At 59.9% G+C, this 230,686-nt stretch carries 172 protein-coding genes, 1 tRNA gene, 3 rRNA genes, 1 other RNA gene, 6 pseudogenes and 2 riboswitches (2 of these 185 running past the window's edge); of the genes and pseudogenes, 127 read left to right on the forward strand and 56 right to left on the reverse strand.

The features are described from left to right. Positions 1-470: the final stretch of an ATP-dependent Clp protease ATP-binding subunit gene (locus BLIJ_RS03565; protein WP_012577093.1), read on the forward strand. It extends 2,116 nt beyond the left edge of the window; 470 of the gene's 2,586 nt are visible here — the last part of the coding sequence; its start codon lies off the left edge, out of view; the stop codon is at positions 468-470. 352 nt (positions 471-822) lie between these two features. Beyond that, the gene (locus tag BLIJ_RS03570) at positions 823-2,616 is read left to right on the forward strand and encodes a bifunctional metallophosphatase/5'-nucleotidase (RefSeq protein WP_012577094.1); all 1,794 of its coding nucleotides are present in this window, start codon (positions 823-825) and stop codon (positions 2,614-2,616) included. 205 nt (positions 2,617-2,821) lie between these two features. Here the strand turns inward: BLIJ_RS03570 and BLIJ_RS03575 are convergent, their stop codons facing one another. Beyond that, positions 2,822-4,294, reverse strand: a complete 1,473-nt coding sequence (locus BLIJ_RS03575) for a DUF349 domain-containing protein (RefSeq protein WP_012577095.1) — start codon at positions 4,292-4,294, stop codon at positions 2,822-2,824. Between the two features lie 99 nt (positions 4,295-4,393). Here BLIJ_RS03575 and hisS point away from each other — a divergent pair, with 99 nt between their 5' ends. Together hisS and aspS are read left to right on the forward strand one after the other, a co-directional pair. Beyond that, on the forward strand, positions 4,394-5,794 hold the full coding sequence (hisS, locus tag BLIJ_RS03580; RefSeq protein ID WP_012577096.1) for a histidine--tRNA ligase: 1,401 nt from the start codon (positions 4,394-4,396) through the stop codon (positions 5,792-5,794). A gap of 35 nt (positions 5,795-5,829) precedes the next feature. Next, the gene (gene aspS / locus BLIJ_RS03585) at positions 5,830-7,629 is read left to right on the forward strand and encodes an aspartate--tRNA ligase (protein WP_007053205.1); all 1,800 of its coding nucleotides are present in this window, start codon (positions 5,830-5,832) and stop codon (positions 7,627-7,629) included. Positions 7,630-8,108: 479 nt separating this feature from the next. Here aspS and BLIJ_RS03590 read toward each other — a convergent pair whose 3' ends face one another. Together BLIJ_RS03590 and BLIJ_RS14670 are read right to left on the reverse strand one after the other, a co-directional pair. Next, positions 8,109-9,062 (reverse strand): endonuclease domain-containing protein, encoded by a 954-nt coding sequence (locus BLIJ_RS03590; RefSeq protein ID WP_014484682.1) that lies wholly within the window; start codon positions 9,060-9,062, stop codon positions 8,109-8,111. Positions 9,063-9,231: 169 nt separating this feature from the next. Next, a complete protein-coding gene (locus BLIJ_RS14670) occupies positions 9,232-9,537 on the reverse strand; it encodes a hypothetical protein (RefSeq protein WP_012577098.1) in 306 nt (101 codons plus the stop codon). A gap of 203 nt (positions 9,538-9,740) precedes the next feature. Between BLIJ_RS14670 and BLIJ_RS03595 the strand changes: the two genes are divergently transcribed. The 8 genes from BLIJ_RS03595 (at position 9,741) to BLIJ_RS03630 (ending at position 20,262) form a co-directional block, all read left to right on the forward strand. Continuing rightward, the gene (locus tag BLIJ_RS03595) at positions 9,741-10,583 is read left to right on the forward strand and encodes an amino acid ABC transporter ATP-binding protein (RefSeq protein ID WP_161786186.1); all 843 of its coding nucleotides are present in this window, start codon (positions 9,741-9,743) and stop codon (positions 10,581-10,583) included. A 19-nt stretch (positions 10,584-10,602) separates the two neighbouring features. Beyond that, positions 10,603-11,442, forward strand: a complete 840-nt coding sequence (locus BLIJ_RS03600; protein WP_012577100.1) for a glutamate ABC transporter substrate-binding protein — start codon at positions 10,603-10,605, stop codon at positions 11,440-11,442. After that, on the forward strand, positions 11,439-12,116 hold the full coding sequence (locus tag BLIJ_RS03605) for an amino acid ABC transporter permease (protein ID WP_012577101.1): 678 nt from the start codon (positions 11,439-11,441) through the stop codon (positions 12,114-12,116). Before BLIJ_RS03600 ends, BLIJ_RS03605 begins: the two co-directional genes overlap by 4 nt. A gap of 5 nt (positions 12,117-12,121) precedes the next feature. Continuing rightward, entirely contained in the window at positions 12,122-13,222 is a 1,101-nt protein-coding gene (locus BLIJ_RS03610; RefSeq protein WP_012577102.1) for an amino acid ABC transporter permease, read from the forward strand. Positions 13,223-13,319: 97 nt separating this feature from the next. After that, positions 13,320-14,852, forward strand: coding sequence for an acid phosphatase (locus BLIJ_RS03615; protein WP_012577103.1), 1,533 nt, complete (start codon positions 13,320-13,322; stop codon positions 14,850-14,852). A 223-nt stretch (positions 14,853-15,075) separates the two neighbouring features. Beyond that, positions 15,076-16,161: a polyphosphate kinase 2 family protein gene (locus BLIJ_RS03620; RefSeq protein WP_012577104.1), complete on the forward strand. Its 1,086-nt coding sequence runs from the start codon at positions 15,076-15,078 to the stop codon at positions 16,159-16,161. A gap of 53 nt (positions 16,162-16,214) precedes the next feature. Then, on the forward strand, positions 16,215-18,782 hold the full coding sequence (locus tag BLIJ_RS03625; RefSeq protein ID WP_012577105.1) for a DEAD/DEAH box helicase: 2,568 nt from the start codon (positions 16,215-16,217) through the stop codon (positions 18,780-18,782). 82 nt (positions 18,783-18,864) lie between these two features. Continuing rightward, positions 18,865-20,262 carry a replication-associated recombination protein A gene (locus BLIJ_RS03630; protein ID WP_012577106.1) on the forward strand — a complete coding sequence of 466 codons (1,398 nt, stop codon included), beginning with the start codon at positions 18,865-18,867 and terminating at the stop codon, positions 20,260-20,262. Positions 20,263-20,267: 5 nt separating this feature from the next. Here the strand turns inward: BLIJ_RS03630 and BLIJ_RS03635 are convergent, their stop codons facing one another. Further along, on the reverse strand, positions 20,268-21,725 hold the full coding sequence (locus BLIJ_RS03635; protein ID WP_012577107.1) for an MFS transporter: 1,458 nt from the start codon (positions 21,723-21,725) through the stop codon (positions 20,268-20,270). A gap of 302 nt (positions 21,726-22,027) precedes the next feature. Between BLIJ_RS03635 and BLIJ_RS03640 the strand changes: the two genes are divergently transcribed. After that, positions 22,028-23,014: a D-2-hydroxyacid dehydrogenase gene (locus tag BLIJ_RS03640; RefSeq protein WP_012577108.1), complete on the forward strand. Its 987-nt coding sequence runs from the start codon at positions 22,028-22,030 to the stop codon at positions 23,012-23,014. A gap of 134 nt (positions 23,015-23,148) precedes the next feature. On the opposite strand, the gene BLIJ_RS03645 is transcribed toward BLIJ_RS03640, so the two are convergent. Next, on the reverse strand, positions 23,149-23,823 hold the full coding sequence (locus tag BLIJ_RS03645) for a TM2 domain-containing protein (protein WP_012577109.1): 675 nt from the start codon (positions 23,821-23,823) through the stop codon (positions 23,149-23,151). 49 nt (positions 23,824-23,872) lie between these two features. Between BLIJ_RS03645 and BLIJ_RS03650 the strand changes: the two genes are divergently transcribed. Beyond that, positions 23,873-24,238, forward strand: coding sequence for a phage holin family protein (locus tag BLIJ_RS03650; RefSeq protein ID WP_012577110.1), 366 nt, complete (start codon positions 23,873-23,875; stop codon positions 24,236-24,238). Positions 24,239-24,336: 98 nt separating this feature from the next. Here the strand turns inward: BLIJ_RS03650 and BLIJ_RS03655 are convergent, their stop codons facing one another. The 3 genes from BLIJ_RS03655 to BLIJ_RS03665 form a co-directional block, all read right to left on the reverse strand. Continuing rightward, positions 24,337-24,642: a YhbY family RNA-binding protein gene (locus tag BLIJ_RS03655; RefSeq protein ID WP_012577111.1), complete on the reverse strand. Its 306-nt coding sequence runs from the start codon at positions 24,640-24,642 to the stop codon at positions 24,337-24,339. 71 nt (positions 24,643-24,713) lie between these two features. After that, entirely contained in the window at positions 24,714-27,146 is a 2,433-nt protein-coding gene (locus BLIJ_RS03660; RefSeq protein ID WP_012577112.1) for an energy-coupling factor transporter ATPase, read from the reverse strand. A gap of 130 nt (positions 27,147-27,276) precedes the next feature. After that, positions 27,277-27,930 carry an ECF transporter S component gene (locus tag BLIJ_RS03665; protein WP_012577113.1) on the reverse strand — a complete coding sequence of 218 codons (654 nt, stop codon included), beginning with the start codon at positions 27,928-27,930 and terminating at the stop codon, positions 27,277-27,279. 6 nt (positions 27,931-27,936) lie between these two features. Next, a riboswitch (FMN riboswitch) is annotated at positions 27,937-28,088 on the reverse strand. A 93-nt stretch (positions 28,089-28,181) separates the two neighbouring features. On the opposite strand from BLIJ_RS03665, the gene BLIJ_RS03670 reads away from it, so the two are divergent. The 4 genes from BLIJ_RS03670 (at position 28,182) to BLIJ_RS03685 (ending at position 32,544) form a co-directional block, all read left to right on the forward strand. After that, the gene (locus tag BLIJ_RS03670) at positions 28,182-29,195 is read left to right on the forward strand and encodes a glycosyltransferase family 2 protein (protein ID WP_014484685.1); all 1,014 of its coding nucleotides are present in this window, start codon (positions 28,182-28,184) and stop codon (positions 29,193-29,195) included. Positions 29,196-29,292: 97 nt separating this feature from the next. Then, the gene (gene ppgK, locus BLIJ_RS03675; RefSeq protein WP_012577115.1) at positions 29,293-30,060 is read left to right on the forward strand and encodes a polyphosphate--glucose phosphotransferase; all 768 of its coding nucleotides are present in this window, start codon (positions 29,293-29,295) and stop codon (positions 30,058-30,060) included. Between the two features lie 385 nt (positions 30,061-30,445). Beyond that, positions 30,446-31,711, forward strand: coding sequence for a pyridoxal phosphate-dependent aminotransferase (locus BLIJ_RS03680; protein ID WP_012577116.1), 1,266 nt, complete (start codon positions 30,446-30,448; stop codon positions 31,709-31,711). A gap of 47 nt (positions 31,712-31,758) precedes the next feature. Further along, positions 31,759-32,544, forward strand: a complete 786-nt coding sequence (locus tag BLIJ_RS03685; RefSeq protein WP_012577117.1) for an ATP-binding cassette domain-containing protein — start codon at positions 31,759-31,761, stop codon at positions 32,542-32,544. On the opposite strand, the gene BLIJ_RS03690 is transcribed toward BLIJ_RS03685, so the two are convergent. Next, the gene (locus BLIJ_RS03690; RefSeq protein ID WP_012577118.1) at positions 32,531-34,783 is read right to left on the reverse strand and encodes a hypothetical protein; all 2,253 of its coding nucleotides are present in this window, start codon (positions 34,781-34,783) and stop codon (positions 32,531-32,533) included. The two genes, BLIJ_RS03685 and BLIJ_RS03690, sit on opposite strands and share 14 nt — an antisense overlap. A 97-nt stretch (positions 34,784-34,880) precedes the next feature. Here BLIJ_RS03690 and BLIJ_RS03695 point away from each other — a divergent pair, with 97 nt between their 5' ends. The 4 genes from BLIJ_RS03695 to BLIJ_RS03710 all read left to right on the forward strand — a co-directional run bounded on the left by BLIJ_RS03695 (position 34,881) and on the right by BLIJ_RS03710 (position 44,709). Then, complete coding sequence (locus tag BLIJ_RS03695) at positions 34,881-38,495, forward strand: tetratricopeptide repeat protein (RefSeq protein ID WP_012577119.1); 3,615 nt, start codon at positions 34,881-34,883, stop codon at positions 38,493-38,495. A 64-nt stretch (positions 38,496-38,559) separates the two neighbouring features. Then, positions 38,560-41,325: an NAD-dependent DNA ligase LigA gene (gene ligA, locus BLIJ_RS03700; protein ID WP_012577120.1), complete on the forward strand. Its 2,766-nt coding sequence runs from the start codon at positions 38,560-38,562 to the stop codon at positions 41,323-41,325. A gap of 188 nt (positions 41,326-41,513) precedes the next feature. After that, the gene (locus BLIJ_RS03705; RefSeq protein ID WP_012577121.1) at positions 41,514-42,632 is read left to right on the forward strand and encodes an Mrp/NBP35 family ATP-binding protein; all 1,119 of its coding nucleotides are present in this window, start codon (positions 41,514-41,516) and stop codon (positions 42,630-42,632) included. A gap of 121 nt (positions 42,633-42,753) precedes the next feature. Beyond that, positions 42,754-44,709 (forward strand): beta-N-acetylhexosaminidase, encoded by a 1,956-nt coding sequence (locus BLIJ_RS03710; RefSeq protein ID WP_012577122.1) that lies wholly within the window; start codon positions 42,754-42,756, stop codon positions 44,707-44,709. A gap of 38 nt (positions 44,710-44,747) precedes the next feature. Here BLIJ_RS03710 and BLIJ_RS03715 read toward each other — a convergent pair whose 3' ends face one another. Both BLIJ_RS03715 and BLIJ_RS03720 read right to left on the reverse strand, forming a co-directional pair. After that, positions 44,748-45,536, reverse strand: coding sequence for an ABC transporter permease (locus BLIJ_RS03715; RefSeq protein ID WP_012577123.1), 789 nt, complete (start codon positions 45,534-45,536; stop codon positions 44,748-44,750). Beyond that, entirely contained in the window at positions 45,533-46,300 is a 768-nt protein-coding gene (locus tag BLIJ_RS03720) for an ABC transporter ATP-binding protein (protein ID WP_012577124.1), read from the reverse strand. Before BLIJ_RS03720 ends, BLIJ_RS03715 begins: the two co-directional genes overlap by 4 nt. Positions 46,301-46,425: 125 nt before the next feature. Between BLIJ_RS03720 and efp the strand changes: the two genes are divergently transcribed. The 6 genes from efp (at position 46,426) to gmk (ending at position 54,098) form a co-directional block, all read left to right on the forward strand. Beyond that, positions 46,426-46,992: an elongation factor P gene (gene efp / locus BLIJ_RS03725; protein WP_007056944.1), complete on the forward strand. Its 567-nt coding sequence runs from the start codon at positions 46,426-46,428 to the stop codon at positions 46,990-46,992. Between the two features lie 54 nt (positions 46,993-47,046). Then, positions 47,047-47,610, forward strand: a complete 564-nt coding sequence (gene nusB, locus BLIJ_RS03730; protein WP_012577125.1) for a transcription antitermination factor NusB — start codon at positions 47,047-47,049, stop codon at positions 47,608-47,610. 225 nt (positions 47,611-47,835) lie between these two features. Then, the gene (gene carA / locus BLIJ_RS03735) at positions 47,836-49,023 is read left to right on the forward strand and encodes a glutamine-hydrolyzing carbamoyl-phosphate synthase small subunit (RefSeq protein WP_041981786.1); all 1,188 of its coding nucleotides are present in this window, start codon (positions 47,836-47,838) and stop codon (positions 49,021-49,023) included. 1 nt (position 49,024) lies between these two features. Further along, positions 49,025-52,408, forward strand: coding sequence for a carbamoyl-phosphate synthase large subunit (carB, locus tag BLIJ_RS03740; protein WP_012577127.1), 3,384 nt, complete (start codon positions 49,025-49,027; stop codon positions 52,406-52,408). Then, a complete protein-coding gene (pyrF, locus tag BLIJ_RS03745) occupies positions 52,408-53,328 on the forward strand; it encodes an orotidine-5'-phosphate decarboxylase (protein WP_012577128.1) in 921 nt (306 codons plus the stop codon). The genes carB and pyrF overlap by 1 nt, the downstream gene beginning before the upstream one ends. Before the next feature lie 179 nt (positions 53,329-53,507). Continuing rightward, positions 53,508-54,098: a guanylate kinase gene (gmk, locus tag BLIJ_RS03750; RefSeq protein ID WP_012577129.1), complete on the forward strand. Its 591-nt coding sequence runs from the start codon at positions 53,508-53,510 to the stop codon at positions 54,096-54,098. A gap of 616 nt (positions 54,099-54,714) precedes the next feature. On the opposite strand, the gene BLIJ_RS03755 is transcribed toward gmk, so the two are convergent. Beyond that, complete coding sequence (locus BLIJ_RS03755) at positions 54,715-55,422, reverse strand: 3'-5' exonuclease (protein ID WP_014484688.1); 708 nt, start codon at positions 55,420-55,422, stop codon at positions 54,715-54,717. Positions 55,423-55,568: 146 nt separating this feature from the next. Between BLIJ_RS03755 and BLIJ_RS03760 the strand changes: the two genes are divergently transcribed. Then, positions 55,569-57,824: an elongation factor G gene (locus BLIJ_RS03760; RefSeq protein ID WP_012577131.1), complete on the forward strand. Its 2,256-nt coding sequence runs from the start codon at positions 55,569-55,571 to the stop codon at positions 57,822-57,824. 17 nt (positions 57,825-57,841) lie between these two features. Here the strand turns inward: BLIJ_RS03760 and BLIJ_RS03765 are convergent, their stop codons facing one another. Then, positions 57,842-58,483 (reverse strand): alpha/beta hydrolase, encoded by a 642-nt coding sequence (locus tag BLIJ_RS03765; RefSeq protein WP_012577132.1) that lies wholly within the window; start codon positions 58,481-58,483, stop codon positions 57,842-57,844. Positions 58,484-58,716: 233 nt separating this feature from the next. On the opposite strand from BLIJ_RS03765, the gene BLIJ_RS03770 reads away from it, so the two are divergent. The 6 genes from BLIJ_RS03770 to BLIJ_RS03795 all read left to right on the forward strand — a co-directional run bounded on the left by BLIJ_RS03770 (position 58,717) and on the right by BLIJ_RS03795 (position 63,524). Further along, positions 58,717-59,376 carry an amino acid ABC transporter permease gene (locus BLIJ_RS03770; protein ID WP_012577133.1) on the forward strand — a complete coding sequence of 220 codons (660 nt, stop codon included), beginning with the start codon at positions 58,717-58,719 and terminating at the stop codon, positions 59,374-59,376. Then, on the forward strand, positions 59,363-60,037 hold the full coding sequence (locus BLIJ_RS03775; RefSeq protein WP_012577134.1) for an amino acid ABC transporter permease: 675 nt from the start codon (positions 59,363-59,365) through the stop codon (positions 60,035-60,037). Before BLIJ_RS03770 ends, BLIJ_RS03775 begins: the two co-directional genes overlap by 14 nt. After that, positions 60,030-60,821: an amino acid ABC transporter ATP-binding protein gene (locus BLIJ_RS03780; protein ID WP_012577135.1), complete on the forward strand. Its 792-nt coding sequence runs from the start codon at positions 60,030-60,032 to the stop codon at positions 60,819-60,821. Before BLIJ_RS03775 ends, BLIJ_RS03780 begins: the two co-directional genes overlap by 8 nt. A 65-nt stretch (positions 60,822-60,886) precedes the next feature. Next, positions 60,887-61,789, forward strand: a complete 903-nt coding sequence (locus BLIJ_RS03785) for a cysteine ABC transporter substrate-binding protein (protein ID WP_012577136.1) — start codon at positions 60,887-60,889, stop codon at positions 61,787-61,789. A gap of 170 nt (positions 61,790-61,959) precedes the next feature. Then, positions 61,960-63,192, forward strand: a complete 1,233-nt coding sequence (locus tag BLIJ_RS03790; RefSeq protein WP_012577137.1) for a trans-sulfuration enzyme family protein — start codon at positions 61,960-61,962, stop codon at positions 63,190-63,192. An 80-nt stretch (positions 63,193-63,272) separates the two neighbouring features. Next, positions 63,273-63,524 carry a mycoredoxin gene (locus BLIJ_RS03795; protein ID WP_012577138.1) on the forward strand — a complete coding sequence of 84 codons (252 nt, stop codon included), beginning with the start codon at positions 63,273-63,275 and terminating at the stop codon, positions 63,522-63,524. Positions 63,525-63,616: 92 nt separating this feature from the next. On the opposite strand, the gene BLIJ_RS03800 is transcribed toward BLIJ_RS03795, so the two are convergent. Both BLIJ_RS03800 and BLIJ_RS03805 read right to left on the reverse strand, forming a co-directional pair. Beyond that, positions 63,617-64,405: a VOC family protein gene (locus BLIJ_RS03800; protein ID WP_012577139.1), complete on the reverse strand. Its 789-nt coding sequence runs from the start codon at positions 64,403-64,405 to the stop codon at positions 63,617-63,619. Positions 64,406-64,420: 15 nt separating this feature from the next. Beyond that, positions 64,421-65,224, reverse strand: coding sequence for a pyrroline-5-carboxylate reductase family protein (locus BLIJ_RS03805; protein WP_012577140.1), 804 nt, complete (start codon positions 65,222-65,224; stop codon positions 64,421-64,423). Between the two features lie 258 nt (positions 65,225-65,482). On the opposite strand from BLIJ_RS03805, the gene BLIJ_RS03810 reads away from it, so the two are divergent. The 11 genes from BLIJ_RS03810 (at position 65,483) to BLIJ_RS03860 (ending at position 78,299) form a co-directional block, all read left to right on the forward strand. Then, positions 65,483-66,526 (forward strand): uroporphyrinogen decarboxylase family protein, encoded by a 1,044-nt coding sequence (locus tag BLIJ_RS03810; RefSeq protein ID WP_012577141.1) that lies wholly within the window; start codon positions 65,483-65,485, stop codon positions 66,524-66,526. A 50-nt stretch (positions 66,527-66,576) separates the two neighbouring features. Further along, positions 66,577-67,740 (forward strand): ABC transporter substrate-binding protein, encoded by a 1,164-nt coding sequence (locus tag BLIJ_RS03815; RefSeq protein ID WP_012577142.1) that lies wholly within the window; start codon positions 66,577-66,579, stop codon positions 67,738-67,740. Positions 67,741-67,784: 44 nt separating this feature from the next. After that, the gene (locus BLIJ_RS03820) at positions 67,785-69,599 is read left to right on the forward strand and encodes an ABC transporter permease (protein WP_012577143.1); all 1,815 of its coding nucleotides are present in this window, start codon (positions 67,785-67,787) and stop codon (positions 69,597-69,599) included. Positions 69,600-69,605: 6 nt separating this feature from the next. Then, complete coding sequence (locus BLIJ_RS03825) at positions 69,606-71,420, forward strand: ATP-binding cassette domain-containing protein (RefSeq protein WP_014484692.1); 1,815 nt, start codon at positions 69,606-69,608, stop codon at positions 71,418-71,420. Between the two features lie 67 nt (positions 71,421-71,487). Beyond that, a complete protein-coding gene (locus BLIJ_RS03830) occupies positions 71,488-72,690 on the forward strand; it encodes an amidohydrolase (RefSeq protein ID WP_012577145.1) in 1,203 nt (400 codons plus the stop codon). Between the two features lie 162 nt (positions 72,691-72,852). Beyond that, positions 72,853-74,148 (forward strand): O-acetylhomoserine aminocarboxypropyltransferase/cysteine synthase family protein, encoded by a 1,296-nt coding sequence (locus BLIJ_RS03835; RefSeq protein ID WP_012577146.1) that lies wholly within the window; start codon positions 72,853-72,855, stop codon positions 74,146-74,148. Between the two features lie 74 nt (positions 74,149-74,222). Beyond that, positions 74,223-74,504: a mycoredoxin gene (locus BLIJ_RS03840; protein WP_077323659.1), complete on the forward strand. Its 282-nt coding sequence runs from the start codon at positions 74,223-74,225 to the stop codon at positions 74,502-74,504. Positions 74,505-74,716: 212 nt separating this feature from the next. Further along, positions 74,717-75,475 carry an amino acid ABC transporter ATP-binding protein gene (locus tag BLIJ_RS03845; RefSeq protein WP_008782668.1) on the forward strand — a complete coding sequence of 253 codons (759 nt, stop codon included), beginning with the start codon at positions 74,717-74,719 and terminating at the stop codon, positions 75,473-75,475. Positions 75,476-75,530: 55 nt separating this feature from the next. Continuing rightward, positions 75,531-76,343 carry a transporter substrate-binding domain-containing protein gene (locus BLIJ_RS03850; RefSeq protein WP_012577147.1) on the forward strand — a complete coding sequence of 271 codons (813 nt, stop codon included), beginning with the start codon at positions 75,531-75,533 and terminating at the stop codon, positions 76,341-76,343. Positions 76,344-76,447: 104 nt separating this feature from the next. After that, positions 76,448-77,110, forward strand: a complete 663-nt coding sequence (locus BLIJ_RS03855; RefSeq protein ID WP_008782666.1) for an amino acid ABC transporter permease — start codon at positions 76,448-76,450, stop codon at positions 77,108-77,110. Between the two features lie 301 nt (positions 77,111-77,411). Further along, on the forward strand, positions 77,412-78,299 hold the full coding sequence (locus BLIJ_RS03860) for an SPFH domain-containing protein (RefSeq protein WP_370539010.1): 888 nt from the start codon (positions 77,412-77,414) through the stop codon (positions 78,297-78,299). A gap of 170 nt (positions 78,300-78,469) precedes the next feature. Here BLIJ_RS03860 and BLIJ_RS03865 read toward each other — a convergent pair. After that, positions 78,470-79,093 (reverse strand): annotated as a pseudogene (locus BLIJ_RS03865) (IS30 family transposase); the annotation flags it as partial. Between the two features lie 199 nt (positions 79,094-79,292). Between BLIJ_RS03865 and BLIJ_RS03870 the strand changes: the two are divergent. From BLIJ_RS03870 to BLIJ_RS14210, 3 genes are all read left to right on the forward strand, one after another. Continuing rightward, positions 79,293-81,041: an ATP-binding cassette domain-containing protein gene (locus BLIJ_RS03870; protein ID WP_014484695.1), complete on the forward strand. Its 1,749-nt coding sequence runs from the start codon at positions 79,293-79,295 to the stop codon at positions 81,039-81,041. A gap of 291 nt (positions 81,042-81,332) precedes the next feature. Then, positions 81,333-81,554: a hypothetical protein gene (locus tag BLIJ_RS03875; RefSeq protein ID WP_012577151.1), complete on the forward strand. Its 222-nt coding sequence runs from the start codon at positions 81,333-81,335 to the stop codon at positions 81,552-81,554. A gap of 131 nt (positions 81,555-81,685) precedes the next feature. Beyond that, positions 81,686-81,868 (forward strand): hypothetical protein, encoded by a 183-nt coding sequence (locus BLIJ_RS14210; protein ID WP_143247326.1) that lies wholly within the window; start codon positions 81,686-81,688, stop codon positions 81,866-81,868. Positions 81,869-81,889: 21 nt separating this feature from the next. On the opposite strand, the gene BLIJ_RS03880 is transcribed toward BLIJ_RS14210, so the two are convergent. Both BLIJ_RS03880 and murI read right to left on the reverse strand, forming a co-directional pair. Continuing rightward, the gene (locus BLIJ_RS03880) at positions 81,890-82,735 is read right to left on the reverse strand and encodes a patatin family protein (RefSeq protein ID WP_012577152.1); all 846 of its coding nucleotides are present in this window, start codon (positions 82,733-82,735) and stop codon (positions 81,890-81,892) included. A 99-nt stretch (positions 82,736-82,834) separates the two neighbouring features. Next, positions 82,835-83,629: a glutamate racemase gene (gene murI / locus BLIJ_RS03885; protein ID WP_012577153.1), complete on the reverse strand. Its 795-nt coding sequence runs from the start codon at positions 83,627-83,629 to the stop codon at positions 82,835-82,837. 107 nt (positions 83,630-83,736) lie between these two features. Here murI and dapF point away from each other — a divergent pair, with 107 nt between their 5' ends. Continuing rightward, positions 83,737-84,630 carry a diaminopimelate epimerase gene (gene dapF, locus BLIJ_RS03890; protein ID WP_012577154.1) on the forward strand — a complete coding sequence of 298 codons (894 nt, stop codon included), beginning with the start codon at positions 83,737-83,739 and terminating at the stop codon, positions 84,628-84,630. 5 nt (positions 84,631-84,635) lie between these two features. On the opposite strand, the gene BLIJ_RS03895 is transcribed toward dapF, so the two are convergent. Continuing rightward, positions 84,636-85,373, reverse strand: coding sequence for a vitamin K epoxide reductase family protein (locus BLIJ_RS03895; RefSeq protein ID WP_012577155.1), 738 nt, complete (start codon positions 85,371-85,373; stop codon positions 84,636-84,638). A 137-nt stretch (positions 85,374-85,510) separates the two neighbouring features. On the opposite strand from BLIJ_RS03895, the gene BLIJ_RS03900 reads away from it, so the two are divergent. Continuing rightward, positions 85,511-86,404 (forward strand): PHP domain-containing protein, encoded by an 894-nt coding sequence (locus BLIJ_RS03900; RefSeq protein WP_012577156.1) that lies wholly within the window; start codon positions 85,511-85,513, stop codon positions 86,402-86,404. A gap of 60 nt (positions 86,405-86,464) precedes the next feature. On the opposite strand, the gene BLIJ_RS03905 is transcribed toward BLIJ_RS03900, so the two are convergent. Continuing rightward, positions 86,465-86,689: a DUF3107 domain-containing protein gene (locus BLIJ_RS03905; protein ID WP_007054042.1), complete on the reverse strand. Its 225-nt coding sequence runs from the start codon at positions 86,687-86,689 to the stop codon at positions 86,465-86,467. A gap of 148 nt (positions 86,690-86,837) precedes the next feature. Next, positions 86,838-88,493: a phosphotransferase gene (locus BLIJ_RS03910; protein ID WP_012577157.1), complete on the reverse strand. Its 1,656-nt coding sequence runs from the start codon at positions 88,491-88,493 to the stop codon at positions 86,838-86,840. A gap of 145 nt (positions 88,494-88,638) precedes the next feature. Between BLIJ_RS03910 and BLIJ_RS03915 the strand changes: the two genes are divergently transcribed. Continuing rightward, a complete protein-coding gene (locus tag BLIJ_RS03915) occupies positions 88,639-90,213 on the forward strand; it encodes an ATP-dependent helicase (protein WP_012577158.1) in 1,575 nt (524 codons plus the stop codon). Positions 90,214-90,282: 69 nt separating this feature from the next. On the opposite strand, the gene BLIJ_RS03920 is transcribed toward BLIJ_RS03915, so the two are convergent. Continuing rightward, on the reverse strand, positions 90,283-92,019 hold the full coding sequence (locus tag BLIJ_RS03920) for a zinc-dependent metalloprotease (RefSeq protein ID WP_012577159.1): 1,737 nt from the start codon (positions 92,017-92,019) through the stop codon (positions 90,283-90,285). 220 nt (positions 92,020-92,239) lie between these two features. Here BLIJ_RS03920 and BLIJ_RS03925 point away from each other — a divergent pair, with 220 nt between their 5' ends. From BLIJ_RS03925 to BLIJ_RS03965, 9 genes are all read left to right on the forward strand, one after another. Then, positions 92,240-93,121, forward strand: a complete 882-nt coding sequence (locus tag BLIJ_RS03925; RefSeq protein WP_012577160.1) for a S16 family serine protease — start codon at positions 92,240-92,242, stop codon at positions 93,119-93,121. A 115-nt stretch (positions 93,122-93,236) separates the two neighbouring features. Continuing rightward, on the forward strand, positions 93,237-93,653 hold the full coding sequence (locus BLIJ_RS03930) for a DUF3052 domain-containing protein (protein ID WP_007053292.1): 417 nt from the start codon (positions 93,237-93,239) through the stop codon (positions 93,651-93,653). Positions 93,654-93,816: 163 nt separating this feature from the next. Continuing rightward, positions 93,817-93,890, forward strand: a tRNA-Val gene (locus BLIJ_RS03935). A 231-nt stretch (positions 93,891-94,121) separates the two neighbouring features. Next, a complete protein-coding gene (locus tag BLIJ_RS03940) occupies positions 94,122-95,825 on the forward strand; it encodes a DivIVA domain-containing protein (RefSeq protein ID WP_012577162.1) in 1,704 nt (567 codons plus the stop codon). Continuing rightward, positions 95,822-97,012, forward strand: coding sequence for a 1-deoxy-D-xylulose-5-phosphate reductoisomerase (gene dxr, locus BLIJ_RS03945; protein WP_012577163.1), 1,191 nt, complete (start codon positions 95,822-95,824; stop codon positions 97,010-97,012). The genes BLIJ_RS03940 and dxr overlap by 4 nt, the downstream gene beginning before the upstream one ends. Beyond that, positions 97,009-98,232, forward strand: a complete 1,224-nt coding sequence (gene ispG / locus BLIJ_RS03950) for a flavodoxin-dependent (E)-4-hydroxy-3-methylbut-2-enyl-diphosphate synthase (RefSeq protein WP_012577164.1) — start codon at positions 97,009-97,011, stop codon at positions 98,230-98,232. Before dxr ends, ispG begins: the two co-directional genes overlap by 4 nt. A 120-nt stretch (positions 98,233-98,352) precedes the next feature. Beyond that, positions 98,353-100,065 carry an alpha/beta hydrolase family protein gene (locus BLIJ_RS03955; protein WP_012577165.1) on the forward strand — a complete coding sequence of 571 codons (1,713 nt, stop codon included), beginning with the start codon at positions 98,353-98,355 and terminating at the stop codon, positions 100,063-100,065. Between the two features lie 53 nt (positions 100,066-100,118). Continuing rightward, positions 100,119-100,838 carry a DNA repair protein RecO gene (gene recO, locus BLIJ_RS03960; RefSeq protein WP_012577166.1) on the forward strand — a complete coding sequence of 240 codons (720 nt, stop codon included), beginning with the start codon at positions 100,119-100,121 and terminating at the stop codon, positions 100,836-100,838. 2 nt (positions 100,839-100,840) lie between these two features. Further along, positions 100,841-101,629, forward strand: coding sequence for an isoprenyl transferase (locus tag BLIJ_RS03965; protein ID WP_012577167.1), 789 nt, complete (start codon positions 100,841-100,843; stop codon positions 101,627-101,629). A gap of 266 nt (positions 101,630-101,895) precedes the next feature. Here the strand turns inward: BLIJ_RS03965 and BLIJ_RS03970 are convergent, their stop codons facing one another. From BLIJ_RS03970 to BLIJ_RS04005, 8 genes are all read right to left on the reverse strand, one after another. Then, the gene (locus tag BLIJ_RS03970; RefSeq protein WP_012577168.1) at positions 101,896-103,095 is read right to left on the reverse strand and encodes a nucleoside hydrolase; all 1,200 of its coding nucleotides are present in this window, start codon (positions 103,093-103,095) and stop codon (positions 101,896-101,898) included. A 123-nt stretch (positions 103,096-103,218) separates the two neighbouring features. Beyond that, a complete protein-coding gene (locus BLIJ_RS03975; RefSeq protein WP_012577169.1) occupies positions 103,219-104,289 on the reverse strand; it encodes an ABC transporter substrate-binding protein in 1,071 nt (356 codons plus the stop codon). Positions 104,290-104,547: 258 nt separating this feature from the next. Then, entirely contained in the window at positions 104,548-105,330 is a 783-nt protein-coding gene (locus tag BLIJ_RS03980; protein ID WP_012577170.1) for an ABC transporter permease, read from the reverse strand. Positions 105,331-105,525: 195 nt separating this feature from the next. After that, a complete protein-coding gene (locus BLIJ_RS03985) occupies positions 105,526-107,082 on the reverse strand; it encodes a glycoside hydrolase family 32 protein (protein ID WP_012577171.1) in 1,557 nt (518 codons plus the stop codon). 164 nt (positions 107,083-107,246) lie between these two features. Further along, the gene (locus BLIJ_RS03990; RefSeq protein ID WP_012577172.1) at positions 107,247-108,572 is read right to left on the reverse strand and encodes an MFS transporter; all 1,326 of its coding nucleotides are present in this window, start codon (positions 108,570-108,572) and stop codon (positions 107,247-107,249) included. A 213-nt stretch (positions 108,573-108,785) separates the two neighbouring features. Continuing rightward, complete coding sequence (locus BLIJ_RS03995; protein ID WP_012577173.1) at positions 108,786-109,826, reverse strand: LacI family DNA-binding transcriptional regulator; 1,041 nt, start codon at positions 109,824-109,826, stop codon at positions 108,786-108,788. Between the two features lie 43 nt (positions 109,827-109,869). Then, positions 109,870-111,303, reverse strand: a complete 1,434-nt coding sequence (gene serU, locus BLIJ_RS04000) for a serpin-like protein SerU (RefSeq protein WP_014484702.1) — start codon at positions 111,301-111,303, stop codon at positions 109,870-109,872. Further along, the gene (locus BLIJ_RS04005) at positions 111,300-111,701 is read right to left on the reverse strand and encodes a hypothetical protein (RefSeq protein ID WP_012577175.1); all 402 of its coding nucleotides are present in this window, start codon (positions 111,699-111,701) and stop codon (positions 111,300-111,302) included. The genes serU and BLIJ_RS04005 overlap by 4 nt, the downstream gene beginning before the upstream one ends. On the opposite strand from BLIJ_RS04005, the pseudogene BLIJ_RS15280 reads away from it, so the two are divergent. Further along, positions 111,673-112,253: pseudogene (locus tag BLIJ_RS15280) on the forward strand (sensor histidine kinase); the annotation flags it as partial. The gene BLIJ_RS04005 and the pseudogene BLIJ_RS15280 sit on opposite strands and share 29 nt — an antisense overlap. Before the next feature lie 263 nt (positions 112,254-112,516). Here the strand turns inward: BLIJ_RS15280 and BLIJ_RS04015 are convergent. Further along, the gene (locus tag BLIJ_RS04015; protein WP_012577177.1) at positions 112,517-112,894 is read right to left on the reverse strand and encodes a thiamine-binding protein; all 378 of its coding nucleotides are present in this window, start codon (positions 112,892-112,894) and stop codon (positions 112,517-112,519) included. Between the two features lie 63 nt (positions 112,895-112,957). Further along, positions 112,958-113,767, reverse strand: coding sequence for a bifunctional hydroxymethylpyrimidine kinase/phosphomethylpyrimidine kinase (gene thiD / locus BLIJ_RS04020; protein ID WP_014484704.1), 810 nt, complete (start codon positions 113,765-113,767; stop codon positions 112,958-112,960). A 126-nt stretch (positions 113,768-113,893) separates the two neighbouring features. Here thiD and BLIJ_RS04025 point away from each other — a divergent pair, with 126 nt between their 5' ends. Continuing rightward, a complete protein-coding gene (locus BLIJ_RS04025; RefSeq protein WP_012577179.1) occupies positions 113,894-115,102 on the forward strand; it encodes an ATP-binding protein in 1,209 nt (402 codons plus the stop codon). Positions 115,103-115,138: 36 nt separating this feature from the next. Here the strand turns inward: BLIJ_RS04025 and thiC are convergent, their stop codons facing one another. Beyond that, the gene (gene thiC, locus BLIJ_RS04030; RefSeq protein WP_012577180.1) at positions 115,139-117,892 is read right to left on the reverse strand and encodes a phosphomethylpyrimidine synthase ThiC; all 2,754 of its coding nucleotides are present in this window, start codon (positions 117,890-117,892) and stop codon (positions 115,139-115,141) included. Between the two features lie 82 nt (positions 117,893-117,974). Further along, positions 117,975-118,919 carry a hydroxyethylthiazole kinase gene (gene thiM / locus BLIJ_RS04035; protein WP_012577181.1) on the reverse strand — a complete coding sequence of 315 codons (945 nt, stop codon included), beginning with the start codon at positions 118,917-118,919 and terminating at the stop codon, positions 117,975-117,977. After that, positions 118,910-119,018: riboswitch (TPP riboswitch) on the reverse strand. It overlaps the preceding gene by 10 nt. A gap of 336 nt (positions 119,019-119,354) precedes the next feature. Here thiM and BLIJ_RS04040 point away from each other — a divergent pair. The 9 genes from BLIJ_RS04040 to BLIJ_RS04080 all read left to right on the forward strand — a co-directional run bounded on the left by BLIJ_RS04040 (position 119,355) and on the right by BLIJ_RS04080 (position 128,828). Next, positions 119,355-120,827, forward strand: a complete 1,473-nt coding sequence (locus tag BLIJ_RS04040; RefSeq protein ID WP_012577182.1) for a glycine--tRNA ligase — start codon at positions 119,355-119,357, stop codon at positions 120,825-120,827. A 144-nt stretch (positions 120,828-120,971) separates the two neighbouring features. Then, on the forward strand, positions 120,972-122,216 hold the full coding sequence (dusB, locus tag BLIJ_RS04045) for a tRNA dihydrouridine synthase DusB (protein WP_007056907.1): 1,245 nt from the start codon (positions 120,972-120,974) through the stop codon (positions 122,214-122,216). Positions 122,217-122,327: 111 nt separating this feature from the next. Continuing rightward, the gene (ftsZ, locus tag BLIJ_RS04050; protein ID WP_007054067.1) at positions 122,328-123,539 is read left to right on the forward strand and encodes a cell division protein FtsZ; all 1,212 of its coding nucleotides are present in this window, start codon (positions 122,328-122,330) and stop codon (positions 123,537-123,539) included. Between the two features lie 12 nt (positions 123,540-123,551). Then, complete coding sequence (locus BLIJ_RS04055; RefSeq protein WP_007053320.1) at positions 123,552-124,031, forward strand: cell division protein SepF; 480 nt, start codon at positions 123,552-123,554, stop codon at positions 124,029-124,031. A 121-nt stretch (positions 124,032-124,152) separates the two neighbouring features. Next, entirely contained in the window at positions 124,153-124,455 is a 303-nt protein-coding gene (locus BLIJ_RS04060; RefSeq protein WP_007054068.1) for a YggT family protein, read from the forward strand. A 139-nt stretch (positions 124,456-124,594) separates the two neighbouring features. Then, on the forward strand, positions 124,595-125,974 hold the full coding sequence (locus BLIJ_RS04065; protein ID WP_012577183.1) for a DivIVA domain-containing protein: 1,380 nt from the start codon (positions 124,595-124,597) through the stop codon (positions 125,972-125,974). Positions 125,975-125,995: 21 nt separating this feature from the next. Continuing rightward, positions 125,996-126,544, forward strand: a complete 549-nt coding sequence (gene lspA / locus BLIJ_RS04070) for a signal peptidase II (RefSeq protein WP_012577184.1) — start codon at positions 125,996-125,998, stop codon at positions 126,542-126,544. Next, a complete protein-coding gene (locus BLIJ_RS04075) occupies positions 126,544-127,506 on the forward strand; it encodes an RluA family pseudouridine synthase (protein WP_012577185.1) in 963 nt (320 codons plus the stop codon). Before lspA ends, BLIJ_RS04075 begins: the two co-directional genes overlap by 1 nt. Positions 127,507-127,961: 455 nt before the next feature. Continuing rightward, positions 127,962-128,828: a YihY/virulence factor BrkB family protein gene (locus BLIJ_RS04080; RefSeq protein WP_012577186.1), complete on the forward strand. Its 867-nt coding sequence runs from the start codon at positions 127,962-127,964 to the stop codon at positions 128,826-128,828. A 27-nt stretch (positions 128,829-128,855) separates the two neighbouring features. Here the strand turns inward: BLIJ_RS04080 and BLIJ_RS04085 are convergent, their stop codons facing one another. Continuing rightward, a complete protein-coding gene (locus tag BLIJ_RS04085) occupies positions 128,856-129,902 on the reverse strand; it encodes a helix-turn-helix transcriptional regulator (protein ID WP_007057559.1) in 1,047 nt (348 codons plus the stop codon). Between the two features lie 83 nt (positions 129,903-129,985). On the opposite strand from BLIJ_RS04085, the gene BLIJ_RS04090 reads away from it, so the two are divergent. From BLIJ_RS04090 to BLIJ_RS04110, 5 genes are all read left to right on the forward strand, one after another. Next, positions 129,986-132,622: a PHP domain-containing protein gene (locus BLIJ_RS04090; RefSeq protein WP_012577187.1), complete on the forward strand. Its 2,637-nt coding sequence runs from the start codon at positions 129,986-129,988 to the stop codon at positions 132,620-132,622. A gap of 128 nt (positions 132,623-132,750) precedes the next feature. Next, positions 132,751-136,056: a PD-(D/E)XK nuclease family protein gene (locus tag BLIJ_RS04095; protein ID WP_012577188.1), complete on the forward strand. Its 3,306-nt coding sequence runs from the start codon at positions 132,751-132,753 to the stop codon at positions 136,054-136,056. Beyond that, entirely contained in the window at positions 136,050-140,165 is a 4,116-nt protein-coding gene (locus tag BLIJ_RS04100; protein ID WP_012577189.1) for a UvrD-helicase domain-containing protein, read from the forward strand. The genes BLIJ_RS04095 and BLIJ_RS04100 overlap by 7 nt, the downstream gene beginning before the upstream one ends. A gap of 144 nt (positions 140,166-140,309) precedes the next feature. Then, positions 140,310-140,738 (forward strand): FtsZ/tubulin family protein, encoded by a 429-nt coding sequence (locus BLIJ_RS04105; protein WP_007054079.1) that lies wholly within the window; start codon positions 140,310-140,312, stop codon positions 140,736-140,738. Between the two features lie 41 nt (positions 140,739-140,779). Beyond that, positions 140,780-142,078 carry a hypothetical protein gene (locus BLIJ_RS04110; RefSeq protein WP_007057560.1) on the forward strand — a complete coding sequence of 433 codons (1,299 nt, stop codon included), beginning with the start codon at positions 140,780-140,782 and terminating at the stop codon, positions 142,076-142,078. Between the two features lie 119 nt (positions 142,079-142,197). Here BLIJ_RS04110 and BLIJ_RS15360 read toward each other — a convergent pair. The 5 genes and pseudogenes from BLIJ_RS15360 to BLIJ_RS14965 form a co-directional block, all read right to left on the reverse strand. Continuing rightward, a pseudogene (locus BLIJ_RS15360) lies at positions 142,198-142,399 on the reverse strand (IS30 family transposase); the annotation flags it as partial. A 475-nt stretch (positions 142,400-142,874) separates the two neighbouring features. Further along, the gene (locus tag BLIJ_RS04125; RefSeq protein WP_012577191.1) at positions 142,875-144,812 is read right to left on the reverse strand and encodes a DUF262 domain-containing protein; all 1,938 of its coding nucleotides are present in this window, start codon (positions 144,810-144,812) and stop codon (positions 142,875-142,877) included. Further along, positions 144,809-146,116 carry a DUF262 domain-containing protein gene (locus BLIJ_RS04130; RefSeq protein ID WP_007054857.1) on the reverse strand — a complete coding sequence of 436 codons (1,308 nt, stop codon included), beginning with the start codon at positions 146,114-146,116 and terminating at the stop codon, positions 144,809-144,811. The genes BLIJ_RS04125 and BLIJ_RS04130 overlap by 4 nt, the downstream gene beginning before the upstream one ends. 4 nt (positions 146,117-146,120) lie before the next feature. Continuing rightward, positions 146,121-146,555 carry a DUF6508 domain-containing protein gene (locus BLIJ_RS04135; RefSeq protein ID WP_007057562.1) on the reverse strand — a complete coding sequence of 145 codons (435 nt, stop codon included), beginning with the start codon at positions 146,553-146,555 and terminating at the stop codon, positions 146,121-146,123. A gap of 30 nt (positions 146,556-146,585) precedes the next feature. Then, positions 146,586-147,035, reverse strand: coding sequence for a transposase (locus BLIJ_RS14965; RefSeq protein ID WP_007054859.1), 450 nt, complete (start codon positions 147,033-147,035; stop codon positions 146,586-146,588). Between the two features lie 357 nt (positions 147,036-147,392). On the opposite strand from BLIJ_RS14965, the gene dnaE reads away from it, so the two are divergent. The 7 genes from dnaE to rrf all read left to right on the forward strand — a co-directional run bounded on the left by dnaE (position 147,393) and on the right by rrf (position 159,402). Beyond that, complete coding sequence (dnaE, locus tag BLIJ_RS04145; RefSeq protein WP_012577193.1) at positions 147,393-150,950, forward strand: DNA polymerase III subunit alpha; 3,558 nt, start codon at positions 147,393-147,395, stop codon at positions 150,948-150,950. Positions 150,951-151,066: 116 nt separating this feature from the next. After that, positions 151,067-151,477 (forward strand): DUF4186 domain-containing protein, encoded by a 411-nt coding sequence (locus BLIJ_RS04150; RefSeq protein ID WP_041981785.1) that lies wholly within the window; start codon positions 151,067-151,069, stop codon positions 151,475-151,477. Positions 151,478-151,682: 205 nt separating this feature from the next. Further along, positions 151,683-153,560 (forward strand): oleate hydratase, encoded by a 1,878-nt coding sequence (locus BLIJ_RS04155; protein ID WP_012577195.1) that lies wholly within the window; start codon positions 151,683-151,685, stop codon positions 153,558-153,560. Between the two features lie 532 nt (positions 153,561-154,092). Further along, a 16S ribosomal RNA gene (locus tag BLIJ_RS04160) occupies positions 154,093-155,618 on the forward strand. Positions 155,619-155,697: 79 nt separating this feature from the next. Continuing rightward, positions 155,698-156,018 carry a hypothetical protein gene (locus BLIJ_RS14230; protein WP_126386297.1) on the forward strand — a complete coding sequence of 107 codons (321 nt, stop codon included), beginning with the start codon at positions 155,698-155,700 and terminating at the stop codon, positions 156,016-156,018. A 31-nt stretch (positions 156,019-156,049) separates the two neighbouring features. Continuing rightward, positions 156,050-159,115: ribosomal RNA gene (locus BLIJ_RS04170) — 23S ribosomal RNA — on the forward strand. Positions 159,116-159,285: 170 nt separating this feature from the next. After that, positions 159,286-159,402, forward strand: a 5S ribosomal RNA gene (rrf, locus tag BLIJ_RS04175). Together the 16S, 23S and 5S rRNA genes form the textbook arrangement of a ribosomal RNA operon. A gap of 187 nt (positions 159,403-159,589) precedes the next feature. Here rrf and BLIJ_RS04180 read toward each other — a convergent pair. Then, the gene (locus BLIJ_RS04180; protein WP_012577196.1) at positions 159,590-160,417 is read right to left on the reverse strand and encodes an aldo/keto reductase; all 828 of its coding nucleotides are present in this window, start codon (positions 160,415-160,417) and stop codon (positions 159,590-159,592) included. A gap of 308 nt (positions 160,418-160,725) precedes the next feature. Here BLIJ_RS04180 and BLIJ_RS04185 point away from each other — a divergent pair, with 308 nt between their 5' ends. The 8 genes from BLIJ_RS04185 (at position 160,726) to priA (ending at position 168,108) form a co-directional block, all read left to right on the forward strand. After that, the gene (locus BLIJ_RS04185; protein WP_012577197.1) at positions 160,726-162,192 is read left to right on the forward strand and encodes a xylulokinase; all 1,467 of its coding nucleotides are present in this window, start codon (positions 160,726-160,728) and stop codon (positions 162,190-162,192) included. A gap of 12 nt (positions 162,193-162,204) precedes the next feature. After that, the gene (locus tag BLIJ_RS04190) at positions 162,205-162,498 is read left to right on the forward strand and encodes an acylphosphatase (RefSeq protein WP_012577198.1); all 294 of its coding nucleotides are present in this window, start codon (positions 162,205-162,207) and stop codon (positions 162,496-162,498) included. Positions 162,499-162,599: 101 nt separating this feature from the next. Then, a complete protein-coding gene (gene hisD / locus BLIJ_RS04195) occupies positions 162,600-163,997 on the forward strand; it encodes a histidinol dehydrogenase (protein WP_012577199.1) in 1,398 nt (465 codons plus the stop codon). After that, positions 163,994-165,154 carry a histidinol-phosphate transaminase gene (locus tag BLIJ_RS04200; RefSeq protein ID WP_012577200.1) on the forward strand — a complete coding sequence of 387 codons (1,161 nt, stop codon included), beginning with the start codon at positions 163,994-163,996 and terminating at the stop codon, positions 165,152-165,154. The genes hisD and BLIJ_RS04200 overlap by 4 nt, the downstream gene beginning before the upstream one ends. Before the next feature lie 85 nt (positions 165,155-165,239). Further along, positions 165,240-165,839 carry an imidazoleglycerol-phosphate dehydratase HisB gene (hisB, locus tag BLIJ_RS04205; RefSeq protein ID WP_012577201.1) on the forward strand — a complete coding sequence of 200 codons (600 nt, stop codon included), beginning with the start codon at positions 165,240-165,242 and terminating at the stop codon, positions 165,837-165,839. Further along, positions 165,839-166,633, forward strand: a complete 795-nt coding sequence (locus BLIJ_RS04210; protein ID WP_012577202.1) for a hypothetical protein — start codon at positions 165,839-165,841, stop codon at positions 166,631-166,633. Before hisB ends, BLIJ_RS04210 begins: the two co-directional genes overlap by 1 nt. Before the next feature lie 33 nt (positions 166,634-166,666). Further along, positions 166,667-167,314 carry an imidazole glycerol phosphate synthase subunit HisH gene (gene hisH, locus BLIJ_RS04215; RefSeq protein WP_012577203.1) on the forward strand — a complete coding sequence of 216 codons (648 nt, stop codon included), beginning with the start codon at positions 166,667-166,669 and terminating at the stop codon, positions 167,312-167,314. A gap of 68 nt (positions 167,315-167,382) precedes the next feature. Further along, entirely contained in the window at positions 167,383-168,108 is a 726-nt protein-coding gene (gene priA / locus BLIJ_RS04220) for a bifunctional 1-(5-phosphoribosyl)-5-((5-phosphoribosylamino)methylideneamino)imidazole-4-carboxamide isomerase/phosphoribosylanthranilate isomerase PriA (protein ID WP_012577204.1), read from the forward strand. Between the two features lie 103 nt (positions 168,109-168,211). On the opposite strand, the pseudogene BLIJ_RS04225 reads toward priA, so the two are convergent. Then, positions 168,212-168,373 (reverse strand): annotated as a pseudogene (locus BLIJ_RS04225) (DUF2252 family protein); the annotation flags it as partial. Between the two features lie 147 nt (positions 168,374-168,520). Here BLIJ_RS04225 and glnA point away from each other — a divergent pair. The 6 genes from glnA to BLIJ_RS04255 all read left to right on the forward strand — a co-directional run bounded on the left by glnA (position 168,521) and on the right by BLIJ_RS04255 (position 176,766). After that, entirely contained in the window at positions 168,521-169,858 is a 1,338-nt protein-coding gene (gene glnA / locus BLIJ_RS04230) for a type I glutamate--ammonia ligase (RefSeq protein WP_012577205.1), read from the forward strand. Between the two features lie 19 nt (positions 169,859-169,877). Then, the gene (locus BLIJ_RS04235) at positions 169,878-171,089 is read left to right on the forward strand and encodes an MFS transporter (protein ID WP_012577206.1); all 1,212 of its coding nucleotides are present in this window, start codon (positions 169,878-169,880) and stop codon (positions 171,087-171,089) included. 240 nt (positions 171,090-171,329) lie between these two features. Then, a complete protein-coding gene (locus tag BLIJ_RS04240; protein ID WP_012577207.1) occupies positions 171,330-172,253 on the forward strand; it encodes an ABC transporter permease in 924 nt (307 codons plus the stop codon). Further along, positions 172,250-173,251 (forward strand): ABC transporter permease, encoded by a 1,002-nt coding sequence (locus BLIJ_RS04245; RefSeq protein WP_012577208.1) that lies wholly within the window; start codon positions 172,250-172,252, stop codon positions 173,249-173,251. Before BLIJ_RS04240 ends, BLIJ_RS04245 begins: the two co-directional genes overlap by 4 nt. Before the next feature lie 74 nt (positions 173,252-173,325). Further along, positions 173,326-174,993: an ABC transporter substrate-binding protein gene (locus BLIJ_RS04250; RefSeq protein ID WP_012577209.1), complete on the forward strand. Its 1,668-nt coding sequence runs from the start codon at positions 173,326-173,328 to the stop codon at positions 174,991-174,993. 90 nt (positions 174,994-175,083) lie between these two features. Further along, positions 175,084-176,766: a dipeptide ABC transporter ATP-binding protein gene (locus BLIJ_RS04255; RefSeq protein ID WP_012577210.1), complete on the forward strand. Its 1,683-nt coding sequence runs from the start codon at positions 175,084-175,086 to the stop codon at positions 176,764-176,766. Between the two features lie 107 nt (positions 176,767-176,873). On the opposite strand, the gene BLIJ_RS04260 is transcribed toward BLIJ_RS04255, so the two are convergent. From BLIJ_RS04260 to BLIJ_RS04270, 3 genes are read right to left on the reverse strand one after another with little or no spacing between them, the layout of a single operon-like run. Further along, entirely contained in the window at positions 176,874-177,866 is a 993-nt protein-coding gene (locus tag BLIJ_RS04260; RefSeq protein ID WP_012577211.1) for a LasA N-terminal domain-containing protein, read from the reverse strand. A 2-nt stretch (positions 177,867-177,868) separates the two neighbouring features. Continuing rightward, complete coding sequence (locus BLIJ_RS04265) at positions 177,869-182,005, reverse strand: DUF3418 domain-containing protein (RefSeq protein ID WP_012577212.1); 4,137 nt, start codon at positions 182,003-182,005, stop codon at positions 177,869-177,871. Further along, the gene (locus tag BLIJ_RS04270; protein ID WP_012577213.1) at positions 181,995-182,651 is read right to left on the reverse strand and encodes a class I SAM-dependent methyltransferase; all 657 of its coding nucleotides are present in this window, start codon (positions 182,649-182,651) and stop codon (positions 181,995-181,997) included. Before BLIJ_RS04270 ends, BLIJ_RS04265 begins: the two co-directional genes overlap by 11 nt. 158 nt (positions 182,652-182,809) lie before the next feature. On the opposite strand from BLIJ_RS04270, the gene hflX reads away from it, so the two are divergent. After that, a complete protein-coding gene (gene hflX, locus BLIJ_RS04275) occupies positions 182,810-184,315 on the forward strand; it encodes a GTPase HflX (protein WP_012577214.1) in 1,506 nt (501 codons plus the stop codon). 180 nt (positions 184,316-184,495) lie between these two features. Further along, entirely contained in the window at positions 184,496-185,458 is a 963-nt protein-coding gene (locus tag BLIJ_RS04280) for an L-lactate dehydrogenase (RefSeq protein ID WP_012577215.1), read from the forward strand. A 140-nt stretch (positions 185,459-185,598) separates the two neighbouring features. Here BLIJ_RS04280 and BLIJ_RS04285 read toward each other — a convergent pair whose 3' ends face one another. Further along, positions 185,599-186,537 carry a cation diffusion facilitator family transporter gene (locus tag BLIJ_RS04285; protein ID WP_012577216.1) on the reverse strand — a complete coding sequence of 313 codons (939 nt, stop codon included), beginning with the start codon at positions 186,535-186,537 and terminating at the stop codon, positions 185,599-185,601. Positions 186,538-186,702: 165 nt separating this feature from the next. Next, a complete protein-coding gene (gene lexA, locus BLIJ_RS04290) occupies positions 186,703-187,428 on the reverse strand; it encodes a transcriptional repressor LexA (RefSeq protein WP_012577217.1) in 726 nt (241 codons plus the stop codon). Positions 187,429-187,578: 150 nt separating this feature from the next. Here lexA and BLIJ_RS04295 point away from each other — a divergent pair, with 150 nt between their 5' ends. Together BLIJ_RS04295 and nrdR are read left to right on the forward strand one after the other, a co-directional pair. Then, a complete protein-coding gene (locus BLIJ_RS04295; RefSeq protein ID WP_041981798.1) occupies positions 187,579-187,929 on the forward strand; it encodes a LysM peptidoglycan-binding domain-containing protein in 351 nt (116 codons plus the stop codon). 52 nt (positions 187,930-187,981) lie between these two features. Then, positions 187,982-188,422, forward strand: coding sequence for a transcriptional regulator NrdR (nrdR, locus tag BLIJ_RS13030; RefSeq protein ID WP_014484715.1), 441 nt, complete (start codon positions 187,982-187,984; stop codon positions 188,420-188,422). 132 nt (positions 188,423-188,554) lie between these two features. Here nrdR and serA read toward each other — a convergent pair whose 3' ends face one another. Both serA and BLIJ_RS04310 read right to left on the reverse strand, forming a co-directional pair. Continuing rightward, the gene (gene serA, locus BLIJ_RS04305) at positions 188,555-189,754 is read right to left on the reverse strand and encodes a phosphoglycerate dehydrogenase (RefSeq protein ID WP_012577220.1); all 1,200 of its coding nucleotides are present in this window, start codon (positions 189,752-189,754) and stop codon (positions 188,555-188,557) included. Positions 189,755-189,764: 10 nt separating this feature from the next. Further along, positions 189,765-192,044 carry a HelD family protein gene (locus BLIJ_RS04310; RefSeq protein WP_014484716.1) on the reverse strand — a complete coding sequence of 760 codons (2,280 nt, stop codon included), beginning with the start codon at positions 192,042-192,044 and terminating at the stop codon, positions 189,765-189,767. A 332-nt stretch (positions 192,045-192,376) separates the two neighbouring features. Between BLIJ_RS04310 and mraZ the strand changes: the two genes are divergently transcribed. From mraZ to BLIJ_RS04385, 16 genes and pseudogenes are all read left to right on the forward strand, one after another. Further along, complete coding sequence (gene mraZ, locus BLIJ_RS04315) at positions 192,377-192,898, forward strand: division/cell wall cluster transcriptional repressor MraZ (protein WP_012577222.1); 522 nt, start codon at positions 192,377-192,379, stop codon at positions 192,896-192,898. Beyond that, positions 192,898-193,977 carry a 16S rRNA (cytosine(1402)-N(4))-methyltransferase RsmH gene (rsmH, locus tag BLIJ_RS04320; RefSeq protein WP_012577223.1) on the forward strand — a complete coding sequence of 360 codons (1,080 nt, stop codon included), beginning with the start codon at positions 192,898-192,900 and terminating at the stop codon, positions 193,975-193,977. Before mraZ ends, rsmH begins: the two co-directional genes overlap by 1 nt. Positions 193,978-193,983: 6 nt before the next feature. Next, a complete protein-coding gene (gene ftsL / locus BLIJ_RS04325; RefSeq protein ID WP_012577224.1) occupies positions 193,984-194,433 on the forward strand; it encodes a cell division protein FtsL in 450 nt (149 codons plus the stop codon). Further along, positions 194,430-196,232: a peptidoglycan D,D-transpeptidase FtsI family protein gene (locus tag BLIJ_RS04330; RefSeq protein ID WP_012577225.1), complete on the forward strand. Its 1,803-nt coding sequence runs from the start codon at positions 194,430-194,432 to the stop codon at positions 196,230-196,232. Before ftsL ends, BLIJ_RS04330 begins: the two co-directional genes overlap by 4 nt. A gap of 26 nt (positions 196,233-196,258) precedes the next feature. Beyond that, positions 196,259-197,131: a hypothetical protein gene (locus BLIJ_RS04335; RefSeq protein ID WP_014484717.1), complete on the forward strand. Its 873-nt coding sequence runs from the start codon at positions 196,259-196,261 to the stop codon at positions 197,129-197,131. A 48-nt stretch (positions 197,132-197,179) separates the two neighbouring features. After that, complete coding sequence (locus BLIJ_RS04340; RefSeq protein WP_012577227.1) at positions 197,180-198,631, forward strand: UDP-N-acetylmuramoyl-tripeptide--D-alanyl-D-alanine ligase; 1,452 nt, start codon at positions 197,180-197,182, stop codon at positions 198,629-198,631. Positions 198,632-198,675: 44 nt separating this feature from the next. Beyond that, positions 198,676-199,782 carry a phospho-N-acetylmuramoyl-pentapeptide-transferase gene (gene mraY / locus BLIJ_RS04345; RefSeq protein ID WP_014484718.1) on the forward strand — a complete coding sequence of 369 codons (1,107 nt, stop codon included), beginning with the start codon at positions 198,676-198,678 and terminating at the stop codon, positions 199,780-199,782. A 54-nt stretch (positions 199,783-199,836) separates the two neighbouring features. Beyond that, positions 199,837-201,282 (forward strand): UDP-N-acetylmuramoyl-L-alanine--D-glutamate ligase, encoded by a 1,446-nt coding sequence (gene murD, locus BLIJ_RS04350; RefSeq protein WP_012577229.1) that lies wholly within the window; start codon positions 199,837-199,839, stop codon positions 201,280-201,282. Next, positions 201,269-202,486 (forward strand): putative lipid II flippase FtsW, encoded by a 1,218-nt coding sequence (gene ftsW / locus BLIJ_RS04355; protein WP_012577230.1) that lies wholly within the window; start codon positions 201,269-201,271, stop codon positions 202,484-202,486. The genes murD and ftsW overlap by 14 nt, the downstream gene beginning before the upstream one ends. 15 nt (positions 202,487-202,501) lie before the next feature. Continuing rightward, positions 202,502-203,683 (forward strand): UDP-N-acetylglucosamine--N-acetylmuramyl-(pentapeptide) pyrophosphoryl-undecaprenol N-acetylglucosamine transferase, encoded by a 1,182-nt coding sequence (locus BLIJ_RS04360; protein WP_012577231.1) that lies wholly within the window; start codon positions 202,502-202,504, stop codon positions 203,681-203,683. A 100-nt stretch (positions 203,684-203,783) separates the two neighbouring features. Beyond that, entirely contained in the window at positions 203,784-205,322 is a 1,539-nt protein-coding gene (murC, locus tag BLIJ_RS04365; RefSeq protein WP_012577232.1) for a UDP-N-acetylmuramate--L-alanine ligase, read from the forward strand. A 134-nt stretch (positions 205,323-205,456) separates the two neighbouring features. Further along, a complete protein-coding gene (locus BLIJ_RS04370; protein WP_014484721.1) occupies positions 205,457-206,386 on the forward strand; it encodes a cell division protein FtsQ/DivIB in 930 nt (309 codons plus the stop codon). A 178-nt stretch (positions 206,387-206,564) separates the two neighbouring features. Next, positions 206,565-206,960: a transfer-messenger RNA gene (ssrA, locus tag BLIJ_RS13125) on the forward strand. A gap of 335 nt (positions 206,961-207,295) precedes the next feature. Beyond that, a pseudogene (locus BLIJ_RS13485) lies at positions 207,296-208,410 on the forward strand (transposase). Further along, positions 208,403-209,311, forward strand: a complete 909-nt coding sequence (locus BLIJ_RS04380; RefSeq protein WP_012577235.1) for an ABC transporter ATP-binding protein — start codon at positions 208,403-208,405, stop codon at positions 209,309-209,311. Before BLIJ_RS13485 ends, BLIJ_RS04380 begins: the two are co-directional and overlap by 8 nt. Further along, complete coding sequence (locus BLIJ_RS04385; protein WP_012577236.1) at positions 209,308-210,039, forward strand: ABC transporter permease; 732 nt, start codon at positions 209,308-209,310, stop codon at positions 210,037-210,039. The genes BLIJ_RS04380 and BLIJ_RS04385 overlap by 4 nt, the downstream gene beginning before the upstream one ends. 17 nt (positions 210,040-210,056) lie before the next feature. Here BLIJ_RS04385 and BLIJ_RS04390 read toward each other — a convergent pair. Continuing rightward, positions 210,057-210,608, reverse strand: a pseudogene (locus BLIJ_RS04390) (IS30 family transposase); the annotation flags it as partial. Between the two features lie 108 nt (positions 210,609-210,716). Continuing rightward, complete coding sequence (locus BLIJ_RS04395; protein ID WP_007057517.1) at positions 210,717-211,001, reverse strand: addiction module antidote protein; 285 nt, start codon at positions 210,999-211,001, stop codon at positions 210,717-210,719. A gap of 38 nt (positions 211,002-211,039) precedes the next feature. Here BLIJ_RS04395 and BLIJ_RS14560 point away from each other — a divergent pair, with 38 nt between their 5' ends. Then, a complete protein-coding gene (locus tag BLIJ_RS14560) occupies positions 211,040-211,243 on the forward strand; it encodes a hypothetical protein (protein ID WP_155392795.1) in 204 nt (67 codons plus the stop codon). On the opposite strand, the gene BLIJ_RS04400 is transcribed toward BLIJ_RS14560, so the two are convergent. Then, complete coding sequence (locus BLIJ_RS04400; RefSeq protein WP_012577238.1) at positions 211,215-211,511, reverse strand: hypothetical protein; 297 nt, start codon at positions 211,509-211,511, stop codon at positions 211,215-211,217. The two genes, BLIJ_RS14560 and BLIJ_RS04400, sit on opposite strands and share 29 nt — an antisense overlap. A 158-nt stretch (positions 211,512-211,669) precedes the next feature. Here BLIJ_RS04400 and dtd point away from each other — a divergent pair, with 158 nt between their 5' ends. From dtd to BLIJ_RS04440, 8 genes are all read left to right on the forward strand, one after another. After that, positions 211,670-212,158 (forward strand): D-aminoacyl-tRNA deacylase, encoded by a 489-nt coding sequence (dtd, locus tag BLIJ_RS04405; RefSeq protein WP_008783436.1) that lies wholly within the window; start codon positions 211,670-211,672, stop codon positions 212,156-212,158. A 160-nt stretch (positions 212,159-212,318) separates the two neighbouring features. Continuing rightward, complete coding sequence (locus BLIJ_RS04410; protein WP_012577239.1) at positions 212,319-215,438, forward strand: alpha-mannosidase; 3,120 nt, start codon at positions 212,319-212,321, stop codon at positions 215,436-215,438. Positions 215,439-215,562: 124 nt separating this feature from the next. Beyond that, entirely contained in the window at positions 215,563-218,727 is a 3,165-nt protein-coding gene (locus BLIJ_RS04415; RefSeq protein WP_012577240.1) for an alpha-mannosidase, read from the forward strand. 250 nt (positions 218,728-218,977) lie between these two features. Then, the gene (locus BLIJ_RS04420; RefSeq protein ID WP_012577241.1) at positions 218,978-220,603 is read left to right on the forward strand and encodes an ABC transporter substrate-binding protein; all 1,626 of its coding nucleotides are present in this window, start codon (positions 218,978-218,980) and stop codon (positions 220,601-220,603) included. Positions 220,604-220,813: 210 nt separating this feature from the next. Further along, the gene (locus BLIJ_RS04425; protein ID WP_014484723.1) at positions 220,814-221,908 is read left to right on the forward strand and encodes an ABC transporter permease; all 1,095 of its coding nucleotides are present in this window, start codon (positions 220,814-220,816) and stop codon (positions 221,906-221,908) included. Position 221,909: 1 nt separating this feature from the next. Beyond that, positions 221,910-223,091, forward strand: a complete 1,182-nt coding sequence (locus BLIJ_RS04430) for an ABC transporter permease (protein WP_012577243.1) — start codon at positions 221,910-221,912, stop codon at positions 223,089-223,091. A gap of 5 nt (positions 223,092-223,096) precedes the next feature. After that, a complete protein-coding gene (locus BLIJ_RS04435) occupies positions 223,097-224,809 on the forward strand; it encodes a dipeptide ABC transporter ATP-binding protein (RefSeq protein ID WP_014484724.1) in 1,713 nt (570 codons plus the stop codon). Between the two features lie 193 nt (positions 224,810-225,002). Further along, positions 225,003-226,124 (forward strand): LacI family DNA-binding transcriptional regulator, encoded by a 1,122-nt coding sequence (locus BLIJ_RS04440; RefSeq protein ID WP_012577245.1) that lies wholly within the window; start codon positions 225,003-225,005, stop codon positions 226,122-226,124. Positions 226,125-226,211: 87 nt separating this feature from the next. On the opposite strand, the gene BLIJ_RS04445 is transcribed toward BLIJ_RS04440, so the two are convergent. The 4 genes from BLIJ_RS04445 to BLIJ_RS04460 form a co-directional block, all read right to left on the reverse strand. Next, the gene (locus tag BLIJ_RS04445) at positions 226,212-227,447 is read right to left on the reverse strand and encodes an AGE family epimerase/isomerase (RefSeq protein ID WP_012577246.1); all 1,236 of its coding nucleotides are present in this window, start codon (positions 227,445-227,447) and stop codon (positions 226,212-226,214) included. A gap of 66 nt (positions 227,448-227,513) precedes the next feature. After that, positions 227,514-228,809: a glycoside hydrolase family 125 protein gene (locus tag BLIJ_RS04450; protein WP_041981806.1), complete on the reverse strand. Its 1,296-nt coding sequence runs from the start codon at positions 228,807-228,809 to the stop codon at positions 227,514-227,516. 213 nt (positions 228,810-229,022) lie between these two features. Beyond that, on the reverse strand, positions 229,023-229,919 hold the full coding sequence (locus BLIJ_RS04455; RefSeq protein WP_012577248.1) for a carbohydrate kinase family protein: 897 nt from the start codon (positions 229,917-229,919) through the stop codon (positions 229,023-229,025). Positions 229,920-229,990: 71 nt separating this feature from the next. After that, positions 229,991-230,686, reverse strand: partial view of an ROK family transcriptional regulator gene (locus tag BLIJ_RS04460; RefSeq protein ID WP_012577249.1) — the 3' portion only. The gene runs 519 nt beyond the window's last position; 696 of the gene's 1,215 nt are visible here — the last part of the coding sequence; its start codon lies off the right edge, out of view; its stop codon occupies positions 229,991-229,993.

The raw sequence follows: 230,686 nt of genomic DNA on the forward strand, positions 1-230,686 counted from the left end.
AGCAGTTCCGCCCGGAGTTCCTGAACCGTCTGGACGACATCATCGTCTTCAAGCAGCTCACCGAGCCGCAGGTGCGCCAGATCGTGGATCTGGATGTCAAGCAGCTCAACGACCGCCTGTTCGACCGTCATATGTCGCTCGAACTCACCGACGCCGCCAAGGACCTGCTCGCGCAGAAGGGCTTCGACCCGCTGCTCGGTGCCCGTCCGCTGCGCCGCGTGATTCAGCGTGACATTGAGGACGCCATCTCCGAGAAGATCCTGATGGGAGATCTCGAGGACGGTCAGCGCGTGATGGTGGATGCGGAAGGCGAGGGTATCCTTGGCGAATTCACCTTCAAGGGTGAGAAGTTCGAGGAGCCGGCCGTCGCCGATAAGCCCGCCGAAGCCGGTGCCGCCAACGATGCCGAAACTTCGTCCGAAGCCGCACCCGTGCACGCTGACGATTCTGGCGACGCTGCGCAGGAGTAGCGCATATAAGTAGTTGCGGAGCTCCCCTGTCAAGGGGAGCTGCTGTTTGTGTCGGATTATTGCAGCAGGGCGAGTCCGGTGTCGATGGTCTCCTCGCGGGTAAACAGCGTGCGGCCGTCTGATTGCCGAGGCGTGCGTGGATGCGGTAGCTGAGATCTGCGCCGAGGAATTTGGCGAGTAATCTCCCCTTGCCGACGCATTCGTAGTGACTCGGGTTGCAAAGGCCTGACCCTGATAGTACGGGGTCAGGCCTTTCCCATCCCAAGACGCCGCTAAGAATTCACCTGAGAGTCGCCTTCCTAGGCATGGCCGTTCAATCGACGATCCTAGCGTGACTGGTGTGAGCAGGAATATGAAGAACCGGCGGTGGGCCGGCAAGCGATCGGGGATCGCTTTTGGTGCAGTAGCGCTTATCCTTACGGCTCTGGTGGTTCCTTATGCTTGTGCGGGAACCACGGGAGCCGTTCCTTTTTCCGGCGATAATCCATCTTCCGGCACCCGTACGGTGACCATCGCCGACATCACTGATTTTCACGGGCATATCGAACGTGGTGCGGACAACGCCACCGCCTTCACCGTGGCCGACAGCCATAATCCCGGCAATATGATCCCGGTATCGACCGGCGATTTGGTGGGAGGTTCCCCGTATGAGTCGGCGGTGGAGAAGGACCAACCCACGCTGGACATGGCCAAAGCGTGGGGATTGACGATTTCGGCGGTAGGCAACCATGAGTTCGACCGCGGTGTCGCCGATTTCAACAATCGCATCGCTGATCCCAGCAATGGCATCGACTGGCTGTGCGCCAACACGTCTGCCGCCAGTAAGTCGCCTGACGGACTGCTGAGCCATGTACGTGACTCTACGATTCGAACGGTGAACGGCAAGCGGATCGGTTTCGTGGGTGCCCTTACTGATGCGCTCGGCTCGGTAGCCACTCCGCAGATTACGCGTGATGCCGATCTTGACGAGCGGGCGGTGGACGCGATCAATCGCGTGGCCCGTGAACTCAAGCGCTCCGGAAAGGTGGATGCGGTGGTGGCCTTGCTGCACGCCGATGCCTCAGCCGCCGCCGATATTGGGCGAGATGTTGATGTGGTATACACCGGCCACAGTCATGCGATCAAGCGTGGTACGACCGCTGGTGGCGCGCCTATTTACGAGGCGGGCAGCTTTGGGCGGAACATGGCCGTGCAGGATTTGATCATCACCGGTGCCGGGCGTCGCGCCACGGTGCGAGTGGCCGACGTTGACCTCGGCAATGGCACCAGCCATACGGCGGTTGACGGCGTGCTGGGCGTGGAAGGGCTTAATGCGCATCCGGCGCAAGCCGCTTGGATGTCTGCCGGTGCTGAGGAGAACGATGAGGTATCGCGCGCGCAGCATATTTACCAGGCGGCGGCAACATATTCGAATCATGCCGGCAGCGCGGTGATTGGCACTTTGGCCTCCGGCGTGAATTTCGACAAACAAGGTTCGGATAAGCACGGGAATACGGTCGGTGTGCTGGTGGCGGACGCGAACCGCGAGTCAATCATGAAGCATGTGTATGCCGGAAATCGTTTGCCGGTAATCGGATTTTCGAATAATGGCAGTCTGCGGACTCCACGGCTTGATATGAATGGCGACGGCAAAGTCACCGTGCGCGAGGTGGATAGTCTCATGGCCTTGCAGTTCAAGGCCGCGCATGAGACGCTCACCGGGCGCGATGTGAAGAGAGTGCTCGCCGAGCAATTCCACCGTGACGATGGGCGACTGGAGCGGCGCTGGCTCGGCATCTCCTCGAACGTGACGTATCGGTATGCCGAATGCGGTACGACCGGTGGGAGCGGCAATGCCGATGCCGCCGCTGATACTGATGCCGCCGCTGATACCAACGCTGACGCTGACGAGTGTGCTGCCGACGAACATGCGGCGGTTCGTATCGTGAACCTCGCCGTTGACGGTCGACCGATTGCGGACGATGACCTGGTGATTATCGCATCCAATTCATATCTGCTTCAGGGCGGCGACAGTTACCCCGCCTTCCGTGCCGGAACCAATTACGGCGAGCTGAATATGCCATACAGCCAGCCGTTGCATGAATATCTGGCCGCACATCAAGGGCTCACGGCAATTGTTGCAGCACCGGTAGGGACTCAGGCGTAAGACACCAATTGCTGGGTGACTGAGGAACTATGGGGTGGAGTTATGAGTATAGGGCAGAAGAAAACGGCATAAATATGACGAAGCTCCCCTCGCTGAGGGGAGCTGTCGCCGTAGGCGACTGAGGGGAGCTTGCGGTATAACCGTAAACTCCCCTCAGTCAGCCTTGCTGCCGGCTTCCCTCAGAGGGGAACCTGGCACGAGACCCTTACTTGATGGCGTTCAGCCACTGCTCCTTGGTGGCCTTCTCGGCTTCGAGCTTGGCCTTCTTCTTCGGGTCGGATTCGGCCGCGATCTTGGCGTCGAGCTCGGCGAGCTGGGCGTTGAGCTGCTCCTCGAAGCTGGACTTGCGGGCGTCGGCCTCCGGGTCGGTCTGCTTCCAAGCGGCATCCTCGATGGCCTTGATCTGCTTGTCAACGGCGTCGAGACGGTTCTCGATGCGGCGCATATCGTCACGCGGCACGTAACCGATCTGATCCCACTCTTCCTGAATCTTGGCCAGCTCCTGGCGGGCCTTCTTGGCCTCGGCGTCGGTCTTCACCGGCACCAGAGCCTCGGCCTTGACCAGCAGAGCCTCCTTGGCAGCCAGATTCTCCTTCTCGGAGGAGTTGATCTGATCGCGATCGGCCTGACGAGCGTTGAAGAAGGTGTCGGCGGCTTCGCGGAACTTGGCCCACAGCTCGTCGTCCTCGTTACGGCCAGCGCGGCCGGCCTTCTTCCAACGGTCCATCAGATCGTTGAACTTGCGGGAAGTCTCACCCCAAGCGGTGGAATCCTTGAGCTCATTGGCCTCGGCGATAATCGCTTCCTTGGCTTCCTTGGCGGCTGTACGCTCGTTGTCGCGAGCCTGAGCCCACTTGCGGCGAGCCTGGTTGAAGGTGGTGCGGGCGGCGGAGAAGCGCTTCCACAGCGCCTCGGCCTCCGGCTTGTCGATGCGCACGGTGGTGCGCTGGTGGTTCTGCCACTCGTCGAACAGGTTACGGAACTTGTCGGCGGTGGAGCGCCAGTTGGTGTTGTCGCCCAGGGAGGCCGCCAGAGCTTCGGCCTTCTCGACGATGGTGGTGCGCTCGGCGACGGCCTTGGCCTGAGCGGCCTTGCGCGCTTCGGCGATCTCGGCCTTCTTGGCCTCGCCGGCGGCCTTCAGTTCCGCGTAACGGGCCTTGAGGGCCGCGAGGTCGCCCACCACCGCCGGTTCGGCGGTTTCTTCGCCCAGCAGCTTCACGGACTCGTCGATTTCACGGGTCTTGATGTTGGGGGAGGTCAGGCGCGCGGCCAGCAGATCGAGCTTGGCCTTGAGATCCAGGAAGCGACGGGCGTACAGTGCCAGCGCCTCTTCCTTGGAGGCGTCCGGGAACTGTCCGACCTCACGTTCGCCGTCGCCGTCCTTGACGAAGACGGCGCCGTTGTCATCGACCCGGCCGAAAGCTTCGGCGGCTTTGACGTCGGCCTCGGAATAGGCGGCGGGGGCGGCCGCGGGGGCGGCCGCGGGGGCGGCGGCATGCTGCTTGACCGTGGGAGTCTTCTTGGCGAAGGCGGCGGGGGAGGGCGCGTGCGGTTTCGGCATGGAAGCGGGGGACGGAGTCGGCGCCGGCGTGGCCGCGCTGGCTTCGGGTGCGGGTGTCGTTGCCTGCTCTTCGGGCGCAGCGGTGTTTACGGGTTCGGTGACAGTTTCGTCGGCCATGGCCAGCTCCTTAAAGCGTAGAATGCATAAGCGGGAGCGTCTCCCATCCCGGGCGAACCAGGAAGTTTTGACGCAACCCTCACCTATTATATTGATTTCGTGGCTAAAGGTGCATCAATATCAGGATTCCCGGAGTGGCTCCCCTCCGAACGTGTTGTGGAGCAGCGTGTTATCGATACGCTTCGTAAGGTTTTTGAGCTCAACGGCTTCATCGGCATTGAGACGCGAGCGGTGGAAACCGGCGCTTCTTTGTTGAAAAAAGGCGAGACCAGCAAGGAGATCTACCTGCTGAGCCGTTTGCAGGAGGTCGGTCATGAATCCGACACTCCGATTGAAGAGCGGTTGGGCCTGCATTTCGATCTGACCGTGCCGCTGAGCCGGTATGTGGTCGAGCACTCGGGTGCGTTGGCGTTCCCGTTCAAGCGCTGGCAGATTCAGAAGGTGTGGCGTGGCGAGCGTCCGCAGGAAGGCCGCTTCCGCGAGTTCGTGCAGGCCGATATCGACGTGATCGGTGCCGGCGACCTGCCCGACCACTATGAAGTGGAACTGCCGCTGGTCATGGTCTCCGCGCTGGAAGAGCTGCGCGCGTATGGCCTCCCCAAGGCCACCGTGCACGCCAATAACCGCAAGTTGTCTGAAGGCTTCTACCGCGGCCTTGGCCTGACGGACGTCGAAGGCGTGCTGCGCGAGATCGACAAGCTCGACAAAATCGGTGCCGATGAGGTGGCCCGACTGCTCACCGAGACCTGCGGCGCCACCGAAGCACAGGCACGCGCCTGCCTCGAATTGGCCGAGCTCACCGCCTCCGACGGTGCTGAGCTTGCCGCCAAGTTCGATGCGCTGTGCGAGTCTCACGGCATCGCCAAGGATTCCGAGGCATACACGCTGGCTCGTCAGGGACTTGATACCCTGGCCATGATCGTCGACGAGGCCGCCGCCATCCGCCCCGGTTCCGTCATCGCCGACCTGAAGATCGCCCGCGGTCTCGACTACTACACCGGTTCCGTCTACGAGACCTTCCTCGACGGTGCCGCATCACTCGGTTCCATCTGTTCCGGTGGCCGTTACGACAATCTCGCCTCCCAGGGCAACCGCAAGTACCCGGGCGTGGGCCTGTCCATCGGCCTGAGCCGACTGGTCAGCTACATGCTGCACGCTGCCGGCGCGCACGCCAACCGCGTCAGCCCGGCCGCCGTGCTGGTCGCTGTGTGGAATGAAGAGGACCGCCCGGCCGCCAACCGTATTGCGAACCAACTGCGTGCGCGCGGCATCGCCACCGACGTGGCACCCACCGCGGCCAAGCTCGGCAAGCAGATCAAGTACGCGGACAAACTCGGCATTCCGTACGTGTGGTTCCCGGCCACCGCTGCCGAAGGTGCGGAAGGCGCAGAGCCCGCTGGCGACGAGGTCAAGAACATCGTCACGGGCGAGCAGGTTGCCGCCGATTGCACGTCGTGGGAGCCGGATACTGTGGTTGCCCAGCAAACCGTCGAAATCTGACGTATTCGCGCGAAAAATCGAGGAGAAACAAGACAATGAGCCAGACGGCTTACAGAACACATCATGCCACTGAAGTGACCGAGGCCCTGGTCGGCCAGAAGGTCACCCTTGCCGGTTGGGTTGACCGACGCCGTGATCACGGTGGCGTGGCCTTCATCGACCTTCGTGATTCGACCGGCCTCGTGCAGGTCGTCATTTACGACGAGGATATGGCCCGCCCGCTGCGCAGCGAATTCGTGATTCAGATTACCGGCGAAGTGCGCCTGCGCCCGGATGGCAACGAGAACACCCATCTGGCCACCGGCAAGATCGAGGTTGTGGCCGAGACCATTGAGATCCTCGCCAAGTCCGACGCTCTGCCGTTCCAGGTTTCCACCGCTCTCGAGAATGAGTCCGAGAACAAGCTGCCGGGCGAGGACGTGCGTCTGAAGTACCGTTACCTCGACCTGCGCCGTCCGTCCATGCAGCACAATCTGAAGCTGCGTTCCGACATGGCTAAGGCCGCCCGCCACGCGCTGGAAGACATGGACTTCACCGAGGTCGAGACCCCGACCTTCATTAAGTCCACCCCGGAAGGCGCCCGCGACTTCGTGGTGCCGGCCCGTCTGGTGCCCGGTTCCTGGTACGCCCTGCCGCAGTCCCCGCAGCTCCTCAAGCAGCTGCTCATGGTCTCCGGTGTCGAGCGTTACTACCAGCTCGCCCGCTGCTACCGTGACGAGGACTTCCGCGCCGACCGTCAGCCCGAGTTCACTCAGCTCGATATGGAGATGGCCTACGTGGACCAGGAAGATGTGATGGCCATGACTGAGAAGGTCATCGCCGCCATCTGGAAGTCCGCCGGCTATGAGGTCCAGCTGCCGCTACCGCGCATCACCTGGAAGGATGCGATGGACAAGTACGGCTCCGACAAGCCGGACCTGCGCTTCGGCAACCCGCTGGTGGAACTGACCGAGTACTTCAAGAACACGCCGTTCCGCGTGTTCCAGGCCCCGTACGTGGGTGCCGTGGTCTTCAAGGGCGGTGCCGCCACGCCGCGTCGTCAGTTCGACGCTTGGCAGGATTGGGCTCGTCAGCGTGGCGCCAAGGGCCTTGCCTACGTGGTCTTCGGCGAAAACGGCGAACTCAAGGGCCCCGTCGCCAAGAACCTGTCCGATGAGGAGCGCAACGGCCTGCGCGAGGCCGTCGGTGCCGAGGAAGGCGACGCCGTCTTCTTCGCCGCCGGTTCTCGCGAGTCCGCCCAGCTGCTGCTCGGCGCGGTGCGTGTGGAGCTTGCCTCCCGCGAAGGCCTGCTGGATCCGAAGAAGTTCGCTTTCACTTGGGTCGTGGACTTCCCGCTGTTCAAGCCCACGGATGACCCGGATGATGACGATGTGGCTGTCGGCCACTCCAAGTGGACCTCCATGCACCACCCGTTCACCATGCCCTCCAAGGATTGGATCGACAAGTTCGACAAGGACCCCGAGCACGCCATGTCCGATTCCTACGACATCGTCTGCAACGGTGAGGAGATGGGCGGCGGTTCCGTTCGTATCCATCGTGACGACATCCAAGCCCGTGTGCTCGATGTGCTGGGCATCACCAAGGAAGAGGCCGACGAGAAGTTCGGCTTCCTGCTTGAGGCATTCAAGTATGGCGCTCCGCCTCACGCGGGTTTGGCCCTCGGTTGGGACCGCACCGTGTCCATCCTGGCCGGTGCCGACTCCATCCGCGACGTCATCGCCTTCCCGAAGGCCGGCGGCGGCCGCGACCCGCTGACCGGTGCTCCGGCCCCGATTTCCGACGAGCAGCGCGCCGAGACTGGCGTCGACTACGACCCGGACGCCGACGAAAACTAATCTACGGAGCGTATACCGCCTTTCCTCAGCACTCGACGCACCTTAGTGCGCCTTCGGCTTCGAACGGCGGTCTCCGCATGCGTAGATTAATTTTCGAGGAGTAATGCTCCGGTGCTATTAGCCGCAAATGGCCCTTGGAATAATTCCAAGGGCCACTTGCTTTTTGCGGGTGGGGCCCAATGTGCCAAATACCTGCCAAGGGGTGCCAAATACTCCGCCCGATGGCACCTCCGCCATGCGGCAAACCTCGCACCATGCGGTGTCCCCTTTGGCGTTTGCCGATTATCCCCCCCCCATGGGGCGGTAACTTCCTCATGGGGCGGTAAACAACCCATGGGGCGGTGAAAACCCCATGGGGCGGTAGGTCAAAATGGCTTAATTCCGCGGTTTCACAATTTCTTCAAACCGCCCCATGGGCAAATTACCGCCTCATGGGGGAATTGCCGCCCCATGAGAAGTAATCGCAACTCCGTATTTGATCAATGTTGTGAGGCTTTGTTGTGTTTTGCTTGTTTCCGCCTCCTGTATTCCCCTTTGCGCGCATTGATGGTAAGGCTGCCGTCTATTAATACCCGGCATGAAGGTTGAGGACGGCCAGGAAGCGGTATTTGCATCGCGGTGGCAACCTCTTGTGCGAAGGCACGTTGTTTGGCGGTATTCCACAGGTCATCGGCGAACACCTCGATGACGGTCCAGCCCAATTGCCGCAGACGTCGACGTTTTTGCTGGTCCCGCACATATTGTTTGCGGAAGCGACGGTGATGATCGCCATCATATTCAATAGCGACTTTGTATTGTGGATAAGCCATGTCAACGGTGTAGGTGTATCCGTTCTCTGAATCGGTAATGCCGTATTGTGTTTGCGGTATGGGCAGGCCGAAAAGCATAAGCGCCAAGCGTGTACGAGTTTCCTGAACGGAATCCGATGGTTTTACGAGCTTCAGCGCCGCCTCACAACGCGCACGACCAATAACGCGGTGAAAGGCCGTTAGTCGTTGAGTGAATTGTTCAATGGCATATCCATAACGTCTGATGAGCGCTTCAGCCAGCACCACTAATTCAGTGAGGTTGAGATATTGGGCAAACTGTATCCACGCATCCATGGGATGCATGCAGGTTACGCCGTTTGAAAAAGCGATACTGTTGAACTTTGCATTCCATATGCGATAGTCGACATTGTCCAATGAAGAGCGGGTCCCCTTGCTCCTCACCGTCACATAAAAGTCCTTCTGTGGCAACGTGCTGTGCCTCGGCAACTCCACGCCGCATAATTCCAATGCGGTATACAGCGAGAAACACAACGTGCGTTTCGTGCGCACTTTGCCCAGCAGATTCCAACAGGCCGTGTTCTTGGCCGTGGCTTTGGCGTCAAGATCTTTGCGCAGATAGTTGTTGATTTCGCCATTGTGCGGCGCTTCGCTGTATCCGTTCATGCGCCGAGCGTAGCGCATTCCACGGTGGCACAGGGGCAAAACCGAAAAATGGGGATAACTTAAGCGGCGCGAACCGGTTATCCACCGGCATATCGTGTGCCGCGCCCGGTTATCCACCGCGCTTCGGGAGTGTCATCCACCGTATAACACCTTCATCGCGTGCTAACAGCTAGCCACGCTCAAAATGCCTAGCGCATTTATACGAATACGACATGGGAAACGGCGAGACCAGCCCCACACAATACAAAGTGACCGCCAGCCATGCGCCCGACTGCGGCATGAATGGCAACAACACCAACGACACCAAGGCCAAACATGGAATCAGCAGATAGGACAACACGTGCCCGCTCTGCCATCGCAGCAACGTCTCGGCCACCACGCAGCAGGCAATCAGCGCACAGCAGACGCCGAGCGATGCGCGATTCAGCGCGAATGTATGCCGATGCCCAATGCCGTTTTCCCCAGTGAGACGCATGCCACCATCGTCCCACTGCTGGCCCCAACTCAGCCTGGGGCAAAAGTCGGTCGGCCTCCCGCGATGTTTCCGGAAACGGGAGACATGCCGAAGTCGCTTATGCCGCCATCACGATGTCTGATGCGAAAATGAGACATCGACTGAGCAACTGTGTGGACATACTGTGTACACATTGGAAACGTCGGTGTGCTATCCTCCCACTCATGTCTGAAACGAACAATGAAACAGCAGTGCGTTCGCGCACGACAAGCACAACATCACCAAGCAAGGCCAAATTGACCCCGCTGGTTCCCGACAAAGAGGACCTGAACCGTCCGCTAGTCGAACTGACCCACGTCGAAAAGCACTTCGGTGCTTTGCACGTCCTCAAGGACATCAACCTGACTGTCACCAAGGGCGAGGTGCTGGTGGTCGTGGGCCCGTCCGGCTCAGGCAAGTCCACGATGTGCCGCACCATTAATCGCCTCGAGACCATCGATTCCGGCGACATCCGCATCGACGGCAAGCCCCTGCCACAGGAAGGCAAGGAGCTCGCGAACCTCAGGGCCGAAGTTGGCATGGTGTTCCAGTCGTTCAACCTGTTTGCCAACAAAACCATTCTTGAAAACGTGACGCTGGCCCTCATCAAGGTGCGTCACATGGACAAGAAGGAAGCCGAGCAACTGGCCATGGATCTGCTCGCCCGCGTGGGCGTCGACTCCCAGGCCAGCAAGATGCCCTCCCAGCTCTCCGGCGGCCAGCAGCAGCGTGTGGCCATCGCCCGCGCGCTCGCCATGCGCCCCAAGGTCATGCTGTTCGACGAGCCCACCTCCGCACTCGACCCGGAAATGGTCAACGAAGTGCTCGACGTGATGGTCGAACTCGCGCATGAAGGCATGACGATGATCTGCGTGACCCACGAGATGGGCTTCGCGCGCAAGGCCGCCGACCGCATCGTCTTCATGGCGGACGGCCAGATTCTCGAAGAGAACACGCCCGACGAGTTCTTCGAGCATCCGCAGACCGACCGTGCCAAGGACTTCCTCTCGAAGATCCTCACCCACTGAAAGACGGGTACGCAATCCAATGACATTCACCAATACGTTCAAGCGGAAGGCTTGCCGCGTGATCGCCGCGCTCGCCGCCGTGGCCTGCACAATGTCGCTGGCCGCCTGCGGCGCGGACGAAACCGGCAAGATCCGCATCGGCATCAAATTCGACCAGCCCGGCCTGGGCTTCAAGAAGTCCGGCACCTACGTGGGCTTCGACGTGGACGTGGCCAAGTACATCGCCAAGAAACTCGGCTATTCCGAAGACCAGATCATCTGGAAGGAAGCCCCCTCCAAGCAGCGTGAGGCCATGATTCAGAACGGCGACGTGGACATGATCCTCGCCACCTACTCCATCACCGACGAGCGCAAGAAGGCAGTCTCCTTCGCCGGCCCGTACTTCGTGGCCGGACAGGATCTGCTCGTGCGCAAGGACGACAACTCCATCAACGGCCCCGAAGACCTGAACGGTAAGCGCCTATGCTCCGTCACCGGTTCGACCTCCGCCGCCACCGTCAAGGAGAAGTTCGCCTCCGAAGTCCAGCTTATGGAACAGCCCGGTTACGCCGAATGCGCCACCGCCCTGTTCTCCGGCATCGTGGACGCGGTAACCACCGACGACATCATCCTGGCCGGCCTGGCCTCTGCCTCGCGCGGCAAGCTCAAGGTGGTCGGCAAACCGTTCACGCAGGAACACTACGGCGTGGGCATCAAGAAGGGCGACACGCAGCTGGCCACCAAAATCAACAACGCCATCGTGGACATGATTCAGGACGGCTCGTGGGAGAACGCCATCAGCGATAACACCAAGGGCGTCGACTACACGCCCGACGTACGCTACAACCCGCCCACCCCGAACGAAGGAGAGGACCGATGAACGGATTCATGGAACTTCTCGGCCACTATGACGTGTTCGGCGCCTTTCTGGTCAACCTCGAGCTGACCTTGTGGTCGGCCTTGTTCTCCACGGTCATCGGCGTGGTTCTCGTGGTCATGCGCATCTCGCCGATCTCCTCGTTGCGCGCCGTCGCCGGCGCATATGTGGAACTGTTCAAGAACCTGCCGCTGACCATCATCATGGTGTTCATGGTGCTGGGTGCCTACGCGCAGCTGAAGCTCAGCTTCTCCGACACCTTCACCACGAACTTCTTCTGGCTCGCGGTCACCGGCCTGAGCCTGTACACGGCGGCGTTCGTGTGCGAATCGCTGCGTTCGGGCATCAACACCGTGCCGATTGGCCAGGCCGAGGCCGCACGAGCGCTGGGCTTGGGCTTCATGCAGTCCGCCACCGAGATCATCCTGCCGCAGGCCTTCCGAGGCTCCGTGGCGCCGCTCGGCAACACGCTGATCGCACTGCTCAAGAACTCCACCGTGGCCGCCGCCGCATCCGTGGCCACCGAAACATCCTCGCTGATGAGCGAGATGATCGAATTCCGCCCCGACGTGATCATCCAGATCTTCCTGATCTTCGCGCTCGGCTACGTGATCCTGATCATCCCTATCGGCATGCTCACCACGTACCTGTCCAACAAGCTCGCCGTAAGGAGGTGACGGATATGGCCGATACTTCGAATTCCGTGCTGTTCGACGCGCCCGGTCCCAAGGGCCGGCGCACCATTCGCATCGTCAACTGGATCGCAGGCATTCTGTTCGCGGTGGTGCTCGTGCTTATCCTCATGCGCCTGCACAACCCGCCGGATGGCGAGAATCAGCTCAGCTGGGAGCTGTGGAAGCCAGCCATCGAACGTGAAGCGTGGACCGACTTCTACCTGCCAGGACTGTGGATGACCATCAAGGCCACCGTCGTGGCCGTGGTGGGTGCTGTGGTGTTCGGCCTGGTGTTCGGCGTGGGCCGACTGCTGCCGAACCCGCTGGTACGTGGCGTTTCCGCCGTGATCGTCGAGTTCTGCCGTGCGGTGCCGGTGCTGCTGCTCATGATCTTCTTCTGGCGATGGTTCGCGTTCGCGGGCCTGCCCAGCCCGTCCTATTGGGCCGTGGTGCTGGCCTTGGTGCTGTACAACGGTTCGGTGGTCGCCGAACTCGTGCGCTCCGGCGTCGGCAATCTGCCGGGCGGCCAGCGCGAGGCCTCGCTCGCTTTGGGCCTGACCGAAACACAGTCGCTCATGGAGATCGAGGTGCCGCAGGCCGTCTACGCCATGCTGCCGGCCGCCGTCACCCAGCTGGTCGTGGTGTTGAAGGATACCGCTCTGGGCTCGATCATCATGTATACCGACCTGCTGCAGGAATCGCGCCGACTCGGCTCGATGTACTTCAACATCCTGCAGACGCTGGTGATGGCTGCGGTGATCTACTTCGTCGCCTGCTGGCTGCTGTCGAGGCTCGCCGAATGGCTGCCCTCGCGCATGCAGCAGCGTACGGCCGCACCCGCCGAGCCCGAGCCGCTGGCGCCGATCGCCGCCGGAGACCCGTCCAATGTCAACCAGATCGCTGTGGCCAAGGAAGTCGAAGAGCTGCCGTTTGGTGGTGCGCCGCGCAAATACCATGTGCATCACCGCGGCACCAACGCCTCGATTCGCAACTGGCAGCGCACCCGCTACGAACAGGGATATGACGCCACCCAGCCCGAGTCACAGGTTGACCCGGAAACCGGCGAATTCCAGGAGTCTCAAAAGCCTGAGGACAAGCCAGAGGCCTGACGGTCAGCCCAATCGCCGCTAAGCCGGCACGAAGAATTTACTGAGTGTTTGACTGGGGTCCGGCTACGTAGATTTCACGGAGGATAGGTTGGAACATATGAAGATGTTCCGGCGCCTATCCTCCGTTTTTGCTATTGCGACCATTGCGCCGCTGGCGTTGGCGGCCACGCTAGCCGCGACGCCCGCAATCGCACAGGCCGACCAGTTGCCCAACCCGGATTGGGTGGCATTGCTCTCCGACTACGAAAAGAACTATTGGCAGGCCCCCACCGATGCCGAACACGGTGGCAAGGTGCTCCACGCCGATACCATGAAGCTCGACGAAGATTTGGCCGTGGCCATTAACCACAAAGCCGCCGAAAATCTCGATAAGGATGGCCTGAACGTCCAACGCAAGCGTGCACTCGTCGACTCCGATCTGCAAGCCGAGGAAACCATGCCGGACGCGCTCGGTCCAGTGCTTGGCAAATATATGAGCGAAGGGCTCAAATCCGGGAAACTCAACGCCGTCGCCGATATCTTCTCCTTTAACGTGGCCTCCACCTACGCCTCAAAACGTGCGGCCATGCATCCGCGCCCCTATCTGAACCGTGCGGAAAGCAGCTACGGCGGCACTAACGATCTCGCCGGACTGCCCGCCACGCTCGATATCAAACAATCGCCCTCATGGCTCGAACACATGCCCGGCTACTCGAACTTGCAGAAAAACAGTTCCTACCCCTCCGGCCACACTACCGGCGCCTATTCGTGGGGTATCGCGCTGGCCGGAATGATTCCCGAACTTGCGCCGCAAATCATGGCCCGCACTTCGGAGGCCGGCAACAACCGCATCGTGCTCGGCGTGCATTATCCGCTTGACATCATGGGCGGGCGCATTGGCGCATCCGCCCAGAACGGGCAGTACTGGCATAACGAATTCGCTTCGTCCATCGTGCCCGCGTCCCGGCAGCTGCGCGACTATCTGGTGTCCCGCTGTGCCGCGGACGGCCACGGCACTACCCTCGCCGCCTGCATCGCCAACACCAAGGCCTCCGGTTCGGGCGGCTACACCAACGATTTTCTGGACCCAGTGGCCACCGAGCCGGTCGTGGACCAAGCCTCGGCCGTGCGCGTCTACACCGCACGCCTGACCTACACCTTCCCGCAAGACGCCGCCCATTCCGGCGCTGATCTCGTGGCCCCGCGCGGGGCGGCGGACGTGCTGCGACTGGCCTATCCCGAACTGCACGCCGATCAGCGCAACGCGATTTTGAAAGCCACTGCCTTGGATTCCGGATACCCCCTATGGCAATCGAGCGACGGCTGGCAGCGTATCAACTGGGCCAAAGCCCTGTGCGCCCGCGTCACCTTGGATAAGCACGGCGATGTGGCCAAGGTCGAGACCGCCGACCAGGTGGCGCTTACCGGCCCGAGTGTGGTCAATGCCCAGTACGCCGACGCGGGCAATCACCCGGCGTCTGATAGCTCGGCGGGTGAGAACAGCGCCATTGCGGCCGGGCCGGATCTCGCCACCCTCCATGCCGCGCAACGACCGGCGTTGATCAGCGTAGCCATCGGTACCGCTGTAATCGCGATTGTCGGCGGAATACGGACGGTTCGACGCAAATCCAAGAACCAGCTTCAGCAGTAATTCAGCCAAAGTTCAGTTTGGAGATTTACCGAGTTTGCCTTCATACGGTGTCGGCTTCATCTCCCTCCCATACCCTCGGGATTGCCGACGGTGCCAGGTATTGGCGCAAAGCCAACAATTACGGTCCGAACGACTGCATGCCTATAGATTTGCAGTAACAAGTGAAATGTGAATGTCGCTACGTTGCTAGGTCTCCTGAGTTACAAGACGTACAATCGGGAGCATGGCCAAGGACGACGACAGAACCAACAAGCCTGAAGAGGCCGGCAAGTGGGGTACAGCCGGAAAATCCTCAGGAAAAAACAACAAGAACGGCAAGGGAAAGGAATCCAAAACCGATCGACGGATCGACAAGGTATTACAGCTCGCGGCGGATAGCATAGACACCATCGACTCCAGTGCCAGCGTGCCTGAACGACTGGCACGTGCGGCGAAATCCAGTGAACTGCTCAGCGCCGTATGGTCGTTGCCGCCTGCTCAACGTCTTATGTTCCACCACGGCATGCAGGTCACTGATGTCGAAGGCGATTCCACTCCCGGATTCGACGGCAATAAAGAGGACGCCGAGAAGTTCATTTCGATCAGCGCCTCCGAAATCGCCCGATACCAGCGGCTCATGTACGCGAATGGCGTCAAAGGCTCGACACGGCGGCTGCTCATCGTGCTGCAAGGCATGGATGCCTCCGGCAAGGGCGGCATTGTGCGTCACGTGTTCAGCCAAGGCGACCCGATGGGCATCCATTACCATGGCTTCGGCAAGCCTACGGCCGAGGAGCTCGACCACGACTTCCTCTGGCGTGTGAAGCGTGAATTGCCCAAGCCGGGGTGGATTGCCGTATTCGACCGCTCCCATTATGAAGATGTGGTCATGCCGCACGTCTATGGCACCTATCCCGAAGACGTATGGCGTGCCCGCTACGACCAGATCAACGATTTCGAACGTGAACTGGCCGCCAGCGGATGCGCCATCCTCAAGATCTTCCTCGTGGTAAGCCAGGAAGAACAGAAAAAACACTTTCTTGGGAGGCTGGATGATCCCACCAAGTTCTGGAAATTCGATATCTCCGACCTCGAGGCCCGCGACCGATGGGATGAGTACATGTTCGCTTGGCAGGAAGTGTTCGAGAAAACCAGCACGGCCGCCGCACCGTGGTACCTCGTTCCGGCCGATAACCGCTGGTATTCGCGAGCCGTGGTCTCCGAACTGCTGCGCACCACCTTGAAGAACATGAACATGACCTGGCCTCCCCTCGAACCCGAGGTGGACCCCGACGAGGTGCGCCGCCGGTTGGCGGGAGGCGCCGCATAGCGACGGAGGGTGGCTCGTGCCGCCGGAATAGGCCACTAGGTAGACTGAGCATTATGACTGACGAGAAGGAATACGGATCCCTGGGGCGGCTGGCCCCCGAATGGGACGGTAACGAGCGCGAACGGAATCTTACGGCCGATGACATCTACGAACGATTCTTCGGCTGGGTGGAAGACGTCAAAGGCATCGAACCATGGCCGCATCAGGAAGAGGCCATTATGGACCTCTTGGCCGGCGACCATGTGATTTTGAACACCCCGACCGGTTCGGGCAAATCGCTGGTGGCGCTTGGCATGCACTTCGCCGCCCTGTGCACTGGCCGCCGCTCCTATTACACCGCTCCGATCAAGGCGCTGGTGTCGGAGAAATTCTTCGACTTGGTCGAAGTGTTCGGCCGCGACAACGTCGGCATGATCACCGGCGACAGCCACATCAACGCGGACGCGCCGATCATCTGCTGCACCGCCGAAATCCTCGCCAATCAGGCTTTGCGCGAAGGCGCCCATGCCGACGTGGGCCTCGTGGCGATGGACGAATTCCATTATTACGGTGATCCGGAGCGCGGTTGGGCGTGGCAGGTGCCACTGCTCACGCTGCCGCAAACCCAGTTCCTGCTGATGAGCGCCACGCTCGGCAATGTGGACGCCATTGCCGACAAGCTCTCGGATCTGAACGACACCCCGGACGTGGATGTAATCGCCGACGCGCCGCGACCGGTGCCGTTAAGCTACGAATACACGCTCGATCCGATGGAAAAAACCGTGGAACTCGCCTTCCGCAACGGCGAAACCCCGATTTATGTGGTCCATTTCTCACAGGACGCCGCGCTGGAGACCGCGCAGGCGCTCGCCTCCACTGGCGTGTCCAGCAAGGAACAGCGCCAAGCCATCGCAGAAGCCATCAAAGGCGTCAAATTCACCACAGCCTTCGGCAAGATTCTGCAGCGGCTGCTGCGCACCGGTGTCGGCATCCATCATGCCGGAATGCTGCCTCGCTACCGCCGCCTGGTCGAACAGCTCGCCCAGCAGGGTCTGCTGCCCGTGATCTGCGGCACCGATACATTGGGCGTCGGCATCAATGTGCCGATTCACTCCGTGGTGCTCACGGCCCTGACCAAGTTCGACGGCACCAAGATGCGCCGCCTGCGCGCCCGTGAATTCCACCAGATCGCCGGACGCGCCGGTCGTATGGGATTCGATACCGAGGGACTGGTGATCGCCGAGGCTCCCGAATACGAAATCGAAAACCAGAAGGCCATCGCCAAGGCCGGGGGAGACCCGAAGAAGCTCAAGAAGGTCAAGCGCAAGAAGGCTCCGGAAGGTTTTGTGACCTGGAATCAGAGCACGTTTGACAAGCTCATCGACGCCGAACCGGAAACCCTGGTCCCGCACCTGAAAATCACGCATTCGATGGTGCTCAACGAAGTGGCGCAGGGCGGCGACGCCCGTGCCCGTATCGACGATCTCATCGACGATTCCGCGCAGACCCCCGACCAAAAGGAGCATCTGCACCAGCGGGCCGACGAGATCTTCCAAACCCTGTTCGATACCGAAGTCATCGAAACCGAGGACCGCAAGGACGGCGGCAAGGACTACTACATAACCCTTGATATGCCGGACGACTTCGCCCTCGACCAGCCGCTCTCCCCGTTCCTGCTGGCCGCGCTCGAACTGCTGGACCCCGAGTCCGACACCTATGCGCTGGACGTGATCTCCATGGCCGAGGCCACGCTCGAAGACCCCAAGCAGGTGCTACGTGCCCAGGAGCGTCAGGCCCGAGACAAGGCGATGGCCGATATGAAGGCCGACGGACTCGACTATGACGAGCGTATGGATAAGCTGCAGGAGATTACGTATCCGAAGCCACTGGAAGACATGCTCGAAGCCGCGTTCGACCAGTACCGCCACGATGTGCCGTGGGCCAACGACTACTGGCTATCGCCGAAATCCGTGGTGCGCGACATGGTGGAAACCGCCTCCGACTTCACCGGATACATCACCCGATACAACATCGCCCGCTCCGAAGGTACCCTGTTGCGCTACCTCTCGGACGCCTACCGCACGCTGGCGCGTACCGTGCCGCCCGAAAAACGTGACGAGCAACTCGAAGACATCATCTCCTGGCTGCGCGTGCTCGTGCGCTCCATCGACTCCTCGCTGGTGGATGAATGGGAGAACGCCGGCGATTCCGCCGACCAGTCCGAGGCGGCGGCCTCCTTGGCGGCGCCGGGCAAGAAGAACGCGGTGGTCGAGGACCGACGAGGCCTTATCGTGCTGATCAGAAACGCCATGTTCCGCCGTGTGCAGCTTATGGACCTCGACCAGCCGGACAAGCTCGGCGCGCTCGACAAAGACTGGGGCTACGGCGTGCACGAATGGGAAGATGTGCTCGACGACTACTACGACGAGCACGAGTACGTGGGCATCGGCGCCGAAGCGCGCTCGCCCGAACTGTTCATGTTGGATGACAAGCATGAGAACGACGAGCATACGTGGAAGGTGCGTCAGATTATCGATGATTCCGATGGCGATCACAACTGGGCCATCGAAGGCATCGTGGACCTCGACGCCACCCAAGACACCGGCGAAGTAGTCTTCCACGACTACAAGGTGAGTAACTGATTCCTTTCCTGGCTCCCCTCTCTGAGGGAAGCCAAGGTGTAGCTCGAACGTCTGTTCGAACACTGAGGTACTATAGGACTTTATGAGTGAGAACGATTTGTTTGGGGTGGCTGATGCGCCGGAGTCGATGACACGGCCGTTGGCGGTGCGCATGCGTCCACGCACTTTGGACGAGGTGATTGGCCAAACGCAGGTGTTGGGCCAGGGCTCGCCGCTGCGCCGCCTCGCCAATCCGGCCAGCAAAGGCAGTCTCACCGCGCCGAGCTCCGTAATCCTGTTCGGCCCTCCAGGCGTCGGCAAAACCACGCTCGCCACCATCGTGGCCGGCCAATCCGGCCGCGTGTTTGAGGAACTCTCCGCCGTGACATCCGGCGTCAAAGACGTGCGCGACGTACTCACCCGCGCTCACGAACGGCTCGTGTCACGCGGCCAGGAAACCGTACTGTTCATCGACGAGGTGCATCGCTTCTCCAAATCCCAGCAGGATGCGCTGCTTCCCGCCGTCGAAAACCGCGACGTGACCTTTATCGGCGCCACCACCGAGAACCCGAGCTTTTCCATCATCAAACCGTTGCTCTCCCGTTCGGTGGTCGTCAAGCTTGAGTCATTGGAGCCTGATCAGCTCACCGAACTGGTGCAGCGCGCGCTGACTGATGACCGCGGTCTCAAGGGCGAGGTCAAAGCCACGGACGAAGCCATCGCCGATATCGTGCGCATGGCCGGTGGCGACGCACGCAAGAGTCTCACGATTCTGGAGGCCGCGGCTGGCGCGGTCACCGGCGACGAAGCCCGCAAAAAGGGCGCACGCCGACCCATCATCACCCCCGAAATCGTGGCTACGGTAATGGACACCGCCACCGTGCGCTACGACAAAGACGGCGATGACCATTACGACGTGATTTCCGCATTCATCAAATCCATGCGGGGCTCCGATCCGGATGCCGCCATCCATTATCTGGCGCGCATGCTGAAAGCGGGTGAAGATCCGCGCTTCATCGCCCGTCGCATCATGATTGCCGCCAGCGAGGAAGTCGGCATGGCCGCCCCGCAGATTTTGCAGGTCACCGTGGCCGCGGCGCAGGCCGTGGCGCTGGTCGGCATGCCTGAGGCACGTATTATTTTGGCCGAAGCCACGATTGCCGTGGCCACCGCGCCCAAATCAAACGCCAGCTATAACGCCATCAACCAGGCGCTCGCGGACGTGGATGCCGGCAAGATCGGCGCTGTTCCGCTGTATTTGAGGAACGCCCCCACCAAGCTTATGAAAGAGTGGGGCAACCACGAGGGCTACAAGTATGCGCACGATTGGCCCGGTGCCGTGGCACCGCAGGAATATATGCCCGAAGAGCTGCGTGGCACCGAGTACTACCATCCCAACGATCGCGGCTACGAACACGAAGTCAGCCAGCGTCTCGTCCGAATCCGCACGATACTGCACGGTGACGAATCCGGGCGGGAGGCGTCGCGGGCCGCGGACTGACGGTCTTAGGCGCGCCGGCGTGAGGCGCGAATGCGGAACGCGGTGGCCAGACAGCACCAGCCAATCAGGCAGATAACCGTCATCGTGGCAAACGTCCATGTGCCGCCGACGGCAGTGGCATGAGCAAACTCAGCGGTGCCTTCTTCTCCTGCGCCGGCCTGAGCCACGGAAAGAATCGTGGAGAACAGTGCGGTACCGGCAGCGCCGCCAAACTGAAGACACGTGTTGAAAATGGCGTTGCCGTCCGGCTTGAACTCGGGAGAGACCTCCGACAGGCCACTGGTCATCACATTCGCATTGCCGATGGAATAGAACAGACCGAAAATGAAATAGAATCCGGCGAGCAGCACGGGCGTAAGCTGCATCGAGAACACCAGCATAAGCACTGGGCCCAAAATAGCGATGCCGATCGGAATCAGAATCGGCTTGACCGCGCCGAACTTATCGTAGAACCAGCCGCCAAGCGGGGCACAGACAGCGCCGACCAGTGCTCCGGGCAGCACCAGAGAGCCGGCCACAAATGCCGTGGTGCCGAGCGAGAGCTGTGCCACATTGGTGATGACATAGCCGTAGCCGATGGCGACCAATGGCAGCAGCAGATATGCGCAGGCGTGTAACAGTACGGCGGGATCCTTGAGAATGCCAAGGCGCAGCAGCGGGGAGAAGGCACGCTTGGAACTCATGGCGAACACGATCAGCAAGGCGAGGCCCACAATCAGACTGACAATGGCGATAATGCCGGAGCGTGTGGCTGACTTGCCGGACACCGCCGCACTGATGGACACGCCACCTTGGTTCAGCGCCAGCACCAGACCGACCAGCGCGACAACAATGGACCAAAGCTGAATCGGGTCAAGATAGGCAGCTTCGGTCGGTGTCTTCTGCTCAATGCACTTCATGCCGATGAATGCTGCGATTAGCACCAGCGGAATGGCGATGACGAAGATCGCGCGCCACGGCAGCACTGTGGTCACCGCGCCGCCGACGGTCGGGCCGATGGCCGGAGCCACGGTAATGACCAGCGATCCTACGCCCATCAATCGGCCGATCTTCGAACGAGGAGACTGCTCCAGAATGATGTTGATCATCAACGGCGTGGCCACGCCTGAGCCAATGCCCTGAATAATGCGGGCGACAATCAGCAGCGGGAAGGCTTGGGCGACGATCATGATCAGCGAGCCAACGATGGCCAGAATCACAGCCGCAAGAAAAATGGTTTTCAGTGCGAGCCGGCGCTTCAAAAACGAGCTGATGGGCATGGTGGCGGCCACCGCCAACAGATAAATCGTGGTAATCCATTGCACAGTGGCCGTGTCGACATGGAATTCGCGCATCAGTGCGGGGAAAAGCACGGTCATCACGGTTTCGGTCAGAATGCCAATGAAGGCAAGTGAGCCGACAGCCACAATCGCGCCGATAAGACGTGTGGGAATCTTCTCGTTATCAATATGCTGCTCAGGCATACATGCTCCTAAACGTTCGGTTGCAATGTATGGAATGTAAGGTTTACCAACCGGCGTAGGTACCTGTGCGTGCGGATAAACCGGCAATCGTACTGCCTTGGCTGCACGCTATGGAATCACAAAACCACCTGTGAGTGTACGGTTCGGGGCGGACGCTACGGTCGATGCGCAATGGGCTGTCCCTTGGTTGGGTGGGGTTTGATGGGGCGGGTTCGGCATTGGTCCGGCGGGGCGGGTTCGGCATTGGTTCAGCATGAGGAAACACGCGATAATATCCGCCCTGCCGCCTAGTTTGGTGAGCCATGGGTATTGAGAACACGCATAAGCTGATTGTCAACTGCCTGCCTCTCAACGAAGGAGAACGGCGGGCTTTCGCCAAGGCGGCCCGCGATGTGCCGCAGGAATTCGTGGGCGACGAAGCGCACATCGGCGACATGGTCTGGTCGGCCGCTGTTCCCGAGGAGCTTCGCTCCCGAGCTACCGCAGTCATCGGCAACTTCCCGGTCTCGCAGGCTTCCCAATACACCCGTCTTGAATGGTTGCAGACCTTCAGCGCCGGTGTGGATGCGTACATCCGCCCGGGTGTGCTGCCTCGCGGCACCATGGTCACCAATGCGAGCGGCGCGTATGGCCAAAGCGTGTCGGAACACATGTTCGCCACCATGTGGGCATTGATGAAGAACCTCAACCGGTATGCCTCCAATCAGCGTGATCATCAGTGGCGGGATGAAGGCCCGGTATTGAGCCCGGAAGGTGGCATCGCGCTGATTATCGGCGTCGGCGACATCGGGTCGCATTTCGCTCAGCTTGCCCAATCCGTAGGTATGCGTACCTTCGGCGTGCGCCGTCATGCGGATGTGCCGGCCAAGGGCATTGAAAAGATGTATGGCTTCGAGCGGCTGGAAGCACTGCTGCCATTGGCGGACGTGGTGGCGATGGCGGTGCCGCGCTCGCCGCAGACCCATCATCTGCTGAATGCGGATCGTCTGGGTCGTCTGAAATCCACGGCCATCGTGATCAATGCCGGGCGTGGCGACGCCATCGATCACGAGGCCTTGGCCGACGCCTTGCACAATGGACGGCTCCACGGTGCCGGGTTGGACGTCACCGAGCCTGAGCCGTTGCCGGCGGAAAGTCCGTTGTGGGATGAGCCGCATTGCCTGATCACCCCGCATGTGGCCGGCGGCAATCATTTGGAAAAGACTTCCGAACACATCATCCGCATCGCCCTCACCAACGTTTCCCGCTATGCCAAACAGCAGGAACTGTTGAATCTCGTGCGATACTGATTCGCCTGTATCAGGTGTACATGAACTCATGTACACGGCCGGCGTGTCGCATCCCACGGCGGCTGCGGCATCGAGATAATACCTGCGGAGGCGTGGTTGATCAGAGGCCCAATGAACGTGGCCCGAGGTCAGTCTCAGTCTGATAGTTCGTAGCCGTTGGCGTCTTTATGCCACGGCGAGCCGGGCTTGCTGCACAGGATGATGATGCCTTCAACAAAGCCCCAGATGGCGGCTGCGATTGGGCCAAGTCCGAGCAGAATCCAGCCGACAAGCGTCAGCAGCAGCTGGGCCACGGCCTTGCCGGTGTTGCCGAGATAGAAGTTGTGCACACCAAGTCCGCCGAGGAAGATGCCCAACAGGCCGGCAGCCAACTTGGACTTGGATGATTGCCACACCGGGGCGGCGGCATACGGAGCGGCGGTGTATTGCGGCTGTGCGTAGGCATTCGGCTGCTGGTAGGCCTGTCCATAGCCGGGCTGCTGGCCGTAGCCCGCTACGGGCTGTGCGGGCTGGCCGTACTGAGGCTGGCCGTACTGAGGCTGAGCGTACTGAGGCTGAGCGTATGCGCCGGCGGGCTGGCCGTATTGCGGCTGCTGCTGGCCGTAGCTTTCGGCGGCGGGTTGAGCGTATGCGGCGGGCTGTGGGGCGCCATAGCCCTGCGGCTGCTGTGCGGCATCTTGGCAGTACGACGGCTGTGCGGGCTGTGGAACACTGTCCGAACCGTACGGTTGTTGTTGATCATCAGTCATGTGGATCGGTCCCTTCTCAATCGGGAACGGCAGTACCTTCTTACCGTTTCTGCACAACATCATCTCACGTTTTGCACAATAGTAGAACCTGCCGCGCTACGATTGGGCCATGAAAAGTTTCCTGACCAGCTGGTTGATTATGACTATCGCCGCCGCCGTCATGGTCGCGGTGACTCCCGGCATGACCCCGGTGGGGGAGCCTCCGATTCTCGGCATCGCCGTGTTCGCTTTGTTCATGGCGCTGATTAATGCGTCAATCAAGCCGATTGTGCATCTGATCGCACTGCCGTTTGCGATTCTGTCTCTCGGGCTGGTCACCTTGATTATCAATTGGCTGTTCATGCGACTCGCCAGCTGGCTGGCGGTCAGTTTGTTCGGCGTGGGCGTCTTCGTACACGGTTTCTGGTGGTCGGTACTGGGGTCCTTGGTTCTGACCATTGTTGCGGGAATCGTCGGGTCCATCTTGGATCAGTGACGGTGCTCGCTGGGCGAATATGAGTAATGGCGGTTGGAATCGGACTGATTCCAACCGCCATTACTCATATCAAGCTACGGGATCGAGCAGAGCGAACATTACTCGCGCACCAAGCGGATATGCTCCACATCGTCGCGCCGGGAGCGACGGAACAGCACGAAACGATTGCCGATGGACTGCACCACTTCGGCGTTCAGCTGCTCGGCAAGCCCGGCGGCGGCTTCCTTGGCGGTCATGCCCGAACCGTCCTGTACCGCGCACTTGATGAGCTCGTGCTTCTCAATGGTCTCATCGGCCTGATTGACGGCCGACTCGGTCAAATCGTTCTTGCCCACATAGAACAGGGGCTTCAGCGAGTTCGCCATCGCGCGCAGCTGCTTGATTTGCTTCTTGGTCAATGCCATGGGAATTTCCTTACATCTTTCGTATAACCACACCAGCATAGCAACCGGTGCTGTCTGTGCTGTTTGCCGCCCTACAGCGCGATGATGGCCGCGATGTAGACGATGACGGCAGCGGCGAATACGAGATCTCGCGCGGCGATGGTCAGGGCACGCCAGTGGGTGCGGCGGATGCCCTCCTCATAGCAGCGGGCGTCAAGTGCGAGGCTCAGGTTGTCCGCGTGACGCAACGTGCCGGCGAAAATCGGCACGATAATCGCGCTCATCGCCTTGATACGCTGGGCCAGCGAACCGGTTTCGATGGAACCGCCACGCGCGGATTGGGCATCGACGATGGCGCGGGTTTCATCGGTCAGCGTTGGAATGAATCGCAATGCCAGACTCATGACCAGCGCGATTTCTTGGGCATGGATACCGAGCCGGTTGAGCGGACTGATCAAGGTGTCGAAGGCGTCGGTCATGGCGGTAGGCGTGGTGGTAGTGAGGAACACCGCGCCCAGAATGATTACCAATGCGAAACGGCAGGCGTACAGCACGGCTATGGTCACGCCCTGATCGGTGATGCTTAGCGGTCCAAGCACCACCACCGGCGTGCCGGTGCGTACCACAAACAGATTGACCACGCCCATCAGCCCCAGCAGGATCAGAATCGGATGAATGGATTCAAGCACCCGTAACGGGTTCAGGCGTGCCGCCGCGATAACGGCCAGGGTGATGGCAATGCCCAGTGCAAGCTGGAGGGGTGTGTTCACCGCGAACATCGTGAACATGGCGGCCAGGAAACCCACCATCTTCACGCGCGGGTCAAGTCGGTGTATCACTGAGTGCACAGGGCCGTTGGAGGATACGGCCGTGGCGGTGACGGTGGCCGTGACGGGGCCGCCGGATGCGGGGGCGGCAATCGGCATACGGACCACGCGGTCGGCGATTTGCTTGGCCTCCTCCCAGTCATGGGTGATGATGAGCACGGTCACGCCACGTGATTTGAGCATGCGCAACAGCTCATGGATGCGCTCCTTGGCCTGGACGTCCAGGCTCGCGGTCGGCTCGTCCATGATGAGCACGTCAGGATTGCAGGCCAGCACGCCGGCGATGGCCACCAATCGCTGCTGTCCGCCGGACAGGTCGAAAGGGGAGCGGTCGGCAAGATGCCCGATATGCAACAGGTCCAGTGATTCGCGCACACGGTCGGCCACCTCGGCCTCGGCGAGCCCCTGGTTGCGCGGGCCGTACGCCACGTCCTCGGCCACCGTGTCCGCGAACAACTGGTGCTCCGGATGCTGCATCACGTAACCCACATGCCGGCGCAATTGCGCCAATTGCCTGCGATTCGCCGGCTTCGGCCGTGCGTTGCTACCGCGTTTGCCGGTCGAGGCCACCGGAACGCCGGCCACCTCGATGCTGCCGGCGGTCGGCGCGGCCAGCGCGCACAACATGCGCACCAGCGTCGACTTGCCCGAACCATTCACGCCCATCAGTGCCACGGTTTCACCGCGCGCGATGGTGAACGACAGGTCATCGATAACCGCCCGTTTGGCCGAAGGATAGCGATAGGTCAGATGCGAGACGCGAATAATGGGGTCCGTCATATCACCGATGCCATCGGAGAGCAGCGGCAGTTCGGAGCCGTCTTCGCGCTCCCGCTGGCGGGGGCTGTCGTTCGTAGGACGACTGGGGGCGGCTTCTGTGCCGATGCCACCCTCGGTCTCGCTTTGCGAGACAGCCTCCGCCAGCGGGGGTCGATTATCGACGGCTGCAGTGACACCAACGATTCGCCCGGCCTCCATGCGCACGATGCGATCGGCATGAACGGTCTCATCCGGATGATGCGTGACATGCACGATTGTGGTGCCGCGCGCCTGCAAATCATCCAAAATGCGCATAACTTCGGCGCGTGCGGATTCGTCCAGCATGGCGGTCGGCTCATCCAATACCAGCATCGCCGGGTTCATGGCCAGCATGCCGGCGATGGCGGCGCGTTGCTGCTGCCCCCCGCTCATACGGGTCGGGTCGGACTGGCGTAAGTTCGCCAACCCCACGGCCTGCAATGAATCAACGATACGCTCGCTGATGAGCCCGCGCTCCAGCCCGAGATTCTCCGGGCCAAAGGCCACGTCATCCTCCAACACGGTGGTGACCAGCTGATCCTCGGGATTCTGGAACACCATACCGATGCCGCGGCGGGCAGCACGATAGGCATCGGCATTCGGGCCAGCTTCGTGCACGCGTTGCCCCAGTAACGTCACTTCACCACCGTCCGGCGCGGTCAATCCCGCAATCAGACGGGCCAACGTGGACTTGCCCGACCCGTTCGGACCGACCAAGCATAGGCGCTCGCCGGCATGGACCGTGAGCGAAACACCATCCAAAGCCCATGAGGTGCCGCGGTCATAGCTGAAACGAATGTCCTTGAGTACGGCGGCGGGGGAGACAGACTCGGCGGAAGCGTGAGGTTCGGCAGAATCGTGGAACTCGTCGGCGTCGAAGGAATGGGGTGCAACGGTCATGAAACAGTAATCCGTAACTGATAGGCGAAAACGCAGAATCCCGGCAAAGGCCGGAGTTCTGCGTTCTTGTTCTTTGAGTGGTCGTTGAGTGATCGTTAGTCGTGGCGGGCATAGGCCCGTCTCAGGCCAGTCACTGCTGCTTGGACAGCAGGTTGGAGACCGGCTTGTAGATCAGGAAGGTGATCACGGCGTGAATCGCCATCTTAGCCACGTTGAACGGTAGCAGAATCGGCAGAATCATCGCGGCCACAGCCTGGTAGGTCATGTGCGCGTAAATCGGCGTGACGATGAGGTTGCCCACCAGCGCCACCACGATGGCCAGCACCGCACCCACCAGAATGCCGATGGCGGCACCCTTGCGCGTACGGATCTTACGGTAGATGAACGCGGCCGGCACAGACAGGAACAGCGCCACCAGCACAGCCATCAGCGAACCCCACGGGTCGGCGAACATGTGCGGCACAAAGCCGAGCACAGACACGATTGCGGCGGCGGCCGGACCGTACGCAAAGCCGGCGATCAGGCAGACGATGCCGGACGGGTCGTACTTCAGCCAAGTGACCGGCGTAATCGGGAATTCAATGAAGCTGGTGACCATCGCCAGCGCCACGAACAGTGCATACATGGCGATACGGCGCGTGGACCAGCGGCCGGAATCGGCCACGCCAGTGGTGTGTGAGCCAAGTTTGGCGTTGGTGCTGGCGGTGGACGCGCTGGCCGAACCCTCGGCCTCGGGCGCCACAGAACGAACAACTTGCATGCGGATACGCGAAGATACGCTCATAATGAGCCCTCGTTTCTTTCATCCGGACTATACCGTTGGCTCCGGAATCTCACCGGATCAGCCGCTTGCGCGGGTCGCGGGCTTCCCGCCATCCCCGTTATGAAACCCGGGGTACAGGTTACCGCCAGTAAGGAATTGCACCTTCCCTGAAACTGACAGGCTTATTCATACGCCATGCGCCGGACGTACGCAACCCGCGTTTCACTGTGCAGAAATTCGTCTTGTGCCGGTCAAGTGCAACAATGGGAGCCATGGCTGAAGTGAAGAAACCCAACAACACCATCGACAAGCTTGCCCTGATCGTCACCACCTACAAACGTCAGCAGCTGCTCGAGGTACTGTTCGATTCGATTCTGGCGCTTGAGCAGGCACCGTGGCGCATCGTCATCGTGGACAACGAGCAGTCCGATCAGACGGCGGACATGGTCGCTGCGTTTGCCGGCAAGGTGACCGGCCAATGGGGCACCACCGTGGCCGACCAGTCCGGCAACGAAGAACGTGTGGTCTATGCGCCGCAGACCGAGAACCTGGGTGGTGCGGGCGGTTTCTCCGCCGGCGTGGCCAAAGCCTACGAGCTGGGTGCCGCATGGTTCTGGGTGATGGACGACGATGTGGCCGTGCTGCCGGACGCCATTGCCAAGCTGTCCAAGTGGACCGACAGGCACGAGGTGATTCAGGGATCCCGATTCGATTACGATGGCGGCCCGTTCTACTGGCAGTACGACTTCATTGTGCCGCTGGGCATTCCGAACCCGATTGCGCCCGCCGCATTCGGCCCGGCCGGGTATCGAGTGATGGACACGCTGTGCTTCGAAGGCGGCCTGTTCAACCGCCGTGTGGTCACGGAAATCGGTCTGCCGGACCCGCGCTTCTTCATCTACTGGGATGACACGATGTATGGCTACCGCGCCAGCAAGGTCACCAACCCGATTGTGGTGCCCGACGTGATCCTGCGCCGTACGCGCGAAATCGGCAATTGGGATATCGCCGGTGTGCGCCAGCTCAACTCCACATCCGACATGAACCGGTATCACATCATGCGCAACCGCGGATACATGGCCCGGTACTTCATGACCTATGGTGACTTCCGTCCGCTGGTGTTTGGACTGGGTACCGTGCTCACCGCGGCCAAGGAAGTCATTCGCCTGGTGATGGTGGATCGCGAGCACCTCAAGACCGGTTTGGTGCAGATTGCCAAGGGCTGGTGGGCCTCGCGCAAGCTGATGCACGACCCCACCTGGAAGCCCATGCCGTCGCTTGAGTGACGGCCATGCCCCGGCCCGTCCGGCGCGTCCGCGTGATGGTCGCGTTAGACTTGGGCGAAATCGTGGATCGATGACATATAAGGAAAGGAAGTCAACGATGATTGAGACCGCACAGGCTTTTGGCGTCGACATCGGAGGATCCGGCATCAAGGCCGCGCCCGTCGACCTCACCAAGGGCGACTTCGCCGAACCGCGACTGAAGATTCTCACTCCCGAGGTCTCCACTCCTCAGGCCGTGGCCAAAATCGTCAAGCAGCAGCTCGACCACTTCGAAGTGCCTGAATCCGCACCCGTTGGCATCGCCTTCCCCGCGCCGATCAAGCCCGGCCAGAAGCTCGACTTCATGGCCAACCTCGACCAGTCTTGGATTGGCGTGGACGTTACTGAGGTGTTCTCCGAAGCCTGCGGACGCCCGGTCGTCGTGGTGAACGACGCCGACGCCGCCGGCCTGGCCGAAGTCCAGTTCGGTGCCGCCAAGGGCCAGGATGGTCTGGTCATCGCCACCACACTGGGCACCGGCATCGGCACCGCCTTGATCTACAACGGCGCGCTCATCCCGAACACCGAACTCGGACACATCATCCTGAGCGCCAAGCATCTGGACGCCGAGAAGTACGCCTCCTCCGCGATTCGCGAGAACGAGGAACTGGGCTACAAGAAGTGGGCCAAGCGTCTGACCAAGTACTACGGCCTTATGGAGAAGTACTTCAACCCGGACCTGTTCACCGTCGGCGGCGGCGTGAGCCGTCAGAGCGAAAAGTTCCTGCCGTACGTGGATATCAAGACCCCGATTGTGCCCGCCAAGCTGCGTAACCAGGCTGGCATCGTCGGTGCCGCCTACTACGCCAGCACCAAGCAGCAGTGAGCTGAGTTATTTCTGCTGGCGCAGGAGCCGTATTGACCATATGTAAGGCCGTCCAAGTATTTCGGGCGGCCTTTTTTAATGAGTAATTCGTTCATTAGGTCGATTTTGTGTTCATTAGGTCACTCCCATTCCAGACCTGAATTGCAATGGGCTCGGAATGGCGGCGTTTCAAGCATCAACAATTGTGAGGCTCGACTAGCAGTGACCTAATGAGCGCGAAAATGACCTAATGAATGTAGCTAGGCCGTTATTCGATGTGGATTGAAGTCATAGTATGTCTGACGACTCCGCTGCCGTGCCGCACGATTGTCGTAGTGCTGGATGCTGGTGGATATGAGGCCTCGATATACCTGGCTCGGCAGGGGTGGTTTTATCGTGGGAAGGTATGAGCGTGCATTTCTCTTCTCGTGTGGATATTTCTGCGCCGAATCCCATTGCGGCGGCCGAGGCGGCAGCCAAGGCAAACGGCATCGCACTCAGCAAACTCAACGATTCCAATCCGACCCGCCACGGGTTGGCACCCGAATTGGTGCCGAGCGTGTATACGGCCGACCCGCGTGGACCGCGTGCGGCACGAGAATCATTGGCCGCATTCCTCAATACGGCAAACGTGGTAGACGCAAGCAGCCCTCAGTTGGCTTCGCCCGCCGCCGGCGAGGGCAGGAACGAGCGCCATGCCGTTTTCGTCAATGCGAATACCGCCATCGAGGGCGTTGACCCGGACGCCCTGTACCTGCTGAGCTCCACGTCCGAGGCGTATTCATGGCTGATTAAGTTACTTTGCAACGCCGGCGACGCGGTGCTGGCACCCAAACCCGGCTATCCGCTGATCGAGTCGATTGCACGGCTTGAATGCGTCGACACGGTCGAATACCAGTTGCAATTCGACGGCTCCTGGTTCATCGACATCGCCGAACTCGAGCGGCTACTCAGCGAGCCCGGTGGCGAACTCATCAGAGCATTGGTGCTCATCAACCCGAACAATCCGACCGGTTCGTACGTAAAACCAACCGAGCGTGCACATATCGTGACATTGTGCCGTGAACATGGCATCGCCCTTATCGCCGATGAAGTGTTCTTCGATTACTCTCTCGAACCTTTCCCCGGCGACGCACGGCTCGCGGGGGAGCGTGGCGTGCTCACCTTCGCCTTAGACGGATTCTCCAAGATGCTGGCCGCGCCGCACGCCAAAGTCGGATGGATTCAGGTGTCCGGACCCGACGAGGACGTTGCCGAGGCCCAGCGTCGACTGGACGTCATCGCCGATGATTATCTGCCGATGAGTGACATCATCGCCGAACGGATTCCCGCATTATTGAACGCCGCGCCTGCACAGACCAGACGGGTGGGGGAGCGCGTGCGCGATAATCTTGCCAAGCTGCATACGCTGCTCAATGCCGATCCCAACGGGCTGGTCAGCGTGCTACGGGCCGAAGGCGGTTGGAACGTGCTGCTACGAGTGCCCTCAGTCATCGATGAGAACGAAATGGTGTTGCGGCTGATTGACGAGCACCAACTCACCGGACAGCCCGGCTACTTCTTCGACATGACCTCCAATGGATACCTGGCCGTTTCCCTGCTGCCCGAACCGGACGAATTCGAGCGTGGCATCCGCGCCGTGCTCAATACCGTCGCCGCTTTGCTGCGATAGGCCGGTGTTTGCCGTCACCGCACCTGTACTCCACGTACAATAGCGGCATGGGATTCTTGTTTAGACCGAAAGAACTGCCACGCCCGGCATCGCTGACGTTCACTTTGAATCAGGCCGGGCATACGTATGATGATGGGCACGTGGGACTTGCTCCCACGGACATCACCATCAGCGAGCGGCGGGTGGCCGTGATCGGACTGAACGGCGCAGGCAAATCCACATTGCTGGGTCTGCTGGACGGTTCGTTGAAGGCCAACGCCGGTACGGTGACCATTGCGGGCGGTGAGGAACGTCTTGACCCGGCTGTGAAGAAGGACGCGAAGCGCATCGATAATCTGGTCGGCAAAGTTCGCCGCGAGGAGATTCCGAACAGTTTCTACCAAGCGGCGAATATTTCCGAGGCTGTTTCCGAAGCGCTGAAAAAGCACAAGGTGCCCGAGTCAGAACGTCATGCGCGCATCGGCAATCTGTTTGCGCATTTTGATCTGGCGCAGGTATCCAAGGCCAAGGCCAGCGAACTGGATTCCGAGAAACGGCACCTGCTGGCCATTGCGGCCGCGCTGAGCTTTGAGCCGAGTGCGATTGTGGCGGATGAGCCGAGCAAGGGATTGGATGAGATTGGCACCGCGCATGTGGCCAAGGCGTTGTTCAGCTACAACAAGCAGGTGATTTTCGCCACGCATGACACGGATATGATCCGCCGGCCCGAATACGCCATCGACCGCGTACTGGTACTGGACGAGCACGCGGTCGTGTTTGACGGAGCGCCGGCTGAGGCTGTGGCGTTTTATGAGGATCTGATTCGCCTCCGATACGAGACTAGAGCATCGTGAACCATGCTTGAACCTGATGCCATAGCGTCGGATCGTTGACGATCATGGCGTCGTCGCGCGCCTGCACGAAGCAACCCAGCACGGCTATGCCCAGCGCCCACAATACGGCCAGCACCACGACCCAGCGCATCAGCCAACGCCACGGAGTGACGCGGGCGATGCCATCGTCTGAAGCGGCGTCGTTGGCCCCCGCCAATGAACGTCCCGGCTCGCGCCCGTTGACCAGCCACAGTAGCCCCGGTATGGACGCCAGTGAGATCAGCCAGCCGAAATCGGCGGAATACCGCCATCCCAGACCGCCGACACGGCTGTCGAACACGATCAGCACCGCCGCCACGGCCAAGCAAGACATCAGCCATGGCCGCATGCCGTGCGTCTCCAATCTGCGCAGCAGGGGCAGCGCCAAAGCCATCACGGTCAGTGGCGTGGCCGTGAAAATCGCGCCGACCATCACCTCGTAATAGCCCCATTGCGGCATCGGGGCGGGAGAGCCCGCCAGCCACGGGAAACGATCCATGAAGCGCAGCGGCAGGAACAGGTAATACCAGATGTTGGCGGGCATATCCGCGGACGGGGTGGTATACCGGGTCATATCGGATACGGAGAACTGATACGCATTACCGAAATTGAACGGGGAATCGAACCGAACCATGTTCCACGCCATCAGAGGCGTCACGACGAGAATGGCGGGGATGATTACCGCAAGCGGCGCGCGCAACGCCTGCAACGGCTTGATACGGCGTGTGCGCAGACCGTTGCCCAGCGCGCGAATCTGCGGCCAGAACAGGGGGAACGCAAGCAATGCGGCCAAGGTGAACGTCGGTCGGCATCCGAAATTCGCCGCAATGCACAAGGCGCCCAAGGCCAGTCGTGGCAGGGAGAGAGGTTTGGCATCGCCCGCCTGCCATCGGTCCGATGGTCTCAGCGGGCGGCGGGACGTGTCCGCGCCGAGCCATAGCCATAGTCCCAGCGACGTCAACGTCAGCGATGCGGCGAACGGTATCTGATAGAAGTTCGTGCGATACAGCAAATACCCCACTTGCGCGCTCACCAACGATGAGACCACTACTAACGACGCGGCCGCCACCGAAGTCTTCGGCATCAAGCGATGGATGACGCGCAGCAACAGCAAGGAGAAGAAGATGATGAACAGCAGCACGAGAATATACTCGGCGACGGATGTCGGCAGATTATGACCGGTCAGCAGACGATAGGGGATGAACAGCAGCACTGCGGGCAACACGCCAAAATAGGAATACCAGTGACCGTCATAATACGCGTAATCCCAGTAGAGCGGACTGGCTCCATTGGCGAGTAGCTGGGCACGTGTGGCTACGTCATAGGGGTGCTCGGTGGCGGCCAGTTGTTCGGGAACCGGCAAGTCGAGCCAGGGCCGGCCGGCGACCAGCGCATCGGCCACATGCCCATACTGGTCGAAATCATAGGTGTAATCGCCGGAAACGTGGAAGACGAGCGGAGACGCGTACCACAGTTCGCGGATGATGGATGCGCCGATAAGTAGGGTAGGAATCGCCATAAGCCCCACGAAAGCAAGTCGTTGCCGAGTGCTGGACGGGTCAAGCGTGATACGCCACAGGCGCGATCCCGGCCTCCAGACGGCAATCATCAGCAACACCAAGGCCATGGCGAGCACGCGCATCCAATTGATGGCGAACGGTACGCGCACGTTGGCGCGGGCGTCGGTGACCGGTACGATCGCGCCGCGCTCTTCCTGAATCCAAATACGCACGATGCCGGCACCTGGCGCCTTGACATAATGGCTGCGAATAGCGTCGGGATTCATCGACTGGGCCCGGCCGGTGATGCCATCGACATCCGCGCGCACATGAATGGTCGCCAGCGGTTTGAAGACTTCCTTATCGTCGTTCGCTTCGGATTCGGCCTCGGCCTGCTCGCGGGCCTTATCGATGACCTTGCCGCTCGCGGTATCGATGCGTAGGTAATCCGACGTGCCGTCCGCGGTCAGTTCAAGATAGGCCTTGGTCGGATCGGTGACGGTCAACATGCCATCATTGCGGCGCGTGAGACCCGAACCCAGCGTGTTATGCACGGCGTTCGTATCCGTGCTCGCTCCGAGCGTACGCCAGAACGGCAGGTTGAACACGATGCACTCCATGGCGGCGACGGCGGCCAGCAAGGCGATCAGCAGGCGCGCCAAACGCAGCCGGTGTCGGGTATCCGGACGGCTGGTCATATGCCGTTCATGTTTCGACGGCATTGGACGGTCTGCGCGAGTGTGGTCTATGGAATGCACGCATTTATTCTATAGGCTTTATTCGGGCTTGATGTCGGGCAAACAAGAGACAATGTGAATCATGCCAAAACGTACATCGGACCATGGGAAGCACAACCGCGCGCCACTGCTGGGCGGGCTGAAGGATTCGATGAACGCGCTCGCGGCCGATCTGGGACTGTCCAAGCCGAAGAAGCACGATACGAATCCGTTCGGCGATGCCTTGCAGGAGACCAGTGAGCGTAAAGGCGGCATTATCGACGAACTGACTCGCCATGCAGTGGCGCTGAGTCCTGTAATCAAGCGACGCACCTTCCCTGAATTGGAGAACGTGCCGGAAGGGCTGGTGCTTGGATGGGCGCAGCTGCCCTCCACCAGAGGCCGTGGCTTTTCGCTTGGCATTTTCCCCGACCGCGATCATTTTGCGCAGGTGGCGTTCGCCGATACGCATGGCCGCGTATTCGTGGGCGCCGACCCCAACATGGACGTGCAGGATATGCAGGCGCGATTCATGTTCGGCAAGGAAAAAGAAGTGACTTTGCCGGACGGTGAGCGGCTGGGCGAAAGCGACGAGCCGCGTTCGCGTTCCGGTTTCTCCCGTGCAGGCCGTGGCCTGGGAAATGCGCTGCATCATGGGCGTGGTTTGGGGCGCGGCCTTGGTCATGGTGCTGACGGTGTGAAGGCCATTACCGGTGGCGTGGTGGGACGTGACGACACCGGACGCATGACATGGCTCGCCTCATGGCTCAAGGCCGGCAACCGGTACACGCTTGAGCAGATGCGTGCCAATCTGCCGCCTGCGATGCGTCATGATTTGGAATACCGCGATGCCATTACCATCGCGTTCTTCGCCACGTATATGTTGCCGCAGATCAATGGTCTGCTCATCGGATTCGGTTCCGGCAATATCTTCCGCCGTCTCAACCGCGAGGCGCCGATCGGTGCGATTCGCCGTTCGGTGCGTGACACTTTGGCGGCACGTGCCCACGGCATGCGGGCCTCCGGTCTGGAGGATCATTTCGCCGATCTGATGCGCGAAGCCGGCGCCCTCGACACCACGCCGGGGCTGGAAGCGGTGCATGGCGCCGAACCGTTGCACCTGTACACCTCGACGTATTCGAGCGGCTATTTCTTTACGTGGGATAAGTCCTTGGCATTCGGGCAGGCGCTGAAATCCTTGAAGATCGAAGGCAACCTCAACCGATTCGCTGCGGTGAGCGCTTGGCTGGAGCGCAACGCTTCCTTGGGGCGCAACCCTACGGAAGATACGGTGACCCGTGCCGAGGCCGCGCAAATTGACATGAAACTCATCGAAAACCCTGCGATTATGGCGCTTGACCCGTATGATGGCGAGCAGGAGCGTCGGGCCGTGCTGAGCCTGGTCGATATCGCCGCCCGCACGGCTGGACAGATTCGCAGTGAATTCCCCGATCCTCGAGATGTGCTGACCCAGCAGAACGTGCCGGATTCGGGTGTGACGAATGCTGCGGGCGCTGGAAGTACTGAGGGCGCTGTAGAGCGGGCTGATAGGAGCGACACCAACACTCAAGCCGCTCGGCCTTCGTATTCGCCGGCGAGGAGCGACGAATGGGTGTATCGTCAGACCCTCTCTTCACTGTTGCGCCGGTTACGGTTGCCGTATCGGTTTGATGTGGAGTTCCGGTCGTGCTTGGATTCGGGTGAAGTGGCCATTGGCTTCACCACCGCCGGCACCTCGATGATGCCCGATAGCCGGTATGACACCACTCGACGTACGTGGCGTGCGCTGAGCAGCGCCGAACGCGCGTCGATGAGCGCCGCCTACAACCTGCGTGTCGGCCTGATGATGGCCGCGCTAAGTTTCGGCACCAGCGAATCCGTACGCCAGGTGTCGTTGCACATCGATTCCATTGGTCTTGAAGAGGCGATTGCCGAACAGGATTCCGCCATCGAGGCGATGATGAGCGAGGCTTTAAGCGCTTTTGAACATCTGCGCAGTGGCGATTTGGGGCGTGTGGGTTCCAAAGCCGACCCCAAAGATGGTGATTTCCATGGCGACCCGACCCGCCCCATCACCCATGAGGAGACGTTCGGGCAGATGGCGTCCGGTGACGAACGCGGCACGACCGGGGGAACCGGCAACGGTACCGGACCGTCTGCGGATGCTACGGATCAGGCCTCGGTCGAATCCGCTGACGCCGATGGCGCCGCGTCCATCGATTCGCAGTTCGAAGATCTGATGAAGGGCGTCGATATCGACGAAATGGCGTTCGGCATGCCGGACGATACCGGCGCAGGTGACGACCTGGGCGGTATCGGCGGCGAGGGCGTCGGCACTGACGGTGCTGATGGGGCCGCCGGCGTGGACGATGATCCGATGAGCGTGCTGCGCCGCAATCCCACCGTGCGTAATATGGTCACCGTCACCTTCACCCGTGATGCCTTCCTCAAGCGACTGGACACCGCTGGGCTCGACAATCCCGAGGAAACCTACCGCATGTTCGGTGCCGTGATGGACGTGGACGGCGAAGGTGGTCTGAAACCCATCAGCGCCGACTTCGACTTGGCGGACAGCCGGTTCTCTCCCACCGGATCCCAGGAGGAGCCCGAACTGGCCGACCGTCAATTCAGCCCGGCGACCGCTCACGTGCTGGGCGCACAGAATAGTGCCGGACTGGCTATCCAGCGAGTGGGCCTACTGCAGCATGGCGTCAACGAATTCCACGATATCGCCAGGAACACGTCGCTCGGCTCCGTGGAAAAGGCCCAGCGAGCCATGCAGGTCATCGAATCGATATGCGATCCCGAACTGACCGGCTTGGCCTCACAGGTCACCAGTGCGTTGATCGATGGCAAGGACACACCGGACTTCACGTTCACGCTTGCTGACGATCTTGACAAGGAGCGTCTGCGCGCCCGAGACATGCTGTTCTCGGGCCAAGCCGATCAGGCCATCGAAGCGGCCGAAGCGGCCGTGTCCCATCTGGATCAGGTGTATGCGGCAGGCCATGGCGTACCTCGATACTTCAACTCCTATGCCGAGCGCGTGGTCTACAATCGACTGTTCGCCACATTGGACGAGCGTACGGTGCTCATCCCGGACAATCTGTTCTACGCACACATGGAGCTGGCTGACGTGTTGAGCCAGATCAAGGGTGCCGAGGCGGCCATCCCGCACCTCAACCGTATGGTGGCGTACGCGCCCGCCTACCCGCTCTCACATCTGAAGCTCGCCATCCAACTGGCCCGCAATGAGGATTGGGATTCGGCACGCGCCGCCTGCCTGAATGCTCTGCGCGTGGCCTTGGACCGCGACGATGCCGCGTTCGCCTACTACCGGTTCGCGTACGCCGAATGGATGCTTGACCGGTTCGACACAGCCGCCGCGGCCTACATTATGAGCGATCACATCGCTCCCGGGGCCATTGGTTCGCTGGAAAGCGAACTGCAGGAACTGGTTTCCCGTGCGGACTCGCAGTGCATGCCGGTGCCTGAATCGGTGGAGACGGCCGCCCATGTGCTTGCCATACATGGTCTGCCGGTCTGGCCGCATATCGAAGTGGCTGACATCGTGCGTGACGCCGCCCGCGTGTGCGTGGATGAAGGCATGTTCGTGCCGGCCCGCACGCTCTCGGTGGCCGTGGCCCGCATGAATGACGGTGAAGGCGACAACATCGACATCATCCAAGCCCAGTTCCTGCGCTCGCTATCCGCGTAGCCGCCTGAGGGGAGTTGACGGTATAGCCGGCCGAGGGGAGCCGAGCCCGCTAGGATAGACAACCATGAGCACGAACGAACAACTGGCATGGGATTTCGACGATGGGGATGTGGCCGAGGTCCGGCCTGATACCGGTATTGCACGTTTTGCCCCTGGCTCCGAACAATGGATAGCCGCACTGCAGCCCACTGACGACGACGCGATACGCCTCGACCGTTTCGACGTGAACACGATGACCGCTGAGGCCGCCGCCCGCCTGTGGGCTCGCGTGGCCGCATGGGTGGAATCCGATCAGATCGCCTACTACATCGACGACTCACCCGTCAGCTCCGACGCCGCCTACGACGCGCGCATGCGTTGCCTCGAACGACTCGAAGCGGCGTTCCCCTCATTGGACAATCCGCAGTCGCCCACCCATCGCGTCGGCGGCTCCTTCTCCAACGACTTCGTCTCCGTGCGCCACCCCAGCCGCATGATGAGCCTTGATGACGTCTTCTCCATCGAAGAGCTCAAGGATTGGTACGATTCGGTGATTCGCGACCTCGATTGGCCCGAATCCAAGCCCCTGCCCATGAGCTGCGAGGTCAAAATCGACGGCCTCGCCCTGAACCTCATCTATCGCAACGGCGTGCTTGAACAGGGCTTGACGCGCGGCGACGGCGTTACCGGCGAAGACATCACCCTGAATGTGCGAACCATCGGCTCCATTCCCGCCAACCTCGGCGGCCCCAAGGAAGACGTTCCGGACTTCGTGGAAATCCGAGGCGAAGTGTTCATGCGCTGGGATGACTTCCACACCCTGAACAACGAGCAGGAGGACGCCGGACGAGCGCCCTTTGCCAACCCGCGCAACGCCGCCGCCGGCTCGCTGCGTCAAAAAGACCCTCGCATCACCGCCACCCGTCGCCTGAGCTTCTATGCGCATGGTCTGGGGCAGCTCACCTGGGGGGCGGACCATCCGCGCGGCACCCATGATGTGGTCGCCGACCAGTCGCAGGCCTACGATCTATACACCAGGTGGGGCGTGCCGGTCTCCCCGCATAATCGTGCGGTGACCTCATTCCAGGAGATCTTGGACATGATCGAGTACTACGGCGAGCATCGCGGCGACATCGAGCACGCGCTCGACGGCATTGTCGTCAAGGTCGATGACCTGGGCCTGCAGCGCACCCTCGGTGCCACCTCGCGCGCGCCGCGCTGGGCCATCGCCTACAAATACCCGCCCGAAGAGGTCAACACCGAACTGCTCAACATCACCGTGCAGGTGGGGCGTACCGGCCGTGTGACGCCGGTCGCCGTGCTCAAACCTGTCTACGTGGCCGGCTCCACCGTGGCTCGTACCACGCTGCACAACGGATTTGAAGTCAAACGCAAGGGCGTTCTGATCGGCGACACCGTGGTGGTGCGCAAGGCCGGCGATGTGATTCCCGAACTGGTCGGCCCGGTGCTTGAACGGCGCAAAGGGCGTGAGGACCAGCTGCGCGAATTCGTTATGCCCGAGTTCTGCCCTTCATGCGGCGCGAAACTGGCACCCGCCAAGGAGGGTGACAAGGACATTCGCTGCCCGAATGTGGAAAGCTGCCCGGCCCAGTTGACCGAGCGTGTGATTTCGCTGGCCTCACGCAAGGCGTTCGACATCGAGCACTTGGGCGAACAATCGGCCATCGCTCTGACCAACCCGGAGGAGAACCGGCCTGATTCGGTGGCGACCTACGCGCCGAACATCACCGAGGTGCTGGTCGCCCCCGGCGAAGAGCCTGACCCGTATGAGCCGGTGGAGGGGCTGGAATTGCCGGCCGCGCAGAAGCCGGTGTTGTCCAACGAATCCGGGTTGTTCGACCTGACCGCCGCCGATCTGCGCGACGTGCGCGTGTGGCGTGAAGCCGCAATCGTCGAGGTGCATGAGACGGTCGGTGCGAACGGTAAGAAGAAAAAGGTGCGTAAGCGTGTCGGCGGCTCTGGCCTGTGGCATCAGGTGCCCGCCTTCTGGACCGCGCCCACGCCGGCCAAAAAGCTCACGGCCAAGCAGCTGGCCGAACGCGCGCAAAGGGAGGCCGCAATCGAATCTGCCGAAACACAGGGAGGTGCCGCCAGCGAGACGACCGGCGCACCTACCGGGGCTGAGGCTCCACTTGGTACCATGCCGGGCTTTGCCGCAGCCTCCTATCCCGAGTATGACGTGCCGGCCGACGCGGTCATCGTGCGCGTGGATCACAAGACCACGCGCACTGGCGTCACGGATGTACCGGTGATCATTCGGCCCGGCGAAAACACGCGCAAGATGTTCGACGAAATGGACAAGGCCCGTCACGCCGACCTGTGGCGTGTGCTGGTCGCATTGTCGATTCGCCGGCTCGGTCCGCCTACCGCACGCCTGATCGCCTCGGCGATGGGCTCGCTGGCAGCCATCGAAAAGGCCACGATTGAAGATCTGACGGCCATCGACGGGGTGGGCCCGGAAATCGCCGAATCGGTGGTGAACTGGTTCGCCGCCACCCGCGAACCCGGCGACTGGCGCGGCGCGACTTTGCGTGCTTGGCAGGCTGCCGGCGTGGGTGTCGACGAGGCCGAGACCAGTTCGTTGCCGCAGACGCTGGCCGGCAAAACCGTGGTGGTCACCGGTTCGTTGGAAGGCTATTCGCGCGACTCCGCCAAAGAGGCGATTATCGAGCGCGGCGGCAAGGCGGCCGGTTCGGTGAGCAAGAAGACCGATTACGTGGTGATTGGCGCAAACGCCGGCTCCAAGGCCATCAAGGCCGAGGAACTCGGCATCCCCATGCTGGGCGAAATCCAATTCGCCCAGCTCCTAGAAACCGGTAGCATCGACTGACTTGGCTCCCCTCTCTGAGGGGAGCTGTCGCCTTGTGCGACTGAGGGAAGTAGTCGTCCGCAAAACGGATGCGGGAATGGGAGAGGTACATCCGCAGCGCGTGCGCAGTGTGACTTACTCCACTCCCTCTGGCATGCCGCCGCATCACACGCTAGGGTAGAACAGGCCCTAAAGGAGGATACGGATTTATGAGCGACGCACGTCAGATCGAAGCCGACATCTACGAACGCCTGAGCAAGGTCATCGACCCCGAGCTCGGTCGTTCGGTCACCGACCTCGGCATGATCGCCGCCATCGAAGCCGCGCCCGCATCGTCGGACGCCGGCACTTACGACATCACCGTGCACGTTGAGCTGACGGTTCCCGGATGCCCACTGAGCGAGACCATCACCAACCAGATCAATGGCGCGGTCAGCTCCTATCCGGGCGCACAGCTGCTGCCTCATATCGAAGTCGGTTCGATGAGCCGTGACAAGCTGGCCGATCTGGTCGCCAACCTCAAGGCCGAACGCAAGCGGAACCCCTTCAGCAAACCGGGTGTCAAGACCCGCATCTTCGCCATCGCCTCCGGTAAGGGCGGCGTCGGCAAGTCCTCGGTTACCGCGAACCTGGCCGCCACGTTTGCGGCCCTCGGCTTCGACACGGCCGTCATCGACGCGGACATTTACGGCTTCTCACTGCCGCGCCTGTTCGGCGTGCATACACAGCCCACCAATCTGAATGGCATGCTCATGCCGGTCACCGCGTGGGGCGTGAAACTGATCTCCATCGGCATGTTCGCCGGTGCTGACCGGGCGATTCTGTGGCGCGGGCCGCGACTGCAGCGCTCCTTGGAACAGTTCCTGTCTGACGTATGGTGGGGCGAGCCGGACGTCCTCTTGCTCGACTTGGCTCCCGGCACCGGCGACATGGCGATTTCCGTGGCCCAGGCGCTGCCCAACGCCGAACTCGTGGTGGTCACCACCCCGCAGCCCTCCGCCTCTGACATCGCCGTGCGCTCCGGACTCGTGGCCCTGCAGGTGCCGATGAAGGTGCGTGGCGTGGTGGAGAACATGAGCTACTACGAGCACAAGGGCGAGAAGCTGGAGATTTTCGGTGCCGGCGGCGGTCAGCGCGTGTCTGAACAGTTAAGCGCGGCGCTTGGCTATGACGTGCCGCTGATGGCCCAACTGCCGCTGGATCCCGAAGTGCGCGAGACCGGCGAGGCGGGTCGTCCCGCGGTGCTGGATGTCGATGGCGCCTTGCGCACGGATGGCGTCGGTCAGGTCTTTCGGGGACTGGCCGAGCGTCTGCTGGAGCGGTGCTAAGGGGTGATGGTCCAGGAGCGGTGCCAATCGGCCAATAGAGAACGGTTCTCTTCGCGCCTATTCGCCGGTGTCGTACAATATCCCCTGGCGTGCTAACGAAAACCACATGAAAGGAGTAGCTGTGCCCACTTCCGAACATAAGGCCGACGACGCAACGCGGCATCTTACCCTGATTCCCGCTCCGGTGACATTGGAGTACACCCATGGTACGGCTTTGATCGGTCCTCTGGTGACGATCGAGGATGCCGATCAGTCTTGGGAGACGTTGCCGATCGAGCAGCTGTCCGACGAACTTCGGCACCGCTACGGCGTCACCGTCCTGAGGCGCCGCACACACGGCACCGTCATATCCCTGGGCCTGGATTCACGGCTGGCCCATGACGAATACACGTTGGATGTGTCCGAATCGGAGGGCATCCGTGTGCGTGGCGGCGGCGAAAGCGGGCTGCGGTACGGTCTGCAGACGCTGCGGCAGATCATCGGGCAGACCTCGCGTGCCATTCCCTGCCTGCATATCCAAGACAAGCCCGCGTTCGCGGTGCGCGCCTACAGTCTCGACGTGACACGCGGACGAGTGCCGACGATGGAGTTCCTCACCTGGTTCGTCGACCAGCTGGCCTTATATAAATACAATCAGTTCCAGCTGTATGTCGAGCATGCCTTCGCGTTCGTCGAGCTCAGCGAGGCGTGGCGCGGCACCGATCCGCTCACGGCCGCCGACATCACGTATCTGGACGAGTACTGCGCGCGTCGCGGCATCGAGTTGGTGCCGTCGTTGGCCACGTTCGGGCACATGTACATGAATCTGCGCACCCGTGAGCATCGCGGGCTGGGTGAGTTTCCCGAAGACGCCGACCGCCCGTTCAGCTTCATCGAACGCATGGAGCATCACACGCTGAACGCCGCCGATCCCAAGGCCCATGATTTCGCCTCGCGCCTGATTGAGGAATACGCGCCGCTGTTCCGTTCGAAGTCCTTCAATATCGGCGGCGATGAGACGTTCGACTTGGGACGTGGCAGGTCCGCGCAGGACGCGCCGGAAGCCGGCCGCGATGAACTGTATGCCGGTTTCGTCAGGGATTTGTGCGAAACGCTTGCCCGTCATGGTCGGCAACCGATGTTGTGGGCGGACATCGCGCTCGAAAGCCCGCGCACGATGGATCTGCTGCCCGGCGACATCACGATGCTCAACTGGATGTACGAGCCGCAGATCGACGAGAGCAAGATCCAGACCATCGCCACGCAGGGCCGTCGACAGTTCGTGTGCCCCGCGGTGCGGGCTTGGAGCCGGTTCTTCCCCGATTATGCGGGTGCCTGGCTGAACACGTATCACATGGCGTTGGCGGGGACCAAGTACGATGCGGAAGGCATGGTGGTCACCGATTGGGGTGATTATGGCCATGTCAACGATCCGCGTCTGAGCGTGCCGGGCCTGTGCTATGGCGCTCAGAACGCTTGGAATCCGATCGAGATCGATGCGCATGAGATGAACCGTCGAATCTCCGCTCTGGTGTATGGCGACGAATCCGGTCGCATCATGGATTGCCTCGCCCGCATCGACTCCGATGGGGTGTCATTCCCCTGGGACCTTGCCGTGCAGGTGCTGGAGCTGGAATACGGTTCCGGCACCGGCGCGCTGAACATGGATGTGGCGGCGTGCATGGAACGTTCGAGCGGCGGAAAGCTCACGCTGGACCGCACATTGGGATGCGATGACGCGCGCCGGCGGATGCTCCAGTGGAACCGCGAGCGTATCGAACGGCGTCGGGATTGCGATCAGGTGCTGCGTGACTGCGGCGACGCGTTCGCCGGTCTAGACAAGGGAGGCCTGACCGCGGAGTTCCTGTCGGTGATGCTGGACGGGCAGCGACTGTTCAACGAACTTGGCGAGGAACTGCTGGCGTTGGCCGACGGCAAGGACGTCGGCAGCGGGGCGAATCGTCTCGCCGCCGATCTGGAGTTGTGGTTCGAGCGGTATCGCGCACAGTGGCTGTCGGTCGGACGGCATGCCGAGCTCGCACGTATCGCCCACGTGGTGTGGTCTCTCGCGGACATTCTGCGTAGGGGCGCTCTGTAAGGAGCATGACCGAAGGCGGGGTCCATGCCCCGCCTTCGCTATCGCGCGTACTGGTCCTCGGTGGTGAAGCAGGTGCGATAGACCATGGCCATGATCAGACCGTCGGCCAGCAAGGTCAGCGCGGCGATGGCGCCGAAGACCACGAACTGGTATTTGGCGGCGTTCAGCGGATCTCCGCCGGCTATCACCTGGCCCGCCATCATGCCCGGGATGGTCACGATGCCGCTGGAGGCCAGCGAAGCGGTGGTGGGCAGCAGTCCCAGCCGAATCGACGAGATGACGGATGGGCGGGCGGACTCCCATGCCGTCGCCCCCAAGGCCAGCATCATATCCACCTCGTCGCGGCGTTCCTCCATGCTTTCATAGAATCGGCTCAGCCCGACAGCGAGCGCGGAAACGGTGTTGCCCAGCAGCATGCCGGTCAGGGGCACCACCAGCTGGGGCGCATACCATGGATGCGGGCGCACGATGAGTTCGGTGACCAACGCCAGCATGAGCAGCATCGTGATGACCAGGCTCAGGAAGATCGGTCCGGCAAGACCTTTGGGGATGCCGTGCGCGCGGGATATCACGATCTGCACCGCCGCGACCAGCATGACCGTCATCAGAGCGAACACCATCCACACGCTGTTCGAACGAATCACATAGCCGATGATGAATCCCATGGCGCACAGCTGCACGAGGGCGCGGCATGCCGACCACATCAGGGTCCTGCCGATGCCCATGTGCATGAGTTCGCTGATGATGGCCGCCACGGCCACCATGCCCAACGCGATGAGCAGACCCCAGATATCGATGTTGTAGGAATTGCCCAGATCGCCGCTCATGACTGCGTCTCCTCATTCTCATCGGCGCCGGCAGGCACCGCGTTCGCGTCCTGCGCCGCCGAATCCGTCATCTCGCGTCCGGTCAGCCGCCCCTTGTCCAGCATCAGCGTGCGGGTGGCCCGTCCGTCCGGCGGACGGTGACGGATGCGGATGATCGCCATGCCGCGTGTGGCGGCATCCGCCATGATCGTAGCCACCTTGGCCGCGTTGTCGTCGTCGAGTCCGGCGTCCACCTCATCGGCCAGCAGCACCTTCGGATCGGTGAGCAGCGTGCGGGCCAGGGCCACGCGGGCCGCCTGACCGCCCGACAGGTCGTGCGGGGCGCGCTCCAGATCGATGTCCTCGCAGCCCATCGCGTCCAACGTCGTGCGGATGCGCTCGTCGGGCAGCAGCTGCTCGGCCTTGCCGCCCTTGCCGCGAATCGCGAGCGTCCAGGGCAGGCGGATCGCCTCGGCCACGTTCTTGCCCGTCAGAATCGGCTTCTGCGGCAGGTAGGCGACATCCCGCCGCCACTGCTGCGGCGTGAACTCGCCGCTGCGCTTGCCTTCAAGGGCGAACGTGCCGTGCGCATGCGGGTTGAGTCGGGCGCATGCGGTCAGCAGACTCGATTTGCCGGAGCCGGACGGTCCCACCAGATCGACGATCTCGCCACGTTCCATGCTGAAGGACAGGTTGTCGAACACCGTGCGTTCGTTGTCCGCCGGCGATTGCGCGGGAACGACGCAGGACACGGATATGGCTTCGAAGAAGGATCGCATATTCATCCAGTCTAGTCGGGGCCACGTGGGAAACCCCAGCGTTCACTTCCTGTATACCCGGTGTGGCATAATAGCCAAGGCAATTTTTGGGCTTTGCCTAAGCTAGTTTGAATTTGAAATAGGTGAATAACGTGGCACAGACTACTAACGACATCAAGAACGGATCCGTCCTGAACCTGGACGGCCAGCTGTGGACCGTCATGAAGTTCCAGCACGTCAAGCCGGGCAAGGGCCCCGCCTTCGTACGCACCACCATCAAGAACGTGCTCTCAGGCAAGATCGTCGACAAGACCTTCAACGCAGGCATGAAGATGGAATTCGAGACCGTCGACAACCGCACCCTCCAGTACTCCTACGAGGACGGCGACAACTTCGTGTTCATGGACATGACCACCTACGATCAGATCATGGTTCCGAAGACCCTTCTGGGCGACAAGGCCAAGTTCCTGCTCGAAGGCACCGACTGCCTGGTCTCCTTCCACGACGGCACCCCGCTGAGCGTTGACCTGCCGGGCTCCGTGGTCCTGACCATCACCCACACCGAGCCGGGCCTGCAGGGCAACCGCTCCAACGCCGGCACCAAGCCGGCCACCGTTGAGACCGGAGCCGAGATTCAGGTCCCGCTGTTCATCAATGAGGGCGACCGCGTCAAGATCAACACCGAGGATGGTTCCTACACCGGCCGCGAGAACAACTGATCTCCGCATCCTCAACAGACGACCGACCGTATAAAGGACTAGGACAGCAGCAGTATGGCACGTTCCACCGCGCGCAAAAGGGCTCTGAACACCCTGTACGAAGCCGACGAAAAAAACCAGGATATTCTCTCCCTGCTTGACGAACGCATCGCACATCCCGGTGCCCAGACCCCGCTTCCCGACTATGCCATTGAAATCGTCAAGGGCGTGGCCGAGCACCGTCGTCAGATAGACATGACCCTGGACGAACACTCCACGGGTTGGAAGGTCCGCCGTATGGGCGTGGTCGATCGCAACATTCTGCGTATCGCCGCTTGGGAGATTCTGTTCAACGATGATGTGCCGGACAAGGTCGCTATCGACGAGGCTCTGGCATTGGCCAAGACCCTGTGCGATGACGATTCGCCCGCTTTCATCCATGGCCTGCTGTCTGCGGTGTGCACCGCCAAGAACGCAGCACCGGCACCGGAGTCCGTGGCGGAAGAGGCCGATGAGGAATCGTCCGATTCCGATGCCGCCGCATCCGATCCGACCGATGAGGGCGATGTTTCCGATTCGTCCGGTGCATCCGACGAGCCCGCTGCCCCGTCCGCTGAGATTCAGCCGACGGTCGATTAGTCATTTGTTGTTCAGCCTCCCCATTCGGGAGGCTTTTTCATGGGCGGACACTTGTGTCGCCGTACATTCTCAAGTCGGCACCTTGCCGACAGCCCCGCCAGCGGGGTGAGACTTTGCGCCCAACGGCGTGTGAGTCTGCGCTGGCCGTTAACCTTGGTACGAATACCCGAAAAACATAAGGGGGTTTTGGTGAGCCAGAACGAGTCCGGGACCATCGCAATTCCGATGTATGACAAGGACGATGCAGTCCTCGTTTTGGAAGATGGACAGGTATATGTGGGGGAGCCGTATGGCGCCCTCGGTGAGACGACCGGTGAGATCGTCTTCGCCACCGGTATGACCGGATACCAGGAGACGCTCACCGATCCGAGCTACGATCGCCAGATCGTTGTGCAGACGTTCCCGCACATCGGCGATACCGGCGTCAACAGCGAAGACCCTGAGTCCTCCCGCATCTGGGTTGCCGGATACATCGTGCGTGATCCCTCTCCGAACGTGAGCAACTGGCGTGCCGAAGGCAGCCTTGATGACGACCTCACCAAGAACGGCATCGTCGGCCTGAGCCACATCGACACCCGCAAGCTGGTGCGTCACCTGCGTTCCGCAGGCGTGATGCGCGCCGGTATCTTCTCCGGCGACGCCCTGACCGACCAGGCCACCGGCGCGCTCAAGACCATCGAGCAGCTGCTCGAAGACGTCAGGAACACCCCGCAGATGCAGGGCCTGAGCCTGTACGACGAGGTGTCCACCAAGGAGACCTACACCATCGAGCCATGCGGCGAGTACGAAGGCAAGGAGCCGCTGTACACCGTGGCCGCCGTGGACCTCGGCATCAAGGGCATGACCCCGCACCGCATGGCCGAACGCGGCTGCCGCGTGCACGTGGTGCCCTCCACCATCACCTTCGCCGAAATCGAGAGCCTGAACCCGGACGGCGTCTTCTTCTCCAACGGCCCGGGCGACCCGGAACAGGCCGGCCCCGAAATCGAGCTGCTGCGCCAGGTGCTCGACGCCGGCTACCCGTTCTTCGGCATCTGCTTCGGCAACCAGCTGCTTGGCCGCGCGCTCGGCTTCGGCACCTTCAAGCTCAAGTTCGGTCACCGTGGCATCAACCAGCCGGTCAAGGATCTGACCACCGGCAAGGTCGAGGTCACCGCCCACAACCACGGCTTCGCGGTCGACGCTCCGATCGGCAAGCAGGTCGACGCGCCGTTTGAAAACGGCAAGTACGGCAAGGTGTTCGTCTCCCACATCGATCTGAACGACGACGTGGTCGAAGGCCTGCAGTGCGTGGACATCCCCGCATTCTCCGTGCAGTACCACCCGGAGGCCGCAGCAGGCCCGCACGATGCGGCCTACCTGTTCGACCGTTTCTGCGAACTTATGAAGAACAACTCCAAGGAAGGTAAGTGATATGCCGAAGCGCACCGACATCAAATCCGTGATGGTCATCGGCTCCGGCCCGATCGTGATCGGTCAGGCTGCGGAGTTCGATTACTCGGGCACCCAGGCATGCCGCGTCCTTCGTGAGGAAGGCATCCGCGTCATCCTCGTCAACTCCAACCCTGCCACCATCATGACCGACCCGGAGATGGCCGACGCCACCTACATCGAGCCGATCGCCACTCCGATCCTCGAGCAGATCATCGCCAAGGAACGCCCCGACGCGCTTCTGCCCACCTTGGGCGGCCAGACCGCACTCAACGCCGCCATGGCGCTGGGCGAGGCCGGCGTCCTGAAGAAGTACAACGTCGAACTGATCGGTGCCTCCCTGGAAGCCATCGACCGTGGCGAGGACCGTGAACTGTTCAAGAAGGTCGTTGACGAGGCCGGCGCCGAATCCGCCCGCTCCGACATCGCCCACAGCATCGAGGAAGTCGACAAGATCGCCGAGAAGTTCGGCTACCCGCTGGTTGTGCGCCCGAGCTTCACCATGGGCGGCCTGGGATCCGGCATCGCCCACAACGAGGAGGAGCTGCACCGCATCGCCGGCGCCGGCATCCATTACTCGCCCACCGACGAAGTCCTGATCGAAGAGGGCATCGAGGGCTGGAAGGAATTCGAGCTCGAGCTTATGCGCGACCGCAACGACAACGTCGTGGTCGTCTGCCCGATCGAGAACGTCGACCCGGTCGGCGTGCACACCGGTGACTCCATCACCGTGGCCCCCTGCTTCACTCTGACCGACCGCGAATACCAGAAGCTGCGTGACATCGGCATCGCCATCATCCGCGGCGTGGGCGTGGACACCGGCGGCTGCAACATCCAGTTCGCCGTCCATCCGAAGACCGGCCGCATCATCGTCATCGAGATGAACCCGCGCGTCTCCCGTTCCTCCGCACTGGCCTCCAAGGCCACCGGCTTCCCGATCGCCAAGATCGCCACCAAGCTGGCCCTCGGCTACACGCTCGACGAGATTCGCAACGACATCACCCAGTCCACGCCGGCCTCATTCGAGCCGACCATCGACTATGTGGTCACCAAGGTGCCGCGCTTCGCCTTCGAGAAGTTCCCGGGCGCCGACCCCACCCTGACCACCTCCATGAAGTCCGTCGGCGAAGCCATGGCCCTGGCCGGCAACTTCCAGGAGTCCCTCGGCAAGGCCATGCGTTCCATCGACAAGCGCCACATGGGCTTCAACTGGGATGGCGAAAAGCCGTCCGCCGAGGAAGTGGCCGAACTGCTTGAGGCCATCCATACGCCGACCGAACACCGTTACCTGCAGCTCATGCGCGCCATCTGGGGCGGCGCCACGCTGGAGCAGGTGTTCGCGGCCACCAAGATCGACCCGTGGTTCCTGAAGCAGATCTTCCTCATCAACGAGACCGCCATGACGGTGCGCGAGGCCGAGACCCTGACCCCGAAGCTGCTCAAGAAGGCCAAGCTCGCCGGTCTGTCCGACGTGCAGGTGGCCCACCTGCGTGGCTTGGGCGACGAAGGCGAGAACACCATCCGCGAGCTGCGCTGGACCTACGGCCTGCGCCCGGTCTACAAGACCGTCGACACCTGCGCCGCCGAGTTCGACGCCGCCACGCCGTACTACTACAGCTGCTACGCCGACGAAACCGAGCTGCGCCCGCGCGAGCGCGAGGCCGTGATCATCCTCGGCTCCGGCCCGAACCGCATCGGCCAGGGCATCGAGTTCGACTACACGTGCGTGCACGCCGTGCAGGAGCTTGGCAAGGACTATGACACCATCATGGTCAACTGCAACCCGGAGACCGTGTCCACTGATTACGACATGTCCGACCGCCTCTACTTCGAGCCGCTCACCTTCGAAGACGTGCTCGAGATCTACGAGGCCGAGAAGAAGATGGGCCCGGTCAAGGGCATCATCGTCCAGCTCGGCGGCCAGACCCCGCTGTCCTTGGCCGCGCGTCTGAAGGCCGCCGGCGTGCCGATTCTCGGCACCACCCCGGAATCCATCGATTTGGCCGAGAATCGTGAGCTGTTCGGCGAGGTGCTCAAGAAGGCGGAGATGAACGCCCCGCGTTACGGCACCGCCCTGAGCCTCGAAGAGGCCATGGACGCTGCCCACCGCATCGGATACCCGGTGCTCGTGCGCCCGAGCTACGTGCTTGGCGGCCGCGGCATGGAAATCGTCTACGACGACAAGCAGCTCACCAAGTACGTGGACCGCGCGCTTGCCGAGGCCAAGGCCGATACCGTGGTCTCCGGCCGCCTGCCCTCCCCGCTGCTCATCGACAAGTTCCTGCAGGACGCCATCGAAATCGACGTCGACGCCCTGTTCGACGGCGAGGAACTGTACATCGGCGGCATTATGGAGCACGTCGAGGAGGCTGGCGTCCACTCCGGTGACGCCGCCTGCACCCTGCCCCCGTCCACCCTGTCCGACGACCAGATCCGCCGCCTGCGCGAAGGCACCTACGCCATCGCCAAGGGCTGCCACGTGCAGGGCCTGATCAACGTGCAGTACGCCTTCATGGCCAACACGCTGTATGTGATCGAAGCCAACCCGCGTGCCTCCCGTACCGTGCCGTTCGCCTCCAAGGCCACCGGCGTGGCGTTGGCCAAGGCCGCCGCCCGCATCATGGCCGGCGAGACCATCGCCGACCAGCGCGCCAACGGTCTGCTGCTGCCCAAGGGCGACGGCGGCGACATCCACCCCGGCCAGCAGGTCGCGGTCAAGGAATCCGTGCTGCCGTTCAAGCGCTTCCGCACCCCGGTGGGCAAGACCGTCGACATCCTGCTCGGACCTGAGATGCGTTCCACCGGCGAGGTCATGGGCTTCGACCGTGACTTCCCGCACGCCTTCGCCAAGAGCCAGCTCGCCGCCTATGACGGTGGCCTGCCGACCCACGGCAACGTGTTCATCTCCGTGAACGACACCGACAAGCGTCAGCTGCCGTTGATTGCCGTGCGTCTTGAGGAACTCGGCTTCAAGATCTGGGCCACCGAGGGCACCGCCTCCGTGCTCAGCCGGTACGGCATCGAGTCGAACATCGTGGATAAGATCAGCACCCGCGTGGACACCGATCCGGAGGCGCCGGTCGAAGTGCATCACGCCGCCGGATCCGTGGGCAAGAACGTGGTCGATCTCATCGAGGAGGGCAAGATCGACATGATCCTCAACACGCCGAACTCGCGCGGCTCCCGTTCCGACGGGTATTCCATCCGCGCCGCCGCCATTGCCGCCGATCTGCCGCAGTTCACCACCATCACCGAGTTCCAGGCCGCACTGCTCGCTATCGAGGCCGTGAAGCATAATGATTATCAGATCATGAGCATTCAGGAGCATTCGAAGCAGTTGTTCGAATTGGAGCGACGGGAGTTCTGATGACTACACCCAGCAGTGAGGAATTGCAGGCACAACGTTCGGATTTCGGTCTGCGATTAAGCAATTCAATGGCCAAATACGGGCCGCTGTGTGTGGGCATTGACCCGCATCGCAAGCTCCTCACCGACTGGGGATACAACGTCGACGCCGAAGGCGCCGAACTCTTCTCCATGCGTATGCTGCAGGCCGCCAACGGGCGCGCCGCAGCAGTCAAATTCCAGACGCCGATGTTCGAGCGTTACGGGGCCAAGGGCTTCGAAGCGCTCGAACGCGTGCTGTACGCGGCACGCCAGATGGGCGTCATCACCATCGTGGATTGCCTGCATGGAGGCCTGTCCACCACGATTTCCGCCATCGCGGACGCCTACTTCAAGCCCGGCGCCCCGATGCTGGCCGACGCCATCACCCTGCTGCCGTACTATGGCGCGCGCTCGTTGAACGGCCTGATTACCGAAGCGTTGGAAAACGGACGCGGTGTGTTCATCGCCTCCCTGACTTCCAATCCGGAAGGCATGAGTCTGCAGACCGCGCTGCGCCAGAGCGGCGACTACAAGGGGCGCACTGTGGCCTACGGCATCGCCTCCACCGCACAGAAGCACAACGTGGATATCGGAGGCATGGGCTCGGTGGGCCTTATCATCGGCGCCACCATCGGCCAATGGACGCAGGATTCCGGCGTGGACCCCTCCAAGTTCACCGGCCCGATTCTTTCCCCTGGCTACGGCTGGCAGGGCGCCGAGGCCAAGGACCTGAAAACCGTGTTCCGCGGTACGCGCGGCAACGTGTTGGTCACCGTGTCCCGCTTCATCGCCTCGCACGGGCCGGATATCGCCGCATTGAGCCAGGCCACCGAGTCGATTGCGCTCGACGTGCGCCAGGCCCTGATGGAGGCCACCGCCGAAGGCGCGGAGAATCAGTGATCAGAACGGAATCAGATGTCGCGGCATGCGTACGTGTGTATCTCATCGCGTACGTCGCATCACGATTCATATTCTTCCCTGTTCGTCGGGGCTGTAACAGTTACCGGTCATCTCGCCGGTGAGCCGTTACCACATTGGATTCATAATCGCTGCACACCACATCATCTCCGGAGGAACCCATGACTGAAAACACCCATGCCGGCCGTCTAATCGTCCTGACTGGCCCCACCGCAGTAGGTAAAGGCACTGTGGAGGCCAAGCTGCGCGCCGACCACCCCGAAGTGTGGGTGTCCGTTTCCGCCACCACGCGCGCTCCGCGCCCCGGCGAGGTTGATGGCGTCAACTACTGGTTCCTCGCTGAAGACGAGTTCCTGGCCCGCGAAGCGGCGGGGGAGTTCCTGGAAACCGCCGTGGTGCACGGCATGGCCCACTACGGTACATTGCTGGCTCCGGTGGAGGAGCATCTGGCTGCCGGCGTGCCAACAATTCTGGAAATCGATTTGCAGGGCGCCCGCCGCGTCAAGCAGCGCGCCGCCGAACTCGACTTGGAAGTGGTGTACGTGTTCATCGCGCCGCCGAGCTTTGAAGAGCTCGAGCGCCGTCTGATCGGCCGCGGCACCGAAACCGCCGAACAGCAGGCCCGTCGCCTGGAAACCGCCAAAGTGGAGCTCGCCGCCGAAAACGAATTCGACGTCACCATCGTCAACGAAACCGTCGATCAGGCCGCCGCCGACCTCTGGTCCGTCATCGCCAAGGAATACGGGCTGTAACGTGTGCGAATAGGTTCTGTTCGTACTGAGATGTCCATGCTTGGCATGGTGTGCTCATGTGATTATGCGTGTTCAGTCCCTGCCAGTCGGCCCTCACAATAGGGGGAGAGCCTGACGGCAGGGACTGATTCATACCGATACAAAGGGGCATGCGCCACCATTTGTGCGTCAACCGTTTGATATGCAAATGGGGGCACATGCATGTGTGCGCCATCTTCCAAAAACGTCGAATTATGCAAATGGGGGCACGAATAGGTGTCGGCGTGATGTGGTGTGGTGCGATGCTGCAGGTGCGGTGTGACATGGTGTGGGATGCCAGCGGATTTCGGGTGTTTTTCCTCTGGCGTCCCACAGAACCTGATGTACGGTGCCGTCGCCGGTTTGTGGGATTGGCAGAATTCCAATGGTTCTGTGGAATGGGGTGCGGGATGCCAGCCGTGTGCATCGTTTGACGTGCGTGGCGTCCCGCACGGTTGCGGGACGCCGGCCCCAAATTGGCCGCTAACCGTGTGGTATCCCGCATTTCTCCGATATGCGAGAGGAATCCGTCCACTATAAGGTCTCTAGCCCAGCGACTAATAGTTTTTCCTCTATGTGCGAATAATACGGGCTGTAACTACCGCTTTACCACCAACTGCTGGTGGAGAATTTCGGTGCTGTTTCTGGCCGGCGCCTGCTTCCAACGGATCGCTTCGGATTCGTGATGCTCGGTGACATAATGCCGCATCCATTCGAAGCACTGCTGGGTTTGGATGGCATCGCTTAATGCGCGGTGCTCCTCATTGTCCGCGATGCCGAAGCGTACGATCAGGTCGGCCAGACGGTGATGCCGCTGCGCGGGGAACAGGGCGCGGCTGATCTGCATCGTGTCATAATCCGCGCAGGCAAAGCCGCAGCCGGCGATATGCCGGGTGTTGTAATCCAGGAATCGCAGATCGAAGCTGACGTTATGACCGACAATCGGCTCAACGGCGGGACTGGCAGCCGGGGTAGCGAGCCATGCGATGAATCGGGGAAGCACCTTGTCAATCGGATCGAGGTCGGCCACCATCGCATCGGTGATGCCGGTCAGCGTGGTGATCTGACGCGGAATCGGCCGCAAGGGATTCACCAGCTGCTGGAATTGATCGACGATATGCCCCTTCCGTACGCGCACGGCACCGATTTCCGTGATGGCGCAACTGTTCGGGTAAAAGCCGGTGGTCTCCAGATCCAGCGCCACATAATCGGTGGGGAAGACGGCATCGTCCATGGCGATTCGCCCGCCGGCACCATGATTGGGCTGGGATGGTTGGCCGAAAACGGTAATGCCGGAAGTGGTCACGGAGGCTCCTCATATCAGTCGGTGTTCGGTGACTTATTGTACCGGCAGCCCGGTCTGACGGTACAATTTTCCCCTCCCGGATTTTCTCGGATATATTGGTTAGGCGGCCGGCAATTGCGCGGCGCATCGGGAAGGGAGCACAGCTGATGAAACAGATAGTGGCAGGCATCGTGGCGCATGTGGACGCGGGCAAGACCACGCTGTCCGAGGCGCTGCTCTACCGCACCGGTGAGATCCGCAAATTGGGGCGAGTGGATCACGGCGATGCGTTTCTGGACACCAATTCCTTGGAGAAGGCGCGAGGCATCACGATCTTCGCGCACCAAGCGTTGGTTGAACACGGCGACCTGCGACTGACCTTGCTGGATACGCCGGGGCACGTGGACTTCGCAGCCGAAACCGAACGGGTGCTGCGCGTGCTTGATTACGCGATTCTTGTGGTCTCCGGCACGGATGGCGTGCAAGGCCATACCGAGACACTGTGGCGTCTGCTGGCCAGATACGGTGTGCCGACGTTCATCTTCGTCAACAAGTGCGACGCCGCCGGATTCGCCCGCGAGGCCATTCTGGCACAGTTGCGCAAACGCCTGAGCGATGCGATATATCCGTTGCCGGCAATGGAACAGTTCACTGAGGGCAGCGCGGTACCGTTGGACGCGTTCGCCGAAGACATCGCCACCCTGGACGAGGAGGCGATGAACGACTATCTGGAACATGGCGTGCTGTCCGTGGGCAGATTGCGATCGATGATCGCCGTACGTGAGCTGTTCCCCGTATATTTCGGCTCGGCATTGAAACTCGAAGGGGTCGAGGAATTCCTGGACGGGCTGGAGACGTTCACCCGCGAACGTGAATGGCCGGCCGCCTTCGCCGCACGCGTGTTCAAGATCGCCCACGACGGCCAGCACAACCGTATGACGTGGCTGCGCGTCACCGGCGGTGCGCTCAAAGCCAAGGAGATCGTCTCCTCATCCTCGTGCGCCGCGGCGTCGACACCGTCGCCAGCGCAGGAGGATGATGGCATGGCGTGGTCCGAGAAAGTCGATCAGGTGCGCATCTACAATGGCGCCAAATTCGAGACGGTCACCGAAGTGCCGGCCGGCTCGGTATGCGCGGTGACCGGACTGACGCGGACCTTCCCCGGCGAAGGGCTGGGAGCGGAACCGGACGCCGAATCGCCGTCGCTGCAGCCCGTGTTGACCTACACGGTGTTGCCCGCCGGAGCTGAATCCGATACGGCCGGCACCTCGGGAGCGGCCAAACGCGGTGGCACCGGCCATGACAGCGTGAATCGGGACGATGCCGAGCATGATGCCGCCAAGTCGGAAACCGGCCGCAATGAGGAGAACGACACTGCCGGCCAAGACGCAGAGACGGACAATAGCTCGCCGGCCCTTCCCCAGTTCGATGATCTGACCTTGCATAAGGTCATCACCGCATTGCGTGAGCTGGAAGACGAAGACCCGTTGTTGCATGTGGTGTGGGTGGAACGGCTGGCCGAGATTCATGTGCAATTGATGGGCACAGTCCAGCTGGAAATCATCCAGCAGACCCTGCACGACCGGTTCGGTCTGGATGTGTCCTTTGGCCCCGGCTCCATCCTGTACCGTGAGACCATCACTGCGCCGGTCGAAGGCGCAGGTCATTTCGAGCCGCTCCGTCATTATGCCGAAGCGCATATCCTGCTGGAACCAGGGGAGCCGGGCAGCGGAGTCACTGTGGGCTCGGCCCTGTCCGAAAATGATTTGGACCGCAATTGGCAACGGCTGATTCTGACCCACCTGACCGAGCGTGAGCATCTCGGTGTGCTCGTTGGCGCGCCGCTCACCGATATCAAGATGACTTTGGTGGCTGGCCGCGCGCATCTGAAGCATACCGAAGGCGGCGACTTCCGCCAAGCCACCTATCGTGCAATTCGTCAGGGGCTCATGGAAGCCAGAGCTGGAGTCAGTGGCCGGCCCGAGACGCCGGTCGAGAGCCGGCCGGACACCACAGGGGAGGGCAACTGCCGACTGCTGGAACCGTGGTACCGGTTCCGGCTCGAAGTGCCCGCAGACATGATCGGCCGTGCCATGAGCGACATCCAGCGCATGGCCGGCACCTTCGAATCCCCGGTCACCGATGGCGAATACGCCGTGATCGAAGGCGAGGCGCCGGTGTCCGAAATGCGCGACTATGCGATGGATGTGAACCAGTACACGCACGGCCATGGCCATTTCTCCGCCACCTTCGGCGGCTACAAGCCATGCCATGACGCCAAACAGGTCATCGCAGCCGCCGCCTACGATCCCGAAGCTGATCTGGACAACACCCCCGACTCGGTCTTCTGCGCCCACGGTGCTGGCTACCCCGTCAAATGGTACAAAGTCCCCGAATTCGCCCACGTAGACTACGTCATGTGAGGTGGTGACTACCAAATCTACGGACGAATGAATCCGCTGGCCTCCAAGAATCGCTGAATATCGCGCATCTCCGGCATATTGATCGAATGGGCCATGCCCGGATACACCTGTTCGGTCAACGTGCCGTGCTCGCGCCAGAACTCACCCATCGCCGCCACCTGCGCGGCAGGGAAAATATCATCGATGGCACCATGCCCGTAGAACACGGGCGGCTTCAACGAAGCCAATTCGGCATCGCCCGCAACGGACCCCGGTGCCAGCCATCCAGAACAGGAGACGGCTGCGGCATATCGTTTCGGATTGAAACGCAGCAGATGCGCGGCCAAGAGGCCGCCCTGCGAGAATCCCATGGCAACCACCGGCCGAGTGGCGGGAATATGCTCCGCAACCCATGCATCAATGGCTTGGGCGGCCTCAGCCGCCTGCTTGTCCAATGATCCGCCCTCCGGCACACCCTCATGCGCCCACGAGCCGAACCACGTATATCCCATGCCATAGGCGATGGGTGCCTGCAAACTGGCGTAATCAGCCGAACCGGCACCGCAATAGTTCAGCAAATCGGGCAGATCGTATTCATTGGATCCCCAGCCGTGCAGCAGCACGAACACCGGGGCGGTTTCAGGACCGGTCAAACGGGTCAGAGCTTTGGTAATCTTCATAGCCTCAGTGTATCCACCGTTTAGGCGACAATATTGCCCTGATGTTCGCCCATCGAGTAACGTCCCATAAGTAATGCATATAGCGCAGCGGCCATGCCACGTGTTCTGATACTCTACGATGACACGGCAAGGGGGTCGTGGCAGGTATGTTCGGCCCCCGAAATCGTACATGGGCGGCTAAGACCGTTTATGCGCAGGAGAAGAAACGAGAAGCAAAGGAAGGAGCGCGCCCGATGACATTCGATTGGTCGTTCGTGCAGCGTTACGCGCCTTTCTTCGTCAATGGCACATTGATGACCTTATTCATATCCGTGTTTGGCATACTGCTTGCCGTCGCGGTGGGTCTGGTCTGCGCCGGCGTGGAAATCGCGCGTATCCCGGTCGCCCGGCAAATCGTAAGAATCTATATCGAACTCAGCCGCAATACGCCATTGCTGGTACAGCTGTACTTTCTGTACTTCGGCCTGCCCAAACTCGGCGTAGTATGGTCCGCCGAAACCTGCGCGATAGTCGGCCTCGGATTCCTGGGCGGTTCCTACATGGCCGAGGCGATGCGCGGCGGATTGGAAGCGGTGCCCAACGTGCAGCGCGAAACCGCATACGTACTGGGACTGACCTCCACGCAAACCATCACCCGGGTCATTCTGCCGCAGGCGGTGTCCACCGCCATTCCAGGCGTAGTGGCCAATGTGATCTTCCTGTTCAAGGAATCGAGCGTCGTCTCCGCCATTGCGCTCGCCGACGTGATGTATATGGCCAAAGATCTGATCGGCATGTACTACAGCACCTATGAGTCGCTGTTCATGCTGATTGTGGCGTATCTGGTGATTCTGCTGCCGATTTCCATCTTTGGCACATGGCTGGAGAGGAGGTTCGATTATGGACGGCGCTGAAATACTGCTCCAGCCGGGCGTATTCCCACGTCTGTTGCAAGGCCTATGGGTCACCGTGTGGATAGCCGGCGTATCCGTAGGCGCGTCCATCCCGGTCGGCCTGTTGGTGGGCTGGCTGATGACGCTGAAGAACCCCGTGATCCGGGCCGCGATGCGCATCTACCTCGACTTCATCCGCATTATGCCTCAGCTGGCGTTGCTGTTCCTTGCCTACTACGGTTTTGCTCGATGGTTCGATTGGAATCTCGATGCCACCGGTGCCTGCGTGCTGGTGTTCATCCTGTGGGGAGGCGCCGAGCTGGGCGATCTGGTGCGTGGCGCATTGCAGTCGATTCCCAAAGTGCAGTACGAATCGAGCTACGTACTGGGGTTGAGCCCGTGGCAGGCTTTCTCCCGGGTGATTCTGCCGCAGGCAGTTCGCCGTATGCTGCCGGCATCCGTGAACTTGGCGACACGTATCGTCAAAACAACATCGTTGGCCGTGCTGCTCGGTGTGGTTGAGGTCATCAAGGTCGGCCAGCAGATTATCGACGCGAACCGATTCCAATTCCCGACCGGAACCTTGTGGATTTATGGCGTGATTTTCTTTATGTACTTCATCGTGTGCTGGCCGCTGTCCATTGTGGCCCGCCGACTGGAAAAGAGGTGGTCGAATGACTGAACCCGAAACGACCTGCAAGGGTTTCGAGGTGGATCATCTGATCAAACAGTATGCGAATGCCGACAAGCCGGTGCTGGACGACATCTCCTTCAAGGTGGAGCATGGTTCGGTGCTCGTGGTGCTGGGTCCTTCCGGCTCGGGCAAGTCGACGCTGCTGCGCACCATCGCCGGTCTGGAACCGATTCAGGGCGGCACGATTTCCATCAACGATCAGGTGATCGATACCGGAAAACCCGGCACGGAACGAGCCGGACGATCCGACCGGTCCAGTGAACTGCGCACCCGTATCGGCATGGTGTTCCAAAGCTACGATTTGTTCCCGAACAAAACGGTGCTCGGCAACATCACCATGGCGCCGGTGCTCGTGCAGAAGCGAGACAAGGCCGAGGTGGAGGCTGAAGCAATCCGGTTGCTTGGCCGTGTGGGACTTGCCGATCGCAAGGACTCCTGGCCGCACGAATTGTCCGGCGGTCAGCGCCAGCGTGTGGCCATTTGCCGTGCGCTGGTTCTGCATCCGGAAGTACTGCTGCTCGATGAGATCACGGCGGCTCTCGACCCCGAAATGGTGCGTGAAGTGCTCGACGTGGTGCTCGAACTGGCCAAGTCCGGGCAGACGATGCTTATCGTCACCCACGAGATGCAGTTCGCGCGAGCCATCGCCGACCACATCATCTTGCTGGATGGCGGGCACATCGTCGAGGAATCGTATGATGCGCAGGCGTTCTTCGAACACCCGCAAACCGAACGTGCGCAGCAGTTCCTGCACACCTTCGAATTCGAGTGATTCGATTGTGCCATATCGACGTATTTGAGAAGAAATATCAATAACAACAAGAGAAGGAGAACTCAATGAGTATCAAGGTTGGGAGATCATTCAAAGCACTGATTGCCGCAGGTGCGGCATTGGTAATGGCGGCATCCATGGCCGCATGCGGTCCGTCCGCAGGCACCCCGAGCGAAGCGAAGTCCTCTGACACAGGCACCAGCTCCGGCGCCAACGCCAAGGCCCGCAGCCTCGACGAGATCAAGAAGAGCGGCAAGATCAAGATTGCCGTCTTCTCCGACAAGGCACCATTCGGCTACGTGGACAAGGACGGCAAGTACCAGGGCTATGACGTCTACTTCGCCGAACGACTGGCCAAGGATCTGGGCGTGAAGCCGGAATACACGTCGGTCGATCCGGCCGCCCGCGTGGATGTGCTCACCTCCAACAAGGTCGATCTGGTGCTCGCCAACTTCACCGTCACCGAGGAGCGCAAGGAGAAGGTCGACTTCGCCAAGCCGTACATGAAGGTGGCGCTCGGCGTGGTCTCCCCGCAGAACGCGCCGATCACCGATGTCGGCCAGCTCGACGGCAAGACCCTGATCATCGCCAAGGGCACCACCGCCGAAACCTGGTTCGAGAAGAACGCGCCGAACGTCAAGCTGCAGAAGTACGACCAGTACGCCGATGCCTACAACGCACTGCTGGACGGCCGTGGTGACGCCTTCTCCACCGACAACACCGAGGTGCTCGCCTGGGCCAAGTCCAACAAGGGATTCAAGGTCGGCATCACCCACCTTGGTGACGACGACACCATCGCCCCAGCGGTGCAGAAGGGCAACAAGGAACTGCTGGACTTCGTGAACGATGAGATCGTCAAACTCGGCAAGGACGACTTCTTCCACAAGGATTACCAGGAGACCCTGGCACCGGTGTACGGCGACGAGGTCAATCCCGACGAGATCGTGGTCGAAGGCGGTGAGGTCTGACGGACGGGTTCCGTCCAGCCGTTTGAACCGGATGGGGAACTGGATTATATCGCTTCATAACCAACGCATATAGCAACGCCGGCCTTCGGGCCGGCGTTCTGCATTACAGTCATATATGTGGCGCGGGGGAGTCCCGTGCACGGATGACGCGACACGTAAGGGGGTGCGCAATGACCAGATTCAATACTCAGCTCGTTCACGGACTGCCGGTTGACGACAATGACACCGGAGCAGTGAATCCGCCGATCTACAATTCGACGACATATGCCTTTGAGAGGGTCGATGCGATGCCCCGCTACGATTACGCGCGCAGCGGCAACCCCACGCGTGATTTCCTGGAGCGGCAGATCGCCCAGCTTGAACAGGGAAAGCGTGGTTTTGCGTTCGCCTCCGGTCTGGCTGCGATCCATGCGGTGCTCAGTACCTTCAAGCCCGGCGACCGTATCGTCGTGGGAGACAATATCTACGGTGGAACGTACTCGCAGCTCAATGAGTTCTTCACCCGTTGGGGGCTTGTGGTCGAATCGGTCAATACCAGGGATGACGCCGCTTTGGAGTCCGCAGTGCGGGGCGATCGCGCGAACGGCGTCGCGCCCGCCCGGGCCGTCTATTTCGAGACCCTGACCAATCCGCTGCTCAAGGTCAATGACGTGCGCGCCATCTCCGCGACGGCGCATCGTCACGGCGCATTGTCCATCGTGGACAACACGTTCGCGACCCCGTACCTGCAGCAGCCGCTTTCCCTCGGCGCGGATGTGGTGATTCATTCCGCCACCAAGTACTTGGCCGGCCACTCCGACGTCAATGCCGGTCTTGTGGTCGTATCCAGTGAGGATCTGGCCAATCGCGTGTACTTCGCGCAGAATCGTCTCGGTGGGGTCCTGGCGCCCGCCGAATGTGATTCGGTGCGTCGCGGCATACAGACGTTGGCCTTGCGTATGGATCGTCAGCAGGAAAACGCGAACGCCCTCGCCCGGTATCTGCTCGCTCACCCATTGGTCAAATCCGTTCACTATCCAGGATTGCCCGGTGCCGGCGATCAGCGGCTCGCAGCCAAGGGGTTGAAGGGCGCCGGCGGCGTGCTGAGCTTCGAAGTGGTGCCTGGCGTGGACCCTGCGGATGTGCTCAACAACCTGCACATCTTCCGATTGGCTGTGTCCCTTGGTGCCGTGGAATCGCTTGCGGAACTGCCTTGCCGCATGACGCATTTCGAACTGCCCCGGGAGGAGCGTCTGAAGGTCGGCATCACCGATGAGCTGGTGCGTCTCGCCGTCGGCATCGAGGATGCGAACGATCTGATCGAAGACCTCGGACAGGCTTTCGATATCGCCTATGCCCGATACAGGGAACGCCACATCGACTCCGATGTACTTGGCGCATTGACTCCGAAGGTGTTCGCTTGACGTGATATGGCCGTATGTGCCGTTACGATGGATGCGATGGGAAGCCGCGGACGAAGCGCGGCGCGCAGAAAGGACATGGCATGGCCATTGATGTGTACGGCGCCACATGGTGTGGTGATTGCCGTCAGGCGAAGAACACGTTGGATGAGCTGGGTGCGGCGTATATCTGGCATAACATCGAAGAGGAGGACGGTGCCGCCGATCGTGCCGTGGCCATCAGCGGCCAGCAGCATATTCCGGTGGTGCTGTACGATGATGGCTCCTTCCAGGTGGAGCCCTCCGCCAAGGACATCAGGAACAAGCTGCGGGAGTTGAATCTGCTGACTGACTGATTGGCAGGGCCCTCTTACGGCATGAGGCGTGTGCCACCATTGGATTGGTGGCACACGCCTCATGCGTTGTTGCGGTTGTGTGTGGACCGTACTTACAGGCTTCTGAATCGCGCCTGGCCGATGGTCACATCGAAGGATTTGCCGGCGGGGGCGTCGTACTGCAGTTCGGTGATGGCGTTGCATTGACCCTGGACGAAGCGCCAGACACGATGCCCTCCCACATCGAGATCGAAATAGTGCTCATCGGGCCGGTCGGCGTCCCCGCCTTCCGTGAGACCCAAACCAAACACGTCGGACCAGTGCGCGGCCACCGCCGCGGGGTCGGGCACCGCGAAAATCGCGCGACGGGTGTCCACTTCGCCTATGGCATGCCGGTGCAGCAGTCCGCCGCTCTCGTAGCGGGCCAGTTGCTCGGATTCGCTCGCACCCCAATCGATGACGAACGGATAGCGCAGGCCCCGATCATCGCCCTTGATCCAGAGCAACCGCCAGCGTATCTCCTCACCGGCGGCCGTCGTGCGATTGCCCGGAACGATATGGCCAAGATCAAGGCCTTTGGCCGTGAGCCGTTCGGCCGCCTGTTCGATGCCATGCACGTGCAATGCCGGACGATAGAATCCCACATACTCGGGCAGCAGCTCCCCGGCTTCATGGAATATCAGCCCATGGTCCGGCGTCTCCGACAAGGCTTCCTCGCGGTCGTACAATGCCAGGAACTCCAGATAGTTATCGGCGAAGTAGGCCAAGGAGTTCTCCGTGCCATGCCCCACGTGCTTGCCGCCGTATTGGGAAGTCAGCCCTGCGTCGGCGAACGTCCGTTCGGCGGACTTGAGGTCATTCACGAATTCGACCGTATGGTCCCAGGTGAATTGTTGCGTCATGATCGGCTCCCGTCTTTACTTTGCATCGCCGCCGAGCGCCGTGGTGCGCTCGACCGCCGCCAGCACCGCGGATTGTATGGATGCCGCGAATCCGGTTTTGTTCAGGGTATATGCCTCGGTGATTCCCACTCCGCCGGGGGAGTTGTTGATATTGAGCAGCACTTGAGGCAGCACGTCTTTCTGTTTGAGGAATTCGGTGCCGCCGATGATGGTGTCGAGCGCGATGGCTCTGGCCGCGTCCCGGGGCAGACCGGCCAGCACACCGGCATCCACGTAGGCGTCGATGAAATGGTAGACGATGTTCGGCGGGTAAAAACCGGTGATTACGTCGATAAGTCGTTCCTCGACATACAGTACTTTGCCGAAAGTGTTGAGGAACGCATCCACGTCCTCGCGTGCCGCGGCCCCATTCAGCGCCACGCCGCTGTAACCGTAATCCACGGTGGTGAGTGTGTTCGGGATGATGCGGGCCACACGCCACCCATGGCCGAGCCCTTGCTCAAGCTTGGCGATGGTATAGCCGGCTACGATGGAGATCACCGTGGTCTTCGCCGGGTCGAAACGTCGCGCCACTGAAGCGGCCACGCCGGCGACATCGTCTTGCGGGCGCACCGCGATTACCACGATGTCGGCATCCGGGGCGTCCGTCGGTGACGCCGTCTCGGTGTTGTACGTGGATGCCAGATATTCGGCGCGTTCCCGTGAGATTTCCTCAACCCAGATGTGGTCGACCGGATATGCGGCGGCCTTACGTCGCACCGCTTCTATGATGGCGCTCGGCATATTGCCTCCGCCGATGAAATACAGGTTCGCTCCCATCGGTTCACCTCTTCTGATGATGGATACGGATGTATGTCAGTTCCCGTAATACCGCATGGATTCCCGAACCGTCGTCGTTCCTTCCGAAATGGCATATAGGTGTTCTTGATAGGCGCTTCAAGGATGCAATGATTTCGCGGATGGATAAGACGCTATAAGAAATGCCTGTAATACGTGGGCGGCATTCCGCTTGACATCGGCATCGCCGATGCGCTTCGATGACGGATAACGTTGCGAATCAGGAGAAGGGACCCCAATATGGTCAATCGTCGCGCCGACTTCCACGCCATCGTCAATCATCAGTCCCGGACGCCGTATCTGGTTAGCGCCTGGCAGCATCTTGTCGGTCATGAATACGGTGCCGAGGAATTCGCCAAGGCCACCATCGATTTCGTCAATCGCTGGGATTGGGAATGGGTGAAGATCAATCCGCGCGCCATATACTATGCCGAGGCTTGGGGCTCTCGGTACGATCGCAACGATTATGCCGGATTCGTGCTGCCGAAGAAGATCGGCGCCGCAATCACCGAACCGGATGATGTGCGTGGAGTCAAGGAACTCGACGTTCGTGACAATGAGTATTTCGCCGAGGCTCTGGCCGCCGCCGCCCTTATCCGGCATGGCCTTGAGGATCGTGCCGTGCTGCAGACCGTCTTTTCGCCATTGTCCGTCCTGCTGCAGATCGCCGATCTGCCGCTGTACCCGGGTGACGATTACGCCACCGCGACGCTCCGCGTCGAAGATCTGATCTTCAATCAGCCTGGTGTCGCCAAGCTGGCGCTCGCCAACATCGCCCGCACACTCGCCTCCTATGCGCGTGCGTTGGTTCGTCCCGAGTCCGAAGGCGGAGCGGGACTCGACGGCGTGTTCTACGCGCTCACCGGCACGGTGAGCGAGGGTTATTTCGACGCGCAACGCTATCTTGAATTCTCCGAACCATACGATCGCATCGTGATTGACGCGGTGCATCGCGCCAACCCGGACGCCGTGGTGCTGCTGCACACCTGTCGTGCTGAATCCCACCCGAATTGGTTCGACGTGAAGGGTGTGGACCTGCTGCAGTGGGATCAGTATCAACCGGGAAACCCGCAGGTGGATGCCGACCTGACGGCTGTGCCGGTCGCCGGTGCCCCGTACGACCTGTTCGCGCCGGACGGTGACGTCGAACAGGTGCGCCGCGAATTGGCCAAGACCAGCGCGCTTCGTACGGGCAAACCGTTTTTGCTGGCACCAAGCTGCACGGTTCCGACCCCGGCGGGCGACGAGGCGCTGCAGGCATTGAGCGACATCCGCGTGGGCTGAGCCGGTCCCCATTTACGCTTCATGATTATTCGAATAGAGAAGGGAACATCATGACCATCAAGACAATCATCCGTACGGCGATCGCATCCGTGGTCACTGCGGGAACACTGATTGGCGTCTCCGCATGCGGCCTTGGCGGGGATGCCGCCAGCGGTTCCAGCGACGACACCGTGAACATCGGAGTCATCTATCCGAAGACCGGGCAATATGCGCAATACGGCAAACTGTTCCAGCAAGGCTTCGATCTGGCGGTTGCCAAGGTGAACAAGGATGGCGGCGTCAAGGGTAAGAAGCTTGGTCTTCGATACTATGACACGCAGTCCGATGCCAAGCAAGACGCCGCGGTGGCTCCCAAGATCGTGTCGGACAAGTCGATCATCGCCGTGGTGGGTGACTATGCCTCGCCCGCATCCTCGGCCGCGTCGCCCATCTTCCAGCAGGCCGGCCTCGTGCATTACGGTTTCAATAATTCGGCACCCACCTTTACCGATACCGGGGACCACGTATGGACTCCCCAGATCGGTCAGGACAAGTATCAGAAGACCAACGCGGATATAGTGGCCAAAAAAGCCAAGAAGATCGCGGTGGTCTACATCGAGAACGACTGGGGCAAACAGGCCTATCGGTACTTCAAGCAGGAGGCCGAGAAAAACGGTACCCAGATTGTGTACGAGTCCAGCTATCTGCCCGACTCCACCGACTTGTCGCCGATTCTGATTCCGGCGCGCGATGCCAAGCCTGACGCGGTGGTCGACATCGGCTACGGGCCGGACGGCGCTCTGGTGATCAATACCCTGCGCGACAAGCTGGGGTACGACGGCCTGTACTTCGGTGGTCAGGAAACCAAGGAGTTCCTCGATCTCGCCGGCAAAAACGCCGAGGGTTCGATCATCACCGGATCCTTCTCCGCCACCGGCACCAAGGACGCCAAGGCCCAGCAGTTCGTCAAGGACTTCAAGGCCAAGTACGGCAACAACCCGGGCAATTTCGAAGTGACCGCCTACGAGGCGATCATCGATCTGGCCTATGCCGCCAACAAGACCGAACCGACCCGTGAAGGCATACAGAAGGCGCTGCAGACCGTGACGGATTTCCCGCTCTACCAGGGCAATGGCGGCACGTTCAAATTCGATCGGCAGAGTCGTCGCGCCGATAACATCGATCCGATTCTGCTCATCGTCAAAGATGGCAAGTTCGAACAATACGAAGGTTGATTCTCCGGGCTTTCCCATACACCACGAACGAGGTAACGCACACAATGTTTGATGTTCTTTTCGCCGGACTGATACACGGCAGCGCCTATGCGCTGGTCGCAGTCGGCATGTCGCTGATCTTCGGCGTCACCAACGTGGCCAACTTCGCCCAAGGTTCCATCGTGGCCGTGGGCATGATGATCGCCTGGTGGCTCGGTTCGTCATGGGGATGGGGAATCGTGCCCACATTCGTGGCGGTGCTCGTGGTTACCGCACTGCTGGGGCTGATCATGAACGTGGCGATCATCGCTCCGCTTGAAGGCCGTAAACCGATTGCGGCGCTGCTCGCCACCATTGGCGTCGGCCAGGTGCTCGACAATGGTCTGCAGGTCGTCTTCGGGCCACAGACCCGACCGTTCCCGAAACTGCTGCAGACCTATAACCTGCAAGTCGCCGGCGTGCGTTTCGGCACTTCGGACATCGTGATGGTGACGCTTGCCGTCCTCTCGATGCTTGGCTTATGGGCATTCCTCAAGTTCGGCAAAGCGGGACAGGCCATTCGCGCCACTTCCCAGGATCCCGAAGCCGCCATGCAGATGGGCATCCCGGTGAAGGCCATCCGTAACCTCTCCTTTGTGATCGGTGCCGTACTCGCCGGCGTTTCCGGCATCTTCGTGGGCTTGTTCAACGGCAACATCAATCCGATGAATGGCGGCACCATTGGTATGACGGCGTTCGTGGCGGCCACGATCGGCGGTCTAGGCTCCATCCCGGGAGCCGTGGTCGGCGGTCTTGTGCTCGGTGTGGTGGAAGCGTTCGGCATCTCTCTGTTCGGAGACGGTGCACATGACCTCATCACCTTCGGCGCGTTGATCATCATCCTCATCGTGAAGCCGCAGGGTCTGCTTGGGCCGAAGACCGATGTCAAATCCGAGCCGCTGACCGGCACGTTCCTGGGAGGCGGCAGGGCGATCACGCTGCCCTGGTGGGGTAATCTCATCGGTGCCGTGGCACTCGTATCCACCCCGTTCTTCTTCAATGACTACCTGTCCGGCGTGGGCACTCAGGTCGCCATCTATGCCATCGCCGCCGTGGGACTGACGTTGATTTCCGGCTCCGCGGGCCAAACGATTCTGGGCATGGCAGGACCGTTCGCCGTGGGTGCCTATGCCTCCGCGATTCTGGCCACGCAGGCGCATTGGCCCTTCCTGGTGGCGTTGCCCGCCGCAGGTGTGATCGCGGCGCTTGTCGCCTCGGTGCTCACCTTCCCCGTATGGAGGTTTTCCGGCCATTATGTCGCCATCGCCACCATCGGCGTAGGTGCGGTGATGGTGGCGATCATTCGCCTCGCCGAGCCGTTGACCAAGGGTTCTCTTGGCATTCAGGGCATTCCGTTCCCGAAGGTGTTCGGCGTCACGCTGTACACGCAGCAGATGATGTATCTGCTTGACGTGATCGTGCTGCTTGTCACGCTGGTCATCGTCATGCGTATCCGAACCGCTCATCTGGGGCGCGTGTTCGAGGCCGTGGGATCGGATCGCGAGGCTTCGGAGGCGCTGTCCATCCGCACTGGCGCCTATAAGGCGCTCGCGTATGCGCTTGCCGCGTTTTTCGCAGGTCTCGCCGGTTCGTTGCTCGCGCACCAGTACACGTACATTGATCCGACGATCTTCAACTCGAACATGTCGATTCTCATCCTGACCATCATCGTGCTTGGTGGTATGAACTCTCCGCTCGGCGCGGTGCTTGGCTCCATAGTGCTGATCGGAGCGCCCGAGTTGCTGCGTTTCGCTTCCGACGCGCGCATCCTGCTGTATGGCGTGCTGCTGGTGCTTGTCATCTTGTTCCGTCCCCAGGGCCTGTTCGCCCGGAAAGGCTGAGTCGCCATGACCGATTCCGAGACCGTATTTTCCACCGTAGACGCCGTGACCGGCATCGATATCGACAACGAACGCCTCGATAACGCGGATGATCTGGCTGAATATTCCGAAAGACACCGCCAGGCCGTCCTTGACGCGCCGGTGATGCTGCGCGTGCGCGAGCTCGACAAGTCCTTCGAGGGGCTGCACGCCGTCAACAAGGTCTCTTTCGACCTGCATCAAGGTGAGGTCATTTCCATCATCGGCCCGAACGGTTCGGGAAAATCGACCACAATCAACCTGATCTCCGGTTTTCTGCAGCCTGATTCCGGGCTCATCGATCTTGCCGACGAGCCGGTTGCCGGTCTGAGCCCTGCGGACATGTCTGAACGGGGACTGCTGCGCACCTTCCAGAACGGTCGTGTGTTCGGCGGTCTTACCGTCGAAGAAAACATCAATCTCGGATATCACCGGCGACTCGTCGCGGCACGCCCGTTCAAAAGCCTGCAAAGGTATCCGATCGCGCGTTGGCTGTCGTTGCTCGCCGAGACCGGCGTGGCGCTGGTTCCCGGACCGCGGACTCGGCGCGAAGCCGATGAGGTGAACATCCGCGTGGATCGGGAAATCGACCGTTTCCGTGAACGACTGAGCGCGCGTCGACGGGATTGCACCTACACGTTGTCGTACGCGAATCGTCGTCGTACCGAAATCGCCCGTGCCCACATCAGCGAACCGAAGATCCTGCTGCTCGATGAGCCGACCGCCGGCATGAACCAGTCGGAGACCGCCGAAGTGCTTCGTCAACTGCAGTATCTGAAAGCGCAGGGACATACCATCCTATTGGTCGAGCACAAGATCGATCTGGTCACTGCATTGTCCGACCGTGTGCTTGCGATGGATGGCGGCCGCGTCATCGCGCAAGGCGCCCCGGATGATGTGCGCAATGCCCCGCAGGTGGTCGAGGCGTATCTCGGCAAGCGGCGTGAAATGAACCATACCCGGGTCGCCGGGCAGTCGCATGTGCTTGCGATGCAGAACTCCATTGGCGCCGTCGTCGAAGTCGAGGACACCGGTGCCGGTACCGGACGAGATGAAACCGGGACGTTGGATGATGGCGGGGATGCCCTGCTTGCGCTCGATGGAGTGAATGTGTATTACGGGCAGGTCCACGCGTTGCAGAACGTGTCGATCTGCGTACCCAAAGGGGCCATCGTCTCTCTGCTGGGAGGCAACGCTTCCGGCAAGTCGACCACGATGAAGACGATTTTGGGCATCAATCATCCGAAGACCGGTTCGCTGTGGTTCCAAGGCGAGGATGTGACCGGACTGTCCACGCGCAGACGGGTCCAAGCCGGTATCGCCGCCGTGCCCGAGGCGAGGCGCGTGTTTCCGCAGATGACGGTGGAGGAGAATCTGTTGTCTGGCGCCTATACGCGACACGACAGGGAGGGTGTGGCCGGCGATCTGGAAGCCATGTACGATCGCTTCCCTCGTTTGAAGGAACGTCGTATGCAGCAGGCCGGCACGATGTCCGGCGGCGAGCAGCAGATGCTGGCGTTCGCGCGAGCCCTGATGAGTCGCCCGAAAATCATCTGCATGGACGAGCCGACGATGGGCTTGTCTCCCAAACTCGTCGAAGACGTACTCGAACAGATAGCGCGACTGCGTGACGAATTGGGCGTTTCCGTGCTCATGGTCGAACAGCAGGCCGAGCTGGCTCTCTCGATCGCCGACTATGGTTATGTGCTGCAGAACGGACGTATCCGGCTGCATGGCAAAGCCGGCGACCTGCTCGGCAACGAGCGGGTGCAGGAGGCGTATTTGGGAGGAGTGAAACAATGAGCGAAGCCGAAGGGATTGAGACGTCCTCGCATCCGTCCGTCATCGCCGTCACGCAAAGGAGGTTCCGGTGACCGCAGCAACAACCCAATCGGGCGCATCCCCGACGGCGTTCGTAGCACTTCCCGATGCTCTGAACGCTGATGTGCAGGAATGGTACCGCTGGTTCCATCGTCATCCTGAACTCTCCTATGAAGAGTTCGGCACCACGGCGCGCATCCTTGAGATTCTGGAATCGCATGGCGTTGAAATCCTCGAATCGGGACTCAGGACCGGCGTGGTGGCCATCGTGCGCGGCGCAAGCGCCAAGCCCGTCATCGCCCTGCGCGGTGACATCGATGGGCTGCCCATCACTGAGAATACCGGACTTGACTACGCTTCGGATAATGCCGGAGTGATGCACGGCTGCGGTCATGACTTCAACCTCACCGTGGCGTTGGGCGCGGCGATTCTGCTCAATGAACGGCGTGCCTCATTGCCTGGTACCGTCAAGATCATCTTCCAGCCGGCAGAGGAAGGTCGTGCTACCGCGGAGCGCCCCACGGGTTCCGTGCAGGTGCTGAACACGGGTGTGCTGGACGATGTCGAGGCGTTTTTCGGCACGCACGATGCAGCCGGACCGGTTGGGTCCATACTCATACGTGAGGGTGGCATCACCGGCGCGGTCGACAAATTCCAGGTTGCCATTCACGGCAAGGGCGCGCATGCAGCCGAACCGGAGGATGGCATCGACCCGATCACCGTGCTGACGAACGTGGTGCAGGGGTTGCAGGCGGTCATTGGGCGCAATCTCGACCCTAGCCATCCGCGGGTGTTGTCCGTCACCCATATAGAAGCCGGCAATTCGTGGAATGTGATTCCGCAGGATGCCTTCTTCGAGGGCACGGTGCGCACTACCGAGCCGCAGGATCGGGTTCTCGCCAAGAAGCGCGCCATCGCCATCATCAACAACACGGCCGCCGCCTACGGTGCCACTGCCGATGTCTCGTGGTTCTTCGGATCGCCTTCCGTGTTCAACGACGCCGGATGGACCCGCATCGGACGAGAAGTCATCGCCGAGCAGGGGCTTCACGCGGATGATGATCATCCTCAACTGGGAGGAGAGGATTTCTCATATTACCTTGATCGCAAGCCCGGCCTGTTCGTGCACATCGGTGCCGGTGAGACCGGTGCCGCGCATGGGCCGACGTTCCGGCCGAATCCGGCCGCCATCGGCTACGGCATACGCTTTCTCACGGCCATCGCGCAGAAAGCGCTCAACGAGTTACGATGAACGCACCCCTCCTATCATTCCGGTTGATACCGAACGATAAGAAATGCCTGTACCCGCAAGCACGTGTTACGGTGCTTCGCTTCCTACACTGGTGCCGTATCAGTATGGGCGTCCGTCGGTGTTCCCCTAAGGGACGGCGGCATGACATTGAGGGGATAATTCATGGCGAGGGATTTCGTTACCGCGGCTATTCACGGCGGCTATGACCGGGCGGCTCACGGTGAGGCGGCGAACCCGCCGATTTACGCCAGTGCGGCGTTTGACATGGTCAGCGCCGCGCATGGTGACGCGCTGGGTGCCGGCGAAGCTGAGGGCTTCTCGTACTCGCGTGTGGCGAATCCCACTGTGGATGTGTTCGAGCGTCGTTTGGCGGAACTCGAAGGTGGTGTGAGCGCGGTGGCCGTCGCCTCCGGCATGGCCGCGGTGTCGTATGCGCTGTTGTGTGCCGCCGAAGGTGGTGGTCGCATCATCTCTCCGACCAACCTGTACGGCGCTTCCGTCGATGCCATGGAGACCTTCTTCCCGCAGTTCGGAGTCCATGCCGATTTCGTGCGCGACATCAACGACCTCGATGAGGTCGCTTCGAAGATCGGGCCGGACACCCGTGCCATCTACACCGAATCCGTTGCAAATCCATCCACTGAAATCACCGATATTGAACCATTGGCGGAACTCGCGCATCGCAACGGTATTCCGCTTATCGTCGACAATACCGTGCCTACCCCGTACCTCTTCCGGCCCATCGAGTTCGGAGCCGATATCGTGGTGCATTCCACCACGAAAGGCATCACCGGGCACGGCAACGCCATCGGCGGAGTGGTTATCGACGGCGGAAACTTCGATTGGGCCAACGGCAGATTCCCGCAGTTCACCACTCCCGAACTGGTCGTCAGCGATGAACGCAAAGGAATAGCGCGCAGCTTCGCCAGCAGATTCGGCCGCGAGGCGTTCATTCGCCGTGTACGCATCAAATATCTGCGCACTTTCGGCGCGGTGCCCAGCCCGTTCAATACATACCTGTCGATGGTGGGATTGGAGACACTGGCTGTGCGTGAACGGCAGGAAGTCGAATCGGCCATGCATATTGCCGAGCATCTCACGCATGCGCCGCATGTGCTCAAGGTCAATTATTCCGGTTTGGGCAACACGGGTCAGTATGATCTGGTCGCCAAATACTTCCCCAAAGGGATCGGTACGATACTGTCGTTCCTCGTCGACGGCGATGAGAACAACGTGAGACGCATTCTCGACGGAACCGAGGTATTCTCCTATGTGCCGAACATCGGTGACGCGCGTTCGCTGATTGTCGATCCGGCGCGCATCACCCATCGTGAAGTGCCGTTGGAATATCGGCATGCCGCGGGCGTAAGCGACAACCTTATCCGCCTGTCCATCGGATTGGAAAACGTCGATGATTTGATTGCGGACCTTGACCAAGCCATTGCCAACGCATACTGACGTGTATCGCTTACGTATGCGGATAATTGTTCGTTCTGAGAAAAACCTGCGCTGTTATTCTTGAGGCGTTGTGAATTTGGGTTGTTGTATTACGAAAGAAGGAGCAGGACATGGCTATTGACGTCTATGGCGCAACATGGTGCGGTGATTGCAAGCAGGCGAAGAACACGCTTGAGGAGCTTGGCGCCGAATATACGTGGCATAACATCGAAACCGAGGATGGGGCAGCCGATCGTGCGGTGGCCATCAGCGGCCAGCAGCACATTCCCGTGGTGCTCTATCCTGATGGCACATTCCAGGTCGAACCGTCGGCTGTGGATATCAAGAACAAGCTCAACGAGCTGAATATCAAGTAAAGACAAGAGTTGTACGAGTTTGACGATCTGCTGCATCTGTGAGCGAACAATACGTCGGCGTCCGATGTGTTATTCATTGGTGTGAATAGCACTCCATAGGCACTGGATATAACCACGCCGAAACACAGGTGAGCAAGCGCGTCTACGGTAAGGGATTGTGCTTCGCGAACGAACGTTGACGTGCATAACAGCAGCGAAAAGAGAGTATCGGGATGATTCGGATTAGGGGAGTGAGCAAGAGCTTTGCCGACACCACCGTGCTGGATGGGCTTGATCTTGACATTCCTCGACAAAATGTGGTTACTGTCATCGGCCCCTCAGGCTCCGGTAAATCCACACTGTTGCGCATTCTGGATTTCCTTGAGCACGCGGATTCCGGTACCGTCGATTTCGGTGATGGTCTTGTGGATTTGACCACTACCAAATCTGCCGACATTCACAAGGTGCGTTCGAAAATCGGGTTCGTGTTTCAGAACTACAACCTGTTTTTGAACAAGACGGCATTGCAGAATGTGACCGAACCGTTGGTGTATTCCAAGGGAATCAAGCCTGATGAAGCCCGCAAGATCGCTATTGAGCAACTCGATCGTGTGGGACTTGCCGATTTTCATGATCGGTATCCGAGCACACTGTCCGGCGGGCAACAGCAGCGTGTGAGCATCGCCCGCGCCGTGGCTATGAATCCTGAGCTGTTGGTGCTTGACGAGCCCACTTCGGCATTGGATCCGGAAATGGTCAACGGGGTGCTGGGGGTCATCAAGCAACTCGGTAGCGAAGGCATGACCATGCTGATGGTCACCCATGAGATGCGGTTCGCCTATGAGGCATCGAATCATGTGGTGTTCATCGAAGGAGGCCATGTGGTCGAGCAGGGTGATCCGAAGCGGATCTTCGAACATCCGCAGGAGGAGCGTACCGTCGAGTTCCTGTCTTCAACCAACAATGTGCTGATGATTCCGGTGACTCGGTAGAGGCGTTTCACGGCTGTTGTAATTAATTGTGACAATATCAAGAGAGGGGTTTGTCATGTTCAATAATCAAGTGATTCGCAAGGCTGCGGCTTTGCTGTCCGGTGTCGCCGTGCTGGTTTCGGTTGCCGCATGCGGTTCGGCTTCCGCTTCCAGCTCCAGTGCATTGGAGCAGGTCAAGCAGTCCGGCAAAATCGTGTTCGCCACTGAGGGCACTTATGCTCCGTTCAGTTACCATGACTCCAAAACCAATGAGCTGACCGGTTACGATGTCGAGGTGGCCAAGGCCATTGCCAAGGAGGTCGGTATCAAGGCCGAGTTTGCCGAGGGCAGCTTCGACTCCCTGCTTGCCGGTGTGGATGCCAAGAAGTACGATACGGTTGCCGATCAGATTTCCGCCACCGACGAGCGCAAGGCCAAGTATGATTTCTCCGAACCATACACCTACTCCTACGGTGTCGTCATTACCTCCAAGGAGAACCCGAAGAACGTCACTTCGTTCGATGACGTCAAGGGGCTTCGCGCCGCTGAAACCGGTACCTCCAACTGGAACAAGACCGCTCAGGAGAAGGGCGCTACTATCGTTCAGGTTAACGATTTTGGTCAGCAGGTCGATGCCATCACGTCCGGTCGTGCAGATGTGTCATTGAACGATGGCCTTGCTGCGCTCGACTACCTGAAGCAGAAGCCGGATGCGGACATCAAGATTGCCGCCAAGTCCGAGAAGACTCCGGCCGCCTACCTGCCGTTCCGCAAGGGCAGCGATGACTTGGTCAAGGAAGTCAACAAAGCCATTGTCAAGCTGCAGAAGGATGGCACATTGACCAAGATCTCCGAAAAGTACTTTGGCGAGGACTTCTCTCAGGAGTGACATGTTTCCCGGCTCTCCTGTAATTAGGGGAGCCGGGAAATATGAGCTGGCCTCGTGAAGATTACGAGCAGGTGCAACATATACCACACAACAAAGGATGACCAATGGACGCACGAGTATGGGGAATAGTCGTAGATTCCTTTGCTAAGCTACTGATTCCCGGTATCACTGTGACCATTCCGCTGACGCTGATTTCCTTCGCTCTCGGTTTGATACTGGCGATTGTGGTGGCGCTGGTGCGTGTGGCTAAAGTACCTGTGGCCTCCCAAATCGCGTGGTTCTACATTTGGGTGTTTCGTGGTACGCCGTTGCTGGTGCAGTTGTTCGTTATCTTCTTTGGATTGCCGTCTGTTGGCATTACGATTCCGGCATTGCCTTCCGCGGTAATCGCGTTCTCGCTGAATGTGGGCGCCTATGCCGCCGAAACATTGCGTGGTGCGATTCTTGCCGTGCCTAAGGGGCAGCTTGAAGCTGGCTTGGCGGCGAACATGCCGTATGTGACGATTATGCGCCGCATTATTCTGCCGCAAGCATTCCGCTCCGCCTTCCCTGCATTGTTCAACTCCTTCATCGCATTGGTCAAGGACACGTCTCTCGCGGCGAACATCACCGTGGTGGAAATGTTCATGACGGCCCAGCGCATTGTGGCGATTTACTACGAGCCGCTGGTCCTATACATTGAAGTGGGCTTGATCTACTTGCTCTTCTGCACGTTGCTTGGATGGCTTCAGGATTACTGCGAGAAGAAGCTCAACGAACACTTCTGATGTGTTTATATGGCGGCAGTGCTTGATTCAAGTCGGGTGTTTCCTTGGTTGAAATGCCCGACTTTGTTGTTTCTGACGTGCGACTTGGCTGCTTCAAATAATAGTGCACAAGATGTGGATGCCGGAGTGAACGGAACATGAAATCTGACGTTCGCTTTCTTGGACTTGCCTGTGAGAGCTATCAGTTACCGGGCGTGCGCTGGTAGCATGGATGGTGTTGGGGCGCGGCACAACGATATGCCGTGCTTGACCCTTGTGAGAGGAGTTTTATATGACCATCGCAAGTATGTTGGGCGGAACCATGCTGTTGGTGCTGATTCTATTAGTCGTTCTTATCGTGCTGCTGGCCGCCGCATTGTTCATCGTGCCGCAGCAGCAGGCGTATATCATCGAACGTTTCGGCAAGTTCTTGAGGGTCCAGTTTGCCGGTATCCATGTCCGTATCCCGTTCGTCGACCGCATCGCCATGAAAACCAACATGCGTGTCAACCAGCTTAACGTGCAGCTGGAAACCAAGACTCTTGACAACGTGTTCGTGACCGTCGTGGCTTCCACCCAGTTCCGCGTGAACCCGAACGACGTGGCAACCGCCTACTACGAGCTGCGCGACCCGGCCGGCCAGCTGAGGAGCTACATGGAGGACGCGCTGCGTTCCGCCATCCCGGCCCTAACCTTGGATGACGCCTTTGCCCGCAAGGACGATGTGGCGTTCGACGTGCAGAAGACAGTGGGCGCCGAAATGAGCCGCTTCGGCTTCACCGTGGTCAAGACGCTGATCACCGCCATCGACCCGAGCCCGCAGGTCAAGAACGCGATGGACTCCATCAACGCCGCCCAGCGTGAAAAGGAAGCCACCCGTCAGCGTGCCGAGGCCCAGCGCATCCAGATCGAGACCCAGGCCGCCGCCGATGCGGAGAAGACTCGCTTGCAGGGTGAGGGCCAGGCCAACTATCGTCGCGAGATTGCCAACGGTATCGTCGACCAAATCAAGAGCCTGCAGGCTGTGGGTATGAACATCAACGACGTGAACAACGTGGTGCTGTTCAACCAGTATCTTGACGTGATGCGCTCGCTGTCCGAATCAGGCAATGCCAAGACCGTGGTGCTGCCCGCCTCCACGCCCGGCGGTTATCAGGATCTCTACGAGCAGGTCACCAAGGCCATGCTCACCGCGGCCGAGACGAAGTAATCACCCCGTTTGCAAATCCTCATCCATCGATAGTGAAGCCCCTCCAAGCGAGGGGCTTCACTGCGTTCCGCGCTGATTCCGACAAGTGCGCAAATGGGCCGTATACAGATTGTGACAAGTGTGAGAATCATCTACTTATAGATTGTGACGAATGCAAAAATACCCCGAATTCAATTTGTAAGTGCAACGCTCGTCTTTGGGTGGCTTGTCTTCGGGAGTACCTTGCCGAGTTCGCGGTACCAAACCTCGTTGGGTGTTTCCCAGTCCAGGACCTTCATGGGGGTGTCGTTGATCTCGTCCACGATGGCCTGCAGGTCGGCGTCCGTCAGGCCGTCGAAACCGGTCCTCTTGGGCAGGTAGCGGCGGATGCGCCCGTTGCGGTTCTCGTTCGTGCCGCGCTGGTACGAGGAGTACGGGTCCGCGAAATAGGTCAGCATGCCGAGCGCCTCGTCCACGAGCACGTGGCAGGAGGACTCCGTGCCGTTGTCCCAGGTGCGGTCGATCCTCGCGGGCGCGGGGATGTCCTTGTAGATGTCGTATTCGGCGCGCGCCGTGGCCGGCGCGCTCTTGTCGGGGATGAACCGGGCGAACAGCCTGCGGCTCCTGCGTTCGACCTGCGTGTCGATGCACCGCTTCGACGGGGAGGCGCCGATGACCGTGTCGGACTCATAATGGCCGAACTCTCGGCGCGAGTCCACGCGTTTCGGACGTTCGCCGATCGGCTGTGTCCTCAGCTCGTCGATCCGGACACGTTCCTCTGCCGACAGGTGGGAATACACTCTCATATCGAGCGCGACACTTTCTCTCTGGTTATGAACTTGAACACTTCCAGCCATGGAGCAGGTGTTGCGCTTCTATTTAGAACTCGTGCGGTCTATCATTACATATTGTGGGGAGGTGTCGTAAATGCCGATTGTCGCGGGATTCCGGCCGTTTTGTGATGCGGTGGCGACATCGTGGCGGACGAGTGCGTATGCGTTGCGTAGGCGTCCGGTGCGTACGGTGGTGATGTGGCTGTCGATGTTGGTGATGATGGCGATGCCGTCGTTGCAGGTGTGGCTGATCGGTTGGGCGTGCGGCCCGGACGGGCTTGGTATGGGGTCGGGGCTGGGCGTGGGCCGGTTCGCGGTGATCCTGGCGGTGCTGACGGTGGGCGCGGTGTTGATGTCGGTGTCGTCGTCGTTGGCGCAGAACATGCGTGACTTGTTGCAGGAGCCATTGATGGCCGAATACCAGTCCGATCTGACCGACGCGCTGGCGCGTCTGACTCCCGCGCAGACGTTGGACGACGAGGTGACGACGCAGGTGCGGGCCGCGCGCGACGCGATCCCGTACAACGTGGCCTCGCAGGCCGCGGACGCGACCTCAGTGGTGGGCGCGCTGGCGTCGATGGTCATGCTGGCCGCGTCCTTGTGGCATATGCATCCGTTGGCGGCGCTGATGATCGCGTTGGCGATGGTCCCGGAGCTGTTGGCCCAGTTCGGCGTGGAGAAGCTCACGAACGAGTTATGGCCCAAGCGCGGCAGGGAGTCGCGTCGGGCGAACTATTTCGAGCGGTTGTTGGATTATCCACCGTCGAGCACGGAGATCGCGGCCACGGCCGGTTCGTTCGGCATCCCTGCGCAGGCGCGCGTACGCTATTTCAATATGGCCGGCATGTGGGAGCGTATCTCGTGGCGCACGGTGCAGTTGACCGGTGTGAGTTCGCTCGTGTTCGCCGTGCTGACGGGCGGCGCGTTCTGGCTGATCCTGACGTCCGGCCATGCGTCCGTGTCGAGCATCCCGGCCGCGTTGGTGGGCATCATGACGGGATTGTCGGTCACGCGCACCACTGGCGAGGCGTTCGGCAACCTCATGGCGTCCACGCCGATGATCCTTGCCTACGAACGGCTCATGGACCTGCTGCGCGCGAACCCCGCGATCCCCGAGACGACCGGTCCGGTCGGCGTGCACGTGGAGCATCTGACGTACGCGTATCCGACTGTTGCAAAGCATGACGATGACGCGGATGACGCGTCGGCAGCGTCGGTTCCGGCCGTTCAGACTCCGGCGTTGGACGACGTGTCGTTGGATGTCGAAGCGGGATCGATCGTCGCGCTGGTGGGCGAGAACGGGTCGGGCAAGACCACGCTCGTCAAGCTCATCGCCGGCATCCTCGACGCCCCGGACGGCACCGTGACCCTGTCCTCGGGCGCGGACGGCGGGAACGGCCGTACCTTGGGGTCGTGGGCCGAACGGTTGGGCGCGTCGAGCATGGTGTTCCAGGATTTCACGCACATCGAGGTGACCGTGCGCGAGTTCATCGATCCCGCTCTGCGGCAATCGGATGATGAGTTATGTGACGGGTTGCGTCGCGCCCGCGCGCTCGACATCGTGGATGGGCTTCCCGGCGGCTTGGATACGCAGCTCGGTCAGGAGTGGGGCGGCGTTGGCCTGTCTGGCGGGCAATGGCAGCGGCTTGCGCTGGCCCGCACGTTCCTGTCCGGCAAGCCGTTGTGGATACTCGACGAGCCGACCGCCGCGGTCGACGCCACCGCCGAGGCCGCGATCTACCATGATCTGATCGCCAACCGTCCGGCGGGCACCACTGTGATCGTCATCAGCCACCGGCCCCGCGTGCTAACCGGCATGGACCGGATTATCGTCCTCGACCACGGCCACGTCAATGAAACCGGCACCTACCGTCAACTGGTCGACAGCAACGGCACCTTCTCCCGTCTCGCACACGACAGCCTCGAATGAGCTCGATGGCATATCCGGTTGATTGTTAAAAACTCAGTGGCCGGCCGACAGATTCGTCCGACGAGGCTCGCGCGAGTGATCATAGCGCGGGTCGCGTCGGACATGCGGGAGATGGCGCGCCTTATATCAAAAGCGATGATTTTCGAATAAGGACACGGCCCCATCAGCCGGTCGCGGGTACTACAGTGAACCACAACGTTCCTCCCCCGATGGTTTGGGGAAACACAGAAAGAGGGAGGAACGATTCCAGGAGCATTCGCTCCGTTGCCATGCAGCAGTAAGGGGAAATTCATGACTGCATCAACCACCGCGGTACCATCAACGGTATCCGCCAGCACCGGAAAGTCCGGTAGCGCAACAACCAAACTCAGCCGCACGCTGGGCGCCGCCCTGGTCTGGGTGGTGTTCGGCGCGGACAACTCGTTCGCCGAAAACGAGAAATTCAACGTGTCCGGCGATCTGTGCCTGCACCTTGACACTTCCGCTTCTGCATTGCGTGCCGTACGAGCGTGAAGCGGCGTTTCTCTGCTCGGTGCATGCCAACGTATACATGGATGTCGGCCTTGCCAATCCGCATATGGGAGCGCAGGTGAGGGAAGTGCTGCGCAATGTTCTGGCGTGGTGCCCATTTGACAAGTTGCTCTATGCGTCGGACGGCGTCGGCATCAGTTGAATTGCATTATCTGGCCGCGGTGCTGTTCCGCAGGTATATTGCGCGAATCGCCATCGATTGGGTATCGGATGGCGCATGGAACGCGAATCAGGCGAAACGGGTTATCGACGCCATCGCGCATGCCAATGCGGAATGGCTATACGGTTTGGCGTGAACGGGTACTTCGCCGGTGCCGTCACTTCCCGAGGAACGCCGGGATGGCTTCAGCCGCCGCGTATCCCTTGCGGTACATCATTTCCAGGCCCTCGAAGTTCTTCTTCAGGGTGTTGAGACCATACAGGTCTTCGGGTGCGAGGATCAGCACTTTGCCTTCCGCCTCGTAATGCTTGGCGAGTTCGAGTTCGTCGTTGTAGGTCTTGTAGCGCATGCGCAGCTTCTCGGCCGCGGCGGGGTGGGAGCGTTCGAGGATGCGGGCCGGAGCCAAATCCTTCTGCTGCTTGCGCACTTCGTCACGCAAGCGGGACAGAATCAGAATCACGCGATCATAGCCGTCATCCAGCGCCTTCTGTACCGGGATCGGATCGGCGATGCCGCCATCGAAATACGGCACGCCATCCACCACATACGGCTCGCAGGCCACCGGCACGGCGGACGAAGCCTTGATGATGTCGAAATCATCAAAACGCACGCGCGATTTGTCGAAATACTTGGTCGAGCCGTCCTCGGCATTGCAGGCCACCACGGTGAATCCGGTCGGATTGGCCTCAAAGGCCTCGAAATCCAACGGATTCTCACCGTCATGGTTGCTCAGCGTGCCATAGATGTAGTCGAGGTTGGCGAAGTTGTGGTTCTTGAAATAGCTCTCCGCGCTCGCGTACTCCTTGCGGAAGGCGTATTTGGTGTAGAAGGTGTGGTTGCGGCCGTGCTGGCGGGCGATGAACGAGGTCATATTGGCCGCGCCGGCGGAAACGCCGTAGCACATGTCCACGTCGATGCCGTCTTCCATCATGCGATCCATCACGCCGCAGCCGAAAATTGCGCGGAACCCGCCGCCGACATCAATCATCGCCGTCTTTGCCATACCAACCCCCTGTTCACTTGAATTTGGTATGAGCTTACGCGCGCTGCGCGGACAGCGATATGGGCAGTGTGCCGTGAATTTGTCTGGTTCTTTCTTGGCTCATACGTTCAACAATTTGCGTGATAACTCGGCAATCCGTTCGGACGGATCGGAATTGGCAAGCTCCACGCCGCCGGTAGCGCCTTCGGGCGCCAGCTTGCCCAGAGATTCCAACACCACGCCCAGGTGGCGCACGGTGCCCTCATTGCCATCGATGACGGCGGCCCGTTCAGGCAGCAGCTCGCGGAAGTAGTCGCGGTAAAACACGAAATGCGTGCAACCCAACACCACCGAGTCGATGTGCTCCATGTCATATTGATCGAAGTAGCCGTGCAGCGTGCGCATCACCAGATCATGGTCGCCGAGCCGCCCGGACTCCACAATCTCCACCAAGTCGGGGCAAGGCTCCTTGAAAATGGTGTTCTGCGAGTCGAATCGATCCATGAGTGTGGCGAACTTCCGCTCACGCAAGGTCAGGGGAGTGGCCGCCACAATCACTCTCTGAGGAATATGATGCGGGTCGGAAGGCACGTCACCACGGTCGCACGCCACTTTCAGGGCCGGCTCCATGCCGATGATCGGAATATCGTAGTGTTCGCGCAAATCGTTCACCGCGGCGGAAGTGGCGGTATTGCAGGCGATGACCACGGCCTTGACGCCTTGACGCACGAACCGTTCGACGATATCGAAACTCAGGGCCCTCACCTGCTCAGGCGTCTTGATGCCGTACGGGGCGTTGGCCGAATCGCCAAAATACAGCACATGCTCGGCCGGCATATCCTTGGCGATTTGGCGAGCCACGGAAATACCGCCAAGACCCGAATCGAATACGCCGATTGGAGCCGAAGAGCTCATGCCTGAATCCTCCCTATAGCCATGCCTGCAACCGTATGTTGCCGCGAACCGAACATAAAGCCGATTTTCAGCGGTGTTGTTTCGCTCCCTAGAGTACTCTGAAAGCCATGAGTCTTCCGCAACGAGTAACCAAGACACACGCAACCGGCAATGATTTCGTGGTGTACCTCGACAAGTCCGGCAAATTCGAGCCCACCGCCGATGAGGTTCGATTCCTGTGCGACCGTCACTTCGGCATTGGTGGCGATGGCCTGATTCGTCTGACCCGTCCTGAGTTCGTGTCCGACCTAAGCGATGACCAGGTTTCGGCTGTGCTAGCCGGGGGCGCGAAATGGTTCATGGACTATCGCAACGCGGATGGATCGTTGGCGGAGATGTGCGGCAATGGTACACGCGCCATCACCTTGTTCGCCCAACGCGAGGGTGTGGCCGACTCCACCGAGCCGTTCCGCCTCGGCACCCGTGCCGGCGTCAAGATTCTCACTCCACGCAGCAACACGAAGCCATACGGAGCCAACGTCTTCCAGATCGAAATGGGGGAGTGGAAGGTCGGCGAAACCGATGCCTACGAGGTCACCATCCCCGGCACTGAGGGCTCGGCGCGCGGTACATTCGTGGATATGGGCAACCCGCATGTGGTCGCGGTGATCGAGGATGCCTTCGCGTCCCTGCCAGTGGTTGAATCACTGGATTTGGTCACCAAGCCCGTGGTGGCTCCCGTCATCGAATCCGATCAGAACGTGGAATTCGTGCGGATCGACGAGATCGACCAGAACACCGGCGTGGGCGAGGCCACAATGCGCGTCAACGAGCGTGGCTGCGGCGAGACCCTATCCTGTGGTACCGGCCTGTGCGCCACAGGCATTGTGCTGCGGGCCAAGACCGGCATCAGCCACTGGGACATCACCGTACGTGGCGGCACCCTGCGCGTGGACGTCACCGACAGCGACGTAAAGCTGACCGGAGCAGCCACGCTGGTCGCCGATATCGATTTGTTGTAAAGGAATCAGGCAGCGAACAGGGCCGCGCCTTCGGTGACGATGATGAGTACCACGATCGCCACGATCCACAGTATGTCGACCATGAGGTCGATGTTGAGGCGATAATACTTATTGAGTCCGGCCGGCACCGCCGCGACATCGGCCTCGCTGTCGCTATCATCAGCCGCCACAGCCTTACGTGACGGCAATCCCTGCACGGCCACGGTCGCATGGCTCAACGCCATGAACTGGATGGTGGTGGAGAACATCAGGGTCAGGCACCACGGGCACAGCGCGTGAATCACGAACAGCGACTGTGTGCTCAGCCAGTACGAGTAGGCCAAAGCGGCCAGTCCGCCCAGCCACGTGCAGGTCGCGAACCAACGCGGCACCTTCACACGAGCCAAACCGATCACCGCGATGGTAATGAACACCGATTCGGCGGCGATGCCGAAGAACGCGTTCGGATAGCTCAGCCCGCCGAACTTCACGATTTCCGCCTGCCAGGACTGGGCCACCGCCGAACAGGACACCACCGAGTTCAGATCGCAGCCGAGCGCGGACTCCGGATGCCTAGCCAACTGCAAAGTCTCGGCGGACAGAATGAGCGAGGCCCCCAATGCCACTGCCGAGGCGATCAGCATGATGAGATATGTCCAAGTGGCACTGTGGCGCCATCCAATCAACGGTCGCGTCTCCGCCAAGCCAAGCGGCGTGGTGTTCGTGGTGCTGGATGATGTGTCGGTTGCGGTGTTACGAGTCATCATGCCCCTTTCGATAGCGCTGCGCTCCAGATTAGCCTCTGCGGTTGTCAGCTGAGTGCCGAATGTCTGGTCTTGGCCGTTGGCAGAAGGTGACGACCTGTCTGCGCCTTGCGTGGGAATGCTGAGATGAGGTTACGATGGAAGGTATGACTGGATATGTGATGCCTTTGGAGCCGCCCGCCGTCGGGTGGGACATCCATTGCCATACCGTCTTCTCGGATGGCACGGAAACGCCGGTCACATTGGCCGAACAATCCAAGGCATTGGGACTCAAGGGCGTGGCCATTTCCGATCATGACACCACCGCCGGCTGGCCGGAGGCCGAAGCCGCAGCCCATAGGGTCGGTTTGCCGTTGCTCCGCGGCACCGAAATCACCGCCACGGATGAGAACGTCTCCGTACACATGCTCGGCTACCAGTATGATCCCACGAATCAGCACATCACGGACTTGTTCGCCGATACTCGAGCCGCACGGTTGCAACGCACGCAGCGCATGGTCGAATTGTTGTCTCGTGATTATCCGATTACCTGGCAATCCGTGCTCGCCCAAGTCAAAGAGGGTGGCAAAACCACCATTGGCCGGCCTCACATCGCTGATGCTTTGGTGAGTGCCGGCGTATATCGGACTCGTTCGGAAGCGTTTGCGGATGCGGTCAGCGCCTCATCCAAATACTATATTCCCACGCCTTCGCCGACCTCTCATGAAGTGGTGTCCGCCGTCAAGGGAGCGGGCGGTGTGATTCTGATCGCCCATGCCGGTGATGTGAGCCGTAACCGCAGACTGTTGTCCGATGACCAGATCGAGGCATTGATCAGCGAGGGATTGGACGGGCTGGAGGTATGGCACCGTGGCAATTCACCGGAGCAACGAGAACGGCTGCTCACCATCTGCCGCCGGCACCAGCTGCTGGTCACCGGTGGATCTGACTGGCATGGCAAAGGCAAACCGAACAAACTGGGGGAGAACCTCACCGATGAGGCCACTGTCGAAGAGATCGTTCATCGCGGCGTGCTTCCGCTATATCGGTGATTCGGCAATAGAAAAGCGTCCTCGAGGAAATGCTCAAGGACGCTTATGCGCGATTCATGGTCACAGCGTGCCGAAGCCGACGGCGTGCTTGGTTTCGGAGCCGATGATCGCGTAACCGAGTGCCTTGGCGGGCACGATGATGCGACGGCCCTTGTCATCGGTCAGATCGATCGTCGCGTTGTCGGCCACGGCCTGCGCGATGGCCTGGCTCACATTGTCGGCTGATTCGTCGGTGCTGAAGTTCACCGGTCGTGCCACGTTCTGAATGCCCAGTTCGATATCCATATAAGGCTCCTTGTCCTGCCGTCTTTGTGACGAACATCATGGTAAGTGGCCGTCGCCGGCCGAGGTTCTGTACTCTATTGTGCCGCGTGTCTGCGTCGTCATGTGCGGTGTTACGCGCTCGGCGTGGCGCGGAACACCGCACATGACATTATTGGGATGATGCGGATGATTCGGCCAGCGGATTGCCCTCGCTGTCATACCCGTCCAACCCGGCACGGGCATCGCGCAGAGCGCGTTCTTCCCGCTCCAGCAGCGGAATCACCGTGGTTTGGGCACTCGAGGCTCCATGCTGAACGAGACTGTCCGGAGTATCGTCATTCACCGCATCGTCGGTCGGGGCGGCGGATTGAGACGCAGGGGAAGCGTCGGTTGACGTCGTGCCGCTATGCCCGTTCATACTGAGGAGCTCCTTCAGCGTGATCGTCACCGAAGAATGGGAAGCGCCATGTGAGGGCTGCGGTTTGGTCGATCCTGTACCGGTTGCGGTGCCGGAGACACTCGCTTGCGGGTGATTGGCGGTCCGGTCAGCATCGGGTTCGACTTCCGGGGTAAGATCCACGTCACCAGCGGCCACGATGTCAGCGGAACCGGTGCGATCGGGGTCGGGCGTGTCGTCCGAGACCTCGGCCGCCGCGGTACCGGTGTCGGACTGCTGCGGTTGTGCGGGTGCCTGATGGCGGTCGTCCTGCAACAATGTGCCGACGGTGATTGTGGAAGGCGAACCGGGCTTCGTCGACGCGGCGGCGGCCGACCCTGCGGCTGGGGCCGATGCCGGAGTGTGCTTGATCACGCCCAACTGGTGTGCGAGTCGTTCGACCTGTGCCTTGAACTGCATGATGCGATTGTTGTCCGCACGGTTCAACGCCTGAATGAATTCGCCCACCTGTTCCATCTGCAGCCACAGGTTGGCCCTGAGCATGATGAGATCGTCAAGTCGAGAGCCCATCATGCGGCCGTATGCGGAGAGCACGGCGTTGCGATGGGATTCGTCGAGCTTGCCGAAAATCCAGGCAAGGTCTCGTGCCGGATCGTTGACCTGCATATCCTGCCAGTTGGTCACCGTGGTGATGGTGGAACCGGAGAACAGGAAGTCGCCGTCGGAGAATCCGCCGTGAACCGTGCAGGTGGAGAACGACCATAGTCCCTCGGTGTCCATGATGCGCGCCCAGCTGTCGGTGATTTCTTGGGGAACATGGCCGGCGGAGCGTAAGCGGCGAATCCAGGCGGTCAGCTGCGAACGAATCTGACCGGTGGTGACTACCGGATATTTGGCATTGGCCAGAAAAGTCGAAGGCAGACGATGAATGGCTCCGATGGAGGTGCCGACGGCCGCGCAGTCATCCAATGTCAACAGGTCGAGAGGACGTGCCTGACCATCACGGTGGACGGCGATCATCACGGTCGTCTCGCCTGTGGGACCGGGCTTGCGCGGGGTCAACGGTGTGGACTCCGCCTGGGCCTGCTGCCCCACGGCCTGTGCGGTGGCCGTCTGGCCGGGTTGGGAAACGTCTCCCGGGACGAATGCGACCACACGGTCCATATCGAAGCCGAGGCCACCAAGCTCGCGCGCGGCTGCCAGTGTCTGCGCCGCTTTCACACGGCGAATCAGACGTGTACGCCCTTCCTTGCTGTCAGTGGCGTATACGTCGTACAACTTGCCCGAGGCATCTTGGATCACGGTCTGATCGATGCCTTTGGCCTCGTCGGTTGCGCTGGCCTGCACGTTCTCGCGTACACCGGCCACCCCCAGATTCGGCAGGACGGCTGAGGCGAGTGCCGCCAACATATAATCGCTACGTTTCATCACCCTTCCACACTAATACATCCGTGGCGATTCGCACCGCAGAATGACACGCAAAACGCATGATTCTGGCGATGTTTTGTCGTGAGCCCGATTCAGCCATAGGCGTGAGTCGTGCCGTGAGCGCGAATCGTGCCACAATGGACGCATGGAACAGGCGCAGGGGATTCTTGAGGGGCTCGATGAGCGGCAGCGTACCGCCGCGACTACGTTGCAAGGGCCGGTGCGCATCATCGCCGGCGCAGGTGCCGGTAAAACCCGCGCGGTCACGCGGCGGATCGCCTATGCCTGCGCCACCGGGGCATGGAAGCCGGAGCGGGTGCTTGCCGTCACCTTTTCGGTAAAAGCGGCGGCGGAAATGCGCGCACGGTTGGGCCAGCTCGGCGTAGGGGGAGGTACAGGACGCTCCGGTTCGGGTGCGGGAACTGCCGGAGTCACGGCCGCGACCTTCCACTCAGCGGCATTGCATCAGCTCAACAGCGTCTGGTCAGACATATGCGAGGCTCCATTCCCGCATGTGATCGAAGATCAGCGTGACGTCGTCTCCCGCGCGATCATCCGCGCCACCGCACGTACCGATGCCGATCCGCTGACCGTTCGCGATGTGCTCGCCGAAATCAATTGGGCCAAAATCTCGTTGGTGGCGGTGGAAGATTATGCACGGACCTGTGCCATCGCCCATAGGCAACCGCCCGCCGGACTCGACACCGCTCGGTTCGCCGACGTCTACAGCGCCTACGAGCAGGAAAAGACCTCGCGTGGCGAAATCGATTTTGACGATATTCTGCTGCTCGTATGCCATATCATGGATGATTTTCCCGAAGCCGCCGCCCAAATTCGTTCCACCATCGGCTGGCTCACCGTCGACGAGTATCAGGACGTCTCGCCCCTGCAACACAGGCTGCTGACCCTGTGGCTGGGCGGGGGAGGACCTGACGGCAAGAGCGCGATGAACCGCAACGTATGCGTCGTGGGCGATCCGGCCCAGACCATCTACTCGTTTGCCGGTGCCTCCAGCTGGGATCTGCTGCGTTTCGCCGATGAATTCGGGCCGCTCGCCGCCGATGTCAATCTCAACACCGACTATCGTTCGACGCCGGAAGTCGTGAACCTCGCCAACCGGGTGCTTGCGGCCGCGCCGAACCGTGAGGATTACCTGAAACTGGTTTCCGCCCGCGAATCCGGCCCGCGCGTTACCCGAACCGCTTATGAGAGCGATATGAAAGAGGCGCAGGGCGTGGCGGCACGCATCGCCCGGTTGGTCGCCAACGGGGCCAAGCCGTCCGATTGCGCGATCCTCACCCGCATCAACGCCCAACAGCCGGTATTCGGTGCCGCCTTGCGCGCTGCAAGACTGAAATACCGCGTCCGCAAGGATTCGGGATGGCAATCATCCGCGCTCGCCGACGATGCCGCGTCCAAACGCGCACTATTGGAGGCGATGGGTTTGGACGCCACCGGACTTGCCGCAAACGACGATCCCGGCGTTACGATTTCCACGATCCACGCATCCAAGGGTCTGGAATTCAAGCACGTGTTCCTGATCGGCTGTTCGGAAGGGCTCTTGCCGTACGGTTCGCCGGAAACGGGGGATGCGCTGGAAGAGGAACGCCGGCTTATGTATGTGGGCATCACCCGAGCTGAGGATTCGCTGCATCTGTCGTATGCGCGGACCAAGGATGGTTATGGAGCGCAACACAGACGCCCATCACGATTTTTGTGACGGGCGTCGTTCATGCATACTGAATGCTCCTGAACATTCAGGAGCGGGAATTGGCTGAAGGCCGGTTGACTATGCCTGCGTATCCTCCGAGTTGCCGTTTTCACTGTCTTCGCCATCTTCGCCGAGCAGCTTAGACAGTTCGGCATCCCAATCGATATCGCCGGTCTTGCCGTCTGCGGCAGGGTGGGAAGCGGAACCGTTGGCATCGGAAGAGGAGCCTGAAGGGGCGTCGGACGACGGAGACGCGCCAACTGCGGGCTTGTCGCTAGGCAGCGAAGGCAGCAGATCGGGATGCGACCACTTGGCGTCACGGCCTTCAGGGCCTTCGGCGGCGGTGATCATCTCCCACAATCCGGCGGCCTCGCGCATGCGCTTGGGGCGAAGCTGCAGGCCGAGCAGACTCTCGAACGTGCGTTCGGCCGGGCCGCCCATCGCCCGTTCTCGGCGCAGCATCTCCCGCAACTGTTCGATATGCGGCAGGTGGGCCATGCCGGCGCGCCACACCACGCAATCCACCCAGCCCTCGACCATCGCCAGCAACGATTCCAGCGAAGAGAGCGCCTCGCGCTGTTCGGGGGTGTCGGGGATGCCGACCTTGGTGAGGTTCACCGCGCCGGAGATCGACTCCGGATCCATCGACGTGGCGTCACGCAGCTGTTCCTCCATCGCATCCAGGTCGATGGAGATGCCGCGTGCGTACTTGCCGATGAGCGCCTCGAAACGCGGCATCAGCCACGGTACCGAGGCATACAGGCGGGCGTGAGCCATTTCCTGCAGGGCCAGGAAGGAAAGCACTTCAGATTCGGGGATTTTCTCGGTGGTCTCGAATCCGGAGAGCGCAGCCTCGAACGCGGCGGCGTCGGCGGAGGCGTCGGAGCCGGAGACTTGGGCGGTACCGTCAGTTGCCGGAGTATCGCTGTTGCCGGCCGAAGTGAAGCCAATGGGATTGGCGGAAGCGTCGGTGGAGGCGGAGAACGGATTGGTCGCGTCCACCGAAGTGCCGGCCGTGTCGGCCTTGGCCGCAGAAGCCTCACCGTTCAGCATCCTCGCGTATTCGGTGGCGTTCTGGGCAATCAGTCCACCAGCCGGATTCTTCAGCAATGCGATGCCCTGATCGAAACTGCCATGCACTTCATGGCTCAGATTGCCGGCCGCATGCCCCAGCTGCATGGCAAAGGACGTGTTTCCCAGCAGCTTCATCAGTTGGGCTGGGTCTTTCATGCCGTCGGGAATCGGAATCGGCACCGGTCCGGCGAACATGCCGGCGATCTCGCCATCGCCGAACGCGCCGCCAAGACGCTCTGAAATCACCGAAGCCAAAGCGTCGTTCATCGACTCGGCCACAGGAGCTGCGAACTTCGCCCACTGGTCGATGGTGCCCTCCACCCAGCCGGCGCGGGTCAGCACATCCGGATCGCCGGGCGCGGGATTGAACTCGCAGGCGGTATCCAGCCACAGGTTCGCCTCACTCATCGCGCGGCGAGCCGCCTCGCCATCCACGGCGGACACGCTGGACGCGGAACCGGAGGTGTTGGCCTGCTGCAAGGCAATCGACTTGGCGAGCTTGACGTTGATCGGCCCTTCCTCGACAGTGCGCTGCATATCGCCCATCGTGTTGAGTCCGCCGGCGCTGAACGCGGCCATCATCTGCTGGACTTCGGATGGATTGGGCAGCCGGCTGGGGTCCTGACTCATCAGCTGTTCACGGATCTCCTCAGGCAACTGGCTGATCTGCTGCCAGGCCATCTCACCCTGAATGGGGCCGAAGCATTTGATCAGCCACTCGTGAATCGCGTTGTCGTCCATGCGTATCCTTCTTTGCCGCGGTGTGTTACCCCAAGTGTAGGGTCTGCCCGGGCCTGTTCGCTTGTGGCCGAGCAATATTTTCGGTTTATGTTCGTTTTCGGCTGATTTCGGCCCTCCACTTACACTGTAGGGTATGTTTGCACGCCACAGGAATCAGAAACCAGACCTCGTCCAAGAGCAGAAGAGCCCGACTGCGGATTCGGAAGCGGGGGATGAGCACATGCCATCGTTCGAAGTGAAGCACGATTCGCGCCTATCTCGTGGAATCAGCCGTGCTCGGGCCTATGCGGCCGCTCGTCCGAAACGCCATTTCGTCGGTGCATTCGCCGTGTTGCTTGGTGTGGTGATTCTGCTGCTGCCCAGCCCGTACGTCATCGAGATGCCCGGACCCACCCAGGACGTGCTGGGCAAGGTCGAGGATGGTGCGGTTATCGACATCACCGGTACCGGCGTGACGACGTATAAGGATTCCGGCAAGCTGCTGCTGACCACGGTGAACGCGTCCGGCGTGCCCGGGTACCCGATCATCAACGCGCAGGCCGTCTGGGGCTGGGCCAATCCGCAGGTGGAGGTCATGCCGCGTGAGGCCACGGTACCGGTGGGCCAGAGTGCGGACCAGTATCAGAAGAAAGTCGAACAGGACATGGCCGGTTCCCAGGATTCGGCCAGTGCCGTCGGTCTGGCGCATGCCAAAGCCCATGCGGACGAACTGGGCATTGACGCCAGGGCATTGCAACACGCCAAGGTGACGATGCACGTGGACAGCATCGGCGGACCGTCCGCAGGCATGATGTACACGCTCGGTCTCATCGACAAACTCACCCCCGCCAACGAGAGCGGCGGCAAGACCATCGCCGGCACCGGCACCATAGACAAGGACGGCAAAGTCGGCAGAATCGGCGGCATAGCGCTGAAGATGCTTGGTGCCAAGCGCGATGGTGCCACATGGTTCCTGGCCCCCGCGTCGAATTGTTCGGATGTGGCCGGTCGCGTGCCGGATGGTCTGCGCGACGTCAAGGTCGCCACGCTGGACGAGGCGTATCAGGCGTTGGTGGCCATCGGCAAGGGGCAGGCCGACGATTTGCCTCATTGCGAGGCATGACACGCGCGGCCAGTCGTTGTTTCTGGTGAGACGACTCGCATGGGTCTGCCCACAATGCGGCGATTTTCGGCCGCGTTAACGCATTTGTTCGCGAAGACTTGCTAATGTGTCCCCTGTGAATCAAACGGCATCACAGAACGCTGAAGAATTTGGTTTCGAGCCCGGCGATATCGTCCAGGAGTGGCTCTGGGACGACGATGTGGACGATTCCATTCGTGCCCAGATTGAAGAGCTCACGGGCGAGGATCTCGTGGACGAGGACTACGACTCCGCTGTGGACGGCGTCATCGTATGGTGGCGCGACGGCGATGATGAGGACGAATTGTCCGATACGATCGTTGACGCCTACGCGGTACTGGGCAATGACGGCCCGCTGTGGATACTGACTCCCAAGCCCGGCCGCCCGGGTGCCGCCAGCTCCTCCACCGTGCAGTCCGCCGCACAGACCGCCGGTATGAACGCCGCCACCCCGCTGACCGTCAGCTCGGACTGGAACGGCATCCGCCTGCGCGCATTCGGCAAGGGCCGCTGATAAGCCTCAATCAATACGCTTGACTTTAAGCGTGTTGACCGGCGTCGCGTGCTGCGTAGTGCTGCTGGGCGTGGCTGAATGTCATTGCGATTGAGCGCTACGGCACGCGTATGCGACACCACGTGTCGCGCAGTGCCGGCCATACGCTATTGTTGTCATTTGCGGGCAATTAGCTCAGTTGGTTAGAGCGCCACCTTTACACGGTGGATGTCGGGGGTTCGAGTCCCTCATTGCCCACTTTCATTTTTCATCACTTCATGCAATCCCCTCATTCCACGGATGTGGGCTGTGACGATATTCCCTGACAGTCTTCGGCAAAGGTTCTGAAATCTCAGTGAGATGCGTGCAGAAGGAAACCGGCAGTACTGCTACAGAATCGTGAATTTCGGTCTTCTTGGTCAGATGCGTCTCAATAGTCACGTAAAGTTGTGGCAGAGTGTTTATATCCAGCAGGAGGTCGAATAGCCGATGGCGCAGGAACTTCGTGAAGGGGACGGCAAGTCGGGCATCGCACGTGCGGGCAAGCGCAAGTGGGGGTATGACCCCGCTCAGGTGGACGCTTTCCTGGAGCGCGCCCATGCTCTGTATGACAGCGAGGGCATGAATCTCACCCAGCATGACATTCAGAACGTGTCCTTTGATCTGCGCAAGAACGGCTATGTGATCGCACAGGTTGACGCCGCGCTTGGACGTCTGGAACGTGCCGTGGTCGATAAGCAGACCACATGGGAGATAGCACAGCATGGGCGTGTGACGTGGAAGGCGAAGACCGAGAAGCTGTATCACGAAGTCCAGAACCATGCGGAGCGTAACGAGCGCGAACGCTTCAAGTCCGGAGCGCCCAAGCAGCCTTCGTATGATAAGAAGCAGGTGGATCGTCTGGTCGACCAGATTGTGGACAAGGCGGCGGCCGCATTGGGCGTTGACGGCGTGACCGAAGACGATGTACGGTCTTTGGCCGATCTCAATGCGGATACGGTCAACAATGTGATCTTCACCCAGCGCAAGGGCAAGAGAGGCTATGACGAGCGACAGGTCGATTACTTCCTGAATGCCTGCGTGCAGTTGCTGAGTCGCTTGGAATCCTATGCCCGTGTGGCCGATTTCGTGTCCGGCGAGCCCGCGGCTCCTGCCCAGACCGCCACGAACGTGACCGTTCAAGCGAACGGCGTCTCGCCATTGTTCGCTTCCGGAACGCAGCGCCCGGCAACTGACGAACGTTTTGCGCCGTCTGCCGTTGCTCATGACGAATCATTCGATGCCCTGCATCAGGCCGAGCAGAGCTTGTTCACTGCTCCGGCTCCGGTTGCTCCCGCAGCGCCGGCCGCGGCGGCACCGATCGCCTATGCGCCGGCTCCTGCATCGTTCGATGCTTCCACAAGCACCAATAGCACCAATGCGGAACAGCCGGTTTCCTTTGCTCCCGCAGCATACCCGGTGCATGCGTCCAACGAGTCTGCGGCGAAGCCCGTCTCCGAGACGCCTTCCGTGGCTCCTACCGCAGCTGTTGCGGCTGAGCCTCCCGTCAGTGCCCCGTCCGCGCCGGTTTCCGGTGCGACCGCTGGCAACGCCCCCTCGTTTGCTCCGGCACAGTCGTCACACGAATCCGCAGCTCCGTCATCGACCCCGTCGGTGTTCGCGGAACAGCCCGTGGATATGGTGCAGAACGATTCCTCTCTGGCCGCTCTCGCCCACATGGCTGCGGTTTCTCAGGAACTTCCGGCGGTGGATGTACCGTCCTTCGCTCCCAAGATGCCCAGCCTTGATACACCGAATGCGCTGAAATTGAATGAGGTACCGGGTTCGGTTTCATCCCCGGCACCTTCCGCCCCGGCAGCGCAGCCTGTGAATAGCACTGCCGACGAGGCTGCGTCCGCTGCCATGCCGGTCTCCTTTGCTCCCACCAGCAAGCCGGATCGTAACACGAACTCCATTCCGGTTCGCGTATCCGATAGTCAGCCTGCAGACAGCACGACCTCCCGTCCGGCTGCGGAATCATCTGAATACGTTGCCGCCTCCCACGACACGGAAGCGGCTCAGCCGTCACAGGATAAGCACGATTCCAACGATTCGTTCCCGCTGCTGTTCCCGCTTGTCGGTAACTTCGATTCGGATATCCCCGACCTGTCGTTCCCCACACTGAACAATGACGATACGAAGAAGGAACAGTGAGCATAGCCTCCAACTCCACCGTCATCATTCTCGGATCCACTGGATCCATCGGCACCCAAGGACTTGACGTCATCGCGCGTCACCCTGAACGATTTACCGTCACCGGTCTGGCGGCGGGCGGAGCACATATCGAGCTGCTGGCGCAACAGGCCGCACAGTTCCATGTGTCCGAAGTCGCGGTGTTTGATGAGACCAAGATTCCAGCACTGCAAGCAGCTCTCGCACAGGCCGGCGCACAAGGTGTCCGCGTGACCGGCGGTCCGGATTCGGTCATCGCCATGGCCGGATCCGGTGCGAATGTCGTATTGAACGGCATCACCGGCTCCATCGGCCTCGAACCGTCGATCGCGGCGCTCAAGGCCGGTTCCCAGCTGGCATTGGCCAACAAGGAGTCCGTAGTCGCGGGCGGTCATCTGCTGTTCAGCGCCCAAGTACGCGAGAACCAGATCAACCCGGTCGATTCCGAACATTCCGCCATCTGGCAATCCCTGCGCTCCGGAACCCACGCCGAAGTCGCCAAGCTTGTGGTCACCGCCTCCGGCGGACCGTTCCGCGGTTGGAAACGTGCCGACATGGAGAACATCACTCCCGAGCAGGCGCTGCATCATCCGACGTGGAACATGGGGCCGGTTGTCACCATCAACTCCTCCACGCTGATGAACAAGGGGCTCGAAGTCATCGAGGCGTCCCGCTTGTTCGACGTTCCGCCTGAACGCATCGACGTGACCGTGCACCCGCAGTCCATCGTCCATTCCATGGTCGAATTTGTGGACGGCGCCACGATTTGCCAGGCTTCGCCGCCGGACATGCGTCTGCCCATCGCGCTGGGCCTGTCCGCGCCGGACCGCATGGCCAATGTGGCCGCCGCGTGCGACTGGACGAAAGCCGCAACTTGGACCTTTGAACCGTTGGACGATGAGGCGTTCCCCGCCGTGCAACTGGCCCGTCACTGCCTGGCCGCCTCCGAGAAGCATACGGCGGTGCTGAATGCGGCCAATGAACAGGCCGTGCATGCCTTCCTCGAGCATCGTCTGCCATACCTCGGCATCGTGGACACGGTCAAAGCCGTGCTGGACCAGATGGACGCCGAGCTTCGTGGTAACCCGCTGTTCACGGACGTGGAGGAAATGAACCAACTTGAGCTTGAAGCCCGCCGACGCGCCGACGACCTGATAAACAAGCAATGATGAATACCTTGAATACGGAAAATCCCATCGAAAAGCCGTTCCGCAAAACCGGTGATCCGGTCGATCTGACCAGCGAATCGCCCTTGCACCCGCGCCGCAAGTCCCGTCGCATCATGGTGGGTCCGGTGCCGGTCGGCGGTGGCGCCCCCATCTCCGTGCAGTCGATGACCAACACGCTCACGGCCGACGTGCCTGCCACGTTGCAGCAGATCGCCGAACTGACCGCCGCCGGCTGCGACATCGTGCGCGTGGCCGTGCCGAGTCAGGACGATGCCGACGCGCTGCCGGAAATCTGCCGCAAATCGCCGATTCCGGTCATCGCCGATATCCACTTCCAGTCCAAATACGTGTTCCAGGCCATCGACGCCGGCTGCGCGGCCGTGCGCGTGAACCCCGGCAACATCCGTAAGTTCGACGAAGTCGGCCCGGACATCTGCAAGGCCGCCACAGACGCGGGCATCTCGCTGCGTATCGGCGTGAACGCCGGCTCGCTGGACAAGGACCTGTACGCCAAATACGGTGGCCCGACTCCGGAAGCGCTGGTGGCCTCCGCCTTGAAGGAAGCGCACATGTTCGAGGACGTCGGCTTCCACGATTTCAAGATCTCCGTCAAACACCATGACGTCATCACCATGGTCGAAACGTACCGATTGCTCGCATCCAAGGGCGACTGGCCGCTGCACCTCGGCGTCACCGAAGCCGGCCCCGCCTGGCAAGGCACCATCAAATCCTGCCTGGCGTTCGGCGCGCTCTTGGCCGAGGGCATTGGCGACACGATTCGCGTGTCCCTCTCCGCGCCGCCGGTCGAAGAGGTCAAGGTGGGTTGCAAACTCTTGGAATACATGGGATTGCGCCCCCGCAAGTTCGACATCATCTCCTGCCCGAGCTGCGGCCGCGCCCAAGTGGACGTGATCCAGCTCGCCTCCGCCGTCACCGAAGGCCTGAAGGACGTGACCGCGCCGATCCGAGTGGCTGTTATGGGCTGCATCGTCAACGGTCCGGGCGAGGCGCGCGAAGCCGACCTCGGCGTGGCCTCCGGCAACGGCAAAGGGCAGATCTTCATCAAAGGCAAGGTCATCAAGACCGTGCCCGAGGATCAGATCGTCGACACGCTGCTCACCATAGCGAACGATATCGCCGCCCAGATGGAGGCCGACGGCCAAGTGCCAGTCAATTCCACCGGCCCGGTAGTGGTTCCAATCCAGCATCCCGGTCACTGATTCGGCCGAATAGGCCCTCGGCATAAATATCGCGGTCAGATTACAATAGCGCACGTGTCGCAAGAAGAAGAGCATCGCCGTACTGTTCGATCCAAGCCGTGGACCAGCGTCCATCGGCTGATGGTCAGCCTGCCCATCTTCATCATCCTGCTCGGCGTGATGGTCTGCATCTCCAATCTGACCACGGTCCCTTGGAACATCGAGCCCACCGGTCAGTCGATGGCCACGCTCACCGACGACACCAAGGTCACCTTCGACAACCCGTCCGGAGAAACGCTGTCGGTGCGGGGCGCATATGAGGTCGATGAGCGGTACGTCACGCTGAACATGACCGACGATGGCGAGCTGACCGATGAGCCGGGCGCGCAAGGCAAAGCCAACAAGGATGGCATCCAGGCCATCAGGGTGCTGATTCGGGCGCCGAGGAACGCGCCGGGCGCGCGACCGGGCGTGGTGTTCATGCACGGCGCCGGCTTCGGCACCTGCGACAATTCCTTCGGCGACGTGGCTTCCGACATGGCCTCGGCCGGATTCGTGACCGCCGTGATTGACAAGCCCGTGTGGAACACCACCGACGTCACGCGCGACTATCCGGCATCCGCCAAAGCCTACGATAAGGTCATCGACTATCTGCGGGCCCAGAACGACGTCGACGCCGCCAAGGTGGGCATCTACGCCACCTCCGAATCGACGTGGATTTCCTCGTATCTCCTGCAGGACGACCCGAATATCGCCTTCCAGATCCTCCTGAGCCCGATGGTGTTCAGTCCACGTCAATCGCTGGGATTCTTCATCACGCAGGACTTCACCCTCGTCGGCGCGAACAAAGGCTACCAGTCCATCGTCCAGCGCGTGTTCAGCGCGGACACCGCCCTGTTCGGACTGACCAATCTCGATCTCGACACGCTCAGGCCGGCCGCCTACGCCGTGCCCACCTACGTGGCGTACGGTTCGAAGGACGTGATGACCGCACAGGTCGACGGTGTGCGGGCGATTCTCGACAACGCCCACAAGGCCGGCAATTGGAACGTCACCATACGCAGCTATCCGGTCGCCAACCATGTGCTGCGCCTGGGAGACGAATCCCAGGCCGGCACCCCGTTTGCCGACGCCTATGTCGACGATCTGATCGACTGGGCCGTCGGCACTTCGGCCGGACTCACGCAGACCAGCGAGAAGGCAGGCGGCACCGACCTGTATCAATCGGTCGGCCTGCCGGGCGCCCTGAAACCCCGCCGCGCCGGCACCATCTACGGGGTGATCCTGCATGCCGCAGTGATGCTGCTGCTGTTGGCGTCCATCGTACTGTCGCTGGTGGCGTTGGGCCGCAAGGCCTCGGCAGACATCCGGTGGCGGCGGGACAGGCGTGAGGCCAAGCGTGCGGGCATGCCGGTGCCGAGACGTCCCGAGGTGCTGGGCTTCGTCCACGGTTTCGGCAATGCGCTGCTGACGTTGACCCTCACCACGCTCGCCACGCTGCTCATCTTCGGTGCGGGCCTCGGCCAGGTGATCATGGGCGTGGTCAGACTCGCGTGGGGCGGCGCACCCACGGAGACGCCGGGCGTCATGTACTGGAGCTGGCCGGTCATCCAAGTGGTGTCGGTGCTGGTGTTGTGGGCGTGGTCCCGTGTGTTCATGCACCTGATCGAAGTCGCCTCCATCCGCGGCTTGATTCAGCTGCCTCCTCGGCGTGAATCCGTGCGGGACATCGTCACCGGTACCGATCCGGTGCTTGCCTCCACCCGCCTGGGCCGGATCCTGTTCTGGCTGGTGGCGTTCACCATGCTGTGCATACTCCTGGTGTTCGCCTTCTGGGGACTGTTCGTCTACTGATCGACGACGCCGGGTGCCCGCCGTTCACCGGGTCCCGCCGCAAGGGGAACGAAATGTCACTGTACCGAGATGAAGGCGTGGTGTTACGCACGTCCAAGCTGGCGGAGGCCGATCGCATCATCACCGTCCTGACGCGCGACCATGGCAAGATCCGGGCGGTAGCCAAGGGCGTGCGCCGCACCAAATCGCGCTTCGGCGCCCGGCTTGAGCCGTTCATGCGCGTCGATCTGCTGATCGCCGAAGGCCGATCGTTGGATACGGTTTCCCAGGCCGAGTCGATCGCCGCGTACGGTGCCGCGATCGTCGGGGACTATGCGGCGTATGAGGCCGCGAACGTCATCGTCGAAACCATCGACAAGCTCGTCGGCACGGAACGTGAGCGCATGACGGACCAGTATCGGCTCCTGATCGGCGCGTTGAACGCGCTCGCCAAACGCGCCCACGCCCCGCAGGCCATAGGCTGCTCCTATGTGATGCGCGCCCTGGCACTGGCCGGTTGGACGCCGCGTCTGGGCACATGCGTGGTGTGCGGTGCGGCGGCGCCGGCGTATCTGTCGATCGCATCCGGCGGCGTGATGTGCGAGGCCGACCACACCACGGACGCGCGTCGCATCGCGCCGTCCGCATTGGGTCAGTTCGATGCGCTGGTCCATGGTGATTGGACGGTGCTTGACGCCGCACCGGTGGAGCGGGTCGTACGGGAGTTGGTTGAAGATTGGGGGGAGTATTACCTTGAACGGCCGATTCGTTCGCTGCGCTTGATAGATTCGTAGGTATGGCTTTTGAGAACGTTGATTACACCTCGCTGAACATCCCCGCGGCCCCATTCAGCGACCCCGCCCGTATTCCCGACTTCCCCAAGAACAAAGTGCCTCGCCATATCGGCGTGATTATGGACGGCAACGGCCGTTGGGCCAAGCAGCGTGGCATGATCCGCACCAATGGGCATCAGGCCGCCGAACCGGTGGTGTTCGACACGATCGCCGGCGCCATCGAGGCCGGGGTGCGCTATTTGAGCCTGTATACGTTCTCCACTGAAAACTGGAAGCGTTCGCCCCAGGAAGTGCGCTTCCTCATGGGCTTCTCGCGTGAGATTATCCACCGCCGCGTGGAACAGATGGACGAGTGGGGTGTGCGCGTGCGCTGGTCCGGCCGTCGCCCCAAGCTGTGGAAGTCGGTGATCGACGAGCTTGAGGCCGCCGAGGAGCGTACCAAGAACAACAAGGTCATCGATGTGGTGTTCTGCATCAACTATGGTGGCCGTGCTGAAATCGCCGACGCCTGTGCCGCCATCGCTCGCGAAGTGCGTGACGGCAAGATTTCCGGCGACCGTGTGACCGAGAAGATGATTGCCGACCATCTGTACAATCCGGACATTCCTGATTGCGACTTGGTGATTCGTACTTCCGGCGAACAGCGCACCTCCAACTTCCTGCCGTGGGAGGCCGCCTACGCCGAGCTCGACTTCGTGCCCGAACTCTTCCCGGACTGCGGCCGTGACGTGCTATGGCGCTCCATCGACCATTACATCCACCGCGATCGCCGATTTGGCGGCGTGAAATAAAGAACAGTCCGGTGGACTGTTCGTTCACGCCGCCTGGCCGAGGCCGATAGGACATGACCAGGTAATGATGAGTCCGGCGAAGCCGGTCCTTGATTGCTGGGGGCGTGAAATAGTCCTTGTTAGGCCCCCTCTGACGGGCTGAGCCGTAAAGCAAACAGCCTGGTCTGTTTGTAGGCGAAGGCGAGACGAGAGTCGAGCCAGAAGAATGCGAGCGGCAGCTTGTCCGTAATTGCGGTCGAGCTGTCCGTGTAGCGGACTGAGGGGAGTTACCGGCACACCTCAGCCATCCTCTCTGCAAACTCATCCAAAAAACGTCCCGAATCCACACCAAGTGCCACATGCACATGCGGCATGGAATGATTCACCAGCCCAACCGGGTCTCCGGTGGTCCGGCCTCGTACTCCATTGAAATCACCGGTATTGGTCTCCGCGCGCAACGCAAGATCAAAACAATCGACCAGTGAAGAGTCAAGTGCAACCGCCGCCGCCAACGGATCATGCAACGGCATGCCGCCAGAGAACAGTGCGGTGTCGGCTTCCAAATTTGCCTTGATGGAAAAGTCCGCGAGATCAGCCAAGAACCGCCCGCGCTTGGTCCCCGTTGCACGCCACCGGTCGGCCGCCGATCGCGTTAGCAAACACTGGTGAGTCACATCAAGTCCCACCATTGTGATGTCTGCGCCGGAATGAAATACACGATTCGCGGCCTCAGGGTCTTGGATGATATTCGTCTCGGCCACCGCATCCCAACAATTGCCGGGTTGGGTAAGCGTACCTCCCATCATCACCAGCCTGAGTTTCGACGCAATATCCGGTGCCCGAGTAATAGCCGCATCCACATCCGTCAACGGCCCGGTAGACAGCACGGTAACGTTTCGACCAAACTCGCGAACCTGCTCAATCAGATACTCAATCCCATCCGCAGCATCAACGGAGCACCTCCTTGTGCCCCCGCTGACGAGAGCTGTCGATGTAGCCGACTGGGGGCGGTCCACAGACCGAAAGCGACCCACACGAGGATAAGACCCCAACGCCGGATGAGCATGAGCGTCCCCTACCAAATACCCGCCAACAGAAACAACCCCATCGGGCACATCCACAGACATGTCATCCCCAGACATATCACCAGGCACACCAGCTCCATCAGCCAGAGCTCCGGACCCAGCCAGCCAAGTATTCCCCAGTCCATCATCCCCATGGAACTGGGCACACCCTGCATCAGGAATGAACGCATCAGCCCAAGAAGGATGCTCAGAGCCCAAAAACACCGGAATATCCGACCGACCAAACAAATCAAGCACCGCGCGAGTATTGGCATAAGCCGTGTTCGCATCCACATTGCCATAACTGGCGATCACACCGCTCAGCTCGCACTCATCCGCCGACCCCAACAAATACGCCAACGCCAACGCATCATCAACACCGGTATCCATGCTGGCAATAATGCGGTCAAGACATTGGACCATGGAATCGCCTCCTCGTTAGCGTGATCCGCTATGAATAACCTTATCGGCCGATACACAAAAATGCGTCCTTTCCTCATGGAAAGGACGCATTCTTTCGTAGATTCAAACTCGGAATATCGGAAATTACTTGCCGAGGAACTCGTCGGTAGCAAGGTCCTTGGCCTGCGGGGCCTCATGAATCACCTTGTCGTGACTGTCGGTGTAAGCGTCTTCTTCAGCCAGGAAGTCGAAGTATTCCTGAGTGCCCTTGAAGTCGTTGGTGCCGAGCACGAAAGAGCCGTCCTTGATCTTGGCCGGATCGCCCCAGTACTGGCCGTCGACGATAACCTGCATGCTCTTCTTGACGAATTCGGGCTTGAGGTTGGCGTCAGGGGCTTCGTCCACGAGAATCTGCGCGGCGTCATCCGGGTTGGCGTACGCGTACTCGTAACCCTTCTGAGTGGCCTGAGTGAACTTCTTGACCAGGTCGGGATTGTTCTTGATGGTCTTGTCGTTGGTGATGATGCCGATGGCGTCGGCGTTGCCGGGCACGCCGTAGTCGGGCTCGGTGAAGCAGTTGAGCTTCGGGCCGTACATGTCGGCCTGCACGCCTTCCCACGTGGCGTAGAAGCCGCCGAAATCGGCCTTGCCGGATTCCATGGTCTGGAAGGTGGAGGTGCCGACGGTCACCTTGTCGAACTCGCCCTTGCCGCCATCGGTTTGGATCATGCGGCGCACCACGGCATCGGACTCGTTGGAGCCGAAGGTGGCGAAGGTCTTGCCATCAAAATCCTTAGGGGACTTGATGGCGGCGTTGGACGCCAGTGCGCACCAAATGGCGCTCGGCTTCTGCTGCACCTGCAGCACCTGCTTGATGTGAGCGCCCTTCAGCGTGTAGATGCCCACGTTGGTCAGGTTGGACAGGGCGAAGTCGGCCACACCGTTGTTCACGGCTTGTTCGGCACCAGCCTGGGCCACGGCCACGATATCCACGTCAAGGCCGGCGTCCTTGAAGTAGCCCTTGTTCTTGGCCACGTACACGCCGATGTGGTTGGTATCGGGTGCCCAGGAGAGCATGAAAGTGACCTTCTTGAGGTCGGAGGTGTTGGAGTTGGAGGAGTCGGCGGTGTTGGTCTGGCCACATGCGGCGAAACCGAAAGTCATAGCAAGGGCGCCCACGAGGGCAGCGGCCTTGGATACAAGGCTTTTCTTCATAATGATGGTTCCCTAATTCGTTGTCTCTCTATCGTTCTCTGGGATTGCTTCGAACGGAAGTCGGCAGAAAACGATATGGAGGGCCTTGATTTCCGTTCGACCAGCGCCCCCGACATTCCCTATGAAAGCTCGGGAAAGCCGGTTTGCCACACGCTGGTAAAGCTGTTCCATTATAGAGACAGGGTTGGAGACCTCATGAGAAGCCGCCGCGTTCAGTCGGTCCTGGCCGCCGGCTCGTGCCTTTGACGGTAAAAAGAACTACTGGTCCGCGTCGGGATCTTCGTCATCGCCGGCCGGGCCGAGCAGGATGCGTTCGCTGGCGTTTACCACCAGCATCAGTACGCATGTCATCAGGATAATGACGATGGTGGCGGAGAAGATCAGCGGCGTGCGGAACGAATTGTAGGCAGCCTGCAGCCAGATGCCGAGGCCCTTGCGTGCGCCAAGATATTCAGCGGTGGATGCCGTGGCGAAGATGTATGCGGCAGATACTCGGATACCGCCATAGATCTGACGTGCGGCAACGCGCAGCTTCACGTGCCAGAGCGTCCAGACCGGGGTCGCGCCGCAGGTCAATGCGACGTCGGAATAGAACTGGGGCACTGCTTCCAGTCCGCGCACTGTCTGCACGGCGATGGGGAAGAGGCCGAATACCGCCACGATTACGATTTTGCCGGAAATCTCAAAACCGAACCAAATCAGGAACAACGGGGCGATGGAAATCAGCGGCATGGTTTGTGCGGCGGCAAGCAGCGGATAGAACGCCGCGTTGAACGTGTGAGAGCAGTACAGTGCAATGCCGATCATAATGCCGAAGAACACGGCGAACAGGAAGCCGACCACGCCCTCATAGCCGGTGATTGCCGCGGCCGGGCCGAGCGTGTTCCATGTTTCGATGGTGGCGGCGAAAATCTCGCTTGGCGCGGAGATCATCGTGGGGGAGACATGCCCTAGATCCACCCACGTTTCCCAGACTGCCAGCAATATGATGACGGCGATGACGGTGGGCATGCGGCGCTTGAGGCGCTTGGCGATGGACATGGGATGTCACCTTGCTTTCCGCGCCAGTCCGGTTTGCTGGTGGCGCTTGCGGCCGGGGCGTGGAACAGTAAGGTGAGGAGCCTGCGCGCCTGCCGGCCATGTGATGGATTGTGTTATATGCCGTCCATCAGTATAGGCAAAGGCGAACGACAGGGGCGCACAAAAAACCTCCCTCGTCAGAGGGAGGTGAGAGAGCTACTCCAGTCCGATGGACTTCATGTGGTGGAGCTTCAGGGAATCCACCTTGAGGGAGCCGGACTCGGCGACGAGCTTGATGGCACGCGGTCCTTCGGAGGCGTAGGAGTAGGAGCTCAGCACTTGGTGGCCACCGTTGACGTAGACCTCCACGGAGCCGCGATCCACGAACACGCGCAGGTCCAGCTTGCCGGAGGCCAGTTCGGTGTCGGTCAGTGGGGCGGCGCGGTAGCCGCGATCGCCGTTGGCCATGGCCTGACGATCCACCACCACGCGGCCGATCTGGTCGTCATAAGCCACGTAGGTGTAGGCACCGTCCTCAGTGGCATGAATCTTCAGGCCCGCACGCTCGGCAGTGGAGGCAGCCAAGTCGATGGTCATTTCGATTTCCACGGCCTCGGCGTCATCGGCGATGACCTGCTCCCCATCCATATCGAGCGTGATCGAACCATGGTCGAGGGTATCCTCGCGCAGGCCTTCCATTTCTGCGACCGGCGCGGTGACCACGTCGCCGTCATCGCCAAGGGTGATCTCGCGCGGCAGGGTGAGCTGGCCACACCAGCCGTCATCCTCCATGGGAATCGGCTGCACGAACGGGCTCATCCAGCCATAGACGATCTGACGGCCGTCCACATTGAAGGACTGCGGGGCGTAGTAGTTGTGGCCGCAATCCCACAGGCGGAACTCGGTTTCCGGCTTGAATTCGCCGCCCGGCTCCCACGTGCCGATCATGTAGCCGGCGTTGTTGACGTTGCGGTTCATGAAGCCGCTGGGCTTGGACCCCATGGCGGAGAAGCCAATGACCCACTTCTCGTTGCCGTCCTTGTCTTTGATGGGGAAGAAGTCGGGGCATTCGAGCATGAACACATCCGGATCCGGGTGCTGGAAGAGCACGCGCTCGTATTCCCAGCGGACCATGTCCTTGGAGGAGAACAGCCACATCTGGCCGCGCTTGTCCGCAGAGGAGACACCGAAGGTCATGTACCAGGTGTCGCCGGTCTTCCAGACCTTCGGGTCGCGGTAGTGATGGTCGACCTTGTCGGTCGGGCAGTCGATGATCATGCCGCGCTTGGTGGCGCTGGTCAGCTCGTCGTTGTCCGGCTCGGCGAGCATCTGCACCTGCCAGTCGCCGCCGGTGTTGTCTTGGCCGTTGGCCCAACGGTGGCCGGTGTAGTAGAACTTGAGTTCGCCGTCGTCGCCGATTACTGCGGAACCGGAGAATACGCCGTCCTTCTCCTCTTCAAGGGTCGGGGCGAACATGATTGGCTCACGTTTCCAATTGAGCATGTCGGTGGAGGAGACGTGTCCCCAGTGCATCGGACCCCACTGGGTGCCGTACGGGTGCAGCTGGTAGAACACGTGCCAGCGGCCCTTATAGAAGCACAGGCCGTTCGGATCGTTGATCCAACCGCCGTTGGATGCGATGTGGAACTTCGGGTACCAGCGGTTGTTGCGTTCGGCGGCCATGGCAGCAACGCCTGCTTCCGCCTGTGCCAGAGCTTCGCTGTGGTCCTTGATTTCGTGGAGGACGGGTGCGTCCGGAGTGAAGCCAGTCATCGTTGAATATCCTTTCTTAATGATTGATGAATCTTGCGATTGTTGAATTGTTGCTTATTGAGTTTTTAGATAAAAGTTTTAAGAATGCTGCCCGAAACGGAAAAAGGGGAAATGCTTCGGGCAGCACGATTTAGTTGTGTTCTTGCCGATTTTGGCGGTTGCGCTCAGGCGTTTGCTTTAGCTGCGGCTTGGGCCTTGAGCTGCTTATCGGTGTAGAACGGATCACCGCCGACTTCCTGGTCGTCCTTCTTGATCACGAAGAAGCCGTAGATTAGGGCGGCCAGCACGATGCCGGAGATGGTGAAGAAGGTCGGACGGTCGCCCATGGCGTCATGCAGGGCGCCCATCGGGGTGGAGAAGATCACCTGGCCGATTTGGGAAGCGATCTGGAAGCCCACCATGTACAGGGTTGCCGACAGTTTGGTGTCGAAGTGCAGGGTGAAGTAGCGGAATGCCGGTAGGCAGAACAGCGGAACCTCGATGGAGTGGAACAGCTTGACGATGGAGACACTGACCGGATCGTGGAACACGCCGCACAGGCCGATACGCAGGAACATCACGGTTGCGCCGAGCAGCAGGGAGTTGCGAACGCCGATCTTCTTCATGATAATCGGAACGACGCCCATCATGGCGGACTCGAGGAACACCTGGAAGGAGTTCAGGGTGCCGTAGGTGGCGTTGCCGATTTCGGTGGTCGGGAAGAGGGAAGCGTAGTAGTTAGGGAACATCTGCTGGTCGAACACGGTGTAGAAGGTGTTGGTGAACAGCATGAAGACGATGAGCACCCACAGAGTCGGCATCTTCAGAACGGAGATCATCTCTTTGAAGGATGGGTTGGTTGGAGCCGCGTTCGGATCGGCTTCTTTCTTGAGCTCTTCCTTTTGCTTGGCCGGAACCCAGAAAGCGTAGACGCACAGCATGCCAAGGCCGCAGATGGAGCCGACCCAGAAGTTCAGCAGCGGGTTGATGTTGAACAGGAAACCTGCGCACAGTGCCACGATGGCGTAGCCGAAGGAGCCCCAAGCGCGGGACTGGCCGTATTCGAAGCCGAACTTACGGGAGTAGCGTTCGGTGAGCGCTTCGAACAGGGAACAGCCGGCCATGAAGCCTGAGGAGAGCACGATGGAGCCGATGAGCACGCCGATGAAACGGGTGGTGCCGCCGGCAGTCAGCATCGGGGCATACACGAACTGTACGAACGGGCCGACGAGCGCTGCGATGGCGGAGACGAAGATCACGAGCTTGCGCTTGATGCCCAGCTGATCTTGGATGGCACCATAGGCGAACATGATGACCAGGGTTGCCAAGGAGTTAATGGAGTAGATCTGGCCCTGCTCTGCGGAGGTCATGCCCAGACCGTGGGTCGGGTCGGTGAGCCAGCGGGAGAAGAAGGACCACCAGATGCCCCAGGAGCAGAAGAACATGAAGATGCCGAAGGAGCTCTGCAGATAGGAAGGATTCTTCCATGCAGATTTGGTTGCACTTGCCATAATCATCCTTTGATTACTACTTGGTTGGTTATTGGTTATGTGACGCTTCTGCTCGGGCGGCTGTGCCTTTGTAGAAGTTGTTGTGTAGTAATTACTATGCGACGTCAATCGATTTACGTCAATCGATTGACGTCATCGGCGTGTCGTACCCGTTCGACATGCAAAAAGGCCTCCGTGCTGGACGGAGGCCTTGAGAAATCGTGTGGGACTCGGCTACTTCACCGAGGCCTTTTCGATCAGCGTGCAGTGGATCTTCGCCGGAATCGGCGCGTCGATCGGCGGCAGGGGAGCGGTGGTCGCTGGCCGTGAGACGTCGTCCATCGAGCGTCCTTCGATGATCGACACCAGCTTGGCCACGGCCCAGTAGCCCATCTCGAAATGCGGCAGTTCCACAGTGGTGAGCATCGGTTCCAGCGTCTCGGCGAACACACGATGGTTGTCCACGCCGACCACGGAGATGTCCTTGCCGACCGTGAGTCCTCGGCGTGCGGCGCATTCGTACACATACCAGGCGCGGGCATCGTTGAAGCAGAAGAATCCGTCCGGATGCTCGGCGTCGAACAAATCGCTGACTGCGGTCAGTGCCGGCCCGCTGTTGAGCACATTGACGACCAGATGATCGTCATAGTCGAGGCCGGCATCCCTGAGCGCCGCCTGATAGCCTTCCAAACGACCGTCCTGCGCAATCATCGGCTCCGAGCAACCCACATAGGCGATACGTGCGCATCCGGCCTTAATCAATCTGGTGGTGGCGTCGTAGCCGATTCGGAACTCGTTCGGTTCGACGCTCGGGATTTTGCCAAGCGAGTCGGTGGCATCCACCAACACCAGTGGCGTCTTGGCTAGCGAAGAAGGCACATGGGTGATGCGGTTCGACATCTTGGCGTACAGGAAACCGTCGGTGCCGTATCGCTTGAGTGCGGCGATTTCCTCGCTCTCGCTGTTCTCACCGTCGGTGATCACGGTGATGAGCATATAGCCGAACTGGCTTGCGGCGGTCTGCGCGCCCAGAATCATACCGCCGGCGTACGGGGTGGTGGCCACCTCCTCGCTGATGAAACCGAGGATGTGCGTCTTGCCTGTACGCAGCGAACTGGCCAGCGGATTCGACCGGTAGCCGAGCTTGGTGGCGATGGCGCGCACATTGTCCGCAATTTCGGACTTTACGCGCCCCTCGTCGCGTCCGTTGAGCACCAGCGACACCGTAGAGACGGAAACCCCCGCCTTGTTCGCGATTTCCTTCATCGTAGCCATGCGTCAAACGATACACCCTAATTGACGGACTGTTGGGAAAGCATCAGTTTTCTCCACCGACTCCGCCGAGGTTGCGCACCGCACCGATGAATAATGGTATGCCGTCCGGGGTGACGTACGAATACAGGAATGGGCGATCCACCGTGAATTCGACGTTGTCCACCGGCGCGCTAGCGAAGTCTGCGCCGGCTTTGGTGAAGGACATGGCCTTGGCGCCGGCCTCGTTCACCGCGATGCGCGTGCCCTGCAGAATCGAGCCGATATACAGGTTCTCGCCGTGCGAACCGGCGTCGACCATCTTGGTGAAGTCGGCGTCGCCTGCACTGAACGCATCGGTCACCCCCAGTTTTTCGAATGCCTTGATGGTGGCTTCCGAGTCGAACATGCTGTCGATGGTGAATCGCGGTAGCGTGACGTTCACCGTGGCCGAGTTGACGGAGACGCCCCATCCGGGCATACTGTCCGCGGCGCAACCCATTGCGCCCTCGCCAAGGGATGCCGACGAACACGTGCCGAACGCCCATCCGAGTTTCTGAGCATCGCCGGCCAACTCGTCAAAATGCCCTTCGGCCGGCAGCACGATGGCCAGATTGCCGCCGTTGTCGAACGGAATCTCCACCCGTTGCCAAGTGTTGTACTCATCATGTCCGTAAGCCATTTGGCTGAAGGCCCGGTGCATCATCGGCACCTGAGCATCTCCGGCTTCGCCGTGGAAGGTGCCGTCGCCGGTGGACTGCTCTTCGAACGGATCCTTCCAGCGGCCATCCGCATAGACGGTGTTGATGATGGACAGGACTTCACGGTCACGCAGCGTGATCTTCGGCTTGAGCGAACCATTCGTATGCTTGGCAATCCAATCGGACATCTTGGCGGCGGCCTGATCGTCGAACGGTAGCGTGGTGACTTCGGCCTCGAATATCTTCTTGACGGTGGATTGGTAATCGCTGGCAAGAGAGTAGTCGTTATCGATCCACAGCGAGTTCGCGGCGCTCATCTCGGATTTCGCCCCCGAATATTGCCCGTTGATCGAACTCAGCAGCGATTGGTAGTCGCTGTCGGCCAGCGAACCGGAGTCCAGCAGTTCGTTCAGTTGCGAGCGGGTCGTGCCATTGGCGCCCTGCGCGGCGATGGCCAACGCCATCCACATCGAAGCAGGGGAGTAGTTCACATTACCGGTGCCTCGGTCGCCGGCTCCCATCGCCAGGAATTCCGGTGCGGTGCGGTAGGCGAAGGCTGCGGTGCTGTCGACTACCGGCTGTGTGGCAGGCGTGGCCTTCGGCTTGAACATATTGCGAACCAGTGCGCTGCCATCGCCGGCCGTCCACCATACGCCGCCGGCGACGGCAAGGACAAGCACTACTGTCACGATGGCGGCGATACAAGCGTTACGGCGTTTGCGTTGTTTGCGCAACCGGTACTGTTCCATCAGTTTCTCGCTCATGGTCAGCCCCTTTGCTTGGATCGGCTCGTGCATCATTGCACGAAATCGCTATTTTCATTATATTGCTGCTTTCCCTTGAGCCCAGGAACGGTATGGGAACCCCGGCCGTAAGCGAAGATTGGTACAGCCGAATGCCAGCGGTCCGATGGTTGCGCTCGCCAATGGGAAGACAGACTGCCGGATCGTATCGAACCAAGTATCAGGTTAGTGATTCCCAACACCAATGGCCAGTGCAGCACCATACCGGGGAACCATACGAACAGGTTTTTGGCAGCCCTGTCAAGGACCTCGTCGGGCATGAGATACATTGATGAGCTCCACTGCAGCAGCAACAACACCGCTATCAGTACAACCATGCCAATCCAATGCGCGCGGTTCCATGTGAACAGTCGTTGCGTCCCGCGCTCGGCGGCGGACTGCCTTGCGGAGTTCATACTCGTTGCCATTGTGGGGTGGATGGCGTTTCGTCCGGTCACCGGATGCGTGGCGGTGGCTCTTCATCCAGTGGGTCTGACAGCGCAGGGCGGTCGGGAAGCGACTTCACCGGAAGCGCCCATGAATCGAGCGGTTCTTCTGCCGAGCATCGCACTGGGCAAGTGATTCTTGGTGCGATTGCCTTCTATGGTGTGATGCCAGTGGCCGTGCTGTTTATTGGCTTCATGCTTGGTGGCATGGCGGCGCGATGGAATCACGAACGCAGCTTGGCTCGAGCGGAGTTGGCTCACCGCCGTCAGCAGGAACGCACAGCTCAGGACATTCACGATTACGTATCCAATGATTTGGCATACCTGATTTTGCGATTCGACAACAATATTGCCGATGGCAAGACCCCTTCTGAAGAAGAATTACGCGAACTGCGTAGCGTGGCTATGGGCGCATTGGATCGCACGCATCAGGTCATTGATGTTATTGAAGGCAGGGGAGAAGCGGCGCACAGTGCAGTGACTCCGCATGATTCGACCGTTGATGCCGCTTCTGGCATTGCAACTGCGCGAGCGTTTATATGCCCCACTTACGCTCTTACCCTGTTGAAAGAAGGAAAAAGGCAGAGCCGTGATTCCCATGGGGCGGTAAAACACTCATGGGGCGGTTAGCGGATTTTGCCTTTCCGCAGAATAGAGCCGTTTTCGCCTACCGCCCCATGAAGGTTTTACCGCCCCATGAGATATTTACCGCCCCATGGGTGAGCTACCGCCCCATGAAACGTGTAATAACAAAGCATGCCCTTGCTGGTGGAAGCAATGCTTTGCTACTTCGCCCGCTTGTCGGCGAGGATCTCGTCCACCAGCTTGGGCTTTTCGGTCAGCTGGCCGGTGAAACCGGGACGGATATCCATGTGCAGCACCAGAGAAGTGCGGTAGCCCTGCTCGGCGAGCTTCTTGGCGGCCTCACCGGCCACCTTGAGCACGTCGTCCAGATTGCCTTCCACGTTGGTGAACAGGGCGTTGGTTTCCTGCGGCAGGCCGGATTCGCGAATCACTTCGACGGCCTGAGCCACGTATGGCGAGACCTCGGAGCCCACGCCATTGGCCGACACCTGGATGGCGGCCACGGTATTGAGGTACGGTTTGCCGGTTTCCGGGTCGATCGGCACTTCCTGGGTAACGGCATTACGGTCAAGAACCATGATTCTCCTTTTTCAGTAGTGTTAAGCTCCCCTGACAGGGGGAGCTTAACAACCACACTTATGTCAGCGATACTTCCAGAGATGATCCATCGGGCCGGAGCCGTGGCCAAGATTCAGCTGGGCCTTCAGCGCACCGGTCAGGTACTTCTTCGCATGCTTGATGGCCTTGGGCAACGTGTCGCCAAGCGCCAGATACGAGGCGATGGCGGAGCTCAGCGTGCATCCGGTGCCGTGCGTGTTCGGATTATTGATACGCGCGCCATCAAACCAGGTCACGGTTCCATCCGTCTCGGCAAGCACATCGTTGGCATCCTCGGTGCCATGACCACCCTTGACCAGCGCGGCACAGCCGTAACGCTCCACGATGCGGTGGGCGGCGGCCTCCATATCCTCCTGATCGCGAATCAGCGTATCGGTCAGCACTTCGGCCTCGGGAATATTCGGAGTCACGACCGTAGCCATCGGGAACAGCTTGCCGGTCAAGGCCGCAATGGCATCGTCACTGATGAGCTTGGCACCGGAAGTGGCCACCATAACCGGGTCGAGCACGATGTTCGTGGCGTGATGGAAGGTGAGTCGTTCAGCGATGACGTCGATGATGTCAGTGGCAGACACCATGCCGATTTTCACCGCGACCGGCGGAATATCCTCAAACACCATGTTGATCTGGTCGGCGAGAATGTCCGGTTTGGTATCCTGAATGGAACGCACGCCGGTGGTGTTCTGTGCGGTGAGCGCGGTGATGGCGCTCATGCCGAACACGCCGCAAGCCAGCATGGTCTTCAGATCGGCCTGCATGCCGGCACCGCCGGACGAGTCGGAGCCGGAGATCGCGAGAACAGCGGGAAGTGTAGATGTTGCAATCTGTGCCATAGTGTTCATTCTAAGTGGGGCCCATGATGTTTTTCGGAGCGGTTTTCCTTGATGTTTTGCCGCTCCTGTGGTGAGATGGGAGGGTTTGCTGATTGCGATTGATTCATGAAATGTTCGGGAGGGGACATGGCTGATAACGATGTACTGCGCCGTGACGGCGTCTTGGTACGCATCACCGGTTTTGACGATGAACGCACCGCATATTTTGGCGTAATGCCTAATGGGCACACCACACAGCTCACATTTCCGCGTCAGGAGGTGTTCGATGTGGGCGACGTGTTGCTCGTCGGCACGGATTTCTATCGTAAAGTGCCGCATGATGTGTGGCCGTTGAAGCCCCGTGTGGGCATCGTGCGCCGTGCGCTCAACGAAGGCGTGGTCCTGGAGACTTCCGACGGCCTCGAACTGCTTGAAGGCGATTACCCGAATTCGATCATGCCCGGCAACACCGTGCAGTTCACCGACCTGTTCGGCATCGAACGAGTGCTGTGGCCCACGGCCATCCGCCCAGGCGAATCCGATCACGATGACGACATCAAGCAGTACCGCATCACGCCGGGCAGCGATCCGTCGCTTACCTTCGATTCGTTCGGCGGTTATGAGCAGGTGATCACGCGCGCCAAGGAGCTTATCGAAACGCAGCTGGGCAACAGTGCGCAGATGCGTGCGATCGGTGCCAAGCCCATCAAGGGCGTGATCTTCACCGGTGCTCCGGGCACCGGCAAAACGCATCTGGCCCGCATCATCGCCAATGTGGCGGACGCGCAGTTCTATCTGGTGTCTGGCCCGACCATCGTGAGCAAGTATGTGGGCGATAGTGAGGAAACGCTGCGCATGATTTTCGCCGCCGCGCAGGCGGACAAGCGCGCCATCATCTTCTTTGATGAGATCGATTCGATTGCGTCCTCGCGCGAGAACGATACCAATGGCGTCGGCAAGCGCTTGGTGGCACAGTTGCTGACGTTGATGGATGGTTTCGAGTCCAAGGGCAATGTTGTGGTGGTCGCTGCGACCAATCGTATTGAGGACGTGGATCCCGCTTTGTTGCGTCCGGGCCGTTTCGACTGGCAGATTCCTTTCCCGATGCCGTCCGAGCACGACCGTTTGGGCATTCTGCAGGTGCAGGCCCGTTCGTTGTCAATCGAGGGCGAACTGCCGTTGGTGGATATCGCACAGCGAACCGAAGGCTGGAGCGGCGCCGAAGTGTGCGCCATCTGGACCGAGGCCGCTCTGGTGGCCGCCAAGGACCGCCGCGGCGCGATCCGTGCTGCCGACCTCGTCACCGCCTTCGAGCGAGTCGAGCGTCGTCCCGAATTAAGACACCACCGGGCATAATAATTGGCTCCCCTCAGAGAGGGGAGCCAGAGAGGTTTACTCCTGGGCAGTGGAGTAGAGCTTGCCGCCTTGGGCGGTGTACTTTTCGCTCATCGCATCCATGCCGGCGAGGATTTCTTCGGGGCTGAGCACGTTGGCGGACACCACGTCGTTATCGACATTGGCCTTGGCCTTAGCCAGTGCCTCGGAGTCGATGCCAGCAGCAGCCTCCTTCACGATTTGCTGCTGAGCGGCCTCGCCACCGAATGCCTTGCGGATGTTCTGGGAGATGGCCATCGAGCAGAACTTCGGGCCGCACATCGAGCAGAAGTGCGCCATCTTGGCCGGCTCGGCGGGCAGGGTGTCATCGTGGAAGGCGATGGCGGTGTCCGGATCGTAGGACAGATTGAACTGGTCGAGCCAACGGAACTCGAAGCGAGCCTTGGAAATCGCATTGTCACGATCCATCGCGTGCGGGTGGTGCTTGGCGATGTCTGCGGCGTGGCAGGCGATCTTGTAGGCGATCACGCCCTGCTTCACATCATCCTTGTTCGGCAGGCCGAGGTGTTCCTTCGGGGTCACGTAGCACAGCATAGCGGTGCCGTAACGACCGATCTCGGTGGCGCCGATGGCGGAGGTGATGTGGTCGTAACCCGGAGCGGTATCGGTGGTCAGCGGTCCGAGGGTGTAGAACGGGGCGCCCTTGCACACCGACTTCTCCAGTTCGATGTTCATGCGTACGGTATCGAACGGCACGTGGCCCGGGCCCTCGATCATCACCTGCACGTCCTTGGCCCAGGCGCGCTCGGTCAGCTCGCCCAGAGTCATGAGCTCGGAAAGCTGCGCGGCGTCGTTCGCGTCGGCCAGGGAGCCGGGGCGCAGGCCATCGCCCAGAGAGAACGCCACGTCGTACTTGGCGAAGATGTCGCACAGCTCGTCGAAGTGCGTGTACAGGAAGCTCTCCTGGTGGTGGCGCAGGCACCAGTCGGCCATGATGGAGCCACCGCGGGAGACGATGCCGGTCACGCGGTTGGCGGTCAACGGCACGTAACGCAGCAGCACGCCGGCGTGGATGGTCATGTAATCCACACCCTGCTCGCACTGTTCGATCACGGTGTCGCGGAACAGTTCCCAGCTCAGCTTGGAGGCATCATCCTCGACCTTTTCGAGGGCCTGGTACATCGGCACGGTGCCGATCGGCACGGGGGAGTTGCGAAGAATCCACTCACGGGTGGTGTGGATGTCGTTACCGGTGGACAGGTCCATCACGGTATCGGCGCCCCACTTGGTGGCCCACGTCAGCTTCTCCACTTCCTCGTCGATGGAGGAGGTGACGGCCGAGTTGCCCATGTTGGCGTTGAGCTTGGTCAGGAAGGCGGATCCGATAATCATCGGCTCGGCCTCGGGGTGGTTGATGTTGCAGGGCATCACCGCGCGGCCGGCGGCCAGCTCGGAGCGCACGAGCTCCACATCGCAGTTCTCGCGGGTGGCCACGTACTGCATCTCCGGGGTGATGATGCCGTGGCGGGCGTACCACATCTGGGTGATCGGGTGGTCCTTGGCGCGCATCGGCTCATGCTTGCGTCCACGCCATTCCTTGGTGGCGCGGCCGCGCTTGATGGCGCGCTTACCATCATCCTCAAGGTTGCGGCGGCGGCCCTCGTAGTCTTCGATGTCGCCGCGGTCGCGGATCCAGTCGAGACGCAGGGGCTTCAAACCTTCCTTCGGGTCGCACTTGGGGCCTTCGGTGTTGTAGTCGTGGAACGGCGGGTTCGGGCCCACGCCGGGCGTGTCGCTCAGCTTGATTTCGGTGTACGGCACTTCCAGGTCGTAGGAACCATACTGATAGGTGAACGGTACGGACTTGGTCTTGCGGATGTGCGCCTTGTCGCGTTGCTTGGAACCACGGGCGGCGATGTCCACGCGCTGCTGCTTGGCGAGCTTCTGGGCATCCTTGGCGTCCTTGGCGTTGGTGAACTTCTTCTCAGTGGCCTCGGAGCCAGGCTTTGCGGCCCCTTCCTGAGCAGCCTGAGTATCAGCAGCGGGGGTGTGGGCTACGACGCGCGGCGCGTAGCCGTGCTTCTTGTCGCCGCGGACGGCCTTCCAGCCTTCGACCATGGTGCGCGCGGCCTCTTCCGGGTTCTCGGCACCCGCGATGGCGGAGACCGCGAACCAGCCGGCGGCCTTGGTGCCGGCGAGCATGGCCATATCGGCTGCGGTCACGCCGCCGCCCACGACCACCGGGAATTCGCTGGCAGCGCAGATGGTGTTGATCTGGGCGGCGTCCAGTGTCTTGCCGGAGCCATCGTTGCCGCCCACGGAAGCCTCGGGCTTGGTGGTGGAGACGTGCAGAGGGCCGGCGCCAATGTAGTCGATGCAGCCGTCGGGCAGCTCGTTGATGAGCTGAACGAGGCTTTCGGTCTCAGCCGACAGACCCACGATGGCCTCGTCGCCGAGCAGGGCGCGGGCTTCTCGCGGCTCCATGTCGGTCTGGCCGATATGCACACCGTCCACCTTGATGCCCTTGCGGCGGGCCTGCCACACCACGTCGGCACGGTCGTCGATCACAAAGGCCACGGAATCGGACTTCTCATTGTCCTCGATGATCTGCGCGATGTCGCGGGCCATGTCGGTCAGCTCAGAGGCATCGGCCTCCTTGGCGCGCAGTTGGATGAAGGTTGCGCCGCCGCGCAGAGCCTGATCCACCACGTCGGTCAGCGGACGGCCTTTGCAGTCCTCCGGCCCCACCACGAAGTACGCGGACAAGTCGAAGTTGTCTCGCATGGAGGCGTATGGGTATTCATTACTCATTATTATTCCTACCTTTGTTGTTTCTTGTGGAAGTCTTATTGGGAAAAACTGTTATGAGCTCCCTCATCAGAGGGAACTGAAACTACTGCACCAAAATCTCGGATTCCGCCACCTGTTCGGCGGTAACATTCCACAGCGCGTCAAGGAACGCGACCTGGAACGAGCCCGGCCCGTGCGAAGTCGTATCGGCTATCTCTGCCGCGCGGTTGTACAGCAGAGATGCGGACAGAGCGGCGGTCAACGGATCGGAAACCGCCAGATATGTGGCAGCCACGCCGCCCAGCGAGCAGCCTGCACCGGTGATCTTGGTCATCATCGCGCTGCCGCCCGGCAGTCGGTACACGGTTTCGCCGTCGGTCACCAGATCGGCGATGCCGGACACAGCCACTGCACAGCGGGTGGAAGCGTCATGGGAGGAATGCTTGGCGTGCTGTTCGGTCAGATACTGTGCCAGCGCCACCGCCGCACCGGTTGCGGACTCCACGTCGTCGACGGATTCCACTCCGGCGGGGCGGTGCTCGGAAGCGTCCCCCACGGTTTCGGTATTGAGCCCCCACATGTTCGCCAGCGCGATTACCTCGGAGGCGTTCGCGCGAATCATGGTCGGGGGAGCGGCCTTGAAGGTCTGAAGAATGGCGGTGCGGGTGTGGCCGATGCCGGCGGCCACCGGGTCGAGCACCCACGGCTTGTCCAAGTAGTTGAGTCGCTGGGCGATTTCGGGCAGCGCATCCTTATAGAACGGCAGCAGCGTGCCCACGTTGATGTAGTTCGCGCCCGCGATTTTCGCGGTTTCGATCACGTCGTCCGGCAGGAAACTCATGGCCGCAGTGCCGCCGGCCGCCAGTTGCGCGTTGGCAACCAAATTGATGGTCACAAAATTGGTGAATGACTGGGCCAATGGAGTCGTCTCGCGTACGCGGCGAACGGCATCGGCGATATTATCGCGGATGGGTGAATCGGCTGGAACCGGAGTCCCGGCGGTACAACCGCTGGACACATCGGCAAACGATGATGCACTATTGCTCATTTACTGCTCCCTACGATGGTCTTAACCAACAGGTTCTAAGGGTCAGGCTCAGGCCTTTCTCAACTCGCGAACCACATGCGAGTCCCCCTGCACTACAGTGCCGACGCTATGCGCCAACATGGACATTATCGTGACGGATTTGTTCGATACGTGTCGTCAGGTCTGGCGCGTCCCGTCCATTCGTGATATGTGGACGCCTCCGCCGAGCAACATCTCCCGGATTTGTGACGCTAACGCGATGTCAGTGGTACAAATTGGGGAAGGGCAAAACAACAGGAACAATATGGAGGTGTTTGCGATATAGGAATCGCTGCGAACGGCCGCTCGTGAGACGCGGAACATATACCGGACAATGCCGCCTGACCTGTCACCGTATACGGCTATCCTGAAGCGGTTGTTATTAGACCCCAAACCGTTCAAACCAGAAGGTGCATTGTGGCTCAGTCCAAACTCGATGAAGTCGTATCCCTTGCGAAGCGTCGCGGCTTCGTGTTCCCCGCCGGCGAAATTTACGGCGGCACCCGTTCCGCTTGGGATTACGGCCCCCTCGGCGTCGCTCTCAAGGACAATATCAAGCGTGAATGGTGGCGCTCCATGGTCGTCACCCGTCCTGATGTCGTCGGTGTCGACACCTCCATCATTCTGCCGCCCGAAGTGTGGGTGGCGTCCGGCCACGTGAGCGTGTTCAACGATCCGCTCGTCGAGTGCCTCAACTGCCACAAGCGCAACCGCGCCGACAAGCTCGAGGAATCCTACGCCGAGAAGCACGGCGACAAGATGCCGGAAAACGGCATGAAGGACATCGTCTGCCCGAACTGCGGCACCCGTGGACAGTGGACCGAACCGCGCGACTTCAACATGATGCTGCGCACCCACCTCGGCCCGGTCGAGGACGAGAACAGCCTGCACTACCTGCGTCCGGAGACTGCACAGGGCATCTTCGTCGACTTCAAGAACGTGATGACCTCCTCCCGTTCCAAGCCGCCGTTCGGCATCGCCAACATGGGTAAGTCCTTCCGTAACGAGATCACCCCGGGCAACTTCATCTTCCGCACCCGTGAGTTCGAGCAGATGGAGATGGAGTTCTTCGTCACGCCCGGCACCGATGAGGAATGGCACCAGTACTGGATTGACGCCCGCACCCGCTGGTACATCGACCTCGGCGTCAAGCCGGAGAACCTGCGCCACTACGAGCACCCGAAGGAGAAGCTCTCCCACTACTCCAAGCGCACAGTGGACATCGAATACAAGTTCGGCTTCCAGGGTTCCGACTGGGGTGAGCTCGAAGGCATCGCCAACCGTACCGATTACGATTTGAGCGCGCACTCCAAGCACTCCGGCGAAGACCTGAGCTACTTCAACCAGGCCACCGGCGAGAAGTACGTGCCGTACGTCATCGAACCGGCCGCCGGCCTGACCCGCTCCCTGATGTGCTTCCTCGTGGACGCCTACGATGTGGACGAGGCCCCGAACACCAAGGGCGGCGTCGACAAGCGCACCGTGCTGCGTCTCGACCCGCGTCTGGCCCCGGTCAAGGCCGCCGTGCTGCCGCTGAGCAAGAAGCCTGAACTGCAGACCGTGGCCCAGAACCTGGCCGACGACCTGCGCTTCAACGAATGGATGATCGACTACGACGAGTCCGGTGCCATCGGCCGTCGTTACCGTCGTCAGGACGAGATCGGCACCCCGCTGTGCATCACCGTGGACTTCGACACCCTCGAGGACCACGCCGTGACCATCCGTGAGCGTGACACCATGGCCCAGGAGCGCGTCGCTCTTGACAAGGTGGCCGATTACGTGGCCGCCCGCATCGGCGAGAAGCGCACCCGCGTGCCCCTGAAGCCCGTGGAAATGGGCGGCGAGGCTTGGCCTGAGTCCGGCGTTCAGGAAGCCGGCGGTCTGTACTAAGCCGGAGTCGCACAACTTGGGCTCCCCTCTGTGGGCTGAGCCGTAAGGAAGACATCCCAGTGGGCTGTTTGTAGGCGAAGTGGCGGCGATAGACGCCGGGGCTCCTCTCTCAGGGGAGCCCCTACTTATTTTCTTAGGAATCACATGGCACAATCCGAATCCGAAACAGTGCTCACCGAGCATCACGAGACCGACAACCTCGACCCACGTACGGACGCGCCGGCGCGCCCCGGGACCCCGGTGCATATCGCCCCGGTCCAACTCGGCAACATCACCGTGCCGACCCCGGTGGTGCTCTCGCCGATGGCGGGAGTGACCAACTGGCCCTTCCGCGTGATTTGCGAGGAATATGGTCCCGATGGACTCTACGTGGCCGAGATGATCACCGCTCGAGCCCTCGTGGCGCATAACCCGAAAGCACTGCGCCTCTGTCATTTCGCCAAAAGCGAAAAAATCCGTTCACTGCAGTTGTACGGCGTGAACCCCTCCATCACCGAACAGGCGGCGAAAATCGTGGTCGACGGCAACATGGCCGACCATGTGGATCTGAACTTCGGTTGCCCGGTGCCCAAGGTCACTCGTCGAGGCGGTGGTTCGGCCTTGCCTTGGAAAACCGACATTTTCACTGAGCTATTACAGCGCGTGGTCGCCGTATGCGAGCCGGCGGGCATCCCCGTCACCGCGAAGATCCGCGTCGGCATCGACCATAACCATGAGACCTTCCTCGAAGCCGGACACATCGCGCAGGAGGAGGGCTGCAAGGCCGTAACCCTGCATGCCCGTACCACCGCCGAATACTATGGCGGTCATTCCGACTGGTCCCGCATCGGCGAGCTCAAGGAACACCTCAACATTCCGGTATTCGGCAATGGCGATATCTGGGGTGCCGAGGATGCGCTCGAAATGGTGCGCGAGACCGGCTGCGACGGTGTGGCCATCGGCCGCGGATGCCAGGGCCGGCCGTGGCTGTTCGCCAACATCAAAAACGCCTTCGAGGGCAATCCCGAACGGCTCAACCCGAATCTGGGCGAGGTCTGCCGCGTGATTCACCGTCATGCCGAGCTGCTTACCGAGTTCTATGAGGGCGATGAGATGATGGCCGTCCACGATCTGCGCAAGCACATCGCCTGGTATCTGAAAGGATTCCCGGTGGGCGGCTCCACCCGCAAGGCCTTTATGGAATGCGAGAGCCTGGCCGATGTGGACCGCGAGATCGGCAAGCTCGACCCGACTATCGAATACCCGCCACGCGTGGTCGACAAACCGCGCGGCCGCGTGCGTTTCGCCAAGAAGGTGCACTTGCCGTATGGCTGGTTGGAATCGCGTACCACCACCCACGAAGAGCGTGAGGCGCTCTTCGGTGACGACCCAATGGACGCCAGTTACTGAGAAAATACTGAAAATACACGCAACACGCGCCATTCTGCGCGTGAATTTCCCTCCAAGAGTAGCCTGTTTGCGCTACTCTTGGGTGTAACCGTGAAGTGACAGGAGCCAAACGTGAGCGAGATCGCGCAGAATGAGTTCAACGACAAGACCAACATCAAGGTTGTTGGCGTCGGCGGTGCCGGCGGTAATGCCGTCAATCGCATGATTGCCGAGGGACTGCAGAATGTTGAATTTGTGGCGGTAAATACCGATGCGAAGGATCTTCTGCGCTCTGATGCGGATGTCAAGATTTCCCTTTCCGATAAGTCCAGTCGTGGTCTCGGTGCTGGTGCCGACCCGGAGCGTGGAGCCAAGGCGGCCCAGGACCACCAGTCGGATATCGAAGAGGCGCTTAGGGGTGCCGACATGGTGTTCGTCACCTGCGGCGAGGGCGGTGGCACCGGTACTGGCGCCAGCCCGATCGTCGCTCGTGCGGCTCATCAACAGGGTGCTCTCACCATCGCGGTTGTTACTCGTCCGTTCAGCTTCGAAGGCCCTCAGCGTTCCGCTTCCGCCGAATACGGCATCGACAACCTGCGCAAGGAAGTCGACGCGCTGATCGTCATTCCGAACGATCGCCTGCTCGAGCTTTCCGACCGTTCCATCGGCATCATTGAGGCCTTCAAGACCGCTGATACCGCACTGCTTGCCGGTGTTCAGGGCATCACTGACCTGATTTCGATGAACTCCTATATTCACGTCGACTTCAACGATGTGAACTCCATTCTTCGTGGTGCTGGTACTGCGCTGTTTGGTATCGGTTCCGCACGGGGAGAGGATCGTGCCACGCAGGCCGCCGAAATCGCCATCAGCTCTCCGCTGCTTGAGGAAAGCATCGAAGGCGCACACGGTGCGCTGATCAACATCGCCGGTCCGACCGACCTGAAGTTGCAGGAGGCCTCTGCTGCCACCGAACTGGTGCGCAAGGCCATTCACCCTGAAGCCCAGATTATTTGGGGTCTTGCTCTGGACGATGCTTATGGCGATGAAGTGCGTGTCACTGTTATTGCTGCTGGTTTTGACCCCGTCGCCGCTCAAGATGACGACACTCAGAGCACGGTGACGCCGGTTGTGCCAACCGCCGCCGATCCTGCGACTCCCGTGGCACAGCCAGCTCCAGCACCGGCACCGGCTGCACAGCCCGCTGCCACTGCCCAACCGGCATTCACACCGGCTACCGGTGACTCCGCATCGTTGCCTTTTGATGATCCGACTTCCGCTCATCCGAATATCGCCGTGAACGATCCGGCTGGCGATCTCGACATCCCTGACTTCCTGCGCTGAAAGGATTGATCCATGGCTGGGTTCATGAAAAACGCGATGTCCTATCTGGGCATGAGTGACGTTGTGGACGATGAGGACGACTACATCGAGGAGGACGAGGAGCAGAAGCCGGCTTCGAAGTCCGCATTTGATTCCGACCATACGGTCACGCCGCTGGCGTCAACCACCGCGCCTGCCGCATCGTCGACTACCAAGCCGTTCCCCGGTGGCCGTGTGAACAGAATCACCACCATCCATCCGAAGTCATATGAGGATGCTCAACTGGTCGGCCGCGCATTGCGTGACGGTGTTCCGGTCGTACTGAATCTCACCGGTGTGGCCGAAGCCGTGGCATATCGCATCGTGGACTTCTCCGCCGGCGTGGTGTTCGGCGTGCGTGGTTCCCTCGAGCGTGTCACTCCGCGCGTGTTCCTGTTGAGCCCGGCGCAGGTGAACATCAAGGTCGAAGAGCCGACAAAACCAGCCTCGGCACACGATTTGTTCGCTGACTGACCGGTTCAGTAGTTTTCGCATTCGACGTTATATCGGTATTCGGCCGACTCCCAGCAAGGAGTCGGCCGATTCTTATTGTGCTCCGAGCAAACTTTTCATGCGCGGTTGTTAGTCTGTCAGCATGCTTTCCTTAGTGTTCTCTCTGATCGGCCGCATTCTTGCATGGCTCATTAACGCGTATATCACGGTTCTGTTCGTGCGCATGATTCTGGACTGGGTCTCCGTTCTCGCACGAAACTGGTATCCACGTGGTGTGGTGGCCCAGCTGATCAATATTGTGTATTCCATCACCGAACCCCCTCTGCGCTGGCTACGTCGCTATATTCGCCCATTGCCGCTCGGTTCGATTTATCTTGATGTCAGCTTCATTGTGCTGTATTTTGCGCTGGTGGTACTGGAAAGTGTTGTTCTGATAGTGTTCTGAGGCCGTTTTTGACCCGCCGGAGGCATATATCTGGCATAAAAACCCACGTCGAATGTTCTGAAACGATGGGGTCGTGATAGCATTCTGACTTGAGACCAACGTAAGTGCGGGCGATGCCCCAAAGCGAGGTGCAAGATTTATGGCTCTGTTGACGCCGAAGGATATTAAGGAGCACACCTTCCAGACTGTTCGATTCAAGGAAGGTTATGATGTCGACGAGGTCGATGACTTCCTTGATCAGGTCACGGAAACCGTCGAGGCTCTTGGACGTCAGGCGGTAGCCGGCGGTCAGGCCACCCAGACTCTGGGTCCTGACGTGACCAACCTTAATGCGAAGATCTCCGATCTTACCGGTCAGGTGCAGCAACTCCAGTCGGAGAATGCTGGTTTGAAGAACGCTGTGGCTCAGGCCCAGCAGGCCGCTCAGGCTGGCAATGATCAGGCGGCACAGCTTGCCTCTGCCAAGCTCAGCGAAGCCGAGGAATCCAACCGCGCGCTGTCCTCCCAGAATGAGCAGCTCAAGGGTCAGGTCGATCAGCTGAACGCTCAAATCGATCAGCTCACCGCCCAGGCCGCTCAGGCCTCCGGTAACCAGGAAGCCGTCGGCCAGCAGATCGCCGCCATTCAGCAGGAACGTGATCAGTTCCGCGCGGCCAACGAGGAGCTGTCCCGTCAGCTCGCCGCTGCTCAGCAGGAGGGTTCCGCCGCTCAGCAGCAGTCCGCTCAGATCGCTGAACTGTCTCGTCAGCTCGAAGAAGCCAAGCAGCGTGAAAACCAGCTTCGTGCCCAGGTTTCCAAGGTCGAGCCGAGCACTGAGACCGGTTCTCTGCAGAAGATCGCTGGCGTCGCTTCCATGCCGGGCACCGAGCCCGAGCGCGCCACCGCCATGCTGACCCTGGCTATGCAGCTGCACGATCAGTACGTGGAGAAGGGCAAGAACAAGGCCAAGGAAATCACCGAGGCCAGCCAGAACAAGTACAACGATTTGGTCACCAAGGCCAACAACTACTCCGAGCGTACCCGCTCCGAGGCCGACGACTACTCCACTCGTACTCGTTCCGACGCCGACACCTATTCGGATCGTACCCGCTCCGAGGCCGACGCTTACCGTGACCAGATTCACGCGGATGCCGAGACCTACTCCCAGAACACCCGTTCTGAGGCCGACGCATACTCCGTCAAGACTCGTCAGGATGCGGACAACTACTCCAAGTCTCAGCACGATGACGCTGACAACTACGAGAAGGAAGTGCAGCAGCGTGCCGCCGAGTACGACAAGAACACTCGTTCCGCAGCTGATGCGTACGACAAGAACACCCGCTCTGCAGCCGATACGTATGCCGAGCAGGTGCGCGACAACCTTCAGGCTCAGTCCAAGGTCGTCGAGGGCAACATCCAGAGCCTCAAGCAGTTCGAGACTGAATACCGCGCCCGCCTCACCGAGTACCTCGGCCAGCTGGCATCGCAGGTTTCCGAGTCGAACAACTACGTCGACCAGACCTCGTCCAAGACCAACTGAGCGTAGGCAGGTACAGGTCGTATGACGAACCAACAGGGACGGCTGCGCACTCGCGTGGCCGTCTTTGCATGTGTGGCCGCGGCTGCGCTGATTGTCGATCAGCTCACCAAGGCTTGGGCGATGGCCGCGTTATCCAACGGTCAGACCATTCGCGTGATTCCCGGACTGCTGTCCTTCACCTTGGTGCGTAATCCGGGCGCGTCCTTGGGCATGGGGTCAGGCGCTACTTGGGTAATCAGTCTGTTGGCCGTTGTGGCTTGCGTGGCCCTTGCTGTGGCTGGGGTGCGCACTATCTCCATGAAATGGTCGGTGGCGCTTTCTTTCGCGTTTGCAGGCGCTCTGGGCAACCTGATTGACCGTGTTATGTACGCTGACGGCTTCCTCAACGGCAAAGTGGTGGATTTCCTTAACTATGGCTGGTCCGTTGGCAATGTGGCGGATATCTATCTGGTAGTCGCCGGTGTGGTCCTGGTGATTCTGATTCTTATGGGGGAGCCGTTCTCCCACAAGGATCTTATCGAGCAATCCGACGAATCCCTACAGTCTGAGCCGGAGGCGGACGCCAAGTAATGAGTCGAATGGTCCCTGCTCCCGATGCATTGGTGGGTAAGCGTTTCGACGTAGCCGTGGCCAAAATGCTGGGTATTTCACGATCTAAAGCCGCCGATCTGGTTGACTCCGGACAGGCGCGCGTTTTAGGGCGTGAAGTTGCGCGGTCCAGCACGTTGCAGGCGGGGGAGACCGTCGAATTTGATTTGGCGGAGGAACAGGCCGGGCCTGAGCCTATCGCAACTGATATGGCTGTTGTCTACGAAGATGATGATGTCATCGTAGTCGATAAGCCTGTAGGCGTGGCGGCGCATGCCTCGGTTGGCTGGACCGGTCCCACGGTATTGGGATCGTTGCGTGATCGTGGCGTGCATATCGCTTCCTATGGTGCGGCCGGGCGTGAAGGCATTGTTTCTCGCCTTGATGTAGGCACTTCCGGCTTGATGTTGGTGTGCAAGTCCGACCTTGCGTACACCGAGATGCGTCGGCAGTTCGCCGAGCATGAGGTAAAGAAAACCTATCATGCGCTCGTGCAGGGCGGTCTTAAAGAGAACAAAGCGACCATTGAGGCACCGATCGGGCGCGCCAAAGTGTCCGATTTCCGCTTCTGCGTGACTCCGGCCGGCAAACCGGCCGTTACGCATTGGGATGTGTTGGAGCGTTTCGGCCATGAGGCCACACTGGTATCCGTGAATCTGGAGACCGGACGTACCCATCAGATTCGCGTGCATTTCTCCTCGATTGGGCATCCTCTGTGCGGCGACCCCATGTATGGTGCCAATCCGGTGCTGTCTGAAGCTTTGGGACTTGACCGGCAGTGGCTGCACGCCATGAAGCTCGAATTCCGCCATCCTCGCACCCGCGTCTGGACCACGGTCCGGTCCCAGTACCCGGCCGACCTGGCCGCCGCCCTCGATGCCATGCGTGCCCGTCACATCGAACCCGCTGAACCTGCCGAGCATGCCGAAGTTCTGGTGGACTAATTCCGCAACGTGTGCATCATGCGTTTTAATATTTAGATTCAGTTCCAGCCTCGCCGGATTCATCCCAGAATAACGAGAGATCGGTCATGATGGCTCTCCGTCATGACCATACCCCAAGTGACTGCGGATGCTGAGTACGAGTATTCGTGGCCGTCATCAATCGATGGTGGTCATTGGGATTCGCGCCATGTACTACGCAGTATGTTGTACGCTCTGCCTGGCTGTTGAACGAAGTCCACAAGAAACAGTAGATACTAGGGCGGCCAGCGGATTAGCAAGACATCGGTTGGTGAGGACTGCTGACATTGAACTCCGACGGATGAATTGAATACTCATATGGTATCCGATTCTGAACAATTGAGTGGGGGCGTTGATGGTTGCCATCGTTTGAGCTGGCTAAATGCGATTTCGCGCCACGCTGTTTCAACAACGGTAACAACAGCTACAGTTGAACTATGCATGGGTTGAAGAGTGCGATTGACAGGGGAGCGGACGCGTGGGCGCGTTCGCTGCCTGGGCGCGTGCTCGACCGGTATGTGTCGCGGCGCGGCCCCCTGCTGGCGAATGGTCTGGCATATGGTCTGCTGTTCGCCTTTTTTGCCGGCGTCTGGATTGCGGTGAGCGTGTTCGGCCTTATCATGGTCGGCAACATTGATTGGCAGCAGATGCTGATTGACGCGGTGCGTGAAGTCATTCCCGGTGTGGCCGACTCGTTTCTGACGTCTTCCGCGCTAGGCGCCATGTCAAGCGCATTGACGTGGACCGGTCTGGCCACGTTGGCCATATTCTGGTGGACAGTGACCGGCTGGATGAACTCGCTGCGCCACGCCGTACGGGCCATGTTCGACGACTGCGGCGACGAGCTCAATATCGTCGTCGCAAGGTTACGCGATACGCTTGCCGCCATCGCCATCGCAATACTGTTCATTCTTTCGACCGCGGCCGGTACGGTGTCCGGCGGCATCGTACGCCGACTGCTGCAATGGGGCGGCATCCCCAGCAGTTCGTTGCCCGGCATCGTGCTTTTGGAGATGACCGGTTTCGGTACCGGTGTCGCGCTGAATTTCGCGTTGTTCATGTTGCTGCTGCGCGTGGTCTCCCACATCAAAGCCGGACGATTCACGATACTCGGCGCGTTACTGGGATCTCTGACGGTTTCCGCAATGCAGCTTCTCGGTGCGCGACTATTAGCCGGAGCCTCCCGGAATCCGATGCTTGCCCCGTTCGCCGCGTTGATCGGCGTGCTCATTTGGTTCAACCTCGTCGCCCAGGTCATTTTGCTCTGTGCCGCCCTCATTGCCGAGTGCCGACAAAAGAGCTGAGCGTTGGTGAGAATATAGCGGGACTAGCTAGTCTCGATACTTTTCTAGCAAAGATTCGCCAGTATCTCGCAGCATAATGCGTAAGGATTGTGGTTCAAGGACTTCAATGAGGCGCGAATCGGCATATTGCAATGCCCACCACAAGGTCGCTAATTCGTTGGCCATGATATGCACGTCGTATTCGTTGGCGCTGATTTGAGTGACCTTGGCGTTGTCGAACCAGTCGTACAAGGGCTCCAGCGTGCCGGTAATACGCAGGTGAATCGGTACTGCTGCGCCGTCCATGGGGTAAGGGCGTTCGTCCATATGCTCTTCGATGTTGAACGGCGTTCCCGGAATCGGACTGAAGCTATCCAGTGAGCGATTGAGCGCATGATCAGTCTCCTCGACGTAAAGGTTGCGGAAACGTTCTACGTGCAGATACGAGAGACTGTCATGCTGATGCATGTGGCAAATCAGATAGTATTTGTTGTTCTTGTACATCAGATGGTACGGATCGGCTTGGTATTCTTTGATTTCACCCGCATTGTCGCGGCGAGGAACCAGATTGCCATCAATGTCATAGGTGCAGTAACGGAATCGAATTACTCGTTCGTGTTCGATGGCATCGTTGAGCATTTCGATATTGTTGAGAAACTCGGTGTTGTAATTCTTTGGCGTAGTGAGCTGCCTCAGACCGCGCAATTGGCCCGACTTGCCCGCGAACGTATAGATTTTGGCGATAAGGTCGCTCAGATATTCGCTGTCAGACCGTGATATTACCGCGCCGTCCGCAAGCAGACGCATCTGGGCCGTATCAAACACCGGTTCAATGTACCATCCCGGCTTTGGATCAGCGCTTTCAGCAGAGAGCAGGTCTCGACGCTCCAGATGCTCCACCCGACGGCCGAATGGTTGCATGTCACGCAACGCCTTGAGATGCCCTCGTACGGTCTTTTCCGAAACGCTGATGCGCTTGCTGATCTCAGTGGCAGTAATCCCGTGCTCGCGGTCTGTATGCGCATCCAGCAGTTCGAGAATCTCGATGACAATCTGCGCAGTGGAAGGTGTTGCTTGTTGCGATGAGACGGCCATCATGTTCCTCTCGCTGAGTATCGAGACTGCTTCAAGAACCAGTAGATAATTACCGTTGATTGTAGCGCGGCAGGAAACTGAACATGCAGCCGATTCGAATTCGAAGCAACCATGACTATGGAGGCGGTGCTCTTATGCGGGATTTCGTTAATTTGCATGTACATAGTGACTATTCGCTGGCAGATGGTGTCTCTACTGTGAGCGAGCTGATGAGTGAAGCGCAACGATTAGGTCAGCCAGCAATTGGTCTGACTGATCACGGCAGTGTCGGCGGTTTGATGGAGTTCTGGAAAGCAGGACGTCAGCGAGGCATTAAGCCGATTTTGGGTGTTGAAGCATACGTAACGCCAGAAACTGGCCGCACGGATACGAGATGCGTATCTTGGGATAATTCGTGGAAAGAGAGGAATACTCGAAGAAGTGTTACTTGTGTGCCTCATGATCCTTATGATGTCAGCGGTGGTGGGCTGTTTACTCACTTGACGCTATGGGCAGAGTCCGATGAAGGTCTTGTCAATCTCATGAAAGCATCTTCCGTGGCGAATCTCGAAGGTCTGGTCTCGCGTTATCCTCGCATGGATAACAATGTCTTGTCATCATTTGCAAAAGGACTTATTTGTGGGTCGGGCTGCATGTCTGGAGCCATTCCGACAAGATTGTTGCTTGGACAATTTGATGAAGCGTTGCGAATGGCCGGTGAACTACAGGATATTTTCGGTCGAGATAATTTCTTTATAGAAATCATGGATCATGGTTTGTCCATTGAGCACCAAATCAGGAATGATCTAGTGGAACTGGCGAAACGAATTAATGCGCCGTTAGTCGCAACTAGTGATGTGCATTATGCAAAGCGTGATGACAGTCTAAAACATGATGTGCGTATATGCATTGAAACAGGTGATGTGATGGATGGTCCTCATCGTTTCAAGTTTGAAAGCGAGGAGTATTATTTGCGTTCATCTGCGGTTATGCGGTCTCTGTTCTCCGATGTGCCTGAAGCCTGCGACAATACGTTGCTCATAGCAGAGCGGTGCGATACCGGATTTTGTGTAGCGGAAGATGGCTCATTAATGCCGCAGCATGTTGGTGCTGATGGCCGAGCGTCGAGTGAAATTCTTCAAGGGGAAGTTGAAGGATGGCTGCAAACGAAGTATGGAAGCATACCGGATTCAGTGTGGAATCGTGCTCAACACGAAATGGCTGTGATTCGTGAAACCCATGCTGAAGAATACTTGATGGCCGTCGCATATTGTACGAATCGATTGCGAGAAGAGGGGCATTTGGTCGGGCCCGGGAAGGGGATATTGGCTCGCAGCCTTGTCGCCTATGCGCTGGGGATTAGTGAGATTGATCCCATCGAATACGATTTACCCTTTACTGATTTTCAAGATTCAGTCTTTCCTACAGCTGTTTTGCAAACGGAACGGGGACTGTCCAGGCGGGTATTGCAATATCTATGTGACCGATATGGGAATGGTTATGCAGCTGCTGTAATTGCATACAGCCGTTTTAACGATGCCAAGGCAGTGAAAGATGTGTCGCATGTATGCGGATATCAACGGTTCTGGGATGCATCCTCGGCTGAGGTTTGGTTGCAGGATAACGCCAAGAAGTCTATTGCGGATGGGTTGAAAGACTGTATATATGACTGTTCCGTTCGCAGTGATGTGTTGGCTCTTTGCAACAAGCCCCTTGCCGAAGTAACGTCCATTGTTCGTTTTCCTTCGGGGGCAGAAAGCACCGCGTTTGATGCAAAAGGCTGTGATGAACTTGGGCTTCCTCGTCTCCGTATTGCAGGTTCGAGAGTTTTGCAGGTGGTGCAGGATGCCCTTCGATTCATACCGGATTGCAATGTGCCGCAAGTATGGGACGATTCTTGCAGTTCGTTGGATGAGAGCCGTGTGTATGACTTACTGTCCGCGGGCTATACGGCCGGTATTCCATTCTTGGATGGAATGAAGAGCGAACTGATGCAGCAGAAGCTTACCTCTTTTGCGGAGCTAATTGACATATGCCATAGCAGAGGTGCCGACCGCGCAGATGCTGTTGCTCGTGCAATGTTCGCATACCGTGTCGCCTATGTGAAAACGTTATACACAATCGAATTCATGACCGCAATGTTGAATAGTTATAACGAGGATGGCGCTAGAGCGAAACTGGAAAGTATATTTGAAGAAATGTACTGTTTAGGTATTCATGTAAGAATGCCAAACATTAATCAATCTCAATATTATGCGACAGCGTATTCCAGTACCGGTGACGATGAGAAATCGGCATATGGAATTCAGCTCGGTTTTAATGCGATACGGGGCATTTCGGAACAATTGGCAGAAGAAATCGTTTCAACCCGTAATAAGGGCAGTGCCTATCGCAGTTTTAATGATTTTATACGTCGTGTTTCATTGGAACATTGCAATGCAGGGAATGTCAATTACCTCATTAGAGCCGGTGCTTTTGATTGCGTCAACCCCTGCAGGAAGGCTCTTGCCCAATGTGGCAATGACCTTATCGAGGCGGAAAGGCAATACAGAGCAGCACAATCCCATGGACAGGGTGATTTATTGCAGGATGTAATGGATGCAAGTCCTTGTGCGCAAAAGAGTACAGATGAAGTCGTCCCTAATGGTTCGGATTGGGATCAAACCACTCGGCAACAGCTCCAGTGTGAGTCTTTCAAATGGCCAATAGGACGTGCGATTGAACAATATGTGTGTGCTTAGACGGCAATGTGATACTACGAAATCACTAGGCTTGCGTAAGAGTGCAAAGTGTCATGCGCGAAGTCCCGGATATTTGTTGCGTCAGTTATATGCTGAGAACAGATACAACTCACTGGGGAGGGTAAGGTATGAGTGTCATGGTGATACGGCCCGAGCGAGGGTGTGATGACATTCATGCCCTGATTGATCATGTCCTTTCTGATGGTGCCGGATGTACGGAAGCAGATTTTCCGGATAGTTGCCGTGGGCGATTCGTTATTCTGACACCGGCAAGCTTGCGCGCATATGTGGAAAAGCAAGTACTGCAGTCGATGGTCCGACCGGAATTCCGCGAACGTCTGGAACCGGGGATGAATGTGGGTGTCCATTCTCTGGCAAGCATGATGAGCTCGATTATCGGCAACCAGGATTATGGAAGGTACATTCGCCCATCAATCAGCATGATGTCGCTGAGAAATTACGTAGCGAAGTGTCTGAATGATAATGAATCGTTGCGTAATCAGGTTGGTGACTCGTTTGAGGCTATTGACCAGTTCACCAAGCAAATTGTTGAATTGCATAATGATGGGGTCAGTGCTGAAGAGGTGCTTGCTCTGGCCGCTCATCAGTCGAATGCTCGACTTTCGGTGCTTGGCTCTTTGCTGCAACTGGTGGAGCAACGGTTAGGTAAACGGTATACATTCCCCGGAGCCGCCCATGAAACCATATGTGCATGGGCACAGCGGCATGGGAGTAATCGCTGGTTCTATCTGTACGGTTTCGCACACCTCAACGCTTCGGAGATGAGGATAGTTCATACACTTGCGCAATACGTGCATCTGACGGTGATGGTTGGTGCCGGTTCTGATCCGGATTATCTGGAAGCATTGCAGAGACGCGATGATGGAAACCGAAATACGCTGTCCAGTATTTTCGCTTCATCCGCTTCTACATCAGTGTGTGCGATGCCGGATACTACTGCCGAAGTGCGCTATGCGGCAGCGTCCATCAAGAAGTTCATCGCGGACAATCCAGAAATTTCATACGGTGATGTGCTGGTCACCTCACGAGACCTTGGTTCATATCAAGCCCAAATTGCATCGGAATTCACGTATCAGGGGATACCGATTAATATTGCCGCGTCCAGTACGATGCTTGACCATCCGTTCGCTGATGCGATTCTGGGACTGCTTGATTCCGCGACCTACGAACTTCAACCCCAGTCCATCCTGCGCATACTGCGTTCCGGTATCTTCAGCCGGTATCTGAACTTGACTCCAACGGCAATCGATGACATTGAAAATCAGCTGAACTCCAACAATCCGGCAACGGTATGGATCGATACAGACATACCGTTCGCTGCACATTTGCAGAAGATTCGTTCGCTGATTCAGCAAGCCGCTGATGTGTTTCGGCCGCGGCCTAGCGCAACCGTGCGGGAGGCTCTAGGCGGGATGGTTGGTTTTCTTACCGAATACGCCCAAACCATTGAAGGATCCGCGCCAGTTTGGACCGTCATCATGAATGCGTTTGACGACATGGTTCAACAGCTCGGTAACGATTATTTTGCTGAATATGTAGGAATCTTTGCTAGAAATCTAGCTTCGACGCTCGCCGCGCAGTCAATCGATTCGCGTCCGGTCTCCGCCAGCGCCGTGGACGTATTGCCGATGTCATCGCCTTTACATCCATACAGATATGTGATTGTTCTGGGTTGCAGTGAATCTCAATTGCCTGCGATTCCGCATGAGACCGGTCTGCTCGATGACGGCGAGCGGCTGGATTTGTCACAGTTCCTGACTTCCCAAGGCAAGACTTTGGAAGCGTGGAATGTACTTTCCGGTACGGTGGAACGTAGGTCCGGGCAAGAACCGCTATGGTTTAACGGTGTTGTTGCCAGCGCAACGCAGCAGTTGTCTATGACCTATCCAAAGAGTCTGCGTAACGCTGCACAAGCATGCTCGCCATATATCAGCCAATGGGAGACGGGTACATCGGATACGAGCGAAATCATCGGAGCGAGCAAACGCGCTGTGCCGACCGTTGAAACAGAGTATCGTCCCCTTGACCGCGAACTGGCATATCGGTTGTTCACTAGGCCGGATTATGTGCATCGCGTTTATCGCACTCATGGTGCAGATCCTTCGATCTCGACTCGTGTGTTCAATGCATCGGTTTCGGCAATAGAAACGTACTATCGCAATCCGTATGAGTATTTCCTGAAATACGGATTGAAAGTTAACGTGGCAAATGCGTTCGCTTTTGATGCCGCGCTTGAAGGCACGTTCTATCATGCAGTGCTGGAACATGCGGTCAATGCCTGGATCGAGCGACACAAGAACGAACGAGATTTGAACGGCTTACCACCTCAGCCCACTGCACCAGACATGCAAGAGCTTATCGCCGACTATTCCAGACTGGATCGAGGCTGCAATCAGTGGACGGTGCTGAACGAAGACCCGCGTATGGAGGTGCTGCGGTCCAGTAATCGTATGCGTATGATTCATCGTCAGCTGGTCGATACGCTGATGGATTTTGCCGTCGATGCTGCTGCGCAACGTGAGGCATTATCGTCCGCACAGACGATGCTTACGCCTACGTGTGTAGAGCAAGTATTTGGCAACGTTGGAGGAACGACCGGTGCATGGCAGTCGCCATATTCAGGGGAACAATTAATCGGTAGGGCGAGGGACAAGGAAATCCCGGTTGCATTGCGTATCAATGGCAAGGTCGACCGCATTGATACGGTAATTCGCGATACCAATATTTCGCGAGAGAGCGCCGGCATTGTTGTGCTGGACTATAAGTCTTCTGCCCGTACGTTGTTCGGCAAACCGTCTCGCAATGATGGCGGCCGCGCTTCAAATGTGTACTACGGCCATGAACTTCAGCTGTTTACGTATGCTTCTGCCGCCCAGCACAACTCCGGAATGCCAGTAGCAGGCATGTTCTTTCTCCCGATTAAACCCAGCGCAACCATTCGAGAACGCATCGCGCTGAATAACCAATACAACATGTTGCCGAGCGCAGACGATGGATCAACGAGTCTGTTCGATGAGCCAAGTGACGATTCAAGTGCTCAGAACATGCGCATCAGAAACGTATGGCGAGGCTTTGATATGCCGAACAGTGGCGTGCTTATAGGAGAATCCGACGAAACCGGCATCGGTATCGAACAACTGAGTGCGGAAGAATTTCGTGGCATAGCGGATTATGTGCACGGGAAAATAGTGGGTGCCTGCCAGAACATATTGGACGGCAAACTGCCGGTGCGCCCTTATCGTTCTTTGGTTGACGGCCGTGATGGTCTTGCCTACAGCGATGTGGCCGACATCATGGCGTGGGATGTGTTGAATAGCAACATATTCGAGGTGGAGACAGCAGTGACATTGCTGGAGCTCAAAGAAGCGGCTCTTCATATGAATAATACATCTGAAGGAGGCAAGGCATGGTAGAACATGTTGATGCATTACCTAGGTCGGAAGATGCGGATAATCTCTCGGACGATTTTCCGACAAACACCATGCCTTACGTCATCAGCGCATCCGCAGGCACCGGCAAAACCACTCAACTCTTGCAGGATATTCTGCTGGACTTGCTGAACCGTAATGCAGACGAAGCGCATTCATCCATCCGCGAATCGTTAATTATTACTTTCACCGTTGCCGCAGCCGCAGAAATTCGCCGGCGCTTGGAACAGAACCTGCAGTACGCCATTCTGTATGCGCGGCGCAATCATGGATGCCAGCCGGGTTCACTCGTGCTCTTGGATACGGACTATCAATTAGGTGGAGACGACAGCGAACTGGCGCGTACGATTCTGCACGATTGCCACCATGCGCAAACCGTATTCTCCGTTGCCTTGAACGATCTGCCAACCGTGCAAATCAGCACTATTGATGCGCTCTCCAAAAGAATCGTGGATCGCAATGCCGATACATTGCCGGTGGCTCCAGGATTCCAGATTCTTGCTGATGATGCCATGAAGAACCGGCTGAGAGGCCAAACACTCGACGCGTTATTCGAATCGTGGTATGACGAGCGCAACTCAATGCACGCGCGGTTCATGGATGTGTTGGACAACATGCAAGGGCCCCGGCATGATGGTGACTTGCGCGCCACCATGATGAGCCTGTATGACAAGGCACTCACCAAGCCCAACCGCATCGGTTGGCTTAGCCGGCTCGCCGAACCATACCGGTTCAACATTGCGTCGCTGAATCAGGTCGTTGGTGGTGAATACGGCAATGAATATTTGGACCGTTATTTTCGAGGCTGGATTGATATGGCAGAACATCCTCTTGCCGAATTGCGATCGTGTCTTGATGAGGCGCTCGCCAGCTGCCACGATGCGCACACCGCGCAGCAAGATACGGTAGTCAAATCATTGCGGATGATATGCGATTTGCCTCAGTACTTGCGTAGCGAATCATGGAATGCAGTTCGTGCTCGTGTTATCGATGCCAATCCATTGGACGTACTGCCCAAGCGCATTACTGTCGGCAAAACTGCCATTCTTAAGAGTACGGCAATCGCCGTACCCAAAGACAGTGAACTGGGCCGTCGATTGGCGGAAACGGTGCGGGGCATTAAAGGGATCGTTTCTGATTTGCAATCGAAACTGGCCTTTACCGCTGAACAAGTGGACTCGCTTGATGAGGTCGCTGCGCGAAGACTCGAAGGATTGATTGCGCTCATCACCACGTTCGACCAGCAGTATGCGCTTGTGAAACAGCAGGAGTCCGTAGCGGAGTTCAGTGATGTGGCTTTCTGGGCATTGGATGCCATGCAGCAGCCTGACGTGGCCAAGCGTATCGGTGCTCAGTGGCGATATATTTATGTGGATGAATGCCAGGATAATAACGCCCTGCAGAATCGATTCATTCGCGAAATCAGCCGAAATGCAGCCAAACTTACCATGGTCGGTGATGTGAAGCAAAGCATTTATGGGTTCCGTGATGCCTCGCCGGAGGAGTTCGGCGATATCTGCAATAGTGTTACGGATGCGAGCCATCGCCGGGAATTGTGGGTGAACTATCGATCGGTGCCGGAAATCATCACTTTTGTGAATACGGTATTTGCCCGACTGATGACGCCGAATATGGGTGCGACCGATTACCTGAAGGAACAGTTGCAAATCGGCTCGGCAAAGCAAGCTGGTAAACCATTCGATGCAGAAGCCATTGAATTGTTGGTGAGTAACGCGGCACCTGACTTGAGTGCTGATGTTGTGGCTGATGAAAACGGCACTGACACTGCACCGACAGTTCGCGCCGGCAAGGACGAATTACAGGTGGACATGATAGTGCGCCGTGTCCAGGAGCTCTGCGAGGGGCCTCGCGCGCAGTATTCATATGGGGATATCGCGGTGCTGGCTCGTGGCGCTACTCATTTTGCCGACCTGGCTGACCGACTATATCGTGTCGGCATTCCAGTCGAAGTACAGGGCGTTGGAGACCTGTATCGTCAGCCGGAGATACAGATCGCCTTGGATTGGTTGCGTATTATCGCCAATCGTCATCAGGATGTGCCGTTGGTTGCGGTGCTACGGACTATGGGGTTCACGGATGATGATTTGGCGCGGATTCGTCTGCATAACAGAGGCTGGCTATTTGACGTTATGCGGCGGATTGCTGAGAGTGGGGGAGAAGCTGATGAATCGGCTGTTCTTTCTTCTGATGTGTTGCTTGCAAAGATATCGGCATTCCTGCGAATCTATGATGCCGCATGCGATTATGCGCGAGTTCACTCTCTGTCTGATTCGTTGTGGCATCTCTATGCCGTTTCTGGCTTGTTCGATTTCGCAGGCAATATGCCTGAAGGTGAGCGACGGCAGGCGAACCTGCGCTTGCTTGTAGAAAAGGCTGATGCATTTGCTGTAGCTCAGGAGCGTGGATTGCAACCATTCCTTGATGCCGTAACAATGTGGTCCGCGAGTGGCTCCGGTGAAGAAGCTTCAACAGTGCCTACCAAAAACGCCGTGCATATCATGACGATTCATAAATCCAAGGGATTGCAATGGCCCGTCGTGATACTCATGGGTGCCAGCAATAATCTGCTGACCGGATCGAGAACCGCTGTCGTTCGCACGATTGCTCATCAGACAAGGAATGAGGATGGGGCTGTTGCCGAATATGGCGAAGGTGCCTTATCGTTGGTTGACCAACGTAACCATGTTCGAGTGGATACTTTCCAGCGCGCAGTGATTGATTCGCGGGCCAAGGAGTTGGAGGCGGCAGAGGAACTTCGTTTGCTCTATGTGGCGATGACTCGTGCCGAACGCAAGTTGATTATCGCGGGATCGTACCGTCCAGGAAAGAACGATGATGGCAATCTGAATTTGCGTACGATGGCTCAAGGCATCGCGCTAAGCGGCGATGGACGCACCATAGATCCACGAACGGTGGTCAAGAATAGTGGTAGCCCCAATTATCTCTATTGGATTCTAGGATCATTGCTGGCGTCTGGAGATGCGGATGATGATTCGTCTGCGATTCTTCGCCCTAATGAGGTCCGTGCGTGGAATCTTGCTGCGGGACTACAGGAAACAGCGCCGGCTATGGCGGCGACGGGCAGGGCCATTACGATTCGATTCTGCAGTGCTGCGCCTGAGCCGACGACCACTATGAATGAGCGAACGGACGGGTATGGCTATATCAATAAACGTATTGATGTGACTGGTTTGCGATTGCCTGATGAGCCTCCGCGCATGCCAGTGGTAGTGAGTTCCTCCAAGGCTCGCAGCTGGATGATTGATGATGCGGAATCTATATCTGATGACACTGATTCGCTGGCTGTATTGCCGTCTGATGACGCGGCTGCGCCAATTGCCATGCTGGAAGACAATCTAGATGATTGGAAGCAAAGGCGGGAAGCGCATAGTGGGTTCTTTATTCCTGACTTTATGAAGAAGGTATCCGACGTTGAGCCATCTGCTTCGGAGGTGGGTACTGCGGTCCACAATGTACTGGAACTCTTTGATTGGGGTACTGAGCCGTTCCGTGAGCAGTGCGAAGCCGAGCTGAGAAACATTGTTGACCGTCTGGAAGCGAATCATGTCATCACGCCGCAAGTGGCTCATATTGTGCTGACTCGCGAGCTGGAAGGCTTGCTCTGGTTTGTCACTGGAGAAAATTGCCCGCTATCGGCGCAAATACGAGCTCATCGGGATACTCTGTTCCGGGAAGAGCCATTCTCGATGTTGATTGAACGTAACCGGCTTAATGCCAAGGTGAACGGTAGCGGCATGGCTGGTGGCGTGCCCAACACGAAGAATGACAGCGGCAACGTTGCTGAGCAATGTGACGACACAATCGTGGTCCGAGGTATCATAGACGGCTATTTCCTTGATCCAACCGCCAAGACCATCACCCTCTTCGACTACAAAACCGACAAAATGCGCCCGGGTGAAACAGTCAAAGACTGGTCTCAGCGTCTCCGCACCGAATACGCTCAACAACAAGCTCTCTACGCCGAGGCCCTAGAACATCGCTATTCTGGATATGCTGTAGTACGGCGATGGCTTGTAGGGCTCATTGGACACAGGATTATTCACATTTCGTGATCAATGCCGGGGCCTCGGTAACTGACTCGTTTTCAGCTAAACGTTAGTAGCTTGTTCATCTTCAATATTCCGGTAGATATCTACTGTTGATTGCTTGTCGTGCATATTGTGAGGAGTATTGATAGCTCTCGATAAGGAGTCAAAATGGACAAGCAAGAGTTGCAGATGGCGAAAAAGTTAAACGCTGGTTTTCGGGTATTGGATGATATATCTGATATGAATTCTTCGTACATACATGTTGATTGGTCCGATATCAAAGCGGCGATGGGCGGCAACGATCTGGCTTGGTCCGGCGCTGGCCAAGCAGAAGGTACGGATGGAATAGTTGAGGCCGCGAAGCGCGCAATGGCATCATTCTCAAATGATTCGTTGAAGATGATGAACGCCGTCTGCATCTCTTTCGCTTGTTCGGCTCATGAAAAACTCCAGAAAGTAACGCGTGCTGTGGATGAGATACGTGCCTGCGTTCAACCTGATGCCATGATTGTTTGGGGCATGATGTTCGATGGCCAAATTGATTCGGGCGGAGAGGTCACAGTAATCGGATTCGGTCGATGCTCGGACAGTGTTTGATTCTGCAGCTGCTGATTGCCTAATGAAGGAGTTGATTAGCCGTGTCCGTGACCATGAACGTAATCCGGGATGAAGGTAAAAGAATTCCCATTGAGCTTGCGCGAACGCTTTATGGCGAAATCGGTGTTGCAATAGAGAAGTATTTTGAGCACCTGACATATATGGAGCATTTTGGTGTGGCCCTATGTCAGTTTAATCTTCGTCCTTCTGACAGCGCGAATGAATATGTTGCTGATTGCTGCGTGTTGCAGGCCGATGTGAACGGAAAGGCGACTGCTGATTTTCAATCTGCTTATGACCGTGCGGCCATCGCCATTTTGATGTCTTTGTGCTATGCGTTTCAAAGCTATCTAAATGAGAGTAATGGTCTTGATCTGCAGGATGAGAATGGGAGAGGGGTTGGCTGCTGTCCTCTTGAAGTTGGAGGTGACGTTGGTGCTAGGTCATTGCCTCCTGGCACTTTCGCTCGCTTTCAATCTTGGTCTGACCGCTTGTGTTATGTATTTCCTAAATATGGGATATCGACAATACAATTTAGTTGTGGAAGCACTCATTGCCGCATTGGATTAGATGAATTAAAGATGCTCGCTCAGTTGAGTAGTGCACGAAGAAATATAGATGATTGTATGCTTCGTTTCTCTGAGTATAAGATAACTGGCGCGCGTTGGGTGAATCATATATTCACGGAGAAGACGGATTGCGATATTCATATACGAGTGCTCAGTGATTTGACGAAGGATGTGTCTGAGTTCTGTATCAATGAGATTATTGACGGTCTAAACCTTTTGATGAAAGCCAATCGGAGCTGGCCCAAAGTGGATACCGAAAGACATGAGCTTCGGATTATACATTGTGAAGGTGGTGAAAGATCTGGGTTCGCTAGCGCGGCTCTGGAATGCGATAAAGGGTCCAAGAAACGCCTTTATGATATGTTGGAGCTAATCCGATGTATCCTGCATGATCCGCCATACGCATATGTTTGGCATATAGCGGATGCCTCCAAAGAAACGGGCATAAAGAAGGCGGAAATAGTCAGAGCTTCACAGTGCATACCTCTGTATTCGGATAAAAGATATATGACTGTGTGGAATATGGCGTCGCCGAGCAACCTGATAGAGATGCTTAGCCGGTGGGGCGGTTTGTTACAGAGATTGTTCGATCATTATGGTTTAGAACGAATTAACTTTGATTGTATGATACAGGATCGCAGAATTTGTAGTTTGTTGACCCTGGACAGAGAGGCCCTTACGATCCTGAGGTCTTTACAATTCCAGACTGTTTCTCCTATTAGCCGCGTTCAATGGCGCACGATGATCAGAAATAGCATCACCGCCGCATAATTTCCTCTCGCAAGATTGGATTTTCTCAGTAGTTAGTTGTACTTGATGGTTCATGATAGTTCAGAATGTTGCTGACATATAATGGACCGATACGTTGTTGGCGAGTGGCTGGCCCGGATTCAATTTGTAAGTGCAATGCTCGTCTTTGGGTGGCTTGTCCTCGACATTAGCTTGCCGAGCTCGCGGTACCAAGCCTCGTTGGGTGTTTCCCAGTCCGGGACCTTCATGGGGGGTGTCGTTGATCTCCTGGACGATGGCCTGCAGGTCGGCGTCCGTCAGGCCGTCGAGACTGGTCCTCTTGGGCAGGTAGCGGCGGATCCGTGTATGTGTTCAATAGGGAGTTGAGGTTTAGGTGTTGCGCTTCTATTTAGAACTCAGGAAAACAGCAGAAGCCTCAAAATCTTGTTTAGAGGGAGAAAACAGAATGGCGAAACCATCACGTTCTTCACCCCTCAGTCGAAGATGCATCCGCAAGGTTTTTATTGGGTTGATATTACAGAAGAACAAGCCCATGTTCTGAGCGAAACCGATAAAGCCCTTGTTGTGCTCCGCTTGAAGAGTAGGAACATCCTCATGGTAAAGTGGGAGGTTCTGAAATCATATCTAACTCAGGAATGTAAAAGATACAACGCCAATGAGTACAACCATTGGAAATTGAACATCTATACCGACCACATTAAGATCAGCGGCAACAACAGAGAAATACCCGCCAAGGTTTGGCATTTCAACGCTGAAGTGTAAAGAAAAGCCATAGCTGTCACTCTCTCGCCTGGAGTTGTCGCTATGGCTTCTTTGCTTACTCAATGTTGCAAGCTTTTTTCAAATGGCCAAGCATTTCTTCTTCATGCGCCTTGTACGCCCTTTCCTTCCAGTAAAGGCTGGCTGGTTTGTCGCCGTTTTTTTCTGTCAGTTCACTCATAATGCGAAGTTTAATACTCCCCTTGACTATCATATCCTTAAATGTACTTTTCTTTGCTTCCGGAGACATATTAGAAAATTTGGAGTTCACATTTCTCTGAATGATACAGAGATTTCCAAACTGGTCAACACCATCCTTCCATTGCTCGAATGTTCCCTCAGATGGATTCTGCGGATACCAATGCTCTACGGAATTTCTAAATTCAAAAACAAAGTCGCTGTATTTCTTCTTCTTTCCGTTCCGGTCGTCATTCCACAGCAAGTAATCCAGGTAGTTAAAGACAATATGCGGAGTATTGACACCCATCGCATACACGCCGTTCGAACAAACCTGAAAGAAGTTTTCCCTTACTGCATCAATAGCGATGTTTTCGGCAACTTTATCAAACTTTGTAATGGCATCATTTTTGATATTCTTGCAATCAGCTTCCGAAAGCCATATCAAGAGTTTGGTAATCCAGTGCATTACCTTTGGGGAAGTGTAGGAAACACGCAAGGCGGACTGCATCATAATATTGGTCTTGGTTCGCCAATCATTTGTCCATTCGCCGGAACGGGTGAACTCGGAGTTCCCGTAATATGCTTTCTTCTTCGATTGCTGTCCGGAAACATACAGGCTCTTCAAGCTCCATTCGCCATCAGCGCTGTCATTTGCGTACTCTCTCTTTATGATGTACTTATCGAACAGGTATCTGGTTCTGAGCAGGCAAATAATAAACCCTCTGGCAAAATCTTCTTTGCTGTCTGCGATCCTGCCGGTATCCGTTATGCCGCAGGATACAACTCTGTTGAACGCATCAAGGAGCTTCTTATCATCCAAGAGTTCATCCACGATTTTTGAAGTTGCTATTTCATGGGTGACACCGTAAAGACTCACATAGACCTTCAGCGTATGCAGCAGGAAGTATGGAAACTCAATAACACTTTCAAAGCGAACACGCACATCACCATCCACATAGCCTTCATCATCTTCAACCTTGAAGTTCTTTTCGATCAGGTCACAGATTTTATGTCCGGTGGTTTCCTGTGTCGTTCCACTTATAGCCTTTTTGTATTTCTGCCAGCTGTTAGGCGGCATACTGTTCCATTCGGAGCCGAAAATAGCCTCTCTTACCGCATTGTTCTTGCTGATGAAGTGCATCTGCACATAGCCGGTCATATCGCTACAAGCATCCCATATCTTTGCAAACAAGCCCTTCTCAGAATCATCACTCAAATAGCTCATAAGCGTGGCCTTTAGAATGTCGTGTTGCTCTAATTGCTCACCTCTGGTGTTCATTATCTCATAATAGCGGTTCAGATCGGTATTCTCCGGAACCTCAATCCGATAGACGATAATTTTAGCCAGCTTTTCCATAAAGCTTTCCCTGTCGAAATGATCCTTTGTCAATTCGTGAGATAGTATCCTGATGCCCCTTTGGATTCCCGGTTCAATCCGATCCATATCGATCTTGCTGCGGTTTTCGAGCAGTAGTTCTTCAATGTTTCTTAGGGTATAGTTCGATTTTTCTCTACACGCAAATGTGAGTGTGGGCTTTGTTTTGATTCCAAGGCAGTTCAGCAGCAAATACAGCGAGGTAAGCCGCTGCTGGCCATCCACTACTTCATATCGTCCGAACTGCTTGGAAACGATCAAGGAGCCAATGTAGTAATTGGAGTCCTCCGCAACATCGTTAATATCCTCAATCAGCTGGGTGAGTTGCTTGTCCTCCCACGCATAGGCTCTCTGGTATAGAGGGATTATGTACTCCATATCTGTGTCGAACATATTGCCGTTTTCACCAATAATATGAAGTTCAGTTACTAATTTGCTCATTCCGCACCTCCATATCCATTGATTTCTTTGATCGTGTCATACAACAAGTCTATCCTATTGGATGGGCTGTCCGGTCCTCTCCGTACCTTTATCTGCAATCCGGATATTTCGTGGTGCATCCGGGCAAAGCTGATCTTGGAGAAAATACCGATTGTGTTTGTATATCTGGAATTTTCGTCACCGATAGCGTACTTGTTTACGCTGTCAAACCCCAGGGTCTTCATATCTACACGGAGCATAAACGCCCAGGAAAATAGCTTCTTGACTGCCATTTCATCGAAGTTATGGAACTTGTCGTAATAGCAAAGCAGCGCACAATAAAACAGATTCTTCGTGTATCCGAAACCGGCAGAGCCGAACTTTACTTTGTCCATTTCTTCCGGTGTTTCTACATCCTTGCCGCCGCAGATAACCAGCTTAATCTCCTTGAAACGGGGATTGTTGCAGATCTCCGACTTAATATCCTGGAGCAGATACATATAATGCTCGACCATTTCAAAGAAGTCGTTGCCGGAAATAAATGGCTCGGTAATCTGGAAATACGGCATAGCTCGGCTTGCCCGTCGTGCGTAAGAATAGGTTGAGCTTTCTGCGATACCTTTATAGGTGTCGATTTCCTTGGCTATGAACGGTTTGCTTTTAATGCCTCGGCTCCAATTCAAGATTGGAAACAAATATAGATCAAACAGCTCTTTGATCTTCTCAGTATCCTTTGCTTCCCATTTTGTAACAGCGTGTTCCATTTCATAGGGATACTTTTTCATTTCACGGAGGTGGTACGCTTTCAGAAGGTCATGCGGGTCTAATGCCTTACCTCTTGTATTTTGTGAATCGAAAAGCTGGAACGCTTCGGTTACTTTGTCTACGCAAACAACGACGACCTCTAAAATATGCTCAAAGGCATGGATAAAGTCCCGTTTTACATCTTCGCTCTTTAGGGAGAACCACTCTCTGATAAACGCATAGTTCCTGTGAATGTTGAACTGGCTCACCTTGTTGGTGAAATCTATCTGGAGAATCGAACACTCAAATCCCGGTTCAAGGCATTGCTTTAGAAGCACCAGAGAAATGATTCTCTGCTGCCCATCCACCACATCGTAGGTGTCATTCTTTGTTCTGTGCAGGATGATCGTTCCGATACGGTATTTGAACTCAGTTCTGTATCTGTCCGCATCACTAATTGCATTGGTGATGTCTAGGAATAAATCGTCGATGTTTTGAATATCCCACTTGTACGGCCTTTGATAGTCCGGAATATTCAGATTCATGCTCAACAGTTCATTTACGCTCTTAATTTCAGCCATGCCTTTATCTCACCTCGGTTCCGCTGCCATTATCAAGTTCTTTCAGTCGCTCCAGCCATTTCCGGATACTGCCATCTTTGAAAAATCCAAGCAAAGCACCATCACAGAATCGTTCTGCCCGGACAGCTCCGGTGATCAATGCCATGATGCACTGTGCATCCAGATTCGATACATCTGCGGTGCTCATAGACTTGCTTCCCCATTTAAGGCCATTCTGATTCAGAATGTCACCGTAACGGTTCAGCTCCATGTCCTTGTTATGGTCGATAAAATCATATATATCATCGATAAAATGATGCACCATATCAGAGTAGCTTACATATGGCATCTGAATTGGATGTTCGAGCGTTCCATCGTTTTCACGGTCAATAACCCAAGAGCCAAAACTATCTCCGTCAAGGATACATATATACTTGACCAGACTATCATATTTACTCATTACTTTTGAGGCTTCTGCTGTTTTCGTGGGTTAGATTGCGGGTTGTGGGAGTCGGACGTCGAGTCCGCCGCAACGGAGCATGACGAGTGCTATGAGGTTGGTGACGTGGTGGAAGCCGTAGGCCATGCGGATGGTGACCTTGATGCGGTTGTCGGACGCCTCGAGCCTGGCGTTGGAGTAGCCGAGTTGGATGGTCCTGAGGATGTCCGGGCGCCGTCTCCTGATCCTCCTCGCGAGTTCGACTATCTCGGGGATACGGTTGTGGGACGCCCAGAACACCCAATGGTTCAATTCCGTCTTGGCTTGGTCGCTCATCAGCCACGCGCACTCGGACTCGAAGTCGCGCGTGAACCGGCTGCCCGGTTCCGCCCACGGCACGGACGCGACCACGACCCCGCACCCGGGACAGTCCACGCGCGGCATCATGGCGACCAGTTCGACCCGCCAGCAGCCGAAATCCCGATGACGCCAACGACGCACGCCGCCACCTTGGTCGTAACCATGACGACGTCTGCCACAGCGGTGAGCATCGGAGCATGCCCCTGCGCGGGCGCACACGAACCTCGAGCACGGGCTCGGGGCGCAGGGGCGAATCGACGATCCGCACGGTCTCGACCACCACGCCTTTGACGTTGAGGAGCTGGTTGAATATGCTGTTCATCAGGCGCTTTGCGGTTGTTTGTTTATCTTGGTCGAAAACATCCTACCCGGAAAGCGCTCTTCACTTACTCCCTCAACGGCTCAACGACGAACCACCACCCACAAAAACAGCAATAGCGCCTTATAGTACGTATCGATAAATATTTCCCGCCCAGACCACACGGTATGGTGGAGCGCATGGCTGATTACGGGAACAACTTTGTGCAACTGCATAACCACACGCACTATTCGCTGCTCGATGGTGCGTCGAAGATCCCTGATTTGGCCAAGCGTGCGGCCGAACTTGGCATGCCTGCGGTCGGCATCACCGACCATGGCAACATGCATGGCGCCTACGAGATGTACACCAACTGCGTGGCCAATGGCGTCAAGCCCATCATCGGCATCGAAGCTTATGTGACCCCGGAAACCGCACGTCAAGACAAATCCCGCGTGCATTGGGGCACTGAAGCCCAGCGCCGTGACGACGTCTCCGGTGGTGGTCTTATCACCCACTTGACCATGTGGGCTGAAAACGACGAAGGCCTGGTCAACCTCATCAAAGCTTCGTCCGTGGCCAACCTCGAAGGTCGCGTCATGCGTTATCCGCGTATGGATAAGGAGGTGCTCGCCACCTATTCCAAAGGCGTGATCGCATCCTCCGGCTGCCCCTCGGGCATCATCCAGACCCGTCTGCGTCTCGGTCAGTTCGATGAGGCCCTGCGCGCCGCTGGCGAATTCCAGGACATCTTCGGCAAAGACAACTTCTTCATCGAACTCATGGATCACGGTCTGCCCATCGAAACTCAGGTGACCGGTGACCTGCTGACCATAGCCAAGAAACTCAACGCACCACTGCTGGCCACTAACGATTCCCACTACGTACACGCCGAAGATGCCCAGGCACAGGACGCCATGCTCTGCATCAACTCCGGTTCCCGTCTTGACGATCCGGACCGATTCAAATTCGACGGCACCGGCTACTACATCAAAACCGCCGAAGAGATGCGCGAACTGTTCAAGGACCATCCGGACGCCTGCGACAACACCCTCGTCATCGCCGAACGCTGCAACGTGATGTTCGACGACCACGAAGACGGCGCGTTCATGCCGAAATTCCCCTGCCCCGAAGGCTGGGATGAGACCTCCCTGTTCCTTAAAAAAGTCGAGGAAGGTCTGGAGAAGCGTTACGACGGCAACCCGCCGCTCGACGTATTGAAGCAGGCCGACTACGAATGTGGTGTGATCTGCCAGATGCAGTTCTGCGGATACTTCCTCGTGGTCGCCGACTACATTCAGTGGGCCAAGGACCACGGCATTATGGTGGGTCCGGGCCGTGGCTCGGCCGCAGGCGCCATGGTCGCCTATTCCATGGGCATTACCGAGCTCGATCCGCTCAAGCATGGCCTGATTTTCGAGAGGTTCCTGAACCCTGAGCGAGTGAGCCTTCCTGATATCGATGTCGACTTCGACCCTGAAGGTCGTGCGCGAGTCATCGAATACTGCGGCGAAAAATACGGCACCGATAAGGTCGCCCAGTGCGTGATCTATGGCACCATCAAAACCAAGCAGGCCTTGAAGGACTCCGCCCGCATCATGGGCTACGAGTTCTCGGTCGGTGAAAAAGTCACCAAGGCGCTGCCTCCCGCGGCCACCGGCGGCAAGGATATCAGCCTGCATGACATCTTCGACCCGACAGCCAAACGCTACGCCGAGGCCAGGGAATTCCGAGAACTCTACGATTCCGACCCGGACGCCAAGCGCATCACCGAAGAAGCCAAGGGTATCGAAGGCCTGATCCGACAGACCGGTGTACATGCCTGCGCCACCATCATGGGTAGCGCGCCCATCACCGACACCTCGCCGTTGCTGGAACGCACCGATGGCACCATCACCACCACCTTCGAATACCACACGTGCGAAACGTTGGGGCTGGTCAAGATGGACTTCCTTGGCCTGTCCAATCTGACGATCATCCACGACACCCTGAAGAACATCGTGGCCAACGGCAAACCCGCCATCGACTACACCAAGATTCCGCTCGATGACGCCGAAACCTACAAACTCATGTCCCGAGGAGACACGCTCGGCGTGTTCCAGCTCGATTCCGACGGCATGCGTTCACTGCTGAAAACCCTGAAGCCCGATAACTTCAACGATATTTCCGCACTTATCGCCCTGTACCGACCGGGCCCGATGAGTATGGATTCGCACACCAACTATGCCAAGCGCAAAAACGGCCTGCAGAAGATCACGCCAATCCACCCTGAGCTTGAGGAGCCTCTGAAGCAGGTGCTTGACGAGACCTATGGCCTGATCATCTACCAGGAGCAGGTGCAATCCGCCGCCCGAATCCTCGCCGGGTATTCGCTGGGCAAGGCAGACGTGCTGCGTCGAGCCATGGGTAAGAAGAAGCCCGAAGTGCTGGCCAAGGAGAAGGTGCCGTTCTTCGCCGGTATGAAGGAGCACGGATATTCCGAAGAGGCATCCCAGGCCGTGTGGGATATTCTGGTGCCGTTCTCCGGCTACGCTTTCAACAAGGCGCACTCCGCCGCATACGGTCTGATCTCCTACTGGACCGCATATCTGAAGACGCACTACCCGGTCGAGTTCATGGCCGCCTTGTTGCAAGGTGCCGCCACCAACAAAGACAAGACCGCATTGTACTTGGGCGAGGCCCGCCGCATGGGCATCCAGGTGCTCTCGCCGGACGTCAACGAATCGGTGTACGAGTACTCGGCAGTCGGCGACGTCGTCCGATTCGGTCTTGGTGCCATCCGTAACGTGGGTGACAAGGCCGTGGCCGATATCATCGCCGAACGCGAAGGCCCGCGCGGCAAGTTCGTGAACTTCATGGACTTCATCCGCCGTGTGCCCTTGACCGCGCTGAACCGGCGATTGGTCGAATCGTTGATCAAGGCCGGTGCCTTCGACTCGATTGACCCGAACCGTCGCGCGCTGTTCACCGTGCACGAGGCCGCCATCGACTCGGTGGTGAGTCTGAAGCGCAAACAGGCGGAGGGCCAGTTCGATTTGTTCTCCGATGCCGAGGATGGGGGAGCGGAGGCCATGGGCGACGCTTCCGTGACCGTACCCGATCTTGAGGAATGGGACAAGAAGACCAAGCTTAACTTCGAACGCGAAATGTTGGGCCTGTATGTGTCTGATCATCCGCTCTCCGGTATGCAGTCGATTCTCGCGTCCTTGCGTGAAATGTCCATCGCGCACTTGGTCGATCGCGCCAGGACGATGGGTGAAGGACAGCAGGTCACGTTGGCCGGTCTGGTCACCAATGTGGACCGGCGCGTATCCAAGAAGGGCAACCCCTGGGCCATCGTGACCATCGAAGACATGGAAAGCTCCGTCCAATGCATGTTCTTCGGCAAGGTCTATGAAGCGGCCGCCGCCGAACTTGCCGTGGACGCCATCGTACAGATTCGTGGTCAAGTGGAGTTGCGCGACGAAACCGTTTCTCTGAGAGCCACGGAAATGCAGATTCCGACCTTGGAGGCCGAGGATGAACGTCCGTTGGTCATCACGCTGCCGCCGGTGGCGTTGGAGCGCCAACGCATGATGCAACTCGGTCAGGTGCTCGCTAATCATCCTGGTTACTGCGAAGTACATCTTGCGGTGCTGGATGAGAAGGGTAACGCTCAGGTGCTCACGTTTGGCGATCGTTTCCGCGTCAAGCGGGATACTTCGTTGTTTGCTGAGATCAAGATTCTGTTTGGCCCCAGCTGCTTGCCTGCCGCCTGATTGGCGGGTTTCGCCCCTGGCCTCTCCCTCACCTGGCTTTGCTGGGGGAGGGCTCCTTCATCAGAGGGGGCTAAGGCATGTGCCACCATACGATGTGCGCGACTATTGTGGAACGTATGGGCATGGAGATGGCGGATACTGGTAACAACGATGACGAGCAACAATGGATTGCCGCGATGCTGGAACGGCTGTCTCATTCGCAGTTCCGCGCCAAATTCGATTTGACCGACAAAGACCGAGCCTATGCCCGCACCAAAGGCAAGGCGACCATCGATCGTCATGCGCGAGAAATGTTGCGAGACCGCATTGGCGCAGCCGAACCGAAGAACGACGGCAGGCAGACGCCATGGCGCGGCCATCCGGTATTCACCGCTCAGCATGCTACCGCCACATGCTGCCGCGGATGCATCGAAAAATGGCATCATCTGCCCAAAGGCCGTGAACTCACCGAAGCGGAGGTAAACCGACTTGCCGATTTGGTCATGGCATGGATTGAGCGGGACCTTATCAATCATCCGGTTCGGTGAAGCACCCCGCATCCTCAGTATGCCTGTATACCTTCAATAGTTATGAGCCAACAGCCAACACAGGCCTCGAAAACCGTAGACGCAAGGTATTGGCGAATACGGCAGAACGCCGAACGTTGCCTATGGCGCGTTCGGCAATAATGCGACATAATGTCTATTCAAGAAGAGCTGACGAAGTGTCAACTCTACCCCAAGGAGGCGGAATATGTACTACAGCAGCGGCAATTATGAGGCTTTCGCACGCCCGAAGAAGCCGTCCGACGTGGACAACAAGCATGCATACATCATCGGTACCGGACTGGCGGCATTGTCTGCAGCCTGTTATCTGGTGCGTGATGGTCAGATGCCTGGCGAGAACATCCACATCCTTGAGAAGGACCCGGTACCCGGCGGCGCCTGTGACGGTCTTGATATTCCCGGCCTCGGCTATGTGATGCGTGGCGGCCGCGAAATGGACAATCATTTCGAGGTCATGTGGGATCTGTTCCGCTCGATTCCCTCCATCGAAACCGAGGGCGTCAGCGTACTCGACGAATACTACTGGCTCAACAAGGAGGACCCGAACTACTCGCTGTGCCGCGCCACCAAGAATCTCGGCAAGGACGCGGGGCTCAAGGGCAAGTTCGGCCTGTCCGACAAGGCTTCGATGGAAATCATGAAGCTGTTCTTCACCCCGGACGAAGACCTGTATGACAAGCCGATCACCGATTTCTTCGACGATGAGGTGCTGAACTCCAACTTCTGGCTGTACTGGCGCACCATGTTCGCCTTCGAGAACTGGCACTCCGCGCTGGAAATGAAGCTGTACATCAAGCGCTACATTCATCACATCGGAGGCCTGCCGGACTTTTCCGCGCTGCGTTTCACCCGCTACAACCAGTACGAGTCGATGATTCTGCCGATGGTCAAGTATCTGGAATCGCACGGCGTCGAATTCCGCTACAACACCAAGGTCGAGAACGTGGAATTCGCGATTGGCGGGGGAGCCGGTCCCAAGCGTGAGTACACCGGCGTAGGCCAGGACACCATCCAGAAGATTCAGGCCACCTCCGGTTTCTTCAAGCGCAACCCTGCCAGCACGCCCACCAAGAAGCTTGCCGTGCGCATCGACGTGGATCACGAGGGTGATAAATCCTCCATCGACCTGACCGAGAACGATCTGGTGTTCATCACCAACGGCGGTTGCGTGGAGAACTCCACCATGGGTTCCCAGAACTCGCCCGCCGCATGGAACCCAGACCTGAAGCCCGGTGGCGGCTGGGATATGTGGAAGCGTATCGCCGACCAGGACCCGAGCTTTGGCCATCCGGAGAAGTTCTGCTCCGATCCGAATGCCACCAAGTGGATGAGCGCCACCGTCACCACCCTGGACGACGAGATTCCGCCGTACATCCAGAAGATCTGCAAGCGCGACCCGTTCTCCGGCAAGGTCGTCACCGGCGGCATCGTCACTGTGCAGGACTCCAACTGGCTCATGAGTTGGACCCTGAACCGCCAGCAGCAGTTCCGCGACCAGCCCAAGGACCAGTTGTGCGTATGGGTCTACGGCCTGTTCCCGGACAAGCCCGGCAACTATGTGAAGAAGCCGATGACCGAATGCACCGGTGAAGAGATCTGCGAGGAGTGGCTTTACCACATGGGCGTGCCGACCGACAAGATCGAGGCGCTCGCAAAGCACCACGCCAACACCGTGCCGGTCATGATGCCGTACATCACCGCGTTCTTCATGCCGCGCGCGGCCGGCGACCGCCCGGACGTGGTGCCCGATGGTGCTGTGAACTTCGCATTCCTTGGCCAGTTCGCCGAGACCCCGCGCGACACGATCTTCACCACCGAATACTCGATGCGCACCGGTATGGAAGCTGTCTACACGTTGCTCGGCGTGGACCGCGGCGTGCCTGAAGTGTGGGGCAGCGTCTATGACGTGCGCAACCTGCTCAACGCCACCGTCAAATTGCGTGACGGTGCACCGGTCACCGATATGAAGCTCAACTTCATTGAAAAGGCCGTGGTCAAGAAGGTGCTCAAGAAACTCGACGGCACCGATATTGCCACCCTGCTACGCGAATACCACGTAATCTGACATCTATCTGGCTCCCCTCAAGGTGAGGGGAGCTGGCACGCGAAGCGTGACTGAGGGGAGTTGAACGTGGAATGAATTGTCGCGACACGCCAGTGAACATCTGATTTCGTTACGTGAGCCTATAAAAAGCCGGCGTATCCTGATGGTAACGGCGTGATTCAAGTTGATTTCGACACGCCGATAGAACGCCGTCGTTGCAACGATTCTGGCGTGCCTTTTCATGCCCGATTTGCGTGTGTTCGTGTGTTCGTGTAAGTTATTCACCTGTTGCCGCTCAGCGCGGCGGGTTCCTTCCTCTGGTTGGTTTTCCGTCTTGCTGGTGTGGTGGTGGTTTGAGAACTCAAGAGCGTGTTTGTACTACTTCTTTATAGTCAATGATTGCCAGTTCATTTCTCGCCTGATCGCCTGTCGTGGTGGTTGGGTACCCGGGAGGGTTTGATGAGGGGTGAGGTTTTTTGAGGGCGTCCTTCCTTAAGGACGTGCTCGTCAATTTTTGTTTTGAGAGTCATCTGTCGATGTCTCTTCGCATTTTTTTGTGGAGGGTTCGATTCTGGCTCAGGATGAACGCTGGCGGCGTGCTTAACACATGCAAGTCGAACGGGATCCATCGGGCTTTGCTTGGTGGTGAGAGTGGCGAACGGGTGAGTAATGCGTGACCGACCTGCCCCATACACCGGAATAGCTCCTGGAAACGGGTGGTAATGCCGGATGTTCCAGTTGATCGCATGGTCTTCTGGGAAAGCTTTCGCGGTATGGGATGGGGTCGCGTCCTATCAGCTTGACGGCGGGGTAACGGCCCACCGTGGCTTCGACGGGTAGCCGGCCTGAGAGGGCGACCGGCCACATTGGGACTGAGATACGGCCCAGACTCCTACGGGAGGCAGCAGTGGGGAATATTGCACAATGGGCGCAAGCCTGATGCAGCGACGCCGCGTGAGGGATGGAGGCCTTCGGGTTGTAAACCTCTTTTATCGGGGAGCAAGCGTGAGTGAGTTTACCCGTTGAATAAGCACCGGCTAACTACGTGCCAGCAGCCGCGGTAATACGTAGGGTGCAAGCGTTATCCGGAATTATTGGGCGTAAAGGGCTCGTAGGCGGTTCGTCGCGTCCGGTGTGAAAGTCCATCGCTTAACGGTGGATCCGCGCCGGGTACGGGCGGGCTTGAGTGCGGTAGGGGAGACTGGAATTCCCGGTGTAACGGTGGAATGTGTAGATATCGGGAAGAACACCAATGGCGAAGGCAGGTCTCTGGGCCGTTACTGACGCTGAGGAGCGAAAGCGTGGGGAGCGAACAGGATTAGATACCCTGGTAGTCCACGCCGTAAACGGTGGATGCTGGATGTGGGGCCCGTTCCACGGGTTCCGTGTCGGAGCTAACGCGTTAAGCATCCCGCCTGGGGAGTACGGCCGCAAGGCTAAAACTCAAAGAAATTGACGGGGGCCCGCACAAGCGGCGGAGCATGCGGATTAATTCGATGCAACGCGAAGAACCTTACCTGGGCTTGACATGTTCCCGACGATCCCAGAGATGGGGTTTCCCTTCGGGGCGGGTTCACAGGTGGTGCATGGTCGTCGTCAGCTCGTGTCGTGAGATGTTGGGTTAAGTCCCGCAACGAGCGCAACCCTCGCCCCGTGTTGCCAGCGGATTGTGCCGGGAACTCACGGGGGACCGCCGGGGTTAACTCGGAGGAAGGTGGGGATGACGTCAGATCATCATGCCCCTTACGTCCAGGGCTTCACGCATGCTACAATGGCCGGTACAACGGGATGCGACGCGGCGACGCGGAGCGGATCCCTGAAAACCGGTCTCAGTTCGGATCGCAGTCTGCAACTCGACTGCGTGAAGGCGGAGTCGCTAGTAATCGCGAATCAGCAACGTCGCGGTGAATGCGTTCCCGGGCCTTGTACACACCGCCCGTCAAGTCATGAAAGTGGGCAGCACCCGAAGCCGGTGGCCTAACCCCTTGTGGGATGGAGCCGTCTAAGGTGAGGCTCGTGATTGGGACTAAGTCGTAACAAGGTAGCCGTACCGGAAGGTGCGGCTGGATCACCTCCTTTCTACGGAGAATACAGGATGCCGTTCGGCGTCCGGTGCGGACCCTCCCGCGCGATGGTCGCGTGTGGACGGGTTGCTGGTGTGGAAGAGATCATGGGCTTTCGGTTCGTCCGTCGTGGGATGTTCCGCGGGGGTGGTGCGGATGCGCTTTTGGGCTCCCGGATCGCCACCCCAGGCTTTTGCCTGGCGCGATTCGATGCCCGTCGTGCCTGCGGGCCGGCCGTGTGCCGGTCTGGTTGGCGTGGCGGTGCGTGGTGGCTTGAGAACTGGATAGTGGACGCGAGCAAAACAATGGTTTTGAATCTTTGTTTTGCTGTTGATTTCGAATCGAACTCTATTGTTCGTTTCGATCGTTTTGTGATCATTTTTAGTGTGATGATTTGTCGTCTGGGAATTTGCTAGAGGAATCTTGCGGCCATGCACCTTCATGGTGTGTGTTGCTTGCAAGGGCGTATGGTGGATGCCTTGGCAGACAGGACCGATGAAGGACGTTTGAGGCTGCGATAAGCCTCGGGGAGCCGCCTACAGGGCTTTGATCCGAGGATTTCCGAATGGGGGAACCCACCGGCCGTCATGGGTCGGTACCGGCTTCGGCCGGGGGGTACGCAGGGAAGTGAAACATCTCAGTACCTGCAGGAAAGGATATTCCGTGAGTAGTGGCGAGCGAAAGCGGATGATGGCCAAACCTTGCGCGTGTGATACCCGTCGGGGGTTGCGTGTGGGGTGTTGCGGGATCGCGTGTGCCGGCTCCGACGGGCCGGCCGGCAGTTGTAGAAAACCATGTGTCAGGGGAACCGGGTTGAATACCGGGCCGCAGAGGGTGAGGGCCCCGTACCTGAACGCGCATGGTCTGCCGATCGCGTCTCCCAAGTAGCACGGGTCCCGTGGAACCCCGTGCGAATCCGCCCGGACCGTCGGGTAAGCCTGAATATTCCTGTCTGACCGATAGCGAACGAGTACCGTGAGGGAAAGGTGAAAAGTACCCCGGGAGGGGAGTGAAACAGTCTCTGAAACCGTGCGCCTACAATCCGTCGGAGCCTCTTTGTGGGGTGACGGCGTGCCTATCGAAAAATGAGTCTGCGAGTCAGTGGCATGTGGCGAGCATAACCCGTGTGGGGTATGCGTAGCGAAGGCGAGTCTTAAAAGGCGTTTAAAGTCGCGTGTCCTGGACCCGAAGCGGGATGATCTAGCCCTGAGCAGGTTGAAGCGCGGGTAAGACCGTGTGGAGGACCGAACCCACCTGGGTTGAAAACCGGGGGGATGACTTGGGGTTAGGGGTGAAAGGCCAATCAAATTCCGTGATAGCTGGTTCTCTCCGAAATGCATTTGGGTGCAGCGTCGGGTCATTGCGTCCCGGGGGTAGAGCTACTGGATGCTTGCGGGCCCGTATCGGGTACCAACAGCAACCAAACTCCGAATACCGGTGACGTGTATCCCGGCAGTGAGTCGGCGGGGGATAAGCTTCGTCGTCGAAAGGGAAACAGCCCAGACCGTCGTCTAAGGTCCCGAAGCGTGTGCTAAGTGGGAAAGGATGTGGAGTCGCATAGACAGCCAGGAGGTTGGCTCAGAAGCAGCCATCCTTGAAAGAGTGCGTAACAGCTCACTGGTCTAGTGGTTCCGCGCCGACAATGTAGCGGGGCTCAAGCACACCACCGAAGACGCGGCAGTATTTTGTACTGGGTAGGAGAGCGTCCCATGAGGGGCGAAGCGGCCGTGTGAACGCGCCGTGGACTTCATGGGAGTGAGAATGCAGACATGAGTAGCGAAAGACGGGTGAAGATCCCGTCCGCTGGATGACCAAGGGTTCCAGGGCCACGTTCATCGTCCCTGGGTGAGTCGGGTCCTAAGGCGAGGCCGACAGGCGTAGTCGAATGGATGAACGGGTCGATATTCCCGTACCGGCTTTCAGCCGCCAGAACCGAGGCTTGGAGTACTAACCTCCGGGTCCGGGCTTGCTTCCCCTTCGGGGGTGGGATGCCTGGGCCTGTTGGGACCGATCCTTGTAGTAGGTCAGCGCAGGAGTGACGCAGAAGGGTAGCCGGCCGCGGAGGTGGTTTTCCGTGGTCAAGCACGCAGCCCGTCCCGTAGGCAAATCCGCGGGGCGTGTGGGCGAGGTGCGATGGTGGGGGCCTTGTGGCCCGATATCCGGTGATCCCGGCTGCCGAGAAAAGCTTCGGCGTGAGGCTCGAAGCCGCCCGTACCCCAAACCGACACTGGTGGTCAGGTAGAGAATACCAAAGCGATCGAGCGAATCCTGGTCAAGGAACTCGGCAAATCACTCCCGTTCCTTCGGTTTAAGGGAGACCCCCGATGGTGAGCCGCCTCGCGCGGGGAGCTTTTGGGGGTGGCACAGACCAGGGGGTAGCGACTGTTTACCAAAAACACAGGTGCATGCGAAGGCGCAAGCCGCTGTATATGCACTGACGCCTGCCCGGTGCCGGAAGGTTAAGAGGATCCGTCAGCCTTCGGGTGAAGCGGTGAATTCAAGCCCCGGTAAACGGCGGTGGTAACTATAACCATCCTAAGGTAGCGAAATTCCTTGTCGGGTAAGTTCCGACCTGCACGAATGGCGTAACGACTTCCCCACTGTCTCGACCAGGAGCTCGGCGAAATTGCAGTACGAGTAAAGATGCTCGTTAAGCGCAGAAGGACGAAAAGACCCCGGGACCTTTACTATACCTTGGTATTGGCATTCGGTGTGGATTGTGTAGCATAGGCGGGAGGCCGAGAGGCATGGTCGCCAGATCGTGCGGAGCCGCAAGGTGAAATACCGCTCTGTTCGCATTGGATGTCTAACCTCGAACAGTGATCCTGTTCAGGGACAGTGCCTGGCGGGTAGTTTAACTGGGGCGGTTGCCTCCCAAAGAGTAACGGAGGCGCCCAAAGGTCCGCTCAGCCCGGTTGGCAATCGGGTGGCGAGTGCAAGTGCACAAGCGGGCTTGACTGCGAGGACGACGGTCCGAGCAGGGACGAAAGTCGGGACTAGTGATCCGGTGCCGGTGTACGGACGCGGCATCGCTCAACGGATAAAAGGTACCCCGGGGATAACAGGCTGATCATTCCCAAGAGTCCATATCGACGGGATGGTTTGGCACCTCGATGTCGGCTCGTCGCATCCTGGGGCTGGAGCAGGTCCCAAGGGTTCGGCTGTTCGCCGATTAAAGCGGCACGCGAGCTGGGTTCAGAACGTCGTGAGACAGTTTGGTCTCTATCCTCTGCGCTCGTTGGAATGTTGAGGAGGCCTGCCCATAGTACGAGAGGACCTGGGTGGACGAACCTCTGGTATGCCGGTTGTCACGCCAGTGGCACGGCCGGTTGGCTACGTTCGGAAGGGATAACCGCTGAAAGCATCTAAGCGGGAAGCCTGCTCCAAGATAAGCATTCCGTGCAGCCTCGGGCTGCTGTAGTCCCCATGCAGAACACGTGGTCGATAGGCCGGACGTGGAAGCCCCGCGAGGGGTGGAGCCGACCGGTACTAACGGACGAAAGGCAACACTATTATTCCCCTGATTCGTTCGGGGACCGCATCATCCTCCTGCAAACCATCCCGTATGGCAATGAGCACGGGATGAACACAAGACGAAACATCAACGAATTCGCGTCCCCTGTCCGGTTCCCGGGCCGCCACAGGCCGGCAGACCTTGGTGTCTGACCGTATAAGAGAAGATTTGCGGCGGTCATGGCCCAGGTGAGACGCCCGGTCCCATTCCGAACCCGGAAGCTAAGGCCTGGCACGGCGATGGTACTGCACCCGACAGGGTGTGGGAGAGTAGCACGCCGCCGCACCACACGTACAGGAAGCCCCGATACCTTGAAGGTACCGGGGCTTCCCGCATATCCGAAACCAACAAGACAAGACACCGACAAGATATAGGCTCTCGCAACTAGGGTGCGGCCGAATCGTAAGCATATAGAAGAGGGAACCCTCAAGTGACGGAGAGTTCCCTCTTTGCGTATCTGGACCTATAAAGGTCTAGAAATTGAAATTGTCAGGATCGGCACCGTTGCGCTTGCCGGTGTTGATGGCGGAAATGGCGGTCATATCATCGACTGTTAGGTTGAAGTCGAAGACCTCGAAGTTCTGCTTGATACGCTCGGCATGGGTGGACTTGGGCAGCACGACGATGCCGCGCTGGATGTGCCAGCGAATCACCACTTGGGCAGGTGACTTGCCGTACTTGGCACCGATCTCGGCCAATACTGGGTTGCTCAGCAGGTTGCCGCCGGTACCGCCGAGCGGACTCCAAGCCTCGGTTGCGATGCCCTTGGCACGCAGCTGGCCAATGAGCTCTTGATTGGTGAATTGTGGGGAAGACTCAATCTGGTCTACGGCAGGCACCATATCGCTGTGGGTCAGCAGCTCATCAATATGATGCTTTTGGAAGTTACTGACGCCAATGGCCTTGGCACGGCCAGAGGCATAAATCTCCTGCAAGTCATCCCAGGCCTGCTGCCAGCCGTCTGCCGGCCAGTGAATCAGATACAGATCCACATAATCCACGCCCAAGCGGTCGAGGCTTTCTTGGAATGCATCCTTGCCGTGGCGTGCGCGAATATCGTCATTCCACAGCTTGGTGGTCAAGAAGAAATCGCTGCGCGGCACACCAGCACGGCGAATACCTTCACCTACTGAGGCTTCGTTGCGGTAAATCATTGCGGTATCGATATGACGGTAGCCATTCTCCAGAGCCGTCTGCACCGCGTTCACTGTAGTATCACCATCCGGTGTCTGGAATACGCCCAAGCCCACCTGCGGGATGACAGTGCCGTTGTTCAGCATAATTGTCGATTGAATTGCCATAATGCCTCACTATTCGTAGTGTTCATTCAATTTCCTATTTTAGAAACAAGACGATGCAATGAGCCGCGTTTCGCGGGCAAAGAATTGCGTAATGATGGCGTGATTCTCGTTCATTAGGTCATTATTGCATTCATTAGGTCAATGGGTCCAGGGTCTTCGGCATCAGAACCCAGTCATTACGCCATTCCTGAAGAGCCGTCTTACGGCATACCGACCTAATGAACGTGAAATCGACCTAATGAATGCAACGAGTAAGCGGCTACGATAATAACCAGTACAATCACAACCCAGATTGAAGGGGAGAGCACGTGGCAGAGGAATATGTGGCTGCATTCGATGCAGGGACCACGGCGTTGAAGGGTGCCTTGGTTGATAGGCAAGGCCGTATCGTAGCCAGTGCGAGTAGTGAGCTTAACCTTATTATCAACGGCGACTATCGGGAACAGAGCCCCGATCAATGGTGGCAAGCTTTCTGCTCGGCCTCCAGGCACATGATTGAGCAGGCGCGGCAATCCGAGTCAGAATTCAATGTGACTCGCATTCGTGGCATCATTTTCAGCGGTCAGATGCAGGATGTTATTGCTTTGAACGGCGAGCTCAATCCCGTCCGCAATGCCATTCTGTATTCGGATGGCCGAGCCGAGGAACAGGCCAAGCAACTCGCCAAGACATATCAGGGTGGAGTAGAACGTTTCCTGAACACCGTTGGTAACCGGCTCGAAGGCTGCTTGCCGTTGCCCAAGTTGATGTGGCTGCGTGAACACGAGCCGGAAACGTACGCGCGCATTCGTCATGTATTGATCAGTTCCAAGGACTACTTGATCGCCCAATTGACCGGCGAATGCGTGGGCGATGTGGCGGCTTGTTCCACAGCCGGTGCCATGAATATCCGTAATGGCCAATGGGATGCCGAATTGTGCGAGGCCGCAGGAATCGACATGGCCATGTTGCCACACCTGCACAATCCGCAAGACAACATTGGCACAGTGACGGAATCCGCTGCACAACGCACCGGTTTCTCCGCCGGAACTGCGGTATACGCGGGCATTGGCGATGCGGGTGCCACCACGCTGGCCAGCGGTGTCAGCCGCCCTGGTCAATACAACATCAATATCGGCACCTCAGGTTGGATCGCCACCGTTTCGCCCGAACCGTTCACCGGCAAACCCGGTGCTGCGAATCTGGCATTTGGTGTGGAAGAAGTCTTCGTGAATGCCGTGCCATTCCTCAACGCCGGTGACGTGCATAAATGGGTTACCGGCGTATTCGCTGATGGCGATTACGCGGAAGCACATCAGCTTATCGAAACATCCAAACCCGGCTCCAACGGTGTGATGTGCCTGCCATATCTGGTGGGGGAGCGGTTCCCCGTGATGAACCCGAATATTCGCGGGGCCTATGTAGGCCTCGATCCAGACACCACCAAGGCAGACATGATGCGTGCCGCGCTTGAGGGCGTGGCCTTCTCCATTCGTCAAGGTATGGAAAGTTCTGACGCCAAACCCAGCGAGATTTCCCTGATTGGCGGCGGAGCCAGAGAAAATGCGTGGTGCCAGATTCTGGCCGATGTGTTGGAGCATCCCATCGAAGTGTTCGCCAATGCCGATATTCTGCCAGCAGTGGCGATGGCCTCGTTGGTGTTCAATGCACCAGACCTGCTGCAATCCGTATGTGAACGCACCGTATATCAGCCGAATCCTGACACCGCACGCACATATGCCGACGCATACCGGCGATTCCTGAGCCTCTACCCGATGCTGCGAACGATGGATTAGGAACTGAGCATCATGAGGCAATCAGCGAATTTGGTCCGCAAACATATAGCGGTCACCGGACTGGTGCAAGGCGTGGGATTCCGTTATTTTACGGTGACTCAGGCACGTCGACTTGGTGTACAGGGCTGGGTGCGCAATTGCCGCGATGGCTCGGTTGAGCTGGAAGCACAAGGCAGTAGCGACGCAGTGCAAGCCTTGGTTGAGCAATTAGCCATTGGTCCGCGATGGTCCGAAGTGAGTCACGTCGCCGTACATGACATGCCGATTATCGATGAGACCGCTCGGGCATTTGGCGTGCGTCAATAACCTGCATCACGAATCCACATCACGCACGATAATCTCACGATACGGGTGAACATGGGCGTTCCTCGCCGCTTAGGCCCCTCACGTTGGTACGATGGGGCTTTATGAGTGAGAACATCATGCGAATCATTGACCTGCGTGGTCAGCACCTGTCCCGTGCCGAACTGCTCGCCGCGATGCCGCGCGCCGCAATGGGCACTTCCGAAGCCACCGATCTGGTGCGTCCGATTCTGGACGATGTCAAGGAACGCGGTGCCGCGGCCCTGCGCGACTTCGAGGAGAAGTTCGATCACGTGCGTCCCAAGAACCTGCGCGTGCCGGTCGAGGCGATCAAGGACGCCCTGACCACGCTCGACCCCGAAGTGCGCGCTGCCATCGAGGAATCGGTACGCCGCGCCCGCGCCGTGGCCGCCAACCAGGTGCCGAAGGACTTCTACACCGACCTCGCCGAAGGTGCCCGCGTGGCCGAACGCTGGATTCCGATTCAGCGCGTCGGCCTGTATGTGCCCGGCGGCAAGGCCGTCTACCCGAGCTCCGTCATCATGAACGCTGTGCCGGCCCAGGCCGCCGGCGTCGAATCGCTGGCCATCGCCACCCCGCCCGCCCGCGACAATGAGGAAGGCCTGCCGAACAAGACCATCCTCGCCACCTGCGCCATCCTCGGTGTTGACGAGGTATACGCGGTCGGCGGCGCTCAGGCCATCGCCATGTTCGCATACGGCGCCAAGGGCAGCGAGCCACAGGACGGCGACATCCTGTGCGATCCGGTTGACAAGATCACCGGCCCGGGCAACATCTTCGTGGCCACCGCCAAGTCGCTGGTCTCCGCATTCGTGGGCATCGACGCGGTCGCCGGCCCCACCGAAATCGGCATCATCGCCGATGCAACCGCCAACCCGAGTCTGCTGGCCGCCGACCTCATCGGCCAGGCCGAGCATGATGAGCTCGCCGGTTCCGTGCTGTTCACCGACTCCACCGAGATTGCCGACAAGGTGCAGGAGAACCTCAAGTACCGCGTGCCGCGTACCGAGCACGCCGAGCGTGTCCACACGTCACTGTCCGGCACCCAGTCTGCCATCGTGCTGACCGACGGTCTCGACCAGTCCATCGACGCGGCCAACGCCTACGCCGCCGAACACCTTGAGATTCAGACCAAGGATGCCGATGCTGTCGTCAAGCGCATCAAGAACGCCGGTGCCATCTTCCGCGGCCCGTACTCCCCGGTGCCGCTGGGCGACTACATGTCCGGCTCCAACCACGTGCTGCCCACCGGCGGCACCGCCCGCTTCGCCGCCGGCCTCGGCGTGCACACCTTCATGAAGCCGGTCGAAGTCATCGAATACGACGAGGAAGGCCTGAAGGCACTCGCCGCCCGCATCAACGCCTTTGCGGTGTCCGAGGATCTGCCCGCCCACGGCGAGTGCGTGCTCTCCCGCTTCGTCAAGGATCCGTATGACAAGGCCACCCTGCGCGAGCAGGAGAAGGGAGCCGGTCTGCGATGAGCTCGATTCCCGCAAACCTGCCGTTGCGCAACGACCTGATCGGTGAGGAGCCGTACGGCGCTCCCCAGCTGGACGTGCCGGTGTGCCTGAACGTCAACGAGAACCCGTATGCGCCGGACCCGGCCGTATGCGACACCATCGCCAAGCGTGTGCGTGAAATCGCCCCCACACTCAACCGATACCCGGACCGTGAGCACATCGAATTGCGTCAGGCATTCTCCGATTACCTGGCCCGCGAATCCGGTACCCGTCTGGACGTGGACGAGCTGTGGGGCGCGAACGGCTCCAACGAGATCATGCTCCAGCTGTTCCAGGCTTTCGGCGGCCCGGGCCGCACCGCACTCGGTGCCGACCCGACGTACTCCATGTACCCGGAGTACGCCCGCGACACCTTCACCGGTTGGAAGCTCGCCCACCGCAACGCCGACTTCACGCTGAACGTCGACAAGGTGCTTGAGGCCATCGCCGAGGTCAAGCCCTCGATGGTGCTGCTCACCAGACCAAACAACCCGACTGGCACCCCGTTGCCGATGGAGGATATCGAGTGTATTCTCGCCGCCTGCGAAACCGCTGAAGTGGCCGGCGCGGGCGAGGGCGTGCACCCGATTCTCGTCATCGACGAAGCGTACGTGGAATTCCGCAAGCCAGGCACCCCGAGCGCCGTGAGCCTGATCAAGGACCACCCGAACTTGGCCGTCAGCCGCACCATGAGCAAGGCCTTTGCCTTCGCCGGAGCGCGAGTCGGCTACCTAGCCGCATCCAAGGGCATCATCGACTGCGTGCGCATCGTACGCATGCCGTACCACCTGTCCGCCGTGACCCAGGCCGCCGCACTGGCTGCCTTCGAACACACCGATGAACAGCTGAGCCGTGTCGAGCACCTGCGCGAAACCCGCGAGGCCACCGCCGCATGGCTCAAGGAACAGACCTACAAGGACCAGCCGCTTGAAGTGGCCGAATCCGGCTCGAACTTCCTTCTGTTCGGTGGGCACTTCGACAAGCGCGAAGCCATCTTCGACGAGCTCCTGAAGCGCGGCGTACTCATCCGCGTGGTCGGACCGGACGGTTGGCTGCGCGTGTGCATGGGCACCGACGAGGAGATGGAGACCTTCCGTAACGCCCTTGTTGAAGTGCTTCGTATAGTGGAAGCAGCATAAGGGACGTTTCTTTCCGATTGCGGCGAGACCCGAAGCGATTCGAGTCCCGCCGCAATCCAATATGACGAATCACACAGGAGACATGATGGCAAGAACCGCGCACATCGTCCGCGAAACCAGCGAATCACACATCGACCTCGAACTGAACCTCGACGGCACCGGCAAAACCGATATCGATACATCCGTGCCGTTCTACAACCATATGATGACCGCGCTCGGCAAGCATTCGCTGATCGACCTGACCATCCACGCCCACGGCGACACCGACATCGATGTGCACCACACCGTGGAAGATACGGCCATCGTGTTCGGCGAAGCCCTGAAGCAGGCTCTCGGCGACAAGAAAGGCATCCGCCGCTTCGCCGATGCCACCGTGCCGCTCGACGAGGCGCTGGCCAAGGCCGTTGTCGACATTTCCGGGCGCCCGTACTGCGTGTGCAGCGGCGAGCCCGAAGGCTACGAATTCTGCATGATCGGCGGGCACTTCACCGGCTCTCTGGTCCGCCACGTCATGGAATCCATCGCCTTCCACGCCGGCATCTGCCTGCACATGCAGGTGCTCGCCGGCCGCGACCCGCACCACATCGCTGAAGCCGAATTCAAGGCGCTGGCCCGTGCGCTGCGCTTCGCCATGGAAATCGACCCGCGTGTAGACGGCGTGCCCAGCACCAAGGGAGCCCTGTGATGGCCGACGACAAGTTCGATCCGGACGAATCGCACTTCTCCGACGAGGAGCTTGAGGCCGCGCTCGCCGGATTCGAGAAAGAATTCGCGGACGATTCGGCATCCGGCGATGCCAGTGATACCAGTGATGCCGCTGAAACAGCGGACGCTGCTTCAGCGAAGTCCGATTCCGACGCGAATGATGATACGGCTGATAAGGCTTCCGCTGATTCCGGCCAGCCTATGACCGACGACGTCACCGGGTCCGTTGCGGATGCGGTGAACGAGGCCATGGCCGACGTGGTCGACCCCTCGCTCGGCTTCGACAACGAACTCGCTGGACTGTTGGGTAACAAGGCGAAGGTGGCGTTGATCGTCACCCGTCTTGCCTCCGCCGAACTGTTGGCCGCGTTCTGCCAGCTGTCAGATATCTCCGCCGCATGCATCGGTGCCAATCAGGGGGCCGTCGCGGTGCTGAAGAATCTGGACGGCGACGGCCCGGAAGCCGCAGCCAAGGACCTGACCACCGTGGTATCCGGCATGGCCGTGATTCTTGCAGTCAATCGTGCCGACAAGCTCGAAGTGGCCATGTACGTGCAGGGAGAGGCCGGACAGAGTTTCGCGCCGCCCGTGCTGTTCACCTCCACACCGCGCTTCGTCGAGGACCTGATGCTCGGCATCGTAACTCTGAACCAACTCAAGACCCAAGGGTTTGAAGTGGTGGATTCCGCTGGACTCGACCATGACCAGGCGATGCAGATTCTCGCCAACCACACCAGACGCGGACGTGGCGGGCGCGGCTCCCGCATCGAATAGACGCCAACCAACCAGTAGGGGATAGGAGAGAATATGACCACAGCGGTTGTTTTCGATTACGGTTTCGGCAATGTACGTTCCATGGTGCGTGCGCTCGCCAATCTTGGCGTCGACACCACTCTCACCTCCGATTATCGTCAGGCGCTGGAGGCCGACGGTCTGGTCGTGCCGGGCGTGGGCGCGTTCGCCGCATGTATGGAGGGTCTGAAGAAGGTCGACGGCGACCGTGTGATCTATGATCGCATCCGCGCCGGCCGTCCGGTGCTTGGCGTGTGCGTGGGCGAGCAGATCATGTTCGAACACGGTCTGGAGCACGGGGTCCATGCCGCGGGCATCGGGCTGATCGGCGGTTCGGTGAACCTGCTGGACGCCGACGTGGTGCCTCACATGGGATGGGACACGATCGAGGCCGCCCCCGATTCGGTGCTGCTCAACGGCGTGGAGAACGAACGGTTCTACTTCGTGCACTCCTACGCCGCGATGGAAGTGAAGCCGGTGGATACGTCTCGTTTCGACATTGATCTGAGCGGTGCGCCCGAACGCGTGAGCTGGTGCTCGTACGGCCGGTCGCGTTTCGTGGCCGCCTATGAACACGGCCCGCTGTCCGCCACGCAATTCCACCCGGAAAAGTCCGGAGACGCCGGTGCCCAGCTCCTCAAGAACTGGATCGCCACACTGTAAAAAGCATGAAGCTCCCTCTGACGAGAGAGCTCAAATCGTGTATATGTAACTGAAGAAAGGCTCTTCTTATGTCGTTGACTCTGCTGCCCGCCGTCGATGTACGCGATGGCAAGGCCGTGCGCCTACGCCAGGGTGAATCCGGTTCCGAAACCGATTACGGTTCGCCGTTCGAGGCCGCCCGTACTTGGGTTGAGGCCGGTGCCGAATGGATTCACCTGGTCGACCTTGATGCCGCTTTTGGTACGGGCAACAATCGCGATCAGCTGCGAGAAATCGTTCACGAGCTTGGTGACCGCGTGAACATCGAACTGTCCGGCGGCGTGCGCGATGACGCTTCGTTGGACGCGGCCCTTGAGGCCGGTGCCGCCCGAGTGAACATCGGCACCGCCGCTTTGGAGAATCCGGATTGGACCGCTTCGGTCATCAAGAAGTACGGCGACCGCGTGGCTGTTGGTCTGGATGTGCGCGGTCACACACTGGCGGCGCGCGGCTGGACACGCGAAGGCGGTGACCTGTTTGAGACCATGAAGTTCCTTGACTCCGTGGGCTGCTCGCGTTATGTGGTCACCGACGTGGCCAAGGACGGCATGATGTCCGGCCCGAACATCCAACTGCTGCGTGAAGTCGCCGAACGCACCGACGCCAAGGTCACGGCTTCCGGTGGTATCTCCAAGCTGGACGATTTGCGCGCCATCAAGGAACTGGCTGAAATTGGTGTTGATTCTGCCATCCTCGGCAAGTCCCTCTATGCACGTGCGTTCACGCTCCAGGAAGCGCTCGCAGTCGCGAAGTAGGCAAAGGACTCGCCTTGGCGAGACTGTTAATCTGCCTTCGCTCAGCTATCGCTTCACTCAGGTCTCGCCTACGGACAGCCCACTGGGCTGTCCGCTTAACGGCTCAGCACGGGAGGTCGCCGGATTTGAGGAGTTTCTTGAAGACGGCGTAGTCTTCATCATTCTGTTCGGCGTAGCTGACGGCGAATGAGGCGATGGCCTGATCGAATTCGTCGGTGCCACCCATGTAATTGGCGATCGCGATCGAATCGCCGGTTCGCTCATAGTCACTACCATAGTGCCGTGCCGGCATGGGCCCGAGCCATGCCTGACATGCGGACCGGGGCATGTTGATGAAATATCGCGACTCGCTGGTGACGAACAGTGAGATGTTAACGCCCCTCGTAACACGGTTATGGAACGATAGGCGACTATGGATAAACAGCAGGAGTTTGCGCTGCGCACGGTCGAAGAACGCGACGTGCGCTTTATTCGTCTGTGGTTCACGGACGTGTTGGGAACACTGAAGTCCGTGGCGATTGCTCCGGCCGAACTGGAAGCCGCGTTCGAGGAGGGGCTCGGCTTCGACGGCTCCGCCATCGAGGGCATGACCCGTGTATCCGAGGACGACATGATCGTCCAGCCCGACCCTTCGACGTTCCAGATTCTGCCGTGGCGGGGCGGCCCGCAAGGCACGGCCCGCATGTTCTGCGACATCCTGACCCCGGACGGCGAACCCTCGCTCGGCGATCCCCGGCATGTGCTGAAGCGCACGCTCGCCAAGGCCAAGGACAAGGGCTTCACGTTCTACGTGCATCCGGAAATCGAGTTCTACCTGTTCGAAAGCCAGGACGACTGGTCCAAGACCCCGACCCCGATCGACGAGGGCGGCTACTTCGACCACGTGCCGCGCAGCCCAGGCATGGACTTCCGCCGCGCCACCGTGAACATGCTCGAGCAAATGGGCATCTCGGTGGAATACTCGCACCATGAGGCGGGGCCAGGCCAGAACGAGATCGATCTGCGATACGCGGACGCGCTCACCATGGCCGACAACATCATGACATTCCGTACGGTGGTCAAGGAGATTTCCTTGGAGCGCGGCATCCACGCCAGCTTCATGCCCAAGCCCCTGGCCGACGCGCCCGGTTCCGGCATGCACACGCACCTGAGCCTGTTCGAAGGCGATTCCAACGCCTTCTACGAGGCCGGTCAGGAGTTCAACATGTCCCTGACCGCCCGCCAGTTCGCCGCCGGCGTCCTGTACCATGCGGCCGAAATCTGCGCGGTCACCGACCAGTACGTCAACTCGTACAAGCGCCTGTGGGGCGGCAACGAGGCGCCGAGCTACATCTGCTGGGGCCACAACAACCGTTCCGCGCTGCTGCGTATCCCGCAGTACAAGCCGGGCAAGGGCAACTCCGCGCGCATGGAGTTCCGTGCGCTCGACCCGGTGGCCAACCCATACCTTGCCTACTCGGTGCTGTTGGCCGCCGGTCTCGATGGCATCGATAAGCAGATGCAGTTGGGCGAGCCCACCAGTGATGACGTGTGGGAGCTCACCGACGGCGAACGTCAGGCTATGGGCATTCAGCCGCTGCCGCGCTCGCTGGACGAGGCGCTGAAGATCATGGAGAAATCCGACTTCGTGGCCGACGTGCTTGGCGAACACGCCTTCGGCTACTTCCTGGATAACAAGCACCAGGAGTGGGAGGACTACAATCATCAGGTCACGCCGTTCGAACTGAAGAAGTACCTGCCGAAGCTGTGATGGAGGAGAGTGTCCCGAGATGAACGCACCGATGGACGGAGCAGGTGCCGGTCGTTTCTTCAACCCGCAGGTCGCCGTCCTGGTGACCGTCACCTTCATGCTGGGCATGAGCGAATTCGTGGTGGTCGGCATCCTTCCCGACATCGCCTCCGGCCTTCGGGTCTCCGAGGTGACCGCGGGCAATCTGGTGGCCCTCTTCGCGTTCGTGTACGCGCCCTGCACGCCGCTCGGCTCCGCCCTGTCGGCGCGGTTCCCCCGCTTCGCCACCTATATGGCGCTGATGGGCGTGTTCCTGGCGGGCAATGTCCTGTGCGTCCTCGCGCCGAACTATCCGGTGCTGCTGGTCGCCCGGCTGCTCATCGCGTCGGTGTCCGGCACGCTGGTGGCCGTTTCCATGACCTTCGCGCCCGACGTGACCGAGGACAGATACCGCACCAAGTTCATCGCCTGGGTGTTTTCGGGATTCTCCATCGCCTCCGTGGTCGGTGTGCCGGTTGGCACCTGGGTTGCCGCCGCCTTCGGCTGGCGGGCCTCCTTCGCCCTGATTTCGATCCTCACCGCCATGCTGATGGCGCTGATGGCCGTGGTGCTGCCGCGTAATTCCCACCCGGCGCGAATCGGGTTCCTCCGGCAGTTCCGCCTGTTCTTCGACCGTCGCATCCAGCTTGGCGTGGCGGACGTGGTGTTCGGTGCGGCCGCATCCTATGTCTTCTACACCTATCTGACGCCTATCATGCGCGACGAGATCGGTGTGCCCGAGCACATGATCAGCATCGGCCTGGTGATATACGGTTGCGCCTGCCTGTGGAGCAACCTGTACGGCGGCACGTTGGCCGACAAGGGACATGGCGTGGAGCCGTTGACCCACATGCGCCCGGTCTACGGCGCTCAGGCCGTCTGCCTGTGCCTACTGGCGTTCGCGTCGCTGGTGCCGGTCGCCGGAGCTCTGCTGCTGGTGGCGCTCGGCATGTTCATGTACCTGCAGAACGCCTCCTCCCAGGTGCTGTACATGGACGTGGCGTACCAGTCCCACCCCGGTTCGGTGAATCTGGCCGCTTCCCTGAATTCCATGTCGTTCAACATCGGCATCGCCATCGGCTCCGCGGTCGGAGGCATGGTCAACGACGCCCTTGGTCTGGCTTGGCTTGGTCCGTTCGGCGCGATATTCGCGCTGCTCGCGGTCGGCACCACGACCCTGCTGCGTCCGTACGTCAGCCCGGTCGGGGAATGACGGGTGGCGTGACGCGCGGGAACGAAGGTTTTTTCCCGCGTGTCCCCGCGGCATGCCTTATCCGCCGATTGCCGTCCATTGATAACCTGCTATCCAAATAACCGATAAGGCCACAGCATGTCATCCTGCTGCGAAACCTTAATGTTAGGACACCGGCTGCAGGGGGACCCGGCTCACGGGCGCCCACCTGCGCGGATTGATGATTATCGGCATGTTCAGCGTGAAAATGGGGATGACAATATGACGGATGCGACTGCGAAAGCCGCGCCGAAGGCGGAAAGACGGCGGCGCGTTCTCCGTTCCGGCGCTCGCTCATCGATAGTGGTCGGCGGCGCCATCGTGCTGTTCTTCGTGCTGCTGGCGGTGCTGGCCGGGCCGTTGTCGGCCATCACCGGCAACGACCCGTACGCCGAGCATCCCGAGGCCTTGGGTGCCGGGTCGGTGCCGGCCGGATTCGGCGGCGGCATCAGTGCCCGGCACTGGTTCGGCGTCACCCCGCTGCGCGGCGTCGACCTGTTCTCCATCGTGGCGTACGGCTCACGGATCTCGCTGGGCATCGGCGTCGTCTCGTCGGTCATCTCGCTGGTCATCGGCGTGGCGCTCGGGCTGCTGGCCGGCTATTTCCCCGGGTTGGTCGATGCGCTGATCTCGCGCACGATGGACGTCTTCTTCGGCTTCCCGTTCCTGATCTTCGCGATCGCGCTGTCGGCGGTGGTGCCGCAGAGCTTCCCGAGGCCGGTGCTGCTGACGCTAGTGCTCGGATTCTTCGGATGGCCCGGCATCGCGCGTCTTGTCCGGGGGCAGACGCTGACGCTGAGCAAGCGCAATTTCGCCGTCGCGTCCAAGGTGATGGGCGCCTCGCCTGCCCATGTGCTGTGGCATCAGATCCTGCCGAACCTCATGCCGCTGCTCATCGTCAACATCACGCTGTCGATCCCCGGGCGCATCGGCGCCGAGGCGGGCCTGTCGTTCCTCGGCGTCGGCATGAACCCGCCGACGCCCTCATGGGGCCGGTCCATCTCCGACGCCGTGCAGTGGGCCCTGGTCGACCCGATGTATCTGATCTTCCCGGGCGCCGCCCTGTTCCTGCTGACCTTCGGCTTCAACCTGCTTGGCGATGGCCTGAGCGACGCCATCGACCCGCGCAAGGGGGTGCGTGCATGAGAATCCTGCAATACATCGGCAAGCGCGTGGCGAGCTCGATCGTCGTCATCCTGCTCATCACGCTGGCGCTGTTCCTGATCTTCTTCCTGCTGCCGACCAATCCGGCGCAGCTGTCGTGCGGCAAGCCGTGCACGCCCGAGCAGCTGCAGCGGGTCTCCGCCTTCATGGGCACCGACAAGCCGTGGTACGAGCAGATGGGCAATTACGTGGCGGGCATCTTCGTCGGGCGCACCTTCGGCAGCGGCGGCGGCGCCGTGGTCTGCTCGGCGCCATGCCTCGGGTATTCGTTCCGTCTCAACGAATCGGTGAGCCAGCTGATCCTCGACCGCTTCCCGATCACCGCGTCGATCGCGGTCGGCGCGGCCGTGCTGTGGCTGGTCATCGGCGTGGCGACCGGCGTGTGGGCGGCCCTCAAGCGCGATACGCTGATCGACCGCACGCTGCTCGGGCTGTCGATCGTGGGCGTTTCGGCACCGTCATACCTGATCGGCCTGCTGACGGTGATCGCCTTTTCGCTGGTGCTGCAGATATTCCCCAGCGGCGGGTACGTGAACTTCCACGACGACCCTGTCGGCTGGTTCACGCATCTGCTGCTGCCGTGGCTGGTGCTGGCCGTGCTCAGCGCCGCCGGCTACACCAGGGTCACCCGCACGCAGATGATCGGCGAGCTGAGCCAGGACTATATCCGCACCGCCCGCTCCAAGGGCGTGCCCGAATCGGTGATCGTCTTCAAGCACGCGCTGCGCAACGCGCTGCTGCCCGTGATGACCATGTTCGGCCTCGATCTGGGCGGGCTGCTCGGCGGCGCGGTGCTCACCGAGAAGGTGTTCTCGATGCAGGGGCTCGGCTCGCTGCTGCTCGATTCCGTGTCGAACCTCGACCTGCAGGTGCTGGTCGGCGCGACGATATTCGCCGCCGTACTGGTCATCGTCGCCAACCTGATCGTGGACATCTGCTACAGCCTGCTCGACCCCAGGGTCGCGCTCGGCACGAAGTAGTGCGGCTGCGGCCGCAACACGCGATACTTGCCGGTCTGCTCCACGGACCGGCACCGATAGAGAGGAAAACCATCATGAAGAACAACGCATGGCGCGTATTCGCGGCGGGGGCTTGTGCCGCGGTACTGGCGCTGTCCGGCTGCGGCGCGTCCAACGACAACGCCGCCACCGGCTCGGCGAGCGGCACCACCGTCAAGGGCGGCACGCTGAACGTGCTGCTGTCCAGCACGGAGATGGATCTGGACCCGGCCAAGAGCCAGGGTCTGCCGACCACCACGAACGGCAACATCTTCCGCCGCCTGACCGCGTGGAAGATCACCGACAAGGGCGAGACGAAGGTCGTGCCCGATCTGGCCACCGACACCGGCAAGTCGAGCGACGACGGCAAGACGTGGACGTACACGCTCAAGGACGGGCTCAAGTTCTCCGACGGCACGCCCATCACCTCCAAGGACGTCAAGTACGGGCTGGAGCGTTCCTTCGCCGACTCGCTGACCGGCGGCCTGAGCTACCACAAGACGCTGCTCGAGGGCGCGCAGGGCTACCACGGCCCGTTCGACGGCCAGGAGCTCAGCTCCATCGAGACGCCGAACGACAAGACCATCATCTTCCACCTCAACGCGCCGTTCGGCGACTGGCCGTGGGTCGTCTCGCTCGCCGCGTTCACCCCCGTGCCCGACGGCAAGGGCCCGGCGTCCGGCTACGGCAAGCTGCCGGTGGCCTCCGGCCCGTACAAGGTCGAGTCGAACGAGGCTGGCAAGCAGGCCGTCTTCGTGCGCAACACCTACTGGGACAAGAAGACCGATCCGGTGCGCACCGCGGGCCCAGACAAGATCGTGTTCAAGATGGGACAGGACACCTCGGTGGCCGCCCAGTCGATCATGCAGGGTACCGGTGAGGGCAAGAACTCGTTCCTGTCCGGATTCGTGCCGGCCGCGCAGCTCGCGCAGGCGCAGGCCAACCCGAACTACAAGAAGCTGCTGACCACCAGCGGCGACGGCGCGCTGGAATACCTCGCCATCAACACCCAACACGTGAAGAACGCGAAGATTCGCCAAGCGCTGCAGTACGCGGTCGACAAGAAGGCCTACCAGACGGCTTCCGGCGGCGAGATCGCCGGCAACTTCGCCACCACGCTCATCACGCCCGGCATCGAGGGCCGCGAGGACTACGACCTGTACAAGGCCGATCCGACCGGCGACGTGGACAAGGCCAAGCAGCTGATCAAGGAGTCGGGCGAGCAGGCCCCGACCCTCAAGCTCATCGCCACCTCCGCTCAGGCCGAAACCGCCTCCTCGATCCAGACGAGCCTCAAACGGGCCGGCGTCAAGGTGGACATCCAGACACTCAACGACGATGTGTATTCCGATACGCTGACCAACGACAAGGGCGACTACGATCTGGCCATCAGCTCGTGGCAGCCCGACTTCCCGTCGCCCTACGCCAACATCTCCCCGCTGTTCGACTCCTCGCAGATCGGCCACGGCAACTACAACCTGGCCCGTTACGCGAACCCGAAGGTCGACGAGCTGATCAAGAAGGCCACCGAGACCATCGATCAGACCGAGGCCGGCAAGATCTGGGCCGAGGCCGACAAGACGATCATGGCCGACGCGCCGGTCGTGCCGCTGATCTATTCGAAGAACACGTTCATCCACGGATCGAACGTGACCAACTTCGTCATCGGCAACTTCCCGGCGTACCCGGACTACACGCAGGTCTCGCTCGCCAGCGCGAACTGAGCCGGCATCCGCATCCGGCGCGCGCCGGCGGCATGGTCCGCTCGCGCGCGCCGGACGCATTCCAACGCTTGTGCATCCAAGGAGCTTCCAATGAGTGAACCACGCGCGATCGTGACCGTGGACGGTCTGGCCGTCAGCTTCGACGAGCGGGAGGTGACCCACGGCGTCAGCCTCAGGCTGTTCCCGGGGCGCATCACCGCTCTGGTCGGCGAATCCGGCTCCGGCAAGTCGGTGACGGCGATGGCACTGCCCCGTCTCGATCCGTCGGTGGCCAGCGTGAAGGGCCACGCGTACCTTGACGACGCCCTTGTGGACGACGGGCCGGACTCCGGTCCGGGCGGCGACGGCAAGGACGCCGCCGGCCGCGGCATCGATCTGCTGGCCGCCGACGCGCCGCTGCAACGCATCCGCGGCGAATACATCGGCACGGTGTTCCAGGAACCGTCCACCGCGTTCAATCCGGTGTTCACGCTCGGCGTACAGGTCGCGGAATCGCTCAAATACCACCAGAAGCAGCTCAGCGCCGCCGAGCGCAAGGCCAAGGTGCTCGAACAGCTGCGCGAGGTCGGGCTCGACGACGCCGAACGCGTGTGGTCGTCGTACCCGCATGAGCTGTCGGGCGGCCAGCTGCAGCGCGTGATGATCGCCATGGCGATCATCAACCGACCCAAGGTACTCATCGCCGACGAGCCGACCACCGCGCTCGACGTGACCACGCAGAAGGCGATTCTCGCCCTGATCTCCTCGCTGGCGGTCGACCTCGATCTGGCCGTGCTGCTCATCACCCACGACATGGGCGTGGTGTGGCAGGCCGCGCAGGACGTGTACGTGATGCACAACGGCGTGATCGTCGAGCAGGGGAGCGTCGCGCAGGTCTTCCGCCACCCGTCCGACGACTACACGCGGATGCTGCTCGACGCCGTGCCGCGCCTGCGCATCGACGAGCATGCGGCAGACGGCGAACATGCGGCCGGCGGCGAACGCATCACGGAAAGCGACGCGCCCGGCGGCGGCAGGCGCATCACGCAGGTGAACGACGTGGCCGTGTCGTACAAGGCCGGCAGCTTCGCCGTCAAGGACATCTCGTTCGATTTGGTGGCCGGCAGGACCCGCGCGCTGGTGGGCGAATCGGGAGCCGGCAAGACCACGATCGCCAAGGTGATCTCCGGCCAGCTCGCGCCAACCTCGGGCACGGTGCTCATCGAGGGGGAGGATCTCGCCAAGGCGCATGGCAGGCGCAAGCGCGAGATCCTGAAGCATATGGGCTATGTGTTCCAGGACAGCGGATCGGCGCTCAACCCGCGCAAGTCCGTGGCATGGAGCATCGGCGAGCCGATGCTCGTGCAGGGCGGGCTCAGCGAGACGGACCGGCGCAAGCGCGTCCTTGAATTGCTCGATCAGGTGGAGCTGCCCGCCGATGTGGCCGGCCGGTTCCCGCACCAGCTGTCGGGCGGCCAGCGCCAGCGCGTCGGCATCGCGCGCGCCTTGGCGCTCAACCCGTCGCTGCTCATCGCCGACGAGCCGACGTCGTCGCTGGACGTGACCGTGCAGCGCAAGGTGCTCGACCTGCTGCGCCGGCTGCAGCGCGAGCACGGTTTCGCATGCCTGTTCATCACCCATGACCTGGGCATCGTGCAGGAGGTGTCCGACGTGATCACGGTGCTGCGCCACGGGCGCGTCGTGGAGAGCGGGGAGACCGGCCGTGTGCTCAACCATCCCAAGGCCGAGTACACGCGTACCCTGCTCGACGCCTCCCCGAAGATCGACCTGTGAGCCGTGCCGCCCGTCATCCGGCCGGCTCTCCGGCCGTGCGGCGGGGCGGCGACGACGCGGATGACACCTAGCCTTACCGTGGTTTCGGTTTTTTGCCGTTCCCGCCCCTATCGGCGCGCGGCACCGAACCAGTTGGTGTATATGAGGGCGAAGTTGCGGTTGCCGTAGCTGGAGCATGAGTCGCCCTCGCCGAACCCGGCCGCCAGCGAGGCGTCGTTCGGCTGGTAGGGCGTGTAGATGTAGAGCAGCGCGGTCGCCGTGTTCTCGATGTACACGTTGGTGCCGCCGCACCCGGCATCCGGGTGGTACTGGATGTAGTTCAGCGCGTTGGCGTGATAGCCGTAGGCGCTTTCATGTGCCACGTAGTATTGGTAGCGGTGCGCCGCCCCGTACACCTGTCTGAAGAAGCCGGCATAGGCCGGATCGCAGTTCGCGTCGTCCGGGCAGCTCAGCCCCATGGCGGCCTTGTACTGGAAGCCCGTCGGATCGACGGCCGTGACCAGGTGCTGCTCCTTCTGCATCACGGTGAGCAGCACCTTCTGGCTGATGCCGCACGCGCGCGCCGACTTGTCGATGATCGCGGCCGCGGTCTCCTTTCTCGCGCCCTCGTACGCCGCGCAATACTCGTTCGCCGCCTGGTCCTCGGTGTCGAAGGTCATGGTTTTCAGGCACCGGGAACCGCTGCACGCCGCGCCCTGCTTGTCGAGGAACGACTGGACCTCGGCCTCGCTCATCGCATTGGCGTTGAAGAACTGGCCGTCCGAGATGATGTCGCCGGGATTGAAATCGTATTGCTGCGTCAGCTGCAGCTGACGGGCCTCGGCCTCCTGCACGTCGCGACGCCACTGGACGACCCGCACAGTGCCCACGACCAGCGCGACCACGCATGCGGCCGCCACCACGGTGACCAGCGCAGCCGTGACGCGCTGCGCCAACCCGGCCCGCTTCCACCAGCGCGCCGGGCTGAGCGGATACCTGCGATTGCGCGGGCGTTTGCCCGGGCGACGTTTGCGATTGCCGCCTGACACGCCCCGCCCCGCGACAATCACGTTCGCCCTGCCGCGCGGATTGGCCGGCTTGCGCCGTTGCGTCGTCGCCATCGCTACGCCAGCGCCTTCTTGATGCGCTGCAGGCTCACCGGCTTGGCGGTGCCGAGTTCCTGCGCCCACAGGGACACGTAGAATTCCTCGAGCATCCAGCGGGCGGCGGTCGCCTGCTTCATCAGCGTCTCGTGGCGAGGGCCGGCCGGCTCCGCCTTGGCCTTGGCCATCGCCTTGTCGACCAGCGTGCGGGCCTCGTCGGCCTCCCACGCCCATCGCACGTCGCGGTTCTTGTCGGTCTTCGCCTTGGCCAGGCGCATGAGATCGGCCTGCAGGTATCGGGAGATGTTCGCCAGCGCATCCGGGGGAGTACGCCCGACGAATCCGGGGAACACCAGCGTGGCGATGTGCTCGCGCACCGACTGCAGCACCGACAGCATCGGCAAGTCGGCCTTGCCGCCAGTGGCCTTGTCGACTTCGGCATAAGCCTTGAGCACGGCGATCACGTCATGCGCCACCTGATAGACGGTGTCCTCGTACACTTCGCGCACATCGAGCACCGCATTGGCCAACGCCTCATCGTCCGAGAGCCTGTCGACATTCGGCATCAGCCGTTTGACCGTGGCCAGCTGCAGGTCTTCGACCAGATCCTTGGTGGACTTGTACGGAGCAGAAGCCAGCATCAACGCCTCGGTACCCAGCCAGCGCGACGAAATGCGTTCGGCCGGCAACCGCAGCGCATCCAATGCGCCACGCCAGAGCATCGTGGCCCGGGACTCGGTGGTGGCACCCGCCTTATGCAACAGGTTCGCCTGACTGACCAGCTTGCCCTGCTCTCCAGCCTGATCGGCCTGCTTCTTGACCATTTGACGGGCCGACGCCTCCGCCTGCGCGGCGAACTTGCGTTGCAGCGCCTTCAGATCCTTGGATACACCCAGCACCTTGACGGGGCCGCGCGCATGCCGGCGTCCACGAGGGTGCTTGCCGGCCGGCAGTTGCTGCTCCACCGAGAACGTGACCCTGAGATACGGGGAAAGACGCTCGACCAGTTCCGGCCCCAACACTTCGGGATGAATCTGCGCACCCTTGGTGGCGATGGCCGCCTTGGTGAACACATGTGCCAGATCGGGCCAGCCAACGGTCGTGCCATCCTCATCCACCGGCGGCAGATTCGGCTTCTGCTGCGAGCCCGAGCCCGGCAGATCCGGGTAATGCTCGTCGATCCAGTCACGAATCGCACGCGCGGCATCCGGGGCCGGCACGAACTGGACGCGCAGCTGCTTGGGCAGCGCCTTGATCATCGACAGGATCAGCTCATCCAACAGGCCCGGCACATTCCATGTGAACTGGTCGGGCGTGATACGCGAGAGCGCCTTCAACGGCACATGCACGGTGACGCCGTCGGCCGGGTCGGCCGGATCGTACACGTAGCTCAAACGCAGGTCGATGGGTTGGCCGTCCGATCCGGTCGTATGCCAATGGTCGGGGTAATCGTCCAGACTCACCGAATCGCTGGATGCCAGACGCTCCACCTTGGCCGGGTCGAAATCAAGCAGATTCGGCTGACGGTCATGCTCGGACTTCCACCATTTCGCCAGATCGGCCACGCTGGTCACATCGTTGGGAATGACCGCGTTGTAGAAGTCGAACAGATCCTCGTCGGACACGGTATCCGCCAGCTGGCGAGTGCGGCTCGCATCATCGGCGGCATCCTCGAGAATGTCGCGGTTTTTGCCCACAAAGTCGTCGTAACTGAAACGCTGCTGAATATCGCCCTCGACCAGACCCTGGCGAATCAGGAAGTCGCGCGCCTCAAGCGGATTGATGCGTCCCCACTGCACGGCACGGTCCTGTACGATCGGCAGACCATACAGCAGCACGCGCGCGGTGGCCACAGCCGAGCCACGCGAACCCGACCAGTGCGGCTCCGCATACGTGGTGCGGGTCAATTGGCCGGCCAGCGGTTCGGCCCACGTCGGGTCGATGGCCGCCGAATAGCGGGCCCACAGGCGAGAGGTCTCCACCAGTTCGGTGCTCATCACCCATGACGGGGTCTTCTTGGCCACGGCGGAGGCGGGGAACAGGGCGAAACGGGTGCCGCGCGCGCCCTGATAATCGTTCTTCGACTGCTTCTGGGCGCGTTTCATCGCACGGGCGCGCGCCGCACCGGTCAGCCCCGCGAAATCGGATGCCTTGGGCTCACGCACCACCTGCATGCCCATCATCGACAGCAATCCGGCGAGCATCGACTTGTGGATGCCATCCGCATCCCACGAGCAGCACAGCGAATGCGCGGCCTGCTGATTCAACGGCATCTGGCGAATCTCCAAGCCTGGGCGGGAGGCGGGCAGCGGGTCGCCGACCTTGAACCGCAGCTCCCGGCACATCTGGCGTAGCTGGGAGACGAGATCCTTCCACTGGCGTATCCTCAGCCAGCTGAGATACTCGGTTTTGCAGATACGGCGCAGCGCGTTATTGCTCGGGTCGCCGTCCGCCTGGAACACGCGGTCCCAGATGTTCAGGGCCGTCAGGAAATCGGAAGTCTCATCCGCATATCGGTTGTGGATACGGTCGGCATCCTCACGCTTGTCGTCCGGGCGTTCACGTGGGTCCTGCAAGCTCAGGAACGCCACGACCACGAGCACCTGGGCCAGAAGATTCGGCGAACCGGTTTTCGCGGCCTCGATAACCATACGTCCCAGACGCACGTCGATGGGGATGCGCGCCAGCTGACGGCCGGTATGGGTGAGCGTCACCTCGCCGCGCTTTCGGCCGATGGCCTTGAGCTCGGTGAGCTCATTGAAACCGTCCGACACGGCCTTCATATCCGGCGGATCGATGAACCCGAAGTTCGTGACGTCCTCGGCCGTGCGGGCCACGCCCACCGACAGCATGTGAAGCACCACGGCACCCAGCGAGGTACGCAGGATTTCCGGCTCCGTGAAGCGCGGTCGGGTCTCGTAATCCTCACGCGAATACAGGCGGATCGCGATGCCGTCGGCCACGCGGCCGCATCGGCCGGACCTCTGGTCGGCACTGGCCTGGCTGATCGGCTCGATCGGCAGACGCTGGACCTTTGCGGTCTTCGAATACCGGGAGATACGGGCGGAACCGGGGTCCACCACGTAGCGGATACCGGGCACGGTCAGCGAGGTCTCAGCCACATTGGTGGCGATGACGATGCGCTGATGCAAATGCGATTCGAACACCTTGTGCTGGTCGGCGGCGGACAATCGCGCGAACAGCGGCATGATCTCGATGGCGTCCGGTCGGCGCATGTCGTCGGCGCGCGGACCGTAATGATGCCGCAGTGCGGCCTCGAACTCGTGGATGTCGCGCTCGCCGGAAGCGAAGACCAGAATATCGCGGGGACCGCGCTCATGGGAGGAGTGGATCACCAGTTCGGCGCAGGCTCGAGCCACGGCCGTGGGCATGTCGGTGATGCCGTCATCGGCATAGGAGTCGCCGGACCGGCCGCGGGGCCGGTCGGAATCGGATTCCGCGATGGCGCTGGCCAGCTCGTCGTAATCGGCGTCGCCGGGGCGGGCGCCCACCGCGAATCCCGGCACTTCGCGCATCAACGCGGGCGCGGTGCCAAGCGGCTCATAGACCACCTGCACGGGGAAGGTGCGGCCGGAAACCTCGATTACCGGCACCTTCTCATGCAAGGCGTGCTCGAAATGCTCCTGGAACTTGACCGAATCGATGGTCGCGGAGGTAATGATGAGCTTCAGATCGCGGCGCTGAGGCAGCAGTGCCGTCAGATAGCCGAGCAGAAAGTCGATGTTAAGACTGCGCTCATGCGCCTCGTCGATGATGATCGTATCGTATTGGGTGAGTTTCGGATCGCGCTGGATCTGGGCGAGCAGAATACCGTCGGTCACGACCCTCAATCGTGTGCTGGGCGAGCTTTCGTCGGTGAAACGCACCTGATAGCCGACCTCGTCACCGAGCTTCACGCCCATCTCCGAGGCGATACGTTCGGCCACCGTACGCGCGGCGATGCGGCGAGGCTGGGTGTGCACGATCTGCTTGCCGTGCGTGCCACGGCCAAGCTCAAGCAGGATTTTCGGCAGCTGTGTGGTTTTGCCCGAACCGGTCTGGCCGGACACAATAACGACTTGGGAACGTTTGACCGCGCTGGCTATCTCATCACGCGCGGCAGATACGGGAAGTTCTGCAGGATACTCATATTTCATGACGAACTTCAATGATACGGAAGCCCTTGGAGCTCGCGTATTTGCTCGCAGTGAACCCCTCGCCGAGCGCATCGTCCAGCCAGGGGATCAGCGAATCGGAGCCGAGATTCTTCTGCACTACGAGATAGGCGGCGCCGCCCACTTTGAGCTTCGGCAGCCAAGCCATAAGCAACGTATGCAGCGCTTCCTTGCCGACTCGGATCGGCGGATTCGACCAAATCACATCAAACGTGAGGTCGCCCGGCACCGTCTCGCAGAACGCCGGCTGGTTCTCGGCGGGCAGGGGAGTGCTGGACTCGTCCACCTGAGCCGTATGAATGTTCGTGCGGCCGTTCGCCTGTGCGTTGGCATGGGTCAGGTCCAGCGCGCGCTCGTTGACATCCACCGCCCACACGTTCGCTTCGGGCGACTCAAACGCCAATGTCAGGGCGATAGGGCCCCAGCCGCAGCCCAAATCCAGGAAATCGCCGGCAAGCGGCGGCTCGGGCGCATGCTTCAGCAATACCGACGTACCGAGGTCCACGCGCGAGCCGGAGAACACGCCGTTCGACACCTGAGCGGTCGTCTCATGGCCGCGCAACGTTACGTTCAATGTGCGGCGCACATCCTTCGACGCGGGTTCCGCAGAGAAATACTGTTCTGCCATGGTCGCTCCATTTCTGCGGGATTCGCCGCTCTCGTATGCCGACCTGTATCAGCCGGCCTATGCCGGTACGTGCCGATCTATGCCAGCATGTCACCTCATGTGATGATAATAAAGGACCATAGAAGAATCGTGAACCATTCCAACCAAACGAGGCGCACTTGACCGACAACACCCAGTACACCGACATCGACCGCGGCAACAACGACGTTACCCCTGAAGGTGTGCTGGCCGGGCAGTCCGAAGTGCTGCTCGACGACAGCCAGCGCGCGACCGGCTGGCATGAGGACGCCAACCAGGAATGGGAGGAGCGCGAGGCCCGCAACGAGCTCAAGCATGTCGCCGGTCTCGGCGAGCTGCAGGACGTCACCGAAGTCGAATACCGCAAGGTGCGTCTGGAACGTGTGGTGCTCGTCGGCGTCTGGTCGTCCGCCGTCACCACGCAAGCCAAGGCCGAGGAATCGTTGAGGGAGTTGGCGGCGCTCGCCGAAACCGCCGGTGCGGTGGTATGCGATGGTTTGCTGCAGCATCGCTCCAAGCCGGATGCAGCCACGTACGTTGGTTCCGGCAAAGCCAAGGAGATTGCCGACATCGTGGCGCGTGAGGAAGCCGATACGATTATCGTGGACGACGACCTGCCGCCGTCACAGCGCCGTGCATTGGAGGACGCCGCCAAAGTCAAGGTGGTGGATCGCACCGCGGTGATTCTGGACATCTTCGCCCAGCACGCCACCTCGCGTGAAGGTAAGGCGCAGGTGGAGTTGGCGCAGCTCGAATACATGCTGCCCCGACTGCGTGGTTGGGGTGGTTCGCTGTCCCGCCAGGCCGGCGGTCGCGCGGCCGGCGCGGATGCGGGCATCGGATCGCGAGGCCCGGGCGAGACCAAAATCGAAATGGACCGTCGTGTGATTCGCACGCGTATCGCCAGACTGCGCCGTCAGATTCGTGAGATGGCCCCGGCGCGTGAGGTCAAGCGCGGTTCGCGCCGTCGCTTCGGCCTGCCCACAGTGGCCGTGGTCGGCTACACGAACGCCGGCAAATCCTCGTTGACCAACCGTCTGACCGGCTCGGCCGAACTGGTGGAAAACGCGCTGTTCGCCACATTGGACACGGCCGTGCGCCGCGCCAAAACCCGCGATGGACGCGCTTACGCCTATGTGGACACGGTCGGTTTCGTGCGCCGCCTGCCCACCCAGCTGGTCGAGGCGTTCAAATCCACCCTGGAAGAGGTGGCCGAGGCCGATGTGATCCTGCACGTGGTCGATGGCTCACACCCTGACCCGTTCTCTCAGGTCGATGCGGTCAACGATGTGTTGGCGGACATCGAAGGCACGGCCTCGATTCCTCGTATTCTCGTATTCAACAAGGCCGATCAGGCGGACGAGACAACTCGTGAACGACTTGCCGCACTGCAGCCGGATGCGTTCATCGTCTCCGCCTATACCGGTGAGGGATTGGACGAGCTGCGTACCGCGGTCGAAAGTCTGCTGCCGGTCCCGCATGTGCATGTCAACGCTCTGCTGCCGTATACCGCTGGCTCCCTGATCTCTCGTGTACGCGAATACGGCAAGGTAGACAAGGTGGAGTACCGCGATGATGGCATACTGCTTGAAGCGGACGTTGACGCCCATCTTGCCGCTCAGGTGGTCGAACAGTCCATTGACTAACGTGATAAACATCACAGTTTGTTTGGGAGCGCTAACAACCGTTGAGAACATTACCATACCGTTATCAAACAGGGTGGTGCGCTGGTAGCAAAACGTCTTAGCGGGTTTATAGAGTGAAGACGTTAGTTACAAGGCCTGCCATTCATCAGCAGACCGCCTTTGAAGAGAGGTTCATCCATCATGGCGGAAACTACCGTTAAGCCCACGAAGCTTGCTGTTATTGGTGCCGGTGCCGTTGGCTCCACCCTTGCCTTCGCCGCCGCCCAGCGTGGCGTCGCTCGCGAGATCGTGCTTGAAGACATCGCCAAGGAGCGCGTGGAAGCCGAAGTGCTTGACATGCAGCACGGCTCCAGCTTCTACCCGACCGTGTCCATCGACGGTTCCGACGATCCTGAGATCTGCCGTGACGCCGACATGGTCGTCATCACCGCTGGTCCGCGTCAGAAGCCGGGCCAGTCCCGTCTGGAGCTCGTTGGCGCTACCGTCAACATCCTCAAGGCCATCATGCCGAACTTGGTCAAGGTGGCTCCGAACGCCATCTACATGCTCATCACCAACCCGGTCGACATCGCCACCCACGTGGCTCAGAAGCTCACCGGTCTGCCCGAGAACCAGGTCTTCGGTTCCGGCACCAACCTGGACTCCGCTCGTCTGCGCTTCCTGATCGCCCAGCAGACCGGCGTCAACGTCAAGAACGTGCACGCCTACATCGCCGGCGAGCACGGCGACTCCGAAGTCCCGCTGTGGGAGTCCGCCACCATCGGCGGCGTCCCCATGTGCGACTGGACCCCGCTGCCCGGCCACGATCCGCTCGACGCCGCCAAGCGCGAGGAGATCCACCAGGAAGTCAAGAACGCCGCTTACAAGATCATCAACGGTAAGGGTGCCACCAACTACGCCATCGGCATGTCCGGCGTCGACATCATCGAAGCCGTGCTGCGCGACACCAACCGCATCCTGCCGGTGAGCTCCATGCTCAAGGACTTCCACGGCATCTCCGACATCTGCATGTCCGTGCCGACCCTCCTGAACCGTCAGGGCGTCAACAACACCATCAACACCCCGGTCTCCGACAAGGAGCTCGCCGCCCTGAAGCGCTCCGCCGAGACGCTGAAGGAAACCGCCGCCCAGTTCGGCTTCTGATAAAAATCGCTGTACGGAGCGCCTTTCGCACCGCACAAGGCTCGACCTATTTTGTAGGCCTTCACTTTGTGCGGCACGAAGGTCGCGCATGTGCAGCGATTTTCTATACCCTGCTGAATGCTCCCGTTGAGAGCATTTTTTTATTCGTGGAATTCGTTGGGGGAGTGGGAGCTATAGCCCTCGGGCTCGAGCTGGAAGGTGGTGTGGGGGATCGAGACCGGGAAGTGCTCGCGCAGGCAATCCTGCAGTTGGGTGAGGATTGTGGCGGCATCTTCCATGGTGAGGTCTTTGTCAACTACCACGTGGGCCATCAGAATCGGCATGCCGGTGGACACCGTGCTGGCGTGGAGGTCATGCACGGCAAGCACATGCGGCATGCTTTCCAGATGTTCGCGTACCTTATCGAGGTCAAGTCCATCCGGCGTTTCCTCCAGCAGCACCTTGACCGCGTTGTGCAGCAACTTGATGGCGCGCGGAATCATCATCAGTGCGATGACGGCACCGGCCACGGCGTCGAAGCCATTCCATCCGGTGGAGATCATTACCAGGGCAGAGGCCACCACGGCCACCGAGCCAAGTGCGTCATTCATCACCTCGAGGAACGCGGCCTTCATATTCATGTTGTCTTCGCGCTGCGAGGCAAGGATGAAAATCGAGATGATATTTGCGGCAAGACCCAGAATGCCCACGAACAGCAGCAAGCCGATATCGTCGATTTCCGCTTTGGAACCGCCGAACAGACGCATGCCGGCCTCCACCAACGCATAGATGCCAACGACGAGCAGCACCACGGCACCTGCGGCAGCGGTGAGCACCTCAAGCCTGGCCCAGCCCCAAGTACGAGTGTTGTTGGGCTTGCGGCGCATCAGTATGGCGGTGATTGTGGATGCCACCAGCACGGACATGTCGGTGAGCATATGACCGGCATCCACCAGCAGGGCCAGTGAGCCGGTTAAAACGGCCGACACCACTTCGATGAGGAAGACCGAACCGGTGACGGTCAACGTGGCAATCAGCCTGCGCTGATGCGCGGCAGGGTCTACGGATGTGGATGATGCGGGTGCATGGGTATGAGCCATATGTACTCCTTCGCTCTATCGAGTTGAAACCGCTTCTCAATACCATTTGCGATATGGTCTGAATACGACGAAACCCCGGCGCGAGGCCGGGGTTTCGTAAGCTGTGTGCGACTATAGCACGACCAGCGCGATTCAGCGCACGCTGATCAGCTGGTGGCGAACAGGCTACAATTTGCGCAGTACGGTGACCACCTTGCCCATAATCGTTGCATGTGTGCCGTCGATGGGCGAGTATGCGGGGTTGTGCGGCATCAGCCAGACATGGCCGTTTTCCTTGCGGAAGGTCTTCACCGTGGCCTCGTCATCCAGCAGAGCGGCGACGATATCTCCGTTGACGGCGGAATTCTGTTCTCGCACCACCACATAGTCGCCATCGCAGATAGCGGCATCCACCATGGAATCACCGTGGACTTCCAGCATGAACAGGGTGCCGGAGCCGGTCAGCCGTTCCGGCAGACGCATGACGTCGTCCACATGCTGTTCGGCGGTAATTGGCACACCGGCGGCAATACGGCCGACGAGCGGCACATCGTGTGATTCGGCAATGGCTTCGGCGGGGAATTGGTATATCTCCGCCACATTACTGGTGCTGGTTGCCTCTTCGCTGGCTTGGGAGGGCTTTTCGGGATTCGGGGCGGATCCTGCCACCACCTCGATGGCGCGACCCTTGTTCGCGTTCATGCGGATGAAGCCCTTGTCTTCCAAAACTTGTAGCTGATGCTTGACCGAAGACGGACTTTTGAGCCCGGCGGCATTTCCGATTTCCCGGAAAGAGGGAGCGAAGCCTTGTTCGTCGATATGCGTGCGAATGGCGTCCAACACTTTGCGCTGGCGGTCGGTTAGGGTGGACTCGTCCGGCTTCTGCTTGGGGGAGAAGGGAATGGTGCTCACGTCAGGGCTCCTTTCGTTATGCCACCAGCATAACGTGTTGTTCGCGTGAAATCAAACATCTGTTCGAGTTTCGACTTGACCGTGTCGAACATTTGTGCCATTATAAGAACAGTTGTTCGATAGAACATCTGTTCGAGAGAGGTGGTCGTGATGACTGGTTCAATGGTGATGGCCCCGGCCTGTAGCGCACGTGTAGCTATGCAGCATGCTGGAACGTCCCGCCGGAATGTGCGTGGGAGGATTATCGCAGTGATGGTCGCCTTGGCGCTTGCCTGGTGTGGTTTCGGCGCGTTTACCGCTCAGCGGGCCCAATCGGATACGGGGGCCACGCAGGTGACCGGTTATATCGTGCGGCCGGGGGATACGCTCTGGTCATATGCTTCGGCTATCACGCCTGCTGGTCATGATGTATCGGAAACGGTGGATGAACTGATTGCGTTGAACAATCTTGAGTCCGGATCATTGCAGGCCGGGCAGCGCATTATTGTTCCGGCTGAGTAGATGAAACCCGATCGGCATGGTTTTTCCGCCCGTACACGTTATTCTGGGGAGCATGCATTGTCCTTTTTGCCAGAACCCCGACACCAAAGTCATTGATACGCGCATTAGCGATGACGGTCATTCCATCCGTCGGCGTCGCGTATGCCCGAAATGCAACAAGCGTTTTACCACGGTGGAAACCAGTATGCTGCTGGTCACTAAACGTTCGGGTGGCGTGGAGCCATTCAGCAGAGACAAAGTGATTTCCGGCGTACGCAAAGCCTGCCAGGGGCGGCCGGTCAGAGAAGAGGATCTGAAGCTGCTGGGACAGAAAGTCGAAGAGGATCTTCGCTCCCGAGGCCTTGCCGAAGTCACCTCAGACGAAGTGGGCAAAGCCATCCTGAAACCGTTGCGTGACTTGGATGTGGTGGCGTACCTTCGATTCGCGAGTGTGTACCAGAACTTTGCAGGTCTGGAGGATTTCCAAAGCGCCATTGATGGTTTGCGTGAATAATATTCGAATGCCATGCACCGTGATATGCGAGTGATTCGCAAACCATGGTGCGCGCCAATCATGAAGCCCTGCACTTATGAAAGAGACCCGTCAACGACGGGTCTCTTTCATATCAATCGAGGATGAGCTGCGTCAGCTGATGACACGCATGCGAATGGTGCCCTCGATGCTGCGCAGTGCTTCAAGCGTGGCGGCGCTGGGCTTCTGAGCCACGTCGGTGACCACATAGCCAAGTTCGCCTTCGGTGGCCAGCGACTGGAAGGAAACGTTGATGTTCTCCTCGCCGAGCACACGATTGACATGAGCCAGCACACCAGGAAGATTGTCGTGCAGATGGGCGATACGGCACACACCCTCGCACTCACCGAGGTTGATCTGCGGTAGGTTCACGGACAAGGAGGTAGAACCCCTGAACCAGTAATCCTCAAGACGCTGAGAGACGAAATGGCCGATGGATTCCTGAGCTTCCAAGGTGGAGCCGCCAATATGAGGAGTCAGAATCATATTGTCTTCATTGGCCAGTGAGGTCTCGAACGGATCTCCGCTCTTCTTCGGTTCAACGGGGAACACGTCGACCGCCGCGCCAGACAGATGGCCGGAATCGAGGTGCTGCTTCAGAGCTCCCAGATCGGCGACGAAACCGCGCGAAAGGTTAATGAAAATCGCGTCCTGCTTCATGTGGGCGAATTGGTCTTCGCCGAAGAAGCCGGTGTTCGACTTGCGGCCATCCACGTGCAGGGTCACGGCATCGGACTGCTCCAGCAGTTCGTTGAGGGTGTCGCAACGGTGGGCGTTGCCCAGTGCCAGTTTCTCCTCAATGTCGTAGAACACCACGCGCATGCCGAGGGCCTCGGCCAGTACCGACAGCTGGGAGCCGATGTTGCCGTAGCCTATGATGCCGAGGGTCTTGCCGCGCACTTCATGCGAGCCGGAAGCGGACTTGTCCCACAGGCCATGCTTGATGTGATGCGTGTGTGCGGGAATGCGGCGCATCAAGCAGATGATGTCGCAAATCACCAATTCCACCACGGAACGGGTGTTGGAGTAGGGAGCGTTGAACACGGCGATGCCACGCTTGCCGGCGTACTCCAGGTCGACCTGATTGGTGCCGATGCAGAAGCAGCCGATGGCGCTGAGCGTAGGACGCGCATCCAGCACGCGGGCTGTGACGTTGGTCTTGGACCGCACGCCCACCAGGTCCACGCCATCCAGCGCGTCGATGAGCTCGTCCTCGCTCAAGGCGCCCTTCATGGTCTCGACTTCGAAACCGTGGTCACGCAACGACTTGGCCGCGTCGGGGTGAATGTTTTCCAATAACAGTGCTTTGGGCATGCTTCATACCTTAGATGTTCAGGGACTTCTCGTCTGTTTTTGTCCGAACTATAACCAGTTTCTGGGTCGGCCTGGTCATTGCCACGTACAGGTCCGAAGCGGCGACCGGGCGGCTCGGCGCGTCATCCCCGATGAGACCGGGCTCGACCACCACGACGGCATCGAACTCCAGACCCTTGACCGTTTCGGTGCCGCAGACGCTGATTTGCTCATCCCATTCGGGCTGCTCGATGAGCCTTGCGTATTCGGCCGGGTCAAGAATGGCGGCCAGTTTGCGGCGCACGGCGTCGCGCACCGGGGCGATGAGATCATCCGGACAGATGACGGCGATGCGGCCGGTGCCGTCTGCCGAAACGAATTGTTCGGCAAGCTGCGCCGCCTGCTCGGCCGTCGTTTCCAGCAAGGACGACATGTCGGGCACCACGTTGCGGGACACCGAATCGGGGATGGTGCGCACCGCATTGACCGTGGAGATATAGAGGCCTTCCTTCTCGGCGAATCGTGAGGCAAGTTCGGAAACTTCCTGCGGATTGCGGTAGTTGATGGTCAACTCGTTCAGATCCCAGTGGCTTTCTCCGAACAGGCGGTTCATCGATTTGCTCCAGCGTCGGGTGCCACCCAGCGCCGAAGTCTGCGCCACATCGCCCACGATGGTGAACGAGCGGGAGGGGCAACGGCGGATCAACATACGCCAGTCCATGGCGGTCAGTTCCTGCGCTTCATCGACCACGATGTGCCCGTAGGTCCATTCACGGTCGGCCGCGGCCCGCTGCGCGGTCAGCTCAGCGTCGTCCCCGTTCATCTGGTCGAGCAGCATCTGACTGGAGACGATGCCTCCACCCAGACCGGTCGCGGCCAGCGTGTCTTTGGCATACTGCTCTTCGGCGGCACGACGTGCGTCGGCGGCGGACTGGCGGGCCACCGTCTTGGGATCGGGGCCCAGCATATCCATCGCTTCGTCGAGCAGCGGAATATCGGAACGGGTCAGCGGGGAGCCCTTGGGGCGGGCAAGTGCCGCGATGTCGTTGTCGGTCAGCCAACCAGCCAGAGACTTCAGACGTTCGGGATGGGCGAACAGCTGATCGATGAGCCATGGGGCGGTCATCGGCAGCCAGCACAGGTTCAGGGTCTTGCGCACCTGCTCGTTCATACGCAGCAGCGACATCGCGCGGTTCAGCTCCGCCTGATCCGGCGTGTAATCAAGCTGTTCGGCATAACGGTTCTGCATGCTGGTCAGCATCGAACGGATAAAGGTCTCGCGGGCCTTGTTATGAGGTTGCCGGGTGCGCTTCGCGTCCGCCTGCGCCTGTTCGATATCAGTGGCCAGCATCGGTACCTGAATGCCGCTAATGGTTACTGTCGGCAGAGCAGCGGGAACACGCACGCGTGCGGCGATGGCATTGGCCACTACGGAGGTCATGCGTCGGTCGCCTTTGAGCTTGGCTGCATAAGGGGAGTCGACCGCCGTGGCGGTGATGCCGGGAATCAGATCGCTGATGGTGCGTGAGACCACGCCGGTCTCGCCCAAGGAGGGCAGCACCTGATCAATGTAGTGCAGGAACGCCGAGCTAGGGCCAACCACCAGCACGCCGGAACGTTCCAGCGTGCGCCGGTGCGTGTACAGCAGGTAGGCGGCGCGATGGAGCGCCACTGCCGTCTTGCCGGTGCCGGGGCCGCCCTGCACCACCACGGCGCGATTCATGTCGGAGCGGATGATGCGGTCCTGCTCGGCCTGAATGGTGGCCACGATATCGGTCATCTTGCCGGTGCGGCGTGAGCTCAACGAAGCCAGCAGCGCACCCTCGCCGGTCAATGTGCCGGCGGAAGACGCCTGGCCGACCTGGTCTGAATGCACGTCGAGCACCTCATCCTCAACGCCCACGACTTCGCGGAAACTCAAGGTGATATGCCTGCGCATCACGATGTCGCCGTGATTGGAGGGGGTCGCCTCATAGAAAGGACGTGCGGCTTCGGCACGCCAGTCGGTCAGAATCGGCTCATGGTCCGGGCTCGACAGGCCGATGCGGCCGATGTAATGACGGTCGCCGTTCTTGGCATCGAGGCGGCCAAACACCAGCCGATCCTCAACGCTGCGCAATTGCGTGAGGCGGTTTTCGTACATTGTGGCAAAGGAGTCTCGTTCGCTGCGTTGCGTGGGGGATCCGTGGGAGCCGGCGGCGCGTACGGTGTCCAGGCGTTGCCACATTTCGGCTCGCAGATCGTCCAATCGTCCATAGGCGCGATCGACGGCCTGCTGCTCCTCATGCAGCTGGGAGGCGTAACTCGACATGCTGTTCTCTTCGTTCCATTTCCGTGGGGCAGAAAAACTTAAGGCATTCAAATTTACCGCACACCCCCTACGTCAGTGATGCGGACAACCCGGAATAGGTGAATTCAGCGTGAATTCACCATGCTGCTTGGTCGGTGGAGTGCACAACGTGGATTGGATGTGCGGAGCGTCCATTCGTGCGACAGTCGTGGCCGACACGCGCAATCCATCGGTAATCGCCCTAAAAGGGTGAGCAAATCGTGCAGGAGTGGGGAGAAATGGGGAATCGTGGGGTAGAGTGGTGAACCAGTTGGCCGAAGTGTATCCCACGTAACGATGAAGGAGGTGGAGCCATGGTTGCCGATCAGCCGATTCGCGACGCTGATGCCAACGCACAAGGCTCCACCACTATGGCCGATCTCATGGCTGGTCTGCCGCCATTGCTTCTCGGCACATATACGCCGAAGATCGATGCCAAGGGCCGTATGGCGCTTCCGGCCAAATTCCGCTCCCAGCTGGGGCAGGGTCTGGTCATGGCCCGAGGCCAGGAACGGTGCGTGTACCTGCTGCCGTTCGATGAATTTCGACGCATCGCCTCGCAGATTCAGCGTGTGTCGGTGGGAAACAAAGCCGCCCGCGAATACCTGCGTGTGTTCCTTTCCGGTGCCGTCGACCAGCAGCCGGACAAGCAGGGCCGCGTACTGGTGCCGCAGATGCTGCGTGATTACGCCAATCTGGGTTCCGACGTCGTGGTGATCGGCGTTGGCACCCGTGCCGAACTGTGGAATAAGGACACGTGGGAGTCCTACCTCGCCGAGAAGGAAGAGGGATATTCCGACATTGCTGACGATGTGTTGCCGGAGGTGGAATTCTGATGGTTGATGTGGCGAATATTCATCTGCCGGTATTGCTTGACGATTGCGTGAACCTGATGGCGCCTGCCCTGGAACATGAGAACGCCGTTGCAGTGGATTGCACTTTGGGCCTTGCCGGCCATTCCATCGCCTTCCTCAAAACCGCGCCTCAGGCTCGGCTCATCGGCATTGACCGTGACAGCGAAGCGCTGGGGCTGGCCGCCGAACGCATGGAACGGGAGGGGCTCGCCGATCGATTCATCCCAGTGCATGCCGCCTTCGATCAGCTTGATCAGGTGTTGACGGACCGAGGCATAGAACGTGTGGACGCCGTATTCATGGATCTGGGATTATCCAGCCTGCAGATCGACGAAACCGATCGTGGCTTCTCCTATTCGCATGATGCGCCGCTGGATATGCGCATGGACGTCAGCCAGCCGTTGACGGCCGAACGGATTCTTGCCACCTATGATGCGGCGGAACTGGTCCGCATATTCAAGGAATACGGTGAAGAGCGTTTCTCGCGTCAGATCGCCCGCGCCATCGTGGCGCATCGAGACAAGGAGCCGTTTACCACCACCGCACAGCTCAACCGTCTGGTCGATGAAGTGGTGCCGCAAGCCCACCGCCCGGCGGGCAATCCCGCCAAACGCGTCTTCCAGGCGTTGCGCATTGAAGTCAACGGCGAATTAGACAAGCTCGCCTCCACATTGCCGCAAGCCGCGAACCGACTGCATGTCGGGGGACGACTGGTGGTGGAGTCCTATCATTCGCTCGAAGACAAAACCGTCAAATCGTTCATGGCACAAGGGCTGCGAGTGGATGTTCCGGCTGGCCTGCCCGTCATACCGCCGGATGCCCAACCGTTTTTCACGGATCTCACGCGAGGTGCCATCAAGGCCGACGAACATGAAATCGCAGCCAACCCGAGATCGGCTTCGGTGCGGTTGCGGGCGGTGGAAGTCAGCCGTGATATTCCGTCACGATGGAGGAAACGCTTTACGCAAACCGCGCAGGGCCTGAATGACATCAATATACAAGGCTCCGCGTCTCCGGGCAGGGCCAAAAACACAGCACGAATTCGTACAAGGAGGGGATAACAGCATATGGCAACCGCACGTAACATTCGATCGAACGCGGCTCCGGCCTCGAACCGGCCGCACACCAAGCATCAGTCCTCCTCCCGACCTGAGCTGCGGGTGGTCTCCAACCCGCGTGGAGACGAGCGGGGCAATGTCGTCGGACGGGTCATCGAATGGACCAGAACAAGAAGCGCACCGCTGGTGCACGTGGCCATCGCAGTGATCTTCCTCGTCGGCACCTTGTTCGGCGCGCTGATGCTGCGTACCCAGATGGTGCAGAACTCGTTTGAGGCGGCACAGATCGAAACCAATATCAACAGACTTACCCAAGATATCGAAGACGATCAGGCCAAACTCGATCAATTAGTCGCGAACCTGCCCGACAAGGCCAGCGACATGGGCATGGTCCCGCAGCAGGGATCAGTGTCCATCGACTTAAGCGGATACCAGTCCAACAAAGGCGGAACCCAGTGAACACCATTCGTCGCATCGTAGAGTTCGCCAAGGTCAAGACCTTCGCGTTCAAATGCATTGCCATCGGCGCCGCATTGGCGTTGGTGGCGTCGGCATGCGTGATTCAGCTGGCCTCCATCCAGCTCATCGGTGGCCGTCAAACCGCACAAGCGGCCACGGCTAACCGCACCCTGACCGTGACGTTGAGCGCCAAGCGTGGGCGTATCCTCGACGCCAACGGCTCCGTGCTCGCTCAAAGCGTGGAGCGTTATACTATCGTCGCCAATCCGGAGGCTGCACAGGAGTTCGAGCCGATTACCTGCAATGACAACACCCGTGATTACTGCCACGAAATTGACGGCAAACCCGTGGGCGCTACCGGAGCGTCGGCCGTGGGCCGACTGCTGGCCAAAGTCTTGGATATGAACGCCATGGAACTGGGAGCTGATCTGTCCGGTACCGGGCAGTATGTGATTCTGAAGAAAGACGTGACCCCACAGGTCAAGCGCAGCATCGAGGCGTTGCACCTGGGCGGTATTGTCTGGGGTGAGCTGAGCAGTGAACGACTGTATGCGGATGGCGATCTCATGGGCGCGCTGCTTGGCGGCGTGAACGACAACGGCGATGGCGTCGCCGGCATCGAGCAGGTCGAGAACAAGACGCTTACCGGAACCGATGGCCATGAAACCTACCAGCGTGGTAATGGCGGCGAAGAGATTCCCGGCACCATGACCGAATCGGTGGCGGCCAAAAATGGCGACGATGTCACCCTGACCATTGACCGTGATGTGCAATGGTATGTCAAAAAGGCCTTGAAGGAGGCCGAGTCCAAGTATGGTGCAGCGTGGGCGATCGCCGTGGTGCAGGATGTCCAGAGCGGGGAGATTCTCGCACTGGCCGATAGCGATGAAGTACAGGCTGGTACCGATGCGGCGAAGATGAGCCCGTCTCGGGCCGTGTCCGAAACCTTCGAGCCTGGTTCGGTGGGCAAGGTCATCTCCATGTCCGGCTATCTGCAGACGGGACTGCATAAGATGAGCGATCAATTGTCGGTCCCGGACCACATCACACAGAAGGGCCAGACCTACAAGGACTCATTCGACCACGGCACTGAGCGCTGGACGCTCGCCGGCATTCTGCAGAACTCATCGAACGTCGGCATGATTATGGCCGGGGAGAACTATCCGGATGAGCAACGCTACGAGTACCTGACCAAATTCGGTATCGGACAACCGACCGGACTGAACCTGCCCGGTGAATCGAGCGGTCTGCTCACCAGCCCTTCGGCATGGGATCTGCGTACGCGCAACACCATCCTGTTTGGTCAGGGCTACACCGTCAACGCCCTGCAGCTCAACAACGTGGTGGCCACCATCGCGAACAAGGGTGTCAAGCAGCAGCAGTCGATCATCAGATCAACCACCGATGCCAATGGCAAGACCACTGAGACCAAGAAGGGCGAAGCCACCCGCGTGGTGGATGAAAAGGTCGCATCGGACATGATGAATGCGATGGAATCAGTGGCGGAGAGCTACAACAAGTTCGTCAAGGTCGATGGTTACCGCATGGCCGCCAAGTCCGGTACCGCAGAGGTGCAGGGTTCGGATGGCGCGCTCTCGTCCATTATCTCCGATTATTCCGTGGTGATTCCCGCGGACAACCCGCGCTATGCGGTCACCGTGGTAATGAAGGATCCGAATGGTGTGTTCGGCGGTCTGACGGCCGGCCCTGTTTCCGCACAGATTTGTGAGTTCCTTATGCAGAAATACGAGGTGCCTGTCTCCAGTCCACGAAAAAATGCTATTCCAGTCACGTGGTAAGGATCAGGGGAGAAAGGCGATAGCCCATGAGTGCAGTGAGCGAATCCATCGCCCAGCGGGTGACCTTGGGAATGCTGGTCGAACGGTACGGTTTTGAAGTCGATCCACCCTTCGCCACCAATGTCACCATTACCTCACTCAGCGATGCCGTGGATACCGTTATTCCCGGCTCGCTGTTCATCTGCACGCATGAGCAGGAACCCGATGTACTGCATGCCGCACAGGCAGGTGCCTATGCGGCGTTGCTGCCACGCGCGTCCAAAGGGCAGATCGCCAATGCCGATATACCGTTGCTCTACGGCGATTGCGACGATCGCGTACTCGGCGATCTGGCCAGCGGCCTGGCCGGCGGACCATCCAACGCCATGGCGGTGTTCGCGGTGACCGGTGCGGATGAGCAGGCCGTCGACGCAGGCGTGTCCCAGCTCTCCGAATTCCTGCACATGCTGGGCAATCCGGTGGCGGTAATCACCGCATCCGGGTCCACGTCGATGACACGTACCATGAACCTGAACTATCCTCTGGGCATCCTCGATATGCAGCGCGCGCTGTCCGTGTGCGCCGAAGACGGTGTGGCGGCCGTGATCATCGCCATGGATGACCGCACATTGGCCGAGCATGCGTTGGAATCGGTGAACGTGGATGTGCTGGGCACGGAAGATGTCAACGCAAGCGCAAGCTTGGACGAATTGAAGACACGCTACGCATTCGTTGCGGAACATGACATGTCCATGACCTCGTCGACACCCGAATCGGATGAAATGGCTGCGGATTCACCGGCCATGTACGACCGCGTCCGACTCGGGCACATGTCCTTGGCCATCGCCATGGTACTGGCCGCCGGCGTGAGGAAAAACAACATACGCAGTGCCCTGCATGTGGCCAATAATCTCAATTAAGTCCGTGGATGCGGGACGAAGCGTAATCGTAAAGGAGTTTGAAACACCATGGTTCCGATGAGCGTGGAGGAGATCGCCAAGGCCGTCGATGGTCGATTGATCGGCGACGCCGATTCCGAGTCTCGATCTACCAATACGGTCAGTGACTCGCGGCAGGCCGGCCCCGGATCGGTGTTTGTGGCCATCCGAGGCGAGCATGTCGATGGGCATGACTTTGTGGCGAAAACCGCTGGACAAGGAGCCACGGTGGCCATCGTCGACCATGAGGTGGAGTCCGATGGCCTGCCGCAGATCGTAGTGAAAGACACGGTCGACGCCCTTGGCGAGCTCGCCCGACACAACATCGTTCGCCGCCGCGAGCTGGACGGCGACTTCGACATCATCGGATTGACCGGTTCGGTGGGCAAGACCACCACCAAGGATCTGCTCTCCTCCCTGCTTGCCACCGTAGGCCCGACCGTGGCTCCGGTGGGATCGTTCAACAATGAGATCGGCCTGCCGCTCACTGCGTTGCGGGTCGATGAGCACACCCGGTTCTTCGTGGCTGAGATGGGTGCCAGCCATATCGGCGAAATCGCGCGACTGACCCGTATCGCACCGCCGAACACGGCAATCGTATTGAAGGTCGGCGTCGCTCACCTTGGAGAATTCGGCTCCCGCGAACGCATCGCACAGGCGAAAAGCGAAATCGTGCAGGGGCTGCTTCCCGGAGGCACCGCGGTACTGAACGCCGATGACGAACACGTGGTTCCCATGGCCGGCTTGGCCAGCGGCGATGTGCTGTGGTTCGGCTTGGGATCGTCGCAGGAGCCCGAGGTGCGGGCCATTGATGTCACTGCCGACCGGTCCGATCATGCTGAATTCACGTTGGTCGATGCGGACGGCAACCATACGCCGGTGCATCTGGGCATTCCTGGACGTCACAACGTGATGAACGCGTTGGCCGCCGCAACCGTGGCGATGCGTTACGGTATGGCACCCGAAACGGTGGCGCGGATTCTGGCCTCGCAGCACACCATCAGCCCTCATCGCATGGCATTGTCCACGGTGAATCGCGAGGGGACTTCCTTCACACTGATCGATGATTCCTTTAATGCCAATCCCGACTCCATGAAAGCCGGCCTGAACGGGTTGAAGGCTTGGAACTCAAATGACGGCAAGGATCCGTTCCGCGTGGCGCTGCTGGGTGCCATGCTGGAACTCGGCGCCGATGAGACGGCATTGCACACCTCTATCGGCACGTATGCGGCCGAATTGGGCATCGACGCGATCATCGCGGTCGGTTCCGCCCAAGACCAACATCTCGATGCACTGGCACAGGCTCTGGCGGACGGTGCCCGTCAGAGCCCATCCGCGTCGGTGGATTGCGTACACGACATCGATGCGGCCGAACAGCTGGTCATCGACTTGGCGCGCAACCATCCCGACGCTGTGGTACTGCTCAAGGGATCGCACGCGTCAGGCCTGAGCGCTTTGGCTGAACGCTGGGCAAAGAACTGACCTGATAACCATCCCAAGAAACCGACAAGAAAGAGAAGCTGCACGTGATTGCTCTGATCATTGGAATGCTGGTGTCGCTCATCGTCACCCTGGTCGGCACCCCGCTGCTGATTCGGCTGGTCCACAAGCTGCACTATGGCCAGTACATCCGCCAGGATGGGCCGCAGTCGCATCTGGTCAAGCGCGGCACCCCCACGTTGGGCGGCGTGGTCATCAACTTCGCGATTCTGCTCGGTTGGGCATCCTCCGCACTGTACCGATACCTGCGTTCGGACGATGTGCCCTCCTGGTCCGCGGTGCTCGTACTGTTCGCCATGCTGTCGATGGGTCTGCTGGGCTTTATCGACGACTTCGCCAAGGTGCGTAAGAAGCAGAACGAAGGCCTATCGGTGACCGGCAAGTTCATCGGCCAGTTCATCTTCGCCACCATATACGCGGTGCTGGCGCTGCTGATTCCCACCAAATCGGGTTTCCCCAGTGCGCAGGCGGGCATCAGCTTCATCGAACGGCCGTTCTTCAACTTCGACTTCGCCGGTCGAACCGTGGCCATCATCCTGTTCGTCATCTGGGTGAACTTCCTGATGACCGCATGGACCAACGCAGTGAATCTGACGGATGGGCTTGACGGTCTGGCGGCAGGTTCGTCGATGATCGCCTTCACCGGTTTTGGCATCATCGCATTCTGGGAAAGCTACCACATCAAGGGCGGCAGCCATGGCGGATATTCCTATGCCGTGTCCGATCCTCTCGATCTGACCGTCATCGCCGTATGCGCGGCCGTCGCCTGCTTCGGCTTCTTGTGGTACAACTCGAACCCCGCATCGATTTTCATGGGTGATACCGGTTCCCTGGCCTTGGGTGGTCTGTTCGCAGCCCTGTCCATCGCCACGCACACCGAATTCCTGGCGGTGGTTCTGGGTGGACTGTACGTCATGGAAGCCATGAGCGACGTCATCCAGGTCGGGTACTTCAAGATGACCCACAAACGTGTATTCAAAATGGCACCGATCCACCATCATTTCGAACTGAAGGGTTGGACCGAAACCAAGGTGGTGGTGCGGTTCTGGATGATCGAACTCATCTTCGTGCTGCTCGCCCTGACGATTTTCTACGGCGACTGGGTCACCCGCTCCGGCCTGCTGTTCAGCTAGCGGAAATCTGGGTGGATTATGCTCACCCACGGAATTCCTATATCAGGAGGAACAATGCAAGTAGCGGATAAGACAGTGGTGATCGCCGGACTGGGGGTATCCGGCACCTCGTTGGCGGAGGTATTGAGGGAACGCGGCGCCCACGTGATTGGCGTCGACGAGAGGAAGCCCGAGGCTGATCTCCGCTCCTTTGATGACGTGGACTGGGACCATGTGGACTACGTCATGTCGTCCCCGGTGTTCAACCCCCGCACCCCGTTCGTGCTGGAAGCCCAACGCCGTGGCATCCCCGTGATGAGCGAGGTGGAATTCGCATGGCAGCTGCGTGTGAATAACGAGCGCACCGGTACTCCGGCTCCATGGATCGGCATCACCGGCACCAACGGCAAAACCTCCACCACCGAGATGACCTCGGAAATGCTCACCGCCTGCGGACTCGACGCGCCGACCGCCGGCAATATCGCCTCCGGAGACATGAGCATGAGCCTGTCTCGTTGCGCCACCAATCCTCAGCACGACGTGCTGTGCGTGGAACTGAGCTCCTTCCAATTGCACTTCACCGATTCGCTGGCACTTGACTGCGCGGCGATCACCAATATCGCCGACGATCACCTCGACTGGCATGGCGGGCGCGAGAATTACGCCGCCGACAAATCCAAGGTGTTCCACAACGCCAAACACGCCATCGTCTACAATGCGCAGGACGCCAAAGTCAGCGAACTGGCGGCCGAGGCCCAAACCGCTGAAGGATGCCGCAAGGTGGGATTCACGCTCGAGGCCCCCCAGGCCGGTCAGATCGGCATTGAAGATGGCTGGATTGTGGACAGGAGCGGCGTGGCCGGCGGCGCAGTGGGGGAGCCGGTCAGACTGGCCGCCATCACCGATTTCACGCATCTGGCAGAGCCGGACGGCTCACTGTACCCGCATCTGGTGGCCGATGCATTGACGGCATTGGCGTTGGTGCTGGGACTTGGCGCTGATCGCGATACCGCGCTGAAGGCGCTTACCTCGTTCAAGCCGGGCGGCCATCGCATCGAAACCGTGGCTGAGGCCGTAGTCGAGGGCGGCTCTGTTCGTTTCGTGGACGATTCCAAAGCCACCAACGGCCATGCGGCACGCGCCTCGCTGTCCAGCTTCCCGGCCAAGTCTGTGATCTGGATTGCCGGAGGTCTGGCCAAGGGCAGTCGATTCGAGGACCTGGTCAAGGACCAGGCACATACCATCAAAGCGGCCGTCATCATCGGCAAAGACCAGCAGCCGATGATCGAAGCGTTTGCCAGCCAAGCTCCGGACATCCCGGTGACCATCATCGATCCCGAAGACAACGATACCGTCATGGATCGTGCCGTCGAAGCCTGCGGCACGTATGCCGCCGCCGGCGACATTGTGCTTATGGCTCCGGCCTGCGCCTCCATGGACCAGTTCAAGTCCTATGCGGATCGAGGCAATCGATTCGCCGCCGCAGCCAAGACGTGGAGCGAGGTGCATGGCCTCCACTGATATCCATAAGCGTAAGGCATACAGAGCCCCTGACAAGCCCGCACTCGAAATCACCGACTACACGGGTTGGCGAAGCTTGCTCAACCCGCTATGGTGCTACCACGGATTCCGCATGGCCGTGGTGGGGCTGACATGCTTCGGCCTGATCATGGTGTTCTCCAGCTCCACGGTCACCATGGCCGCACTGGGCAAGTCGCCGTTCCTTCAGCTTCTGAACCAGGGCGCGTTTTGCCTGATCGGCTTGGTGCTGGGCTTCGTGGCATTGACGATGCCGGTGACGTTCTGGAAACGGACCGGCGTGTTCTTTGTGGTGGGTGCCTGTCTGTTGCAGGCGCTGACCTTTACTCCGCTGGGTCTCGACGTCTACGGCAACAAAGGTTGGCTGAACCTCGGCTTCACCACTATCCAGCCGGCCGAATTCATGAAGTTCGCGATATGCATATGGCTGCCCTCGTCGTTGCATGCCTGCAGCAAGATGTACCACAAGAAGGGAATCAAAGCATATGCCGCGCCGTTGGTGTTGTATGCGATAGGCGTGGCGCTGGTGATGGGCGGCAAGGACCTCGGCACGGCCATGATTCTGGTCTTCATCGGAGGCGTGGCCTTCCTGATCGTCGGATTCCCCAGTAAATGGATGGGAGTCGGCGTATTGGGCGCGGTGGTTATGGTCGGTGCATTGGCGGTTTCCAGCCCGAACCGCATGCGTCGTATTCTGGCCACATATGGCGATTGCTCGGCCGCTGACGCGCAGAGCGTATGCTACCAGTCCATTCACGCCAAGTACGCCATCGCCTCCGGAGGCTTTCTGGGATTGGGCATCGGCAATTCGCGAGAGAAATGGAACTACCTGCCGGCCGCCCATAACGATTTCATCTTCGCGATCATCGGCGAGGAGACCGGATTCGTTGGTTGCGCCATCGTATTGCTGTTCTTCGCGATTCTCGCCTGGTGCATGATCGTCATCGCATTGCAGGTCACCGATCGTTATGTTGCCATGGTGCTGATGTGCGTCACCATTTGGATTGTGGGCCAGGCCATGGTCAACATCGGCGTGGTCGTGGGTGTGTTCCCGGTATTGGGCGTGCCTATGCCGTTCGTCTCCGCAGGTGGCTCATCGATGATCATGTGCTTGACGGCGGCCGGACTGGTTGTGGGACTTATGCGCTCTCAACCGCAGATAAAACAGTCGCGTCAGAGCGCGTAAGTAGACTCGGTAATCATGGATCAAGGCACACCACATATCGTTCTTGCTGGCGGCGGTACCGCCGGACATGTCAATCCGCTGCTCGCGGTCGCCGGGGCGATTCGCGACATCGAACCCACGGCACAGGTCACCGTCATCGGCACTGCGGTGGGTTTGGAGAAGGACTTGGTGCCTGAGGCCGGCTACGAGCTCGACACCATCGAAAAAGTGCCGTTCCCGCGTCGCCCTGACCTGTACATGCTGCGCTTCCCGGCAAAATGGAAGCGAGAAACCGCCAAGGTGCGCTCCATTCTTGAAACGCGGCATGCGGATGTCGTGGCCGGATTCGGCGGGTATGCTTCCGCCCCCGTCTACGCCACCGCACATAAGATGGGCATTCCGATTGCCATCCATGAGCAGAATGCGCGTGCCGGCATGGCCAATAAACTGGGCGCTCGTTGGGCCGATTTCATCGGTACCGTGTACGAGGGCACCGGTCTCAAACCGCGTGCCGGAGCCGACGTCGAGCGCGTCGGTCTGCCGTTGCGCCCGGCCATCGCCTCCCTGACCAAACGCATTGGTGACGACCGTGCCGCCGTACGCCGTGAATCGGCCGCGCAGCTTGGCGTCGATCCGAACCGTCCGCTGGTGCTGGTCACTGGCGGATCGCTGGGAGCGCAAAGCCTGAACCGCGCCATCGCCTCCTCCGCCGCAGACCTGTTGGCCCACGCACAAATCATCCACTTGACCGGGCGAGGCAAAATCAGCGAAGTACGCGAACTGGTCACGGCCTCGGCCGGCGCGGACGTGCTTACCGGCATCGGCCCCGAATCGGCCGGACAAGGTGACTACCATACCGCCGAATATCTGGAACGAATCGATATGGCCTTCGCCTGTGCCGACTTGGTGATTTGCCGCGCCGGAGCCGGATCGGTATCCGAGCTGGCTGCACTGGGTCTGCCAGCCATCTACGTGCCGCTGCCCATCGGCAACGGCGAACAGCGTTTCAACGCCGAACCGGTGGTGAACGCCGGCGGCGGCCTGCTGGTCGCAGACAAGGACCTGACCCCGCAGTGGGTGCATGAGCATGTGCCCGATCTGCTCGCCGATCACGAACGACTTGCCGAATTCGGCCGCAAGGCATGGGAATACGGCATCAGAAACGCTGCCGAAATCATGGCCCGGCACGTTCTGCAATTAGCCGAACCATCCAAATAGTATTCAGATATCATCCCGTGCGCGATACGGGCCAATCCCGTCCCGCAACACGAGATACGGTCATAATATAGGGTGCTGGAATCCCCAAAGGAGTTTTGAATTGTCTCAAGATCAGCCCATCGTGCTTGACCCCACGTATGCCTCATTCGATGCTGCGGCCCGCCCCGCGGATCTCGGCGCCACCCATTTCATCGGTATCGGCGGTGCCGGTATGAGCGTTCTGGCCGAAATGCTGCACGCCGAAGGAGTCTCGGTGGACGGCTCCGATCGCTCACACAGCGCCAAAACCGACCGACTTGAAACGCTGGGCATCACCGTTGAATTCGGGCAGCGAGCCGAAAATGTCGCCCAGGCCGAGACCGTGGTCTACTCCAGCGCCATCAAACCGGACAATCCGGAAATCGTCGCAGCGCACGCGGCGGGCAAGCGCATTGTGCATCGCAGTGACATCCTCGCCCTGCTCATGAACGGCAAACGAGCCGTCACCGTGGCCGGAGCGCACGGCAAAACCACCACCAGCTCCATGCTGTCCCACATTCTGGTGAACGCCGGTGCCGATCCAAGCTACGCCATTGGCGGCTTTATCCAAGGCCCGGACGGCACCACGCTGGACGGCGGACACGCGGGCAAAGGCGATATCCTGGTGGCCGAAGCCGATGAATCGGACGGCAGCTTCGCCAAATATCATCCGACCATCGCCATTATCACCAACTGTGAAGCCGATCATCTCGACCATTACGGCGACGAAGCCCACTACCGTGCCGCGTTCGTTGCCCACGCCGGCCGGGCCACCGGTCACGTGATCATCAGCATCGACGACCCTGACGGACTTGCCGTGCTGGAGGCCATGCCCGCCGACGTGAAATCCCATACCGTTGCCTACGGCACTACCGCGCGTGAATCCCTGCCCGATTTGGGCGGTGCCGCGTATGTCTGGATCGCTTCGGAAAGTGAGACCGCAGGCAGCGGCGTCGAACAGCTCACCCTGCATCTGCCGGCCGCGGTGACGGCGGGGGAGCCGGTGTCTCAGAGCGTTGCCCTGAAGGTTCCTGGCGTGCACAATGCGCGCAATGCGGCCGCCGCCATCAGCGCTGCCGTGCTGCTGGGCGTGAGCCCCGCAGACGCGGCCAAGGCGGCCGGCACATTCCTCGGTGCGGCACGCCGTTTCCAGGTGCGCGGCACGGTCAAGCAGGTCACTGTAGTGGACGATTACGCCCACCATCCCACCGAAATCGCGGCCCTGCTGGATGCGGCCCGACGCCGGTACCCCGATTCGACCATTCGTGTGATCTTCCAGCCACACCTGTTCTCCCGCACCAAGTTCTTCGCGCACCAGTTCGCCGAATCCTTGGCCAAAGCCGATGACGTCATTATCACCGGCATCTTCCCGGCCCGTGAAAAGCAGGCTGATTTCCCGGACATCAGCCCCTCCACCATCGTGGACGCGGCTGCGGGACTCAAGGATGCTTCCGCAGGCACGTGGATTCAGCCGGTCGAGGATATGTGCCTGGCCGCCAAGATGATGGCCATGCGCGCCCACCACGGCGACGTGATCTTCACCGTGGGCGCGGGCGACATCACCGACATGGATCAGGTGCTGCTCACCGCACTTGAGGCCCATCGGGAAAGCTGCGAGTGATGTCCGGGCGCACGGTCAGATCCGGGGGCAATGACAACGGCTCACGTCGTTCGTCCGGAAGTCCCCGCAAGCCGCGCACCATCGGTTCACGCGGAAACACGGGTCACTCGTCGAAGTCTCGCGCTCCCCGGTCCGTGTCTTCCGGGCATGAGATCGACGAGCCGGAGATCATTGACGATGTGACGGTAGCCAAGGGCCAGGCCGGTGCCTTCGTCGATGCACGACGGTTGCGCAGCGAGGATTACGTTGCCGAAACGCTGCACCAGACCACCGGCTCCCTAGGAGTCGTATCACGCCCGAAAGTGGTGAATTTCACCGAACGCGCCAAAGAACGCAAGCGTGCGAACGTACGTGTCGTTGCGTTACGCGTGTTGATTGCTGTCGTCAGCGTGGCTGTAGTGACGGGGCTAACGTGGCTGCTGCTCTTCTCGTCGGTGTTTCGTCTGGAAACCAGCGAGATCGGCGTATCCGGTGCCAACGAATGGGTGAGCGCGCAGACCATCCATGCCATCGCCGATAAGCAGGCTGGAAAGTCGTTGTTCCTGGTCTCCACCCATGAGGTCACAGAGCAACTCAAGTCCATTCCCGGCGTCAGCGAGGCCAAGGTCTCCAAACAGTTCCCCAAGTCGATGAGCGTGGAAGTCAAGGCGCAACGGCCTGCGGCCATGCTGAAAAGAGGCGATACCCTGACCGCGGTGGATTCCCAGGCGCGTGTGTTGAACTCGGTGAAGAACGCCAACGTGGATGGCATTCCGGTGATTGAGGTCAAGGATATAGACGCCAGTCTCAAGAACCGTTCGGTGAAGGAGGCGCTGACGATTCTGGGCGCATTGCCGGAATCGATGCGTAAGTCCATTACCAAGGTCACCGCTGAGACGCAGGATTCGGTGACCACCACGCTTAACGACGGTGACCGCGTAATCATTTGGGGTGACTCCTCGCAACTGAAGCTGAAGCTGGCGGAAGTCGAGGAAATCGACAAGAACATCACCGCTGGCACGGCTGGCTTTGCCGGCAAACATCAGATTGATGTTTCCGCATCCCAGAAGCCCATCATCAAATGACGGCGATTCCGTTGGCTTCGTTGGTTCCGGGGCGGCGTTCGCTCCGTTGGTCCTGCTGACAACGTTGGTCCCGTCAATGCCGGGGCGATGTTCGCTGCCGGCGATTTGCGCGAGTAGCGCCATAGGGTGTATGCTGAAAAGTCCGGCCGAAAAGCCGGAAGTTTGATAACTCAAGATTGGGGGCGATCGGTTTCGACGGTGACCTGTTCGCTGCAGGGAAGCGTGCCGAGAACGCCGGGTCCGCTCGTGGATGACCCCGGCAAAAGAATAAGTGCTAAATCTAACCGCACTGAGTTTGCTCTCGCTGCCTGATTTTAGTCAGGATTAACCAGTGAGCAGCCGCTCCGTTCACTCCTCCTCGTCTTTGGGAGGATGCTGAGCGTCGTTTAGAAGACTTGCTGATGCAGTTGAGCCTCAGGGCTGCATCGGGACTTTAACTGCGGATATGCTCGCCATCAGTTGTCTGCGACATCGATGGGGGCAGAAAAATCGCCAACTTGGCCAGCAGACTACGCACGTAGAAGACTGTGGGCTCGGTCATCGGACCGGGGTTCAATTCCCCGCGCCTCCACTAACTGCCTGCTGGTGTTGATACAATTTCGCGCCAGCAGGTTTTGTTTTTGAGTTTTGCTCCAAAATTTGCTCGTTTGCTCCAAAATAGGGGTTACGTGAAATTGTTGTGTTGAGCTGGGTAAATAGAAAGCCAGCAACCGAAATGATCGGTGCTGGCTTTTGGATGTTGAGCTTTGCTGCTATTGCTCTGGTGGGCTGGTTCCGTCTTTCCAGATCACGGTCGCTTTGCCATTTGGTGTTATCTCGATGTGTTGGCACAGGGCGTGGAAGGTGGCGGGTGATGTGAACTGATTTTTGTTCCGTATTTCCTCTCACTTGATAGGAGATGATGGAATCATGGCAAAGGGCACTCGATATACGCCGGAGTTCAAGGCGAAGGCGGTCAGGCTGCTGGCGGAATCGCGTTCCTCGTATTCGTCGGAGACGAACGCGATTCCGCGGTGGCGAAGGATCCGGGGATAGCGCCGGAATCGCTGCGGCGTTGGCGCAACCAGTCGGACGCGACGGTCGCGGAGGAGACGAGGCAGTCGGCCGAGGACGCGATGGCGGAGCTGAGGAGGCTGCGGGCCGAGAACGCGGAATTGCGTCGGGCGAACGAGATTTTGACGACGGCGTCGGCTTTTTTCGCGGCCGGGCTCGACCCGACACGGCGTTGATGGCCGCGTACATCGACGAGCATGAAAGCCGTTTCAAGGTCGGGCCGATCCGCGGGGTCCTTTCCGAATCGTTGGACTGCGGGTTTCTCACGCCGCGCGGCTACCGCATGTTCAGAACACGTCCCGTCAGCCGCATGCGGGCGGGACATGGGGCGCCGGCCCGCGACATCCTCCAGATCCACTCGGATTTCTTCATGGCCGTGTACGGTTACGGGAAGATGCACGCGCAGCTGGTCGCCCAGGGCCGGGATCCGGCCAAGGTCGGCCGCGACCAGGTGATGAACATCATGCGCGAGCTTGGCATCCGGGGCGTGCGCCATGGCCGTGAACACGCAGGAGCTGCCGTTGCGGGCGTTGGAGCAGGCGGTCTCATGGGCCGCGTCCCGCGGCGGCGCGGATGGTCTTATCCACCACGGCGGCCATGGCGCGCAGTGCACCGGCACGGTGTGCACCACCAGGGTTATGGGATATGGGATGCTGCCGTCGACCGGCACCGTCGGCGACTCGTGTGACAACGCCATGGCCGAAAGCGCCGACGGCGCGTACAGGACCGAGCTGGTATGGCGGCGCAAGCCCTTCGCGGATCTGAAGGACCTGGAATTGGCGACGTTCCGGTGGGTCTCGTGGCGGGGACTCGAAGCGCCTGCACCGGTCCCTGGGCTACAGGACACCCGAAGCGGTGGAAACCGAGTATTATCAACATCAAGCGGCACAAGCCGCCTCACTATAAGGGCGGAACAAAAATCAGGCCACTTCACGCCGCAACAGCACTCGAGAAAGGTCACACTTGACTGACTATGCAGTTGACGTACGCGACGTAAGCGTCGTCATTAAGGGGAAGACGATTCTTTCCCACCTCGACCTCCAGGTGGAAGAAGGTTCGTTCCACGGGATCATCGGTCCAAACGGGGCGGGCAAGACGACGCTCTTTAACGCGATCCAAGGGTTTCGAAAGCCGACGGAAGGAACGATCCGAGTCCTCGGCCAGTCGCCCTATCCGCGCAATCTAGCCCTGCTGTCCCAGATCGGGATCCAGCCCCAGCAGTCGGCGTTCTTCCCGAAGACGACACTCCGCGAGCACCTTCGCGCGGTCTGTGCGATCCAGGGCGCAGAGCACTCCACGATCGACACGCTCATCGAGGCCCTCAACCTCGCGAAGGCGGCTGACACCAAAGTGGAGAAACTCTCCGGGGGCGAGCGCCAGCGACTCGCCGTCGCCACCGCGATTGTGCACCGGCCGAAAGTCCTCTTCCTCGACGAGCCGACGGCAGGTCTCGATCCCGAAGCCAGGTACTCGTTGGTCTCCCTGCTCCAGTCGACCAATCTTCTGGAGATGACCACCCTTTATACGACGCACTACCTCGACGAAGCTGAGCGGCTATGTGACACGGTGTCGATCGTCGAACAGGGCAAGATTCTCACGACGTCGAGCCCGAGCCGCCTCGTCGCCGAGGCCGATCTCGGCTCGACGGTCATTCTCCCCAATGCTCTCCACCAGGCGGATGCGGTGGCGACGCTTCTTGGCCCGGACGCGGTGCGGGTCACCAAAGACGGGCTCGAGGTTCGGTCTCACGACACGGCCGCTCTGTTCGCGCGCCTCGCTGAAGGCGGGATCGATACACGGCACGCCCAAGTCCACGATGGGCGCCTCGAGGACGTCTATCTCCAGCTCACCGGAAGGGATTACGTAGCATGACCAGATACCGCGCATTAACCAATGTCCTTCTTCGCTACGACCTACGCGACTGGGCGACCCTTATCTTTACGTTCCTCTTCCCGGCGGGCCTACTCGTTGCGCTCGTGTTGACGATGGGTGACAGTATCGAAGGAATGGACCTCACCGGGCCGATCAGCGCGAATGTCATGGCCTTCGGCGCGGCCTTCGTGGGAATCTTCGCGGGCGCCACCCACCTTGCGCTGTGGCGCGAAAACGGAATGTTCGTCGTCCTACGGAGCTTCCCCATCTCCTCAAACACGGTCATTGCCGCACAGGCGACGGCGGGCATGATCTTCCTGATAACGCAGGCCCTTGCCCTCTTCGGCATCGCGATGGCACTCGGCATGACTCCGGAGGCGACCGCGCCGATTGCACTCCTGCCCTTGATCCTGGGCTTCCTGCTTTTCTTCATGCTTGGGGTACTCGTCGGAATCATTCTGCCGTCGATGGCCGGCGTCTCCATGGCAGCGGTCGCCATCATCATCCCCTTGGGAATGATCGGTGGAGCCATGATGCCGATTGAGATGCTTCCGAGCTGGGCGCAGACGGCTGCACCGTACACTCCGATCTACCACATGCGCGAGGCCGTGACGATGCCGCTCATTGGCGAGGGGACGTGGGGTGACGTTGGAATTGGGCTCGGCTATCTGGTCGCTGTGACCGCGATACTCACGTTGATGGCGCAGCGAGCGATGAAGTGGAAGTAGAGCTGTGCCTCCCGGATTCAATTTGTAAGCGCAACGCTTGTGTTCGGGCTGGCTGCCTTCGATTGTAGCCTGGCGATCTCCTCGTCCCACACCTCATTGGGCGTTTTGTAGCCGAGGAGCTTCATCGGGGTGTCGTTGATCTCCCCGACGATCGCGTCGAGCTCGTCCTGCGTGAGATCCTCGAAACTGGTTCCCTTGGGCAGATAGCGGCGGATCCTGCCGTTCCTGTTCTCGTTGCTGCCACGCTGCCAGGAACCGTACGGGTCGGCGAAGTACGTGAGCATGCCCAGCGCCTCGTCCACCAGCACGTGCAGGGACGCCTCCGTGCCGTTGTCCCACGTGCGGTCGACGCGCGCGGCCGGCGGCATGCCCTTGAAGATCTCGTACTCGGCCCTGGCCGTGGCGGACGCGCTCTTGTCGTCGACGAGCCGGGCGAACAGCCTGCGGCTCCTGCGCTCCACCTGCGTGTTCACGCAGCGCCTCGACGGCGCGGCGCCGACCACCGGGTCCGACTCGAAATGGCCGAACCCCTTCCTGGATCCGACCGCCTCGGGCCGGTCCGCGACTGGATATGAGTAAAGCCCCTGAGATGTATGTCCCAGAGGCTTTCACACTAATCCTGATACGGAGTATGCCACGGGGTGGATTCACCCTACTCCCGCTTGTGTTTTGTTTTTTCAGGCGGCTTGGATGGTGAGGCGTCCGCCGAGGGCGTGGATTACCTTGGCGATGGTTTGGAAGCTGGGGTTGCCGTCCTTGCTGAGGCTCTTGTAGAGGCTTTCGCGCCCCACGCCCGCGTCCTTGGCGATTTGGGTCATGCCCCGGGCCTTGGCGACGTTGCCGAGCGCGGCCTGCATGAGTGCGGGGTCGTCGTATTCGGCTATGGCGTTGAGGTAGGCGATGATGTCCTGTTCGTTTTCGAGGTATTCGCTGGTGTCGTAGTCGGTGAATTCGGTGCTCATTGTCGTTGTTCCTTGCAGTCGTTGAGGATGTCGTGGGCTTGTCTGATGTCGGTCTGCTGGGTGCTTTTGTCGCCGCCTGCGAGCTTGCAGGCATCGAGCCGGGCTTGGATGGCGGCCTTCGCTTTGTGGTCCCTGAGTTTCTTGAACCACTTGCGGTATTCGGCGGATTGCTTGATTTCTATACCTCTATTGTAGCCTACAGACTACATCATGTCAAGCCGGACGGCCGCTGGAGCCCATAGCCAACGCAAGAATCTCCCGTATGTTGAACTCCCAGTAGCCGTCATCGACGGGTCTCGAGCTGGGGAGTTTGCCCTGGTTGAGCCAGTTGCTGATCCGCTTGCGGCTGACCTCGTACCCGTAGTTTCCCTTGAGCCATTGGCTTATGCCTGCCGGGGTTTTGGTCAGGTGGGTTGATTCGGCCTCGGCTTGGCTTTGCTCGCGCAGCTCGGCCACGTTGACGGGGTTGCCGCACCTGCACAGGCGCAGCGCCTCGCCCTTCGCGGCCATCACTTCGCGTCCGCATTCGGGGCATACGCCGATTATCCGGCGCGTGCGCGGCCTGCGGTCAACCTTGGCAGAGCGTCCACGGTGCCTCGACCTGCTGGTTGCCGCAGTATTGGCATGGTTCGGTGGTGGTGACTGCACACGTTGTACTGTAGGGAACCATGAAAGTCGTATTGCAACGAGTATCCGAAGCGTCCGTGGACGTGGTCAATGAATTGGGCACGCTGGATCCCACGTTCGAGCCGCAGCAGATTGGCCCGGGATTCATGATTCTGGTGGGCGTCACCGATGAGGACGGCGACAAGCAGATCGCCTGGCTGGCCCATAAGATCCTGAATCTCAGGGTGTTCGAGGATGCGCAGGGCAAGATGAACCGTTCGATTCAGGACATCGGCGGCGAGATTCTCTCCATCTCGCAGTTCACGCTGTTTGCCGACGTGCACAAGGGCAATCGCCCGAGCTTCATCAAGGCCGGCAAGCCCGAGCATGCCGATCTCATGTGGATCAAGTTCAACGAGGCGTTGCGCTCCGGGGGAGTACCGGTGAAGGAAGGTCGTTTCGGCGCGCATATGCGGGTCGGGCTGGTCAATGACGGGCCGGTGACCATCGTCATCGACACCGAGCATGACATGCCTGACGGAACACGCTGAATTGCGATAATGATTTGACATCATATCCCGTTCCCTCCAACATGTTACTAAAGCGCTTTAGTCTCCTGCGGGCGAGGGCGCATGTCGATATGTTTCCCATGAACGGGCAGCACAATGATGTGGCCTCACAAGCGGCGGAGATAAGGGGAGTGAACAGCAGATGTTCCTGAAACCTGAACAGCAACTGGAACGGTGCAAGCGCATCGTGCGCCAGCGCGTGGACCCTCATATCCACCCATCGATCGCACAGCTCGCGGTGGAGTCCTTTGACATTCCCGGAGAGCCGATGCCCACTGGCGAGTTCTTCGCGAAGCTCAATGGAGGTGACATCGATTTCAAGCCGTTTACGCTCGGCAGCGAATGGGGCACCACATGGGGCACGGTCTGGTTCCGCCTGACCGGTACTGTGCCGGCCGGCTACCCGAAAGGCAAGCCGCTGGAGCTCATCCTCGACCTTGGCTGGTACCCGCACTCCTGCGGCGGCCATATCGAGGGCCTCGTCTACCGTGCCGACGGCACCGCCATCAAAGCCGTACACCCGCTCAACTATTGGGTGCCGTTCATGGATGCCGAGGGCAACGCGCAAGTGCCGGTCGCCGAAGACGGCAGCTTCACCCTGTACCTCGAAGCCGCCAGCAACCCGCTGCTGCTCGGCGTGCCTCCGTTCATTGAGACCGAACTGGGCGACCATGCCACCGGCAAGCCGGACGAGCCGTACGTATTCAAGTCCGCCGATCTGACCGAATTCGATGCCCGTTTCGAGAACTACTCCGTGGATCTCGACGTGGTGAGCTCCCTGATGGAATTCGCCGACAAGCAGTCGCCGCGCTACTGGCAACTCGCCAAAGCATTGCAGCGTTCGCTGAACGCCTACGACGAGCGTAACTCCGAATCCGTGGAAGCCGCGCGCGCAGCACTCGCCGGCGTGCTGGCCAAGCCGGCCAATGCCTCGGCCATGAACGTCAGCGCCATCGGCCACGCGCATATCGACTCCGCATGGCTGTGGCCGGTGCGCGAGACCCGCCGCAAGGTGGCCCGCACCGTATCCAACGCATTGGTGCTGATGGACGCCGACCCCGACTTCAAATACGCGATGAGCTCCGCCCAGCAGTACGCTTGGCTGGAAGAGGATCATCCGGACATCTTCAAACGCATGAAGCAGCGCATCGAAGAAGGTCGGTTCATCCCGGTCGGTGGCATGTGGGTGGAAGCCGATGGCATGCTGCCCGCCGGCGAATCGCTGATTCGCCAGATTGCATATGGCCGCAAATACTTCAAGGAACATCTCGGTGTGGAGCCCAAGGGCGTATGGCTGCCGGACAGCTTCGGCTACACCGGCGCATGGCCGCAGATCGCCCGCCGTGCCGGGTACGAATGGTTCCTCACGCAGAAGATCTCGTGGAACGATACCACCAAGTTCCCTCACCACTCGTTCATGTGGGAAGGCATCGACGGCTCGCGCATCTTCACCCACTTCCCACCGGCGGATACCTATGCCGCTTGGTGCAAGGTCCAGGAACTCGATTACGCCGAGAAGAACTTCCAGGACAAGGATCTCGCCGACATCTCGCTTCTGCTCTTCGGTTTCGGTGATGGCGGCGGCGGCCCCACGCGCAACATGATGGAGCACCTGCACCGCTACGAGAACCTCGAAGGCGTTTCCAAGGTGAGCGTCGAAGAGCCGAATGACTTCTTCGACAAGGCGCATCAGCAGCTTGCAGAGAACGCCGGCCCAGAAATGCCCGTCTGGAAGGGCGAGCTGTATCTCGAACTGCACCGTGGCGCCTTGACCTCGCAGCAGGACATGAAACGCGGCTGTCGCCAAGAGGAATCGCTGTTGCGCACGGTCGAATACCTGGGCGCAGCCGCCGTGTTGTCCGATCCGGAGTACGTCTACCCGCGCGAGGAGCTGGACCGCATATGGAAGACGCTGCTGCTGAACCAGTTCCACGACATCCTGCCCGGCTCGGCCATCGCATGGGTGCACCGCGAAGCCCGCGAGGACTATCGCCGCGACCTGAAGCGTCTCGCTGAAATCGCCCAAGACATGTGCGCCGTGCTGCGCAAGGCCAACCCGCAGGCCGACTTGCTCGCCGAAGCCCGCATCAGCCAGTTCCGTAATGACGGCGCGTCTTGGCGTGCCAGCCGCATCAACGAACCGACCAACGCGCTTTCCGTACTGACCCAGGCATTGGAGAACGGCCGTGTACTGCTGGCCAACGGCGTACTGTCCGTCACCATCGAGGCCGACGGTACAATCTCGTCACTGCTTGACGAGGAGCATGGCCGTGAACTGGTTCCGGCCGGCACCCGATTGGGCCAATACGAACTGTTGAAGGACGAACCCGCCGTTTGGGATGCGTGGGAGATCGAACGCGAATCCCTGCTCATGGCGAATGCCATGACCGGATCAATCGAATCGGTCGATACCGAAAACGGTGCGGCACGAGTCCGCGTGCGTACCGCCGACGATGACACCGTCATCACCACCACCATCACGTTGCGCCCCGGTTCGCACACGCTCGATTTCCACGCCGACATTGACTGGCATGAACGTGAACGCTTCCTCAAAGTCGATTTGCCGCTGGGTATCGTGGCCGATCAGGCGACATACGACTGCCAGTATGGTCTGGTCCGCCGCCCAATTGTCAAAAACACCGCATCCGACGAAGCCAAGTATGAGAGCAGCACGAACCGCTTCGCCCTTATCGGCGACGCCGGTTACGCGGCGGCCGTCATCAACGGATCGGTGTACGGGTCCGATGCCACGCCGATCTCCGGGAACGCCGCCGAAGGTCGTGACTCGGGCACCATGTTCCGACTGTCGCTGCTCTCCGCGCCGACCTTCCCCGACCCGCGCACCGATATCGGTGCGCATGAGTTCGACTGGTCCGTGGTGGCCAACGCCACGGTGGGCAGTGCGCTTGACGCCGCTTGCGCACTCAACGCACCGACGCTTCATGACATGCCCGACTTGGCGCCGCTCGCCTCGATCGAGTCAGCAAACGGCACCGTGGTGTTGGACTGGATAGAGCTGGCCGACGATGGCTCCGGAGACCTGATTGTGCGCGCCTATGAGGCGGCCGGCGGCAGGGCCGATGCCACGCTGCATGTCTGCCCGGCGCTCGCAGGCGCTTCGGTGCATGAGACCAACGTGTTGGAAGGCGACGATCTGGCCGCCGACCTGCCGGTCGCGCTGCAAGACGGCACACAGAACGCCGAAGGCGCCACACTGCACTTCGGCCCGTTCCAGCTCGCCACCCTGCGCGTCACGCGCTGAATTCTCGCCTGACGCTTCTGCCTCCTTGTACCATGAGGGGACAGAAGTATGTCGTATTACGGTTTCTCCAATTACCATCACTCCCACCCCTACCACCAGACACAGCAAAGGAGTTGAACTCTCCATGTTTCTTCTGCCCAATCAGCAGTTGGAGCGCTGCGACCGCGTCATGCAGCAGCGTGTCAAACCGCATATCCACACCACACTCGCCGCATGCACCTTGCGTTCGTTCCACAATCCCGGCGAACCGGTGCCCTCCAGTGAATTTCTAGCCAAAGTGCGCAACGGCCAAGTGCCCTTCGAACCTTTCCGCGTTCCCGGCGTCTGGGGCACCACATGGGGCACCACATGGGGCACCACATGGTTCGAGGTGAACGGCCACATCGACATGGCGGCGGTCAAAGGACGAAAAGTCGAACTCATGGTAGACCTCGGCTGGCTCGATCACCGCGGCCCCGGATTCCAATCCGAGGGACTTGTCTATCGTGCCGACGGCACCGCCATCAAATCCGCGAACCCACGCAACCACTGGATTCCACTCGTCTACGCGGACGGTAGCAGCACTGTCGAACTCGATGAGCATGGCGACTTCACCGTCTATATCGAAGCCGCCGCCAACCCATTCGTCGAAGGCCCCACCCCGTTCTCACCCACCGAACTCGGCGAAGAGGCCACCGGCACCTGTGACTTCCCATACACACTGAGTCGTATGGACGTCACCATCTTCAACGAAGACGTGTTCGCCTACTACATGGATCTGGAAACCGTCTCCTCGCTGATTCGTGAGCTCAAAGACGACGACCCACGCTACTGGCAGCTCGCCAAAGCACTGCAACGCTCCCTGAACATCTACGATGAACGCGACTTGGAAACCGTGTCGGCAGCCCGTGCGGCGCTCGCCGGCGTGCTTGCTGAACCGGCCGCCTCCAGCGCAATCAACCACATCGCCATCGGCCACGCGCATATCGACTCCGCATGGCTGTGGCCGGTGCGCGAAACCCGGCGCAAGGTGGCCCGTACCGTATCCAACGTGCTGGCTTTGATGGACGAAGACCCGGACTTCACGTATGCGATGAGTTCCGCCCAACAGTACGCATGGCTGGAAGAGGAGCATCCCGACCTGTTCGCACGAATGAAGCGGCGCATCGCCGAGGGCCGCTTCATCCCGGTCGGCGGCATGTGGGTCGAATCCGACAACATGATTCCCGCGGGCGAATCATTGGTGCGGCAGATCACGTTCGGCCGCCGATATTTCAAGGAGCATCTCGGCGTCACGCCGCGTGGCATCTGGCTACCGGACAGTTTCGGCTACACCGGCTCCTGGCCGCAGATCGCCCGCCGTGCAGGATTCGACTGGTTCCTCACGCAGAAGATCTCGTGGAATGACACCACCAAGTTCCCTCACCACTCGTTCATGTGGGAAGGCATAGATGGCTCGCGTATTCTCACGCACTTCCCGCCTTCGGATACCTACTGCTCGTGGATGAGCATGCATGAGCTGATGTATTCGCAGAGCAACTTCCTGGACAAGGACCTCTCCCGTAACGCGATTCTGCTGTACGGCTTCGGCGATGGCGGTGGCGGCCCCACTCGTGAGATGACCGCGCGCATCCGCCGCGACCATGATCTCGCCGGCGCGCCGAAGATCGAATTCGGTACTCCCGACCAACTGTTCGACCGCGTGCGTAAGGATATCGTCGACGATGCGCAAGGAGAGACCCCGGTGTTCAAGGGCGAACTGTACCTTGAACTGCACCGTGCCACCCTCACCACCCAGCAGGACATGAAGCGCGGCTGCCGCCAGGAGGAGTCAATGCTGCGTGTCGCCGAATACCTGTGCGCCGTGGCCCGCATCAAGAACCCGGACTATGTCTATCCGCGCGAAGAGCTGGACCGCATATGGAAAACGCTGCTCCTGAACCAGTTCCACGACATCCTGCCCGGCTCGGCCATCGCGTGGGTGCATCGTCAGGCGCGGGCGGAATACGAGCGGGACATCGCCCGACTGGACGGGATCATCCTTGACGCGGGGCGCGCCATCGCGGCCGTGAACCACGATGCCGCGATCATCGCCGATGCCATGATCGTCCCGTATTCCCGGCGTGCCGAGGATGCGTGGGTGGTGCGTCCGGCGTCGGCGCTGGCCGAAGACGGTGCCACGACCGGGGCCCGGGTCGCCGTCGGTCATGACGGCGATGCGCTCGTGCTCGACAACGGCCGCCTGCACGTGCGCATCGAGGCCGACGGCACCGTTTCGTCGCTCGTCGATCAACGCAACGGCCGCGAACTGGTGCCGGCCGGCACCCGATTGGGCCGTTACGAGATGCTCAAGGACGAACCGTCCCACTGGGATGCCTGGGATGTCCAACGCGATGCGTTCCGCACCGCTTCCCCGCTCGCCGAAGCTTCGATCGAAAGTCTCGACGAGACCGGCTGCGGCGGGGTCGTCGTGCATGCCGTCGCACGCTCGGAGGGCGTCGATATTCGCACGTCCATCACCCTGAACCCGGGTTCGGCCACGATGGACTTCGCCGCCGACGTGGACTGGCACGCCGTCGAGAAGTTCCTCAAGGTGGATATGCCGATCAGCGTGCAGGCGATGAACGCGCAATACGAATGCCAGTACGGGCTGGTCGAACGTCCGATCGCCAAGAACACGCGCGGCGACGAGGCCAAATTCGAAAGCTGCACGCATCGTTTCGTGCGCATCGCCGACGCCGGCTATGCCGCGGCCGTGGTCAACGCCTCCACGTACGGATCCGATGTCAGTCCGATCCACGCCGCCGCGGCGCACGGCGCCGGCCGCGGCACCATGGTGCGGCTGTCGCTCCTGTCCGCGCCGCTGTACCCCGACCCACACACCGACCAAGGCGCACACTCCTTCGCATGGTCTCTGGTCGCTGACGCCGATATGAATGCGGTGCTGGACGAAGCGGCGCGACTCAACAGCCCCGTAATAGGGGAGTTGCCTGATATGGCGCCGCTGGTCTCGCTCGCCGACGCCACCGGCGTCATCGTATTGGACTGGATCAAGCTCGCCGATGACGGTTCCAGCGATCTGATCGTGCGCCTGTACGAGGCCGCCGGCGGCAATGCCACGGCCACACTGCGCCTTGACTCCGCCCTCATGGGCTCCGACGCTTCCGTGCGGGAGGTGAACATCATGGAGTCGGCGGAATTGGACGCCGAACTGCCGCGCGCGCTTGCCGGCGATGAGCCGGTGCCCGCGGACGGCGCGGTCATCGCACTGGCGCCGTTCCAGCTCGCCACGCTGCGCATTCGCCGGTGACGGCATGTCGGGACCGTGGGGCCGATGGCGAGACGCGACGGTTTGTCTCACCATGCGGCCCCACGGGGCCAGATGTCACAGGAATCCGATAAACCGCTCAATACCGCCGAAAATCAGCCGCCATGCGTCACGAGTGGAATGAAAGAAGTCCGATTCGGAAACGCACGGTTAACAAACCGGGGCGATAGTCGGCGGAAAGGCCGTGTCCACAGCACAGGCGCGGCGATGCCATTACAGAGAGAGGACTCCCGTGCATTCCAAGAAGATTCTGGCCGCCATCGCTTCCGTGGCCGCCATCGCGTCCCTCGCCGCATGCGGCGGCGTGAAGGATGATGCCGCCACGGCCGGCGGCAGCTCCGCCGTCACCATCGGCACCACCGACAAGATCACCAGCCTCGATCCGGCCGGATCCTACGACAACGGCTCCTACGCCGTGCAGATTCAGGTGTTCCCGTTCCTGTACGCCCAGAACTACAACACCTCCGAACTGTCTGCCGACATCGCCGCCGACAACGGCACCTGGAACGCGGACGGCACCCAGTTCACCGTCAAACTCAAGAAGGGTCTGAAATTCGCCAACGGCAATGACCTGACCGCCTCCGACGTGAAGTTCTCCTACGATCGCGTCAAGAAGATCAACGACGAGAACGGGCCGAGTTCGCTGCTGGCCAACATCACCGACGTCAAGGCCGTGGACGACACCACCGTGGTGTTCACCGACGCCGTGCCTTTCGACGTGACCCTGAAGCAGGTCATGAGCTCCCCGGCCGGTCCGATCGTCGACGAGGACTCCTTCGCCGCCGACAAGCTGACCGACGCCGACACCATCGTGTCCAAGAAGGCCTTCGCCGGCCCCTACTCGTTGACCTCCTTCAAACTCAACGAGACGGCCGCCTACGAGAAGAACGCCGACTATCAAGGCCTGACCCCCGCCAAGAACGCCGCGGTGCAGGTCAAGTACTTCGCCGACGCCTCCAACCTGAAGATGGCCGTGCAGCAGGGGCAGGTCGATGTCGCCTACCGCTCCCTGACCCCGACCGACATCGAGGACCTGTCCAAGGACTCCAAGCTGCAGGTCATCAAGGGACCGGGCGGCGAGGAGCGTCTGCTCGTCTTCAACATGAAGATCCAGCCCTTCGGCGAATCCCAGCCCAACGCCGACGCCAACAAGGCCAAGGCGGTGCGCCAGGCCGTCGCCAACCTGATCGACCGTGACGAACTGGCCACCAAGGTCTACAAGAAGACCTACACCCCGATGTACTCCTACATCCCCGATGGCCTTGCCGGCCACGAGGACACGTTGAAGGCCGCCTACGGCGAGAACGGCAAGCCCTCCGTCGACAAGGCCAGGAAGGCGCTCAAGGACGCCGGCGTGACCACTCCGGTCGACCTGAAACTGCAGTACAACGGCGACCATTACGGTTCCTCCTCCGCTGACGAGTACGCCGCGATCAAGTCCCAGCTCGAGGAGGGCGGCCTATTCTCCGTCGACTTGCAGCAGACCGAATGGACTCAGTACAACAAGGACCGTGTGGTCACCAAGGATTCCGACGGCGCATACCCGGTCTACCAGCTCGGCTGGTTCCCGGACTACTCCGATCCGGACAACTACCTTTCCCCGTTCTTCCGCGACGGCAACTTCGTGAACAACGGATACTCCAACAAGGAGATCAACGACCTCATCGTCAAGCAGGCCGTCCAAACCGACGAGAACGCCCGAGCCGAGACCCTGAAGCAGATTCAGCGGCTCGAAACCGACGATCTGTCCACCATCCCGCTGCTGCAGGGTGCTCAGACCGCCGTCGCCGGCTCGAACGTGAAGGGCGTCGTGCTTGACGCATCCTTCCGCTTCCGCTACTCCTCCGTCACCAAGTGACCTGCATGCTCCCCGACGGGAGCCATCCGCCGCAAGGCGGGAGAAGGGAGAGCGCGCGTAACGGGCATTCGCCCGGCGCGTCTCTCCCTTCCGGCGTTGCGTCCCACCTCCCCGCATAGGGAAGGTGCGTGTCGTGACGCGACTTTGTCATCGCCTCCCGTGCCGGGAGGAACAATCGTTTCCATTGGCCTTTACCGTAAGGAGCGCCGCGTGTCCAACACAGCAGCTCCGGCCGCCGCACCTGATGCGGCGAAGCCGAAACAAGCCAAAAAGAACCGACTGTCGGGTGGATTCTTCCGTTTCGTCCTCACTCGGTTCCTTTTGATCATTCCCACCGTCTTCATTCTCGTCACCATCGTTTTCTTCGTGATGCGCGCCACCGGTGACCCGATCTCCGCCGCGATGGGCGGACGGCTGACCCCCGAGGAGCTGCAGCGACGCATCCACGCCGCCGGTTACGACCGGCCTCTGATCGTGCAATACGCCGATTATCTGGGTGACCTGCTGCATGGCGACCTCGGCACCACGCTGACCGACAACCAGCCGGTGAGCGCCATCCTCGCCCACTATGGCGCCGCGACCTTTGAACTGGCCTTCCTCGCGCTGATCGTCGCGCTGATCGTCGGCATCGGTCTGGGGCGTCTTGCCGCACGCCGGCGCGACCGCGCGGCTGATGCCGGCATCCGCACCTTCGCAATCCTGTGCTACGCCACGCCGGTCTTCTTCCTTGGCCTGGTCCTGAAACTGATCTTCGCCATCTGGCTGAACGTGCTTCCCGCTTCCGGCCGATCGTCATTGGCGTCCGAGATGCAGTTCTCGAGACTGATCTCGCCCACCGGCTTCTACATCATCGACGCCCTGCAGCTGGGCAACATGACCGTGCTCGCCGACGTGCTGCGCCACGCCGTGCTTCCCGCGTTGGCGTTGGGCCTGCTGACCGCAGGCGTGTTCATCCGTCTGGTGCGCACCAACGTGATCTCCACGTTCAACGCAGGCTATGTCGAGGCCGCCCGTTCTCGTGGCGTGAGCGAGAAGCGCCTGTTGAACACGCATGCCTGGAAGCCGGCGCTGATTCCGATCATCACCGTCATGGGCATGCAGATCGCCCTGATGCTCGCCGGCGCGGTGCTTACCGAAACGACCTTCGAGTGGAAAGGGCTGGGCTTCATGCTGTCCCAATATCTGAAAGCCCGTGACTTCGTGGCCGTGCAGGGCATCGTGATCCTGATCGCCGTCATCGTGGCCGTCGTCAACTTCGTCGTCGACGTGATCGCCGCGCTCATCGACCCGAGAGTGAGGTACTGACGTGTCCAACGCATCCGCAAACAAAGTCACCGTGCCGGGCGACGAACGCCTGAACAAGCTCAACGTCAACGCCGGCGCGCCGTTATGGTCCAAGATCCCGATCATCAAGGAGCTGCGCGTCGCGGTCGGATGGCAGAAAGCCATGCTGGTCACCGGCCTGTCGCTGACCGCCTTCTTCCTGCTGGTGGCCGTCTTCGCGCCGCTGATCGCCCCCTACGGCCATGCGCAGATCAAGGACGCCAACGGCGTCTCCTTCCCGGCGCAGGCCGCCCCCAGCGCCGAACACATCTGGGGCACCACCGCCGGTGGCTTCGACGTGTTCTCCCGTGTGGTGTGGGGCGCGCGCACCGCCGTGATCGCCATCGTCGTGGCCGTGCTGCTTTCCATCTTCGCCGGCGTGATGCTGGGCCTGGTCTCGGGCTATTTCGGTGGCTGGGTGGACCGTGTGTTGGTGATGATCGCCGACGCCGTCTACTCCTTCCCCTCGCTGTTGCTCGCCATTTTGATGGCCATCATGATCTCCCACGGGCAGTCCGGCCTGTGGAGCGGCATCCTGGCTTCGGGCATTTCGATCACCGTGGTCTACGTTCCGCAGTACTTCCGTACGATTCGCGCCGAGGTGATCCGCATCAAGGAATCCGCCTATGTGGAATCGGCCCGTGTGGTCGGCGCCTCCACCTGGCGGATCATGACCAAGCACCTGCTCAAGAACTCCACCCGCACGTTGCCGGTGATTCTGACGCTGAACTCGTCCGAAGCCATCCTGACCCTCGCCGGTCTGGGCTTCCTGGGCTTCGGCATCGAGCCGACGGCCGCGGCCGAATGGGGGTATGACCTGAACCGCTCCGTCTCCGACGTGACCGCCGGCATCTGGTGGACCGCGGTGTTCCCGGGCATGGCCATCGTGCTGATCGTGCTTGGCATCACGCTGGTGGGCGAATCCCTCAACGACCTTGCCGACCCGCGCCTGCGCGCGCGCAAGTCCGCCGGCGAAGTGGTGGGATCCATCGAAGACACCTCCGTGGATCCCACCGAGAAACCCTCCGTGCGCAATGAAGTGATCGCCGAATTGGATTCCAACGTCAATCCGCCGTCCACCGTCATCGATCACGACCCGGACTTCACCGCATCCGAGTGGACCGGCGAAGGCACCGTCGCGCCGGCGACCAAGGGCAAGGAATGAGCATTATGAGTGAACAGCGTCAACATAATCTGGCCGACATCAAGGATCTGTCCGTCTCCTTCATGACCGATGCGGGCTCCATCAAAGCCGTAGAGAACGTGAATTTCACGATCCCACGTAAAACCGTGGTCGGCGTGGTCGGCGAATCCGGCTCCGGCAAATCCGTGACCGCCCGCTCCATCATCAAACTGTTGCCGGAAACCGCCACCACGTCGGGAGCGGTGTACCTTTCCCGGCGTGACGGCTCCGATGGCCTGGACGTGCTCTCGCTTTCCGGCGAACAGCTGCGCGACATGCGTGGATCCGAAGCCGCGATGGTCTTTCAGGAGCCGAACTCGGTGCTCAACCCGGTGTACACGATCGGATGGCAGATCGAGGAGGGCCTGCGCGCCCACGGGCTGAAGGACAGGAAGAAGCTGCGCGCCAAAGCCGTCGACATCCTGAACAAGGTCGGCATCCCCGACGCCGAGACCCGCGTGGATTATTACCCCCATCAGTTCTCCGGCGGTCAGAAGCAGCGCATCGTCATCGCCATGGCGTTGGTGCTCAACCCCGGCCTCATCCTGGCCGACGAGCCCACCACCGCTCTGGACGTGACGGTCCAGGCCGAGATTCTCGACCTACTTCGTCTGGCGCGAGACGAATTCGATGCGTCCGTGCTCATCATCACCCACAACATGGGCGTGATCGCCGACATCGCCGACCAGGTGGTGGTGATGTACCGTGGACACGTGGTCGAACAAGGCACCGTGGAGCAGGTGTTCTACGACCCGAAGAACGACTACACCAAGCGCCTCCTGGGCGCGGTGCCGCGTGTCGGCCAGAAGCTGGTCGTGCGCGATCCGGACGGTCGCGTGATCGAACGCAAATCCGATTGGCGCGAGCAGCCGGTGGCCGTCGAGGCCAAGGGATTGACGATCACGTATCCCGGGCATCTGATGCAACCCGATTTCAAGGCCGTGGACGGCGTGGACTTCACGATTCACCGTTCCGAAGTGCTCGGCCTGGTGGGTGAATCCGGTTCCGGCAAATCCACCACCGGTCGTGCCATCGCCGGCCTGCAGAAAGTGTCCGGCGGGTCATTGAACGTGCTTGGCGTGGAGATGAACGGTGTCAGGGAGCGGGACTTCAAACCCAAGCGCGCCGACATCGGCTTCGTGTTCCAGGATCCCGGCTCCTCGTTCAACCCGTTGATGACCATTGCGGAAAACGTGGCCGAACCGCTGATCGTGCACAGGAAGTATGGTTCGGTGGCCGAGGCTAGGGACTATGTGGGAGATCTGTTGGAGATGGTGCAGTTGCCGCGCGCCTACATGAACCGTTTCCCCCACGAGCTTTCCGGCGGGCAGCGTCAGCGCGCCTCGCTGGCACGGGGCCTGGCCCTGAAGCCCTCCCTGCTGATCGCGGACGAGCCGACATCGGCTTTGGACGTGTCGGTTCAGGCCAAGGTGCTGGAGCTGTTCAAGCGGCTGCAGGCGGAGATCGGCTTCGCCTGCCTGTTCATCACCCACGATCTGGCGGTGGTGGATATGCTCGCCGACCGCGTCATGGTGATGCATAAGGGGCGGATCGTGGAGCATGGCGACGCCGATCAGATCATGCGGCATCCGCGCAACGCCTACACGCAGAAGCTGTTGGCCTCCCTGCCGGTGCCCGATCCGCGCGAGCAGAGGCTGCACCGCGCGCATCTTCACGAACTGCTCGCCAGCGGGAAGTAACGAGTCACCCCGCACGGCGGCATGGTGTGCTTCGTCCATACGGCGAGGACGTCGAGGCTTGCTTCGCCCGCGAACCCACACTCATGGTTGTCCGCTTCGGACATCCGGCGCGACAATCGGGGTGTGGTGCGCGGCGGGAAGCATAATGTGTTGTAGCGTGGTATTCGCATCGTGGCTGCAAGGAGGAGTATTCATGGGACCTGCTCGCGGGGCGTCATCGCCGGCGTCTACAGGTGCGCAGCGTGTGAGCTTGAAGGACATCGCGGACGAGCTGGGCATTTCGCAGACCGCGGTGTCCTTTGCCATCAACGACCGGCCCGGCGTCTCCGAGCAGACCAGGCGGCGGGTCAAACAGGTCGCGGCGGAACTCGGATGGACGCCGGTCTACGCCGCGCAGGCGTTGGGTTCATCGAGAACCATGACCATAGGCTTCGCGCCCGCGCGATCCGTGCAGGGACTCACCGATGAAACCTTCATGTTGCATTTCATGGCCGGCGTGCATACCTCGCTCAGTCCCAAGGGATACGGTCTATTGTACCGACCATGCCGATCGTTGAACGAGGAGATGAGCGTCTATCGGGGCTGGGCGTCGAGCAAGCGCGTGGATGGCGTGATTCTGGTCGACCTGCGGGCCGATGATCCGCGGCCCGCGCTGTTGAGGGAGTTGGGGGTCCGCGCGGTGTTGGCGGGCGGACCCGATCCGAATGATTACGTTCCCTCCCTGTCCATCGATGATTCGCGCACCATGGGCACCGTGCTCGAACATCTGTCGTCGTTGGGGCATCGCCGGATCGCCTACCTTTCCGGCGACGCCAATCTGGATTATTCCCAGGGGCGTGTGGCGGCGTTCCGCTCGTTCGCCAAGAGACGCAGACTGGAGTCCATCGCCATCGAGTTCACGAATTTCGCCGCCGAACGGGCCGTGACGCTGACGATGGGGATGTTGCGCTCGCCGCAGCCGCCCACCGCGTTCATCTATGAGACGGAGATTCTTGCGGCGGCGAGTCTGCATGCCATGGCCAAAGCCTATGCCACCTGTGCCGCCACCATTGGGCGATTGGCGTCGGGGGAGGGGCGGTTCGCGGCATATCCCAGCGGATTGCCCGCCATCGTCAGTTTCGAGGACAGCTTCATCTGCGAGACGGCGTATCCGTCGATCACTTCGGTGCACCGCGATGCCGGCGAATACGGCGTCAAAGTGGCGAGGCTGTTGCTCAAGGTGCTTGCCGGCGAGCAGGTGGGTGGCAATAGGCGGATTCTCACCCCGAAACTGGTGGTCAGAGACAGTACGTCCGAACCAGTGGATCCGTCATGACGCGGGCGGGGCGCATCACGGGACGATGTGCCGTGATGCGCCCCGCCCGCGTCAGCGATTGCCGGCGTGAGGACGCCACGGCGATGGTCACGCCGCGTTTCTGACCGCGGTGGCGATGGAGACGGCCGGGTCGAGGAACGGAATCAACGTGGACTGGAAGGCGTGGTACAGGTCGGACTTGCCCGGCCAGACCGTGCCGATCACGCGATTGTCGCCGTCAAGCTGGTGGAACCAGGAGCCGCCCTTATGGTCGATGACGTGCTCGTCAACGTACTGGGCGAACGTGGCATACCAGTCGAGATACGCGCTCTCGCCGGTGGCCGCATACAGCGTGGCGGCGGTGTTCAACGATTCGGCGGCCGTCCAATGCATGCGGTCGGTGACCACCGGTGTGCCGTTCCAGTCGGTCGTATAGACGAGCCCCTCCGCGCCGTCCGCGTTCCACGCATCGTCCACCGCCCGCGCAAACAGGTGCTCGGCGGCGTCGATGTAGGGCCGCGCGCCGTCTCGGTTGGCGAAGGAGCTCAGCGCCCACTGCACGATGAGGCGGGCCCATTCGATGCCGTGACCCGGCGTGGCGCCGTACGGCTTGAACTGGTCATCCTTCTTATCGACGTTGCATTCGAGGTCCAGTGACCAATCGGACTTGAAATGTTCGGGGATGCGCCACCGGTTGTGTGCCGCCCATTCGATGACGTGGTCGATGATGCGGCCGGCGCGGACGCGATAGGTGTTGTTCCCGGTGGCGTCGGCCACGGCCAGGAACGCCTCGGTGGTGTGCATGTTGGCGTTCAGGCCACGGTACGGGTCGAGCTCGGTGAATTCGGTGTTCCAGGTATCGACGGCCAAACCGGTTTCGTCATCCCAGAAATGCTTGTCATACGTGGCAAGCGCCTCAGCAAGCAGTTCCTTGGCACCCGGACGTCCGGCCAGCAGGGCAGAGGATGCGGCGAGTATCACGAAGGCATGCGCATAGCAGACCTTGCCCGGAGCATGGGTGCCGTCCGCGAACACCTGCGCATACCAACCGCCGTGCTCGTCGTCATGCAGGATGCCGGTCAATCCCTTGAGCGCTGCATCGGCCAGCTCGCCCGCACCCGGGTATCCGAGCATGTCGCCAATCGAATACACATGGGCCATACGGCTGGTGATCCACGTTTCGACGCCGTGGGAGGGGTCAAGGGTGCCGTCGGCGTTCAGCCAGCCGGAACCGCCGTTCGGCGCTGGAAAGCCTTTGCCGAACTTCAGCAGCTCGTAGGTTTCGGAAGCCATGAAAATGCGGTTGGCTTCGGTGCCGAGCGTATACCGTGGGTTATTGGTCATAATGATTGTTCCTTTCCTTAACAAGAACATGCGGTGGGTGCGCAATGAGCATGCGGCGGGCACGTCTTAGTGCTTCACACGAATGTCGAAATAGTCCATGACCAGTTCACAAAACATCATATTCGACCAGCTGAACCATTCGCGCGTGTACTTGGTCGGATCATCCACGTCGATGCCTTCGTGCATGAGATGCGTACCGGCGTCGGTGGCTACAAGACGGTCGAGGATATGCGCCTTGAAGTCCTTGCTGTCGCTGGTCATCGCCTCGATAGACAGGGCGATGGGCCACACATAGCGCGGCGGCGTGTGCGGCGAGCCGATGCCCTTGAGATGCGTGCCCTCGTAGTAGTAGGGGTTCTCGTCGCTCAGCAGCGTGCGTCTGGTCGCCAGGTACGTCGGGTCGTCCGGTGCGCAATAGCCCAGGTAGGGGGCCGCCATCAGCGAGGGCACGTTGCTGTCGTCCATGATGATGGCATGGCCCAGGCCATCGGTTTCGAACGCGTAAATCGTCTCTCCATTGCGGTTCGTCGTCTTGGCGTGGTTTTCGATGCCTTCGGTGATGGTGCGGCGCAGCTCGCCGGCGCGTGCGGCGATATCGGCATCATCCAGAATCTCACCGCCGAAGATGCGTTCCAGATAGCCCATCACCACGGCGGCGAACATGTTCGAGGGCACCAGATAGTGGTAGGTGCAGGCGTCGTCGCTGGGGCGGAAGCCGGACCAGGTCATGCCGGTGTACGCCACCGGCGCCCCCTTGCCGTCATTGCTCAGCGATTCGGTGGGGATGTCCGTGTCGCGGATGAAGAAATACGGGGAGCGTTCATGATGCTGCTCGGTCTCGAAGACGTCAAGAATCTTCTTGACGCCGGCAATGAATTCGGCATCGAAGTGATCGGCGTTGCCGGTGTTCGCATACAGCATCCAAGCCAACTGGATGGGGTAGCACAGCGAATCCACCTCGTACTTGCGCTCCCACAGCCAAGGGCTGGAGAAGTCGGACTGATCGTTGTCCCAGGAAGCACCGTTCGGTTCTTCGTTGAAGGCATTCGCATACGGGTCGATGGTGATGTAGCGGAACTGTTGCCGTACCAGGCCGGCGATCATGTTTGCGAGATCGCCGTCTTCGACGGCAAGGGCCAGATACGGGCGCAATTGCGCGGTCGAATCACGCAGCCACATGGCCGGGATATCGCCGGTGAGCAGGAATGTGGTGCCGTCGTCATGCCGTTTGACCGTGGTGGTCAGGGTGTTGGCAAAGCAGGCGTTGAAGTTCTCGGCCCAGGCGGCGTGTTCGGTGCCGCACAGGTCCGTGATGTGCTGCATGAAATCCGAGACCGACTTCGGTATCGCGGTGGTCGCCATAAATTCAACTTCTTTGTTTTGGGGGATATGCATATCAAGGGAACAGCATTATTCTAAACCGCTTTAGTTCATGACACGCGAAAGGACGTGAAGAGCATGAGTGTGAGCGCACCATATGAAAAAACCGGTGAGATTTCCTGTTCGGAGAATCTCACCGGTTGCGATCAGTCGATTCGTGAAGTCGCACGAATGGCGGATAAGGGGATGGGTGGATTACTTGCCGATTTCAGCCAGATAGTCGGGCATCTCGGCCGGGTAATCGGGCCAGGCGCCGGCCTGGGTGCAGACGTAGGCGGCGGTGTTGACGGCCTTGCGGTGTGCTTCTGCCAGCGTGTCGCCCAGCAGGATGCGGGCGGTGAAGGTGCCGGAGAAGGAGTCACCCGCACCCACGGTGTCGTTCACCTCGACGTGCGGGGTGTCCAGCGTGGAGACCTCGCCCTTGCGGGAGATGATGGTGGAGTAGGCGGAGCCGGCGGTCAGGATCACGTAGTCGAGGCTGAATTCCTCGATGAACCAGCGGGAGGCATCTTCGCCGGAGGTGCCGCGGATGTCGAACATGTCGCGCAGCAGCAGGAGTTCCTCGTCGTTGATCTTGAAGACGGTGGCGGCCTTGAGCAGTTCCTCGATGAGATCCTTGGAGTAGTGGTCGCCGCGCAGGTTGATGTCGAAGAACTTCATCGCGCCCGGCTTGGTGTGCTTGAGCAGCTCGGTGATGGTGGCGTGCGATTCGGGAGAGCGCAGGGCCAAGGTGCCGAAGCAGACGGTGTCGGCCTTGGAGACCACGTCGATGAGCTGACGGGTGTACAGGATGTGGTCCCAAGCCACGCCCTTGACGATGGTGTACTCCGGGATGCCGTTCTTCAGCGCGACCTCGACGGTGGAGGTCGGCCAGGCGTTGCGCTGGATGACGGTGTTGATGCCGGCCTCGTTGGCCTTGGCAATCAGTTCGTCGCCGAGTTCATCCTCGCCGACCGCGCTGATAGCCCAGCCTTCGGTGCCGTTCTTCATCGCGTGGTAGGCGAAGTTGACGGGGGCGCCGCCGGCTCGCTTGCCGCTCGGCAGCATATCCCACAGCAGTTCACCGAGGCTCAGAACGATCGGGGTAGTCATGGTTGGTTCCTTTCCTTTGTTTCCTTTATCGGGTGTTTCGTATGGAAAATCTTGTGATGTCGGCGTTTGTTTTAGGAGACATCGAAGAATACTGAGGGGTGTTCGAGGAATTGGGTCACCGCCACTGCTGCGGCACCGGAGACCGCCGCGTCGGCGGACAGGGTGGATAGGCTGATGGAAGTGGAGGCATTGATTTCGGGGATGGCCCGTTCGGCCACCGTGGCGCGCACCTCATCGAGCAGTATCGGGCCGGCTTCGGCCACGATGTCGCCGATGATGATGTGCTCGGGATTGTATCCGTTGAAGATGGTGACGCATCCGTAGCCGACATATTGGGCGACTTCGCGGACAATGGCGATTGCCGCTTCGTCGCCGTCGCCGGCTTTGGCGAACAGGGCGCGGGCGGCTGCGGTGTTGGTCATATCGGCCGCGCCGGGAACCACGGTGCCATCGGCGATGAGCATGTCGTGAATGGCGGGGGTGGAGCAGTAGCGTTCAAGGCAGCCGACGTTGCCGCAATCGCAGGGGCGGCCGTTGACGTCGATGGAGATGTGTCCGATTTCGGTGGCGGCACCGAGGAAGCCGTTGATGAGGCGACCGTTGTCGATGACGCCGAGGCCCACGCCTTCGCCGACCAGATAATAGGCGAGGTTGCCGTCGGCGTGCACCGACGGGTCGAAGAGATAATGTGCGAGGGCGCCGGCGCGGGCGTCCTGTTCGATGAATACAGGCACGCGGAAAGCGGTGGCGAATTCGTCGATGAAGTT

Source organism: Bifidobacterium longum subsp. infantis ATCC 15697 = JCM 1222 = DSM 20088 (assembly GCF_000269965.1).
In the GTDB taxonomy this organism is placed as follows: domain Bacteria; phylum Actinomycetota; class Actinomycetes; order Actinomycetales; family Bifidobacteriaceae; genus Bifidobacterium; species Bifidobacterium infantis.

Bases quoted from the DNA above. Each gene is read 5' to 3' on its own strand.
- BLIJ_RS03570 (WP_012577094.1), top strand. From the start codon at position 823: ATGAAGAACCGGCGGTGGGCCGGCAAGCGATCGGGGATCGCTTTTGGT.
- BLIJ_RS03575 (WP_012577095.1), bottom strand. From the start codon at position 4,294: ATGGCCGACGAAACTGTCACCGAACCCGTAAACACCGCTGCGCCCGAA.
- aspS (WP_007053205.1), top strand. From the start codon at position 5,830: ATGAGCCAGACGGCTTACAGAACACATCATGCCACTGAAGTGACCGAG.
- BLIJ_RS03590 (WP_014484682.1), bottom strand. From the start codon at position 9,062: ATGAACGGATACAGCGAAGCGCCGCACAATGGCGAAATCAACAACTAT.
- BLIJ_RS14670 (WP_012577098.1), bottom strand. From the start codon at position 9,537: ATGCGTCTCACTGGGGAAAACGGCATTGGGCATCGGCATACATTCGCG.
- BLIJ_RS03595 (WP_161786186.1), top strand. From the start codon at position 9,741: ATGTCTGAAACGAACAATGAAACAGCAGTGCGTTCGCGCACGACAAGC.
- BLIJ_RS03600 (WP_012577100.1), top strand. From the start codon at position 10,603: ATGACATTCACCAATACGTTCAAGCGGAAGGCTTGCCGCGTGATCGCC.
- BLIJ_RS03605 (WP_012577101.1), top strand. From the start codon at position 11,439: ATGAACGGATTCATGGAACTTCTCGGCCACTATGACGTGTTCGGCGCC.
- BLIJ_RS03610 (WP_012577102.1), top strand. From the start codon at position 12,122: ATGGCCGATACTTCGAATTCCGTGCTGTTCGACGCGCCCGGTCCCAAG.
- BLIJ_RS03615 (WP_012577103.1), top strand. From the start codon at position 13,320: ATGAAGATGTTCCGGCGCCTATCCTCCGTTTTTGCTATTGCGACCATT.
- BLIJ_RS03620 (WP_012577104.1), top strand. From the start codon at position 15,076: ATGGCCAAGGACGACGACAGAACCAACAAGCCTGAAGAGGCCGGCAAG.
- BLIJ_RS03625 (WP_012577105.1), top strand. From the start codon at position 16,215: ATGACTGACGAGAAGGAATACGGATCCCTGGGGCGGCTGGCCCCCGAA.
- BLIJ_RS03630 (WP_012577106.1), top strand. From the start codon at position 18,865: ATGAGTGAGAACGATTTGTTTGGGGTGGCTGATGCGCCGGAGTCGATG.
- BLIJ_RS03635 (WP_012577107.1), bottom strand. From the start codon at position 21,725: ATGCCTGAGCAGCATATTGATAACGAGAAGATTCCCACACGTCTTATC.
- BLIJ_RS03640 (WP_012577108.1), top strand. From the start codon at position 22,028: ATGGGTATTGAGAACACGCATAAGCTGATTGTCAACTGCCTGCCTCTC.
- BLIJ_RS03645 (WP_012577109.1), bottom strand. From the start codon at position 23,823: ATGTTGTGCAGAAACGGTAAGAAGGTACTGCCGTTCCCGATTGAGAAG.
- BLIJ_RS03650 (WP_012577110.1), top strand. From the start codon at position 23,873: ATGAAAAGTTTCCTGACCAGCTGGTTGATTATGACTATCGCCGCCGCC.
- BLIJ_RS03655 (WP_012577111.1), bottom strand. From the start codon at position 24,642: ATGGCATTGACCAAGAAGCAAATCAAGCAGCTGCGCGCGATGGCGAAC.
- BLIJ_RS03660 (WP_012577112.1), bottom strand. From the start codon at position 27,146: ATGACCGTTGCACCCCATTCCTTCGACGCCGACGAGTTCCACGATTCT.
- BLIJ_RS03665 (WP_012577113.1), bottom strand. From the start codon at position 27,930: ATGAGCGTATCTTCGCGTATCCGCATGCAAGTTGTTCGTTCTGTGGCG.
- BLIJ_RS03670 (WP_014484685.1), top strand. From the start codon at position 28,182: ATGGCTGAAGTGAAGAAACCCAACAACACCATCGACAAGCTTGCCCTG.
- ppgK (WP_012577115.1), top strand. From the start codon at position 29,293: ATGATTGAGACCGCACAGGCTTTTGGCGTCGACATCGGAGGATCCGGC.
- BLIJ_RS03680 (WP_012577116.1), top strand. From the start codon at position 30,446: ATGAGCGTGCATTTCTCTTCTCGTGTGGATATTTCTGCGCCGAATCCC.
- BLIJ_RS03685 (WP_012577117.1), top strand. From the start codon at position 31,759: ATGGGATTCTTGTTTAGACCGAAAGAACTGCCACGCCCGGCATCGCTG.
- BLIJ_RS03690 (WP_012577118.1), bottom strand. From the start codon at position 34,783: ATGCCGTCGAAACATGAACGGCATATGACCAGCCGTCCGGATACCCGA.
- BLIJ_RS03695 (WP_012577119.1), top strand. From the start codon at position 34,881: ATGCCAAAACGTACATCGGACCATGGGAAGCACAACCGCGCGCCACTG.
- ligA (WP_012577120.1), top strand. From the start codon at position 38,560: ATGAGCACGAACGAACAACTGGCATGGGATTTCGACGATGGGGATGTG.
- BLIJ_RS03705 (WP_012577121.1), top strand. From the start codon at position 41,514: ATGAGCGACGCACGTCAGATCGAAGCCGACATCTACGAACGCCTGAGC.
- BLIJ_RS03715 (WP_012577123.1), bottom strand. From the start codon at position 45,536: ATGAGCGGCGATCTGGGCAATTCCTACAACATCGATATCTGGGGTCTG.
- BLIJ_RS03720 (WP_012577124.1), bottom strand. From the start codon at position 46,300: ATGAATATGCGATCCTTCTTCGAAGCCATATCCGTGTCCTGCGTCGTT.
- nusB (WP_012577125.1), top strand. From the start codon at position 47,047: ATGGCACGTTCCACCGCGCGCAAAAGGGCTCTGAACACCCTGTACGAA.
- carA (WP_041981786.1), top strand. From the start codon at position 47,836: ATGTATGACAAGGACGATGCAGTCCTCGTTTTGGAAGATGGACAGGTA.
- carB (WP_012577127.1), top strand. From the start codon at position 49,025: ATGCCGAAGCGCACCGACATCAAATCCGTGATGGTCATCGGCTCCGGC.
- pyrF (WP_012577128.1), top strand. From the start codon at position 52,408: ATGACTACACCCAGCAGTGAGGAATTGCAGGCACAACGTTCGGATTTC.
- gmk (WP_012577129.1), top strand. From the start codon at position 53,508: ATGACTGAAAACACCCATGCCGGCCGTCTAATCGTCCTGACTGGCCCC.
- BLIJ_RS03760 (WP_012577131.1), top strand. From the start codon at position 55,569: ATGAAACAGATAGTGGCAGGCATCGTGGCGCATGTGGACGCGGGCAAG.
- BLIJ_RS03765 (WP_012577132.1), bottom strand. From the start codon at position 58,483: ATGAAGATTACCAAAGCTCTGACCCGTTTGACCGGTCCTGAAACCGCC.
- BLIJ_RS03770 (WP_012577133.1), top strand. From the start codon at position 58,717: ATGACATTCGATTGGTCGTTCGTGCAGCGTTACGCGCCTTTCTTCGTC.
- BLIJ_RS03775 (WP_012577134.1), top strand. From the start codon at position 59,363: ATGGACGGCGCTGAAATACTGCTCCAGCCGGGCGTATTCCCACGTCTG.
- BLIJ_RS03780 (WP_012577135.1), top strand. From the start codon at position 60,030: ATGACTGAACCCGAAACGACCTGCAAGGGTTTCGAGGTGGATCATCTG.
- BLIJ_RS03785 (WP_012577136.1), top strand. From the start codon at position 60,887: ATGAGTATCAAGGTTGGGAGATCATTCAAAGCACTGATTGCCGCAGGT.
- BLIJ_RS03790 (WP_012577137.1), top strand. From the start codon at position 61,960: ATGACCAGATTCAATACTCAGCTCGTTCACGGACTGCCGGTTGACGAC.
- BLIJ_RS03795 (WP_012577138.1), top strand. From the start codon at position 63,273: ATGGCCATTGATGTGTACGGCGCCACATGGTGTGGTGATTGCCGTCAG.
- BLIJ_RS03800 (WP_012577139.1), bottom strand. From the start codon at position 64,405: ATGACGCAACAATTCACCTGGGACCATACGGTCGAATTCGTGAATGAC.
- BLIJ_RS03805 (WP_012577140.1), bottom strand. From the start codon at position 65,224: ATGGGAGCGAACCTGTATTTCATCGGCGGAGGCAATATGCCGAGCGCC.
- BLIJ_RS03810 (WP_012577141.1), top strand. From the start codon at position 65,483: ATGGTCAATCGTCGCGCCGACTTCCACGCCATCGTCAATCATCAGTCC.
- BLIJ_RS03815 (WP_012577142.1), top strand. From the start codon at position 66,577: ATGACCATCAAGACAATCATCCGTACGGCGATCGCATCCGTGGTCACT.
- BLIJ_RS03820 (WP_012577143.1), top strand. From the start codon at position 67,785: ATGTTTGATGTTCTTTTCGCCGGACTGATACACGGCAGCGCCTATGCG.
- BLIJ_RS03825 (WP_014484692.1), top strand. From the start codon at position 69,606: ATGACCGATTCCGAGACCGTATTTTCCACCGTAGACGCCGTGACCGGC.
- BLIJ_RS03835 (WP_012577146.1), top strand. From the start codon at position 72,853: ATGGCGAGGGATTTCGTTACCGCGGCTATTCACGGCGGCTATGACCGG.
- BLIJ_RS03845 (WP_008782668.1), top strand. From the start codon at position 74,717: ATGATTCGGATTAGGGGAGTGAGCAAGAGCTTTGCCGACACCACCGTG.
- BLIJ_RS03850 (WP_012577147.1), top strand. From the start codon at position 75,531: ATGTTCAATAATCAAGTGATTCGCAAGGCTGCGGCTTTGCTGTCCGGT.
- BLIJ_RS03855 (WP_008782666.1), top strand. From the start codon at position 76,448: ATGGACGCACGAGTATGGGGAATAGTCGTAGATTCCTTTGCTAAGCTA.
- BLIJ_RS03860 (WP_370539010.1), top strand. From the start codon at position 77,412: ATGCTGTTGGTGCTGATTCTATTAGTCGTTCTTATCGTGCTGCTGGCC.
- BLIJ_RS03875 (WP_012577151.1), top strand. From the start codon at position 81,333: ATGACTGCATCAACCACCGCGGTACCATCAACGGTATCCGCCAGCACC.
- BLIJ_RS14210 (WP_143247326.1), top strand. From the start codon at position 81,686: ATGCGTCGGACGGCGTCGGCATCAGTTGAATTGCATTATCTGGCCGCG.
- BLIJ_RS03880 (WP_012577152.1), bottom strand. From the start codon at position 82,735: ATGGCAAAGACGGCGATGATTGATGTCGGCGGCGGGTTCCGCGCAATT.
- murI (WP_012577153.1), bottom strand. From the start codon at position 83,629: ATGAGCTCTTCGGCTCCAATCGGCGTATTCGATTCGGGTCTTGGCGGT.
- dapF (WP_012577154.1), top strand. From the start codon at position 83,737: ATGAGTCTTCCGCAACGAGTAACCAAGACACACGCAACCGGCAATGAT.
- BLIJ_RS03895 (WP_012577155.1), bottom strand. From the start codon at position 85,373: ATGACTCGTAACACCGCAACCGACACATCATCCAGCACCACGAACACC.
- BLIJ_RS03900 (WP_012577156.1), top strand. From the start codon at position 85,511: ATGGAAGGTATGACTGGATATGTGATGCCTTTGGAGCCGCCCGCCGTC.
- BLIJ_RS03905 (WP_007054042.1), bottom strand. From the start codon at position 86,689: ATGGATATCGAACTGGGCATTCAGAACGTGGCACGACCGGTGAACTTC.
- BLIJ_RS03910 (WP_012577157.1), bottom strand. From the start codon at position 88,493: ATGAAACGTAGCGATTATATGTTGGCGGCACTCGCCTCAGCCGTCCTG.
- BLIJ_RS03915 (WP_012577158.1), top strand. From the start codon at position 88,639: ATGGAACAGGCGCAGGGGATTCTTGAGGGGCTCGATGAGCGGCAGCGT.
- BLIJ_RS03920 (WP_012577159.1), bottom strand. From the start codon at position 92,019: ATGGACGACAACGCGATTCACGAGTGGCTGATCAAATGCTTCGGCCCC.
- BLIJ_RS03925 (WP_012577160.1), top strand. From the start codon at position 92,240: ATGCCATCGTTCGAAGTGAAGCACGATTCGCGCCTATCTCGTGGAATC.
- BLIJ_RS03940 (WP_012577162.1), top strand. From the start codon at position 94,122: ATGGCGCAGGAACTTCGTGAAGGGGACGGCAAGTCGGGCATCGCACGT.
- ispG (WP_012577164.1), top strand. From the start codon at position 97,009: ATGATGAATACCTTGAATACGGAAAATCCCATCGAAAAGCCGTTCCGC.
- BLIJ_RS03955 (WP_012577165.1), top strand. From the start codon at position 98,353: ATGGTCAGCCTGCCCATCTTCATCATCCTGCTCGGCGTGATGGTCTGC.
- recO (WP_012577166.1), top strand. From the start codon at position 100,119: ATGTCACTGTACCGAGATGAAGGCGTGGTGTTACGCACGTCCAAGCTG.
- BLIJ_RS03965 (WP_012577167.1), top strand. From the start codon at position 100,841: ATGGCTTTTGAGAACGTTGATTACACCTCGCTGAACATCCCCGCGGCC.
- BLIJ_RS03970 (WP_012577168.1), bottom strand. From the start codon at position 103,095: ATGGTCCAATGTCTTGACCGCATTATTGCCAGCATGGATACCGGTGTT.
- BLIJ_RS03975 (WP_012577169.1), bottom strand. From the start codon at position 104,289: ATGAAGAAAAGCCTTGTATCCAAGGCCGCTGCCCTCGTGGGCGCCCTT.
- BLIJ_RS03980 (WP_012577170.1), bottom strand. From the start codon at position 105,330: ATGTCCATCGCCAAGCGCCTCAAGCGCCGCATGCCCACCGTCATCGCC.
- BLIJ_RS03985 (WP_012577171.1), bottom strand. From the start codon at position 107,082: ATGACTGGCTTCACTCCGGACGCACCCGTCCTCCACGAAATCAAGGAC.
- BLIJ_RS03990 (WP_012577172.1), bottom strand. From the start codon at position 108,572: ATGGCAAGTGCAACCAAATCTGCATGGAAGAATCCTTCCTATCTGCAG.
- BLIJ_RS03995 (WP_012577173.1), bottom strand. From the start codon at position 109,826: ATGGCTACGATGAAGGAAATCGCGAACAAGGCGGGGGTTTCCGTCTCT.
- serU (WP_014484702.1), bottom strand. From the start codon at position 111,303: ATGATGCACGAGCCGATCCAAGCAAAGGGGCTGACCATGAGCGAGAAA.
- BLIJ_RS04005 (WP_012577175.1), bottom strand. From the start codon at position 111,701: ATGAACTCCGCAAGGCAGTCCGCCGCCGAGCGCGGGACGCAACGACTG.
- BLIJ_RS04015 (WP_012577177.1), bottom strand. From the start codon at position 112,894: ATGGTTCTTGACCGTAATGCCGTTACCCAGGAAGTGCCGATCGACCCG.
- thiD (WP_014484704.1), bottom strand. From the start codon at position 113,767: ATGGCACAGATTGCAACATCTACACTTCCCGCTGTTCTCGCGATCTCC.
- BLIJ_RS04025 (WP_012577179.1), top strand. From the start codon at position 113,894: ATGGCTGATAACGATGTACTGCGCCGTGACGGCGTCTTGGTACGCATC.
- thiC (WP_012577180.1), bottom strand. From the start codon at position 117,892: ATGAGTAATGAATACCCATACGCCTCCATGCGAGACAACTTCGACTTG.
- thiM (WP_012577181.1), bottom strand. From the start codon at position 118,919: ATGAGCAATAGTGCATCATCGTTTGCCGATGTGTCCAGCGGTTGTACC.
- dusB (WP_007056907.1), top strand. From the start codon at position 120,972: ATGGCACAATCCGAATCCGAAACAGTGCTCACCGAGCATCACGAGACC.
- BLIJ_RS04055 (WP_007053320.1), top strand. From the start codon at position 123,552: ATGGCTGGGTTCATGAAAAACGCGATGTCCTATCTGGGCATGAGTGAC.
- BLIJ_RS04060 (WP_007054068.1), top strand. From the start codon at position 124,153: ATGCTTTCCTTAGTGTTCTCTCTGATCGGCCGCATTCTTGCATGGCTC.
- BLIJ_RS04065 (WP_012577183.1), top strand. From the start codon at position 124,595: ATGGCTCTGTTGACGCCGAAGGATATTAAGGAGCACACCTTCCAGACT.
- lspA (WP_012577184.1), top strand. From the start codon at position 125,996: ATGACGAACCAACAGGGACGGCTGCGCACTCGCGTGGCCGTCTTTGCA.
- BLIJ_RS04075 (WP_012577185.1), top strand. From the start codon at position 126,544: ATGAGTCGAATGGTCCCTGCTCCCGATGCATTGGTGGGTAAGCGTTTC.
- BLIJ_RS04080 (WP_012577186.1), top strand. From the start codon at position 127,962: ATGCATGGGTTGAAGAGTGCGATTGACAGGGGAGCGGACGCGTGGGCG.
- BLIJ_RS04085 (WP_007057559.1), bottom strand. From the start codon at position 129,902: ATGGCCGTCTCATCGCAACAAGCAACACCTTCCACTGCGCAGATTGTC.
- BLIJ_RS04090 (WP_012577187.1), top strand. From the start codon at position 129,986: ATGCAGCCGATTCGAATTCGAAGCAACCATGACTATGGAGGCGGTGCT.
- BLIJ_RS04095 (WP_012577188.1), top strand. From the start codon at position 132,751: ATGAGTGTCATGGTGATACGGCCCGAGCGAGGGTGTGATGACATTCAT.
- BLIJ_RS04100 (WP_012577189.1), top strand. From the start codon at position 136,050: ATGGTAGAACATGTTGATGCATTACCTAGGTCGGAAGATGCGGATAAT.
- BLIJ_RS04105 (WP_007054079.1), top strand. From the start codon at position 140,310: ATGGACAAGCAAGAGTTGCAGATGGCGAAAAAGTTAAACGCTGGTTTT.
- BLIJ_RS04125 (WP_012577191.1), bottom strand. From the start codon at position 144,812: ATGAGCAAATTAGTAACTGAACTTCATATTATTGGTGAAAACGGCAAT.
- BLIJ_RS04130 (WP_007054857.1), bottom strand. From the start codon at position 146,116: ATGGCTGAAATTAAGAGCGTAAATGAACTGTTGAGCATGAATCTGAAT.
- BLIJ_RS04135 (WP_007057562.1), bottom strand. From the start codon at position 146,555: ATGAGTAAATATGATAGTCTGGTCAAGTATATATGTATCCTTGACGGA.
- dnaE (WP_012577193.1), top strand. From the start codon at position 147,393: ATGGCTGATTACGGGAACAACTTTGTGCAACTGCATAACCACACGCAC.
- BLIJ_RS04150 (WP_041981785.1), top strand. From the start codon at position 151,067: ATGGGCATGGAGATGGCGGATACTGGTAACAACGATGACGAGCAACAA.
- BLIJ_RS04155 (WP_012577195.1), top strand. From the start codon at position 151,683: ATGTACTACAGCAGCGGCAATTATGAGGCTTTCGCACGCCCGAAGAAG.
- BLIJ_RS04180 (WP_012577196.1), bottom strand. From the start codon at position 160,417: ATGGCAATTCAATCGACAATTATGCTGAACAACGGCACTGTCATCCCG.
- BLIJ_RS04190 (WP_012577198.1), top strand. From the start codon at position 162,205: ATGAGGCAATCAGCGAATTTGGTCCGCAAACATATAGCGGTCACCGGA.
- hisD (WP_012577199.1), top strand. From the start codon at position 162,600: ATGAGTGAGAACATCATGCGAATCATTGACCTGCGTGGTCAGCACCTG.
- BLIJ_RS04200 (WP_012577200.1), top strand. From the start codon at position 163,994: ATGAGCTCGATTCCCGCAAACCTGCCGTTGCGCAACGACCTGATCGGT.
- hisB (WP_012577201.1), top strand. From the start codon at position 165,240: ATGGCAAGAACCGCGCACATCGTCCGCGAAACCAGCGAATCACACATC.
- BLIJ_RS04210 (WP_012577202.1), top strand. From the start codon at position 165,839: ATGGCCGACGACAAGTTCGATCCGGACGAATCGCACTTCTCCGACGAG.
- hisH (WP_012577203.1), top strand. From the start codon at position 166,667: ATGACCACAGCGGTTGTTTTCGATTACGGTTTCGGCAATGTACGTTCC.
- priA (WP_012577204.1), top strand. From the start codon at position 167,383: ATGTCGTTGACTCTGCTGCCCGCCGTCGATGTACGCGATGGCAAGGCC.
- glnA (WP_012577205.1), top strand. From the start codon at position 168,521: ATGGATAAACAGCAGGAGTTTGCGCTGCGCACGGTCGAAGAACGCGAC.
- BLIJ_RS04235 (WP_012577206.1), top strand. From the start codon at position 169,878: ATGAACGCACCGATGGACGGAGCAGGTGCCGGTCGTTTCTTCAACCCG.
- BLIJ_RS04240 (WP_012577207.1), top strand. From the start codon at position 171,330: ATGACGGATGCGACTGCGAAAGCCGCGCCGAAGGCGGAAAGACGGCGG.
- BLIJ_RS04245 (WP_012577208.1), top strand. From the start codon at position 172,250: ATGAGAATCCTGCAATACATCGGCAAGCGCGTGGCGAGCTCGATCGTC.
- BLIJ_RS04250 (WP_012577209.1), top strand. From the start codon at position 173,326: ATGAAGAACAACGCATGGCGCGTATTCGCGGCGGGGGCTTGTGCCGCG.
- BLIJ_RS04255 (WP_012577210.1), top strand. From the start codon at position 175,084: ATGAGTGAACCACGCGCGATCGTGACCGTGGACGGTCTGGCCGTCAGC.
- BLIJ_RS04260 (WP_012577211.1), bottom strand. From the start codon at position 177,866: ATGGCGACGACGCAACGGCGCAAGCCGGCCAATCCGCGCGGCAGGGCG.
- BLIJ_RS04265 (WP_012577212.1), bottom strand. From the start codon at position 182,005: ATGAAATATGAGTATCCTGCAGAACTTCCCGTATCTGCCGCGCGTGAT.
- BLIJ_RS04270 (WP_012577213.1), bottom strand. From the start codon at position 182,651: ATGGCAGAACAGTATTTCTCTGCGGAACCCGCGTCGAAGGATGTGCGC.
- BLIJ_RS04280 (WP_012577215.1), top strand. From the start codon at position 184,496: ATGGCGGAAACTACCGTTAAGCCCACGAAGCTTGCTGTTATTGGTGCC.
- BLIJ_RS04285 (WP_012577216.1), bottom strand. From the start codon at position 186,537: ATGGCTCATACCCATGCACCCGCATCATCCACATCCGTAGACCCTGCC.
- BLIJ_RS04295 (WP_041981798.1), top strand. From the start codon at position 187,579: ATGACTGGTTCAATGGTGATGGCCCCGGCCTGTAGCGCACGTGTAGCT.
- nrdR (WP_014484715.1), top strand. From the start codon at position 187,982: ATGCATTGTCCTTTTTGCCAGAACCCCGACACCAAAGTCATTGATACG.
- serA (WP_012577220.1), bottom strand. From the start codon at position 189,754: ATGCCCAAAGCACTGTTATTGGAAAACATTCACCCCGACGCGGCCAAG.
- BLIJ_RS04310 (WP_014484716.1), bottom strand. From the start codon at position 192,044: ATGTCGAGTTACGCCTCCCAGCTGCATGAGGAGCAGCAGGCCGTCGAT.
- mraZ (WP_012577222.1), top strand. From the start codon at position 192,377: ATGGTTGCCGATCAGCCGATTCGCGACGCTGATGCCAACGCACAAGGC.
- rsmH (WP_012577223.1), top strand. From the start codon at position 192,898: ATGGTTGATGTGGCGAATATTCATCTGCCGGTATTGCTTGACGATTGC.
- ftsL (WP_012577224.1), top strand. From the start codon at position 193,984: ATGGCAACCGCACGTAACATTCGATCGAACGCGGCTCCGGCCTCGAAC.
- BLIJ_RS04335 (WP_014484717.1), top strand. From the start codon at position 196,259: ATGAGTGCAGTGAGCGAATCCATCGCCCAGCGGGTGACCTTGGGAATG.
- BLIJ_RS04340 (WP_012577227.1), top strand. From the start codon at position 197,180: ATGGTTCCGATGAGCGTGGAGGAGATCGCCAAGGCCGTCGATGGTCGA.
- murD (WP_012577229.1), top strand. From the start codon at position 199,837: ATGCAAGTAGCGGATAAGACAGTGGTGATCGCCGGACTGGGGGTATCC.
- ftsW (WP_012577230.1), top strand. From the start codon at position 201,269: ATGGCCTCCACTGATATCCATAAGCGTAAGGCATACAGAGCCCCTGAC.
- BLIJ_RS04360 (WP_012577231.1), top strand. From the start codon at position 202,502: ATGGATCAAGGCACACCACATATCGTTCTTGCTGGCGGCGGTACCGCC.
- BLIJ_RS04385 (WP_012577236.1), top strand. From the start codon at position 209,308: ATGACCAGATACCGCGCATTAACCAATGTCCTTCTTCGCTACGACCTA.
- BLIJ_RS04395 (WP_007057517.1), bottom strand. From the start codon at position 211,001: ATGAGCACCGAATTCACCGACTACGACACCAGCGAATACCTCGAAAAC.
- BLIJ_RS04400 (WP_012577238.1), bottom strand. From the start codon at position 211,511: ATGGCCGCGAAGGGCGAGGCGCTGCGCCTGTGCAGGTGCGGCAACCCC.
- dtd (WP_008783436.1), top strand. From the start codon at position 211,670: ATGAAAGTCGTATTGCAACGAGTATCCGAAGCGTCCGTGGACGTGGTC.
- BLIJ_RS04410 (WP_012577239.1), top strand. From the start codon at position 212,319: ATGTTCCTGAAACCTGAACAGCAACTGGAACGGTGCAAGCGCATCGTG.
- BLIJ_RS04415 (WP_012577240.1), top strand. From the start codon at position 215,563: ATGTTTCTTCTGCCCAATCAGCAGTTGGAGCGCTGCGACCGCGTCATG.
- BLIJ_RS04435 (WP_014484724.1), top strand. From the start codon at position 223,097: ATGAGTGAACAGCGTCAACATAATCTGGCCGACATCAAGGATCTGTCC.
- BLIJ_RS04440 (WP_012577245.1), top strand. From the start codon at position 225,003: ATGGGACCTGCTCGCGGGGCGTCATCGCCGGCGTCTACAGGTGCGCAG.
- BLIJ_RS04445 (WP_012577246.1), bottom strand. From the start codon at position 227,447: ATGACCAATAACCCACGGTATACGCTCGGCACCGAAGCCAACCGCATT.
- BLIJ_RS04450 (WP_041981806.1), bottom strand. From the start codon at position 228,809: ATGGCGACCACCGCGATACCGAAGTCGGTCTCGGATTTCATGCAGCAC.
- BLIJ_RS04455 (WP_012577248.1), bottom strand. From the start codon at position 229,919: ATGACTACCCCGATCGTTCTGAGCCTCGGTGAACTGCTGTGGGATATG.